The sequence below is a fragment of the uncultured Photobacterium sp. genome, assembly GCF_947502415.1.
In the GTDB taxonomy this organism is placed as follows: Bacteria; Pseudomonadota; Gammaproteobacteria; order Enterobacterales; family Vibrionaceae; genus Photobacterium.
Genome location: NZ_CANMZV010000011.1, coordinates 1 through 177542, shown reverse-complemented (window position 1 = coordinate 177542; position 177542 = coordinate 1). Strand labels below are relative to the sequence as shown.

General features: G+C 43.5%; 149 protein-coding genes and 2 pseudogenes. 80 read left to right on the top strand and 71 right to left on the bottom strand.

The window, feature by feature from the left end; genetic code table 11:
* The first annotated feature begins 353 nt into the window (after positions 1-353).
* Together Q0852_RS13570 and Q0852_RS13565 are read left to right on the top strand one after the other, a co-directional pair.
* Positions 354-1010 (top strand): hypothetical protein, encoded by a 657-nt coding sequence (locus Q0852_RS13570; protein ID WP_299018759.1) that lies wholly within the window; start codon positions 354-356, stop codon positions 1008-1010.
* A 363-nt stretch (positions 1011-1373) separates the two neighbouring features.
* A complete protein-coding gene (locus Q0852_RS13565; RefSeq protein WP_299018758.1) occupies positions 1374-1919 on the top strand; it encodes a lytic transglycosylase domain-containing protein in 546 nt (181 codons plus the stop codon).
* 116 nt (positions 1920-2035) lie between these two features.
* Here Q0852_RS13565 and Q0852_RS13560 read toward each other — a convergent pair whose 3' ends face one another.
* Complete coding sequence (locus tag Q0852_RS13560) at positions 2036-4912, bottom strand: C25 family cysteine peptidase (protein ID WP_299018757.1); 2877 nt, start codon at positions 4910-4912, stop codon at positions 2036-2038.
* A gap of 748 nt (positions 4913-5660) precedes the next feature.
* The gene (locus Q0852_RS13555) at positions 5661-8525 is read right to left on the bottom strand and encodes a C25 family cysteine peptidase (RefSeq protein ID WP_299018756.1); all 2865 of its coding nucleotides are present in this window, start codon (positions 8523-8525) and stop codon (positions 5661-5663) included.
* Between the two features lie 726 nt (positions 8526-9251).
* Here Q0852_RS13555 and Q0852_RS13550 point away from each other — a divergent pair.
* The gene (locus Q0852_RS13550; RefSeq protein ID WP_299018768.1) at positions 9252-10511 is read left to right on the top strand and encodes a MipA/OmpV family protein; all 1260 of its coding nucleotides are present in this window, start codon (positions 9252-9254) and stop codon (positions 10509-10511) included.
* 120 nt (positions 10512-10631) lie between these two features.
* Here Q0852_RS13550 and Q0852_RS13545 read toward each other — a convergent pair whose 3' ends face one another.
* The 5 genes from Q0852_RS13545 to Q0852_RS13525 all read right to left on the bottom strand — a co-directional run bounded on the left by Q0852_RS13545 (position 10632) and on the right by Q0852_RS13525 (position 19102).
* On the bottom strand, positions 10632-11225 hold the full coding sequence (locus tag Q0852_RS13545) for an FMN-dependent NADH-azoreductase (protein WP_299018755.1): 594 nt from the start codon (positions 11223-11225) through the stop codon (positions 10632-10634).
* A gap of 575 nt (positions 11226-11800) precedes the next feature.
* Positions 11801-13231, bottom strand: a complete 1431-nt coding sequence (gene rsmF, locus Q0852_RS13540) for a 16S rRNA (cytosine(1407)-C(5))-methyltransferase RsmF (protein WP_299018754.1) — start codon at positions 13229-13231, stop codon at positions 11801-11803.
* Positions 13232-13374: 143 nt separating this feature from the next.
* Complete coding sequence (locus Q0852_RS13535) at positions 13375-16002, bottom strand: MlaD family protein (RefSeq protein ID WP_299018753.1); 2628 nt, start codon at positions 16000-16002, stop codon at positions 13375-13377.
* Positions 15983-17179: a paraquat-inducible protein A gene (locus Q0852_RS13530; protein WP_299018752.1), complete on the bottom strand. Its 1197-nt coding sequence runs from the start codon at positions 17177-17179 to the stop codon at positions 15983-15985. The genes Q0852_RS13535 and Q0852_RS13530 overlap by 20 nt, the downstream gene beginning before the upstream one ends.
* A gap of 72 nt (positions 17180-17251) precedes the next feature.
* Complete coding sequence (locus tag Q0852_RS13525; protein WP_299018751.1) at positions 17252-19102, bottom strand: ABC transporter ATP-binding protein; 1851 nt, start codon at positions 19100-19102, stop codon at positions 17252-17254.
* Position 19103: 1 nt separating this feature from the next.
* Here Q0852_RS13525 and Q0852_RS13520 point away from each other — a divergent pair, with 1 nt between their 5' ends.
* The 4 genes from Q0852_RS13520 (at position 19104) to Q0852_RS13505 (ending at position 23285) form a co-directional block, all read left to right on the top strand.
* Positions 19104-19625 (top strand): GAF domain-containing protein, encoded by a 522-nt coding sequence (locus tag Q0852_RS13520; protein WP_299018750.1) that lies wholly within the window; start codon positions 19104-19106, stop codon positions 19623-19625.
* Between the two features lie 109 nt (positions 19626-19734).
* Positions 19735-20373, top strand: a complete 639-nt coding sequence (gene proQ, locus Q0852_RS13515) for an RNA chaperone ProQ (protein ID WP_299018748.1) — start codon at positions 19735-19737, stop codon at positions 20371-20373.
* 17 nt (positions 20374-20390) lie between these two features.
* On the top strand, positions 20391-22391 hold the full coding sequence (gene prc, locus Q0852_RS13510; RefSeq protein ID WP_299018746.1) for a carboxy terminal-processing peptidase: 2001 nt from the start codon (positions 20391-20393) through the stop codon (positions 22389-22391).
* Positions 22392-22622: 231 nt separating this feature from the next.
* Complete coding sequence (locus tag Q0852_RS13505) at positions 22623-23285, top strand: lipocalin family protein (protein ID WP_299018745.1); 663 nt, start codon at positions 22623-22625, stop codon at positions 23283-23285.
* 96 nt (positions 23286-23381) lie between these two features.
* Here the strand turns inward: Q0852_RS13505 and pncB are convergent, their stop codons facing one another.
* Entirely contained in the window at positions 23382-24578 is a 1197-nt protein-coding gene (pncB, locus tag Q0852_RS13500) for a nicotinate phosphoribosyltransferase (RefSeq protein WP_299018743.1), read from the bottom strand.
* Between the two features lie 494 nt (positions 24579-25072).
* On the opposite strand from pncB, the gene pepN reads away from it, so the two are divergent.
* From pepN to rmf, 10 genes are all read left to right on the top strand, one after another.
* The gene (gene pepN, locus Q0852_RS13495; protein ID WP_299018741.1) at positions 25073-27697 is read left to right on the top strand and encodes an aminopeptidase N; all 2625 of its coding nucleotides are present in this window, start codon (positions 25073-25075) and stop codon (positions 27695-27697) included.
* Between the two features lie 97 nt (positions 27698-27794).
* On the top strand, positions 27795-28016 hold the full coding sequence (locus Q0852_RS13490) for a DUF2835 domain-containing protein (RefSeq protein ID WP_299018739.1): 222 nt from the start codon (positions 27795-27797) through the stop codon (positions 28014-28016).
* 414 nt (positions 28017-28430) lie between these two features.
* Complete coding sequence (locus Q0852_RS13485; protein WP_299018737.1) at positions 28431-33257, top strand: NAD-glutamate dehydrogenase; 4827 nt, start codon at positions 28431-28433, stop codon at positions 33255-33257.
* A 355-nt stretch (positions 33258-33612) separates the two neighbouring features.
* Positions 33613-34623 (top strand): quinone-dependent dihydroorotate dehydrogenase, encoded by a 1011-nt coding sequence (gene pyrD / locus Q0852_RS13480; RefSeq protein WP_299018735.1) that lies wholly within the window; start codon positions 33613-33615, stop codon positions 34621-34623.
* Positions 34624-34869: 246 nt separating this feature from the next.
* Positions 34870-35409, top strand: coding sequence for a cell division protein ZapC (locus tag Q0852_RS13475; RefSeq protein WP_299018732.1), 540 nt, complete (start codon positions 34870-34872; stop codon positions 35407-35409).
* A 1247-nt stretch (positions 35410-36656) separates the two neighbouring features.
* Complete coding sequence (rlmKL, locus tag Q0852_RS13470) at positions 36657-38795, top strand: bifunctional 23S rRNA (guanine(2069)-N(7))-methyltransferase RlmK/23S rRNA (guanine(2445)-N(2))-methyltransferase RlmL (RefSeq protein ID WP_299018731.1); 2139 nt, start codon at positions 36657-36659, stop codon at positions 38793-38795.
* On the top strand, positions 38796-39044 hold the full coding sequence (locus Q0852_RS13465; protein ID WP_299018729.1) for a glutaredoxin family protein: 249 nt from the start codon (positions 38796-38798) through the stop codon (positions 39042-39044).
* Positions 39031-40956: an ABC transporter ATP-binding protein gene (locus Q0852_RS13460; protein WP_299018727.1), complete on the top strand. Its 1926-nt coding sequence runs from the start codon at positions 39031-39033 to the stop codon at positions 40954-40956. Before Q0852_RS13465 ends, Q0852_RS13460 begins: the two co-directional genes overlap by 14 nt.
* Entirely contained in the window at positions 40956-43049 is a 2094-nt protein-coding gene (locus tag Q0852_RS13455; RefSeq protein ID WP_299018725.1) for a DUF3466 family protein, read from the top strand. Before Q0852_RS13460 ends, Q0852_RS13455 begins: the two co-directional genes overlap by 1 nt.
* Before the next feature lie 176 nt (positions 43050-43225).
* Positions 43226-43399, top strand: a complete 174-nt coding sequence (gene rmf, locus Q0852_RS13450; protein ID WP_299018723.1) for a ribosome modulation factor — start codon at positions 43226-43228, stop codon at positions 43397-43399.
* Between the two features lie 241 nt (positions 43400-43640).
* Here rmf and fabA read toward each other — a convergent pair whose 3' ends face one another.
* Both fabA and Q0852_RS13440 read right to left on the bottom strand, forming a co-directional pair.
* A complete protein-coding gene (gene fabA, locus Q0852_RS13445; protein ID WP_299018721.1) occupies positions 43641-44156 on the bottom strand; it encodes a 3-hydroxyacyl-[acyl-carrier-protein] dehydratase FabA in 516 nt (171 codons plus the stop codon).
* A gap of 69 nt (positions 44157-44225) precedes the next feature.
* On the bottom strand, positions 44226-45968 hold the full coding sequence (locus Q0852_RS13440) for a Lon protease family protein (protein WP_299018719.1): 1743 nt from the start codon (positions 45966-45968) through the stop codon (positions 44226-44228).
* 299 nt (positions 45969-46267) lie between these two features.
* Here Q0852_RS13440 and matP point away from each other — a divergent pair, with 299 nt between their 5' ends.
* From matP to Q0852_RS13425, 3 genes are all read left to right on the top strand, one after another.
* On the top strand, positions 46268-46726 hold the full coding sequence (gene matP / locus Q0852_RS13435; protein WP_299018717.1) for a macrodomain Ter protein MatP: 459 nt from the start codon (positions 46268-46270) through the stop codon (positions 46724-46726).
* 96 nt (positions 46727-46822) lie between these two features.
* Positions 46823-47128, top strand: coding sequence for a DUF3634 family protein (locus tag Q0852_RS13430; RefSeq protein ID WP_299018715.1), 306 nt, complete (start codon positions 46823-46825; stop codon positions 47126-47128).
* Between the two features lie 86 nt (positions 47129-47214).
* On the top strand, positions 47215-47616 hold the full coding sequence (locus Q0852_RS13425) for a PPC domain-containing DNA-binding protein (RefSeq protein ID WP_299018713.1): 402 nt from the start codon (positions 47215-47217) through the stop codon (positions 47614-47616).
* Positions 47617-47802: 186 nt separating this feature from the next.
* Here Q0852_RS13425 and Q0852_RS13420 read toward each other — a convergent pair whose 3' ends face one another.
* Positions 47803-48009 (bottom strand): hypothetical protein, encoded by a 207-nt coding sequence (locus Q0852_RS13420; protein WP_299018711.1) that lies wholly within the window; start codon positions 48007-48009, stop codon positions 47803-47805.
* A gap of 351 nt (positions 48010-48360) precedes the next feature.
* Between Q0852_RS13420 and Q0852_RS13415 the strand changes: the two genes are divergently transcribed.
* Positions 48361-49098, top strand: a complete 738-nt coding sequence (locus Q0852_RS13415; protein WP_299018709.1) for a flagellar brake protein — start codon at positions 48361-48363, stop codon at positions 49096-49098.
* 46 nt (positions 49099-49144) lie between these two features.
* Here Q0852_RS13415 and Q0852_RS13410 read toward each other — a convergent pair whose 3' ends face one another.
* Entirely contained in the window at positions 49145-49546 is a 402-nt protein-coding gene (locus tag Q0852_RS13410; RefSeq protein WP_299018707.1) for a response regulator, read from the bottom strand.
* A 220-nt stretch (positions 49547-49766) separates the two neighbouring features.
* Here Q0852_RS13410 and Q0852_RS13405 point away from each other — a divergent pair, with 220 nt between their 5' ends.
* On the top strand, positions 49767-50024 hold the full coding sequence (locus tag Q0852_RS13405; protein WP_299018705.1) for a hypothetical protein: 258 nt from the start codon (positions 49767-49769) through the stop codon (positions 50022-50024).
* A gap of 117 nt (positions 50025-50141) precedes the next feature.
* Here the strand turns inward: Q0852_RS13405 and Q0852_RS13400 are convergent.
* Positions 50142-50500, bottom strand: a pseudogene (locus tag Q0852_RS13400) (ISNCY family transposase); the annotation flags it as partial.
* 426 nt (positions 50501-50926) lie between these two features.
* On the opposite strand from Q0852_RS13400, the gene Q0852_RS13395 reads away from it, so the two are divergent.
* The 4 genes and pseudogenes from Q0852_RS13395 (at position 50927) to Q0852_RS13380 (ending at position 52132) form a co-directional block, all read left to right on the top strand.
* Positions 50927-51091 carry a hypothetical protein gene (locus tag Q0852_RS13395; protein ID WP_299018703.1) on the top strand — a complete coding sequence of 55 codons (165 nt, stop codon included), beginning with the start codon at positions 50927-50929 and terminating at the stop codon, positions 51089-51091.
* A gap of 330 nt (positions 51092-51421) precedes the next feature.
* Positions 51422-51679 (top strand): annotated as a pseudogene (locus tag Q0852_RS13390) (phage/plasmid replication protein); the annotation flags it as partial.
* Between the two features lie 13 nt (positions 51680-51692).
* Positions 51693-51830, top strand: a complete 138-nt coding sequence (locus Q0852_RS13385) for a single-stranded DNA-binding protein (protein WP_299018701.1) — start codon at positions 51693-51695, stop codon at positions 51828-51830.
* 125 nt (positions 51831-51955) lie between these two features.
* Positions 51956-52132, top strand: coding sequence for a hypothetical protein (locus tag Q0852_RS13380; RefSeq protein ID WP_299018699.1), 177 nt, complete (start codon positions 51956-51958; stop codon positions 52130-52132).
* Between the two features lie 280 nt (positions 52133-52412).
* Here Q0852_RS13380 and Q0852_RS13375 read toward each other — a convergent pair whose 3' ends face one another.
* Positions 52413-54497, bottom strand: a complete 2085-nt coding sequence (locus tag Q0852_RS13375) for a PAS domain-containing hybrid sensor histidine kinase/response regulator (protein WP_299018696.1) — start codon at positions 54495-54497, stop codon at positions 52413-52415.
* 2 nt (positions 54498-54499) lie between these two features.
* Positions 54500-55678 (bottom strand): FIST signal transduction protein, encoded by a 1179-nt coding sequence (locus Q0852_RS13370; protein WP_299018766.1) that lies wholly within the window; start codon positions 55676-55678, stop codon positions 54500-54502.
* Positions 55679-55838: 160 nt separating this feature from the next.
* Between Q0852_RS13370 and Q0852_RS13365 the strand changes: the two genes are divergently transcribed.
* Positions 55839-56564: an SDR family oxidoreductase gene (locus Q0852_RS13365; protein WP_299018695.1), complete on the top strand. Its 726-nt coding sequence runs from the start codon at positions 55839-55841 to the stop codon at positions 56562-56564.
* A gap of 74 nt (positions 56565-56638) precedes the next feature.
* Here Q0852_RS13365 and Q0852_RS13360 read toward each other — a convergent pair whose 3' ends face one another.
* On the bottom strand, positions 56639-57082 hold the full coding sequence (locus Q0852_RS13360; RefSeq protein WP_299018694.1) for a hypothetical protein: 444 nt from the start codon (positions 57080-57082) through the stop codon (positions 56639-56641).
* Between the two features lie 276 nt (positions 57083-57358).
* Here Q0852_RS13360 and ccoN point away from each other — a divergent pair, with 276 nt between their 5' ends.
* From ccoN to uspE, 10 genes are all read left to right on the top strand, one after another.
* Positions 57359-58786 (top strand): cytochrome-c oxidase, cbb3-type subunit I, encoded by a 1428-nt coding sequence (gene ccoN, locus Q0852_RS13355; RefSeq protein ID WP_299018692.1) that lies wholly within the window; start codon positions 57359-57361, stop codon positions 58784-58786.
* Between the two features lie 12 nt (positions 58787-58798).
* Positions 58799-59410: a cytochrome-c oxidase, cbb3-type subunit II gene (gene ccoO, locus Q0852_RS13350; protein WP_299018690.1), complete on the top strand. Its 612-nt coding sequence runs from the start codon at positions 58799-58801 to the stop codon at positions 59408-59410.
* Between the two features lie 9 nt (positions 59411-59419).
* Positions 59420-59593, top strand: coding sequence for a CcoQ/FixQ family Cbb3-type cytochrome c oxidase assembly chaperone (locus Q0852_RS13345; RefSeq protein ID WP_299018688.1), 174 nt, complete (start codon positions 59420-59422; stop codon positions 59591-59593).
* 5 nt (positions 59594-59598) lie between these two features.
* Entirely contained in the window at positions 59599-60579 is a 981-nt protein-coding gene (gene ccoP, locus Q0852_RS13340; protein WP_299018686.1) for a cytochrome-c oxidase, cbb3-type subunit III, read from the top strand.
* Positions 60580-60700: 121 nt separating this feature from the next.
* Positions 60701-61192, top strand: a complete 492-nt coding sequence (locus Q0852_RS13335; RefSeq protein ID WP_299018684.1) for a FixH family protein — start codon at positions 60701-60703, stop codon at positions 61190-61192.
* Positions 61189-63582, top strand: a complete 2394-nt coding sequence (locus Q0852_RS13330; protein WP_299018683.1) for a heavy metal translocating P-type ATPase — start codon at positions 61189-61191, stop codon at positions 63580-63582. The genes Q0852_RS13335 and Q0852_RS13330 overlap by 4 nt, the downstream gene beginning before the upstream one ends.
* Entirely contained in the window at positions 63575-63781 is a 207-nt protein-coding gene (ccoS, locus tag Q0852_RS13325) for a cbb3-type cytochrome oxidase assembly protein CcoS (RefSeq protein WP_299018681.1), read from the top strand. Before Q0852_RS13330 ends, ccoS begins: the two co-directional genes overlap by 8 nt.
* Positions 63778-64455 carry a sulfite exporter TauE/SafE family protein gene (locus Q0852_RS13320; protein ID WP_299018679.1) on the top strand — a complete coding sequence of 226 codons (678 nt, stop codon included), beginning with the start codon at positions 63778-63780 and terminating at the stop codon, positions 64453-64455. The genes ccoS and Q0852_RS13320 overlap by 4 nt, the downstream gene beginning before the upstream one ends.
* A gap of 74 nt (positions 64456-64529) precedes the next feature.
* On the top strand, positions 64530-65285 hold the full coding sequence (locus Q0852_RS13315; protein ID WP_299018677.1) for an FNR family transcription factor: 756 nt from the start codon (positions 64530-64532) through the stop codon (positions 65283-65285).
* Between the two features lie 226 nt (positions 65286-65511).
* On the top strand, positions 65512-66453 hold the full coding sequence (uspE, locus tag Q0852_RS13310) for a universal stress protein UspE (protein WP_299018675.1): 942 nt from the start codon (positions 65512-65514) through the stop codon (positions 66451-66453).
* A gap of 65 nt (positions 66454-66518) precedes the next feature.
* Here uspE and Q0852_RS13305 read toward each other — a convergent pair whose 3' ends face one another.
* Positions 66519-66737, bottom strand: a complete 219-nt coding sequence (locus Q0852_RS13305) for a hypothetical protein (protein ID WP_299018673.1) — start codon at positions 66735-66737, stop codon at positions 66519-66521.
* Between the two features lie 483 nt (positions 66738-67220).
* Between Q0852_RS13305 and ttcA the strand changes: the two genes are divergently transcribed.
* Positions 67221-68150: a tRNA 2-thiocytidine(32) synthetase TtcA gene (gene ttcA, locus Q0852_RS13300; protein WP_299018670.1), complete on the top strand. Its 930-nt coding sequence runs from the start codon at positions 67221-67223 to the stop codon at positions 68148-68150.
* 179 nt (positions 68151-68329) lie between these two features.
* Entirely contained in the window at positions 68330-68821 is a 492-nt protein-coding gene (locus Q0852_RS13295; protein ID WP_299018668.1) for a peptidylprolyl isomerase, read from the top strand.
* Between the two features lie 50 nt (positions 68822-68871).
* Here Q0852_RS13295 and Q0852_RS13290 read toward each other — a convergent pair whose 3' ends face one another.
* Entirely contained in the window at positions 68872-69645 is a 774-nt protein-coding gene (locus Q0852_RS13290; protein WP_299018666.1) for an NYN domain-containing protein, read from the bottom strand.
* 304 nt (positions 69646-69949) lie between these two features.
* On the bottom strand, positions 69950-71119 hold the full coding sequence (locus Q0852_RS13285; protein WP_299018664.1) for a D-alanyl-D-alanine carboxypeptidase family protein: 1170 nt from the start codon (positions 71117-71119) through the stop codon (positions 69950-69952).
* Between the two features lie 450 nt (positions 71120-71569).
* On the opposite strand from Q0852_RS13285, the gene Q0852_RS13280 reads away from it, so the two are divergent.
* Complete coding sequence (locus Q0852_RS13280; protein ID WP_299018662.1) at positions 71570-73054, top strand: carboxypeptidase M32; 1485 nt, start codon at positions 71570-71572, stop codon at positions 73052-73054.
* Positions 73055-73264: 210 nt separating this feature from the next.
* Positions 73265-73558, top strand: a complete 294-nt coding sequence (locus Q0852_RS13275) for a hypothetical protein (protein WP_299018661.1) — start codon at positions 73265-73267, stop codon at positions 73556-73558.
* 108 nt (positions 73559-73666) lie between these two features.
* Here Q0852_RS13275 and Q0852_RS13270 read toward each other — a convergent pair whose 3' ends face one another.
* The 6 genes from Q0852_RS13270 to Q0852_RS13245 all read right to left on the bottom strand — a co-directional run bounded on the left by Q0852_RS13270 (position 73667) and on the right by Q0852_RS13245 (position 79816).
* Entirely contained in the window at positions 73667-74347 is a 681-nt protein-coding gene (locus Q0852_RS13270; protein WP_299018659.1) for an RES family NAD+ phosphorylase, read from the bottom strand.
* Entirely contained in the window at positions 74347-74751 is a 405-nt protein-coding gene (locus Q0852_RS13265) for an MbcA/ParS/Xre antitoxin family protein (RefSeq protein WP_299018658.1), read from the bottom strand. Before Q0852_RS13265 ends, Q0852_RS13270 begins: the two co-directional genes overlap by 1 nt.
* 188 nt (positions 74752-74939) lie before the next feature.
* Positions 74940-76169, bottom strand: a complete 1230-nt coding sequence (gene pepT / locus Q0852_RS13260; RefSeq protein WP_299018656.1) for a peptidase T — start codon at positions 76167-76169, stop codon at positions 74940-74942.
* Positions 76170-76413: 244 nt separating this feature from the next.
* On the bottom strand, positions 76414-77637 hold the full coding sequence (locus tag Q0852_RS13255; protein ID WP_299018655.1) for an ABC transporter substrate-binding protein: 1224 nt from the start codon (positions 77635-77637) through the stop codon (positions 76414-76416).
* Between the two features lie 17 nt (positions 77638-77654).
* The gene (locus Q0852_RS13250) at positions 77655-79088 is read right to left on the bottom strand and encodes an ATP-binding protein (RefSeq protein ID WP_299018654.1); all 1434 of its coding nucleotides are present in this window, start codon (positions 79086-79088) and stop codon (positions 77655-77657) included.
* A gap of 23 nt (positions 79089-79111) precedes the next feature.
* Positions 79112-79816 (bottom strand): response regulator transcription factor, encoded by a 705-nt coding sequence (locus Q0852_RS13245; RefSeq protein WP_299018653.1) that lies wholly within the window; start codon positions 79814-79816, stop codon positions 79112-79114.
* A gap of 209 nt (positions 79817-80025) precedes the next feature.
* Between Q0852_RS13245 and ptsG the strand changes: the two genes are divergently transcribed.
* Both ptsG and Q0852_RS13235 read left to right on the top strand, forming a co-directional pair.
* Positions 80026-81468: a glucose-specific PTS transporter subunit IIBC gene (gene ptsG, locus Q0852_RS13240; protein ID WP_299018652.1), complete on the top strand. Its 1443-nt coding sequence runs from the start codon at positions 80026-80028 to the stop codon at positions 81466-81468.
* 16 nt (positions 81469-81484) lie between these two features.
* Positions 81485-82396, top strand: a complete 912-nt coding sequence (locus Q0852_RS13235; protein ID WP_299018651.1) for a PIG-L family deacetylase — start codon at positions 81485-81487, stop codon at positions 82394-82396.
* Positions 82397-82500: 104 nt separating this feature from the next.
* On the opposite strand, the gene Q0852_RS13230 is transcribed toward Q0852_RS13235, so the two are convergent.
* From Q0852_RS13230 to Q0852_RS13220, 3 genes are read right to left on the bottom strand one after another with little or no spacing between them, the layout of a single operon-like run.
* Complete coding sequence (locus tag Q0852_RS13230) at positions 82501-83157, bottom strand: DUF2987 domain-containing protein (protein ID WP_299018650.1); 657 nt, start codon at positions 83155-83157, stop codon at positions 82501-82503.
* Between the two features lie 3 nt (positions 83158-83160).
* A complete protein-coding gene (locus Q0852_RS13225) occupies positions 83161-83955 on the bottom strand; it encodes a glucosaminidase domain-containing protein (protein ID WP_299018649.1) in 795 nt (264 codons plus the stop codon).
* Positions 83952-84746, bottom strand: a complete 795-nt coding sequence (locus Q0852_RS13220; protein ID WP_299018648.1) for a hypothetical protein — start codon at positions 84744-84746, stop codon at positions 83952-83954. Before Q0852_RS13220 ends, Q0852_RS13225 begins: the two co-directional genes overlap by 4 nt.
* A 377-nt stretch (positions 84747-85123) precedes the next feature.
* Here Q0852_RS13220 and potA point away from each other — a divergent pair, with 377 nt between their 5' ends.
* The 4 genes from potA to Q0852_RS13200 all read left to right on the top strand — a co-directional run bounded on the left by potA (position 85124) and on the right by Q0852_RS13200 (position 89161).
* The gene (potA, locus tag Q0852_RS13215; protein WP_299018764.1) at positions 85124-86242 is read left to right on the top strand and encodes a spermidine/putrescine ABC transporter ATP-binding protein PotA; all 1119 of its coding nucleotides are present in this window, start codon (positions 85124-85126) and stop codon (positions 86240-86242) included.
* The gene (potB, locus tag Q0852_RS13210; protein ID WP_299018647.1) at positions 86226-87083 is read left to right on the top strand and encodes a spermidine/putrescine ABC transporter permease PotB; all 858 of its coding nucleotides are present in this window, start codon (positions 86226-86228) and stop codon (positions 87081-87083) included. Before potA ends, potB begins: the two co-directional genes overlap by 17 nt.
* Positions 87083-87853 carry a spermidine/putrescine ABC transporter permease PotC gene (gene potC, locus Q0852_RS13205; RefSeq protein ID WP_299018646.1) on the top strand — a complete coding sequence of 257 codons (771 nt, stop codon included), beginning with the start codon at positions 87083-87085 and terminating at the stop codon, positions 87851-87853. Before potB ends, potC begins: the two co-directional genes overlap by 1 nt.
* A 264-nt stretch (positions 87854-88117) precedes the next feature.
* Positions 88118-89161: an extracellular solute-binding protein gene (locus Q0852_RS13200; protein ID WP_299018644.1), complete on the top strand. Its 1044-nt coding sequence runs from the start codon at positions 88118-88120 to the stop codon at positions 89159-89161.
* Positions 89162-89262: 101 nt separating this feature from the next.
* Here the strand turns inward: Q0852_RS13200 and cobB are convergent, their stop codons facing one another.
* The 9 genes from cobB to Q0852_RS13155 all read right to left on the bottom strand — a co-directional run bounded on the left by cobB (position 89263) and on the right by Q0852_RS13155 (position 99152).
* Positions 89263-89973, bottom strand: a complete 711-nt coding sequence (gene cobB / locus Q0852_RS13195; protein ID WP_299018643.1) for a Sir2 family NAD+-dependent deacetylase — start codon at positions 89971-89973, stop codon at positions 89263-89265.
* 403 nt (positions 89974-90376) lie between these two features.
* Complete coding sequence (locus Q0852_RS13190) at positions 90377-91435, bottom strand: formate dehydrogenase subunit gamma (RefSeq protein WP_299018641.1); 1059 nt, start codon at positions 91433-91435, stop codon at positions 90377-90379.
* Positions 91436-91539: 104 nt separating this feature from the next.
* A complete protein-coding gene (gene fdh3B, locus Q0852_RS13185) occupies positions 91540-92151 on the bottom strand; it encodes a formate dehydrogenase FDH3 subunit beta (protein ID WP_299018639.1) in 612 nt (203 codons plus the stop codon).
* 12 nt (positions 92152-92163) lie between these two features.
* A complete protein-coding gene (locus tag Q0852_RS13180; protein WP_299018637.1) occupies positions 92164-95019 on the bottom strand; it encodes a formate dehydrogenase subunit alpha in 2856 nt (951 codons plus the stop codon).
* A 13-nt stretch (positions 95020-95032) separates the two neighbouring features.
* Complete coding sequence (locus tag Q0852_RS13175; protein WP_299018762.1) at positions 95033-95233, bottom strand: twin-arginine translocation signal domain-containing protein; 201 nt, start codon at positions 95231-95233, stop codon at positions 95033-95035.
* 112 nt (positions 95234-95345) lie between these two features.
* A complete protein-coding gene (locus Q0852_RS13170) occupies positions 95346-95951 on the bottom strand; it encodes a molecular chaperone TorD family protein (protein WP_299018635.1) in 606 nt (201 codons plus the stop codon).
* 10 nt (positions 95952-95961) lie between these two features.
* Positions 95962-97632, bottom strand: coding sequence for a 4Fe-4S binding protein (locus tag Q0852_RS13165; protein ID WP_299018633.1), 1671 nt, complete (start codon positions 97630-97632; stop codon positions 95962-95964).
* A gap of 340 nt (positions 97633-97972) precedes the next feature.
* Positions 97973-98695: a DUF3306 domain-containing protein gene (locus tag Q0852_RS13160; protein ID WP_299018631.1), complete on the bottom strand. Its 723-nt coding sequence runs from the start codon at positions 98693-98695 to the stop codon at positions 97973-97975.
* A complete protein-coding gene (locus tag Q0852_RS13155) occupies positions 98685-99152 on the bottom strand; it encodes a DUF3305 domain-containing protein (RefSeq protein ID WP_299018629.1) in 468 nt (155 codons plus the stop codon). The genes Q0852_RS13160 and Q0852_RS13155 overlap by 11 nt, the downstream gene beginning before the upstream one ends.
* Before the next feature lie 301 nt (positions 99153-99453).
* On the opposite strand from Q0852_RS13155, the gene fdhD reads away from it, so the two are divergent.
* From fdhD to Q0852_RS13130, 5 genes are all read left to right on the top strand, one after another.
* Positions 99454-100293, top strand: coding sequence for a formate dehydrogenase accessory sulfurtransferase FdhD (fdhD, locus tag Q0852_RS13150; RefSeq protein ID WP_299018627.1), 840 nt, complete (start codon positions 99454-99456; stop codon positions 100291-100293).
* The gene (locus Q0852_RS13145) at positions 100294-101208 is read left to right on the top strand and encodes a helix-turn-helix transcriptional regulator (protein ID WP_299018625.1); all 915 of its coding nucleotides are present in this window, start codon (positions 100294-100296) and stop codon (positions 101206-101208) included. It abuts the gene before it with no gap.
* A gap of 719 nt (positions 101209-101927) precedes the next feature.
* Complete coding sequence (locus Q0852_RS13140; protein WP_299018623.1) at positions 101928-103925, top strand: SDR family oxidoreductase; 1998 nt, start codon at positions 101928-101930, stop codon at positions 103923-103925.
* A 10-nt stretch (positions 103926-103935) separates the two neighbouring features.
* Positions 103936-104445 carry a DUF2505 domain-containing protein gene (locus tag Q0852_RS13135; protein WP_299018621.1) on the top strand — a complete coding sequence of 170 codons (510 nt, stop codon included), beginning with the start codon at positions 103936-103938 and terminating at the stop codon, positions 104443-104445.
* A 105-nt stretch (positions 104446-104550) separates the two neighbouring features.
* Entirely contained in the window at positions 104551-105183 is a 633-nt protein-coding gene (locus tag Q0852_RS13130; RefSeq protein ID WP_299018619.1) for a TetR/AcrR family transcriptional regulator, read from the top strand.
* A 64-nt stretch (positions 105184-105247) separates the two neighbouring features.
* Here Q0852_RS13130 and Q0852_RS13125 read toward each other — a convergent pair whose 3' ends face one another.
* On the bottom strand, positions 105248-105622 hold the full coding sequence (locus Q0852_RS13125; protein WP_299018618.1) for an MmcQ/YjbR family DNA-binding protein: 375 nt from the start codon (positions 105620-105622) through the stop codon (positions 105248-105250).
* A gap of 307 nt (positions 105623-105929) precedes the next feature.
* Here Q0852_RS13125 and pbpG point away from each other — a divergent pair, with 307 nt between their 5' ends.
* Positions 105930-106826: a D-alanyl-D-alanine endopeptidase gene (gene pbpG / locus Q0852_RS13120; RefSeq protein ID WP_299018616.1), complete on the top strand. Its 897-nt coding sequence runs from the start codon at positions 105930-105932 to the stop codon at positions 106824-106826.
* Between the two features lie 42 nt (positions 106827-106868).
* Here the strand turns inward: pbpG and Q0852_RS13115 are convergent, their stop codons facing one another.
* The 5 genes from Q0852_RS13115 to Q0852_RS13095 all read right to left on the bottom strand — a co-directional run bounded on the left by Q0852_RS13115 (position 106869) and on the right by Q0852_RS13095 (position 110273).
* Positions 106869-107756: an alpha/beta hydrolase gene (locus Q0852_RS13115; protein ID WP_299018614.1), complete on the bottom strand. Its 888-nt coding sequence runs from the start codon at positions 107754-107756 to the stop codon at positions 106869-106871.
* Positions 107757-108096: 340 nt separating this feature from the next.
* Positions 108097-108456 (bottom strand): phasin family protein, encoded by a 360-nt coding sequence (locus Q0852_RS13110; RefSeq protein ID WP_299018612.1) that lies wholly within the window; start codon positions 108454-108456, stop codon positions 108097-108099.
* Positions 108457-108540: 84 nt separating this feature from the next.
* Positions 108541-109149 carry a phasin family protein gene (locus tag Q0852_RS13105; RefSeq protein WP_299018610.1) on the bottom strand — a complete coding sequence of 203 codons (609 nt, stop codon included), beginning with the start codon at positions 109147-109149 and terminating at the stop codon, positions 108541-108543.
* A 212-nt stretch (positions 109150-109361) separates the two neighbouring features.
* Complete coding sequence (locus tag Q0852_RS13100; RefSeq protein WP_299018608.1) at positions 109362-109643, bottom strand: polyhydroxyalkanoic acid system family protein; 282 nt, start codon at positions 109641-109643, stop codon at positions 109362-109364.
* Positions 109644-109751: 108 nt separating this feature from the next.
* Positions 109752-110273: a lecithin retinol acyltransferase family protein gene (locus Q0852_RS13095; RefSeq protein ID WP_299018606.1), complete on the bottom strand. Its 522-nt coding sequence runs from the start codon at positions 110271-110273 to the stop codon at positions 109752-109754.
* A 287-nt stretch (positions 110274-110560) separates the two neighbouring features.
* Here Q0852_RS13095 and Q0852_RS13090 point away from each other — a divergent pair, with 287 nt between their 5' ends.
* Complete coding sequence (locus Q0852_RS13090; RefSeq protein ID WP_299018604.1) at positions 110561-111763, top strand: transglycosylase SLT domain-containing protein; 1203 nt, start codon at positions 110561-110563, stop codon at positions 111761-111763.
* A 15-nt stretch (positions 111764-111778) separates the two neighbouring features.
* Here the strand turns inward: Q0852_RS13090 and Q0852_RS13085 are convergent, their stop codons facing one another.
* The 3 genes from Q0852_RS13085 to Q0852_RS13075 all read right to left on the bottom strand — a co-directional run bounded on the left by Q0852_RS13085 (position 111779) and on the right by Q0852_RS13075 (position 116016).
* A complete protein-coding gene (locus tag Q0852_RS13085; protein WP_299018602.1) occupies positions 111779-112075 on the bottom strand; it encodes a hypothetical protein in 297 nt (98 codons plus the stop codon).
* A 403-nt stretch (positions 112076-112478) separates the two neighbouring features.
* Positions 112479-114515, bottom strand: coding sequence for a cache domain-containing protein (locus tag Q0852_RS13080; protein WP_299018600.1), 2037 nt, complete (start codon positions 114513-114515; stop codon positions 112479-112481).
* A 13-nt stretch (positions 114516-114528) separates the two neighbouring features.
* Positions 114529-116016, bottom strand: coding sequence for a sigma-54 dependent transcriptional regulator (locus tag Q0852_RS13075; protein WP_299018598.1), 1488 nt, complete (start codon positions 116014-116016; stop codon positions 114529-114531).
* Positions 116017-116290: 274 nt separating this feature from the next.
* Here Q0852_RS13075 and Q0852_RS13070 point away from each other — a divergent pair, with 274 nt between their 5' ends.
* From Q0852_RS13070 to Q0852_RS13035, 8 genes are all read left to right on the top strand, one after another.
* Positions 116291-117103: a substrate-binding domain-containing protein gene (locus Q0852_RS13070; RefSeq protein ID WP_299018596.1), complete on the top strand. Its 813-nt coding sequence runs from the start codon at positions 116291-116293 to the stop codon at positions 117101-117103.
* Positions 117104-117805 carry an ABC transporter permease gene (locus Q0852_RS13065; RefSeq protein WP_299018594.1) on the top strand — a complete coding sequence of 234 codons (702 nt, stop codon included), beginning with the start codon at positions 117104-117106 and terminating at the stop codon, positions 117803-117805.
* Positions 117806-117820: 15 nt separating this feature from the next.
* Positions 117821-118525 (top strand): energy-coupling factor ABC transporter ATP-binding protein, encoded by a 705-nt coding sequence (locus tag Q0852_RS13060; protein WP_299018592.1) that lies wholly within the window; start codon positions 117821-117823, stop codon positions 118523-118525.
* Positions 118512-119096: a molybdenum cofactor guanylyltransferase MobA gene (mobA, locus tag Q0852_RS13055; protein WP_299018761.1), complete on the top strand. Its 585-nt coding sequence runs from the start codon at positions 118512-118514 to the stop codon at positions 119094-119096. The genes Q0852_RS13060 and mobA overlap by 14 nt, the downstream gene beginning before the upstream one ends.
* Positions 119093-120871 carry a bifunctional molybdopterin-guanine dinucleotide biosynthesis adaptor protein MobB/molybdopterin molybdotransferase MoeA gene (locus tag Q0852_RS13050; protein WP_299018590.1) on the top strand — a complete coding sequence of 593 codons (1779 nt, stop codon included), beginning with the start codon at positions 119093-119095 and terminating at the stop codon, positions 120869-120871. The genes mobA and Q0852_RS13050 overlap by 4 nt, the downstream gene beginning before the upstream one ends.
* Positions 120872-121227: 356 nt before the next feature.
* Positions 121228-121674: an NUDIX domain-containing protein gene (locus Q0852_RS13045; RefSeq protein ID WP_299018588.1), complete on the top strand. Its 447-nt coding sequence runs from the start codon at positions 121228-121230 to the stop codon at positions 121672-121674.
* Positions 121675-121902: 228 nt separating this feature from the next.
* Positions 121903-122622, top strand: a complete 720-nt coding sequence (locus Q0852_RS13040) for a DUF3581 domain-containing protein (protein ID WP_299018586.1) — start codon at positions 121903-121905, stop codon at positions 122620-122622.
* 162 nt (positions 122623-122784) lie between these two features.
* Entirely contained in the window at positions 122785-123330 is a 546-nt protein-coding gene (locus Q0852_RS13035) for a hypothetical protein (protein ID WP_299018584.1), read from the top strand.
* Positions 123331-123442: 112 nt separating this feature from the next.
* Here the strand turns inward: Q0852_RS13035 and Q0852_RS13030 are convergent, their stop codons facing one another.
* Positions 123443-123580 (bottom strand): hypothetical protein, encoded by a 138-nt coding sequence (locus Q0852_RS13030; RefSeq protein WP_367278142.1) that lies wholly within the window; start codon positions 123578-123580, stop codon positions 123443-123445.
* 278 nt (positions 123581-123858) lie between these two features.
* Between Q0852_RS13030 and dgcN the strand changes: the two genes are divergently transcribed.
* The 5 genes from dgcN (at position 123859) to Q0852_RS13005 (ending at position 131098) form a co-directional block, all read left to right on the top strand.
* The gene (gene dgcN, locus Q0852_RS13025; RefSeq protein ID WP_299018582.1) at positions 123859-124869 is read left to right on the top strand and encodes an N-acetyltransferase DgcN; all 1011 of its coding nucleotides are present in this window, start codon (positions 123859-123861) and stop codon (positions 124867-124869) included.
* Positions 124866-125834 (top strand): N-acetyl-D-Glu racemase DgcA, encoded by a 969-nt coding sequence (gene dgcA, locus Q0852_RS13020; protein ID WP_299018580.1) that lies wholly within the window; start codon positions 124866-124868, stop codon positions 125832-125834. The genes dgcN and dgcA overlap by 4 nt, the downstream gene beginning before the upstream one ends.
* A 348-nt stretch (positions 125835-126182) precedes the next feature.
* Positions 126183-127241 (top strand): ribosome small subunit-dependent GTPase A, encoded by a 1059-nt coding sequence (gene rsgA, locus Q0852_RS13015; RefSeq protein ID WP_299018579.1) that lies wholly within the window; start codon positions 126183-126185, stop codon positions 127239-127241.
* Between the two features lie 473 nt (positions 127242-127714).
* Complete coding sequence (locus tag Q0852_RS13010; protein ID WP_299018577.1) at positions 127715-129160, top strand: cytochrome c peroxidase; 1446 nt, start codon at positions 127715-127717, stop codon at positions 129158-129160.
* Positions 129161-129625: 465 nt separating this feature from the next.
* On the top strand, positions 129626-131098 hold the full coding sequence (locus Q0852_RS13005) for a cytochrome c peroxidase (protein WP_299018575.1): 1473 nt from the start codon (positions 129626-129628) through the stop codon (positions 131096-131098).
* A gap of 77 nt (positions 131099-131175) precedes the next feature.
* Here the strand turns inward: Q0852_RS13005 and Q0852_RS13000 are convergent, their stop codons facing one another.
* Positions 131176-132732, bottom strand: a complete 1557-nt coding sequence (locus tag Q0852_RS13000; protein ID WP_299018573.1) for a BCCT family transporter — start codon at positions 132730-132732, stop codon at positions 131176-131178.
* A 393-nt stretch (positions 132733-133125) separates the two neighbouring features.
* Between Q0852_RS13000 and Q0852_RS12995 the strand changes: the two genes are divergently transcribed.
* The gene (locus Q0852_RS12995) at positions 133126-133827 is read left to right on the top strand and encodes a phosphatase PAP2 family protein (protein ID WP_299018571.1); all 702 of its coding nucleotides are present in this window, start codon (positions 133126-133128) and stop codon (positions 133825-133827) included.
* 26 nt (positions 133828-133853) lie between these two features.
* Here Q0852_RS12995 and Q0852_RS12990 read toward each other — a convergent pair whose 3' ends face one another.
* The 8 genes from Q0852_RS12990 to Q0852_RS12955 form a co-directional block, all read right to left on the bottom strand.
* A complete protein-coding gene (locus tag Q0852_RS12990) occupies positions 133854-134168 on the bottom strand; it encodes a hypothetical protein (protein WP_299018569.1) in 315 nt (104 codons plus the stop codon).
* 3 nt (positions 134169-134171) lie between these two features.
* Positions 134172-134954, bottom strand: coding sequence for a hypothetical protein (locus tag Q0852_RS12985; RefSeq protein WP_299018567.1), 783 nt, complete (start codon positions 134952-134954; stop codon positions 134172-134174).
* A 17-nt stretch (positions 134955-134971) separates the two neighbouring features.
* On the bottom strand, positions 134972-135520 hold the full coding sequence (locus tag Q0852_RS12980) for a hypothetical protein (RefSeq protein WP_299018565.1): 549 nt from the start codon (positions 135518-135520) through the stop codon (positions 134972-134974).
* A gap of 343 nt (positions 135521-135863) precedes the next feature.
* Positions 135864-136700 carry a CsgG/HfaB family protein gene (locus tag Q0852_RS12975; protein ID WP_299018563.1) on the bottom strand — a complete coding sequence of 279 codons (837 nt, stop codon included), beginning with the start codon at positions 136698-136700 and terminating at the stop codon, positions 135864-135866.
* Between the two features lie 11 nt (positions 136701-136711).
* Positions 136712-137113, bottom strand: a complete 402-nt coding sequence (locus Q0852_RS12970) for a curli assembly protein CsgF (RefSeq protein WP_299018561.1) — start codon at positions 137111-137113, stop codon at positions 136712-136714.
* A gap of 11 nt (positions 137114-137124) precedes the next feature.
* Positions 137125-137577 (bottom strand): CsgE family curli-type amyloid fiber assembly protein, encoded by a 453-nt coding sequence (locus Q0852_RS12965; RefSeq protein ID WP_367278141.1) that lies wholly within the window; start codon positions 137575-137577, stop codon positions 137125-137127.
* Positions 137574-138236 carry a LuxR C-terminal-related transcriptional regulator gene (locus Q0852_RS12960; protein WP_367278140.1) on the bottom strand — a complete coding sequence of 221 codons (663 nt, stop codon included), beginning with the start codon at positions 138234-138236 and terminating at the stop codon, positions 137574-137576. Before Q0852_RS12960 ends, Q0852_RS12965 begins: the two co-directional genes overlap by 4 nt.
* 354 nt (positions 138237-138590) lie before the next feature.
* Complete coding sequence (locus tag Q0852_RS12955) at positions 138591-138947, bottom strand: helix-turn-helix transcriptional regulator (RefSeq protein WP_299018557.1); 357 nt, start codon at positions 138945-138947, stop codon at positions 138591-138593.
* Positions 138948-139236: 289 nt separating this feature from the next.
* On the opposite strand from Q0852_RS12955, the gene Q0852_RS12950 reads away from it, so the two are divergent.
* Positions 139237-139623, top strand: coding sequence for a hypothetical protein (locus Q0852_RS12950; RefSeq protein ID WP_299018556.1), 387 nt, complete (start codon positions 139237-139239; stop codon positions 139621-139623).
* An 89-nt stretch (positions 139624-139712) separates the two neighbouring features.
* Positions 139713-140156 carry a DUF411 domain-containing protein gene (locus Q0852_RS12945; protein WP_299018554.1) on the top strand — a complete coding sequence of 148 codons (444 nt, stop codon included), beginning with the start codon at positions 139713-139715 and terminating at the stop codon, positions 140154-140156.
* A 101-nt stretch (positions 140157-140257) separates the two neighbouring features.
* Here Q0852_RS12945 and Q0852_RS12940 read toward each other — a convergent pair whose 3' ends face one another.
* Complete coding sequence (locus Q0852_RS12940) at positions 140258-141226, bottom strand: hypothetical protein (protein ID WP_299018552.1); 969 nt, start codon at positions 141224-141226, stop codon at positions 140258-140260.
* Positions 141227-141400: 174 nt separating this feature from the next.
* Between Q0852_RS12940 and Q0852_RS12935 the strand changes: the two genes are divergently transcribed.
* Both Q0852_RS12935 and Q0852_RS12930 read left to right on the top strand, forming a co-directional pair.
* A complete protein-coding gene (locus Q0852_RS12935) occupies positions 141401-142096 on the top strand; it encodes a DUF2786 domain-containing protein (RefSeq protein ID WP_299018551.1) in 696 nt (231 codons plus the stop codon).
* Positions 142097-142358: 262 nt separating this feature from the next.
* The gene (locus Q0852_RS12930; RefSeq protein ID WP_299018549.1) at positions 142359-143663 is read left to right on the top strand and encodes an inosine/guanosine kinase; all 1305 of its coding nucleotides are present in this window, start codon (positions 142359-142361) and stop codon (positions 143661-143663) included.
* A gap of 152 nt (positions 143664-143815) precedes the next feature.
* Here the strand turns inward: Q0852_RS12930 and hrpA are convergent, their stop codons facing one another.
* Together hrpA and Q0852_RS12920 are read right to left on the bottom strand one after the other, a co-directional pair.
* Positions 143816-147730, bottom strand: a complete 3915-nt coding sequence (hrpA, locus tag Q0852_RS12925) for an ATP-dependent RNA helicase HrpA (RefSeq protein WP_299018547.1) — start codon at positions 147728-147730, stop codon at positions 143816-143818.
* Between the two features lie 16 nt (positions 147731-147746).
* A complete protein-coding gene (locus tag Q0852_RS12920) occupies positions 147747-148508 on the bottom strand; it encodes an MATE family efflux transporter (protein WP_299018545.1) in 762 nt (253 codons plus the stop codon).
* A gap of 346 nt (positions 148509-148854) precedes the next feature.
* Here Q0852_RS12920 and Q0852_RS12915 point away from each other — a divergent pair, with 346 nt between their 5' ends.
* Positions 148855-151023, top strand: coding sequence for an LruC domain-containing protein (locus Q0852_RS12915; RefSeq protein ID WP_299018543.1), 2169 nt, complete (start codon positions 148855-148857; stop codon positions 151021-151023).
* A gap of 17 nt (positions 151024-151040) precedes the next feature.
* Complete coding sequence (locus Q0852_RS12910; RefSeq protein WP_299018541.1) at positions 151041-151481, top strand: hypothetical protein; 441 nt, start codon at positions 151041-151043, stop codon at positions 151479-151481.
* Between the two features lie 102 nt (positions 151482-151583).
* Here the strand turns inward: Q0852_RS12910 and Q0852_RS12905 are convergent, their stop codons facing one another.
* Positions 151584-153962 (bottom strand): DEAD/DEAH box helicase, encoded by a 2379-nt coding sequence (locus Q0852_RS12905; protein ID WP_299018539.1) that lies wholly within the window; start codon positions 153960-153962, stop codon positions 151584-151586.
* Positions 153963-154185: 223 nt separating this feature from the next.
* On the opposite strand from Q0852_RS12905, the gene Q0852_RS12900 reads away from it, so the two are divergent.
* Positions 154186-155031 carry an enoyl-CoA hydratase/isomerase family protein gene (locus tag Q0852_RS12900; RefSeq protein ID WP_299018537.1) on the top strand — a complete coding sequence of 282 codons (846 nt, stop codon included), beginning with the start codon at positions 154186-154188 and terminating at the stop codon, positions 155029-155031.
* A gap of 75 nt (positions 155032-155106) precedes the next feature.
* Entirely contained in the window at positions 155107-156195 is a 1089-nt protein-coding gene (locus tag Q0852_RS12895; protein WP_299018535.1) for a hypothetical protein, read from the top strand.
* 115 nt (positions 156196-156310) lie between these two features.
* On the opposite strand, the gene Q0852_RS12890 is transcribed toward Q0852_RS12895, so the two are convergent.
* Positions 156311-156769: an ATPase gene (locus tag Q0852_RS12890; protein WP_299018533.1), complete on the bottom strand. Its 459-nt coding sequence runs from the start codon at positions 156767-156769 to the stop codon at positions 156311-156313.
* Between the two features lie 12 nt (positions 156770-156781).
* Entirely contained in the window at positions 156782-158140 is a 1359-nt protein-coding gene (locus tag Q0852_RS12885) for an MBL fold metallo-hydrolase (protein WP_299018531.1), read from the bottom strand.
* Positions 158141-158548: 408 nt separating this feature from the next.
* Here Q0852_RS12885 and Q0852_RS12880 point away from each other — a divergent pair, with 408 nt between their 5' ends.
* Positions 158549-160237 carry an NAD-dependent malic enzyme gene (locus Q0852_RS12880; protein ID WP_299018529.1) on the top strand — a complete coding sequence of 563 codons (1689 nt, stop codon included), beginning with the start codon at positions 158549-158551 and terminating at the stop codon, positions 160235-160237.
* A 332-nt stretch (positions 160238-160569) separates the two neighbouring features.
* A complete protein-coding gene (locus tag Q0852_RS12875; RefSeq protein WP_299018527.1) occupies positions 160570-161247 on the top strand; it encodes an ElyC/SanA/YdcF family protein in 678 nt (225 codons plus the stop codon).
* A gap of 59 nt (positions 161248-161306) precedes the next feature.
* Here the strand turns inward: Q0852_RS12875 and Q0852_RS12870 are convergent, their stop codons facing one another.
* Entirely contained in the window at positions 161307-161432 is a 126-nt protein-coding gene (locus tag Q0852_RS12870; RefSeq protein ID WP_299018525.1) for a hypothetical protein, read from the bottom strand.
* A 565-nt stretch (positions 161433-161997) separates the two neighbouring features.
* On the opposite strand from Q0852_RS12870, the gene Q0852_RS12865 reads away from it, so the two are divergent.
* On the top strand, positions 161998-163368 hold the full coding sequence (locus tag Q0852_RS12865; RefSeq protein ID WP_299018523.1) for a DASS family sodium-coupled anion symporter: 1371 nt from the start codon (positions 161998-162000) through the stop codon (positions 163366-163368).
* A 170-nt stretch (positions 163369-163538) separates the two neighbouring features.
* Here the strand turns inward: Q0852_RS12865 and Q0852_RS12860 are convergent, their stop codons facing one another.
* The 7 genes from Q0852_RS12860 to Q0852_RS12830 form a co-directional block, all read right to left on the bottom strand.
* A complete protein-coding gene (locus Q0852_RS12860; protein WP_299018521.1) occupies positions 163539-164528 on the bottom strand; it encodes a Gfo/Idh/MocA family oxidoreductase in 990 nt (329 codons plus the stop codon).
* 46 nt (positions 164529-164574) lie between these two features.
* Positions 164575-165918, bottom strand: coding sequence for a GGDEF domain-containing protein (locus tag Q0852_RS12855; RefSeq protein WP_299018519.1), 1344 nt, complete (start codon positions 165916-165918; stop codon positions 164575-164577).
* Positions 165919-166188: 270 nt separating this feature from the next.
* A complete protein-coding gene (locus tag Q0852_RS12850) occupies positions 166189-167460 on the bottom strand; it encodes a DEAD/DEAH box helicase (RefSeq protein WP_299018518.1) in 1272 nt (423 codons plus the stop codon).
* Positions 167461-167570: 110 nt separating this feature from the next.
* A complete protein-coding gene (gene nagK, locus Q0852_RS12845) occupies positions 167571-168479 on the bottom strand; it encodes an N-acetylglucosamine kinase (RefSeq protein WP_299018516.1) in 909 nt (302 codons plus the stop codon).
* 202 nt (positions 168480-168681) lie between these two features.
* Positions 168682-169398, bottom strand: a complete 717-nt coding sequence (locus Q0852_RS12840) for a tRNA-uridine aminocarboxypropyltransferase (protein WP_299018514.1) — start codon at positions 169396-169398, stop codon at positions 168682-168684.
* A 183-nt stretch (positions 169399-169581) separates the two neighbouring features.
* Positions 169582-172230: a TIM-barrel domain-containing protein gene (locus Q0852_RS12835; protein WP_299018512.1), complete on the bottom strand. Its 2649-nt coding sequence runs from the start codon at positions 172228-172230 to the stop codon at positions 169582-169584.
* Between the two features lie 337 nt (positions 172231-172567).
* Positions 172568-174688 (bottom strand): plasmid pRiA4b ORF-3 family protein, encoded by a 2121-nt coding sequence (locus Q0852_RS12830; protein ID WP_299018510.1) that lies wholly within the window; start codon positions 174686-174688, stop codon positions 172568-172570.
* Between the two features lie 415 nt (positions 174689-175103).
* Between Q0852_RS12830 and Q0852_RS12825 the strand changes: the two genes are divergently transcribed.
* A complete protein-coding gene (locus Q0852_RS12825; RefSeq protein WP_299018508.1) occupies positions 175104-177089 on the top strand; it encodes a bifunctional metallophosphatase/5'-nucleotidase in 1986 nt (661 codons plus the stop codon).
* Between the two features lie 66 nt (positions 177090-177155).
* On the opposite strand, the gene Q0852_RS12820 is transcribed toward Q0852_RS12825, so the two are convergent.
* Positions 177156-177437, bottom strand: coding sequence for a hypothetical protein (locus tag Q0852_RS12820; protein WP_299018506.1), 282 nt, complete (start codon positions 177435-177437; stop codon positions 177156-177158).
* Positions 177438-177542: the final 105 nt, after the last annotated feature.

The following is a 177542-nucleotide window of genomic DNA, read 5'->3' as shown; positions in this document are numbered from 1 at the left end:
ACGTCGCCAATAAGATCACCCAGTAACTCAACAAATAAATAAATTATAGTTCAAATCACCAAGTTGGCATCACGATCATATGAAGACATAATTTATGTGTATTAGTTCAGACTTGATCTGACAGTTGCCCACTCAGCTATCGGTGCCTGTCAGATTATATTTGGGCTAAATTCTTTTCCTTTTAGATTAATTTCTCACCTTAAAGTGTATCTATCGACGTCTTGGCATCATAATAAACCACCACAAAAAAATACCACTCTTCTACCTCAAATGAGATCTTCTTCTCTGACTTTTGTAACTACCTGTTGAAAGATGAGAACAATACGTTGTAGTTGTTGAAGTAGATAAGCAGTATGGTTCAAGCAGTACAAAACAATAATCAAGCGTTGTTAAATAAGCTTGTTGCACATTTTGGCATTACTCGTTTTACCAAGGATGGAGGTTATATTTTACCTGATGGACGCTTGCTGGACTTGCAGCGTTCAGATATGGACAAGCGTCAGTACCACAGAGCGATAGCCGCTTTGCTTCCGGAAGAGATGCTCGGTGCCTGTGATGAAATCACAATCATTAATCTGATGGCGACGACAGGTGTAATTCGTTACGAATCCAGGGGCAGGGTGCATGTGGCAGCTGAACCAACTCAAACTCAAAGGCGTAAGCTGTTCGATATAATGAAATACAGCGTCCACCCATATCGTGTTATTGCGTCTGATGCCAATGGAGCCACAATTGGCGATCAAATGTTCCAGTCACCACAAGCTCATGAATTGCTTCAATTCTTTAATTGTTGTTTCGCAAGTGGGCAGAAGCAATATCGAGATGATGAATTTTACGTAATGGAAGAGCGTGGCAATTATGTATTTGTTTTCCGACCGGAACAGCGCCGTATCGGACGATACGTTGCAAGTACCAATGTTTATAACATCGAGCCGAAATTTGAAGGTTCCCTAAATCTTTTCAAAACTAAAATTAGTTCGTTAAATCTTCCTTATAGCTCGATTGCCTGAAATTTAAGACTCTAGAGTTGCGATTGAGCGTAATATTTGAGTAGAGACAGGGGGTTAAAATAATCCAGGCTGGGTGTTGATGTTGTTTGATGTTTTCATTTGAGCAGGTGTAGATTTGTGCATTTAGGTGGCACATTAAACCGCAAAGTTAACGTTAGGTAGGGTAATATCTTGAAATGCCGCTGGTGGTTTTTTGTTCACTATACCGAGACTCAAGATTCATTTAAACTTTGCGGCTATTGGTGTGTTACAGCTTAATAGAATAATCCTTCGGCCAAAAGGTAACTCCACGAAATGAGGAAGTGTGCTTTCCTAACACTAATGCTACTCCCCGCCACAGTGCAGGCATCGTCAGAGAGTGCGATGTTGTTGAATCTTATTGCTGGTGATCAACGGGGGAAATCTCAATCTTTGTTCAGTGATGGTTCTCCTGAGTGGAGGTCCGGGCTGCTTTCGGACGTAGAGGTAAAAAAGAAGCCGAGGTTTTATGATCTTGTGTTGCGTTACACTCGAAAGTACGATGTTCCTTTAGCTCTGGTGCTAGGGGTAATCCAAGCAGAATCAAACTTTAATCCTAATGCGGTTAGCCACAAAGGTGCAAAAGGGTTGATGCAATTGATGGATATGAATTCAAAGCATTGGAAAATAGATCCTTTTAGTCCAGAACAGAATATTCAAGTCGGAACAGCAATGATTGCTCGTTTTTTAACAAAATATAATGGCAATATTGATATGGCGCTTGCCGCATACAATGCTGGCGAGGGTAATGTGCGAAAGTACCGGGGTATTCCGCCGTATAAAGAAACTCGACAATACATTATTAAAGTAAAACGTAATATGAAGCGGTTTGATGGTGTTAACCCTTCGCCACCATCCTTAGATTCATTTCCATCACTTTTCCAGAACTAACTTAAACGCTAATGAAAAGGGGAAATACTCATCGTATTTCCCCTTTTTTTTGACTCAGAATATTCATGAATTAATAATGAAAGCAATTGAGTCAATTAACGTTTTGTATGCAGTGATTAGCGTAGGCTGCCTTTTACAACAATAGTGTTTGTTGAAGAAGAGGTTTTGCCTTTGTCGTCTGTCACAGTAACCTGGAACTTCAGTGTAGCGTCATAGCGCGGTGTCAGTGCATAAGCATAGTTTTCATCTGAGTACGCAATTTCTGTAGCAGGGCCTGCAATTTGAGTCCATTTATAACTTACGACTTTGCCATCTGGATCTGATGATTTTGTTGCATCAAGTGTAACCCACTCAGAGTGTGATGCTGTTTTGTCGTTACCAGCATGCGCAATAGGTGCTTTGTTATCGTCATCATAGATACCGTTAACATGTACTGTTTGAATCGCTGAGTCAGTTTGGTTGTTTTCATCAGTGATTGTCAGTTTGAATTTCAGCGTTGTGCTGTAATACGGTGTTAGTGCATAAGCATAGTTATTGTCGGCATAGGCAAGGCGTACTTTAGGGCCTGAAGCCTGTTCCCACTTATACTGTACTTTTGCACCTTCAGGGATTTCAGACTGAGTACCATCAAGGATAATCCACTTATGGCCAGGAGTCGTTACTTCTGATGCAACACGCGCAACAGGAGCACTTTGTTGGCCATCAGCTTTGATTTCACCTTCATAAGCTATGGCATTGTGCTCAGTAACAGTAACTGTCATTGCTTCATTGGCTTCTAGTTCAAAGTGAGCAACACCGTTCTCATCAGTTGTCGCTATATGAGATTCACCGGACTCTGACACCAAAGCTACACGTGCATTTTCAATGCGCTCGTCACCATTGCGAACAACTACGTCAAACGTTGTAATTTCGCCATTGCTTGCAAATTCAACTGGATGAGTAACAGTTAGCTCTTTAGGTCGTTCTGTACGAAGCTCCAGTTCAGGATCACCGAACCAGTTGAAGTAACGAGCCGTATCTACAGCGTCATGATCTAGTGTGCCAAAATGTGAGAATAAGCGTTCTTTTGCTCGGGTTAGCGCCATTGCCGGACGCCAGGAAACCGGGTAAATGTTACTTGACCATGTGCCGTCATAATCATCCCAGAAGCTGTCCATGATACCGGCATGCATTAAGTCGTTGTAGCCTGACAAACTAACACGCGCTGCACCGGTAAAGCCGACAGCACCACCATTCGGGTTGCGCATCCAGGCTTCGGCAAAAGAGTCTTTGCCATCAAACCAGCCTGTTGCACAGTTAAGGCTGAATACCACAGGAGCTAGGTTACCGTTTGTCAGCGCGTTAACATTTTGGGCAACAAAGTGAGGATCAGCCCAGCCAGAGCCGTCATCATAGCCATGGTCGCGGTGCATTACGAAGCTAACACCTTGGTTAATTGCATTGGCAATATCAAAGCGATCGCCTTTTCCCTGGTTTTTCCATGCCTGAGGAACAACTCGTGGTGGTGTAATACGGGCTGTACCATAGCTCCAGCCACCATATTTCAGCTCTTTATCAAGGTCTGCATCCCATTCTAGAGCAGTATGAATTTGGAAACCTTTGTTAAACAGATCGCCGGGGCCGTTGAAGAAATCATAATCAGGGCCAAGGAAGTCGGCGACACGATGCAGATCTTCCATAAACATGCGATCTGCTTGCAGGTTTTTGTTGCGATCCTGGAATTGGCCAGCCAGAAGAACATGGCTGTAGCGATCAGAATCAACAGGGGTTTTCTCGTAGGCTAGTGTACGGTTAACCATAGTTGTGATTTGATCTTCTGTATCGCCCGGGAAGCGTCCAATCACTAGGTCTGAATATTTGTCAGTTCCGTCGACTAAGGTATATTCATAATCAGTATGCCAGCGGTGATTGATACCGTGGTGGAAGTGACCAACTATTTCATAGGCCGGAACATCTTCATTATCACCAACTAACAGGACGTAAGACGTCATTGGGCCTTTTTCATAAGCACCCTTGATGTATGCTTTGATTTGCTCCTGTGTATTACCGGTTTCGGTAATCGTCGCTACGTGAACGTTATAACCTTTTTTACGCTTCCAGGCCGCAAGAGGCTCAATTGTTTCTGCAAAGCGATCTGCTGTGATAATCAGGTAATCAGCCTGCTGAGCTGGTGTTAGTTCTTCGTTATTTTCCTGACGGCCTGGAGTAAAAACCGCATCAGCCTTTTGATCTGCTTGAGGGCGAAGATCAATAATTGAGTCTGTTGGTGCTTCGAAGTTTAATTTATCCTCCCGCTTTGTTTTTGTGCCGTCAGTTAATACATAGTTAACGTGAAAGCGCACTTTCTTTGCAAAGCGTACAGTTTCATTAATCGGGTTGAAATCAATTGGACGATAGGAAATGACAGCATAATTCTTGCCGCGCACACGAATAGTATCAACGATGGATACTGGTGCCGTAACAGAGTCTGTAAGGTTTTTATATGCACCTTCTTTTTTAACAAATGGCATATTTTCATCTGGACGGCTACCATCAGCTTTAACTACATCAGGAAATGGCAGTTGAACAGGATCGACCATGATGTCATTGAATGTTTCAGACCATTCTACATTTTCAATGATGATGTTCAGTTTGGCTCCATCAGGAATGCGAACCATTTGTTGGTAACCGGTCAGGTTTGGTAATCCCGGTGCCGCCGGGCTTCCCGCGTCTGGAAGCATAATTCGGTTATAAACATTACCATCGGCCATTTTTACTTTGCCCATGGTTAATGTTGTTAATTTCGCTTCAAACAGAGCTCTGCTTCCTTCTTGATTAATAAGAGTGAAGTTTTCGCTTGCTTGTTTAGTTCTTGCAAGTGGGGCTGAATCATACAGTTGGTCAAAGTTAATGACTTGCTTGTCATAGACCATTGCATCGGTATGATCGACCGCAAAAGTAGATTGCGAAAAGAGAGCGAGGGTTAAAAGGAGCCTCGTTTTGTTCAATTTCATTATTATCTCCTGTATCTGTTGTGTGTTGTAGAAATTGAAAATTCTGCATTTAATGCAGTTGTTATAACTTGAGTTGGTTTTATTAACTTGCTGAATATGTGATATTCATTCGAAAATAATTTCGTTGTTTATTTGTTTGTGTCGCTTAAAGTTAATTATTAATAATCGGCTTTAACTTCTTTTTTAAATAAACGAAACAAGCTGTCGCATGTATATAAATACTACGCTGAACTAACATTAAATTATCAGTTAAGAACAAGCTTTGTTTTAAGCTTGTACTTGACTGACTACTCTTAATAATCTGTTTTTTACATGACGATAAACTAATAAGGTTTAAAACTAAATTTGTTGAGGATAAATTAACAGCTCTTTTGATAACTTCTTCTGATGTTTTTATTGTTTATTATATATATCACGAATATAGAAGTGTGCTGCAGGTATTTGGGTGAACAATCAAGCTTTGTATAACAAATTAGATATTCCTCGCAGTTTTTTTTCGAACAAACTTTTAGTTTTGTCCTGATCGTGACACGTATGGAGTATGGTTTAATTCGTTGAAATGCTTCAAATTTAAACAGTACTTTCCAGTTGATAGTTTGCTCAATATTTTTGTTTCTTATGTTCAGCATAAATATGTGATTTGCAGCGAAAAATGTGTAAGTGATGGATGTTAAATCAGATAAAAAGGGGGAATACCATCCGGTATTCCCCCTTTGATTTTCATGTCGTCTTTAAACGTTACCTGAAATTAACGACGACCTTTTACAGCAACGGTATTTGTTGCTGAAGATGTTTTTCCTTTGTCGTCTGTCACTGTTAGCTTGAACTTCAATGTGGCGTCATAACGTGGTGTTAAAGCATAAGCGTAATTGTTATCTGGGTACGCAATTTGTACCGTCGGACCAGCAATTTGAGTCCACTTGTAGTTTGCAACTTTGCCATCCGGGTCTGATGATTTCGTACCGTCAAGTACTACCCACTGAGATGGTGAAACTACCTTATCACTGCCTGCATCGGCAATCGGAGCTTTGTTATTGTCTTTCTGACCGGTAACAAACACAGTTTGAATTGCAGAACTGCTGCGACCTGCTTCGTCAGTTACAGTTAGCTTGAATTTCAAAGTGGCACTGTTATAAGGAGTCAGCGCGTAAGCGTATTCATTGTTTGCGTAATCAAGACGTACTTTCGGTCCTTCAACCTGCTCCCACTGATAGCGAACTTTAGCGCCATCTGGAATCATAGATTTTCTGCCGTCCAGTACAACCCACTGGTTGCCTGGAACAGTCATATCCGCGGCAACTTTAGCTACCGGGTCTTCACCATCAACGGTAATCTGACCTTCGTATGCTTTAGCATTGTGCTCAGTTACAGTTACAGACATTGGTTCATCTGTGTCAACTTCGAAATGAGCAATACCGTTTTCATCCGTTGTTGCAACGTGAGATTCACCAGATGCAGAAACCAAGGCTACACGGGCATCTCCAACACGATCATCACCATTACGAACAACAACATCAAATGCCGCTATATCACCATTAGCAAATTGAGCTGGGTGAGTAACAGTTAGCTCTTTCGGACGCTCGGTACGAAGCTCCAGTTCCGGATCACCGAACCAGCTGAAGAAGCGAGCTGTATCAACTGCTCCGCTGTCGTGCATGCCGTAATGAGAGAATAACCGCTCTTTAGCTCGGTTAATCGCCATCGCCGGACGCCATGATACAGGGTAAATAGCGCTCGACCACACACCATCATAATCATCCCAGAAGCCATCCATAATCGCAGCGTGCATCAGGTCGTTATAACCTGAGTAGCTAACGCGAGCTGCACCAGTAAAGCCTACTGCACCGCCATTAGGGTTACGCATCCAAGATTCCGCGAATGAATCTTTACCGTCGAACCAGCCAGTCGCACAGTTCAAACTGAAGACAATCGGCGTCATGTTACCGTTGGTCAGCGCATTAACTTCAGTAGCCGTAAAATGAGGGTCTGCCCAGCCTGAGCCATTTCCGTAACCGTGGTCGCGGTGCATTACTAGACCTACACCTTGGTTAATGGCATCAGCGATATCATTTTTGTCTCCACTTCCTTGGTTCTTCCAAACCTGAGGAACAACTTTGGGTGGAACTACACGTGCTGTACCGTAATCCCAGCCTTCATATTGAAGCTCTTTGCTTGTATCAGCATCCCACTGAAGGGCGGTGTGGATTTGATAACCTTTGTTGAACAGATCGCCAGGGCCATTGAAGAAGTCATAATCAGGGCCAAGGAAATCAGCGACACGGTGCAGGTCTTCCATAAACATACGGTCAGCAACAAGATTATGATCATTGCTGTCCTGGAATTGGCCTGCCAACAGGATATGGTTGTAACGGTTGGAATCTGCAGGGGTTTTCTCGTAGTTCAGGGTGCGGTTAACCATGCCTGTGATCTGGGCTTCGGTATCACCAGAGAATCGACCAATCATTAGGTCAGAGTATTTATCTGTACCGTCTACCAATGTGTATTCATAGTCAGTATGCCATCTGTGGTTTGGACCATGGTAACCGTGACCAACGATTTCGTATCCTGGAACATCTTCATGGTCGCCAACGAACAGGACATATGAGGTCATAGGGCCTTTTTCATAGGCATTTTTAATGTATGCCTTGATTTGATCCTGAGTATTACCTGTTTCCGTGATCGTGGCTACGTGAACGTTATAGCCTTTTTTCCGTTTCCATGCCGCGAGTGGTTCGATTGTGTTTGCAAAGCGGTCAGCAGTGATGATCAGATAGTCGGCCTGCTGGGCAGGTGTCAGTTCTTCATTATTTTCCTGACGGGCTGGAGTAAAAACAGCATCGGACTTTTTCTCTGCTTCGGTGCGAAGATCAATGATAGAGTTTTCCGGGCTGGCGAAGTCGAGCTTATCCTGTCGTTTTGTTTCTTTGCTTTCGGGCAGGATATAGTTGACATGGAAGCGGACTTTTTCGGCGAAGCGAACTGTTTTCTTAACCGGATTGAACTCAATTGGTCGGTAAGATATTACGGCATAGCTCTTGCCGCGAACGCGAATAGTATCAACAACACTGACTGGTGGGATTACTGCATCAGTTAGTACACGGTAAGCGGTTTCGTCTTTGACGAAAGGCATGTTTTCTTCAGGGCGAGAACCATCCATTTCGACTACGTCTGGGAATGGAAGCTGAACCGGGTCAACGATGATATCTGAGTAAGTATCAGACCATTCAACTTCGTCAATGACAACGTTAAGCTGAGCACCGTCCGGAATCCGAACCATCTGCTGGTAGCCTGTAAGGTTTGGTAGACCTGGTTCTGCAGGACTACCACCGTCCGGAAGCATAATACGGTTATAAATATTACCGTCAGCCAATTTAACTTTGCCCATGGTGAGCGATGTTAGTTTTGCTTCAAAGTGAGCACTGCTGCCTTGCTGGTTGATTAACGAGAAATATTGGCTTTTTTGAGTAGAATCGGCAGCTGATACGGTATCAAGCATTTGATCAAAATGAATGACTTGTTTATCAAATACCATTCGATCTGTATGGTTGTCAGCAAAAGTAGGGTGTGAAAATAGAGCGAGGGTCAAAAGGAGCCTCGTTTTATTTAATTTCATTTTTATCTCCTATATCTGTTGTGTGTTGTTGAAATTGAAACTCTGCTTAGTGCAGTTGTTATAAACTTGATTAGGCTTTAGTTTTCAGAATATGTGATATTCATTCGAAATTAATCTGCGTTATTGATTCCTATTTCTTTTGTTGATTGGAATGCTAATAACAAACAAGAAGGTGTTTTTAATTGAGCGTAATAACCCCTCGCATGTATATAATCAATACTGCGTTAAAGTAATGTGAAACTTTCAGTCAGCTATCGACTATTAATGCTAATCGATACTTGACTAATTATCCTTGATTAATCTCTTCGCTATTATTTGATTCCTTTTAAATGGTGCTTTTCCTAGTGAGCAAGCTTGTTTGATAGGTTACTCAATAAGTTCTTGCTATGTGTTAAATAAATATTATATATATCACGAATATGGGAGTGCGCCGCAGATATTTGCAGCGACAATCAACTTTTGTATAACAATTTAGAGATTCCTCGCACTTTTATTTATTATTAGGTTTTGTGTTTGTTCTATTGTTAAAACCTTGATGAATATTGTGATTTGTATCGAAAAATATGCTCTAAAATTAATTTTGCACTAGAGTATTCATAATGAACGAACGATAGGGACAGATATTTGAGTAATTTTTGGAAGTATTTGGCTATCATTCTGCCCGTAACTGCGCACTCTGGTGACAACGTCACATGGGGGCAGAATGTAGAGCGACCTGATGGATTTATCTCTGTTGAAGATTTGAGAATAAAGCGGGACGGAGAGCAGCCTTGGGGACTGGCAGCCGTTGTACGAACGGCATCCATACCGTATGCGACGCAATCTGTTGTAGAAGATACCAGTGTATCAACGTTTGTTCCGATGATGTTTTATCAGGGTGAACGGTTGTTTCTCCATGGCACAGAAGGTGGATTGAATCTGTACCGTTATGAAGACTGGGAATTCAATGCTCTGGTTAGAATGCATTTTATTGATATACCGTCATCATTCCAGAACCAAATTGGTGGTGATACTGGTGATGTCGGTTTTCAGCTCAAATATCAATTGGATGACTATTTATATAGTCAGTTTGAAATATTGTCGGATCCCGATGGCCGATTTAGCTCGATGGCAACGTTGGGAGCAATATATCACACGGGTAACTGGCGATTTAGGCCACAAGCATCATTAAACTGGAAGGAAAGTGCTTACAACAGTTATTACTATGGCCTTAATCTTGAGTCGATAAATGCCGGTGTAGATATTAAGGTGGGGGCTTCAGCTAGTTATCATGTTGCGTCAAATCTATATTTATTGGCGGGAGCGAGAGTCACAAGGTTGGATAAAAACGTACAGGATTCGGTTATTGTTGATGATGACTGGCAAGGGGAAATATATGCCGGATTAGGTTTCTTTAATGATAGTAAGAAACCAAGAAAAAACACCTTGAGTAACAATCCTTATCTGCGTTTTGCTCATGGTTGGGCTACGCCATCTAATATTGGTGAGATTTTTTCTGGAAACACGGAGAAGGATGAATTCGATAATCAGCTAACATCGCTGTTTTATGGTCATCCGTTAACTGATGAGTTATTTGGCTTGCCATTGGATATTTATTTAACGCCAGGTTTTGTGTGGCATTGGAGCTCAGACGTCCAAGCTTCAACCCAGGAGTATGTGATGGCGGTGAAAGCTTATTATACCGTTGAATGGCCTGTTAAGTGGCGTTTTGGTGTAGCGGAAGGTTTATCTTATATCAGTAATATATCTTATATTGAGCAAAGTGAAATGGACAGGAAAGGGTATGAGTCAAGTAATCTGCTTAATTTTTTGGACTTCTCTTTTGATGTAAATCTTGGTGATTTATTTAACCATAAGCCCATGGATAATGTTTGGTTTGGCTATAGCTTGCACCATCGTTCTGCTATTTTTGAAAGTGCATCTCAGTTTGGCCGAATCAAAGGTGGTAGCAATTACAACACGGTTTATCTGCAGTTTGACATATAGCGGTGTTGGAAAGTAGTGGAGAAATCTTAACGACTATAAAGAAAAAGCCTTACCTTGAATATATTGTAGGTAAGGCTGTGAATGCAATAAGCGGCAGGAATTCCAGTTGTGTTAATTGTGTTAGGCTGTTAGTTTTTCAAGTTCTGATTTAGCGTCTGTGATACCTTTTGCTGCAAATTCTTCTCCCATGTTCAGGGCTTCACTGTAGATAAATTCGACATCAGTTAGTCCGACAAACCCTAAGATAGTTTTCAGGTAAGGCACCATAACATCGGTTGCACCATCTTTATGCATTCCGCCACGGGTTGTCACAATAATTACCTTTTTGTCAGTAAGTAAACCAACTGGACCGTTTTCGGTATAAGAGAAAGTAACACCAGTACGGGCAATCAAATCAAACCAGTTTTTAAGCTGAGTCGGAATAGAGAAGTTATACATTGGCGCTGCAATCACCAGAGTATCGCTGGTTTTGATTTCTTCAATTAGCTTATCAGAAAGAGCTAATGTTTCTTGCTGACGTGGAGTCAGGTTATCACCGCCACGAAGGCCACCAGCTATTTCTCCGTCAAGAACGGGTAAAGGATCTGTGGCCAGGTTTCGTTCAACGACAGAATTGACTTTGTCTTGCCATGACGCGATTAAGTGATCAATAAGGCCGTTTGATTGTGAATAATCGCCCAGGATGCTTGATTTCAATACAAGTACATTAGACATAGTAATTTCCTTTGCTCTGTGATTTGGCTTGTAAATAACTATATTTGACACCCGTTCGGGAAGATAGCGGAAAAAATTGCGCAAGTCATTCGAAAGAATTGAACATATACTATTCTTAGTTAATTTATTGATTATAATGATTAATGGTATTTATCGCTTAGTATAATTAAGCCGTTTTTGGGGCTAAGCGTTCAGAATTATAAGGAACAGTTTGAAAATATTGGTCAACTAAAAGCTAAGGCTTGATGGTTGGAGTGTGGTTTGGAGCAGAGGTTTTTGTTTTGATTTTTGACAGTTGAATGCAAATGAATGGGTGAAGTCAAAAAATAGCCCGAAACGACTCCTGTCTCGGGCTTAGGGGAATGGCTCGTGAGAGCCTTGCGCTAACTGGTTAGTAAATGGAGATCAATTACACTATCAATGGTAGTTCAAGCAGTACAATTTGCCAGTTTTAGCACTGAGAATATCATTCAACTCTGATACGGCTTCCATTATTACACCGGCTTTATATTTTCTTCTGAAAGCAGTAAAGCTGTGAATAAATAAGTCTGCGTAGCACAAAGCTTCTACATTAATTAGATATCAAATAGGTTTGTATCACGAACCAGTTCACGAGGTAATCCATTTTTAATGCGGTTGCCAACCCATTTTCCGATCCCGATAGGGTAGTCGCGATAGGTCAGAATGATTTCCCCTTTACCAGAAAGATTGTCCGGGCGAATATCGCGGCCCATAAACCATTCTTTGGCTTGTTCAGATGTTAGTGCAACAGCAACTTTTTCGTTACCTTTTGCCAGTGACATAATGGCCTCATGCTGCCAGCGGTAACCTTTCTTGTGTTGTTCTGCCAGTTTGATACCCATGCGTTGGAAGCGAATCTCAGTCAACAATGGGCGCAGTTTTGATGGGAACAACCAAACTTCTTTATCACGAATCCAAACTTCACTATCTTCTGGCAGAGTAATGTCCAGATCGGCTTTGATGCTGTTGGCTATAGTTTGCTGTTCTATGTTCTTAGCCGGAGAGAAAGGAAACTTGCCGAGGCGTTTTTTTACCTTCGGCGATTCAACAGAATGAAGCTTGCGAATACGGGCAACGAAGAAGCCTTCACTGTCGAATATTTGAGGATAAACGTGCAGGAAGCCTTCTTCGGTTAATGCTTCTTTAGCTCCATCAAACAGATTATTCAATGACTCGAATTCAACGGCATCACCGAAAGTCTCTTTCAGGAAGCGGCACACATACTGATTTTCGCTGAGGTTCAGTGTGCAAGTTGAGTACACCATTACACCATCAGGCTTCAGAGCCTGAAATGCACTGACAATAAGATCGCGCTGAACTGCAGCAATGTCTTCGACAGATTCTAAGCTCCAGTTCTCCATTGCGTCATCATCTTTGCGAATTGCACCTTCGCCAGAGCATGGTGCATCAAGCAGGATTGAATCAAAAGATTCCGGTGCCCAACCACCAAAAACACATCCGTCAAAATGGGTCAACGCTGCATTATAAACACCGCAACGCTGTAGGTTTGAGTGGAGTACTTTAATTCGGCTTGCTGCAAGTTCGTTCGCTACCAGAGCCCCACGGTTTCCCATGGCGCAGGCAATTTGTGTCGTTTTTGAACCTGGAGCTGACGCCATATCTAATACGCAGTCGAGGGCATTGTTATCTTTCAACAGTGCCGTAACAGGCATCATTGAACTGGCTTCCTGGATATAGAACAGGCCAGCCATATGCTCGGCTGTGTTACCAAGCGAAACACTGTCTTCATCTTCACGTTCAATCCAGAAGCCGGTCTCACACCACGGAACCGGAGTTAACGTCCAGTCTTTGTCCGCAACGCGGGCAAGAAAGTCTTCTACACTGATTTTCAGTGTGTTGACCCGGATGCTGCGGCGCAGTGGCGTTTTACAACTGGCAATAAACTCATCCATGCTCAGGTGCTGAGGCATGATTTGGCGAATTTGCTCAATGAAGGCTTCAGGAATATGAATGTTCGGATGCAAGGGTCTATCTCGTTAATCTAGCTATTGGGGCGAGAGTCTATAACAAACGGGGGCAAGAATCGACGGCTGGATGCCTTGGGAGGTAAGAAAAAGGAGCGCTGGGCGCTCCTTTGTTTACAACAGGTTGGGCTAAGCGATACTCATTAATGACGTGGTATTGCTGTTCGCCATGTTTTCCACTGTGGCTTAGCTTCTTTATAAAGCAGGAAGTGGGTATCTTGTTCTGCTTTAGGAGAAAGAGGCTGTTCTTCTGGTGTAGCAAAGGCGATACCACCTCGGATAAGGCTATCGACCGTGCCTGTTTGCACTGATGCGCCGGTTAAGCCAATAGTGACGTCAACGCCGGATTTATTCCAGAACACGGTATCGGAACGAACCAGGTGACTGTATTCGTGTTCAACCTGCGCTTCAAGAATAACGCGATCTGCCAGTTCACCCAGTGTCACTTTTATAACTTGGCCGACTTGAATATCTCGATACAGAAGTGGTGTTCCTTCGCTAATTGAGCCTCGGTCTTCACTTTCCAGAATGACGGTCAGGCCAGACTTCACCAGTTCGGCAGTGCCTAGTTTGAATGCTTGGTTGTAATGACCATCACCCGGAGTAACAGCAATGTAGCTGTTAAGCAAAGTGTCGAGGTTTTTCGCTCCGGTCAGGCTTAGTTTCGGTGTCACTACCCAGAAGTAGCTGTTTGATGTTGCGAGTATATCGGCATATTTAGGGAAAAGGCGTGCCTTTACCTCAATATTTCCGGCATTGAAATCAGGAAGCGTCTCAATAACTTTACCCACATTGACCCCCTGATAGCGAATATCTGAGTTTACCGAAATGGCTTTGGCATTATTAGCTGTGAGTGTGATCAACAGGCCAAAATCTTTAGCTTTCTTGAGACTAGGGTAGAGCTTATAACGAGATCCTGTTTTATTCGAAACACCTTTTAATTCATCAAAAGCAATGCCGCCTTTGATCAAAGTGCTAAGCGGGTCGGCTTTAATGTTTACGCCATCAAGTCCAGCTTCCACTTCGACACCTGAACGATTCCAGAATACGGTGTCAGGTTTGATCAGGTGGCGGTATTTATTATCAATAAATATTGAAACGGTGACGCCGTCACTTGTCAGGGCGTAGTCTTTTACTTCACCGACCTGAAGGTTACGGTAAAGGATAGGGCTTCCTTCTGATACTGGCGGAAGCTCTTTGGCAAATAGCGTGAAATGACTTCGGCCCTTTAAGCTTTCAGTTGCGAGCTTGGCAAGCTGTTTGTTTTGATACAGAGGATAGGTTTTCCGGATTTTCGTGCCGCCTTCACTGGTAAAGCTGATAGCTTGACTAATGATTTGGTCAGCGGGAGGTACATTGACATCGATGCCTTTGGCGCTGATGTTCGCCTGGATACCACCATCCAGGTAAAACCGGCTTGCTGAGCGAACCAACGAGGTATATTCAGGATTAACGATCACATTAAAGTGAACTTTGCTGTTTTCTAACGAAACTTTCTTTACTCTGCCGACTTCTATCCCTCTGTGTTTCAATTGGGTACCTCGTTTGATACCGAAACTACTGTCTGCATAAAGAGAAAAGGTGGCAACGCCTGGTTGCTGTTCTTGCAGTTCATCCTGGGTAATCGCTTTGAACTGACGAGTTTTTTCGCCTTCCCCTGGGATTAGAGTCAGGAAGTTACCACGGATTAAATTTCCGATATTTTTAACGCCGCTAAGTGATAATTCGGCCTCTTCTAACAGCATGTGCGAGCCATTTGTCAGCAGGTCGCTCATGCTTGGTTCAATTGCTGCGTGAGCAACAATTTTCTGGCGATTTTCATCAAGGCGAAGATCAGAAATCCGGCCAATTTGCAGACCACGATAGATGATTGGTGCACCGCTTACGCTGATATTGTTACCATCTGGCAGGTCAACCGTGATTGCGATACCACGCCCAGCTGTATTCAGATCTGGATAAAGGCGGAACAGATGATTCGGTTCGATTGGCATGCCTTCGTCCGGTGAATCGAACGCAATCGCACCACCGATCATTGCTGATAGGCTTTCAAACTGAACATCAACACCGTTAAAGCCCAGGTTGGCACTCATTCCGCTGACATTCCAGAAACGACTTTTATTAGTAACCAGTTCGGCATATTGCGGCTGGATGAGAATATCGATTAGTACCCGCTTTTTATCGTTGCTCAGGGTGTAGTTATATACCTCGCCGACAGGAATTTTTTTGTACAGAACCTGTGAGCCGATACTAACGGAACCAAGGTTTGGTGAACGCAGTTGGATCTTCATGCCTTGGCCAATTGGAGTGTCAGATGGTTGGCTATCAAGGGCTTTAAATTCATAAGTTGGTTTTCCTGTCCCTGGTTGAAGGGCGATATAATTACCCGATACCAGCGCATCCAGCCCGGAAATACCAGTTATAGAAGCTTTGGGTTTTACCAGCCAAAAGCGGGTCCCTTCTTTAAGGGTTTGTACTGCTTCCGGATAGATATCGGCTTCTGCATAGATGCTCTGCAGATCATGGGATAAATTGACGACACGAACCATACCGATCTCAAGACCTTGGTAGCGGATAGTCGTCCTGCCGGCAGTGATACCTGCAGCATCACTAAAGTGGATCTTAATCCGCTGTCCTGCTTCGTGGACAGCTTTGAACACCAGCCACCCTGCAAGGGTAAGTGCAAGTAGCGGAAGTATCCATAGAGGGGATAGCCCGCGGTCTCGCTTAACATTGACGGGTTCTGGTTGTTGATTATTTTGTCCGTTGTTCATAGTTGTCCCATATCAGACGAGAATCTAGGCTTTCTGCTGCGAGCATAGTAAGAAGCACGACGACACCAAAGGCAATAGCTCCGGGGCCGGGTGTAAAATCAAGAAGTTGGTCACGATCAATCAGGGTTACCATGATCGAGATAACAAAGAGATCCATCATCGACCATTTACCTATCCACTGGATAACGCGATATAGCCTCATGCGCTGGAGGTGATTGACTTTGCGCTTGAACTGAATTGTCAGGAGAAGGAATGCGAGCCCCAGAATTTTGGCTACCGGTACAACAATACTGGCAACAAAAATGATGATAGCGATGCCCGTCATATCAGTTTTTATCAGAGAGGCTACACCCGAAAAGATGGTATCTTCAACCCGTTTTCCGTTATTCAGGAAGATTGATATCGGATAGAGGTTGGCCGGGAAAATAAATACACTGGCAGCGATGAGATATGACCACGTTTTTTGGATAGAGTGGGGCATACGCTTATAAACCGGTGAAGAGCAACGAATGCACTTGTCCGAATGGGCTTGAGTCAGGTGGCAAGTATGGCAGTGTGCTTTTAGTTCGTTATCTGAGTGCTCAACTTCTGGTTGCCAAGCCTCCCAGTAACGAGCAATGGTGACTTTTGTGATAAGCAGTGGCATCAGGATCTGTAACGCCACGAGCGAATATAATCCAGGGCCGACATAGATATCAGCGTAGTCTTGAACTTTAAAGCATGAAATCGCCAGGCTGACGAGAAATACATCGAACATCGACCAGTATTTGAGGTGTTCGATAATCCAGAGCGATGTTCTGAATATCTGTAAATACCTGAGCTTGAGGCTTATTTGTGCAGTTATGACAGATAAGCTAACCAGTAACGGGGCAATAGTACTGCAAAATAGGATCAGGAAAGCCACAGCTGGAAACTCAGCGGCCAGAGTCAGGGTTCCTGAAGGCAGGGTTGCCGGGATCATTACACCAAACAATCGGATAGTGACCAGCGGGAAAAAATGAGCCGGTATGAAAAGGATCAAACAAGCCAGTGCTATGGCAAATTCACCACTAAAACGGGACGTCCCCCCACGGTAGAGACGAGTATTGCACCGGGGGCAATAGGCACTTTGTCCGTGCTTTGCGAGCTTAGGCATAACCAATAAGTCGCAACCGGGACAGAGTCTTGCCAATGACATGTTTGTTTAATCCTTAATTAGAATAAAAACCAAGCAGTTTCTGAGTGTTAGCTGTTGAAAACGAACACTATATTATTTTACATTCAGTCTGGCTACTGATAGTTGTTCGGTATCTGGTGCCGGCATTTCTGCTGACTGAACTGTTCCATATAGGGTTTGGTATAACCCCTCTTTATTGATAAGCTCCGAATGGGTACCTGTTTGGCTTACCTGCCCATCTTCGAGCACATAGATTAAATCGGCTTGCTTAACCGCAGATAAACGGTGGGCAACAATTAAGGTTGTTCTGTTAACTAAAAACTTATTTAGGGCTGTATGAAGCGCAGCTTCAGTTGCTGTATCCAGCGCCGATGTTGCCTCATCCAAGATGACAAATTCCGGATTTGCCAAAATCATTCGGGCTATTGCAAGGCGCTGCCGCTGCCCGCCAGAGAGGCGGATACCTTGTCGACCAATTTCTGTATCTAACCCTTCAGTTAAGCGCTGCGTAACATCGGTCATTTGGGCAATTTCCAGTGCCAGCCATAATTGTTCATCACTAAATTCAGCACCTAAGCATAGGTTATGGCGCAGTGTATCATTAAAGAGCACGGGGTGTTGTAAGACGACGGCCATTTTGTTACGTAGCGCCTCATAACCGACATCTTCGATTGGATGATCGTTAATAAGGATATCGCCTTTCGCTTTTTGATAAATCCCCAGAAGGAGTTGAATCAATGTAGACTTCCCGCCGCCGGATGAGCCAACCAGAGCAATGCGTTTACCTGAAGGAATCGACAGGTTCAGGCCTCTGAGTACTTCTTTGTCTTCATCGTAGGCAAAATGCAAGTTCTTAACTTCGACATGAATGGTTTCACCTTCGTTAAAGGGATTAACTTTGGGGGATGGGCGACTTTCTTCTTCCAGCGAAATCAATCCGTTTAGGCGTTGCATTGCCGCTGATGCGCTATACCAGGCAAATTGAATTCCCAATAGTTCCTGGACCGGGCCAAGCATGAACCATAAGTACCCGAAGACTGCAAACATCTGGCCAACGGTCAAGTCGGTAAACAGAACCATCAACATAGCCATGGCCCGGAATAGTTCGAAACCAAGTAAGAAAAGCAGGAAGGAAATACGGCCAGCTGCTTCGGATTGCCAAGCGTATTTGTCGGCATCGTATCGAATGTCATTGGCATTCAATTTGAGTTGGGTCAGAAACTCGCGCTCGCGGTTAGAGGCACGGAGTTGGTATATACCGTCGAGGGTTTCTACCAGTCTTTGCTGAAACTTTTCAAACGCTTGGTTTTCTTTTTTCTTCAGCGTTTTGACACGGTTTCCCATCAACCGTGATGCGTACACGACAAGTGGATTAACAAGGAGGATCAGCAGACCCAGTTGCCAGTTAAGCCATAACAGGATTATTGCCGTACCAATAATTGTTAGTAAACCGATGAGGAAACGGCTCAGGGTATCTCCGATAAATTTATCAATGGTTTCTACATCAGTGATCAGATGTGAAGTGATCCCGCCACTACCGCGCTCTTCATACTGACGCATGCTAATACGGCCTAGTTTATCGATTAAATGTCTGCGGATGTTGTAGGTGATGTCTTTAGCAACCAGAGTAAACTGCCGGCTTTGCAAAATGTTGAGAGCCTGGCTACCCGTACGCATCAGAACGACAAAGAGAAGGACGAGTAGAATGTATGCTGTCGGTTGATGAAAAGATTCTGGTAAGAAAAAATTGAGAAATTGGATACCTGTCGCGGGCTGGCCCAGTAAAATCTCATCGACCATCAACGGCATCAGCAAAGGAATTGGCACGCTAATAAGCGTGGCAATGACGGCAATGAAATTCGCAGTGAAAAGCCTTGGACGATGATGTTTTGCTTGATTTACCAGCCAAGACCAGTTAATCAGTTGATTTAAATTGCCTTTCACGATGATAATAATTCCTATTGACAGCCTGGGCTGCCATTGTAACGGCAAGAAAAGGAGTAAGCCATGGAAAGTAAAGCTGCTTTGTTATGACAGATTGACGAAGCAGGCTATTGCGTTAGTTGATGGCGAGACTGACCTTATCGCTAATATCTCTAATATTAGTGCGTTACTCTATATGGAGTTAGAAGATATTAACTGGACAGGATTCTATTTTTTGAAAGAAGACCCGTTGGTATTAGGGCCGTTTCAGGATAAACCTGCCTGTGTACGTATTCCTGTTGGGCGCGGTGTATGTGGTAAGGCCATTGCGCAAAATAATGTGCTGCGGGTTGAATATGTCCATCAGTTTGAAGGTCACATTGCATGTGATGCTGCCAGTAATTCCGAAATCGTTATCCCGTTTTTTGTGAAAGGAAAATTGTATGGTGTGCTGGATATAGATAGTCCAAATTTATCAAGATTTGACCAAGTTGATGAGGATGGACTAATTTCTTTCATTGAAGAACTACAAAAAAAGCTCTAATTGCATGCTTTCGGTGGTTTTTCGATGTTAGGTAACTATAATAGCGAGACTATTTCTTTTTGATTAAAGTACTAACGGCGAGTTCAACTCGCATTTGTCAGGAAAGTCCATGGAAAACTCTGAAAAGCTAACGAACAGTAAAGAAGTGATTGCATATATTGCTGAGCGTTTCCCTAAATGTTTTACTGTTGAAGGTGAAGCAAAGCCTCTTAAAATTGGTATCTTCCAGGAGCTCGCTGAGCGTCTGAACGAAGATCCTAAAGTAAGTAAAACTCAGTTGCGTACAGCTCTGCGTCAATATACTTCTTCCTGGCGTTATCTTCACGGTGTAAAAGCTGGTGCAAGTCGTGTTGACCTAGATGGTAACGAATGTGGCGTGTTGGAAGAAGAACATGTAGAACACGCGAAGAAAGCACTTGAAGAAAGCAAGGCTAAAGTACGTGCTCGTCGTAAAGAGCAAGCTGAAGCGAAAGCTGCTAAAAATGGTGAGGGCAAGGCGAAAAAAGTTCGTGCTAATACCGCTAAACCAAAGAACACTAAGCCGAAAACGACTAAGCTAAATAAAAAGCCTGCTGAAACCACCCGTGCACTAACTGCTGATGAAGTGAAAGTTGGCAAAGACGTTAGTGTAAATATGGGTAACGGAAACATGCCGGCAACTATCGTTGAAATTAATAAGGACGATGTTCGCGTTCGTTTGACTAATGGTCTGACCATGGTTGTTAAAGCGGAGCACCTTCGTTCGTAAAGGAGAATGCTCGACGTATGAAATGTCGATTCCGTTTCTCACTGATTGCTGCTGGCATGATGCTAGCAGCTTCAGCTCAGGCCCTAGAGGCCAAATATACGTTAAGTGATTTGCCGCAGCTTGCGCCAGAAAAGCAGCATGCGACAGCAAGTAAGAGGATTGCATCGCGATTTACCCGGTCGCACTACAAGCAGTTCTCTCTTAACGATGAATTCTCAGCCAATGTTTTCGATCGTTACCTCGAAATGTTGGACTTCAATAAAAGCTTCCTAACTGCTTCTGATATTAAGCAATTTGAAAAATGGGAAACACAACTGGATGATCAGCTCAAGCGAGGTGAATCAACAGCTGCGTTTGACATGTTTAACAAACTGCTTGAGCGTCGTTATGATCGCTACCAATATGCGCTAACCATCTTAGAAAAAAAGATCACCTTTGAAGTCGATGAAGATTTTACTCTTGATCGCTCTGAGCTTCCTTGGGCTAAAGATCGTAATGAATTGAATGAGTTATGGCGTAAGCGGGTTAAATATGATGCATTGAACCTGAAGCTGGCCGGTAAAGAATGGTCTGAAATCAAAGAGACACTGGGTAAACGTTACAATAATGCGCTGAAACGTCTTACTCAGACTCATAGCGAAGATGTATTCCAGATCTACATGAATGCCTTTGCTCGTGAAGTCGACCCTCATACCAGCTACCTTTCTCCGCGAAATGCAGAACAGTTCCAGTCAGAGATGAATCTGTCTCTGGAAGGTATTGGTGCAGTACTGCAAGTTGTTGATGAATATACTGTTATCCGTTCACTTGTCGCTGGTGGCCCGGCATCAAATTCTAAAAAACTATCTGCAGGCGACCGGATTATCGGTGTAGCACAAGATGGCAAAGATATGGTGGATGTGATTGGCTGGCGTCTGGATGATGTTGTTCAGTTAATCAAAGGGCCGAAAGGCAGTAAGGTTATTCTGGAAATCCTGCCAGAGGGTAAGAACGCTAAAAGTTACGATGTAACAATTGTTCGAGACAGAATTCGCCTGGAAGATCGTGCAGTTAAATCATCAATAAACTTTTCACAAGGCAGAAAGGTTGGGGTAATTGAAATCCCGAGCTTTTATGTTGGCTTGTCTGAAGACACCAAGAAAGAGATCGCTAAGCTAAACGATGAGCAGGTTGATGGTATTGTTATCGATTTGCGTAACAATGGTGGTGGTGCTCTGACTGAAGCTACCGCATTAACCGGTTTGTTTATTAATAGCGGTCCGGTTGTTCAGGTGCGTGATAGCTATGGCCGAGTTAAAGTAAATGGTGATTCTGATGATCGTGTTTACTTTGATAGTCCGCTTACCGTTTTGGTTAACCGCTATAGTGCATCGGCATCTGAGATTTTTGCAGCTGCAATGCAGGATTATGGTCGGGCTGTCGTAATTGGTGAACAGTCATTTGGTAAAGGAACTGTGCAGCAGCACCGTTCACTGAACCATATTTATGACTTGTTCGATAAGCCTCTTGGCCATGTTCAATATACGATTCAGAAATTCTACCGTATTAATGGCGGTAGTACTCAGAATCTGGGTGTTGTTCCGGACTTAGCGTTTCCGACGGCTGTTGATCCGGCTGAAACCGGTGAAAGTGTTGAAGATAACGCGTTGCCATGGGACAGCATCAAGCCAGCTAAATACCAGAAAATTTATAATTTCTCTGCGATGCTACCAGCGTTGAAATCAAAACATGAAGCGCGTATTCGCAAAGACTTGGAATTTAGCTTTATTCAGGAAGATATTGAACAGTATCAAGCTGAAAAAGATCTGAATAAGATTTCTCTGAACGAGAAGAAGCGTATTGCTGAACAAGAAGAGGATGAGGAACAACGTCTGGCTCGTCTGAATAAACGCCAGAAAGCATCGGGTAAGAAGTCATTTGTTACTTTGGATGATATTCCGAAGGACTATGAAGCCCCTGATGCTTATCTGGATGAAGCGATCGCGATTACAGCAGATTTGGTTAAGGCACAAAGCTAGATTCAAATCTAAAAGCGATATAAAACAAACGGCACCTTAAGGGTGCCGTTTTTTATTTATATTAATTTTTCAAATTCAATCACTTAGGTTGCAAATTATAAGGTAACTCAGTGTCTCACTTTTGAGACTGTTAACCTAAATAGTGTGATAGTTACTATATTTTGAGGCGGAGGGCTACTTTGCAGGCTAGTGTTTTAATGTAGTCCTTAAGTTCGCTATTGGGGTAGTGCTATGGTTAAATCGCTTTTTGCTGCGTTATTGTTGTTCTTAGGATCATTGAGTACCCAAGCGTATGCCGATGATTTAACAGAGTTTGACTACCCATTGTTGCTAGGTGACTGGTATTGGTTTAGTAATTCGGATGAAGGTGTAAATAGCGAAGGCAGCAGCTATCGGGCGATGAATGTTAAATTCAAGTCCTCTTACCGTTTCGTAATTCGGCTACTTCAGGTTGATGGTACAGTTGAAGAGTGGGGTGGGAAATATAATATTGATGAAACTACGGTTACTTTTTTTACAAAAGGACAGCCGGAGCAACAGCATAGTTATATGCTGAGCTATAATCAATTTTTGCTTGATGGTGCAAGGTTTACGAAATTAGCACCAGAAAATCTACCCGGCAATTGGCGTTCATCACGTATATCTGGCCAAGATGTCGGTGATAGTGTCTCTGAATTATCTATTTCGCTACGTCCTGATTTCCTTTTTTCGGCCAAGGTTTTTGGATCTAATGGTAAGAATAAAGAGCACAAAGGGATCTATTTCATTGAAGATGACCGAATTGTTTTAATCTATGAAGATGGCCAGCATGATAGTCAGTTTTTGCTTGGCTCAGATACATTGACATTAACGAATAAACAATTCGGTATGGAAGCAATTATGCGAAGAGAGTAATACAAAGCTCGTCACTTTGGATAAAAGAAAGGCTTGCAATAATGCAAGCCTTTTTTATGAGTCGCTGTCGTTCAACAATTAGACGATTTAAATTCTTTAGCTGTTAACAATTTTAAATGCCTGACGAAGCTGAGATAGGTATTCTTCATCATGACAGATGCTTTTACCTGGCTCGTCTGAGATTTTTGCTACAGGACGACCTTCGCATTCAGTAAGCTTGATAACAATATTCAAGGTTTTTACATCAGGTAAGTCACAAGTAAGCTGGGTGCCAATACCAAAGCTGGTATTAATACGATGCGCAAAGTGTTTATAAATAGCCAGTGCTTTGTTAAGTGTCAGGCTATCTGAAAAGACGATTGTTTTTGACTTGGGATCGACACCAAGCGATTCATAGTGTTTGATGGCTTTTTCACCCCAGGCAATTGGATCACCGCTGTCATGACGAAGGCCGGTAAATCGTTGGGAGAGGCGAAGGTCAAAATCACGTATGAAGGCATCCATGTTGATGCAGTCAGTCAAGGCAATACCTAGTGAGTCAGGGTATTCTTGCAGCCAGCGGTTTAGTGCAAGCTGTTGTGAATCCGCCAGCTCACCAGCCAGTTGCTGATGCGCCTGGAACCATTCATGCGCCTGGGTACCAACAGGGGTTAGGCCGCGTGTGCGGGCTAAGTGGTAGTTGGACGTCCCTTTAAAGTGGGGCATATTGTCTTTGAGGAAGTCGACAACTTTATGCTGAACCTCTTTTGAAAAACGACGGCGGCTACCAAAATCAACCAGAGCAAACTGGCTCATGTCAGTGCTTTCTGCGTTTTTATAGAAATCTTTAAGCTTCTGTTTTAGTTGCTCGATTGCATCGTCAGCAGATGCGTTCGGGTAGCGGATAGACGAGCGAACTTCGCTAATAATCGCCAGTAGAGGGACTTCCCAGAGGATAATATCAATCCATTTACCAGTGATTTTAATGGCCAACTGATTGCCTGAAGCATCAATATCCACATGGCTACTATTTAATTTGAAGCTCTCTAGATACTCCAAGTAATTTGGTTTGAAAAATGGGAGTGTTGCCAAATACTCCAGCTCTTCTTCCGTGAAAGAGAGTTCGGCTAGCTTGTTAACTTGAGCCTGGATTTCGTTACAGTACGGACGGAGGTCTTCATCGCTACGGCAGTGGAATTCCGCAACGGCCTCAACATTCGGGTATTGATGGAAAATCGCTTGCTGCATATGCAGTTTATATGCATCAGTGTCAAGCAGGGAGTCTATAACCCCAGTGTGTCCTGTATCAGTCATAGCTAATTGAGTTGTATATCGCAATCCGAGAATTTTACATTATTTTTTGCCAAATTGGGCTGAAACCTTCAGAAACAGGCAAAAAATAGGGCAGTACCATACGCTGAAACCTTGAAAACAACAAGTCTCCTCTCCATATTTTTTTATACGGATTTATCTTGAGCAGATCATCGTATTAACCCGATAGGTAATATTGTGAATCTCGAGTAAGTGAGTTTTAAAGACTACTTTAATCGGTATTGTAAAAATTTAAAACCACAAAAAATGTAAGGTATACGACATAAAATAGGCTTAACTAGTTGATTATTGTAAAGTGAAGCATCATATAGCATTTAAGTGTTTGGATCTTCATCAAATGGTGCCATTTTATATTGACCATATCGTATATCTTGGGCGCTACTCTTGTTTGAGGGCTTCAAAGGCAGAATAATGACAAGTGTCAGCCGCTTGTATGTGGCATACATGCCGTAATGCGGATAACTAAGGAAAACAATATGGCCGAACAACCGACAGCTACACAGCCAACAGCAAAATACCGTGCTGATTATAAGGCTCCAGATTATACCATTACCGATATTGCCCTTGAATTTGATCTCCATGATACGGCAACACAGGTTGTTGCTGTAAGCCAGGTAAAGCGTAAGTCTGAGCAGCCAGTACCATTAGTTTTGGATGGTGATGGTCTGAAATTACTTCGCGTCGAAGTGAATGGTGAAGCCTGGACGGATTATGTTGAAACCGAAGATGGTCTGACAATTAGCGGCATTCCGGCCGAGTTTGAACTGACTATCGAAACAGAGGTTAATCCTGAAGAAAATACACTACTAGAAGGCCTGTATAAATCTGGTGGTGGCTTCTGTACTCAGTGTGAGGCCGAGGGCTTCCGCCGTATTACTTACTATCTTGACCGTCCGGATGTACTGGCGCGCTTTACAACGAAAGTGATTGCCGATAAAGCCGAATTCCCTTTTTTGCTCAGCAACGGTAACCGTATTGATTCTGGTGAGTTGGAAAATGGTCGTCACTGGGTACAGTGGCAAGACCCGTTCCCGAAACCAAGCTACTTGTTTGCACTGGTAGCCGGTGATTTCGATGTCCTTCGCGACAGCTACAAAACCATGAGTGGCCGTGATGTTGAATTGGAAATCTTCGTCGATAAAGGCAACCTGGATCGTGCTGATTACGCAATGGTTTCATTGAAGAACTCAATGAAGTGGGATGAAGAGCGTTTTGGCCTTGAATATGATCTCGATATTTACATGATCGTTGCTGTTGATTTCTTCAACATGGGTGCGATGGAAAACAAAGGATTAAACGTCTTTAACTCCAAGTTCGTACTGGCTAATGCAAAAACGGCAACAGATACGGACTACCAGGGTATTGAAGCGGTGATCGGTCATGAATATTTCCACAACTGGACTGGTAACCGTGTTACTTGTCGTGACTGGTTCCAGCTGAGCCTGAAAGAAGGTCTGACCGTATTCCGTGATCAGGAGTTCTCATCCGACTTGGGTTCACGTCCGGTTAACCGTATCAATAATGTTCGTATTATGCGTGGCCCTCAGTTTGCAGAAGACCGCGGCCCAATGTCTCATCCTATTCGCCCGGAAAAAGTGATTGAGATGAATAACTTCTATACGTTAACCGTGTATGAGAAGGGCTGTGAAGTTATTCGTATGATGCACACGCTGCTTGGCGAACAAAACTTCCAGGCTGGCATGAAGCTGTATTTTGAACGTCATGATGGCACTGCGGCAACGTGTGATGATTTCGTTCAGGCAATGGAAGATGCATCTGGTGTGGATCTGGCTCGTTTCCGTCGTTGGTATAGTCAGGCTGGTACACCTGTCGTGAATGTAGCAACGGATTATGATGCAGAGCAAAAGCGTTACCGCGTCACAGTAAAGCAGCATACAGCTCCAACTGCAGGCCAGGAAGACAAGCTTCCGCTGCACATTCCATTTGATATTGAGCTATATGATTCACGCGGTGATGTTGTTCCGTTACAGCGTAATGGTGAAAAAGTACATAACGTACTGGATGTTACTGAAGCCGAGCAGGTGTTTGAGTTTGACAACGTAGCAGATAAACCAGTGATCTCTATGCTGCGTGAATTCTCGGCACCAGTCGTGCTTGAATACAACTATACCGACGAAGAATTGGCGTTCTTGATGGTTCATGCCCGCAATGAATTTGCCCGCTGGGATGCCGGTCAAATCCTGCTTGCTAAATACATTCGCGAAAATGTTAAGCGCGTTCAGCAGGGTGAGGCATTTGCACTGCCAGAATCAGTGGTGGATGTATTCCGTGGTGTTCTGTTGGACGAAAAATTGGATCCGGCCTTTATCGCAGAAATGCTGACGCTGCCTGGTGAAAATGAAATTGCGGGTTGGTATAAAACTGTTGATGTGGATGCTATCCACGAAGTGGTTGGCCAGCTGGAAAAAGTATTTGCAACTGAGATGGAAGATGAGTTCTCTGCTATCTATCATTCTCTGGCTCAGGCAGAATATTCTATCTCGCATGAAGCTATGGCCAAGCGTGCATTACGTAACCGTTGTCTGTCTTACCTGGCATATACCGCTAACGGTAATAAGCTGGTTGCGGAACTTTATCAGCAGTCTGACAATATGACAGACACGATGGCAGCTATGTCATCTGCTAATGATGCTCAGCTGGAGTGTCGTGAAAGTCAAATGGCGGACTTTAGTGATAAGTGGACGCAAGATGGCCTTGTTATGGACAAATGGTTCATGCTGCAAGGGAAGAACCCGGCTGCGAATGCGTTGGCAAATGTTCGAAATACCATGTCTCACGCTGCGTTTGATCTGAAAAACCCAAACCGTACTCGTAATCTTGTTGCAAGTTTCTGTGCTAATAATCCAGTACGTTTCCATGCTAAAGATGGCTCTGGTTACCAGTTCCTGACTGAGATTCTGACCACATTGAATACAAGCAACCCGCAAGTTGCTTCACGTTTGATCGAACCGTTCTTGAAGTACCGTCAGTATGATGAGCATCGTCAGTCTCTGATGCGTGCGGAGTTGGAGAAGCTCTCTGAGCTTGAAAATCTGGCTAAGGATCTGTTTGAAAAAGTGCAAAAAGCACTTGAGCAGTAATGATATAGGTTGAAAACAACCATAGATGAAGGGTTTCGGGTGGTTATATTGGCCGCTCGAAGCTCATTTTTTTGAAATACCCGAAAGCCTCATCGCGATGACATCCTATACCTTCAGCGTCAATATTTCTTATCATAATTACTTAAATCATTATTCGGGAGCGGCGAGTACCGTATTGGTTTTTACTGATAATGGTCTGCGTTTACAGTTACCGGCTTCTCGTTTTCGTCCGTTTCTCAGCCAACTTGGGGTGAGGGGGCGTTTCAGGATAACAGTGAATAATCAGAATCGCCTCGATAAGCTTGAACGTATCAGCTGATGGTTTCGATGTTTTTCATCATTTTTTTAACAATTAGTTTTGTCAATATGAGTAAAAAACTGATGTGAGCTATGTTGCTGTGACATTGTCACGCAAGTTTTATTGCAGTTAGCCATTAGAAAAAATAAGAAAAGAAATAATTGGTTAGACCAATTTACAGAGCGTATGGCTGAACTGTTGTCTTTTGGGGACAAAGCCAGATATTCCGACCACTCAAAATCTTAACCTCAGTCACATATTCGATTTTTTCATCTAGTTCTAGTGTTATTGTCGTAACGCTACCGCAACAAAACGCCCTACAATAGCCTCACGGATAAAATCCGTACCATGCGTGAAACGTCCCATATAACACATGGGATTGATACAAAAAACCTATACTAGATCGATAAAAGTTATAACGATGGAGCATTTGCTATGACCGCACCTGACCCTATAGTGCCGGTACTGCTTGAGAAGGTATATGGCTTAATCCAGGATAAGATTGAGACACCTCAGCAGTCATTAGTAGAAGTCTTTGCTCAAAGATTATTAGGACAATTGGCAGATGATGATCTGCTTCAACGGAATGAATCGGACTTATACGGCGCTGTATTGAGCTTATGGCACCACCTAGTACAAAACAAACCGGACCAAATATCTGTCAGGGTATATAACCCGACATTAAGTCGCTACGGTTGGCAGTCGACACACACCGTAGTTGAAATTGTTACTCCTGACCGTCCTTTCCTTGTTGATTCGGTTCGCATGACCCTAACCCGCCTTGGTATCACCAGTCACTTAATGCTTAATGGTCCGTATTATTTTAAACGCGATGACAATGGCGCGATAAGTGAAGCTTGTGGTAAGGAAGGCGATTTTCAGACCTTATTCCACATTGAAGTTGACCGTCTGAACGAAAAAGACGAAATGAAAGCACTGAAACAAGAGTTAGAACAAGTACTTCAGGATGTCGATTTAGTCGTTAATGACTGGCAATTAATGCATCAGCAAATGAAGGAGATTGTCGAAGAACTCAAAGTTGCTGAATTACCGGTGAATGATGAACACCGTAAGGAAGCGATAGCATTTCTGGATTGGGTTACCTGTCATAACTTTACCTTCATGGGCTATCACCAGTATGACTTGACACCGATTGAAGGTGATTATGAGCTGATACCATGTGAAGAGAAAGGGTTGGGTCTGCTTGGTAAATCGGATAAGACAAGAAAGATGAAATTATCTGAGTTGCCGGAGTCCGCACGAATTGAAGCGCGTAAGCCCGAATTACTTATTCTGACGAAGAGCAATAGCAAATCAAAGATCCATCGTCCGGCATATACCGATTACATTGGTATTCGACGGTTCGACAAAGATGGAAATGTTATAGGGGAGCACCGATTTATCGGACTCTATGCATCCACTGCTTATCATCAGACAGCCATGAATATTCCTCTTATAAGTAATAAAATGTCACGAATTCTCGATAATAGTCGTTACCCTGCGGGCTCTCATTCGTGGAAAGCGCTGAACAACTTACTAGAAACATATCCGCGTGATGAATTGATTCAGGCAAGCGAGAAAGAAATGCTTGATGTCGGTTGCGGTGTAGTACAAATGCAGGATCGTGACTTGCTTCGCCTGTTTGTTCGTCGTGATCCTTTTGGCCGTTTCTTCTCGTGTATGGTTTATGTTACGAAAGAACGCTACAACACAGAGCTTCGCAGTAAAACACAAGAAGTGCTGAAAGAGTCATTCGGCTCAGATCAGCATGTTGAATTCACGACCTTCTTCTCTGAGAGTCCTCTGGCTAGAACTCACTACATTGTTCGTGTTGAGAACAATAACTTTGATGTCGATGTGAAGGCGATTGAGCATAACTTGGTTGAGGCTGCATCATCATGGGATGATCGCCTAAGCAATTCCTTGATAGCAAACTTTGGAGAGAGTGAAGGGACGGTTCTGGCGAAGAATTATGCCCGGGCTTTCCCTCGTTCTTATAAAGAAGAGATGCTACCTGGTTCAGCCGTTGCAGATATTGAGCAATTGGAAAACCTCAGTGAAGAGCGGAAGCTAGGTATGCTGTTCTACCGCCCTCAGGAAGAAGCGGTTGACTCACACTATGTGAAGCTGAAGCTATTCCATCGAGACGAGCCAATCCATCTTTCTGATGTGATGCCAATGCTGGAAAACCTGGGATTGCGTGTTATCGGGGAATCTCCGTATCAAGTAATCACAGCAAGCGGAACGGTCTTCTGGATTCTGGATTTCGCTATGTTACACAATGCCTGCACTGGTATTGACTTGAGTGAAGCCCGTGACCGATTCCAGGAAGCATTCTCTGCCATTTGGCATAACGAATTGGAAAGTGATGGTTTTAACCGTTTGGTATTGTGTGCCGGATTAACTGGCCGCGAGATAACGATTCTACGTGGTTATGCTCGCTATATGCGACAAGTCGGCTTCCCATTCAGTCAGCACTATATAGAAGAAACCTTATCTGGTCATAGCGATTTGGCCAGAGATTTGGTTACGCTGTTTGCCCTTCGGTTTGACGCAGTTAAAAAGCATTCAGATAAAGCTGAACTGGATTTAATCGGCAGGCTCCATAAGAAGTTGGATCATGTTGAAAGTCTGGATGATGATAGGATCATCCGTCGTTATATGGAGATGATCAGGGCTACACAGCGAACTAACTACTATCAGTTAGATGAAAATGGTAAGCCGAAGCCATGGCTTTCAATTAAGCTACGTCCATCAGATATTCCTGATATACCAGCCCCAGTACCGTTCTTTGAGATCTTTGTATATGCGCCAGATATTGAAGGTGTTCACTTGCGCGGCGGTAAAGTAGCCCGTGGTGGCCTTCGCTGGTCTGACCGTCAGGAAGATTTCAGAACAGAAATCCTTGGCTTGGTTAAAGCACAACAAGTTAAGAATACGGTGATTGTACCGGTTGGTGCAAAAGGCGGATTTGTTTGTAAACGACAGCCACAAATGACAACTCGTGAAGAAATTTGGGCTGAAGGGCAACGATGCTACAAACGTTTTATTCAGGCATTGCTAGATGTTACCGACAATATTGTCGGTGGTGAGCTAATTCCGCCAATAAACGTGGTACGACACGATGAAGATGATCCGTATTTGGTTGTTGCGGCCGACAAAGGTACGGCAACCTTCTCTGATTTAGCAAACTCGGTATCAGAGGATTATAACTTCTGGCTGGGCGATGCATTTGCTTCTGGTGGTTCGAATGGATATGACCATAAGCAGATGGGTATTACCGCTCGTGGTGGTTGGGAATCAGTTAAGCGCCATTTCCGTGAGATTGGTATCGATTGCCAGAATACTGATTTTACCTGTGCCGGTATCGGTGATATGGCAGGTGATGTATTTGGTAACGGTATGTTGCTTTCCAAGCATACCCGTTTAGTTGCAGCTTTTAACCACATACATATCTTTATTGATCCAAATCCAGATGCAGCCACCAGCTGGAAAGAGCGTGATCGCTTATTCAAAATGCCAAGATCCAGCTGGGAAGATTATGATCCAAGCTTGATCTCTGAAGGGGGCGGAGTGTTCTCCCGGCGCAGTAAGTCGATCAAACTGACACCACAGATTCAAAAACTATTGGGTACTCGTAAGCAAGCCTTACCACCAAATGAACTTATTCGCCTTATTCTGAAAATGGAGGTGGATCTGTTATGGAATGGTGGCATCGGTACTTACGTCAAGGCTGAAAGCGAAACGGATACTGATGTTGGTGACCGCGCCAATGATGCGTTACGTATTAACGGTAATGATCTGAGAGCCAAGATCGTTGGTGAAGGTGGTAACCTGGGTATGACTCAACTTGGTCGCGTTGAGTTTGCTAAGATTGGTGGACTGGTTAACACAGACTTTATCGATAACGTTGGTGGTGTTGATTGCTCGGATAACGAAGTTAACATCAAGATCCTGCTAAACAGTTTGGTTGCTAGTGGCGATCTTACGCATAAGCAGCGCAATGAAGTGCTTGAGCAGATGGAAGATGAAGTGGGAGAGATTGTTCTTGATGATGCTTATTGTCAGAGTGAATCTATCTCTGTAACACAGCAACAGCAAGTCCAGTTGTTGAAAGAACAAATCCGCTTCATTCATCACCTGGAAAGGGAAGGTAAGCTGGACCGTGCGCTGGAATATTTACCGGATGACGATACGCTGGCCGAACGTGAAAAATCGGGCGTGGGCTTAACTCGTCCTGAACTGGCTGTGTTGGTTGCTTATGGTAAGATGGTGCTGAAGGAAGATCTTGTTAGTGATGAGATCGCCAATGATCCTTACCACAACCGTTTGTTGCCAGCTTATTTCCCGAAAGCACTGCAACAAGACTACCGTGCTCAGATGGAACAGCATCCGCTGAAACAGGAGCTAATTGCGACGTCGTTGGCGAATCAGATGTCCAACGAAATGGGTTGTAACTTCGTAGTACGTTTGCGAGAAGAGACTGGCGCAACCGTTGCTGAAGTTTCATCTGCTTATGCTGTGGGTAGGGAAGTGTTCAGCTTTGATCAGTTCTTTCAACAGATACGCGCATTGGACAATGTTGTTTCGGCAAGCGTTCAGTATGAAATGCTTTATCGTTGCCGTCGCATGCTGCGCCGAGTAACACGTTGGATTTTGCGTAATCGCGATCGGAAGCTAGGTATTGAACAACAAATTACCTTCTATCAACCGATATTGCATAAGCTTCGTGATAGCTTGGAAAGTTACCTTGTAACTGAAGAGGTTCAGGAGCATAACGAGCAAGCTGCGGTTATGGTCAATGAAGGGGTACCGGCCAAGCTGGCGCATAATATCTCCCGACTCAGTAGTTTATATTCAGCATTGGATATTGCTCAGATTGCAAAAGAGCTTGATAAAGACATCGACTTCATATCACGAGTGTACTTTGTTGTCGGTGCTGATTTATCACTGCATTGGTTCCTGAAACAGATCCATAACCAACCTGTTGAAAACCATTGGCAGGCTCTTGCCAGAGCATCTTTCCGTGAAGATCTTGATTGGCAGCAACGCCAGCTGACAACAGCGGTAATTACTAGTTGCCACGAAGGTGAAGAAGCAGAATCTCTGATTGAAACTTGGATGGATGACAATCAGCAGGCACTTCATCGCTGGAATACTGTTCTGGCTGAATTTAAGGTTGGTAAAACACATGAATTTGCCAAGTTCTCAGTGGCATTACGTGAGTTGATGTTGTTGAACATCAATTGTCAGCCAGCATAGGGAATTGAATTACTATTGAAACTTAGTAGTTGAAAGATAAGAAGGCCGCTAAATTTGATTAATTTAGTGGCCTTCTTTTTTCCAAATATAATAAGAAGCTGATGAACGATTAGGGTAGGCCGGATTAGCTTATTGAAATTTAGATGAAATCAAGAAGTTTGGGTGTATTTTGACCGTGCCAACGTAATCGTTTGCAATTTTTTATGGTAGAGAAATTTATTTTTCATCACTAATCCCTTGTAAACAAAGGAGCTGAGCATTTTCTAATGCGAACAACGGAAAATACTCATTGAATTGCAAGGGTAAACTGTGAATAATGTACTCCCGTTTATACGGGGCTTTTTAAGGAGGTACAATGATTTACCGCCTCGCTCGATCCGCTATTTTTCAGCTTGATGCAGAAAAAGCACATGATCTGGCTATTCAGAACTTTTCTCGCTTTACCGGCACTCCTCTCGATCTTTTCTACCGTCAACACGTTCCCGATCATCCCGTTGAAGTAATGGGTATCAAATTCAAAAATCCAGTTGGTTTGGCTGCAGGCCTTGATAAAAATGGTGAGTGCATTGATGCATTCGGAGCCATGGGTTTTGGCTTTGTTGAAGTAGGAACGGTTACACCTCGCCCGCAACCTGGTAATGATAAGCCCCGGTTGTTCCGCGTTATCCCGGCAGAAGGGATAATCAACCGTTTTGGTTTTAATAACTTAGGCGTTGATAATCTGATAGAAAACGTCAAGAAAGCCAAGTATGACGGCGTTATTGGTATTAACATTGGTAAAAATAAAGATACACCAATAGAGAAAGGGGTAGAAGATTACCTAATCTGTATGGAGAAGGTATACCCGTATGCAGGATATATCGCGGTCAATATCTCTTCGCCGAATACTCCTGGGTTGCGTACCCTTCAATATGGTGAAGCGCTTGATGATTTACTATCTCAGCTTAAGCAAAAACAGAAAGAGTTGGCAGAGAAGCATGGTAAGTATGTTCCGCTGACACTAAAGATCGCACCGGATCTAGAAGATCAGGAGATTGTCCAAATTGGCGCAGCATTGATCCGAAATGAGATCGATGGGGTGATCGGAACTAACACTACACTGGATCGTTCTCTGGTTGAAAATATGCCGCATTGCAATGAAGCTGGTGGTTTGAGTGGTCGTCCGTTGCAAAATCGCAGTACAGAAGTGATCCGTCGCTTGGCTGAAGAGCTTGATGGGGCAATACCAATTATTGGGGTAGGCGGTATTGATTCTGCAATTGCAGCTCGTGAAAAGATGATGGCTGGTGCTCAACTTATACAAGTTTATACAGGTTTCATCTACCACGGCCCTAAGTTAGTCAAAGATATCGTAACCAATCTTTAAGCTTTCAGCTTAGCTAACAATATCCGCTAAAAAGTACCTGTCATGATCCTTCTGGCAGGTACTTTTTTATCCAAGCTATATATTTCAATTTTGATAAGCTGCTTTTTTGTCAAATTTACAAGGATCTAATTAATGACAAGCTAATATCTTTCCCCTTTTTTTTTATATCGAGCACAGTAAAATTCTTCTAAAGTTTTTCTAACTTGTTGGATAATCAGTATAAAGAACTGATTTTGGAGCTATTACGTGTTGAAGCCTAACAATTCATGGATGTGGTATTACGACCCAAAGCATGATTCCCTGATGCTCGATCTGGGGGAAAAAATGGTTTTCCGTGTATCCATTCCAACGAAACATCTCGTCACTTCAGCTTACGAGCGAACTGTTTTTACGGTAGATGATGCAAGCGTCTTTCAGATATACAAAGAAAGCCTTGCTCAATTAAAACTTTCAGAACCACGTAGAGCAGAACTCGCTTTGAATGCTGTTGCAGCCAGTCGTTTTCATAAACCCATAATGCCTAAAAGCTGGTTTTTTGAAATTCAGCAAGGGAACTGTGAGCCAGAAAATGGTGACATCGTCACACTACAGGCTGAATCAAACTTAGCAAACTTCCTTGTAATCGAAAATAGCGGCTGCGCAAGCCTATGTATGCTTGCTGATGTGAATTCGCTAGCGCTGAATGCCACCAAAGAGATGGCGTTTTGCGACACTATTAAGGTTATGAATGACCGTATGCAGGCGTTTCAGGGGGAGATACCGCTAAATTTAGCCCTGGTTAGTTAAGAAAACGGGTAAAGTAGGGCAGATCAAGCCTTAATATCTAATCTTAATGCTTCTGTAGTGCAGTTTTCGCATCGCGTGCAATATTATCCCATCGTCTAATAGAGAGTACCCTAAGCGAAGTTTTAGGCTCATTATAATCCTAACTCTACCTTTCCAAGCTTAATCTTAAGTGGCCTAACCAAATCCGATAGATTCTTATTCTTACGCCCCAAACTTAAGTTGTTTCTTAAACCTCACTTTACTGGCTGTAAATATATTCACTCCCTTACGAAGCACATCAAACAAAGTCCCTCAGCAATCTCTGATTAGCACCCTGGTTCATCATTATCTATGTTGAAGAAAGAGGGTGAAATCATAAATAGTCACACCGGAATCAATAGGCCGTACTCGACTGAAAATATCAGTCAACTAAAAGTAAACGCCCTTCGTTGAGGTTAATAAATCGGCTGCAATCAAGACGATAACCTGAAAGCAAGATTTGATAGCAGATGAAGTACATTTATTTTTCTCATTTCAATAGGATGAATATTGAGCGAAATAAGTGATTTTTATCGGGAAATAATAAAAAAATAGTGATTTTTTTTGCCTCTTTTTGTTGTCTATGCGCAAAAAAACACCATCTTTTTGTACCGAATAAAAAGAAAGTCCATCTTGATCTTCCTCTTTTTCCTGCTTTTTGAAATTAAGCAACATAAGTAATATGGGGATAGTTTCCCGGTTGGAAATAGTTTCCTTGTGGGAAATTATCGGTAAGTGTTAGGTAGTTCGTGACTGAGATGTTCGTATGTGAGCGCTTGCATATAGAGTTGCCACGGGTTGATTTTGTTGAGAGCTATATAAGTTTCCCCTTGCATAACAGTCACTTGATGCATTGTTTCTTGTGGTGGATAGTTAATTGCGGCTTGTGCGGACCATACATATGTTGAATGAAGGTACTGACTTTATCCATTGTTCATCGGTGGAAATAATGAGTGGCTAACGGCTTTTAAATGCTATTGTTTCCATACAGAAAGAATTTGAGTGCACTGAATGGTTGCTGCAATGGTGGCTTTTTTAGGGCAACTCAAATCGTAATTGGGGCTCATAGAAAATTGAGCTGATGTGAACTCTATAGTTAGTGCGGAAGTTGTGACGGTTTGTTATCTGGTGTTTTTTTAGCTAAATGACCGTTGTGGTTGTCTTTAGCGTGAGGTTTTTATTTGATTTTCGGTTATAATTCCCGCCAACATAAGTGTGAAAAGAACTCCATGAATCAATATCTAGCTATCACTTCACGAGGTCTTGAGAACCTCCTTGCAGAAGAATTAGAACAACTTGGCGCACAACAGATCCAAGTTGTCCATGCAGGCGTACGTTTTCGTGCTGAACAATCAACGGCTTATCGTTGTTGTCTATGGACACGTATTTCGTCACGAATCATTCAGGTATTAAGTGAATTCAATGTTCGAGATGACATGGATTTGTACCTGGGTGCTGCTGCAATTAACTGGCCAAACTACTTTGGTAGCGATACACGCATTATTGTAGACTTCAACGGTACAAACCGTGAAATCCGTAATAGCCAGTACGGTGCGATGAAAGTCAAAGATGCAATCGTTGACCGATTTACAAAAGCAGATTTGCGTCGTCCAAATATCGACCGTGAGCGCCCAGAGCTGAGAATCCATATGCGCCTATCTGGCGAGAAGGGTGTCCTTGGTTTGGATATGGCAGGTAGCGGTTTGCACCAGCGTGGCTATCGTACTGATGCTGGTAAAGCGCCGTTACGCGAAACTCATGCAGCAGCTTTGGTTATCAAGAGTGGTTGGACAAAAGATAAGCCTCTTCTCGATCCTATGTGCGGCTCTGGTACATTACTTATTGAAGCTGCACTGATGGCGGCTGATATTGCTCCTGGTATTAAACGTAAGCGTTGGGGCTTTGAGTCAATTAAAGACTTCGACAAGGAAGCGTGGCTAGAAATTCATGCTGAAGCGAAAGTTAAAGCCCGTCGCGGTCCTGCCAAGGTAGAAACTAAGTTTTTCGGTCGAGAAATGGATCGTCGCGTTCTGAGTATTGCTCGTGACAATGCAGGTCGTGCTGGTGTTAAAGATCTGATTGATTTTGAATATGGCGATGCAACTCAGCTTACCTGTCCTGAAGATTTTGAGGCAGGGGTTATTCTTTGTAACCCTCCGTATGGTGAGCGTCTGGGAACAACGCCAGAGCTAATTTCTCTATACAGCGAGTTGGGTAACCGTCTGAAGCTTGCTTTTGCTGGCTCGACAGCAGCAATCTATTCAGCATCGAATGAATTGTTAAGCTGCCTGCGTATGCGTGCAGATAAACAGTTCAAATTGCGCAATGGTGCATTGGACTGTGTACTAAAAACATATCTAATCACTGCCGGTGGTGTTAAGCACGTAGAAGGCGAGAAAGAAGGCAAGCTTGAAGATGCCCAGGTTGCACCTGATTTCGCTAACCGACTGAAAAAGAATATTGGCAAGCTGAAGAAGTGGGCAAAGAAAGAAGGTGTTGAGTGCTATCGCATTTATGATGCCGACTTGCCGAACTACAACGCTGCGATTGACCAATATAGCGATTATCTGGTTATCCAGGAATACGCTGCGCCAAAGTCTGTTCCGGAAGAGACTGCCCGCCGCCGGATTATGGACATTCTGCGTGCAACGATTCAGGTAACTGGCGTTGACAGCAACAAGGTAATTCTGAAAGTACGTGAGCGCCAGAAGGGTAAGAGCCAGTATCAGAAGCTATCAAGTGCTGAACGTCACATGACAGTTGATGAGTACGGTGTTAAGTTGAAAGTGAACCTGTACGATTATCTGGATACGGGTTTGTTCCTTGATCACCGTGTAACTCGCCGTAAATTGGGTGAAATGTCTCAAGGTAAAGACTTCTTGAATTTGTTTGCCTACACCGGTTCGGCAACTGTTCATGCCGCTTGTGGTGGTGCGAAGTCAACAACAACGGTTGATATGTCTAATACATACCTACGTTGGGCTCAGGAAAATATGGAGCTAAATGGTCAGGTAGGGCGTCAGCACCAGTTTGTTCAGGCTGATTGTTTGCAGTGGCTGCAAGAAGTTGACGAAACGTTTGACCTGATCTTTATTGATCCGCCAACGTTCTCAAACTCCAAGCGTATGAACCAGAGTTTTGATGTTCAACGCGATCATATTATGTTGATGGAAAACCTGAAGCGCATGCTTCGTCCGCAAGGACAAATTGTTTTCTCGAACAACAAACGTCATTTCAAAATGGATTTTGAAAAGCTTGAGGCGTTGGGCCTGCAAGCGAAAAACATTTCTGACAAAACACTTCCAATGGATTTTGCTCGTAATAAGCAAATCCACAACTGCTGGATCATTACGCACAAGGAAGGCTAAGTGCTAATCACGCTTTATAGCACGGAAGGATGTCACCTCTGCGAGCAGGCCTATGGCCTGCTCAAAGATGCTGGTTTGCAAGAGCGCGTACAAGTGGTGGATATCGCCTTTGATGACGCGCTCTTTTCACGTTACGGCGTCACAATCCCTGTGCTTTCTATTCAGCATTCCGACTCAATATCTGAGCTTGGCTGGCCATTTAACGCAGCCGAGCTTGCAGCATGGTTAAATAGTAATGGCATTAATTAAAATTAGTAACGCACAATTAGCGTACGGCGATCACGCTTTACTTGATGGTGCAGAATTTATTCTTCAGCCAAATGAACGAGTTTGTCTGGTTGGACGTAACGGTGCTGGTAAATCGACGTTGATGAAAGTCATCGATGGAGAAGTGCTGCTGGATGACGGCAGCATTCAGCGCCAGTCAGAACTTAAAGTTTCACGCCTTGAACAGGATCCACCTCGTAATGCAGAGGGGACTGTATTTGATTATGTCGCTGAAGGTTTGGCTGAAATTGGTCACGTGCTACGAGAGTACCACCGCCTGTTGGAGCTCATTACTCATGATCCGTCAGAGTCAAATATCAATAAGCTGGCTCGTGCTCAAGGTAAAATTGATCATGCCGACGCTTGGCAGTTTGATAATAAGATCACCTCTGTACTTGAGCATCTTCAGCTTGAACCTAATACATTGCTCAAAGATCTCTCTGGTGGCTGGCAGCGAAAAGCAGCATTAGCACGAGCATTGGTTTGTGACCCTGATATTTTGCTACTTGATGAGCCGACTAACCACTTGGATGTTTCAACTATTGAGTGGCTGGAAGGTTTCCTTAAAGAGTTCCGTGGATCTATTGTTTTTATCTCGCACGACCGTGCATTTATTCGTTCTATGTCGACGCGTATTATCGACTTAGACCGCGGTAAGTTGGCGTCTTTCCCTGGTGACTATGATAATTACCTGGACGCGAAAGAAGAAATGCTACGAGTTGAAGCGGAACAAAATGCCGAGTTTGATAAGAAGCTGGCACAGGAAGAGGTTTGGATCCGCCAAGGCATCAAAGCGCGTCGTACCCGTAACGAAGGACGAGTACGTGCATTAAAACAGCTACGCCGAGAGCGTAGTGAGCGTCGTGAAGTGGTTGGTAAGGCCGATATGCAGCTTCAGGAAGCCAAGCGTTCAGGTAAGATTGTGTTTGAAGCTGAGCACCTGTCATACAGCTATGGTGATAAGCCAATCATTAATGACTTTAGCTTTAATGTGATGCGTGGTGATCGTATTGCACTGATTGGCCCGAATGGTTGTGGTAAGAGTACCTTGCTAAAAGTGATGCTAGGAAAACTTGAAGCGACACAGGGTCACTTCCATTGTGGAACCAAAATTGAAGCTGCATATTTTGATCAGTATCGTGAAGTGCTTGATCCTGAAAAGACGGTAATGGACAACCTTGCTGACGGTAAGCAGGAAGTGACGGTTAATGGCCGCACTCGCCATGCATTGGGTTATTTGCAAGACTTCCTGTTCCATCCTCGTCGTGCCCGTACACCGGTAAAAGCGTTGTCTGGTGGTGAGAAAAACCGCCTGTTATTGGCAAAACTATTCCTAAAACCTAATAATTTATTGGTGCTTGATGAACCAACGAATGATTTAGATATCGAAACGTTGGAACTTTTAGAGGAAATACTTGCCAATTATCAGGGTACGTTGTTATTAGTAAGCCACGATCGCCAATTTGTTGATAATACTGCCACTACTAGCTGGTTGTTTGAAGGTAACGGTGTTATCGATGAATATGTGGGTGGCTACCATGACGCTCTGGAACAACGTGCAAATTCGCTGACTCAAATTGCGAAAGAGCAGGCAGCTCAAATAGAAGCCTCTAAAAAGAAAGATGAGAATAAACAGCGTCAGGTATCACGCCCTAAAGCCGGCAAGAAGCTTTCTTATAAGCTTCAGAAGGAATTGGAAGGCCTGCCGCAAAAAGTTGAAGATTTGGAAAATGAAATTGCTGAACTACAGGATTTGATTAATGATCCTGCATTCTTCCAGGATGTGAATAATGACACTCAAGCAACGCTAACACGCTTAACCGAAGCAGAAGCAGAGTTTGAGCAAGCATTTGAACGTTGGGAAGAGTTAGAAGCAATGCAAAAGGAATCCTAATGCAACATAAGATGTTAAAGTTATCGACGCTGGCGGTACTTATTGCTGGCGTTACTCAAGCTAATGCTGCGGTGTATAAGGTTGTTGAAGTTGATTCGTCTGGCCATGCTGTAAGTGATGTCATTGCTCTGGGCTATGAGGGTAAGTCTCTAGCCGGTCGCGTAGAAACTTATGCAGAGGCTATCCAAGCATCGCCGCAAGGAGAAAATTGCTTTGATTCGAGTTCAACTTGTATCGCGGATAACTCATTTAAGGTAGGTGGTGAAAGCCGGGTTGGTACAGATGGTATCAACTACCGTGAAGAGGTTGCATTTACGTATGATTTGTATCATGAAGTTAATGATTTAACTGGATTCAGTAGTTTTTGTACCAGCAACCTTGGCTTTAAGACTTGTTCTAAATGGGCTGAGCAACAGTATTATGGTTTAGATGCCACTGAAGGTACACCACATGATGGGGCTGGCTATGGTGGCTTACACCGTGAACATGTTGCTTGGGACAAAAGGTATTATGCAAATGCTTTACCTCTTGTTGAATCAAGCTCAGGCTCTTTAAGTAACTTGTCTCGCCTTAAGACTTTTTCTGCGGAGCCAGGTAAATATGACAATGAAGCCGTTACTCAATTAGGAAGCATTGTTTCTGATGGCAGTCAAGAATCAGCAAATGGTGTTGTGAGTGGCATTGGCGCACTTGAGGCTGGCACTGAATATACTTTTGGCGTTTCAAGTAGTGCTTACTTCTATAACGGCTCGCGCTATGCGCGCCAATTTAACAAACGTGGTTTTATAAACTTTGACACTAACAAATTTGCTTTGAATCCGCCGACATCCAGCTCGACCATTGTAGATAAGATGGGGCAAACAGTTGCTTCTGACGCTGTTGAGTTTGATGGAAAGTTGCTAGTTGTTGGTAGTTCTGCTTTTGACAAAGCCAATTTTGATGATGAACGCAAGTTGCCAAGCAGTAAAAACGACGGTTTTGGGCTAAATCAGGCTACGTACAAAAAATGTGGCACAGATGGCGTAAGCTTCCTTTACTCAAATCGTGAGTGTCAGCATGCAGTTTTCGCTACCGATGCTGCTTTCTGGGTAGTTGATGGTACAACAGCAGCGAATCCGGAAGCGAAATTCTTGGCTAACCGTGTCGATAAAAATAGTAATGCTTATGCAGCACTAGATCCTGACGAGAATGATCGCTCATTTCAGGGAGCTGCACGCGCAGTAGCTATTGTAGATAGTAAGCCTGTTGTTGTCGGTTATTCAACGGACTCTGTTGGTAATAACTCGAATAATAACAAAAATGCTGATTTCTATGCTATCAGTGCAAGTATTTATACGCCTATTGATGGTTTTACCCTTGGTGGAGATAACCAGTGGGAGCGCAAGCTAATCCCGGGGTTGAACATAAAACAGGGTGGTGACCGTAAATACCGTTATACAATCGCTACAGATATCAACAATAAAAACCAGGTTGTTGGTGTTGCTAAGAGTTATTCAGTAGATAACCGCTCTTATGCTGAGACTATTTTTGTTTACGATAATGACAATAAACCGAGTAACCCTAAGATGCTTGATTCGTCTGTCGATAGCTCTGTATTCTTCTCTGGTTATAATGGTTTCGCGGCAGCGATCAACAACAATAGCCAGTTGGTAGGTTGGATCGATTCAGAAACTGCAAACCAAGTTGATGGTCGTCAGCGCCGCCAGCGTGCTTTTACCTATATGGCTGGTGGTGATGTCGAAAACTCACCTCTCAAAGCGAATAAAGCCTGGTTGCTTGATGACCTGACTTACGGTTCTGATTCTGTTGCGACAGCGAATAACGAATTCCGTATTGCCCACGCAACTGACATTAACGATGCAGGTGTGATTTCAGCAACAGCATTCAAGTGTGAGGGCGGTTATAAGAATGATAGTCAGGGCGCCAAGTGTTCAAAAGATGAAAAGGTAGTTGCTGTTAAACTGATCCCAATCCCGGGCGGTGATATCCAGCAGCGTCCTGAGGACAATTCTGCGATTAAACGAAATGGCGCATCCTTTGGTTTGTTCTGTTTGACATTACTTGGCTTGATTGGTTTCAGACGAAGAAAGTAATTTTTTGTCAAAACTGTTCAATTTTCCCTCAGGCTCACAAATTGTGAGCCTGAATTGTTTCTGGGGTTGATCAATGGTTCTGTTTGGCTAATTCTTATAAGTGGAGTCACAAAAAACTCCATCATTATGAAACTGTAATGAATGAAAGAAACCAAATAAGGATGAGGATCGCACTTATGAAGAGACAAAAGCGGGATCGTTTGGAGCGCGCACAGGCTCGTGGCTATAAAGCCGGAATTAATGGTCGTTCCAGTGAAGATTGTCCGTATCAAGCGACGGATGCCCGTACTAATTGGCTAGGTGGCTGGCGAGATGCAAGGGAAGATCTGCAATCTGGCCTCTATAAATAACACTCCCTTCATATCACCCTTATTGAGCCCCTTTCAGGAGAAGGGGCTTTTTCATATCTGTATAACTTCATGGCATCATATGCTGTCTACCGCTAATTTTGGCATGCATAAAAGGTTACAGGGTAGGGATGTCATGGGTTCAGGTTACGCGGTCACATGTTGCCAGCCTGTGGTAAAATTTTGATTGGATAATAAAAAAGGCCGCTTTCGCGACCTTCTTAGATATCATTACGATAGTTTTTTAGAACGTTGAGGTATCTTTAAACAGACCAACTTTCAGATCTTTTGCTACGTAAATCTCTTTACCATCAACGAGAACACGGCCATCAGCCACGCCCATAATCAGTTTACGGTTAATTACACGCTTCAACTGAATTTCATAGGTAACTTTCTTTGCCTCAGGCAAGATTTGGCCAGTGAACTTCACTTCGCCAACACCAAGAGCACGGCCTTTACCTTCACCGCCGACCCAGCCCAGGAAGAAACCAACTAGTTGCCACATTGCATCAAGACCAAGGCACCCTGGCATTACAGGGTCACCTTTAAAGTGGCAGTCAAAGAACCAAAGATCTGGGTTAATATCCAGTTCTGCTTGGATGTAGCCTTTTCCGTGGTCACCGCCTTCATCAGTGATTTTAACGATACGGTCAATCATCAACATGTTGTCAGATGGTAAAGATGGGAAAGATGGACCGTATAGTTCGCCTTTACCACATGCAACTAGTTCTTCGTAAGTATAAGATTGCTGGCGTTTCATCAGACTTATTAAGCTCCTTGAAATGTATGCTGGCAATTTAGCTTACACCTGTACGCCTAACAACTCGGATCAGTTCTGGACAAACCAGTTACGGATATAAGTTAACCAATTGACTTCATTATCATGATCGCCATGATGAAAGTGATCAATTCGCTGCGCTATCTTGGCCAGTAAGGTATCCGTGTCTTCTTTTTCACCACGGAAAGCTTTGCCAGTTAACAATGGTAGGGCATCATCAACGCCTTCTACGGCCCAAAGATGGAATTTACCGGCCCGGATTGCTTCCAGCACCTCATCATTGAGACATAGGTTGCTTAGGTTCGTCTTAGGTAAAATAACGCCCTGCTTGCCGGTAAGGCCGCGGAAAGCACATACCTTATAGAAACCTTCAACTTTTTCGTTGATCCCCCCAACGGCTTGTACACGACCAAATTGGTCTACTGCGCCCGTCACAGCAATCTGTTGGTTGATTGGCTGAACAGCTAGTGCAGATACTAATGAGCATAGTTCAGCTAGCGACGCACTGTCACCATCAACTTCGCAGTAAGATTGCTCAAATACGATAGAGGAGGAGAAAGGTAAGGGTTGGTCTAAATCGAGTGCAGAGCTAACGAAAGCCTGCATGATCATCATCCCTTTAGCGTGGATATTACCGGCAAGCTCGGCTTTACGTTCAACGTCAGAGATATCACCATCACCAAAGTGTACAACGCAAGAGATACGTGCTGGTTCTCCGTACGCTCGAGGATGTCCCGGCATTTCAACGACGGTTAGGCCATTAACCTGGCCAATTTCTTCACCTTTACAATCGATAACAACCTGACCGAGGTGAATGTCTTCAATTGCACGCTCTGGCAGATAAGATTCGCGGTATTCACGGGCTTGTAAGGAGTTTTTGAGGGCTTGCGCAGTAATTTTCTGCCCCTCAGACTCGATAGCAGCTTCACAAAGCAGGTTTTGATGCCAGATAGGGCATAGAGGAACACGAGTTTGGTCTTCGGCATGTCGAGCGCCGGTTTTGAGTACAATTTCCAGTGCGTCTCGATCTGCCAGCTCTGGGAGCTCTGCTTTATGAATGATTTCTTTCAGGTAAGACAGGTACAGCGACATGCTTTCTTCGTTCAAAAGCAGATCTTGCTCGAATTCACCGTACATTGAAAAGCCTGTGGAGATATCCGGCTCGGCATTTTCCAGTTCAGCCATCAGGTAACGGTCACCGATCAGAACCAATTTAACATTGAGTTGTTCTGCTGGTGGAAGGGAATACAACGTCTTTCTTGATGATGGTTGCCACTCAAGAGAGCCATTCATCAGTACACTTTTAAGGCGTGGCCACAGGCTCGGGTTACTTAAAATACTGGTAACGGATAGAACCAGGTAGCCGTTATTGGCTTGGTGAACTAAGCCATGTTTGATTTGCGGCTTAGCTAGCTTGTCATCTTCACTTGGTGGATAAACGGCTCCGAACAGGCTCTGTTCTGTTACGTTCTCGCCCACAACAATGACTGTATTATTGCCATTACCGTTATCGGTTTTATTGCCCGATATCCGTTGTTTCGATTTTTTCTGTTGAGCTTCAGCATCGTAATGAGCCAGCAGCTCGATGACATAGTCGCGATAAACTTTGTTGTCAGGCGCTGTGATACGAAGAACGCGAGGCTGTAAGTCAACGGAGGCAAACCGGCGTACGGCGTCGGTAAGACGATCTTGTAATGTGCCGATACGAGCAGGCATCAGATCGACGTACTTGTCTAGGATAGAGTGAAACTTTGAGTAGTCTGGGGTCATCGTACGCCAGGATTCTTCATGCATAGGCTTGAGCTTTATTTCGTTACTGTGAAAAAGACAGCAGTATAATGGAATCAATGCCCGCATAATAGGCAGGTAATGACGATATTTGTTGGATTTGTCTTTCAGTACAGCTCAGCCATTGTTTACAATAGCGTTGATTCGTTTTGAGAGTCGTGTACCTTGGTATGAGTATTTTTTGATGATAGTTCGAAATGCTCTGAAAACAACCAGTTAATATCAAAAGGTAATTGAGCTTTTAAACACCAGCAGTTACACTGTCACTGTTTGAAGTGTAGCATTATTGAGAATCCTCGACGAATATGAAATATCAGCAGCTTGAAAACCTCGAAGCCGGTTGGAAATGGAAGTACCTGGTAAAGAAATGGAAAGAAGGTGAGTCCATCACCTGTTATGTTGATACCAGCGAGGCAGAAGCAGCTGTACAGGGCTTGCTTGCTATTGAGCATGAACCAACAAAGGTGATCAAATGGATTGCCAAGCATATGTCACCGGATCTTGATAAGAAGCTAAAACAGGCTATTCGTGCCAAGCGTAAGCGCCATTTTAATGCTGAGCAAATTCATACGCGCAAGAAGTCTATCGATTTAGATTTTCGTGTTTGGGAGAGGCTGGCAGAAAAATCCAAAGAATTGGATTGTACCTTATCTGATACGATTGAATATCTTTTGAGTGAAAGCAATAAGTCTGAAATTGCTAGTAAGAAAGTATTGGATATCAAGAATGACCTTCATAACCTGCTAGATATTGATCTCGAATAATCGTCTTAGACTGTCACTTGTTGAACGCATTCTCCGGCAGTCGACTGCTATTTTTAATATACGCTTATAAGAATATCCGCTTAAAGGAGTAAGTGAATGGAATATGTCATTGTATTGGCCATTATTGTGTTCTGTCTTGTGTTTAAAGACAGACCGGTTATGGTGTTGAAGTTTGAAGATGGTGAGCTGACGCATTCAAAAGGCAATATTCCTCATGGCTTCCTGATTGGTTGCAAGGATATTGCTCATAAACAACCGTTTTCCGGAAAAATCAAAGTCTATAAAAACCGTTTTGCGACTAAGCTGGTTTTTTCCAAATCAGTTCCAAGCAAAGTAAAACAGCGCATCCATAATGTTTTCCCACATACAGGCTCAACCAAAAAACGCGGTCGACGCGCTTAACATCACTAGATTGTAAGAAGGCTTCTCCGGAAGTCTTTTTTTGTATAAATATCACCTAAACGTTACTACTTTAATTGGCAACTCTTATGCTTACACCTCATGCATTTCGCCTGACAAAAGGCGTCGATTTAAAACTGGCAATTCTCGATTATATTCAGGCAAATTCAATTAACGCGGGCTCTCTCTTAAGTTGTGTTGGTTGTTTAACGGCGGTGAATATCCGTTTGGCTGATGAGGGGCAATCTCTTGCTCTGGATGGGCCTATGGAAATCCTGACCCTTGCCGGTACATTAACGCCGACACATGTTCATCTTCACATTTCTGTCGCTGACAAACAGGGGAACGTGTATGGAGGACATCTAATGGATGGCTCTATGGTTTCTTATACCGCTGAAGTTTGTTTGGTTAGTTATGAGAACCTGGAATTTAACCGCGAGTTTGATTTAAACACAGGGTTTGATGAGCTGACTATAAATCAAAGCGTTTAAAACGCACTAAGGAAAAACGTTAGTTCTATATTGTATATACATAAAAAATATCCGTATGCAGAAAAGGATTATATGGTGAGTTATCACGAGAAATAGGTCAGGGGAGTATGTTAAAGCGCAAGCCTTAGAAGCAATAGCAGTGCCTGAATCGTTGATGAAAAGAAGCCCTAATTAAGGGCTGTCTGATTATTTTAGGGAATCATTTAAAGCTTGCTTGCTAATTAGATATTGGTTAATCGTTGCTTTTAAAGCCGCAAGCTCGGTTTCAGCCTTAATACGTTTTTCCTTTTCTTCTTCATAGTTCTTACCTAACTCAACAGCCAGATAGCCGCCTTTGATTAAAGCTTTAGTTGTAACATTACTATTAGTCAGGCTTTTTAGTTCTTCAATCATGAAGTAGTGTTTTTCGGTATCTCTTATTGTTATTGCCATATAAAAGGAGGGATTGTTATTTATGATGGCATTCTACCTAAAAACCATTATCCGTCAAATAATTAGATTGCTTTCCTCACGGGCATTATATCCGCCGATCTCTAGTTTTGATTGCATTTTCGGGCCAAACTAACTTCAACCTAATGCACTATAATTTTATTGCTTAAACTCAAAAATACTCCAAATTCAAAAACAAAAACAATCAATCATTCAACTAATTTATAATATCTTGACAAGAGCTGTTGTAAATTTATGCTTTCTGATTAAAATCCTATACATATGGGAATAAAGGTAATAATAACAGTAGGATAGATGTTGAAACGATATGGAAATGAGCTAAGAGAATGCTTTCTGTCTAACAAAAACAGAGAAAAAACAGTGTCAGGCTCGCAAGGGATCGCTATGATCAGCCATGGCAGTGACGTTACAATCAGCGTTAAAACTCCACTAGGACGCTGGTTTCGGGTTGATACAATTTTTATCGGCACCAATAACCGAGATGAAATATTTCTGGAGCTGCCAACACTCAGCAAAGCTGAATTCGATCAGTATTTTTATGATGGTTTTTGGTTAAAAGTAAAGGCGATCTCGGAAAGAGGTGAAGGCGCCATTATCAACTTTAAAACGCAGATCTCACAAATCCTTTTTAAGCCTGTACGTTTGTTAGTACTGGATCTGCCAATGACTGCTGAGCTTATTCAATTGCGCAGTGAACCACGATATGATGTCAGCTTACAGGGAATGATTCCATTATCAAATCGGAAGTTGCTGGTGGATTTTACGGATCTGTCCAAGCATGGCAGTGGTTTTCAGCATGATGTTACCGGCCTTCAGTTTGAAGAAGATAGTTCACTAACCATTGTGGTCCAAAACCCCAATACCGAAGAAGAGTATCACTTATCAGGCAAGGTAAAGAGCAAACATGGACAGCGTAGCGGGGCATTTTATCGCTATGGTTTAATATTTGATGAGTTGGGAAGTCAGCAAGTCAAAAGATTATTGTCAAAGCTGATTTTTGATGGGTCTAAGCTTTCCTTCAAATGCCATTAAATTATAGGCTGTATGATGTTTTAGTTTCTCATTAATAAGCGTACTTCTACTGAGCTTTGTCTACTTCCCGCCTAATTGTAGCTCTAAACTTTTCTAAGCTTCGCTGAACTTTATGCACAGAAAGTGGCTTAATCAGGTAGTCTTGAGGCTGATGAGAAAGTACCTTTTTAACGACTTCGGTTTCACTTTCTGAGGTAATAATTGCGACGGGCATCTTAGGTAAATTTTTTTTGATATAGCTGAGTAACTCGATACCATCAAGAGGGTTTTCAATATTCAAATCAAGAAAAATAGCATCGATTCTATCGCTAGCGTCAATTAATGCTCTTTGTGCTGTTGAAACATTACTCACTTTGATGATCTCTCGAGGATTGGTACACTTCCTCAAGATCTGAGCTAATATCTCAGCCATTAATTTATTATCTTCAACAATCAAAAATCTATCCATGAAGCTCATCCGACCACAGCATATTGATTTGCATGCATATAAAGATAGATCACCATGTCTAGCATAACAAGCATTGTTATTAATAATTCAACATAGAGCACATAGGAAAAGAGCAAGTCGTGACAGCGTAACAGCCTGTTTATTGAATAGTAGCTACAAATAACCCTTTATAAAGTCTAGGAGAACTATGATTGAACTAAAAGTATAAAGAGGTGTAGCAATGATCAATAAACAAGATTTTATAGACCAGAATGAAGATGTGATTTCTGAAGAACTTAATTCTTCGCTTAGCCATATCATTCCCAAACTAAAAAAGAATGGCTTTTTTCAATCACAATTGAGCTATGCCTGTGCACCAGGTATTGTTATTGAGGTTCAGCGTCGACTACACAAAAAGTTATATGATCACGGTTGGGTTGCAGAGATTGATTTTTTAAGCAGCATTACCAGCTCTGAACTACATATCAAAGTCTATTGAGACAGAAATCAAAATTCAAAGGCTAGGGAAGCGGACTACGCTTACGCTGGTGTTGAAAAAACGATCCAGAGCATAGTTACGACATAACCTTACCTCAATGAAGTTAGGGTGACGTGTGAAGTCATGATGGGAACCGTCGATTTGGATCAGTTCACCTAAACAGTCACAGCGATGGCGAGGCTTTGGCATGGGGAACCCACAAGTCGTCAGTGATCATCCATTGACGCAAGATTTCAACACTGATACGTGAATACCATGAAGCTCTGTGAGTTTCTCATGCGCCAGAGTTGGCCCAAAGTCAGCGTAGTATTCGTGGACTAAGGCTAATATGCGTAATTTCAATTTATCATCATGTCGGTGATTACCTGGCTGGCCATGCTTTAATGAGAGTAAATTCGGGCAGCTTCAGCACCAGTGAGCCGTTTGTCACAAATGTCTTGGATAAGTTTAATCCGCAATAATTCATCATCAGTCATGATCAGCAACATCTCATTGGCTCCAGATAACACGCTAGAAAAAGAGTGCTCTGAAGTTTCAAACCTGACACTTCTAAATGGTTCTTACCCCCCTCCGTGCGCATTATGTGGTATGCAGTTATGTTGAGTGGTTTGCGGTCGGTACTGACCGCCTAGCAGTGTCAGAAAAGGTGGGCGAGGGATATCAGCCCGCGGTCACGAACGCGGCCTGCGCTGTCATCGTGAGAATCGTCAGCAAGCTGCTAGCCCGTAACATAACTTCATAATGCGTACCAACCCGCCACCCCCTATACCAGATACAAATTGATGCTTATTGAGCTCCTAAGTTTTGTATTTGTTTTAACAAAACAACGATATTCCACCTTGAAATACACCATATGCAACCATATTACAATTGGTGCTGTATCATAACTTTGGAGACAATAAATGTCAGACATGAATGTAAAGGTTGTCAGTTCCGTATCTTTTAATGACTACCTCAAAGTCGCCTTTGATTTTGGTTCGAAAGATGCAAAATCCTTTTATCATAACTCTAATGATGATGTTAAAAGGGCAATGGCTGTTTCATGTGCTTTAGAGCTGATCTTTTAGGGGCATCCACTCGCTCTGCTGTGCATAACGGTGTACTAGAAAATCATATGTCAGCGTTATCTGAGTATGCAGATGTAATCCAGTCAGCGATGAAAACAAACACGGATTAACTGACCAATAGAAAAGCGTTGCTAACTCTGCTTGTAACGCTTTTCTTTGTACTACCATGGCAAAGCCATACTAAGGCCAACCACCAAACGCCGATTTTTACTCCATGCTAAAACTGGCCGAGCCCGCCCATCTTAAAAACCGCTCAAAACCTTCCATCCTGCTAGGCCAAAATGGTTTGCAGTCTATTGATGACTGTGTGGCTATCTATAACCATGTTTTGCCACACAAAGCTATGCAATCATGTGGCAGAGCGGGACAGATATAAAACAGATTCTTAACCGTTCTCAGTTTTATGAGCATAAATCAAGACTCAAACAAATTGGTATCGATATTGGTCAGCAGTTCGATGTTAGTCGTATGTGCCCAACGCTTAAGCGTTCCGAAGTTATCGATGTGAAACCGCTTCACGTTCCACATTGGTACAGGATGCCAGTCGTTGCAGAATCCAATGTTTTACCATTCAGAGCAGTCGCATAAGGAGCGTATAACCATGTTAAAAATTGAAATTTTCGAGGATGACGTGAAAGTAAACTCACGAACAATGCCTGGTAAAGATGGCAAGCCGCCACGTATCATTCGAGAACAAGATGCTTACGCACATTTAAGCGGGCAAATTACAGGTCGATGAAGGACAGCCGCCGTATGCCGCGTTCATAGTTCCAGCTTTATCGTCAATTTGAGCTTAAAAGATTTGGCCAAGTGATTGAGCCGCTGGAAGCTGAAGCATAAAAACAAACTAGGGAGAAAGTCAGTATGCTTGATAACAAAATCTACTTTGAAGAAATCACACCGGAAATGATTGTGGCTTATTTTCCTGACGAAGGTTACACAGCTAAGTCGATGACTCAGCTTAATCAGATTTGCTCAATGGAATACAGTGACAACTTTGAACTGGAAACCCCTCAGTGCGCATTATGTACCTTATGTTAAATACGATCTCAAGGAACAGGTTCTTTTACGTTGAGGATTGCTCTGGCCGCTACATTCTCTCAATTGAGCGGCCCCTCTCGACACAGTTCGCCAAGCATACTGGACAATTTAACAGTATTGGCTATTTACCATAAAATAGGTAATTAACACCTATTTTTAAGCTCTGCTGCAAATGGTCAGTTTGCCTGGTTCTTCAAAATAAAGTGATAATTACAGCTTGGTTTAACCAAACCAAGCTAAAAACGCCAGACATTTTTGTCTGGCGTTTTTATTAGGCGCATTATCCGGTTAAGGCTAACAACTGGTACTTATCGAGCATCAGATTTAGCTCAGCCGTTTGAATAGGTTTTGCGAGAAATCCATCCATGCCAGCTTTTTTGTATTCATCTTGATCTGACTGCATGGCATTCGCTGTTAATGCAATAATCGGTATATCGTGATTTTTTTTTCGAAGCTGTCGCGTGGCCTCCAGGCCATCAAGCACTGGCATCGAAATATCCATTAATACGATATCAAACTGCTGCTTATCTTGAGTTAGTATCGCGATGGCTTCTTCTCCATTATTTGCAATAGCAACTTGGTGGCCACGCTTTTCAAGCATTAACTTCGCAACTAACTGGTTTGTATTGCTATCTTCAGCTAATAAGATATTCAATGGTTTTGCCAGTTTTGTTTCCTGAACAATCTTTGTCGGTACGATCTCAACTGACGGGTTTGAAATTGGGATATAAACTGTAAAGCAACTACCTTTATTCGACTGGCTTTGCAGCGTTATTTTTCCATTCATTTTATTGATCAAATGTTGGCTGATCGCTAATCCTAAACCTGTACCACCATAACGCCTGGTTATACTGCCATCAGCCTGAATAAATGGATTGAACAGATTTTTTTGAGCTTCTGCCGCAATGCCTATGCCGGTATCTTTTACGGCAATGACGACATGATTGTCTTCTTTGGTAACATCTACAGAGACATAACCTCGGTTGGTGAACTTCAAGGCATTACCAATGAGGTTAAACATAACCTGGGCTATTCTGTTCTTGTCACCAAACATGGTCTTCGGCACGTCAGGTGCTATGTTCGATGTTAGTGCTATACCTTTCTTTTTTGCTTGCTCTTTAAGCTGATTTACGACCAAGTTTATGCTATCTTCCAATCGCATATTACCGTTATACAACTCAAAATTACCTGATTCGATTCGAGACAGATCCAGAATATCGTTAATGATGGTAAGAAGAAGCTGAGCTGATTGGTCCATCTGATTTATCCAGCTCTTTTGTTCGTCATTAAGACCAGAATCGGCTAATGTGTCCATCAGCCCTAAAACAGCATTTAGCGGTGTTCTTATCTCATGGCTCATCATTGCCAGAAATTGTGATTTAGCCTTATTGGCAGATTCCGCTTGTTTGCGTGCTTCTTGCAACTCAAACAACTGCTTCTTTCGGTGTGTGATATCTTTTGCAGTCCCCCTATAACCCAACAACTTACCCTGTTTGGTAAAATATGGCGTACCACTGAAGCTGATCCATAATCCCCCTTCACTATCAGGCAATTGCCATTCAAGATCTTCAAAGGATACATTTTGCTCCAGCTTGGTCCGAAGTTCTTTTTCTAGTTCTGTCTGCCCATCAAATATTTCAAAAATACTTTCATTATCAATTACATGGTTGGCAAGGTTTGGTGATGATATATAGGTGAATTGAAAATCGGTATCGACCTCCCAGAACCAATCGCCCACAGTTTTTGCAAAATCCCTGAATCGTTGCTGGCTATGTGTTAATTCAAGTGTACGCGCGGTTACAAGAGATTGGAGACGCTCTCGATAATCAATATCGATAATTGCCCGTTCTAATAGTGGTCGAAAACGGTCAAGTACTCGACGACATTGTGGTGTGAACTGCCCACGTTCAGAATGAAGGAATATAAGAAGCGCATCACCGGAACTGACCTTCACACCCGTCAGCAATACAGATTTACAATAGTGAAGCATGCAATCAGGCAAGCCTTTGAATTCAATAACCTTCTCGGGATCAAATAAGGCAATACTCTCACCATTCATACTTCGAATAAAAGTCTGGTTCACAGGCCAGACGCTTGATTCGAAATAACGACACGTTGTAACAAGTTCTTTTAGAGGCGCTGTTTCGTCTTCTCGGGTAACAACAAGAGCGTGTTCAAAACCAATATATTTACGAAGCACTGATAATAAGCTATTGAATACTTGACGCTTATTATTCGCCCCTGCCATTGCTGACATGCCAGCAAGAATAGCCGCATTTTCTTCACGAAGTTGTTTTTCGCGTTCTTGGCTTCGCATTAAATCAAGTAATGTCTCTTGAAGCTTTTCTGATTCATAACTTGGCATGGCTAGTCCCTATGAAATAAAACCGCAGAAATCATCAAATTTCCATGTGCATTTTCACCACCAATAAACTGCCCCTGCTCACCAAAAGTAAAAGGGCAAACAAAAGGAGCATGGTGCATTGCTTTATTTACATGTTCAGCGACCTCTTCCATGCGGTTCTGAACCTGAAGCATGCAACCGGCACAATAAATTGTGATCCCTCCGATAGGATCAAGCGAACTATTGACACTGCCAATATCAAAAGCCGAGTTGATTACCCTGCCTGCTCTGGTGATCAAACGCTCTTTGGTTCCTTCCATAAAAAACAGCTCTTCTCCCTCTTCCACTGTTGCAAATAACTCAATGCCACCTCGTGGTGTTACTTTTAACAGATGGGCAAGCTTAAAATAAGGAAGATCATGAATTCTACCAGCTACACGTCCCAAAGGGTTTAAGCTGCTCTTCGAGACAATGCTATTTTCATCAGACAGCTCCTGCCCCAACCATGACTGGTAAACTTCTATCGCTGGCTTGTTATTAAGCTCAACCAGTTCTCGTCCATCAGTTCGAGTTACTACAGTACTTAAACCTGTGCTGGCATAACCAGAATGGAATGAGTAACTGATATTGCAGGATGGATAAAGCACACATAAGCCAACACCTTCCTGACATCGTTGTTCATGAGTAAAAATCCTCCAGTTTCCCTTTACATGATCATCAGCTGCGCTACCGCCAACAATCGGTACAGGTGATCCAAGCTCATCTTCAATGCCTTTTATGACATCTTCTTCTTTTCCTGGACTTGCATGAAGCAATATCAATGCCGGAAGCTCACCGGGACGCCCACTATTTTCTATTGCACGAAGTAAGGCCTGACGAGCCATGTCATAAGGTGATTGTTTGGTTGATACAATCGCGCTCCCAAATGCACCGTTGTAATCACACATAGCCCAAAGCGCTATCCCTTCTCCCCTGTTATATCCCTCATCAGTCATTACACCTTGACATGATGAACAACCGAGTATCTGCGCGTCTGGAAATGCCGTGGTGAGAGCTTGCTGAATTAGTGCATCGTCATAATTTTCAGAGAAGTAAACAAGAATAAGTCTTGGGTTTGTGATTTTACTTTTCAATTTGCGAATTGCATCTGAAACTGCATGGTCTGATGAATGAAAAGCAGAAAAGCTTGTAGCTATATCCATATGTTCATATTTATTGTTATGTGTAGCTTCAATCATAGCTACTTTTATATTTGCAATCAGCAAACTAATGCGTTTTTTATGAATTTATGGCTAAAGTTAAAGGCTTTTTTATCGTTAACCTATATAAAGCATTCAATTTCTAAACTAAGTGAAAGGAAGCATGAAGAATTCTGTTGTTTTAGTTACCGGTGGGGCTAAAGGCATTGGTAAAGGTATTTGTGAACATCTAAGTGATAAAGGCACGATTGTCGTTGCAGTTGATATCGATGAAGAAGCGGGCTACGAATTGGTTGCCACTAACCCTACAATCAGGTTCCGACAAGCCGATGTAACCAATGAATCGGAAATGGATGCAATCATTAGAGAAATTCATGATCAATTTGGCCGACTTGATGGCTTAGTTAACAACGCTGCTATTGCGAACCCATACAATACTCCCTTTGAAGAGCTTGAACTGTATGAATGGAATAAGGTGATTGCAGTTAACCTCACAGCCCCTTTGATAGTAACTAAGCTATGTATGCCGATGCTAAAAGCTAATCGCGGTGCTGTTGTAAATATAGCGTCAACACGTGCTATTCAATCTGAGCCAAATACTGAAGCATACAGCGCCTCAAAAGGTGGTTTGCTCTCCCTTACCCATGCGCTTGCAACCAGTGTCGGTCCTCATGTTCGGGTAAATTGCATTTCTCCTGGCTGGATTGATACCAGAAATGATGAACTTCGACTAATAGATCACCATCAGCACCTGACAGGCAAGGTTGGATCAGTAGGAGACATTGCGTCAATGGTTAACTTCCTGCTAAGTAATGATGCGGGTTTTGTTACCGGACAAAACTTTACCATTGATGGAGGAATGACGAAAAAGATGATTTATGCAGAATAACAATTGAGTTCAGAGGCTTGATAGTCCAAGCCTCTGAAAGTCGAACTTTGAGCCAAAATGTGACTAATTAACAATCACTTTTCAACTGTAAACTCTGCAATAATTGTTTTCTCACCTTGCTTGAGTGTAATGGCCCAGGCCATTTTATCGTGCACACACTCAGGCACACTGAACTTACCTATCCAACCATTACCTTGTTTCTCGAAGATTACTGGAATTGTACCCATGTACATTTTCACACCTTCAACCATGGCAACAGGTTTTACATTTGCGTTATCAGTTTGTATAACAAGTTCGGAGTTCGCCTTCGCTGGAAATGGCTGAATAGCCAACTCAAGTCCTTGTTCCTTTCCATTAATCACACAAGAGTCTGCTGTAATCTGACAATGAACCGCACTTTCATCCACAGGCTTCACATCATCATATGTTACTGTTCTCCATACAAATACTGTTATCAATACCGCCATCAAAAATAAAATTTGAATTAGCCTAGCTTTTGTTAGTTTTTCTGCAGCCATGATTTCCCGTTACTGTTACGTGTTACTGAGTTCAAACTTTTCACATAAATGTTATCTAACCGTAAATAAGTTGTGGTTTAAACTCTGTCAATCACTTGTTAATTAAAGTATTATGTGTACTGAAAATGCCACTTTTACAACAAAATAGCAATTCAAAAACTGAGTTGTTAAACAAACAATAAGGTATTGAATAAGCTTTGGGTGGCATTGCGACAACTAGTTGTTCGCACAAGGAAAACGAGTGTAGTTCAACAATTCAAATTGGAAGCATGCAACATGAGCCAAGTAAAGCAGCTTGAACAAAACTACAACTATACGGTCGTTCGTCAATTTACCTTAACAACAATACTTTGGGGAATTGTCGGAATGGGCGTTGGTGTATTGATTGCCGCTCAACTGGTGTGGCCGGCGCTCAACTTCGACCTACCTTGGTTGACTTATAGCCGTTTGCGTCCACTGCATACCAATGCAGTAATTTTCGCCTTCGGTACCAGTGCGCTTTTCGCTACGTCTTATTACGTAGTTCAGCGTACGTGTCAGACAAGACTTTTCGGTGGTAAGTTAGCATCGTTCACCTTCTGGGGCTGGCAAGCCATCATCTTATCTGCAGCTATTTCGCTGCCAATGGGATGGACGTCTGGTAAAGAATACGCAGAGCTGGAATGGCCGATTGATATCGCGATTGCAGTTGTCTGGGTGTCCTATGCCATTGTCTTCTTCGGCACAATGATTAAAAGAAACACGTCGCATATCTATGTTGCGAACTGGTTCTTCGGTGCCTTCATTCTGACAGTCGCAGTTCTTCACATCGTGAACAGCATGGCAATTCCTGTCTCCATGACTAAATCATACTCGGTTTACTCCGGTGCAGTAGATGCAATGGTTCAATGGTGGTATGGACATAATGCGGTAGGTTTCCTTCTGACTGCCGGCTTCCTCGGTATGATGTACTATTTTGTACCTAAACAAGCTGGTCGCCCTGTTTATTCTTACCGTCTTTCTATCGTTCACTTCTGGGCCTTGGTTTCCCTATATATCTGGGCCGGTCCTCACCACCTCCACTATACAGCACTACCCGACTGGACTCAGTCGCTAGGTATGGTGATGTCACTGATCCTGTTCGCTCCGTCCTGGGGTGGTATGATCAACGGTATCATGACGCTGTCCGGTGCATGGCATAAACTTCGCTACGACCCTATCCTACGATTCTTGGTGGTTTCATTGTCCTTCTACGGTATGTCTACCTTCGAAGGCCCTATGATGTCTATCAAGACAGTTAACGCCCTTTCTCACTATACAGACTGGACTATCGGTCATGTACATTCTGGTGCGCTAGGTTGGGTTGCGATGGTTTCTATCGGTGCGGTTTACCACCTGATTCCAAAACTATTCAGCCAAGAACGTATGTTCTCTATCAAGTTGATCAACATTCACTTCTGGCTGGCAACAATCGGTACTGTTCTTTATATCGTTGCAATGTGGATTTCCGGTGTAATGCAAGGTTTGATGTGGCGTGCAGTTAATACTGACGGTACGTTAACCTATAGCTTCGTGGAATCTCTACAGGCTTCTTATCCATTCTACTTCGTTCGCTTCGTAGGTGGTGCAATCTTCCTGGCTGGTATGTTCCTAATGGCATACAACGCCTATAAGACAATTGTTGCACCTAAAGAAAGCCTAAAAGCAACTGAGCAACCAGCATAAGGAGTACCGACAATGGCTAATAATCGTCATGAAATTGTAGAAAGAAATGTCGGCCTTCTAGCGATCCTTATCGTTATTGCCATCAGCTTTGGTGCATTGGTAGAAATTACGCCGCTTCTTTATCAGGATCAGACAACTGAGCCAGTTGAAAACCTTCGCCCTTATACGGCGCTGGAGATGGAAGGCCGTGATATTTATATCCGCGAAGGCTGTAATGTTTGCCACAGCCAGATGGTACGTCCGTTCCGTTCTGAAACCGAACGTTATGGCCACTATTCTGTTGCTGGCGAAAGTGTATGGGAACATCCATTCCTGTGGGGCTCGAAGCGTACCGGCCCTGATCTAGCTCGTGTTGGCGGTCGTTATTCTGATGACTGGCACCGCGTTCACTTGCGCGATCCTCGTGCTGTTGTTCCTGAATCTAACATGCCTGCCTTCCCTTGGTTGGAAGAAAACGAGCTTGACGGCAAGTTGACGTCCAAAAAGCTAGCCGTATTTGGCAATATCTTCGGTGTTCCTTACACAGAAGAACAAATTGCCAATGCTGGTGAAGAAGTGAAAGGCAAGACTGAGATGGATGCAATCATTGCTTACCTTCAGTCGCTTGGTCACGCAATGAAATAAGGAGGCGCCATGGATATTGGAACTATTCATAGCATTTGGACAGTCCTTTTGTTCGTCTGCTTTATTGGTATCGTTCTTTGGGCATACAGTAAACGCCAAAAGCCTCGTTTCGAAGAAGCAGCCAATCTCATTTTTGCTGATGAAGAAAAAGATTTGGCAACGCGTGAGAAAGACAGGAGCTAGGAAGCATGACTACATTCTGGAGTCTATGGATAATCATCATCACGCTCGGCACCCTGGCCGGTATTGCAGCCATTCTTATCTGGTGTAGCAAAGATAAAATGGGTGTTGAAGAAGGTGAAGATATGGGACACGAATACGACGGTATTCGTGAAATCAACAACCCGTTGCCAAAATGGTGGTCCTACATGTTCTGGGGCACCATTATCTTTGGCATTCTTTACCTATTCTTGTATCCAGGTCTAGGTAACTACAAAGGATTTTTGGGATGGCAGAGTTCAGACCAAACAGTCCGCTCGCTTGAAGAATCAAAGCTGGCTATTGCCAATGCTCAAAAGGAACAACGCTTAAACCAGTATGCCAAAGAGCTGGATGATGCTCAGGCAAGATTTGGCGAAACTTTCAAAACCCTTGCGTATGATGGTTCAGGGCAAACACTTCGACCTATTACTGAAATTGCAGCGGATCCAGAAGCAATCAAGGTTGGTCAACGGCTGTTCATCCAAAACTGTGCACAGTGCCACGGCTCTGATGCCCGAGGTCAACTAGGCTACCCTAGCCTCACGGACAATGCATGGCTGTATGGCGGTGAAGCGGAAACCATTAAAACAACAGTGATGCAGGGGCGCATAGGTGTAATGCCAGCCTGGATTGATACTTTGGGTAAAGATGGCGTTAAGGAAGTAACCAGCTATGTATTAAGCATGTCTGGCCGTAAGGTTAATGCCAAAGAAGCTGCAGCAGGGAAACAACGATTTGTAGTTTGTGCTGCTTGTCACGGTACTGATGGTAAAGGTAACCCTGCATTTGGTGCGCCGGATCTGACTGATAATACCTGGCTATACGGTGGTTCTCGTCGTGCCGTTGAAGCCACTATTATTCACGGTCGTCAAGGTGTGATGCCAGCATGGAAAGACATTTTAGACGAAGATAAAATTCAGCTAATTTCTTCCTATGTATGGAGTTTAAGTAACGACACAGACAAGTAACACCTCAATTCATACTCGGTTACATATTGATTGAAAAATTAGTAATAAAAACTGAGACATAACATAAAGCCCCTGTTATTTTTCAGGGGCTATTTCCATCAAAGCTTCAAAGGAAATCATTATGTGTAAACCATGGTATAAGCAGTTTTGGCCTTGGTTCGTTTTTGCCATTCCTGCAATTTCGATTGTTTACAGTTTAACTGCCGTCTATATCTTTTCTCAGAACCATGTCGACCTTGTGGCTGAAGATTATTATAAGAAAGGTAAAGCAATTAACCTGGACCTTTCTCGTCTTCGTGTGGCTGATGCGCTGAATTTAAAAGCTGCGGTTAAAGTTACAGAGCAAAACATCCTAGTGAATTTCGATAAAGGTGATCTCAAAAACTTTCCAAACTTGCGAGTCACCTTTACGCACCGAACTCTATCCAATAAAGATTTTACTCAAATGGTGAGCGCAGATCTAAGTGGAGCCTACCGCTTTCAATCCCCTGATATGCTCGAAGGCCCTTGGTTTGTTGAGCTTGAACCATTTGATGGCGACTGGATGTTACAAGGACAGGTAAACCTACCAACATCCGACCCGATTTCGTTGTACGGGCAGGTTAAGGAATGACAAATAACTGTTACCATTGCGGCGATCCTGTTCCTCAGGGTTGCCAACACCAAGTTGAAATCATGGGTGAAATGCGCGAAATGTGCTGCCCTGGCTGTGAAGCGGTCGCCCAGACCATCGTCGAGAGCGGCCTGACCTCTTATTATGAATACCGCACCGCTCCCGCCGAAAAAGCCGATCTCGTTCCACAGCAGTTACAATCTCTTCTTCTTTATGATCATGACGAAATTCAGCAGGAGTTTGTTCGTGATACCGAAAACAGCAAAGAAGTATCACTATCGTTGGATGGTGTTTCCTGCGCGGCTTGTGCTTGGTTGATTGAAAAACAACTGATGCGAGAACCGGGGATTGTTTCCATCCGGGTTAATACTACCACTCACCGCGCTCTGCTGAACTGGGATCCTGCAAAAACGAAACTAAGTCACCTGCTTTCTGTAATTCACCAGTTAGGCTATAAAGCCGCTCCATTTGAAGCCGATGCCCAGGAGCAACAATACCACCGGACGATGAAAGCTTACCTGTACCGGCTCGGGATTGCTGGCCTGGCAACCATGCAGGTGATGATGCTGGCGGTTGCCCTCTATTTTGAAATATTTGGAGACCTGGATACAGAATTTAAGAACTACCTTCGCTGGGTCAGCCTGATATTTGCTACCCCGGTACTTCTGTATTCCGCCCTGCCATTTTATCTTAATGCGTGGCGAAACATACGGGCACGTGCCCTCGGCATGGACGTACCGGTTTCTATTGCCCTGCTCTTTGCTTATGTCGCCAGCTTTTATGCGACCGTCATGGAAAAAGGCGAAGTGTTCTTTGAGTCGATCTCAATGTTTACCTTCTTCCTTTTACTTGGGCGTTTTCTGGAAATGCGGGCCCGTCGCCAAGCCGCAGCGGCCAGCGCTAACCTGCTTAAACTCGTACCAACAATGGCAACCCTGGAAGACGGTTCCCTGGTTGCAGCCAAAACACTTAACATCGGCGATATCATTACTGTTTTGCCTGGTGAAAGCCTACCTGCTGATGGGGAAATCCTTCGTGGTGAAACCGCCATTGACGAATCCATGCTTACCGGTGAACCTATGCCTGTATCACGTTCTCAGGGCGATTTGGTTTATGCCGGTACGATAAATGGCGATGGCAACATCGCGCTACAAATTACTAGAGATCGACAAAATTCACTGATCTCTAATATCGTACGCTTACAAGATGAAGCACAAACATCGAAACCCAAAGTAGCTGAAGTCGCTGATATTGTTGCTCGTTATTTCGTGACTGGAATCTTAATTATAGCAGCATGTACCTGGCTTTTCTGGCACCAACAAAAACCAGAAGATGCATTGTGGATCACTCTTGCTGTACTGGTAGCTACTTGTCCTTGTGCTTTATCGCTGGCGACACCAACAGCAATCACTTGTTCAACATCAAGCTTAGGGAGGCTCGGCATTCTTTTGCGCCGAGGGCATGTTCTCGAGACCTTATGCAAAGTAAACCAACTGGTAATAGATAAAACCGGTACGCTCACTGAAGGCAACGTTCGATTAGTTGAAACTAAATTATTAAGTGATGTCTCTCAAAATGATGCCTTGGCTGTGTCTGCTGAATTAGAACGTTTTGCAAATCACCCAATCGCCAGGGCTTTTGTTGCCTATCGCAATTCAACGATAACATTCGATGAAGTAGAGAATGTTATTGGCCGAGGACTAAAAGGTAAGTTAAATGGTCGTGAATGGCGCATTGGTCAGGCTGAATTTACTCTTGAAAACCATCCAGAAAAGAACACCCTTTTAGAGCATTGCGATAATCGTTTCCAAGTATGGCTTTCTCGTGATAACCAGCTAATTGCAGGCTTCAAACTTGATGACCCTATCCGCGAAGACAGTAAAGAGCTGGTTGAACAATTTCAGTCATCAGGAATTAAAGTCACTATGCTAACCGGAGACCATTCAGCCAATGCTCAGGTTGTGGCTGATAAATTGAACATCGATAACCTGGTCGCGGGTGCAACCCCGGAAGGAAAATTGGAGTACCTTCGTAATCTTGGTAAAAATCATATTGCTCTTATGATTGGTGACGGTGTGAATGATGCCCCTGTTTTGGCAGGTGCTCACCTTTCCGTAGCTATGGGTGGCGGTACGGACGTTGCCAAATCTTCTGCAGATATGGTATTGCTTGGGGATCAACTATCACGAATTTTACGAGCTCGAGAACTGGCACTCAAAACTCGCAGAATTATTCGTGAAAATCTGGCATGGGCTCTTGGTTACAACCTTGTCATTCTGCCACTGGCCATTACAGGGTTTGTTGCTCCTTATATAGCCGTAGTTGGGATGTCAGCCAGCTCAATCATAGTTGTATCAAACTCTTTAAGGTTATTAAGAGAAAATGACTAGTCTTTACTTGTTAATACCAATTGCGATCATTTTTGTCTGCGTCGCTGTCGGCATCTTTCTCTGGGCTGTGAAGAACGAGCAGTTTGAAGATCTTGAGCGTCAGGGTTACGACATCCTTTTCGATGAAGACAAACCAAATAACTCCCCGCAGAAGAAATCACAATCAAATCATCAAGAAGAGAGTAATAAAGAGTCGTGAACATCGATTTTTATGCAGCGTTTGTGATTGGACTTATGGGTGCAGGACACTGCTTGGGTATGTGTGGTGGCGTTGCAGCAGCGCTAACTCTCGGCATGCCAGGCCAACAACAATCGAGTCGTTGGCCTTACCTGTTTTGTTACAATATCGGCCGCCTTGTATCTTACGCTATTGCCGGAGCAATCATAGGCGGCGCCTTTGCTGGCGTGGCTTCACTAAGCGGTTATTCGACAGCGCTGGTATCTCTGCGGCTATTTGCAGCTATCATGATGATTTTACTGGCTCTTTATATCGGACAGTGGTGGTTAGGCATTACAAAAATAGAACGCGCAGGCCAATATCTATGGCGTTATTTATCACCGACAGCCAAGTCACTATTACCGCTTAAATCACCAATTTCAGCCCTGCCGTTCGGGTTACTTTGGGGCTGGTTACCTTGCGGATTGGTCTATTCAACACTTAGCTGGGCGGCGGTTTCTGGAAGTGCCATTTCTGGTGCAGGCGTAATGTTTGCCTTCGGAATTGGGACGCTTCCTGCGATGATCGCAGTCGGTTCTATGGCTCAACAGCTACAAAATCTGTTAAAAAGTCTCTATTTCAAACGCGCCAGTGCCTTGATGTTATTGGTTTATGGGCTTCATACTGGTTATATAGCAATCAAACAAATATTGTAGGCTTTTTAATACTCGTCATATTGCTTCATAATATGTTAAAATATTGACCTACATCAAATTGGTTAGACAGGCTTATGATTTCAGACAAACTTACAACCAAACGTATCCAGTCAGGCGGATGTGCTATCCACTGTCAGGATTGCAGTATTAGTCAGTTGTGTATTCCATTTACTTTAAATGAGTCTGAGCTCGATCAACTAGATCAAATTATTGAACGTAAAAAGCCAATCCAGAAAGGACAAGAGCTTTTTAAGGCTGGGGATGAACTAAAATCGCTATACGCGATCCGTTCAGGCACCATCAAAAGTTACACCATTACCGAGCAAGGTGATGAGCAAATTACGGCCTTTCACTTAGCCGGTGACCTGGTAGGTTTCGATGCTATCAACGAAATGATGCACCCTAGTTTCGCGCAGTCACTAGAAACATCAATGGTATGTGAGATCCCATTTGAAATTCTTGATGATTTGTCAGGCAAAATGCCAAAGTTGCGCCAGCAAATCATGCGCTTAATGAGTAACGAAATTAAAGGCGACCAAGAAATGATCCTGCTTCTTTCTAAGAAGAATGCAGAAGAACGTTTGGCGGCCTTCCTCTATAACTTATCTCTGCGTTTCTCTCAGCGTGGTTTCTCACCTCGAGAGTTCCGTCTAACAATGACACGTGGTGACATTGGTAATTATCTGGGATTAACCGTAGAAACAATTAGCCGCTTGCTTGGACGTTTTCAAAAGTCAGAAATGCTGAGTGTTAAAGGTAAGTACATTACTATCCTGGATCATGAAGAACTGGCTCGACTTGCTGGTGTAAGCAAAAACAACGCCTCCTAATTAATTTCTTGATTACAAAGAAAGTGATACGAGCTATGAGCCGTATCACTTTTTTTATATTAATCCCCTTTCCGAGCTCCCCATAATTTCTTCTATACGTTACAGTTAATATACTAATCTGATTTATCTACTCGCGGAAAATGGTATTGAAGCGATAGATATTATTCCTTTACAGAGGATTCAGAAATTGGTTTTGATGCCAACACGTTTGTGTAAGGGGGCTGTTATGACTAAGTACAATAATATTCTCGTTGTTGCTGATCCAATTCAGGATCATCAGCCAGCATTGTCTCGTGCTGTCCATCTCGCCAGAAAATCACAGGATGTGAAAATCACCCTCTTCCTTGCTATTTATGACTTTTCTTATGAGATGACATCGATGCTATCGGCTGACGAGCGACAAGCAATGCGTCGTGGCGTCATTATGCAAAGAGAAGAATGGCTGAAAGATATCATTCGTCCATACACAGATGACGGTTTTGATATCACGATTACAGTGGTTTGGCACAATCGTCCTTACGAAGCCATTATCGCTGAAGTGTTCAGTCATGAGCATGACATGTTGATTAAAGCAACGCATGATCACGACAAAATCGGCTCTGTTATTTTTACGCCAACTGACTGGCATTTATTACGTAAATGCCCTTGTCCGGTATTAATGGTTAAAGATCATAGCTGGCCAGAAAACGGTAAGATCATTGCGAGTGTAAACCTGGCAGCTGACAGTGAAACTCATGACCAACTCAACGATGCTATTGTATCTGAAGCCTTGGTTATTGCAGATATATTGGAGGCTGAAGTTAATTTGGTTAACGCCTATCCGGCAACCCCGGTGAATATTACAATTGAGCTGCCTGAATTTGATCCAGCTTCATACACTGATGCCGTTCGCGGCCACCACCTTACATCAATGAAAGCACTTCGCCATAAACATGGTCTGCCTGAAGAGCAAACTCATGTCATTGAGGGATTACCAGAAGATGTCATACCACAAGTTGCTGAAGAGTTAGATGCTGAACTTGTTATTTTGGGAACCACAGGTCGCACTGGACTATCGGCGGTTTTCATTGGTAATACTGCAGAGCATACTATCGACAGCTTGAACTGTGATTTGTTGGCACTAAAACCTGAGGGTTATGTTAGTCCGCTTAGCCCACGTCTCGATTAATTTCTTTCTAGTTTTCAACATTAACAAAGAAGCCTCCATGTAGAGGCTTCTTTGTATTATCAGGTTTATTTTACAGGCTTAACTGGCTGAACCTTCTTACTCTTAGGCTTCTCTTCAGTATTTGCCAGCTTCTTAATTGCTGTTGTCAGGTAGTATTCATTGCTAATTTTATCGCAATACTTATGACTAAGTCCGCGGCGGGTCCACTCACTGGCAATAGCAACCCGTGAATGCTTTGCTTTACGGCTATAAGCAAAGGTCTCGCATAATTCAAGATTAGTCATTTTTTGCGGAACGCTCTTTACCGTACTGCTCCGCATACCTAAGCTTTTTGATTGTTGAGCAGAGCACCCCACAAGTGACATTGTCACCAAACCTAAAGTCAATGATTTTGACCACCAAGACAATGCCATTTTATTTCCTTAAAAACTAAAACTGATAAGACGTTGAATTATAGCTGAACATCAATAGCTCTTTGAAGAGCGACAAGCAGTAATCTACATATTCACTTAAGCTGTGAATTTGCCTAAGTCCGTTTTTTCACTAAAACTGACAATATTTATGTAAAAAGGTACTAGTATCTGTGGCTTGAATCCGTATCATACACGCCACGAACTTTCTGCCAGTTCAATGCCGGCAGTGGAAGCAACAACTTTTACTGACAAATGGGACTGCTTGGGTGTATCCAACCCGCTAATTTACTGACATCAAATAGAATAATCAGTAAATAACACAGCAATTTCCCATTTTTCAAAGAGAGACTGAGAATGAGCGAAACTCAAGAGCTAACCAAGGCTCAGCAATACAACTTTAACAAGCTGCAAAAAAAACTACGTCGTAACGTAGGTAACGCCATTGCCGACTTCAACATGATTGAAGAAGGCGATCGCATCATGGTTTGCCTATCAGGCGGCAAAGACAGCTACACTATGCTGGATATCCTATGCAGCCTAAAGCGCAATGCGCCTGTTAATTTTGAGCTGATTGCAGTGAACCTTGATCAGAAGCAACCAGGTTTCCCTGAACATGTGCTTCCTGAATACCTTGAGTCTCTGGATGTCGAATACAAAATCGTTAACGAAGATACCTACTCAATCGTTAAAGAGAAGATTCCTGAAGGTAAAACAACTTGCTCACTATGTTCTCGCCTTCGCCGCGGTATCTTGTACCGTACAGCGAAAGAGATTGGTGCAACCAAGATCGCTCTAGGTCATCACCGTGACGACATGCTGGAGACCCTATTCCTGAACATGTTCTACGGCGGTAAGATGAAAGGTATGCCACCTAAGCTGGTTTCAGACAATGGCGAGCACGTTGTGATCCGCCCTCTTGCATACTGCCGTGAGAAAGACATTGAGCGTTTCAGCGAAATGAAGGACTTCCCTATCATTCCGTGTAACCTGTGTGGTTCTCAGCCAAATATGCAACGCCAGATCATCAAAGAAATGCTGCGAGGCTGGGATAAATCTCATCCGGGCCGTATTGAGACAATGTTCACTGCAATGCAGAATGTTGTACCATCACACTTGGCCGATTTCGATTTGTTTGATTTTAAGAGCATCAACAAAGACTCTGGAGCTATCGACGGTGGTGATATTGCTTTCGATAAGCAAGAGATTCCAACTTCTCCGGTTTCCGTGGAAGCTGTTTCAGAGTTCGATCCAGGTGAGCAATTGAATGTTGTGCAAGTAAACTAAGCACATTCATCAATTATATCTAAAAAGAGCCGCACATTGCGGCTCTTTCCTTTATTGGGCCTACAATAGTAAAGCTTCGATTAATAATGCTTCAACTCGTAATTTGACACTACTGTTTGACGTTTTGATTTCGTATACTGCGTCGCGACTAAATTGATACCAACACGGTTACAGCTAATATGATTATTTTTACCACTAATTTAGGCGATATCGAGATCGAACTGAATTTTGATAAAGCACCTGTCAGTTCAAGGAATTTCTTAAAGTATTGCCAAGACGGTTTCTATGAAGGAACTATTTTTCACCGTGTAATAAAAGGCTTTATGATACAAGGTGGTGGCCATACTAAAGACATGCAAGAAAAGCCGACTCGCGCGCCTATTGTCAATGAAGCTAACCGTGGACTTAAAAACGTTATCGGCACGATTGCGATGGCACGAACTGATGCGCCACATTCTGCAACCGGACAATTTTTTATCAACTTAGCCGATAACGACTTCCTTGATCATACTGCAACCACCAACCAAGGCTGGGGCTATGCTGTATTTGGTAAAGTCATTGCCAGTATGGATGTTGTTAATGAAATTGCAAAAGTTAAAACAACATCTAAGTATGGTCATGATGATGTGCCGTGTGAAGCTATCATTATTGAAAAAGTGACGGTCAAATAATGTGGCGTGCCACTACTTTAAGTAGTGGCACTTTATACCAATTTTCATAACTATTTTCTCTGATCTTTGATGTAAATATGAAACGCACCAGTTCCCGTTGGCCTACGTTCAATATCAAAAAGTTCAGTAGCTTCTACCAATTGACTTAGCGTATTAAATCCGTAGTTTTTTGAGCTAAAATCTGGATATTGTCGTTTTATTAAACCTCCACACCGGCCAAGAAACGACCAGCCATCTTCATCAGCGTATTCCGAAACAGCCCCTCTCAATATTTTAACAAGCCTTGTATCCATTCGGAGTTTGTTCCTAATTTCTTTGGATACTGAGTTCTTGATTTTATCTGGAATAGCAATCTCTGATTCTTCTTTTACTATATAGCGCTCTCTAATCACTTCTGTATACATGAAATCATCGCATGCATTTCTAAAAGCTATCGGCGTTTTCTTCTCTCCGACACCAAATACATATATTTCAGACTCCTTTAACCTTGAAGCAAGCTTTGTAAAATCACTATCACTACTAACTAGAGCAAACGCATCAAAATTATTAGAATATAATAAGTCCATTGCATCGATGATCATTGCAGCATCAGAGGAATTCTTGCCATGAGTATAAGAAAATTGTTGGATTGGATTAATAGCAAGCTCATTTAATTGTTGCTTCCAGTTTTTTAAACAATCTGAACTCCAATCACCATATGCTCTTTTAACCAAAATATGACCATGCTTTGAAAGCTCTTTTAATACATAATCAAGAACCGAGTACTGTGCATTTTCTGCATCAATTAATACAGCAATTTTCTTTTCTGAATTTATGTCTATCAAATTAATAATCCTATAGTGTTAAATTTTTCATTCAACAAACACCGTCCATCTATCTACCAAAACAGTATGCACTCAGTATAAAAAGTCAGCCATCTCACCGTAAATACAACCACCACACTATCGCCCTTAGGTAATATACCCATAACCAATAAATCCTGAACATACTCAGAATAATATCAACCAATGAAATCTAAAAATTGATGTTAACCCCAAATGTACGCAAGAATACATTCATATAAAAAGAGCCGCAAATTGCGGCCCTTATTTATCACAACGTTTTTATTACTAAGATGAATAAAGATTCTTATTTAAATAAGCTGACAAAAAACATTTTTATATAGTCAATCAAACGGCTAAAAAAACCACCTTCTTGCACATTTTCCAGGGCGACCAGAGGTACTTCTTTTATCGGCTTGCCATCCACCTGATAAAAGATTTTACCAACCACCTCCCCTTTTTTTATCGGAGCGACAAGTTCATCATTAAGCTCGACGCTAGCGGTCAGCTTCTTAATGTCATTTCGTGACAATGTCACATACGAGGTATTTTGTGTTCCCAAAGAGATACTGTTTGCATTACCCATCCAGACACGTTCATTCAGAACTTCGGCACCTTTCGAGTGTGGTGATACAGTTTCAAAAAAACGAAAACCATAATTCAGCAACTGTTTACTTTCAGACTCCCGGCTTCTCGTACTTTTTGACCCCATAACCACAGAGATCAAACGCATCTCTCCTTGCGTAGCTGAACTCGCTAAACTGTAACCAGCACCACTGGTATATCCGGTTTTCATACCATCCACATTCAGGCTTTTATCACCTAGTAAGCCATTTCTGTTTCTTTGGGTTATGTCGTTATAGGTAAAAGAACGTTCGCTATACAATGAGTAAATATCAGGAAGATCGTTAATCAAGGCCCTGCCAAGTAAAGCTATATCATACGGTGTTGAATAAAGAGCGCTGTTATCCAAGCCGTGAGCATTAGAAAAAGAACTGTCTTTCATATTGAGCTTCTGGGCCCATGAGTTCATTAAACTCACAAATGCCCCTTCAGAGCCAGCAACATGTTCGGCAATCGCAACACTGGCATCATTACCTGATTGAACAATTAAGCCACGGTATAAATCCATCATGTTCACTTCGGTATTTACCTCAATGAACATTTTGGAAGAATCAGGAAAATTCTTAGCCCAAGCGTTTCGGCTAATCACCACAAGATCATCTTTGCTGATATTGCCACTTTTCATTTCTTGCCCGGCAACATAGCTGGTCATCAACTTAGTGAGACTGGCGGGATTTAAACGCTCATGAGCATTTTTCTCAACAAGGACCTGTCCAGTATGGTAATCCATTAACACGTAACCTTTTGCACCAAGAGCCGGCGCATCAGGAATGACAGTGGGAGTGGCAAAGACTACAGAAGAAAACAATGCCGTTGCCGCAAGTAAAGCATGAATTGTAGAACTCTTTTGCATAATGATATAACTAGCCCTCTTTGATGGTACCAGCAGTATAACGAAGAGTATTTCTGTCACTTGTGGTCTTTACGAAGTCTTACGATAATGTAAATTTAGTTACACATATCGTTATGATTTTTTATTCTGATTTCTAGACGTCACAAGGTCGTTTATCGACATTATCATGGACGACAGAGTTTTCCAGATGTCTCACCTGTTTTCAGCTCTTTTGCTACAAACTTCAACATTTGTTAGCACTATATTTCATAACAAGCACAGATATAATTAACTAAAACGTATAATTAAACTCATAAGATCAACTGCTAAAGTGGCATCCCTCGGGATTTTTTCGCAAAATCCCGTTTTTCCACTATTGGCATTTTTAAATCAAACAAAAACTTTTATTCTAAGTGAAAGCATTTCGTAGCAAATCTAATGGCTAGGAATCCGTTGACATAAGGATAGGTAATGAATTTCTACAAAAAACTAGAACAACATCATAAAAAACTATCAAGGCTTTCACACCTTAATGCTATCTGTGGCTGGGATCAGGCAACAATGATGCCGGAAGGTGGCAATGATGCCCGCTCGGAAGCAATGGCTGAACTGGCAGTAATGCAGCATGAATTAGCTACAGCTCCGCACCTTGCAGAATGGTTTGACAAAGCAAAATCCGAACCCTTGAGCCAAGAGCAATTAGCCAGCCTAAAGGAAATGAAGCGTTCATGGCAAATCAACACCCAACTTCCAGCCGAACTGGTTGAAGCTCAATCGCTGGCAGGGTCGAAATGTGAGCACGCGTGGCGAAGCCAGCGGAATGAAAATGACTGGCACTCATTCAGCAAGAATTTAAAAGAAGTGGTCGCAATTTCCCGGCAGGAGGCCCAGATTCGAGCAGAGGCAACAGGCCTGAGCCGATATGATGCCCTGTTAGATATCTATGAACCGGGCATGACCACCAAGCAGCTCGACAGAATCTTCAATGATGTAAAGTCCTGGCTGCCAAGCCTGATCCGACAGGTTCAGGAAAAACAAACCTCCGAAGGCGTGATTACCCCAGTCGGACCATTCCCGATTGAACAGCAAAAATTACTCAGCCTTGAGGTAATGAGCAAACTCGGCTTCGATTTTAATCACGGACGCCTGGATGTCAGCGTTCATCCATTTTGCGGCGGCGTATCGACCGACGTACGGATAACGACCAGGTACGACGAAGCCGATTTCACATCAGCATTACTAGGTGTTATCCACGAAACCGGCCATGCCCGTTATGAACAAAGCTTACCTGCAAAATGGCGAGGATTGCCTGTCGGAGAAGCGCGCTCAATGGGTATTCACGAATCGCAAAGCCTGTTCTTTGAAATGCAGTTATCGCGTAGCAAACCCTTTCTCGATATGCTCGCTCCGCTTGCCTGTGATGCATTTAACCGCCGTGATGATGCAGCACTAACCAGCCAGAATCTGGCTCTTTTCAATACTCGGGTAACACCAGGTTTTATTCGGGTAGATGCCGATGAAGTTACCTATCCGGCTCACATCATTCTGCGTTATGAAATCGAACGAGATTTAATTGAAGGTAATATTGAGGTTGAAGACATCCCGGAACTCTGGGACAAAAAAATGACTGAATATCTTGGCCTGACAACGCGATGCAACTATATCGACGGTTGTATGCAGGATATTCACTGGACCGACGGAAGTTTCGGGTACTTCCCTTCTTATACCTTAGGCGCAATGTATGCCGCCCAGTTCATGGCTGCCATGGGTAAGGAGATGAATGTAGAAAATCAGATTCGGGAACGAAATCTATCACCGATTTTCAATTGGCTGGATAAACATATCTGGAAGAAAGCGTCGACATTAAGTACTGATGAGCTGTTAAAAGAGGCTACTGGCGAAAGTCTGAATCCAGAGCACTTCAAGAAACACCTTGTTGAACGTTATTTATCATAGTTGTTATACAAGGTTTAGACTAAAAGCCAGCATCTGCTGGCTTTTTCTTTTTAATCAATACTTTAAATGCAAAATCATACAGGGTTCACACTATTTATACCTTTGTTCGATTACCTTTCTGCAATTATGTAATGTTGGTCACGGTTTGACCGCATTTATTTTTTATACTGATAAAGTTCATTCGATACATGACTTTGATAAGGGAAACAAATGAAGTACAAAGCTCAAGACTTGAACTACAAAGGCGACAACTGCGGTGTTCATAACTGGATGACTGAGCAAGGAAAATCATTTTACTGGCACCCGGATTGGCTTCATATTGCGGAAGATGAAACCGGCCTACGTGGTAAGCATGAGTTAGAAATTACAGAGGGAGATAAAGTAACGCAAGATCATGCTGTAACAGCAATTTTAAAGCACTTGAACAAGTGGATAGTCAACAGTATCGATAGCAACCCTAATTTTGAAGAAGCCGCCAAAAAGGCTGAAAAAGAACTAAAATAGTCCCCTCTATTTTAGTGGTTACCCTATGCTGCAAACGTGGCATAGGGTATTTTTTATTAATGTTAGTGTTCATGTTCATGTTCATGTTCATGTTCATTAACGTATTAGCTATACCAACTGCATTTCAAGAACAGCATTAACAGAGGCTCCATTCCACTTATAGGTATAATGTTTCGACTGACAAACCTTAGTCACCAGATTAGGTTTCAGCAAAGCGTAACAATTATAGTCCTGATGGCGAACCGACTGGTAAACCACACCATCCTTATTTTCTCCCTTTAACGAACATGCCAGCGCCTGTGAGTGGCTATAATTTGTCGGGTGATAAAGTTCAGAATCAAGATAACTCTGCTCTGTTAGATCAACAAGATCAGCTGTAAACCAAGCATCAATACATCGCATCTGGATATCCTGTGCCGGCTCCTGGGTGTAACCCATCACTCGCTCCATGTGATGGACTGTTTCTTTAATTGAAGTATTTATGTCCGGAGCCGCATAATACGCACCAAAGTCAGCGGTATTAAATCGGGCTCCATCCGGATTTACATGAGTAAAAGCCGCCATGACATAACTGCAATGCGGTATACCAACCAAGCGTTCTTCTACTGGTACACAAGCAAAATTACCGACTTCTTCAGCCAAGCGCGGATTTGTCAGTGCTTCTATAGCAAAAACAGCATCCAGCTGTGATGCATCAGCCACATCTTCATATAAATTGATTGGAGGATACTTAGATGGGATCAGCCTATAACAATGTTGATCATCTATTTTTTGAATTGGATACGGCATCAGGACTGCCCACCCCGCCAGGCATTCAAGCGCGAAGCAACCTGGTACAAATCAACCACCTTACCCTGCATCATCACATCCATCGCAGAACGACCGGCAAAGAACGGGTGAGAGTTCGATTTCTGTACCCAGTTATAAATGCTTTCATCGGATGTAAACAGGATCCGCAAACATTTATGGATATTCAGGATGTAGCTCATTCGTTCCAGCAGATCTTTAGACACTTTGGCTGATTCCGGATGGCTACGATATTTATTCAACGTCGAACGGCTGCTCAAACCCAATACCGCCATTTGTTGAGCCTGTGTACAAGACCATTTATCCAGAATGTTGAAAACCACAGGCAGCACGACATTACCAGCTTCGGCCTGCGACTGATTCTGTTTAGCCTGGGATGCATTCATAAGCAGCTCTCAACTTAATGTTTATTTATAGACAAGATTAGCACTGAGGTTCATTAATAGCCATCACTAAAGCCAGTAACCATACTGCAAGTTTGCGGTATTCCAAGCACAAAAAAGAGCCGCATAAATGCGACTCTTTACAATCAGTTATATGCGCCTATTGCTATTTACAGGCACGTAAACTGAAATTACTGATATTTCTTAGCCGTATTTTCAGCTACTTTCACAATCACTTTCACTGCCTGCTGCATACCTTCGATAGTGATAAACTCATGGAGACCATGGAAGTTGTAACCACCGGTGAAAATATTCGGACAAGGCAGATCCATGAATGACAGACGAGCACCGTCAGTACCACCACGAATTGGCTTAATGATTGGCTGTACATCACACTCAATCATTGCTTCTTTAGCCAGTTCAATGACGTGTGGATGAGGCTCAACCATTTCACGCATATTACGATAGCTGTCAGTGATCTTCAGTTCAACACGACCTTTTTCCAGCGTGCTATTCAGCTCGTCTACTTTCTCCTGCATGAAGACCTTACGGCGTTCCAGGCTGTCACCGTCAAAATCACGAAGAATATAGTTTAGTTCTGTCTTAGCAACGCCACCTTCCATCGCAACCAGATGATAGAAACCTTCATAGCCTTCGGTACATTCTGGTGTTTCTTCTGTAGGCATCATCAGCTGGAATTGTGCTGCGATGTTCATGGCGTTGATCATCTTATCTTTTGCTGTGCCAGGGTGTACGTTCACACCATGACAGATAACATCAGCAGAAGATGCGTTGAAGTTTTCAAATTCCAGTTCACCAACCGGACCGCCGTCAATGGTGTATGCCCATTTCGCACCAAACTTCTCAACATTGAACAGATCAGCGCCACGGCCGATTTCTTCATCTGGCGTAAAGCCGATACAAATTTCACCGTGCTTAATTTCCTGATGTTCTTTCAGGTAAGCAATTGCAGTGATGATTTCAGCGATACCCGCTTTGTTATCTGCACCAAGCAGAGTTGTACCATCAGTTGTGATCAAGTTATGACCATGCAGTTTGTTCAGATCCGGATACTGGATTGGTGAAAGCACCTCATCACCGGCACCAAGAGCAATATCTCCGCCCTGATAATTTTCAACAATTTGAGGTCTTACATCTTTGCCAGAAGCATCTGGCGCTGTATCCATGTGCGCGATAAATCCGATAGTCGGAACGTCATAATCAACGTTAGATGGTAGACGAGCCGTCAAATAGCCGTTTTCATCCAGTTCGACATCACAAAGCTCAAGTTCGATAAGCTCTTTTTTGATCTGTTCTGCAAGCACGCGCTGCCCTTCAGTACTCGGGCAGTGGGCAACTGATGAGTTAGATTGAGTCTCAAAGCTAACGTAACGCAAAAATCTCTCAATTAATTTATCCATGTCCCACTCTTAATTATCTGATGAATCAGTTGTTTGGAGAATCAAGATGACCCTTTTGAATTAGAGGCTTATTAACAGGTGCGCCTCAGATAATGCGTACCAAGTATCAAGGACTCAGAAATAAAATGACTTGCGATGAATCAGGTTTTCGTAAAATGAACGATTTAAATTCTCATTTTGCTAACTAGGTAGCAGCATTCATTACTTTTCGGTCAAAAAAAGACACTATAACTCTGGAAGCAAGCTAAAGATTCAGATTACTAGACCCCATATTCTGCATGTGGACTATCACATCCTCTGGTTTCATCGTCGGATCATTGAAAAAACGGAATAACTCGCTGGATGCCGCTTTCTCTATCACAGGGCTAACCGCCATAGAATCAATGATGCTCGGCATAAGCGTTCCCGATTTATCAGCCTCATTAAAATCTTGTTTAGCCCTGAGAGAACAAGTATTAAATCCATGCATTGATATATTCCGATGCGCTGGCATTGACCCCTTTAGTCGATTAAAACCACGAAGAAATGCTGGTTCAGATATAACAGCTGCAATCTGATTTGCTCGCTCATTACTTAATAGCGGATTTTTAAACAAAGCAAAGCTATCCATATTATAAATAAATCCCGGCTGCTTGGATGGTGTCGGATTACATGAAATATAACTGGGGAAATGACCATTTATCGCTATTAACTCACCGGCAACCCAGTCACCGGTTATTTGAAATACACGTTTACCTACCAGCAAATCATTTGTTGCTTCTTCCCAGCGTTGTTTAGTTAAGTCTGGTAATACAATTGTGCTGATCCGGCGAAACTTATTAAGAACTTCTAGCGTTATCGGACTAGCCAAAGTATCAGGATCTAATTCAATGAAAGCCTTACGGTAATAATTTGGTCCACCGAGACCAAATGCGATGTTTTCAAACAGCTGAACTACCTGCCAAGGTTCATTCCCGAGAGCCAGAGGAGCAACACCTTTCTGTTTTAGTTGAGAAAAAACATCAATCAACTGTTCCCAGGTTTCAGGAATTTTCAGCTGATGTTTTTGCAAAATATCCTGATTCACCCACATCCAGTTCAGTCGGTGAATCGTAATAGGTATGGCCACATAGTCACCATGGAACTGATGGATACCTCGAACCTGAGGAAGTAAGTTATCATCCCAATGCTGTTGTTGGGCCGCAGCATTTAAATGATGGAGAAAGCCTAAAGCAGCCCATGACTTGATTGCGGGCCCTTCAAGTTGTGCCATATCAGGTGGATTGCCAGCAATGGCACGTGCTTGCAATATAGATTTGGCCGTTTTACCCCCGCCGCCCTGAATCGGCACATTAACAACATTGAATCCTTCTTTGTTCAGGTATTCTTTAACGATATCGGCAGATTTTGCTTCGCCTTGTGAAGTCCACCAATGAAGAAAATGAACATCCTGGCTGGCATGGACAGAAAAGACATAACCAATGAACAAGATGAAAAAAACAAATCTCATACTTCTCTCGACAAAATTAAGTGAACCTCAAGCCCCTGCTTCGAATGATTTTGCAATTTCAAATCACCGCCATGGGTACGAGCAATACTTCTGGATATCGTTAACCCGAGGCCTGAGCCTGTCTCATCTTTACGCTCCGCTCTGTAATAAGGCTCAAACACCTTTTCGAGCAATTTGTTATCAATACCTGGCCCATAGTCACGTATCGAAATTTGCAGCTCTCTTTTTGAATCTTTGATCGTTATATCGACCTTCCCACCATAAAGAACTGCGTTATCGACCAAATTATGAATACACCGTTTTATCGCAATCGGCTTTCCGTGGTAAGTCACTTGTGGTCGGTTTTCCAACGACACACAATCTGAACCTCGGTTATAGTAATCAGCACAAGTGCTCAGTAACTGACTGATATCAATCCATTCCGGTTCTTCATGAATATCCGTATCCCGAATGCACTGCAACGCTCCTTTTAACATTAGGTCAACTTCATTGAGCAACTTTTCAAATCGTGCTTTCGTATTTTCATCATCTAACATTTCAGTACGTAACTTCAGACATGCCAGCGGTGTTTTCAAATCATGGGATATTGCACTAAACAACATTTCTCGATCACGAATATAAGACCTTACCCGCTGATTCATTTTGTTAAAGGCATGAACAGCCGCACGGGTTTCTTTGCTCCCTTCTTCCTTTATTTCCGTTACCGTAAACTGTGCCCCCATTAAAGTAGCTGCTTTAGCTAATGACTTGACTGGCCTGATTTCTTTTTGCAACAACAATGCAGTGCATAACATGAGTAAAAACGAAGTAATAACAAGAAATGTTAATTGTCGTTGGTCTAAAAACTGTGTCGTAAGTAAAGAAAATGGGACAGGTAATACCGATGCAATGTAAAACCATTCCTGCTCTGACATCTCGATTTGCATAACCAATATCGGCAAATCAAGTTCACCTAACACTAAGCTATACTTGGTCCATATTTCAGGCAATTCGCCAAGTTTTATACCTGAATTAAAAACTCGCACATCTTCTCTTCGAGTAATAGAAACCTGTACACTTTTAGCAATTGCTAGTTTATTTAGCAGTGTCTTTTCCGTAAAATCTGACAACCAGTATGTAAATGTATAATCAGGCATATTCTCATTAGGAACATACCTGTTATTAATGGAAATAAAGAATCGAGTACCACCGGCTTCTCTCAACTGGTTCAATATCAGATGGCGATAATTAACTGGCAATGATTGAAAATAATTATAAGTATCAGCTGCGGCATTAGCGATATTAAGCATTGTACTTTTTGCATTCATTTTTTTAGTTTCTTCATTTGCCTGGAACCAAATCAACCCAGCAATAAACTCAGCGATTACAATAACAACTAAAAGCGTAAAGCAGACACGAAAAGTAATTGACTTAAAATACCCCGACCTCATTTGTACTTCACCCTAACCGCTATTTATGCTTCATAAAGAGAATCTACAGCCAACATATAACCCTTATTTCTGACAGTAATAATGATGGACCGCGCATCATCATGAAAGTGCTTTCGCAATCTGCTCATTTGTACATCTATTCCCCGCTCCAGAGGCTCTACATCCCGGCCCCATACACACTGTGCTATTTCATCACGACTAAAGACTTTATTGGGGTGTTGTAACATCAGGCTTAACAAAGAAAAATCAGCACCTGAGAGTTGAACAACCTCACCACTTGAATGAATCAACTGCCGCTTCACTGTATCAAATGTCCAATCCAGAAAAGCAATCTTCCGATTGAACGGTGTTGTTGAACTAAACAGACTACGACGGAGCAATGCTTTTATTCTTGCCAATAGCTCCCGAGGGCTAAATATCTTCGTAATATAATCATCTGCACCAATCTCAAGGCCAGCAACACGATCTACTTCATCACAAACAGCCGTCAACATAATAATTGGAACATGAGACTTCAATCTTATTTTACTGCAAAGAGTTAATCCATCATCACCAGGAAGCATGATATCTAACACAATTAAATGAGGTTCCTGTTGATTAAAAACCTCCCACATCTCATCACCATCAGCGGCAGTTATAACATTGAAACCAGAGCGAGTTAAATACTCGCTCAATGCATCCCTGATTTCATCACTGTCATCGACTACCAATATTGTTTTCTTTTCCATGTTATATCCCTATTTAACATGAACATTCTGAATTTATACGGACGTAATTTATGCATGGCAACCGTTTTTATCGGTATTTAGATGCACCCTCTGTTTTTATTTGCTTTGTAAGCATCCTCTTACAAATGAATAACTATTATTTACCTTAAGTCGATATTTTTTCCTTAATGTAGAAACTGAAAGTTCGTTAATAAAAAAGGATTATTATTATGTTCAGTTCTACCTTTGGTCTTCTACAAAGAATCGGGCGGTCGCTGATGCTGCCTGTGGCTGTTTTACCGATAGCAGGCTTATTACTGGGTATTGGCTCCGCTAATTTCTCATGGCTACCCGGCATTGTTTCAGACATTATGGCAATGTCCGGTGATGCTGTTTTCAGTAACCTGGCACTTATCTTCGCGATTGGGGTTGCTCTGGGGCTGAGTGATAACGACGGTGTAGCCGGCCTGGCCGCAACTGTTGGTTTCGCTATACTAACCGCCACTATGGGGGTTATGGCCAAATTACACGGTATTGAGACGGCAACTGTCATTGGTATACCCACCATTAATACCGGTGTATTTGGCGGTATCATCATCGGTGCTATCGCATCGGTTATGTACGGACGGTTCTATAATATCCGATTACCAGAGTATCTTGGCTTCTTTGCCGGTAAGCGTTTTGTTCCGATTGTTACCGGTATCAGTGCAATTGCTTTGGGTATCGTGATGAGCTACGTCTGGCCACCAATTGGTAATATGATCGATAGTTTCTCTCACTGGGCAGCTTACCAAAGCCCTACGCTCGCATTTGGTATCTATGGTTTCGTTGAGCGCTCACTTATTCCATTCGGACTTCACCATATCTGGAATGTTCCGTTCTTCTTTGAAGTTGGCGAATATATAAATCCTGAAACTGGTGCCGTGATTAAAGGCGAAATTCAACGTTATCTTGCTGGTGACCCAACCGCAGGAAACCTGGCTGGTGGCTACATGTATTCTATGTGGGCGCTACCTGCTATTGGACTTGCAATTTACCGTTCAGCCCGCCCAGAAAAAAGAGCGCTTGTCGGTGGTATTATGGCCTCAGCCGCACTAACCTCTTGGCTCACCGGTATCACAGAACCTATGGAATTCTCATTCCTATTCGTGGCACCGATTCTTTATGTCATTCACTGTATCTTTACCGGTATTGGTTTCGCTCTTGTCAGTGCTCTGGATATTCATCACAGTGTCACTTTCGCACATGGTGCAATCGACTTCCTGATCTACTACCCACTTTCTAGCAACGCTTGGTTGTTCATCGTAATTGGTCCTCTTTGGGCTCTCATGTACTACACCGTGTTCCGCCTCATGATTGCGAAGTTGAACCTAATGACTCCAGGACGTGAAGCTGACGAAGAAGATATTAGCCAAGTTGCCGAGATCGGCACCGAATTAGCCGAAAAGTTGATTTCTGCACTGGGTAGCAAATCAAACATCAAAAATGTCGATGCCTGTATTACCCGTCTTCGCGTTACCTTGCACGATATAAAGCAAGCTGATGTTGATGCCATTAAAAAACTTGGAGCCAGGGAAGTTTTGGTTATCGGCGATAACTTACAAGCAATCTTTGGTACGAAGTCAGACAACATCAAGACTGAAATCAATCAAGTATTGGTCGCAACTCATTAATCAACGGATATTTATAATGAATAAGATCAAAACATCGTTAGTTGTGCTCTCATTGGCCATGGCTCCATGCCTGGCCAATGCCCAGAATTATTCGACTGTACCCGAACAAAACCTGTATTTTTTGAGTCCTCATCCAGATGATATTTTACTGACATTTGGCGGACTGATAAGCAAATTGTCCAATGAAGGCAGCATTGAACACAAAACAAATGTCACTGAAGTCTTTTTCAGCTTATCGAACTATACGACAAACCATTTAGATGTCCTGACCAACAAACGTGTTCTGGATGTTTCAAAAATGCGTTACAACGAAGATTTCAGTGCACATACAGAAATGTTCGGTAGCTGGAATAACTTCCGCTATAAAACCGCGGGCTTTTATGACGCACCTCTGCGCCTATATAAAGGTTCAGCGACTGCTGGTGGCGGCCCTGAGGGCTCATTCCCTGATTTCAGACAAGCTGAAATCAACATCTATGAGCGTATAGCTGCTGATGTAACGCCAATACTCAAGCAAGATAATTGCGCAGCCTTTGTTCTTCTTGCTAACGGCTCACATATAGACCACTTTACAGTGCGTGAAGCCATCATGAAGGCTGCACATGACTTAGGTAATCAGGCCAAATGCCAAATCTATTTTGGGGAAGACCAGCCATACACGGGAGCGAATCCTGATAAAGCGATGGATGAGCTAAATAGCATTAAAGCGAGGTTACCTAATAATGCTATCTCCAAAATATCATATTGGTTTGATAAGCAATATAAGCTTGAGATGTTCAAGAAATATTATTTAAGTCAATACGATACTGGCTATCTTCCACCACTTCAAAGTGCTGATTTTGAAAATATATATAAGTGGGATATATCGACTTATGCAGACCTGAAGACACATCAACAATGTACAGCAGACTTCTGCAAAATGAACTAAAACCAGTTCCCCCGATAAGCTAATTTATTAGCTATATGAAAAAACCCGAGCATGCTCGGGTTTTATTTTGTTTATTCGCACATTATAAAAGTGACTATTGCTAACTAGCGAGGGATCCAGGGAGTCACTTTGACCGCCTCATCAGGGAAAAGAATTTCATCCCCCTTGCCCAAATCAGCTAACTTGATAACCGCTTTATTACCTTCAATAGCAATAGTCTTAGCATCAGAGACTTGAAGTGGCTTGGTTACATTTTCCGAGAAATGAATAACAACACCACTGACTTCCGGCATAAACCAACTGGAAAACATCCCTCCCAAATCAGCTAACAAACTATCCATCTGAGGGACAATTTCAGCTATCTCAGATTGGCTGATCGATTGAACATAATGTTTATTGGCTATCACCTGCATAGAGACATCACAGGTAATACCGTCATCAATAACAAACGTCACATCCGGGTTTGCCTGCCGAAGATTGGTGTCCACCGGTACAACCAATTCATAATCAACAGGGATCTCCAACTCTTCATAATGCTCTTCTTTCTGCATCCATCCTTTATGCACAGTACAGACATCACCATTTTTCTGGTCAAGCAAATAGAAGGCAATACGTACATCATTATGGCCCTCTTTGACGTTCTGTTTTAACTTCCCGTAAAGCGAGCTGTATCTCATCTGAATTTCTTGAGCCACAACGCCCTGAGCATATACAGATGCAGTAGCAATAAATCCAGCCAGAAGCCAATGGGGTAATTTCATCCTTTATCCTTGGCGCCAATATTTTTTGTTATGCGTGATCATCGACTGTATTTCATCCACATAAGCATGACCACGTTCCGAATAACGGCTAAGTCCTTCAGCTAAATTTACTCCTTCGATGATCTGGCCTGCTACACGCTGTGCTGCACGAATATCTCGAAGTTCAGAATAAGCTCGGTTTCGGTTTACATTCATAAAGTAAGCCTGAACCGATAAATAAGCAGATTCAAAGGTGGCGACTTCATGGGTCGCTCCTGTTGTTCGCGCCGAAGGAACCAAACCGCATCCCTTACGATAACACCACTGACCAAAATAGTTATTACCTTCAACGGCAAAGCGTGATGTTCCCCAACCAGATTCATTCGCCGCCTGGCTTAATACTAACTCTTCAGGTAACACATCAACACGCTTGAGCATCACATTAAACCACCCCAGTGTGACACTGTCACTATTTAAAGCAACTTTATATACATTTCCTAGCTTTTCTGAATAAGCCAAAGATTCATTATCGATAGATTCACCAGATTCAACCTTTGCCTGCAATTCAAGCAGGAATTGACGCTCTCGCTCAATCCTTTGGTTTTCGTGTTCTACAGCCGGGCGTAAATAGTCAAAGAAAGCCGCTTTTTTTTGATTAACATCTACAATAGCACGAAAGTCCGGCTTTTCTGCTGATGTTAATTGCGAGATCCCCTCGTCACTATCATGTGTTTTTTCTTCATTTAACAGCGTTTCGCCACAAGCTGTCAGTCCACTAAGCAATATAAGAAACGCAAATTTTTTTGTTGTTTTTATCACGCGTCAAAAACCTTGCCGTCGTTCTTTTTAGATTCGTCATCGCCGCCTTTCTTCATATTGGTTACCTGAAGGGTAATACCAAACATATTGCGGTAAATAATCCCTTTCACGTTAAAGAAAAATGGAATTGTCCAAATCAAACCAACTCCTGCAGTCGCAAAAGAGATGAAGAACATAATCAATACGACAAGGTAAATTGCCGTCATCGGCATCAATTTTTTCAAGGTCGCTATCAATGAGTACTGAATCGCTTTTACCGGTGTTGTTCGTTTTTCGCACACCAGAATAATCGCAAAACTGAAAGCCATAGAAAGAAATAGACCTACCAGAGGAAAAACAGCATTACCGATGCCCTGTATCGAAGATGTCAGTAGCATCGTAATGATGGACACAAGTGTAAATGGAAAGCCCTTCACCAAATGACTGGGTTTGGTTGGTAAACCTACAGCATGGTTCAGTGCCATCAAGCTGACACCAACATACAATGGAGCACTGAGTACATCAGACCAAAAGTTGGCCATGTAACCAGCCTGAACAATATCAGCAGAGATTTCTTGCCCGGTAATAATGGCATCAAAGAAGATGGACGCATCACCAAGCTGGACCTGCAACCCCAACATCAGCAAAGCAACTTGCGCCAGGAATAAGCCAATAATGGCTGGCAGAAATGAAAGAAAGTTTTTGGCTGTCACCTTCCAGGCTTCCTGTAAAACGGCTACAGCCTGTAGATCGCAATTCCCTTTCACAGCCTTATCAATCGAGCCACCGACATGGAATGTTTTATTATTCATTCTGTTTTCATCAAATAGTCATAGTTACAGTAGCGTGATTGTACGCTAGCTAGACGCTAGATAAAAATCCTGTCAAATTAAAATGTTCAAATTGTCATCATGTGCTATGTAAACCGATGATTTTTAGAAGCAATAAAAGCGACTTCTATTTGGTAACAAAAATGGCGTTTCCTCTGTGTTTTTGGCCAAAAGTTAATACCGTCAGCCTTACGGTATCCAATTGTTAGTTGCAAAATAACCAACGGGAGCACGATATCCAAAAAACAGTGAAAAACCACTTTAATTTACATGGTTAGAAGTCTATCATGCGCCTCCTAAAATTAGCCTAAATGTTGGGGGGCGAAATCATGGATCCCCTAGGTGGAGATAACGTAGAATTGAACGCTGCACAAACAACTAAAACACCAGTGATTCAGCTAAAAGGGCTGAATAAAAGCTTTGATGGCAAACAGATCATCACTGGTCTTGATTTGGATGTGAATGATGGTGAATTCCTAACCATTCTCGGTCCCTCTGGTTGTGGTAAAACCACAGTATTACGTCTAATTGCTGGCTTTGAAAATGCCGATTCCGGTCAAGTCATCATCGCTGGTAACAACGTTACTGACATTCCTGCCGAACAACGGAATGTAAATACAGTATTCCAAAGCTACGCGCTTTTCCCTCATATGACGGTGTTCGACAACGTAGCATTCGGTTTGCGCATGCAAAAAGTAGCTGACAGTGAAATCGAACCACGCGTAATGGAAGCTTTACGCATGGTACAGCTGGACGGTTATGCTTCACGTAAACCTCACCAGCTTTCCGGCGGTCAGCAACAGCGAGTTGCCATTGCCCGTGCTGTTGTGAATAAACCAAAAGTATTATTGCTGGATGAATCTCTTTCTGCTCTGGATTACAAACTACGTAAACAAATGCAGATCGAACTTAAGCAGTTGCAACGTAAACTTGGCATTACCTTCATCTTCGTAACACACGATCAGGAAGAAGCCCTGTCGATGTCTGACCGCATCATCGTTATGCGCGATGGTAATGTCGAACAAGATGGCTCTCCACGTGAAATCTACGAAGAGCCAACCAACCTGTTTGTTGCGCGCTTCATTGGCGAAATCAACGTATTCGATGCTGTTGTAAAAGAACGCTTGGACGAGGACCGTGTTTTAGCTGATGTTGAAGGCCGTTCATCACTGATTCATTGCAAACTACCTGTAGTGAAAGGTGAACGAGTCAAAGTTCTTCTGCGTCCTGAAGATATTCGCTTAGAAGAAATCGAAAATACCGATGACGCCAACGGTATCATCGGCTATGTCCGTGAACGCACCTATAAAGGCATGACCCTGGATTCTGTGGTTGAGCTGGAATCGGGTACATCTGTAATGGTTAGCGAATTCTTCAACGAAGATGATCCGGATGTTGACCACTCTCTAGATCAGAAAGTAGCTGTTACTTGGGTTGAAAGCTGGGAAGTGGTGCTTGCCGATGAACAAGAAGCTTAATCTTCAGAACATCATCATCACGGTTATTGTTAGCTGGCTGGTACTGTTTGTATTCATGCCAAACCTGATGATTATCGGAACCAGTTTCCTGACCCGAGATGATGCAAACCTGATCGAAATGACATTTACGCTGGAAAACTATATCCGGTTATTCGATCCTCTGTACGCAAAGGTCATGGCCCACTCGTTCTATATGGCGATGGTGGCAACCCTGCTTTGCCTGTTGATCGGTTACCCGTTTGCTTACGGCATTGCCAAAATGCCCGAGAAATGGCGTCCGTTTATGTTGTTTCTGGTTATTGTTCCGTTCTGGACTAACTCGCTGATCCGTACATACGGCCTGAAAATCATGCTGGGTACCCGTGGTGTTTTCAATAATACCCTTCTGTACCTGGACATCATTGATAAACCAATACGTATTATGTACACCGAGTACGCGGTAATGGTTGGTTTGGTTTATATCCTGTTGCCATTTATGGTTCTGCCGCTGTACTCAGCAATTGAAAAGCTGGATCACACATATATTGAAGCTGCTCGCGACCTTGGCGCCAGCAAGTTCCAGACGTTCGTTAAAGTGATTCTGCCACTGACAATGCCGGGTATTATCGCAGGTAGCCTGCTGGTACTACTTCCTGCATTAGGTATGTTCTATGTGTCTGATCTTCTGGGCGGCGCAAAGAACCTACTGATTGGTAACGTGATTAAGAGTCAGGTGCTCAACGCCCGTGACTGGCCGTTTGGTGCCGCAACCAGTATTGCATTGACTGTTGCTATGGCCATTATGCTATTTGCCTACTACCGTGCCGGCAAGTTACTTAACCGTAAGGTGGAACTGGAATAATGGGACGCGCTTTAAAATTCAGTCTGATGACTGTGGTGTATGTCTTTCTATATACGCCAATTATTATTCTGATCGTAAACTCATTTAATGCCAGCAAGTTTGGTATGAAATGGGGTGGCTTTACGACTAAATGGTACGAGCAGCTAGTCAATAACGACAGCCTGATGCAGGCGGCATGGCACTCGCTAAATATCGCAGTGTTCTCAGCTTCAGCAGCCGCAATTATCGGCAGCCTGACAGCCGTTGCCCTATTCCGCTACCAGTTCCGAGGCAAGCGTTTTGTTAACGGTATGCTGTTTGTTGTAATGATGTCACCGGATATCGTTATGGCAATCTCGCTGCTGGCTCTATTCATTCTGCTTGGCGCTGAACTGGGCTTTTTGACTTTGCTTCTGTCACACATCACTTTCTGTCTACCGTTTGTGGTTGTGACTGTGTATAGCCGACTAAAAGGCTTTGATGTGAAAATGCTTGAGGCTGCCCGCGATCTTGGTGCAAGCGAATGGGTAATCCTGAAACAGATTATCCTGCCGTTAGCAAAACCGGCAGTAGCCGCTGGCTGGCTGCTAAGCTTCACCTTATCGCTGGATGATGTGATTGTGAGCTCATTTGTCACCGGACCGGCATATGAGATCTTACCTTTGAAGATTTACTCTATGGTTAAGGTTGGCATTTCTCCGGAAGTAAATGCACTTGCAACCATAATGCTGATTGTATCTCTGTTTCTGGTTATCTGCTCACAGTTACTGGCCAGAGAAAAGATTAAGTAACTCTCCTATCTTAATTGGTCACTAATCCCCCACCTAAGGCAATCAAAACATTTTTGGTTGCCTTTTTTATATCCCTCTCTGCTATAATCCAACTTAAATATCTATATTTTATAACCATATATAAAAGCAATAAGACGAGTTTGTAACGAGTCTTGATTGCTTTTTTTAATGTAGGAGAAGCGGCTAGTACTTGATATGAAAATCATTGGGTACATTCGCTAGAGATAACTCTCAATATCCTTATATTTTTTGGAGCACAATAAAATGAAAAAATGGTCTTCTTTGGTGACCAGTGGTGTTTGCGCAATGGCAATGTTCTCTAACGTTGCAACTGCTGCAGATGAAGAGCTGTATTTCTATAACTGGTCTGAGTACATTCCTAACGAAGTGTTAGAACAGTTTACAAAAGAAACGGGTATCAAGGTTATCTATTCGACTTATGAATCGAATGAAACCATGTACGCGAAGCTTAAAACCCACGGAGCCGGTTACGACCTAGTTGTTCCTTCAACTTATTACGTATCAAAGATGCGTGATGAAGGTATGCTTCAGAAAATTGACCACTCCAAACTATCGCACTTTAAGGACCTTGACCCTAACTTCCTGTATAAGCCATTCGATCCAAAGAATGACTACTCTATCCCATACATCTGGGGTGCGACCGGTATCGGCGTTAACACAGAAATGATGGATAAAGCTGAGATCAACTCTTGGGCTGACCTATGGGATTCTAAGTGGGAAGGCCAGCTAATGATGATGGATGATTCTCGTGAATTCTTCCACATCGCTCTACGTAAGCTTGGTTTTTCTGCGAACACGAAAAAACCAGAAGAAATTAAAGCTGCATACGAAGAGTTGAAGAAACTGATGCCTAACGTACTGGTATTCAACTCAGACTACCCTGCTAACCCATACATGGCAGGTGAAACCTCTCTGGGTATGCTTTGGAACGGTTCCGCGTACATGGCTCGTCAAGAAGGTGCTCCTATTGACATCGTGTGGCCAAAAGAAGGTGCAATCTTCTGGATGGACAGCATTTCTATCCCAGCGGCTGCGAAAAATACCAAAGCCGCGCACAAGATGATCGACTTCCTGCTTCGCCCTGAAAATGCAGCAAAGATCGCGCTTGAAATCGGCTATCCGACACCAGTTGGTACAGCGAAGAAACTGCTTCCTGCAGAATTTGTTAACGACACGAACATCTATCCACCACAAGATGTTCTAGATGCTGGTGAATGGCAAGACAGCGTAGGCTCTGCAAACACAATTTATGAAGAGTACTACCAGAAGCTAAAAGCTGGTCAGTAATCCACTAAAGCTATTCATGAAAAAAGCCTCGCAAATGCGAGGCTTTTTTACAGGTGTTCTTCGGCTCTGAAACCAAATCGCCCTAATACTGAACTAAACATTTAGTCCAGTATTTCTTTAACAAACTGCGGAACAATCACCGATGCCAAGCCGTAACGTTTCTCAGCAAATTCACTTTCCACTTCACTTGGCTCAAGGTTTAATTCAACCGTATGTGCCCCATGCATTGCTGCTTCATGAACAAAGCCCGCCGCCGGATAAACCGCTCCGGATGTCCCGATAGAAATAAACAAATCAGCTTCCATCAATGCATCATGGATGCGATCCATACCAATTGGCATTTCCCCGAACCAAACGACATTGGGGCGCAATGGAGCCGGCATCTGGCAACAGTGACAATGGTCATCAAGTGATATATCCCCACTCCACTCCACAGCCTGACCTGTTTGGCTGCACTGTGCTTTTAGCAATTCTCCATGCATGTGGAGAATGCTCTGGCTTCCGGCCATTTCATGCAAGTTATCGATATTTTGTGTAACTATCATCACATTGCCATCTAATTCACGTTCAAGCTGAGCCAAAGCTAAATGAGCTGCATTAGGACCAACGCCTCCACTCACGAGCTGCTGACGACGTTGATTATAGAATTCTTGTACCAGACCTGGATTTCGGCGATATCCTTCTGGAGTAGCTACATCTTCGATGTGATGATCTTCCCAGAGCCCATCTTGGTCGCGAAAAGTACGGATTCCTGATTCAGCGGAAATGCCCGCACCTGTTAAAACAACAATATTTCGATACGGAAAAAGCATAAAAGTCGTCCTTATTGTGGCTCAAGAATTTATTTATACCACTGCTTTAATATGATTATAAAGCGAAGTTACTGAGACATTAGTCGAACAATATCAAGGCTAAGCTATGTTTTAAAATCAACGATATCAAATTATTTGATGTATCGACATAGCAATATCCAGTGTTATTTCTGTAAAGCGTATAAATAATTTTTGTTGGTTTTTCTAGTAAATAGTTTATTTTTTATTGATTTGAGTTCAATGTAAAAAGTTATAGTGCACTAGAGTCGTGGTCAGCTATATTCTGGGCTTAAACGGCTGTTTGTGGGTAAAAAGAAAGATAAAATGCCGGTTAAATTGTAATTACAAAAAAGCCGGTGAATTGCTTCACCGGCTTTTTTTATCGAAATAACAACTATTGTTATCAGGCGCTTTCTTTAACAGCCTCGGCTTTTGCATCATAACCCGGCTGGTTTTCAGGAAGGTCTTTTACTTCTTCATACCAAAGGTCGTGATGTTCCTTAGCCCATGTTTCATCTACTTCACCAGTGATCATACCGTCCAGTGCCGCTTCCATACCGAACAGGCCGATATAGATATGGAACACAAAACCACAGATCAGGATGAGTGCCGAGAACATATGAATAAGGTTAGAGAGTTCCATATCACGGCGAGTCTGTTCAAAGATAGGGAAATCCAGAACAAAGCCACTTGCGATAATAAAGATACCAAAGAAGATCAGTAGCCAGAAAATAGCCTTCTCACCGGCATTCGAGAAACCCGCAGACGGGTGAGTCCCCTTGTACTTACCAGCCATTCCGCCCATTTTCATGAACCATTCAATATCAACTTTATTAAAGATACTCTTGCGCCACCATTTGGTTAACACAGCAAATAGCAGGATCGCAAAAATAGGACCAATATAATTGTGGTACTGCTTGGCTGCATAAATAATCCAGCCCCATAGCTCTGTAGGGACAACCGGCTTAATAAAGTGTTTGCCATAAACCAGCGTCAGGCCGCTGAATGCCAGGGTTAGAAAAGTAAACGCCATGCTCCAGTGAAGCGCACGATCCAAACGGCTCCAGCGTTTAATTTTACGACCAGTTTTAGGCTTGCTCAGTTTTAGCGGCCCAACAGTCACATATGCCAAAGCAACCAATGCAAGGCTACCAAAGATCGCCAGCGCACCCAGTGGAGACATCCACTTCTCTTTCAGGATAAACCATGTCTGTCCCGGAACAGAGATGAGCACACCATGCTCAGGTGAACGTGATGTGGTGTAACCTTCCTGACCATCCTTGACCATGCGCCAATAATCAGCACCGGCAAAACCTGTGATTTCTTTCTGAACCACAGTTTCACCCAAGCGCTCACTATTCGTGTTTTGGCTAGTTTCATTGCTGGCTAATACTGACAGCGAAAATGTCAGCATGAATGCAGTAACCAGCGTAGTAAACAAGCGTTGAATTCGCTTAGTCATTAAAACTCCCGACTGTATCGAAACAGTAATTACTCAGTAATGGTTTCAGCCTGCGAACAGGCTGAAACCGCTCAGTACCTTTGAGTACTGGTTATGTACGGCGATTAGCCCTTACGTACTTTTCCAGCATCAAGCGCTTCGGCCATTGCCCAGCCCGCCTCTTTAGCACCACGTGCAACTACACGCTCGCGGTAGATAGCAGAGATCTTCTCTGCATCACCGGCAAGCAGTGCTTTAGTCGAACACAGTGATGCACACATTGGCAGTTTGCCTTCGGCAATACGGTTCGCGCCGTATTTCTGCTTCTCTTCAAGAGAACCCGGCTCAACGCCCGGACCACCTGAACAGAACGTACATTTGTCCATCTTGCCACGCTCAGCAAACGCACCTTGTTTAGGGAACTGGGGCGCACCAAACGGACAAGCAAACAGGCAGTAACCACAACCGATACACAGGTCTTTGTTATGACGAACGATGCCGTCTTCTGTTTGCTCGAAACAGTCAGCCGGACAAACCGCCATACAAGGCGCGTCGCTACAGTGCATACACGCAACCGAGATTGAAGCTTCACCCGGCTCACCGTCATTTAGTGTTACAACACGGCGGCGCTGAATGCCCCACTCAAGTGCATCATCGTTTTCATTTTTACAGGCTGTCACACAACCGTTGCACTCAATACAACGCTTAGAGTCACAAAGAAATTTCATACGTGCCATCAGAATGACTCCTTACGCTTTAGAGATTTTACATAGGGTTACTTTGGTTTCCTGCATCTGAGTTACAGGATCGTAGCCATATGTAGTTGCAATGTTTGCTGATTCACCGGTTACATACGGTGCTGAACCATCAGGGTATCGTTCACGAAGATCTTCACCCTGGAACTTACCGCCGAAGTGGAATGGAATAAACGCCAGACCGGGCTTAACGCGGCGCGTTACCATAGCCTTAACGTGGATACGGCCCTTCTCGGCACCTTCAACCCACACCATGTCACCGTCTTTGAAGCCAAGATCGTTGGCATCTTTCGGGTTCACTTCAACAAACATCTCTTGCTGCAACTCTGCCAGCCATGGGTTAGAACGGGTTTCTTCACCACCACCCTCGTACTCAACCAGACGGCCAGAAGTCAGGATGATCGGGTATTCACCAGATACATCTTGTTCCTGAATAGATTTATACAGCGTTGGCAGACGGTACTTAGACTCGCTGTCATCCCACGTTGGGTAATCAGTTACAAGGTCACGGCGAGGCGTGTATAGCGGCTCACGGTGAAGAGGAACTGCATCCGGGAATGTCCAAACTTTTGCACGCGCTTTTGCGTTACCGTAAGGAATACAACCGTGCTTGATAGCTACGCGCTGGATACCGCCAGAAAGGTCAGTTTTCCAGTTTTTGCCTTCAGCCGCTGCTTTTTCTTCTGCTGTTAGCTCATCCCACCAACCAAGCTGCTTCAGAAGCTTGTCAGAGAATTCCGGATAACCATCTTCCAGCTCACAACCCAGTGAGTAGCTGTCTTCTGCCAGCAGGCTTTCACCTTGGTACTGAACACCGAAACGCGCACGGAAGTTACCGCCGCCAAGAGCAACAGGCTTCGACGTATCATAAAGGATGTGCGTACCTGGGTGATTCATCTCAGGCGTACCCCAACAAGGCCAAGGCAGACCGTAAGTTTCACCGTGAACCTCACCACCTTCTGCTTCTAGCGTTGTGCGGTTGAAGGTATGCCAGTTCTTCTGGTGCGCTTTAATACGCTCTGGGCTCTGACCGGTGTAACCGATAGTCCACATACCCTTGTTGAATTCGCGGGTAATGTCTTCGATAACTGGCTGGTTATTAACAACATTGATGTTCTTAAACAGCTGATCAGCAAGACCGATTCGCTTCGCCAGCAAGTACATGATTTCATGGTCAGGCTTAGATTCGAATAGTGGTTCGATAACCTGGTCACGCCACTGGATAGAACGGTTGGTCGCCGTTACAGAACCTGTAGTTTCAAACTGTGTTGTTGCCGGAAGCAGGTAAACGTCGTCAGTACGGCCGTTCATCACAGATGCTACACCTGGGTATGGGTCAACGATAACCATCATATCCAGCTTACCCATTGCCTTACGCATTTCCGGGCCACGAGTCTGTGAGTTCACCGCGTGTCCCCAGTAGAACATGGCGCGGATGTTGTCGTTCTGCTCGATGTTTTCTTTGTCTTCCAAGACACCATCGATCCAACGCGATACAGGGATACCGGCGTTGTTCATTGGTTTTTTGCCGCGGTAATCCGCCTGATCAAAACGACCTTTCAGCCATTCGTAATCGACATCCCATACCCCTGCCCAGTGCTTCCACGCACCTGCAGACAGGCCGTAGTAACCAGGTAGGTTGTCAGAAAGAACGCCAAAGTCAGTTGCACCCTGTACGTTGTCGTGACCACGGAAGATGTTAGCACCACCGCCCGCTTTACCCATGTTGCCAAGGGCCAGTTCAAGAATACAGTAGGCACGTGTGTTGTTGTTACCAGTAGTATGCTGAGTACCACCCATACACCAAACAACACAGCCAGGACGGTTTTCAGACAGAAGTTTCGCTGTCTGGTAAACGTCAGCTTCAGGTACGCCAGTTACGCGTTCAACTTCAGAAGGCGTCCATTTCTCAACTTCTGCGCGAACTTCGTCCATACCCCAAACACGCTGACGGATAAATTCTTTATCTTCCCAGCCGTTTTTAAAGATGTGGTATAGAACGCCCCAGATGAAGGCAACGTCAGAGCCTGGACGCAGTGATACATAGTGATCAGATTTCGCAGCAGTACGGGTGCGACGCGGGTCAGCTACAACGATCTTACAGTTGTTCTTCTCTTTCGCGATCAGGATGTGCTGCATCGCTACCGGGTGCGCTTCTGCGGCATTCGAACCGATGAACAGAATCGACTTACAGTTGTGCATGTCGTTCAGGGAGTTAGTCATCGCACCGTAACCCCAGGTGTTTGCTACACCGGCAACAGTGGTTGAGTGACAGATACGCGCCTGGTGGTCGACGTTGTTAGTACCCCACATGGATACCATTTTACGGAACAGGTAAGCCTGTTCGTTGTTGTGCTTTGCAGAACCCAGCCAGTACACAGAATCCGGGCCTGATTCTTCACGGATCTTCAGTACTTTCTTACTGACTTCGTCCAGTGCCTGTTCCCAGCTAAGTTTTTTCCACTTACCGTTAACAAGTTTCATTGGATATTTAACACGACGCTCGCCGTGACCGTGTTCACGAAGTGCAGCACCTTTGGCGCAGTGTCCACCAGCATTAATAGGGTGGTCTAAAGCGGGTTCTTGGCCAGTCCAGACACCTTCTTGCACTTCTGCGTAGATACCACAGCCCACTGAACAGTGAGAACAGATGGTACGTTTAATTTCAACCGGCGCTTGCGGATCGACGGTTTTCGCTTCCGCTTTTTTCATCATGCCAGGTGCAAACATGCCCGCACCTGCGATACCACCAGCAGCCGCCAGTGATGAATTACGGATAAAGGAACGACGAGAAATACCTAGCTGGTTTTCGTCCTTGCTCACTTTGTCGGAACGTTTAGTCAGTTTCATTTATTGCTCCGCCTTACAAGGTTTCGTAGTAATCACGAATATGCTGAGTTTCGCGATAGCCGGTTGTTTTAGATTCATTTTTATTTTCTGGCTTATCACCAGCCGCATTAGCAACAGAAGTTGTGCCCGCAGCAACAGCACCAGCAGCCATAGTCAGACCAATATTTTTTAACAATTGGCGACGGCTTTCGTTGGGTTTCTTTTGCTCACTCATTAAAGCTTGCTCCTTCATCGTTATTCCTTATATAGCCCTTTAAGCGAATAAGGAATCGATCATTTTGTTTTTCTATAGTTACGTCGTAATAAAAAGCGGATGAAAACAAAGATTACTTTGCTTCAATAAAACGCGTTTTTTCTACCGTTAAAAATTGCAGTGCCAGCTCACCGACGGCGCAGTAGAACACTGCGCTTTCAGCCGCTTTCACATCGGCAAATAACTTCTCAAACCACGTTGCGATATGACGGTTGAAGAACGTCTTCTGAAGGTGTTCTGGCCCCTCTTCCACCAGCATTGCCATCACTTCAAGTAGTGCGGCAATATGATCTTCTGGCTCTTTAACCGATTCATCACGCTGAAAACCAAGCACGGCTAAATCACGTCGCAAATGAGCCAAAGGCATTTCCATCAGAGAACCTGTCAGATACCAGGAACCAAAAGGTACAACCTCTCCTCGGCCAATGCCGATGAATAGATCCTGATATTCCTCTTCGACAGCAATCAGATTTGCCTTTTGTGCAGCCAGTTTTAGTAATGGCCAAGCCGCAGCCATTTCTGTGGTTTGATATTGAGTATCTTCGACATCAAGCTCTGCCAGCCAATTCAGGACATTTTCATCCGGTGCTTTGCGCAGCAGATGTGCCAGCATGGCGTAGATCTCGATACGAAGCTGAGATTGTTCGTGTTGAGGCTGATTTACCATTGATTGTTCCATATTCTGCTCCTTACACCCTTAGCTGACTTTCAGGATCATTTTCGATCTTCGAAAAGACATCGCGAACACGACAGTCTTCACACATAGCCAACCGGCGAATGGCATCTCCCTGGAATTGAGAGTGACCTTGTAACTTCTCAGTTAGCATTTTCACCATCGATGCAGGTGCAAATGGTTTTCCGCAGCTAGTACAACAAGCCGCTTCTTCCTCATGAATAACGCGAACGTCCTGACGTGTCGCCTTATCCCAGTTCAAACCTGGTTTCATCGCGATCACTTTTTCAGGACATGCCTTTTCACACATACCGCACTGAACACAATCTTGCTCAATAAACAAAAGTCCCGGACGATCACCAACCGCATGCAGGGCGCGAGTTGGACAAACCGCCACACAACTCATGCATAACGTACAATCGTCAGATTGACATTCAACCGAGCCATAAGGTGCATTTGCAGGAAGTGCTGAATATTCAGGCTTTTGAACCGATGCGTTATAAAGCATTTCCAGAACAGCAAATAGCTTGTCTCGCTTAGAACCTTCAATGCGCTTATCTACAGAAAGCAGTGGTGCATCAAATGCCTGGAAGGATTCTGCATCCGCAAAGTTAAACAACGTAATGCGGTCAGCTTCATAACCCAGTTCAGTCAGGAAAGTTTGAGCAATCGCCAGTTCATCAGAAAGAACACGATCAATCGTGGCAGGAATATATGCCGTATTTGTCGCTAGAAGTACTTGATGCGCACCATAAGCCAATGCACTAAACCAAGTATCAACACCAATCGTTGCCAGCTCTTCCAAAGCAACGGGTACAACCGTTGTCGGAAGTTTTGCCAGTGCATCAGCAACATTTCGCTCATCACGATTACCATAAAACAGAAGTGTAGGAGTCTCTCCGCCTTCTTGCTGATAACGCGTTAGCAAACGATGGATAAAGTGCTGAGTATTTTCAGGATCAGGCAAGGCATAGGTAATAGCTTCTGTAGGGCAAGCCATTGCACATGTACCAACCCCCTGACAAAGGTATGGGTTGATCTCAATTGCATGACCATTACTGGACAAAGCACCTGCCGGACATGCATCAACACAACGGTCACAACCACTTACACCACGGGATGAATGGGCACAAGCTTCTGGATTTAAACGAAAATACTTTGGCTTATCAAAGGTTCCAAGCATAGCTGGAAGCTCTTCAATCACTTTCGCCAATTTCGCTTTGCCTGCTCCCACATGGTAATAACCCGGAGCCGGAATTTCCGTTATAACCACACCTTCTGCTGTCATATCGACAATCAGATCAAAACAATCACGGCCAATGGCCACTTTTGCAAGATTTGCGGTGGTATCAGTAAGTGCGCCTTCAACACGACAAGTGACTTCAAAAGCACCAAGGTAACCTTTCACAGCCACCTCTTTGCTGAAGTACAGATTTTCAGCCTTTTCTGTCTCTGCTTTCTCTGTAGCCAAAAGCGTGACTGAATTCAGTTCTGAAAACTGGCTTGCCGCCGTTGTAATTGTTTCCTGTTCACCAATGATCAGCAAATTGCCACGGCTTTCATAAGAAACCGTAGGCGGGATCAAGTTAGACAGCTCAACAGTGCCAACAATCGCCGCCAGTCGTGCTTGTCCGTTCTTGTCTGAAAAAAGGTTGTCAGAAAACGCTTCTAGTGTACTTTTTAACATTATTATTCCTGTCTACTCGTCACCGTCAGTCAGTGCCGATTGAAGTCCTGCTTATCTATGGAAAAATTCCAAACAGGTATCTTCATGCTCTTTATAAGAGCAATAACCGAACCAACTTTTTACGGAATAAAATGACCTATAAGGAACCAAAGTCAGAAAGAGACTCTTTGACCTACCAGCAATGCGACAATTTGTCTCACACCTTTATTCGCACTGCGCCAAAATGTCCCGATGATTAATAAGGGTATATTTCCCTTTTTGTCTCACTTCACTTTTAAACAGGATTTTTCAACCCTGACTAACCTATTCCTTACGTATATGGTTAGTTCTACGTATACAGCTAGCTTCTCTTCGTGCGTGTTTCTTGCTCAGCAACCAATACATCATCTTTCACAAGTTGCTCTTCTTGTACCTGAGCTGATGCATCTCCCTCTGCCGAGGTAGGGATAGATTCACGCCATAATGAAGCTTCTGTTTCTTTTTCTATCAATTGGTTAGGGTCGAACTGGATATCCATGGACTCCAGTTCGACTTGTTCAGCTGACTCCCCTGCTTCCGATTTCTCACTGGCATCTTCAAACTCGTCTACAACTTCACTCATCCAGTTACGAAGCTGTTTAGTCACACTAGAATCCAGAGCCTTCAGATTGGAGAAATCCTCTGTGCAATCGTCCATGTCACTGACATAATTGAACTCATCTGAATGGAACAACTTACGCAATGCCGCCTTTTTAACGGACTTCTCAACACCGGACTTCATAAATGAAGCCACCCCGCTATCAAAAGTCACATCAGCCACATCATCTAATGTCGGAGCAGTATTTTCTTTCTCACTTTCAGCATCATGAGTTACTGGCGGGATATGGTTATGTCGAGAGTCAGCACTTTCGTTATCTGCTTCAACTTGAGCCGAAGAAATTGTATTTTTCTCTTTTATCTCACTTTGTTGAGCTTCAGGTGAACTAAGCTCAGCTTGCTGATTTGCCAGTGCAACTGCCTCTGTTTGCTCTTCCCTTGCAGCTAACTTCCTGCTTGACCAACGTTGAAAAAAATCAGTTGCCACTGGAACGTCCTTTTTTTCCTTTACCACCACGCTTACGCTTACATTCGATCAATTCGCCATGTCGACCGATGAATGCTTCCATCCAGGCCTGAATCTGAAGCGGAATTTGGATATGCAAAACCTGGTAGTCCCCGTCCATATAGCTACTTGCAACACTCTGCGCAGCAGTTACCAGCAAAGGTGAAAGCTGCTCGTTATCTTGTTCACAAACAAAGAATAAATGCGGGTCTTGGGAACTCAGGTTAAAGCGATACTCACTACGTTCGTCGCGAAAAAGCTCTAGCGGAAGAAGGTAGCCACCGTCAGATTTTGCAACTTCGGCTATTTGGTCCTGGTCATACAGGCACACATCTTCAAGAGACCAATCCAGCGTCGTCCAGCGACCAATTTGCTTTTCTTCAGAAACCAATCGAAATGCAATCGGCCATATCGATTCATCTTTACGTAGCTCTGGCATACTCACTCCTTACTCTTAGCTCGTTTACCCTCGAATAAAGCTCTTAAAGCAAATATCAGACCAACTTAATTCCCGACTGGAATTTTGAACGCGATCATAATCATGTGGTGATACCTATTTTTACTACCGGGTTGCGATATAACTTCCCAAAAAAGATGAAGGTCTACATTTCTTTTAAAAAATCGACCAATATAAATAAGAACTGGAACGAAGTTTGCTTATGTGCAATGTTAAAAACATATTCTCATGCGATTAGCATTTTCGAGCATAGACTCATGAACAGATTCACCAGGAATCTCTGATGACCCAATTGCCAAAAATCATTAAAACGAAATCCTCCGTCGATCAGACCATCACCGTACAAGTGATGGATGAGTACGGCGATATGATGGAAAAAGAAATTGCCTGCGAGCATCCTCTTACGGTTTACCTCAACTGGATTGAAGTAGTTACCCTGATGACTCTCGGTGAACGCCCTGCCGCATTAGTACTTGGCTATTTAAAGAACCAGGGGTTTATTGAAGATTTGGATGCAATCGAATCTTTGATCATTGATTGGGATACCAATTCCGCCGCCGTTATCACTCGCGAAAGTACCGATGGGCTGGAAAAGAAACTCGGCAAGAAAACCGTTACATCCGGGTGTGGCCAAGGAACCATGTATGGCAACGTTATGAAAAAACTGGAAGGCGTTACCCTTCCACAGCCTCGAATCGCGCAATCCAATTTATATGGCCTTCTTGAAGCGCTGACTCACCATAACGCCACATACAAAGCTGCAGGCGCAATTCACGGATGTGCCGTGTGCAAAGGAACTGAAATCCTCTCTTTTGTTGAAGATGTCGGTCGCCACAATGCAGTCGATACACTTGCTGGTGAAATGTGGTTACAAGATGAAACTGGCGAAGATAAGATCTTCTACACCACAGGTCGCCTGACTTCTGAAATGGTGATTAAAGTCGCTCAAATGGGGATCCCGGTTCTTCTATCCCGCTCCGGGGCCACACAAATGGGTTACGAGCTTGCCCAGCAACTCGGAATCACCATGATTGCCCGCGCCAAAGGACACAGGTTCCAAGTATACAATGGCATGGAAAACCTGACCCTGGATGTAAAAGGCGAAACCGGAGGTAATGAGTAAATGTCCACCAGCTTCCCTGAATTCATGAACGCTAAACTGGTTGCGGAATACCTCGACCTGAATGAAAAAAAAGTTTATGCCCTTGCCAACGACGGTGTACTTCCCGCGACCAAAGTTACAGGTAAATGGCTATTCCCAAAAGCAATGCTTGATCAATGGCTATTAGAATCCTGCCATAACGGAGTACTTAACGATCGCTTGTTGATTGCAGGCTCTGATGATCCCCTGCTGCAAATGATTGTCGGCAAAATGGCGAACCAGTTAGGTAGTACTGCTCTGGTCGGCTATACCTCTACCGGTACGCGACAAGGCCTGTCGATGTTGAGCAAAGGTCATGTTGACATGTGCGCCATTCACTGGGGTCATGCTGAAGAAGCCGCTTTACGCCACCCGGCTCTGCTACAGCAATATCCGGGTCATAAAAACTGGGTGTTAATCCATGCCTTTGAACGCCAACAAGGTTTAGTGGTTAGCCATGAAATCGCTGACTGCGTTAATAATCGTTCATTAAGTCCTCATGAACTGCTGGCTTCCCGCTGGCGTTGGGCGCTTCGGCAGGAAGGTGCCGGTAGTATGCGTGCTCTGGAAGAATGGCTTCACGGACATGCGTTTAACATTGATATGCTAACCAAAGCCGATGTCTGTAATAGTGAACGGGAACTGGCATCGTGTATTGCCCGTGGCGTGGCTGATGTTGGTTGCGCCAGCCAGAGTACTGCCGGTGAGTTTGGCCTCGGCTTTATACCATTATGCCGCGAAGCCTTTGAGCTGGTGATCCCGAAGAATATCTATTTCCGTACCCTACAGCAGCAATTGTTGCACGCTCTGTCTGATCCAGAAGTCCAGGCAAAGGGAGACCAACTCGGCGGCTACAACTTCCAGCGTACGGGTACACAAGTATGGAGTGCTAACTAGCCAGTCATATACTACAAGCGGTATCTGACTCAGCACTAACTTACTGACACGAAACCTTTATAAGCGAGCAAGCATCAGCTTTCTCGCTTTTTTTATCGTTGCATTCTGTGAGTACCAACTTTTGGTATCTAGTAAATTTGATAGCAAAAGTTAAAATTTCAGTTTATACAGCTTCGAGAGAATGCCATCATAAAAAACAACAACCATGACAATCAATCCACAATGCAATCAATTGAACCATTCCCAGGATTACCTGTAATCCAAGTACAATACCGAATGACACAACCTACATAGAACAAATCCAAACGATAACGGTATAGCTTGCATTAGATGGCAAGAACCCACCTATACTTGTTCAATTTAAGTTGAAAGTTTGTTCATCAAGCAATTACTTACACCATTAAGTCACGTTTAAAAAACACCTTTTCTCGAAGCATCTCTTTTCCTCAAAAAAGCATAAGTCCTACATATAATTAGTGCTTCAATACTTCGCTACGCATATGTCTATAAAATCATCAATTACAAACAAGATAAGTCAAAATGTGAGCAAATACTCCAATCCTTGCAATTCCCTTACAGAATATTGATCTAACCCAGATTTTTAAGTGATTTACTTTGTGATTTTGTGCCACTAGGTGCACACTTATTGGCGGTCATCCGACCAGTATAACTATATTACTCTGTCTTCAAATACATTATAAATCGCGTAAGGAGTGGTCATGAATTCTTTCATTACCGGCGCAACTGGTTTTATCGGTTCTAATTTTATTAAACGTCTGGCTAAACGACCTGGGGATATCTACGTACTTTCGTTCAGTGAAGCGGACGATCAGAGACTTCAGGATCTTATTGAAAAAAATCAATTACCTCGTAACAAATTTCACACTTTCCGTGGCTCAATCACGGAACCGAACCTTAGCCTGTCCGCTGATGACATCAAGTCATTAACAGGCAAAATCACCAACTTCTTCCATTTCGCCGCTATCTACGATCTAGAAGCCGACGAAGAAGCGATGATGCGTGCAAACATTGATGGCACAGAAAACACATTAAGAGTGGCTGAGCGCATCAATGCTGGTTGCTTCCACTACATCAGCTCTATTGCAGTAGCTGGCCAATTCCGCGGCTGGTTCCGTGAAGATATGCTTAACGAAGCAACTGGCCTTGATAATGCCTACTTTGCAACCAAGCACAATGCCGAGAAACTGGTTCAGGAAACGGCTACGATCCCATGGCGCGCTTACCGTCCGGGTATCGTAATCGGCCATTCCGAAACAGGTGAAGCAGACCGTATTGACGGGCCTTACTATTTCTTCAAGATTATTCAGCGACTACGCCAGTCCCTTCCTGAGTGGATGCCTCTACTTGGCCTTGAAGGCGGCCGTCTGAATCTGGTGCCGGTCGATTACGTTGCTGATACCGTTGACCACATTGCTCATAAAGAAGATCTGGATAACCAATGTTTCCACGTCGTTGACCCCGACCCTTATCGTGCCGGCGAAGTCATCAATATGTTCGCTGAAGCCGGTCACGCACCAAGAATGGCAATGCGCCTGGATATGCGCCTGTTCCGCATGGTGCCAAACAACTTCTGGCAGCAACTCGGACACCTTCCTGTTTTACGTAACTTCATTGATGCGATCAGCCAGGAAATGCAGGTTCCTAAAGACGCAGTGAAAATGTTTAACTATCCGACCCAGTTCGATTGTACGAATACTCTCAACGCACTGGCAGACAGTAGCATCCATTGCCCTCGCCTGCCTGATTATGTCAATAACATCTGGGATTACTGGGAACGCAACCTGGATCCATCACTACATGTCGACCGCACTCTAAAAGGTTGCGTCAACAACAAAGTGATCGTTCTGACTGGTGCCTCTTCAGGTATTGGCTATACCACAGCACTTAGATTGGCAGAAACCAATGCGACTCTGGTACTGATTGCTCGTGACCTGGAACGTCTGCAACAAGCCCGAAACGAAGTTGAACGCCGTGGTGGCCGTGCATTTATTTATCAGTGTGATCTCAGCAATGATGAAGCTACACAAGCGGTACTGGATGAAGTTAAACAGCATCACGGCAAAGTTGATATCCTGATCAACAACGCCGGTCGTTCAATTCGCCGCTCAGTAATGCATTCTGTCGAACGTTTACATGACTACGAGCGTACTATGCAGCTGAACTATTTCGGTTCACTTCGCATGATCCTTGGCCTTCTGCCGGACATGGTGGAAGAACAGTCAGGTCATATCATCAATATCTCATCAATTGCTGTATTGACCAACCAGCCTCGCTTCTCTGCCTATGCGGCATCGAAGTCTGCCCTTGACTCATTCACTCGTACCGCTGGTACCGAACTAAGCAGTCAGGGTATCAACTTCACGACCATCAATATGCCTTTAGTCGAAACACCTATGATTTCTGATCACTACCGCAAGGCTGAAGGTGGCATTCCGCTACTGACTTCTGACGAGGCGACGGACCTGATAGTCAAAGCTATCATCGAAAAACCTAAACGTATCGCCAACCGTCTAGGCCTGTTTGCAGCTCTTATTCACGGTGCTTATCCGAAACTGGGTGAGCTGGTTATGAACGCTGGCTTCAGCATGTCACCAGATACACCTGAGGCCGTCGACAAGGACCACAAAGCCGCACCAAAAGAAAAGAGTGCCGAAGCTAAGGCGCTTTCAAGCATCATCCGCGAAATACATATGTAAAGGAAACACTATGCAAATTACTGCAATCCATGACTATAAGGAAAAACTGGATATCATCCTGCGCTTCTTCAGTGAAGATGATCTAATCGTCGAAAAATACCAGAAGCTAGGTGCCAGAAATGTCCGAGTCAACAATATCAATGAAACGGATGATGGCTTTATTGTCGAGACGCAACGTGAAGTTCCGGCTAACGTACCAGCGATGCTAAAAAGCTTGCTGGGCAGCTATAACACCATCAAGCAGAAAGAAACCTGGCACTGGCAGGAAAATGAACAGCTGCTTTGTCACATGAAAGTGGAGATTATTGGTGTTCCTGCGACGATATCTGGACAGATGATGTTTAGCGAACCGGCTGAGAGCGGCATCCAGACTCAAAACAATGTGTCTGTAACTGTTAAATCATCGGTTCCTTTGATTGGCAGCACGCTTGTATCTTTCATCTGCGACGATATTAAAAATCAAATGCAGGCAGAATACGATTTCCTTCGTGAAAAACTGCCACAGCTTAATGCAGAGTAATAGATAAGGCACGACAACGGGAAAAGTAGCTGTTCGCCAATATACCTTCACCAAGCCGGTGACGGTGGTAGAACAGCTACCTTTCAGGAAAACAAGGAAGAAACAATGAAAACCCGCGATAGGATTTTATTAGTTAGCCTTGACCTGTTTAACCGCGACGGAATCGCACAGGTCAGTACCTTGATAATAGCAACAGAAATGGGGATCAGCCCGGGTAACCTCTATTACCACTTCAGAGGTAAAGATGAAATCATTGCAACGCTGGTGACAGAACTTCAAAACTCCCTCACCACAATCAGTAATGAATACCCGAAACAAGTCAAAGATTTTGATGACTACTGGCCATTTATGCATACCATTATGGCGCTGTTTACCCATTATCGTTTCTTGTTCAGGAATCTAGATACACTCAACAGCCAGAGTCCGCAAATCAAGCGTAAGATCCGCACATTAATTCTAAAACTACGGACCTTAAGCAATGATATGCTTTCGCACCTGATCAGCCTTGGCAAACTCAAGTGTGACAACAACAGCCTGCCTTTGCTCGCTGATAACTTATTGCTGGTAAGTTTGAACTGGTTGAACTACCAAACACTGCTGGATGATAAATACAGTGAAACAGACCTGATCCGTGCTGGTGTTCTACGTTTGATTTCAATGGTTGAGCCATACTTGACCGATTCAGCGGATTCACCGTTCTACACCCATCAGGATCTGCTGGATGAGCTTGTAAGCTAGCCCCTATTCTTATCAGATGAATTAAGCAAAACCGCCATACTTTAACGCCATGCAATGCATGGCGTTATTCTTTATAAGTGGTTAGTTTACCAGCCAACTCTTCTCGGTCAGCTTTTCTCAACTTGCTGACCACCAGCTGATAAGATTTATCGACGAGATCAAGCGCCATGGCTTCGCCGACATCGCTACGCAGTGACACAGTGATCCAATGACGTTTGTTCATGTAATAGCCAGGGGTAATACCGTCAAACTGGCTGACTAAAAGCTCGCCGTCTGCAGGTTGGCATTTCAACGTTACTCGCGGCATTCCCTGATGCTCTCCCAGCAAGGCAAACATTTTTCCCATCACCTTAAAGACTAACACCTCCGGACCAAACGGATAACTCGCCTCAGCACCTTTAAACCGGCTCAAGTAATCTTCTAAACGCTGCTGTTCCATATTTCTTCCCTTGATGAACGCCTTTAATTCAAGAGGTTATCAGACATCAGTAAAGCACACCATTCATACAGCCAAGTCCGGCTTACTGGTCACAGTATGCCGCTATATTTTGTGATGATTTGTATTCTCAAAGTTCAGACATTCCAGGCAACCGATCCGACTAACCTCAATATTTAGAAAGCAATATACTCAACTGCTCTCTTGAGAAGACAATTTTGACAAAAACATAACTTGCACCAATCGCAAAGAAAGGGAACCATTAGCCACTCTATAGATAATGTTCGTAATAAAATGCCAAGGAGTCGTTGTGGGCAGAACTTTAATTCTATTCTTCAGTGCGATATGCATCTACACTTCAACAATAGCATCGGCCAAAGCAGCCAAACTTGATCCGAAAAAGATAGAAACGGCTTCTGTCAGCACTTACGTTACGGATCTCAAGTCCGGCAAAACGCTTTATAAGAAAAATGCCGATATAGTGATGCCTATCGCTTCAATCACCAAGCTAATGACTGCCATGGTTGTGCTGGACGCAAAACAACCACTGACAGAAAAAATCACTTTCGACCAAACTGACAAGGAACGTATCTACAACGGTTATTCCAGGATCAGGATGGAATCACAGCTCAGCCGCAGTGAAACCATCAGAATTGCACTGATGTCTTCTGAGAACCTGGCATCAGCCGCCCTTGCGAAAAGCTACCCTGGGGGCTACGACGCTTTTATCAAAGCCATGAACAAAAAAGCCAAATCATTAGGTATGAAACATACCCGTTTCGTCGATAGCTCAGGACTCAGCCCTGAAAACGTCTCAACCGCTGCCGATCTCGCCAAAATGGTAAAAGCTGCGCACAAATACCTTCAGATCCGTAAATACAGTACGACATCTGTACATACCGCCTATTTCAAAAAACCCAGATATAAGCTTGCCTACACCAATACCAATGCACTGGCCCGTGGGAAGAAGTGGAAACTTGATTTAAGTAAGACTGGATACCTGGACGTTGCCGGGCGCTGTCTGGCGATGATAGCCAATGTCGACGGCAAAAAGCTTGTCATGGTGATGCTCGATGCCTACGGCAAAATGACGCCCATTGGCGATGCCGGCCGAATCAAAAAATGGATCCAGACTGGAAACAGCGGAAAAATCTCAGATTCAGCGCATCACTACCAAAGAACAAAACTGTCGGAGCTGGCCAAGTAGCAATTTAACGCCTCAAACAAACCAATACCTGCATCATACGCATTAGCTGGCTTCTTTATGCTCAGATTTTGCTTCTTTGTATTTTTCCTGAATGAAGCTGGCCATTAGCTTTATCGCATCCCTGGCTTCACTCAGTTGATAAAACAACGGGTACACATGCGGTACCCCTTTTATCACATTCAGCGTCACATCCCCCCCCACCTCACCGATTTTTTCAGCCAGGCGAACAGAATCATCCATTAACAGTTCTTCAGTACCAGCAGTAATAAAAATAGGTGGTAAGTCATGATGCTGGGCGTAATAAGGCGATATATCAGGATCGCATGGATTTTGTGCACCGATATAATTATTTCGCATGAGCAACAACGTACTCAAATCGAAAAAAGGATCATCTTTACATTTTTTAAAGGCAGACTCCCCTGTAACAGCCATATCGGTGACCGGAGAAATCAAAATCGCAGCAGCCGGCATAGGTAAATTTAAATCACGCAGACGAAGTAAAGTCGTTAAAGTCAAATTACCGCCTGCAGAGTCCCCTGCAAGGATAATTTGGCTGGGAAGGTAGCCATGCATCAGTAAGGCGCGATAAACCGCAAAACACTCATCTGGAGCCTTTGGGTAAGGATGTTCTGGCGCAAGACTGTAATTAACCATCAAACCACGGGATTTGGTTGCATTGGCCAGGCGAGCAAGAAAAGCGTTATGAATTCTTGGACTGCTGAAGCAAAAACCACCGCCATGAAAGTAGAGAATGATTTTATTCCCACTGCTGTGAGGCATATCAATCCAGTCACAAGGCGTGTTTGCAAACTTAGTCGGGGTTATTTCCATTCCCTTTGGGGCACTAATTAAGGCGCCATAGCTATCAATACTCAGAATCAAATCACGCATTTCGTCAGTACTATTACAACTGGCTAGTCTCTGCCGCATGATTCGAAACAAAACCTTGTTAAAAGCTCTATTTCGCCAACTATCCATAAATGCCACCTTTATTACAATTCAGTAACAAATGTAGGATTAAAAAACCCCTTTGGTCAATATCTGGTGGTAAAACATCGAGAAATTTACATAATCACCAAACCAGACAAGGTAGATTTTTGTACAGATATGTATAATTTTGGCGACCATTCTAACGAAAAAAGGTGCGCGTGCATGGCCCACGCGCAACCTAAAAGGTTAACCACCTACAGACTGGGAAAGGCAGTTAGACCTAAAGCAGGGCTGCTTTATCGTCTGGCTGGCTTATTGGATAGCAACCCTGAATTGGCAGTTACTCTGCTTCTGCCAACTTCTCTACCGCAGTTGTGAGCTTGTCGATTTTCTCGTCCATACGCTCAAGCTTCTCACGGTCTACTCCGCTGAGGCGGTAGAATAAATCATTCATACCTGCTTCAACTTCGTCTGTTGCTTTCTCTGCATTTTTACCAATGCATTCTTTTGCTTGGATTTCCACTTCTTTACCACGCTCAACTAACTCATCGAACATGTGATTAGTTTTTTCATTAATTTGCTGCGCTTCTTCTAGGCTACGGCTGTATAGACCCAGACCTGCTAGCCAGATGTTGCGTGCAACGCCTTCACCACTTTCAACGACATTTTTTGCCGCTTTAACTACTGTGTTTTCGCTCATAATTTTATCCCCCTGCGTCATAACGCTGGATTACAGAAAATCTATTTTGATACCGGGAGCTACTGTACTCCCGACACCTTGCCGTTAAACCGTTTCCGGCTTAGTTCCATCAGTAGCTTTTGTTTCAGCTACTGGCTTTTTTTCTTCAGCTTTCTCCGCAACAGGCTTAGCTGCTACGGTTTGGGGCTTTCCCGCTTCAGGGGCAGCCTTAGCTTCAGGTTCTTTCTTTTCAACAGGTGTGGCTGCCTTTACAGGCTTACGACGCGCAACACTTGCTTTACGGTTACGAGTAACTGCAGGCTTTTCAGCTTTTTTTTCAACAGGTTTTTCATCCTGCTGACGCTCGATCAAGGCTTCGATGCTTGCGGTTAAGTGATCAATTTTGTCGTCCACACGATCCAGACGATCATTGTCGATACCAATCAACTTCTGAACCACATTGTGTACACGTTCTTCGATAGCAACTGATGTGTGGCTACGAGCTGTGTGTACACGCTCTTTGGTTTTTGACTCAACCGCGCGACCGCGCTCGATTAACTCGTCAAATAAGCTTTTGCCTTTATCAGACAATTGATTAACTTCATCTGCACTTTTTGCATAAGCGCCCAAACCAGCTAACCAGATGTTGTAGACCATAGCGTCACGAATCTGCTCTTTTTTAGATTCTTCCGCAGTCTGTTTAAAGATGCCCATGAGTGTGCCCTCCTAATCTCTGTGACAACTTGTCAGCCAGTGGGTATTGCCTGACTGCTTGGTTTAAAGAATACGAATTTCAATTAGAATGGTCTTACTAAAACAACAATTTATCGTGGACGGGATCAAATTTTTGTCAAATAGCCTTCAGGAAGATAACCAGATATAAAAAGGGCCTCTTAAGAGGCCCTTTCTTATTCCAAACTGGTTAATTAATGGGGTAGCAATAGCTGGTCGAGACGTTCTGATATATGGGTTTCAATACTGGCTGAAAACAAACTGGCCGCAAAGCCCAACAACCTCAGTTCAATAGTTATTTTACCCTCTTCTGAGTGCAAACAACCCTTTGCCGAAGTGTGATTGATCATCAGTCTGTTTTCCTGCCAAGCCCAGGTTAGTCCATACTCCTGTTCAAGCTCTCCAGCGATCTGTTCTGATAATACAGCGATCTTATCCATCGGAAAGTCATGATTTCGTTCAATTAAAATAGTCACAGAAAAACTCGCTCGAATTAGTGTATTTAATCAACTACTTCTTATTAACATACCCGCGAGAAATATTTTTTTCTGTGGCGAAGATCCAATAGTTTACAATTCAGATACTCATAACACGTTAAATTTCCTCAATAAATGAGAAATAAACATGGTACTTTTTACCACCACTTGTGCCCCTGTTGCCGCTCTTCCATAAGGAGAACGCTCCGATGGGGAAAAGAATGCACCAAGCAACATACCCATACCGGCAATCTTCACTATTGGCGTATCCGCTTTTAAAACGATATAGCCACCAGCCAGTGTCACCAAACATTGCTGGAACTGAGTACACTCAATATCGAGGCCATGAGCCTCCCGAACAAACTGCTCGCAATTCTGGTTAAACAAGTTATAAGGCCGCCCTATATGTTGGGTGGCATAGTGAAATGCGCGCTCAGGTTTGTCACTGGTAATATTACTAACAACTATATCTCTTCCTTCCGTGAAATCTTTTAATGAATCTATTTGAACTCGTAATCTTTTCTTAGAGTTATGTATAACTCCACCCTCACCATCCGATATCCCATAGTGCCAGTAAGTACTACAACGAATTTTTAAAACGGTCCCCATTGGGTAATAGGACTTCGACATCTTGCCTGCTCCCACTTGTACTTGACTCTCTTACGGCCTATCTAGCTGCTTTAGTATTCCGTCCGATAAAAAACAACTTTAAGTTTAATACAAGCGATAAAGAGTCCGCTTAATCCACAATGGTTATCGCGTCTCATTCTTTGGAACGCAACAGCAAACTACTGTAACTAATACAACATGTTATTTTTATGCTGCTATAAATATAAGATGCTATGTTTAGTATTAAGAGCAAAAATTTAATAGCAAGGTTTACAACAATAACAATTATTTATCCTTGAGTGGTTATTATGAAGTTGCCATTAATCTTTCTTACTCCATTTTTAATTTCTGGTTGCCAGGGGATGAACCAAGTCATTCAACCTCCTACCGTTGAATCGGAGTTGTTGATTAGCATCAATAACTTTCCTGATAACATCATAAATCAATGTTCGATTAACACTAAAATGCAAGAAGGTAGCTACATTGCAACAGGTGTACCTTACGAGACAACTGAAATTGAAACCCTCACACCGAAACAAAATAATGAACCAGACCTTTGGGATATCCTAGGACATTCTTTTACATTCAAAGTCCCCAATAACAAGCACGTTCGGTACTACAAAAACTGGTACCTGAACAATCAATATCATCTCGATACTGTCACTGAGCGTGCCAAACCCTTCTTGTTCTATATTTATGAGCAAGTCAAAGATCGCAACATGCCTACTGAAATAGCACTACTGCCCTTTGTCGAAAGCTCTTTTGATCAATTTGCCTATTCACACCGCGGTGCTGCAGGCTTATGGCAAATTACAAAACCGACAGGAAAAACGTTTGGACTAGATTATTTGGCTGGGTATGACGGGCGCCGAGATATCATCACGTCAACCAATGCAGCTCTTGACCTACTTGAGTATCTTTTCGACAGGTTTGATGGCAATTGGCTACACGCTATCGCAGCTTACAATACTGGTGAAGCGCGAGTCAGAAACGCTATAAAACAAAATAAAGCAAATGGAAGACCGACTCATTTTTGGGCATTGCAGCTTCCCAAAGAAACTCGGTTATATGTCCCAAAACTCTTGGCTATAGTCAACCTCATTAAACATCAAGACCGACACACTCTTAAGCTAGTAACAATACAGCCAGAACCTGTAGTCACTGAAGTGGTCATAAATGAAAGAGTGAAATTAAACCTTATTGCGCAGCATGCCGGCATCAATCATGACAAATTACTTGCATTAAACCCCGGATATACCAATGGCTACACCTTTGCTAACAGAGATAATAAAATACTGCTACCTAATAACACCAAAGAGACTTTCTTTAAAAACAAAGAAAGTAATGAATATATAAAACAAAAATTCACTATCCATCATATCAAGGCCGGTGAATCTCTCAGTGAGCTCGCGCAACTGAATAATACATCCGTATCTATGATAAAAAGCATTAATGACCTCTCAAATTCGGTCATTTTCGCCGGACAGGAGCTAATTATTCCGCGACATTAAAAGTCAATTTAATGGCTAAATATCAACAAAATGATTACTACTCAGATGAATCACAAACATGCTCTGTATCGTATCTTCTATTTTCGTCAATAACTGCAGATCTGCTTCATTATGGGAAAGAGATAACCCAACGATTACACCCGCAAGTAAACAAGCTGGGGCAATCAAGCTACGGATGATAATTAAAGTACAAACAGACATTACTGATATCAATGTAGCTAAATAGATATTTCCCGGAACATCACTATAAAAAGCGATATACAGCGATATAAACTGAAGAAGCACGCCGATAGACAGAGCTGCCAATTTCATAACCACCACCACACTTATGTATTTACATAATTATAGGCACAACAAAAAGCCAAATGAGATTTTTCTCTTATTTATTAAGCATTTTACTCATCTTTCAACGCGGAATTCACTAACTGAACAATACCGAGAAGAGTGAACTATACTTAGGAATACAAGAAAAACAGCGTAATTGGGTCACAAAAGGATCTTGTATGCAACACTATGAGATGATATTCCCTGATCGCATGGGGATTATTCGGCGTACCACACTTTTTTCTATGATTTTTATGTTTATCGGTTTGTTGTTCATGGGCTAGTAATACACAACAAAAATATCGTCGTAATTTTTATTGTAAACACCAAATATAATAAAGGCATGAACTCATCATGCCTTTATTATTTATAACCTTATTTTCAAATATCGTTAAACTTCAACTGCCAATAATAGTTTGTCGCTTATTGAGGCTTTTTCCGGTAAATATACAGAAAATGTCGATCCCTTACCCGGTGCCGACTGTACGCAAATTTCGCCACCGATTTGACTAATAATTCCCTGGCTAACTGACAGCCCTAGACCTGTACCACTTCGACGGGTGGTAAAGAACGGATTGAAAATTCGCTCCATGTTTTCCTCACTGATCCCGCAACCATGATCTTTAACAGACACAACAGCACCAATAGCCTCACCCTGTTCATCTAACCAGTCTTCGGTACTCACTTCCAACACCCCGATATCGCCCATGGCATGTACACCGTTCATCTGCAAGTTCACTAACACTTGCAATAACTGATGTCGGTTTACTTCCACACAACATTTCGCCTCTAGGGTAACTTTAATCTCTATCGCCTGCTTTTTAGTACCAGATCGCACCAAAGTAAGACTTTCTTCCACTATCGGATTCAAATGTTGCCAGGTAACCTCATCCTGTACTCCTCCCTGGCGACTATACTGCAGCAAGCTACGGGTAATATTTCGAATTCGATCAATTTGCTGGTGAATCGCCGCCAACTCTTCATTTACCCGCTCCGTTTCATCACCCAGCTCAAACTGCATTAGCTCTACATTACCCAGTATAACTGCAGTCGGATTATTGATTTCATGGGCAATACCAGCCGTCAGCTCACCAAGTGCAGCCAACTTTTCACTGGTTACTAATTTGCTGCGAGCCTGATTCAGTAACTTAATATGCTGTTCAAGCTCCTCTGTTTTTTCTCGCAAACTCTGGGTTCGCTCTTTCACCTTATCTTCTAGCTCAATTGAAGCTTGCTTGATCACTTCATTTCGCTGATGGAGCTGGTTGAGCATACTATCAAATTGCTTACCGAGAATTTCAAGCTCGTGGTCTTCAGTCAAATCCAACGAACCAATTCGGCAGTCCTGCCCCATCTGGACGGCTTTCACCACCTGATGAATTTTCTCTACCGGCAAGAAAAGATCGCGGGCACCGCGATAAACAACCACACCGGAAGCCAACAGAACCAAAAGAATACCAACTCCAAGCTCAACGATATTAGTCAGGTAAATACGGATCAATGGCCATTCCAGGTACCCGGTATAAAGCATCCCTATAATATCGCCATTATGATCCTTAAGAGGCTCATAGGCAGAGACATACCAGGCATCGTAAACGAAAGCCCGATCGACCCAGGTTTCTCCTTGCTCTAAAACTGCCAACCGAACCTCATCAGAAACCCGGGTACCGATCGCGCGACCATTAAGACGTTCACTATCCAGTGGAACGTTGGTACTAACACGAACATCCCCCATAAATAATGTCACAGTACCAATACTACCTTCAGGCAAAGTATCGGCGGCATAGACCAGATCACGAATACGATCCACCAAGCTAGTACTGTTATTCAGTAGCATACCGCCATCGATAATCCACTGCAGATTATTTTCATTATTGAAAATTGGAATTATGCTTCGGCTTACCAGCCCTGTGGACTCAATTTCCCCTTCCTGAAGTAACGGGAGCTGGGCTCGAGCTGGCAAATCTGCATGTAAATCTTCCAATCCCTGTACATTAAGTCGCTGAAAGAATGTCTGCTCCTCACCACGCATCAGAAAATGGCGGTTAGCCTTGGAGAACTCACCCAAAGCCGAAGCTGGACGCAAGACGACGAAATCAAGGTTGTATCGCCGAGCCTGATTATGAACCCAATCACTAAGTGCAGCTTCATCATTTTTCATCAGGTACTGAAAATCATATGATTCCGTCAACGACGTCAGCCGCATGCGCTGCTGCTTCTGCAACAATTCCATACTATGGTGGGCTACAGAAAGATCTGCCCGTACATTCTTTAAAGCATTTTGCCAGGTGTACATGACAGTCCAGTACATCGTCAGCGCAATCAAAACCAACAGAGTGATAAAGATAGGAGTCGAGGTCAAAAGCAGTAACCGATAGCGCACCATGGTGCGAAACCGCCTGATCCACATCGCCAAAAATTGTTTCATTGTATGCGTTATCCTAATCAGACGTTTCGTCAGTCCATTCTTTAAATTTGCGCTCTAATGTCTTACGAGCTACCCCCAAATGGCGAGCTGCAGCTGACTTATTGCCTTCATGTGTATCAACCACCTGCATGATATGCGCTTTCTCCACTTCTTTAAGTGTCCAGTCACTTGGGTAGCAAAATGTCTCGTTACCAGTTGAATCTTCGCAAGTGCACGGCCGTTTATCATCAGAATCTGATACTTGCGCGCTATTGTTAACAGTGGACTCGTCACTAAGCACCACCTCAGCTTCTGGCTCAAATGTTGACTTAACCGGCATCTCGCCAGCAAGCTCTCGCCAATAATCTGCTGGCGGTTTACCTAGCAATAAACAGCGCTCCATCATATTTTTTAACTCACGGATGTTACCCGGCCAATCATAAGCCTGCATGGACTGTATATCTTCGTGAGTCCAGTTAACCGCCTTACTCCCAAGATCCTTGGCAAGCTGCTGAGTAAAGTGATGGGCAAGAGCGGGAATATCTTCCAGCCTGTCACGTAAGGACGGCAATTCAATTGTCAGGACATTCAAACGATAATACAAATCACGTCGGAACCGCCCTTCTTCTACTTCCTGCTTTAAGTTTCGGTTCGTTGCCGCCACAATCCGCACATCAACAGGCACTTCACGCTCGGCACCTACCGGACGAATCGCCTTCTGCTCAAGAGCACGTAATAGCGAAGACTGCATTGATAACGGCATCTCACCGATTTCATCAAGGAATAGAGTTCCGTTATTAGCAACCCGAAACAGGCCTTCACGTCCTTTCTTGGCACCGGTAAAAGCACCGGAAACGTGACCGAACAACTCACTCTCCAGAAGATCTGGTGCAATTGCACCACAATTAAGAGGAACAAACGGCCCGCTTCTTTTACTCAGCTGATGAAGCGCCCGGGCTACCAACTCCTTACCAGTACCAGACTCCCCCTCAACCAACACCGCCGCCAGCGAAGGTGCAACCTGAGCAATCATTTTCTTCATCATGACAGTACGCGGTGCATCACCAATAATATCGACCGGATAAGTGCGCTCAACATCCCGCTGCAAAGCAAAATTCTGACGTTCGACAAGGCGCCTTTCAACACAGCGGTTAACCGACTGCATCATTTGCTCAAGATTAAATGGTTTCAGGATAAAATCAGAGGCTCCAGCTCGCAGCGCTTTAATCGCCGTATCCAGATCCGCGTAACCTGTCATGAAAATCACATCACTTCGTCGGGTAGTCGGATCAAACGCTTCATGCCATTCAATACCCGAACGGCCAGGCAGATTAATATCGACGATAAGCAGATCAAAATGACAACGCTTGCGAAGCTCTTCGGCCTCTTCCACACTACCCGCAGTATCTACTTGGGCAAATTTTTTACTGAGTGCTTTATTTAAGATTGCTCGCATGCCCGGTTCATCATCAACAACAAGAACCGACATGGCAGACCAAGAAGAGGCTGCGACTTCAGACATAACAATATTTTGTATTAATGGTAAGAGTGCGACATTTTGTCCCACCGTACTTATCAATGTCAAAACTGTTTGTTGGTAATCTGACCCCTGCCTCATACCAAATAAGCCTAAATTGTTTTAAATCATTAAGTTACCAATAAACGTCACGATAAAATATATTCAAATAAGCAACTTGGCATTTGATTTGCTAAGGAATCAGCTTAGAAAGACTGAGTATTTGCCTTAAAACACTACTCGCTTAATTACTTAATAGACAATTAAGTCAGGAAGACCAATGAAATTTCTAAAAACAACTTTTGTGATTCTGGCTCTTGCTTCTGCTAGTGCAGTACAAGCCGCTGAAAATATGACCATCCGCCTGGCAACAACAACCAGTACCTACCATTCAGGTTTGCTTGATTACTTGCTACCTGAATTCAAAAAAGATACTGGCTACAACGTTGACGTGCTGGCAGCCGGTACCGGTAAATCACTACGCATGGGCCAAAATGGCGATGTTGATCTGGTTATGACTCACGCTCCTAAAGCAGAAGCAAAGTTTGTCGAAAAAGGCTACGGCGTTCTTCCTCGCAAACTAATGCATAATGACTTTGTGATTGTCGGCCCTAAGAGTGATCCTGCTAAAATCGCCGGTGATAAAGATGTCTCAGATGCAATGACCAAAATTGCATCTTATAACGTTACTTTTGTCTCTCGTGGTGATGACTCTGGTACCCACAAAAAAGAACTGAACCTGTGGGCTCAAACCAAAATTGAACCAAACTTCGGTGGCTACAAAGCTGTCGGTCAAGGCATGGGACCAACTCTAAATATGGCATCTGAACTTCAGGCTTACACCATGACTGACCGCGGTACCTGGCTTGCTTACCAGAACAAGCTGGATCTGGCTATCATGGTTGAAGGTGACAAGCGCCTGTTTAACCCTTACCAGGTAATTTTGGTCAACCCAAGTCGCTACCCGGACATCAACTACCAAGGTGCAAAATCATTCAGCGACTGGCTGGTAAACCCAAAAGCACAAAAAATGATCAATAACTACAAGCGACATGGTGAACAGCTATTTGTCGCGGATGCTATCGAACTATAAATGACTATCTGGCAAACCAGCCAACAAGCCGTTCAGCTTCTGCTGAGCGGCGATTCCTCTCTTTGGGGAATCGTTGGTGTCTCATTCTCAGTATCATTACTGGCAATCAGCATCGTGCTATTGCCAGCTTTGCTTATTGGTTTTGCCCTCGCCTATGGGAAGTTCCCCGGGCGTTGGCTGCTTCTTTCTCTATTTAATACATTCCAGTCTATCCCGACTGTCGTGATTGGCTTGCTGCTATATATGCTCCTCTCACGTTCAGGTCCCCTTGGTGACTGGAAAATGCTTTTTACCCAGCAGGCAATGGTTCTAGGACAGATCCTTATCTGTTTCCCAATCCTTGTGTCGATGATGCACGCCGCCTTTCAGAACAGCGACCGCCGTGCATGGGAAACCTCTCTCACTTTGGGCGCAAGCTATCCCAGAGCCTTAGCAAGCCTGATGTGGGAAAGCCGCTTTCCGCTACTTGCCGCAGTGATTGCTGCTTTTAGCCGAATTATCACCGAAGTAGGATGCTCGATGATGGTCGGCGGCAACATTTTAAATTCTACCCGTAATATTCCGACAGCTATTGCACTCGAAAGCTCAAAAGGCGCGTTTGCACAAGGTGTTGCCCTGGGTATGGTGCTGCTAATACTGGCACTGGTGTTAAACTTCTTCTTGTCTGTAGCTCGTGGGAAAGCCCACCTGCGCACCAACTAAGCTGGGGAACAGGTAATGTCACAAATTTCAATCCAAGCTGAAAACCTCTCGATCCGCTTCAAGGATCGACTGCTGTTCCATATTCCTCAGCTTAGTCTTGGTCCTAAAGATGCTGTTTACCTGAGCGGCGACAACGGTGTAGGCAAAACCACTCTTTTAAAAGTCCTTTCCGGCCTGCAAAAACCGACGACCGGCCAGGTAAATCTCCAGCAGCAATCTTGGCTAACCAAATTTTTCTGCGGTCAGACAAAAGGCGGCGTGATTTATATGCATCAAACGCCTTATATGTTTGATGGCACTGTTTTCGATAACGTCTGTTATGGCTTGAAATTCACCATTAGCAATCGTCAACAACGACGAACTGAAGCCATTCATGCCCTTCGTATGGTAGGGTTGGAAACATTGGCTGATGAACATATATCAGTTCTTTCTGGTGGTGAACGCCAGCGGGTTGCCATGGCTCGTGCCTGGGTACTAAAACCCGGAGTCCTGCTAATGGACGAATCCAGTGCCAGCCTCGATCAGGAGTCTATTGAGAGGCAAGTAACCCTTGCCAAGGATCTTCTTGAACGCGGCACCAGCCTGGTGATAACCAGCCATCAGAAAAATGGCCTGACGGCCTTATGCCGCCGTCAGTGGACCATAACAGATACACAATTAATAGAACGAGCAGATCTACAGCTCGTCAATGAGGACAAGAATGACTATGCCTACGCCTGAGAACACAAGCTGGGTGATCCTGGCTGGCGGACAAGCCAGCCGTATGGGAGGAAATGACAAGGGATTGGTCGAACTGGCAGGCAGGGCGATGATTGAACACGTGATAGATACCCTGGAACCACAAACCGATACCATCACTATCAATGCCAATCGCAACCAGGCGCAATACCGGGCTTATGGCACCGTTTTTGGCGATAATATCCAAAACTACCCTGGCCCGCTTGGTGGAATGCACGCCGCTTTGCACTACCTTAGCGATGAGTGGATTGGCTTTGTTCCGTGTGACTGCCCACGGTTACCAGCAAATTTAGTCTCCCGAATGGCTACGGCCTGCAAAGAAGACACAGATATTGCTGTCGCCCATGACGGTGAACATATTCAGCCAGTTGTTACATTACTGAACAGACGTATTTTGCCCAAGCTCGAAGCCTTTCTTGAAAACGGTGATCGAAAAATCATTCTGCTTTACAAACAATGCAATATGATTACTGTTGACTTCAGCGATCAGCCGAACGCATTCGTTAATCTAAACACGCCAGAAGAACTACAACAATTTGGACAGGAACTATGAGTCAGATTAATGCATCCCTGCCCCTGTTAGGCTTTGCTGCCTGGAGCGGCACAGGTAAAACCACCCTGCTTGAAGCTATGCTGCCTAAACTTGTCGAGCGCGGAATCCGTGTCGCCGTAATCAAGCATGCCCACCATAATTTCGATATTGATAAAGAAGGCAAAGACAGCTACCGTTTGCGCAAGGCTGGAGCTGGACAAATGCTAATCTCATCCCGCTACCGCCGGGCACTAGTCACCGAAACGCCGGATGAAGAAGCTAACCTTCCCCACCTGATTACCCAGCTAGATCAAACCCAGCTGGATCTGATTCTGGTCGAAGGCTTTAAAAAGCTGGATTTCCCCAAAATAGAGCTGCACCGTGAAGAAATCGGCAAACCATGGCTTCACCCGGAAGACAAAAACATTATTGCTGTCGCAGCTAATATTTCAGCAGATACTAAACTGCCGCAAATTGATATTAACGATCTTGATCAGTTAACCGATTTCGTTGTTGCTTTTGCCAATAAAACCCCGGAAGCCCAAGAAGAAAGCTTAAGCTGTAGTGACCTTAATCCAACCGAAATGTTATCAGTTGATGAAGGTCGCCAACGCATTCTGGAACAAATCGTCCCATCAAACAATGCAGTTATCGTATCGCTTAAGCAAGCATTGGGACAAATTGTCGCACGGGACATCTTGTCTCCGGTTAACGTACCGCAACACACCAACTCAGCAATGGATGGCTATGCTATCCGTGGCGATGATCTTGAACGTGAAAACTACCAGGTTATTGCCGAAGTGATGGCTGGCCATAGCTATGACCAACCGCTTCAGCTTGGCGAAGCCGTGAGAATCATGACTGGGGCTCCTATACCGGCCAATGCCGATACCGTAATTATGCGTGAGCAGGCAGAACAAAATGGTGACATTGTCACGTTTGATACCAGTAAAGGTGTGATTCGTCCGGGACAAAACGTCCGTCAAGCAGGCGAAGATTTAGCTGTAGGCCAGACAGCCGTCGCTGCCGGCACGCAAGTATCTGCCGCAGAACTGGGGATGATTGCCTCTCTTGGCCTTGATTCGATCAGTATTAATAAGCAGATCAAAGTAGCTATCTTCTCTACCGGAGATGAAGTCCAAAGCCCGGGGGAAGAGCAAAAGCCAAATTGCATCTACGATTCAAACCGCTATACCCTATTTTCAATGCTAACCAAGATTGGCTGCGAGGTTATCGACCTCGGTATTATCGAAGATAGCGAAGCCGCACTAGAAGCAACTTTACAGCAAGCCAGTAAACAAGCTGACATGATCCTCTCTTCAGGTGGTGTCTCCGTTGGTGATGCCGACTATATCAAGACAATTCTGGATAAATTAGGCGTAATTAACTTCTGGCGAATCAACATGCGCCCAGGGCGACCTCTGGCCTTTGGTCAAATCCAGCAAACACCTTTCTTCGGGCTACCTGGTAATCCAGTTGCCGTGATGGTTGCTTTCATGCAATTTGTCGAGCCTGCAATTCGCAAGCTTCAGGGAATGGATAACTGGCAACCACTGGTATTCAATGCCGTTGCAACAGAAAAGCTCCGCTCTCGTCCGGGGCGTACTGAATACAGCCGAGGCGTTTATAGCCTTGATGCTAACGGTCGCCTGTCGGTGAGAACAACTGGGCAACAGGGCTCAGGGGTTCTCCGCTCTATGAGTGAAGCAAACTGCTTAATTGAAATTGCACCGGAACAGCCTGGTGTCGATGTTGGCGAAAAAGTGCGTGTAATTCCATTACTGGAAAGAATTTAAACTGATAATACCAATCAGAATAAGAACAGACAGAAATTAATTAGCCCCCAGAAACAGTGATTTCACCACATCTGGGGGCTTTTTTTTTGCAGCTTCCGTGCTACTTTATTTTCCTGAGCCTTCTACACGTCTAGAAGATGGTTATGCGTACGCTTTGTACTATTTATTACGCTCAGATAAAGTAACCCTAGCCATGAAACTGTTTTTTTAATTTATAAAACAATGCTTTATAAGCATAGTCTGTGTTTCGCAGGCGTGCATATTACATAATTATGCCTATGGTTGCATCAAAAAAATCATATTTTTTCTGGTTCATTTGTAAAATCAATGATCATGAATCAATAAAAGGTAACATTATGGGGCCACGATTATCTGTTCGCGCTGTTTTTTATCACCAAAATCATATCCTGCTTTGTAAGCATAAGGATGACCGAGGGTTCTGGTACATTACCCCCGGCGGTGGTGTCGAACACGGTGAAACACTTGAAGCGGCTTTCCACCGTGAGCTGATGGAAGAATTAGGTATGAAAGCAACAATGGGTGATGTCTTATGTATCAGAGACTTAATTGCAGATCGACACCCGACTCCTTATCTTCCTGACCATTTCCACCAGTTAGAAATTTTTGTCGAAGGTCTCAGCCCCTCTTTTATAGCGGAAGCCAGTAAACTTGATCCGGACCAAATTGGCTACGAATGGGTTCATACTGATGAACTCGACAATATCCTTTTCTTTCCGACAGAGCTTGTTTCCATATTCAAGCACCGCAATTTTTCCATTATCTACCAAGGGCACAAGCTGTAGTTTAATTAAAAATGGAAAAACAAAAATCACAAACGCTCAATATCTGTTTTAAGATTGATTGATTTATAAACACATTAACATTCATGATGTTAGTCTAGGTAAACTGCCTATCCGTTTATTCCCAAAGAATCAAGTTTTAATGTTGTCTCACTGGCTAGACCATTTAATATTAACTTCTCATGTAGAATATCTAACAGTTCGATTAACGAAGGTATTCATAAGTAAGGCATGTTTTTAGAATCGTATTACTCAGAGCAGAACGGCGAATTTTCATTCACACGTGAACAAGCAAGTCACTTTGCAAAAAAAATTGCTGGCGACTTCAACCCAATCCATGATGAAGATAACAAGCGTTTCTGTGTTCCTGGCGACCTGCTTTTCTCAGTTGTTCTCTCCAAAGCAGGCCTGAGCCAAAAGATGCGTTTCGATTTCGCCGGTATGATCAATGATGGTATAGCGCTAAGCATTGACCAAAAGTCTGACAACGATCAGTCTATGATTGACGACAAAGGAAAAGAGTACCTTCACATTACCCGTGAAGGTGAAATCACGACAAACCAAGCTCTGATTGAACAAGTCACAAAGAGCTATGTTCAGTTCTCTGGAATGAACTTCCCGCATATCATGGTTCCGCTAATGGAATCAAAGCAAATCATGATTAACCCGGCTCGTCCGCTGGTTATCTACGAAAGCATGGAACTGGATTTCGAACGTCTTGACATTACTGCGCCAACAGTAGAGCTAACTGGCTCAGATATTGATGTAGACGGCAAACGTGGTAGTGTTACACTTAAGTTCTGCTTCAAAGAAAACGGTGAGATTGTCGGTACCGGCCGAAAACGCATGGTAATGAGCGGCCTGAAACCATATTGCCAGAATGACATTGATGATCTGGTAAATCGCTTCAACCAACGCAAAAATGACTTCTCTGCACTTCTGGCAGCATAAGTAACTTATGTATTGATATTGAATTCGTTAAAGAGCCGACATCGTTGTCGGCTTTTTCTTGCCTTAGCCGCACCGCAGTAACATCCCCCGCCCGTCTTTTTCAGCTCTATACTTTAAAAATTGGCATTTAAGCGCCAATCAAAAAGTAGTGGAGTAATAATCATGGCTAACCACTTAATCCCCACATTATGTGTAACCGCACTCGTATACTCAGCTGGCTTTGCTTACAGTGCTATAGCAGGTGATGATCTTGATGCTCTGATCACTAGGGCAAAGTCCGCAGCACCAGCAGCCATCAGTGACGATGCAACCGTTATTGTAAAAGGTAAAGAAGTCATCAAAGGAACAAATGGCTGGACATGCCTGCCAAATACGTTCCCGGATGATGGGATGCCGATGTGTAACGACGCATTATGGATGCAAATGTTAGATGCGATGGTCAACAAAAAGGACTTCAAGGCAGAAACCATCGGTATCTCATATATGCTGCAAGGTGATCTTGGTGCGGGTGTCAGTAACTCAGACCCTTATCATCCTGAGCCGAAAAAAGCCGATGACTATGTCGAAACTGGCCCGCACCTAATGATTATAGTGCCCAAAGAGTTACTCAAAGGTTTAACTGACGATCCTAGTACCGGTGGACCTTATGTCATGTGGAAAGACACACCATATGTTCACATTATGGTTCCTGTGGCCGATAAAAAATAACAACTAACCCGTCTTTATGGCGGGTTAACTCTCTCATTAACCCGTAAAAAACATTAACAATCATACAACCCAGAAAACATCATCCGGGCCCGCAGTCCCGGATTGTTATCTCCTAGCACCAGATCACCACCATGCCGTTAAAAAGGCTTAACAACACCTCTAAATCTTCATGGCAGGCTTCGAGATCTTCATACGGATATTCTTTTATACCCAGAACATCCACCAACAACGCATCTAATCTGAGTTTCATTCGAGCTATCGATGTTCGCATGTCATGCGCCATCCCCACCGTCAATGCCTTAAGGTTTGTTAAATCATGAAGCTAGAATAATCCTGTATCGTTTAAGTCAACCTTTTGCCAAGATTAAATATTGTTAATATTCCAACCCAATCCGCGCAATTCATAAAAGGAAAATTCATCAACTTATAACTCCAGATTATACCCTGCTCACAAAAAGCATTCGGCAACAGCCGCCTAACATTCTACAGTGGTACTTTATCTTTAATTATCATGCTCAAGGACGTTGTATGCACATTCCACAGCCTTACCTGCTATTTCTTGGCGATGTCACAGATCCTCTCTCAACAAAAACAGCCAGAGGAATTTTAACGTGGCGCCCCGAACTGTGCCTCGGGCAGCTACGATTAAATGAACATACAGTATCACTTGGTTTACCCGATCTATCGCTTCAAGATGCCAAAATGCAAGGAGCTAGAACACTTGTCATAGGTACAGCCAATGCTGGTGGATATCTTCCGCAACCATGGTTAACAACCATTGAGAAAGCATTAAAACTGGGGTTCAATGTCGCCTCAGGTTTACACCGGCGACTTTCCAGCTTTCCAGCCTTGCTCGAAGCCGCACAGGATCATCAATGCCAACTGTTCGATGCACGCCATTATGATCTGCCTCTTAATGTCGGTAACGGCAAAAAACGCCAAGGGAAGAGGCTCCTAACCGTAGGGACGGATTGCTCCGTAGGAAAAATGTATGCTTCGCTAGCACTTGAAAAAGAAATGAACCAACGAGGGTTACACAGCCGGTTCTGTGCAACAGGGCAAACCGGCATTCTGATTTCTGGCCAGGGAATTTCTGTTGACGCCGTAATTGCTGATTTTATTGCCGGTGCGGCCGAGGCAATCAGCCCGGAATTTACCGATCACGACTGGGACGTTATTGAAGGGCAAGGTTCACTGCTTAACCCTGCCTATGCAGGTGTAAGCCTTGGGCTATTGCATGGCGCGCAACCCGATGCCCTTGTGTTATGCCATGAAGTGGGCCGTAAGCATATCCGCCACTTTCCACATATGCCACTGCCTTCAATTCAGGCAACAATGGATGCAAACCTAAATGCAGCCAAACTGACCAACCCGAATGCTAAATTTGTCGGTATTTGTCTCAATACTTCTTCACTAAATCATGATGATGCCCTTGCTTTGTGTCAGCAGAAAGAGCAACAATATCAATTGCCGGTTACGGACCCTGTTCGCTTTGGGGTTTCGACCATTGTTGACAATCTAACGGGGGAAATCGAATGAAGATCAATGCCGTTCACGAGCAATTTCCGCTTGCCCGTCCGTTTACCACCTCCCGGGACACCCGGACCCACCAAGATGTTGTCACCGTTACCATCAGTAAAGACGGCATTTCAGCCTTGGGGGAATGTACCCCCTACCCCAGGTATGGTGAGAATATTAAGTCTGTCATTAAACAAATTCACTCTCTGAACAAACTCCCGGCCGGAGTCGCACTCAACCGTACTAACCTTCAACAGCTACTCCCGGCAGGGGCTGCCAGAAATGCTGTTGACTGCGCACTATGGCGTCTGGAATACCAGCAACAATTCCCCTACCAAATCTTCGAAATGAAGCCTGAAATAATAACAGCTATGACAGTTTCACTGGATGCACCCAAAGTGATGGCGCAACAAGCCAAAGAGCTATGTAAACAGGGAGCCCGGTTGCTAAAAGTCAAACTAAATGATGAACAAATCATTGAAAGAGTGAAAGCCGTCCGTACCATCGCACCGGATGCAGAGCTCATTATTGATGCCAACGAAGCCTGGGGGGAATTGGAGCTGGAAGCTTTATTTACCCAGCTATCTCCATTCGGTATCCGTATGATCGAACAACCCGTTCCCAAAGGTCAAGATGCTAAATTACTTGGCATCAATCACCCCATTACTTTGTGCGCCGATGAAAGCTGCCATACCTGCGATGATCTTGATGAGCTGATCGGCTGCTACGAAATGGTCAATATCAAACTCGATAAATCAGGCGGACTCACCGAAGCCCTGGCTCTTGAAGAAAAAGCACATAAACTGGGTTTTAAAGTCATGATCGGCTGTATGGTAGGAAGTTCATTAGCCATCGAGCCCGCACTACCTATTGCATCTCGGGCCGAGATTATCGATCTTGATGGTCCACTCCTAATTAAAAACGACAGGGCTGACGGACTTCTATACCAAGGAGGGGCTATTCAGCTCGGAAGTGTTACAGCCTAATATAACCAACAACTCCAGCAGAAGTACAACGTCTTATAATCCAGTACTTCTGCTACCAACATAACTGACCTCTCTAGCTCATGACAAAACGTGATAGCTAAAACAATTCATTCAGGAAAGAATCAACCTACTAGTAAATCGATAGCGCTGGTTAGTTATATCTGATAAGTTTTAGTCGTTAATCAACCAACAGAGGAATTTTTGATGATTGTTGTAAAAACTAACCGGGCTGAGCGAGACAAGTAAAGCACATCCCCTCCCTCCTGCCCGGTCTTTTACCGGGGCCTAACTTGCCCCTGAACATCAAATTTCAGTCGTAACGCGATCTGCGTTAGGGGTAAATCTATCATGTGTAAATCTATTTCCTTGCCTGAACTAGGCTGGAAACCTTTTTTCCAACAACAACTTTCCCTGGAAGAATGGGAAACATGCCTTATAGCAAGAGTCATGGCACAGCACCGTAGCCAGCTATCACTCATGACCGAACTAGGTGAACACCACCTAACTATTACAGCTAATTTACCGACATTAACCGTTGGAGACTGGCTCCTGCTTTCAGGTGAAAATCAATTCGTTCGCCTGCTTGAACGTAGCTCCAAGTTCAGCAGAAAAGCAGCAGGCAGCAAAGTTGACTCTCAGCTAATTGCGGCAAATATTGATACCGTATTTATCGTCTGTTCCGTAAACAACGACTTTAACCTGAACCGAATCGAGCGTTATCTGACTTTGGCAAACGATGCTGACGTTGAGCCAGTTATCATATTGAGCAAAGCCGACTGTTGTGATGACCCACAGCAATTCGTTGAACAAATACAGATGCTTGATCCCATGCTGATGGTCGTAGCCGTTAATGGCTTAGATCCTGTCAGTACATCGGCACTCAACTATTGGTGTCAATGCGGCAAAACTATTGCATTTCTGGGATCATCCGGTGCCGGAAAATCAACCCTCATCAACACACTGCAGGGTTATGATGTTCAACAAACCGGAAGTATTCGCGAAGACGACAGTAAAGGTCGCCACACAACAACGTCACGATCACTGCATGCAATGCCGACAGGAAGCCTGTTACTAGATACGCCGGGAATGCGCGAGCTACAACTTGCCGATTGTGAACTGGGACTGGATGCCACATTTGCTGATATTAACCAACTAGCAATAGAGTGTCGCTTCAGTGATTGCCAACATGACAACGAACCGGATTGTGCTGTGCGGTTAGCAATTGAAGGTGGAAACCTGGAGCCACGTCGATTACAAAACTACCGAAAGCTCAAGCGAGAACAGGCTTTCAATGGGGCTACTCTGGCGGAGAAACGCGCTCAGAACCGAGAATTCAGTAAGTCATGCAAAGCAATTCAAAATGAAAGGAGGAAATGGAAAAAAGGACAAGAGTGGCAGCAAAATTAGTCAAAAAACATTTACGTCCTAGCCGGATAAATAGCCTTTTAAATATTAAATAACTTAAAAAGCCTCTTGTAGAGGCTTTTTAAAACCATCTCTAAAATTTAATTTTACAATATTCATAAACACACCTGCATAAGAAGAAAGACAAAAACAACATAATCTATAGTGGTACTCTCCTTTCATGCATAACCGTCTAGTCAAAATAACATTCCATTTGCCCGTATTTTCTTACAGAGAAAACGAAGAGAAAAATAAAAAAAGAGTAAAAGCAAAGAATACGAATAAAGTCAATATGATATCTAAAAAATAACGTTTGGATGAACATTATTACTTTTGAGAAAAGTAAATTCAACAAGAGCCCTATATTCAGCTTTAGAGTTCACGGAAGCTAGCTAGGTATTTTCGTATGAACTTGGCGATGAGCTTATTGCATGAAACAACAAAACAGAATCATCATCTGAAAAAGGTGCAATACAATGACTCAACCAATCCCAATCACATCATCAATGTTCAGCGTCTATAAAAATAACAAAGCTGTTCATATATTGATTTTATCAGGATTAGTCTGTGGAATTTTTTTTCCAATCGGGCAAGCTAAAGCAAAAAAAACGAGCATAACGGAGCTTACTTATATTGAGGAGTTAGGTAAACGGCTTTTCTTTGAAAACATTTCAGATCCTAAACGAATGTCTTGTTCATCATGCCACCTCCCAGAGGCCGGAGGTACAAACGGTGTGTCAGGAGAAAACCTGCATCAAGTAGCTGTGACCGGCGCTGATCCCCATACTGTTGGTTCTCTCAAACCGCCTACAAATAAGTACGTTCAGTTCCTTGATAGTAACGGAGATGTTCAAGGCCTCCCAAATTTTGGTGGTTGCGGTTCATTTCCAACGTTAACTTGTGGTGGTGCATTTTGGAATGGCCGGGCTAAGGGGGATTCCATAGATAACATCGATATCTTTGTGAATAACCAATATAAGGTTCTTTACGAAAAATATCTTGGCCCAGTTACTGACCAAGCTCATGCAAGTCCATTCATCAACCCCGTAGAACAAGGGAAAACTGACAAACAAAGCGTATGTGAACAAGTAGCCGGAACAAAATGGGGAACAGAACTCTACCGTTATGCATGGGGGCTGACACTTAATTGCGAACAACAAACTATTGATCAAGTCTTTGCAAGATTCGCCGTCTCATTAGGTGCCTGGCAAATGTCATATGAAAACAACACGTTCAACTCCAAACGCGATATTGCACTCAAAAATGACGCTGATGGTCTATTCCCGCTAGATGATTTTACGAATGAAGAAAACCTAGGGCACGATCTGTTCTATGGTGTTGCAGAAAACCGTGATGATCTACAGTTCGGTCAGGCGCGCTGTGTATTCTGCCACCTTAGTAGCAATTCAGATGGAACAGGAGAGTTCGAACGTTATACCGACGATAGTTATCACAACATTGGCATTCCTAGAAACTATGAAATTCCCGGAAGCCCTGAACCTAACGTAGGTCTGAAGGCTACAACAGGAAATCCAAACCATCTTGGCTCCCATAAAACACCAACGTTACGTAATGTCGACCAACGACAAGGCAACGGATTTATCAAAGCCTATGGACATAACGGTTTCTTCAAGAGCCTGGAGAGTATTATTCACTTCTATAATACCGCCATTGCAAAACCCTCTTGTGAGAGTAAAGGGATTTTACAAGCCACAGAAAAAGAGGCACTGGCTAATAACTGCTGGCCAGCACCGGAGTTTGCAGATACCTCTGCTCTTGGCTTTATCGGTAACCTTGGCCTTTCAGCCTCAGATGAAGCCGCTATCGTTGCATATCTTAAAACTCTGACAGACACCAGCATTGTTGATAAGCCAACACCTTACAAATCCAGTAAATATGATCAAACTCGACTGAGTAATTAGAAGAACAACCTCACCCATCCCCTGTCGCCAACTCTGTTAGCGACAGGTTTACTTTATTATGAACAATAAGATTTTTATTTATAAAACAAGACATGATAAAAAACCAACCCCACAACAACATTTACATATAAATATTTATCGCTGCTTTATCCACCACACCTTTTAGCTATTAATCGTCCCATCAACTTCTTTATAAAACCTTTTCTAAACACCAAACATAAACTTTTTCACCTCGTCTTAAAATCAGTCATAAAAAAATACCTCAACTGCATCAATGAAAACCCTTGACTCATTACATAAAACAATTCCAATGATTTTACAAAGTTACTATTTTTGAGATTTGTCTCTTTTTTGTCAGTTCTATTTTTTAAGCAACAACGTTAACTAGGTATTTATAAAACCGCTATATCTGAACTATATGGCTAGGTAAATAATCGAATCATTTGATGCTAAAGGTGCACAATAATGACTCAATTTAATATCATGACAAAGCAACACGTAAAAGTTGCGAACATTAAACATTCAAAAGCTCTCTTTGTTACAACCTTAAATCTTACTTTAAGTGCGGTTCTTTTTTCGGGAACGGCTCAAGCAGAGGAACAGGATCTCACTTACATTGAAGAGCTAGGAAAGCGGCTTTTCTTTGAAAACATATCTGAGCCCACCCGTCAATCATGTTCATCATGCCACCACCCGGGTGCAGGCGGAACAAATGGTGTATCAGGTGTAAACAAGAAACAAGTCGCTGTTACAGGTGCCGATCCTCACACTGTCGGCACCCTTAAGCCACCAACAAATAAATATGTCCAATTCCTAACCGAAGACGGGCAAGTAAACGGATTACCCAACTTTGACAGTTGCGGTACATTTCCTACCGGTGTTTGTGGCGGTGCTTTCTGGAACGGACGAGCTAAAGGCGACTCTACTGAAGATTTAGGTATTTTCATTAACGATCATTACAAAAATCTATACAGCAAATATCAAGGGCCGATGACAGATCAAGCTCATGCCAGCCCATTCATCAACCCTGTTGAACAAGGTATCGGTGAAGGAACCGAAGGTAAAATTGCAACATGTAAACATGTCGAAAACACCAAATGGGGAGTCGAACTGTATGAATACTCCTGGGGATTAAAGCTGAACTGCAACGAAAAACAAATCGATCAAGTCTTTGCCCGATTTGCCGTTTCATTGGGTGCATGGCAGATGTCCTATGAAAACAACCCTTATGATTCGAAACGAGATATTGCACTCAAAAATGATTCAGACGGAAGATTCCCATTAGATGACTTTACCAAGCAAGAAAATCTTGGCCATGACTTGTTTTACGGTGTTGCGGAAAACCGCGATGACCTTCAATTTGGTCAAGGCCGATGTGGCTTTTGTCACCGAAGCGGTAATCGGCAAGGTACATCAGAATTTGAACGCTACAGTGATGACAGCTATCACAACATAGGCATACCAAGAAACTATGAAATCCCAGGTCGTCCCGAAGCTGACGAGGGGCTTCATGCAACAACAAAAAAGATGGAAGAACTGACAAACCCTGTCCACCTCGGTAGCCATAAAACACCAACGCTACGGAATGTAGATCTAAGGCTGGGTAAAGGAACGACAAAAGCATACGGGCACAACGGTTACTTCAAGAGTTTAGAAAGCATTGTCCATTTCTATAACACTGCAATTGCAAAAGAGTCATGTGAAAGTAAAGGCATTGTGGAAGCAACAGAGAAGGAAGCACTAGCCAATAACTGCTGGCCTGCACCAGAATTCGGAGATACATCCGCTTTAGGTTTCATCGGAAATCTGGGGTTAACGCATGAAGATGAGGCTGCTATTGTTGCTTATTTAAAAACACTTTCAGATACATCTATCGTAACCCAACCCAAACCTTATAAATCGCAAAAATACGATGAAAGCCGATTAAGCAGAAACTAGCTTACCCCAAAAAAACAAACCCGGAAGTCAACAACGTTGACTTCCGGGTTATTTTTAAGTTGATAAGCGGTGCTTAATTACAAGGTTGAACTGGCAACGTCTTGCTGTTCCCACACTTGTTCCTTCTGCTTTTTATGCATCCGAACTACCGCAAGAGGGCCAGTCACAATAGTAGCCGCAACCAGCAGGGAAACCGGAACAGCAGTAATCACAATAAATGACTGTAGTGCATTCAAACCACCATCCCCTGCGACCATCAGCACTGCGGCAACACACCCCATTACAATTGCCCAGAACAAACGCTGTGACTTTTTCGGCTCACTGTCACCAGATACAACCATTGAGATTGCATAAGCCATTGAGTCACCGGTTGTAACAACAAAAGTCGTCGTCAAGACTAAGAACGCAGGCACAAGCAAGCTACTGAACGGCAACTGCGATAACGAAGCCAACAATACCGCAGGTAGTCCCGCCGCATTCAATGGGCCTGAAATACTACCTGGAGATTGAAGTTCAAAGAAAATCCCCGTACCACCAAGCACCGTAAACCAGAAGTTAGTTACAATCGGCGCACCAATCGCGACCGTTAAGATCAACTCTCGGATGCTACGACCTTCAGAAATTCGAGCAATAAAAATTGCCATCATTGGCGCAAAGCCAATAAACCAGCCCCAGAAGAACCATGTCCACCATGCATTCCAACCGGGAGCGGAACCATTCAAGCTCATTTCTGGAAGCTGATGCAGATAAACAGCAAATGCAGCGCCAAAATGTTCAAAAATAAATTCTGTTGGGCCAAATAGCAGCATAGCCATTAGCAGAGCAAAAGCACCTGCCACGTTCATGCGGCTCAGCCATTGCAGCCCCTTATCCATACCGGTAAACGCTGACACCGAATACACCGCAACCACCGCAGCCAAAATACCCAGCTGGTTATTGGTTGTATTCTCAAGGCCGATCACAGATTCAAGGCTGTATCCCAACTGTGAAGCCAGGAAACCGATAGGACCAATCGTACCGGCTGCAACCGCAATGATAGAACAAGCATCAACAACAGAACCAAACCAGTGATTCTCCAGCTTGTTCCCTACCAACGGATAAAGCAATGCTCTTGGACGCAGTTTCACCCCACCCTGGTGGTGCGCATACATTAAAACTATTGTGGCTAACGTACCTAATACAGCCCAAGCAAGAAAACCCCAGTGTAGGAAACTTTGGCTTAGCGCCGGAACAACAGCATCGGCAGTAGAGCCTGTCACTAACGGGAAGCTTGGAGGAGGCGTAATGAAATGATAAATAGGCTCAGCTGCAGACCAAAAAACACCGCCGCCTGCCAGTAAGGTACACATGATCATCGCTAACCAGCGAAAAGTACCAATAGTTGGTTTTGACTGCTGCCCCATTCGGATCTTGCCGTAACGACTAACAGCAATAAGCATGGCAACAACAAAGTTAATAACCATCAACCATTGCCAGAAAGTACCGAACTGTGAAGTCACGGAGGAAAACATTGACTGAATCACACTTGTTACGAGTGACAGGTCGATGAGCGCTGAAAGGAGGAATAAACTAATAAACCCAATCGTTAGAGTTGGAACTAATTTATCACCAACCTTTTGTGTGTTGCTATGCATAATATTCTCACGGTTACTGTGAGGGGCAGCACATTAACAGCTTCTAACGTATATAACCAGCAAAATCTGACTTTGAAGCACGAAAAAAGACCTTGATTTATCGCAATATACGTGGTGAATAAGCAATAACGTCGCATAGAAGGATGAATAATTCGGTAGATGTTAGCAACTTAAGCAAAGATTAATATTTAGAGCTCAAAGTATTGAATCGTAACCCTAGAACAACAGCTCCCTCACCTTTTGATTCAAAAACCAACGCTGAACAAACTTAACCCCGGTTCTATTAGCTCCATATTTGCTAATAGAACATCGTAAAAATGACATTAATTTCACTTATATGGCTATAAGCTCTGCTAAAATACATTTCCTTCTTTTTTTCCATCAGAAACACTAATGTTAACCACCTCATTCATAAAAAAAATCCCTGGGTTTATTGCCCTATTACTGTTTGCCACCGTTATGTCGGGTGTGCTTATGTTCTTTTCATCAGCCACACTTACCAGTGAGGTTAGTGACAGTACAGGTTTACTGTTCAACCTTTTAACCCAATCTGCAGGTAATCCCGGCTTTCTGATCGCTGTAATTCTACTCACACTTGTCCCACTCACCTTAAAATTACCTCAGAAAGAAATAATCCGACTCATCGTCCAATTCGCTATTCTTCTTGTTCTTAGTTTCGCCGCCAAAACGGCACTAAAACACATCACAGAAGTGCCGCGACCATACAGTTATGAACTGCAGAGTTTAGGCATTGTCGAATCAACTGCTGAATTCTATCGGCTAAGTGACGAGGACAAAGACAGTGCAATTGATTTAGCAAAGTCTAGTGTCAGTAAATGGCGAACTTCTCACTGGCAAGGAGAAACTAACTACTCCTTCCCATCCGGACATACCCTTTTTGCTGCTGTGTGTGTGGTTTTCTGGGGAGGCTTCTTTCTCAATCGCAGACAATTCTTCCCAACAACTATGTTGATTTTGTGGGCAACAAGTGTAGGTGCCAGTCGTATATGGCTGGGAATGCACTGGCCAACCGATCTGCTTGCCTCTATCGCTGGTGCCGGAGTGCTTTATTGCTTAGTTCCTGAATGGGAATAACACTTCATACGATTAAAAAACGCTTCTTATGAAGCGTTTTTTTCATCTATGTAACAATCATCATTAATGACAAACGTTCTTAACACACTGCTTTCAACTTCAACCGGAAACTGTGACTTACTGAGTGATAATGAGCTAATGGAATTTCCACTGGAACCCGAAGTCATTACATTGTTCGCACTCGATACAACTTTCAATTTCACATAATGACTCGTATTATTTCTAACAACTAGCTTAATGCTATCCGACTCGACATCACATCCAATATCTAGAGGTTGAAAACTTGCTGCATTCACAAAGAATGCAGCAAATAACGAAGCTAAAATAAATACTGCTTTCATTAATTAGTACTGAGTTACGTTAACATAGTTGCCATCTGATCCATCGGTGATGTGAACAAGCGAGTATTGTGCGTAGTTATACTGGTCAACATATACGTAGTTGCCATCCGAGTAGTTCTTGATTTCAACATCTGAGAAATGATAGTCACCATCTTGATAAACATCTACATAGTTATAATCAGAATCATAATCGATCGTTACATATGAAGTATTATCGTATCCATATTGTCCAACATAGACGCCATTACCATCTGAATAATTATCAATATAAACACCAGAGTAATTTCCTGAACCATATTGATAGACACCTACATAGTTATTGTCTGAATTCCCACCAATATAGACATCTGAATCATTATAATATCCATCTTGATATACATAGACATTATTATAGTCAGAATCATCCTTAATAATTACATCTGAGTAATTACTATAGCCATATTGGCCAACATATACGTAGTTGCCATCTGAATAATTCCCAATATCTACATTTGAATAATTATAATCCCCATATTGATCAACATAAACATCATTATAATCTGAGTCATATTTGATCTTTACAGTTGAATTATTATAATACCCACCTTGATAAACAGAGACATAGTTATAATCAGAATCGTATTCAATTTCAACTGTAGAGTCGTTATAATCGCCATTCTGATAAACATCTACATCATTGTAATCTGAATTATATTTAATCTTAACAGTAGACTCATTGTCATAAGACGCTATTGCTGAAGTAGATACTAATGCTGCTGAAATTAATAGAGCAAGATTTTTCATCATTTTTCCTTAAAGTAAAATCATCGAATGGTTATATTTTTATTCATCCCATTAATGATCACATGAGTTTGACCACCAGATTGGGTTATATCTGTTTTAAAGTATTCAACATTACTTTTTTGTACAACTAGAGCTTTGTTATCATCATTATATTGTGTTATCTCTCCTTGATGGTTACCTCCTTCTTGTATAATGGTGGCTTCATTATTATTCCCATATTGTTTAATTACTCCATAATTGCTATAGCCATACTCTGAAACATATGCAGCATTTCCACTTCCATATTGGTGAATGTAAGCTATATTTCCACCACCATATTGCTCAATAGAGGCGCTGTTATTTTCGCCACTTTGCTTAACTAGAGCTGAATTACCTTGTCCGTAAGAATTATTCTCCTGAATAATATTTACATTACTGTTTAATGCGTAATCTAATTCAACAGAAGCATAATTATCAAAGCCATATTGCAACTCAGATAGATGACTCAGCTCATTTAGTGCAAGATCACTAGCCTGAGAATTAAAATTTGCGCAGGCCATCATTATTGTTACAAAAGCTAATTTTTTCATTTTTACAGGTCAAAAACATTCAACTTGTGTATTTATTATTGATTATCTCTTAAGTTAATCCATCAACCTATAGATGATATTTCCCTTGAATAATTAGCACCAATTACCAACCATTATGAAAAAAAACGTTATCAAAAAGTATTACTAAAAGATAAAAAAACTAACACCTTTGTTTGATTAAAATAAATAAAATCAATAAAACCGGACACTTATATAATGTTTGACTCGTTTATTATGACACCATATGTAAGTTCTAAAATATTAAATAAGAATAACCACACAGCATTTTTTTGACAAAAAAGCCCTCAATAATGAGGGCTAAATAGTTCATATTGAATAGCTGTTAAATGATTGGTTTCGATCTGTTCATATATTCCTGAATAATCGGGTGCTGTAAATCTTCTCGCCGTCTAGGTTCCCACAACCCTGTTTTTATCCCATCAACTATCACATGAACAACTGCAGCATCTATAGCTGACATAACTGCTAGATTAACAGGCTCATTTGTCGTGTAACCCAGTTCCGCTTCTAAAAGGTCTTTGTAATCAACAAACTTAAATACACCCGTTTGTAACTCTTTAGATAGAATTGTCTTACTCGTCGTTACACTAAGTAATATTCTGCCACTCCTAACATCAACAGCACGTATATTGACAGTTACTTGATCCGTTCTATATTGGCCTGATGCACCAACCCCTAAATACCTGGCTCCCGCTCCTCCGGTTTGAATATTCGTGTCATATGCAACAATCCCCCCCTCAACCATAATGTTTGCAGAAGCCAATGACGGTAAATGCACGCCATGATTTGTAGGTATCTCTTCTTTCTTTTGCGCTGCCCGGATTATTTTTCTTTCCGTTAATAAATTCTGTAAACCTTCACGCTCTAACGGCATAAACCATTGAGAATCAAGCAACGCAGTTGTAAGTAAAGCGGCTCCTCCCTGGGGTACTGCCGTTGAGAAGTTGCTATTAGGTTGCGGCTTATATTGTCCAGTCTGATCCCTGAAATCATAGACAGAAACATATACTTTTCCTTTAGGTAAAGGTAAAGATACAAGGTCCTGATAGGCCGTCCCCCTTGCCATCAATGTAGGTTCTTTACTGACACTTGGTGTATCTAAAGATGTAGAACAGCCTGACAAACACAGTAGCAAACTCCCCAAAACTACAGCTTTCATCAAAATTCTCCCTATAGATCCGGTACGAGACCACTGACTTGAATTGTGGACGATTCACCCGTCTCTTTATCCGTGATCTGAATAATTAAATTTCCGTTATCATCAAGAACATTAAGTAAAAAATCGTCAGTTGCTAACTGCCCAGTATTGCCGTTTCCTACATCTGAAAGTAGCTGACTTATCAAACGCGATTCTAAACTTGCAGCTAATCGCTCAAGATCTGATTGCTCTTCTAATAACAAATCTTGAGGCGGCTTATGATCATTTATTGCATTTGCAACCCCCAATAAATGGCTGCTATTTAAAGGGTTACCGCCAAAACTGGGATTGATTGGTGTATAAACCAATTCCGTAGACGAAACCTTTCCGGACAGCAGGACAAAACATGCTAATACTAACCTACCCCTTTTCATGATAATTCCTCTTATATTTCGTCATAATCAACATCAAAGGTATCTTTTAAATAACGTTCAATGCGCCATTTCACCATATAGGAACCAACAGCTTTTACTGCATCGTCAACTTTTGTCTCTATTTGTTGTCTCCCTGGCGAAAGCGCTGTCCGATAAATAATCGTTTGACGGTGAAATACAGTTATAATGCTTCCAGAAAGTGCTGTCGCTCGCTCTTTAACTGTCAAGTTTTCTTCTAAGTCTTCATATTTATCGCTCAACTTTTGCGAGAATAACGAATAAAAATCCTCGCCAAATCGAGTCATCGTTCGATCTATAACAACGCCCGTTATCTCTCTCAGATCATCAAGCCCTTTATGGTTTTCAAGGAGGGGGCCATTTTCAAGTGGCTTATTCTCAGCAGCAAATAAAATAAATGAAACTGAAAATAGCGTCAAAGCTATTGCTACAACATTCATTCTCATAATGGTAAGTCATTACAATAGTTGTTTTTTGCCCACATGAAAGCCTGCATTCTATTCTTAACATTTATTTTTTTGAAAACATTATATAAATGTGTTTTCACTGTGTTTTCACTAACAAACAAGCTTTCTGCAATTTCATTATTAGATGCACCCATTACCAGTAACTGCAATATTTCCTTTTCTCTTGCAGTTAACCTAGCATTAGGTTGAATAGAAATGGATTTTTTATTTCGATATAATTCAATTATTTTTTGCGTCAATTGGCGACTTAACCACAGCTCACCTTCAATCACCTTTTTCATTCCTTTTGCAACAACATCAAGCCCATCACCAGCAAAGAATAGTCCAATAATATTAGGCCATCTTGAAACCATACCCGCACTAATTGACTTAGGTGAGTTAATCATCACTTCATATGCATCAAAGTTATTTTCGACAATAAAGTTCACATATAGAGCTAATGATTTCTCATCAATTTGAGAATAATCAATAATGAATAGCACAGACTCCTTAGATGAAATATTTAACTGGTGTAAACAATCAATTGTCGTGTTCTGAATAGAAAGACACAGTGATTTCTCTAGATAATCCCTAAAAAAGGAGGATTGTAAACTAGAGTCGCAGATGAATATCAAATCATTATATTTAGTTCTAGACATCATATTCCCTTCAATTAAATATCTTATTACTAAGACATTTCTAAAGGTAGAACATAACGTTAGAACATCAAGACAGCCAAATAACACCAATTGCAGCTAAAGTGCTAATCTATTGATTAAGAAGGGTAAATTACGGTCTTATTAATAAGACGTAAGGTTAATTAGTTTTACACTAAAAGATAGACATTTTTTTATTTAACTATTTTGCTATATAAAACATAAACTAACAAAAAACCACCATATATATAAACAAAAGCCTTGCTTAATCAAGCAAGGCTTTACTCTTTTAGTACTAAAATTATCGTTGTTCCGAGGTGATTTTTCGCTAACTTTAGCCTTCGGTTATAGTCAAATTTAATGAGTCTGAACACTATGCTCATACTCGACAACAATTTGATTACCACAATACCGGACGTTTCGAATGTTACCATCAACGATATAGGTATTCGTCAGTGTTACTGTATTAGGCAACACTCCAGCTACTTGCTCTCTCAATGATGGCAATGTAATTATAGGGTCGACACCTATGTAGTCACAAAGCTGATTAACAAAACTATGCTCAAGAGGAACCTGCCCCCTCAAAATATCAGAAAAAACCAACTGACTGAGCCCTAGCTTCTTCGCCATCTCAATTTGTGTAACACGCATTTTTGCCTTGTAGCTCATCCATGTATCATGTAAGACCTGACGGTCTTGTTCTGTATATTGCATATCAAAAATCCTAGCGCCATCTTCTTAGTTCAAGCAGATTAAAACCCAAAATTCACGCTAAAATGTCAGAACTATGTAAGGGATACATCAGGTAAAATGCCGCATTTACCGGAAATGAAAAAGCGAGTCACAGAAGTGGATCTAAATTCAACATCATCAGAATGTTACAAAACAATCTAATTTTTGCGCATTATATGATAATCTTTCCTGCAGACGTTGTTACTCAAAATGATAGCTGTATATAATCTGCAGTATCGACGTTTCCTTTAATTATCCAGACAGGAATCACATGCACTTTCAGCGCATCATTGCAAAACTTGTCATACTCGCAATGCTGTTTACAGTGACACTGTCACCTGTAAGTGCAACTAGTACACCCAATCAAAACCCACTCAAAGTAAACTGTCACTCATCAGCCATTGTTAAGTGCTGTGAGAGTTCAATTTCTTCACCCCAACACCAGTCGATGGTTTGTAACCCTGTAGATATGACCGGTCAGGATCATGCGAGTAATTGTTGCGGTGATAATGGTTGCCAAGCTAATAGCATTCCGTTGGCAATACTTACCGATAACGAATTACTCACGGTATCTTCATCAAGCCCACTGTTTACTGAACCAAAAGGCGAACGGCTGTACCATCATGACCTGCTCCTTCGCCCGCCATTGTCTGCCTAAGTGATTGTTACCGCTGTCTTTCAAACAGCGAGCAAAATCACAACTGAAAAAACTTACTTATATTCAGTTTCCAGACAAAGGATCAAATAATGAAATTTAAATCTCTAGTTGCACTATCTTTAATGGCAATCAGCTCAATTTCTATGGCGGCTACGACCAAAGGCATCAACTACCAATCCCCTTACTGCGGCTGCTGTAAGGAATGGGTAAAACACATGGAAGTAAACGGTTTTGAAATTGAAGTGGTTTATGAAAAAAATATCACTCCAGTCAAAATCGACCTTGGTATTCGCCCTGAATATGCCTCTTGCCATACAGCAAAAATTGAGGGCTATAGTTTTGAAGGACATGTTCCTGCTGAAGATATCAAACGCTTTATCGAATCAAATCCGAAACGAATGATCGGGCTTGCTGTACCCGGTATGCCAATGGGCTCGCCAGGAATGGATTATAACGGTGAAAAGCATCCTTATGAGGTGTTAGCCTTTGATAAAAATGGCAAAACTATGGTCTGGGCACGCCATAATCAATAAAAATTGAGCCTTATTTAGCACAAGCTCGAATACGGGCTGCTGACTTCATTCCGAACCGAAGCCTTGCAGCCCTTTTCTTAATTGTGAATCTATCAAGTGTGTTATGAGGCCGCCAACCGTGCAAATAAATCCCGGTTTGGGTCTTCATTCTCGGCCCAGTCCAAGTCCATTTCTCGCTTTTCCAAATAAACTTGCAAGCCACTAAAATAAGTAAAAGCTGTCAGCTCAGAATCTTGCGTGAAGTGCTCAACAAAAGCCTCTTCATACTCCGCCAACTGATTTAAGGTCGTAATACCCTGCTTTAGAATCCACTGAATCGCATAAGGTGAAATCATTGTGCGATAAAGCATTAATTCCTTAATATCAGAAATTGCAACATCAATTCCTTTCTGGATCTTGGATTCCTGAAACGAAAGTGCTTCTTCAGCCAACATTGCTTTCAAACTACCAATGCTGACTTCACGTTCCTCGGCCGAATAACCATAGGTGGTTTTAGCAAAACGTATTGCGTAAGTCAGGCGGTCACGACCGACCAACTCTACTACCTGTTCAAGATAAGGTTGTGGAATATTATATGCCTTTGAAAGCTGTACAACGGCTTGAACCAAACTGGTGTAGGTGATCCCGTTGTGCTCAATGTAAAAGCCAGTACTCATCCCTACAACTGGTAAGCCATCAATTGTCAGTGGCCAACCTGTGTAATTCACTCGATCTTTTGCTATTTCAAACATTTTCCAGCCGCTTTCTCTGAAACCTTCAAGGGCCTTACCCTCGAACTCGGACTCTTCAAGCTCCTCTTTAGTCCAGTTCACCCCGATCTGAAGGTGTTTTTCATATTTTCGATGAAGCTTCTCTTTCACTTTATCGCGAAGAAGATCTAAGCCACTGGCTTTAATTGAGTGGCATAATGAGTAACACTCCTGACAGCAAGGTACCATGATCGGTAATTCTTGCTGCTCATAGTTTGGCGATGGAGTGAAGGAATAAGATTCAAAATAAGGCTCACCACAAAACCAGCAGGTATGGCGAAACTCATAAGGAACATCGATAAATTGGTAAGCACTTGTCATGTCAGCTTTATTATGTCGAATAATCACTTATCAATTATGCGTTTCAAGATCCAGTTTCTCAAGTTCATCTGCACCCACTCCCCCTTTGACCCTCACTCGATTTCACTTGGATAATTGTACTAAGTGGCATAAAAAGCTAAAATACGCGACCATTTTGTGAATGAGTATGATTGAATGTCTGAACAGAAGCGAAAGGCGCTAAAAAAGATTGCGAAATGCCTAGAGCTGGGTAACTCTGCGAACATCAACGAAGCCGCACAAGCTATTAAGATGGCGCACAGGCTAATGCTCAAATATGGTCTGGAAAAAGACGATATTGAATTCATTCAGATGGGCAAAACCAAGTCTTCTACTTTACTGCCAACCGACATTAGCCAACAAATCCTTAAAATTATTCGCGGTATCAACCGTCGTTTTGGCGTTGAATGTGTTTTAACCAACTACAAAGGGTTAAAGCAGGCCGAATTTATCGGCGTCGCCGAACGCGCCATTTTTGCAGCTTTCGCCTTTGATGTCGTCTACCGCGAGATGAACCAGCAAACAGGCCAGTTCCGCAACAGCTTTGCCGGAACGGGTACCAGTTCAGCTGAAGTCAGCCGTCGTGTCAGTTCATTTCTTGCTGGATGGATTGAAGGTGCATTAGAAAAACTTCCGGAACTCAATACCGATGATGATCATGACAAACGCATGACAAACTATATCGACAAAGAGTTCGAAAACATCGATCGCGAAACCTTCAAAAAGCAACTTCAAGAAGCAATGAAGGCGATGACTGATGACTATGAGAAAGGCATGAAAAAAGGCCGGTCAATTAGCGTAAATAGGCCAGTCGGCGGTTCCAGAGCGCATGAGCCCAAATTACTTGGGTAAAAAAGCCTTTAAATGCATCAATAAATGCCTTTATCTATAATCAATATACAGCTGCCCTCATAAGTGGCTGTATTCTATTTGAACAAAAATCCCGCAAATTAACAAAAACTTACGTCTAACCTAATAATCTGACAAGCCATCTACTGTTTAAAAATAAAGCAAAAGAACCAAATTCCTCACCTTCATGCAATGAATTGGAATATAAATCCCATTTTTGTGATAGAATCAAACAAAATCCCCTAAAAACCGATAGCTTTCACACATGAAATTCCCTGGTCAGCGTAAATCAAAGCATTACTTTCCAGTCAATGCCCGCGATCCATTAGTTGCTCAAATCCAGCAAGAAAATCCGCTATCTCGAACCCACCTAGTGGGTGTTGGTCAGACTATTGTTGATATCGAAGCTCGTATTGACGATGATTTCCTGCAACGCCACGCCTTAAGCAAAGGCCATTCTCTAGTACTTGACGAAGACAAAGCGGAACTGCTTTATCAGGAACTACAAGAACGCAACCTGATCAGCCACGAATATCCTGGTGATACCATTGGTAATACACTACATAACTACTCTGTGCTGGCTGATGATAAATCAATCCTGCTAGGTGTAATGAGTAAAGATCTGAAAATCGGATCATACGCTTACCGCTACTTATGTAATACATCCAGCCGTATGGATCTGGATCACCTACAGCCTGTTGATGGACCTATCGGCCGCTGCTATACGCTTATCACCAAAGATGGCGAACGAACCTTCGCGATCAATGAAGGTGAAATGAACCAGCTAACGCCAGAACATATTCCAGAGTGCGCATTTAAAAATGCATCAGCGCTTGTGCTTTCTTCTTACCTTGTACGCGGTAAGCCTGGCGCGCCGATGAAAGAATCGGCACTAAAAGCCATTGAGCATGCTAAGAAGAATAATGTTCCTGTTGTTCTGACCTTGGGAACCAAGTACGTCATCGAAGACAAGCAGGAATGGTGGATTAAGTTTCTGAAAGAACATGTAACTTGCGTTGCTATGAACGAAGAAGAAGCTGAAGCACTGACTGGCGAAAAAGATCCGCTACTTGCTGCTGACAAAGCCCTTGAATGGGTTGACCTGGTGCTATGTACTGCCGGTCCGGTTGGCCTTTATATGGCAGGCTACACCGATGAGACGTTAAAGCGCGAGTCAACATTACCGCTACTGCCTGGTCGTATTGCTGAATTCAACAAATATGAATTCAGTCGCCCAATGGCTAAAGCCGACTGTGAAGATCCTATCCGCGTATACTCACACATCGCACCTTACCTAGGTGGTCCGGTAGAAATCAAAAACACCAACGGTGCTGGTGATGCTGCACTATCGGCCCTATTACACGATATGTCTGCCAACCGCTACCACAAGGCAAACGTACCAAATTCAGGCAAGCACATTGGCAAGTTCCTGACATATTCATCATTCTCACAGATCTGCCAGTACTCAAACCGCGTAAGCTATGAAGTACTAACCCAGCATGCACCTCGCCTTTCGCGTGGTCTGCCAGAACGAGATGATTGCCTGGAAGAAGCATACTGGGAACGTTAATTGATATCCCCCATAAAGCGGAGTCTTATACTCCGCTTTTTTATATCTATCATCCGCATCCCTTCCTAAATAAGCATCTTAAGGCGCTTCTTTAAGTACAAAAAAGCCGAAGCATCAGCTTCGGCTTAATATGAGCAACAAACCGTGATTAATTAGCACTCATTAATCGCGTTGCGCACACGCTTATCTGATACTGGATAAGGTGTACCCAATTGTTGAGCAAAGAAACTGACACGCAGCTCTTCAATCATCCAGCGGATATCTTTAACCTTCTGCGGAACCGGCTGACCTTTCGGGATCTTATTCAATAGCTCCTTGTAATCCGATACCACAGACTCAATCTTAATGATATGCATGCGGTCTTTATTCGGATCAATCGGTAACTTCTCCATCCGGCGCTCAATGGCCCTCATATAACGCAGAATATCCGGCAGCTTACGCCAACCACACTCAGTCGCAAAGCCCTTGAAAATAAGCCCTTCAATTTGCGCTTTGATATCTGACAGAGCAAACGCCATCGTCAGGTCAACACGACCTTTCAGGCGTTTATTGATATTAAATGCCGTTGTCAGGATCTCTTCGACTTGCTTGGCGATATCAACCACCGCATCTCCGAGCTCCGCACGGATGTGCTCCTTGAGCGCTTCAAAAGCATCAGACTCCCAAACTAAACCGCCCTTCTCTTCGATAAGCTTATCGATACCACAGGCAATACAGTCATCAATCAGATCCATCACACGACCATAAGGATTGAAGTACAAACCCAGCTTCGACTTATTCGGCAAATTCGCATGCAAATATTTAATAGGTGAAGGCACGTTCAGCAATACCAGACGACGCTGACCTTGCTGCATCGCAGTACGCTGCTCTTCTTCGGTCTCAAACAGCTTGATGCCTACCGAGTCCTTGTTATCAACAATCGCCGGATACGCTTTAACTTCAAACCCGCCACGCTTTTGCTGATAACGTTCAGGTAGCTTACCGAAACTCCAGGTTTTCAGCCCTTCCTGCTCAATATCATCATCTGCAACCTTTGACAGGGTTTCCTGAACTTTCTCTTTCAAGCCCTCTTTCAGGCTGTAAAGATCCTTGCTCTCCCTTAGCTTCCGATTGCGATGGTCAACAACACGGAAAGTAATTTTCAGGTGATCTGACACCTGTTCTAGATTCCAGTCCTCACGAAGAACAGTAACGCCGGAAATACGCTTCAGCTCTTTTTCCAAAGAGTCTAACAGCGGCATTGCCATCGCCTCTGCTCGTGCCATAAAGGCATCAGCATAATTAGGTGCCGGTACAAAATTACGACGCACAGGTTTTGGCAACGACTTAATAAGCGCAACCACCAATTCGTGACGCAAGCCCGGGATCTGCCAGTCAAAACCATCTGGCTCAACCTGGTTCAGAATCGGCAATGGCACATGTACCGTTACACCGTCACTGTCTTCTCCCGGTTCAAACTGATAGCTTAATTTAAACTTCAGATTTCCCTGGTGCCAGAAGTTCGGATAATCCAGCTCGGTAACATGGCTGGCATCACCTTTGAACAGCATCTCACGTTCAAAGTTCAGCAGATCGGTATTTTCGCGCGAGGCCTTTTTCCACCAGCTATCAAAATGGCGACCTGATACAACGGTATGTTCAATGCGCTGATCGTAAAACTCGAACAATGCGTCATCATCAATCAAAATATCGCGGCGACGGGACTTGTGCTCCAGCTCTTCAACTTCACGCAATAATTTACGGTTCTGATGGTAAAACTTATGCTTTGTCTCCCAGTCACCTTCAACCAATGCAGAACGAATGAAGATTTCACGAGAAAGAACCGCATCAATTTTGCCGTAGTTGACCTTACGCTTGGCAATCACAGGGATCCCGTACAATGTCACTTTTTCAAAAGCGGCAACAGCTGCTTGTTTCTTCTCCCAATGCGGTTCGCTGTAACTGCGCTTCAGCAGGTGTTCGGCCAACGGCTCAACCCATTCAGGCTGGATCTTGGCGGCAATACGTCCCCATAGCCTTGATGTTTCCACCAGCTCAGCGACCATTACCCACTTCGGTTGTTTTTTAAAAATACCAGAGCCCGGGAAAATATTGAATCTGGCGTTACGCGCGCCCTGATATTCATTCTTCTCCTGATCTTTCAGGCCGATGTGAGACAACATACCCGATAGCAGCGCAGTATGAATACCCTGGTAACTTGCCTCTTGCTCGTTTACGCGTAATTCCAGCTCTTTGACAACCTGGCTAACCTGATAGTAGATATCCTGCCATTCGCGGATACGCAGGTAGTTCAGATATTCTTTCTTACACTGTTTACGGAACTGGTTGCCCGACAGCGCTTTCTGCTGTTCCTGGATATAATCCCAAAGATTTACAAAAGTAACGAAGTCAGATTCTTTATCATAGAAACGGCGATGTTTTTCATCAGATGCCTGCTGTTTCTCCATCGGACGCTCACGCGGATCCTGGATAGACAGAGCACAAGCAATGATCATAACCTCACGCAGCGAACCTTGCTTAGGTGCTTCCAGTACCATACGAGCCAAACGCGGGTCAATTGGTAAACGAGCCAGCTGGCGGCCAATCGCAGATAAACGCTTTCGCGGGTCTTTGGCTTTCGGATTAATCGCACCCAGCTCTTCAAGCAGGCGAATACCATCCTGAATATTGCGGTTATCCGGCGCTTCAACAAACGGGAAGGCCTGGATATCACCAAGACCAATCGCTGTCATCTGCAGGATAACGGATGCCAGGTTGGTACGCAGGATCTCAGGATCGGTAAACTCTGGACGAGACAGGAAATCGTCTTCTGAGTAAAGACGAATACAGATACCTTCCTGAACACGACCACATCGACCTTTACGCTGGTTAGCACTTGCCTGTGAAATACGCTCAATAGGCAGTCGCTGTACCTTAGTACGGTAGCTATAACGACTGATACGAGCTGTACCCGGGTCAATAACATATTTGATACCCGGTACAGTCAGAGAGGTTTCTGCAACGTTGGTTGAAAGGATAATACGACGCCCGGCGTGAGACTGGAAAACCCGATTCTGCTCACCTGCCGATAAGCGGGCATACAGTGGCAATACTTCCGTATCACGCAGGTTACGTTTTTCCAGCGCATCCGCAGTATCACGGATCTCGCGTTCACCATTCATGAAGATCAGGATATCCCCCAAACCTTCATCGCACAGCTCATCTACCGCATCGAAAATTGCCTGTAGCTGATCGCGGTCGCTGTCATCAGCATCTTCAGATATTGGACGGTAACGAACTTCTACCGGATAGGTACGTCCCGACACTTCAATGATCGGCGCATTTCTGAAGTGCTTAGAAAAACGCTCAGGGTCGATAGTTGCCGACGTAATGATCACTTTCAAATCAGGGCGTTTCGGCAATAGCTCTCGCAGATAGCCCAGAATAAAATCGATATTCAGGCTACGTTCGTGAGCTTCATCGATAATAATCGTGTCGTACTGGCTAAGATAACGATCGCTCTGAATTTCAGCTAACAAAATACCGTCGGTCATCAGTTTTACCTGACTCCGATCCGATACTTTGTCGTTGAATCGAACCTTATAACCAACATAAGAACCCAATTCACACTGAAGCTCTTCGGCAATACGACTGGCAACCGAGCGTGCAGCCAGACGGCGTGGCTGGGTGTGACCAATCATGCCGGAAGTGCCTAAGCCTAGCTCCATACAGATTTTCGGCAACTGGGTCGTCTTACCCGAACCGGTTTCACCTGCCACGATCACAACCTGGTTGTTTTTGATCGCTTCGGCAATTTCATCTTTTTTCTGGCTTACCGGGAGTTGTTCCGGATAGGTAATTTTCGGACGTTGCGTTGAGCGCAACTCAACAGTTTGCATTGATTTGGCAATATCTAATGCAATTTCATCGAAAACAGCATGTTTAGCCGTTTCATTATTAATTCTTGCCGCACCCTGCACTCGCTTGTGCAAACGAAAACGATCGCGGATCATGCAATCTTTAATCGCGGCTTTTAACGTTTTTTCATTATTCAAAACGTCTGACTGAGAGGTATTCGACTGAGTCAAAGGAATTCCTGATATTTCAGCTTGGTATTAAATAAAACTGGCGGGATTCTATCACATTTATTGCGGGGAGAGAGGCAGAAACAACACAATCATCCTGTCTACTTTCTTCGGGTTCGTCACTGATCAAATTTGTCAGCCATCGACGGCCTTTGATGCGATGAGTTATCAGCAAGACTTTAACTAACTCTTCGCTCAAAATTGCCAACATCACCCAATGCAGTGGCGACCCCAGTACAATACCAGTGATAACCGCTATCGGTATGCCAATTCCCCATTGGCCAAACAGAACAATAAAAATACTGTAACGAATATCACCACCACTACGCAGCACGCCACTGATACCAACCATATTGTACACTTTGAGGAACAAACCCAACGCCAGAACTAAAGTGACATTAACAGCCATTTCTAAATTAGGCGTATCCACTTTAGCCAGCAAACTGCCGACGCCATCATGGAACAACAATACGGCTAGCCCCAACATCAATACCAGCGAAGCACTCAGACCAATAAACAACCAAGACTGCTGCCAGGCTCGCTGGTAATTCTCAGCACCCAGCTCATGACCAAGAATAGTTGAAGCTGCCACGGCAAAGCCGATGAAACTAGAAATTAACACACCTTCAATCGGTGACAACAGGCTGATAATTGCAAGTTCTGTCACTCCAAGCTGTCCAATAATGTAGTTGTAGACCAGTACGCCCAAAGCCCAGCCGCCATCTAATGAACGAAGGCACTGACGAAGGTGCGGTTGATACGCCGACAGTGAATCTCGCAATGGCCTCTTTATTATGTGAAGTTGCCAATGCCGACCATAATGTCGATTCCCGAGAAAAAACAGCCAAAATATAAGTAGTAACTAACAGCCCCCTATAACTCTGGGGGCTCCAAAGGCCATAATGTCGTGTTCATAATGGTTATTAGTGCATTGCATCATTTCCCTTATTCATTCCCAATTTGCGAATTTCCATTTAAATCTGTTGTCAAAACAAGGACTTCAAACAAAACCAAACCATAAGACATTGAAAAAAAAGAAATTTAACAAAAACTTATAGCGTGTTATTTCTGGCCTCTTTCTTGTAGTTAAAACAACAAGTTAAATTCACAAGGAAGAGTAAAAGCAAATGAAAAAATTTATGCGCTCAATAATAACCCCAATTCTTTTCCTTTCTCCACCCGCAGCAATGGCAGCTAAGCCATTTGGGGAATGCCCTACAGAAGCATTTCTTTTTCAAGGAGAACCAGCAACCGTTTATGCTGTCGACCTGTCAACGGGGAATTATCAAACTGTAAGCACAAATACAGGAGCCAGTGGTGTGATTAATGCCGTCGGCTTTAATAAAACCGACCGCTACATATATGGCTGGAACAAGGCTGCAAAAACCATCACCCGCATAAATCAGGAATATCGCATTGAAGATTTAAATCTTCAATCAGGGCTACCGGAAGGAAAAAGCTTTTTTGTCGGAGATGTTTTCGACAACAATTATTTCCTCTATTTACAAAACCAAGGCATGTTCAAAATAGATTTAAGCCTAGGCGATGAAAACCTCACAGCGACTACAGTTATGTCAGCATCAGATGCAGACATAAGTCTTACTGACTTTGCATTTTACCCAGAAACCGGTGAGTTATTCGCTGTAGAAAATACGAACAGAGACCTTTACTTATTTACCTTTGATAGTTCAGGCAACGCCAGCAAAACAAAAATAGGTGCTACAGAGCTAACCGGTAAAACAACGTTTGGCGCTCAGTATTTCGATAAATCCGGTTTTATGTATATCAGCAACAATCATGATGGAAAGATATACCGATTAGATTTACGTGACTTAGGAAACTTAAAGCCTCAGGCGGAATTCTTTGCCGATGGTCCCTCATCAAATAAAAATGATGGTGCGCGATGTGCCAGCGCTCCCGTCACAGCTAGCAATACTGATTTTGGCGACGCACCTGATAGTTACAAAACATCACTTGTTGAAAACGGCCCACGCCACTTTATTGGACCAAACTTCTTTTTAGGTTCCCAAATCGACAGTGAAGGTATTGCTGCTGTTTCACCTAGTTCAGATGATAATAACGGCTCGCCAAACGATGAAGACGGCGTTTCTTTTGCCACTAACTTTAAACAAGGTTCTGACGTATTAATCAACGTCACTGTCGGAGGTGAAGCTATTGGTTATGTCAACGGCTGGTTTGACTGGGATGGTGACGGTACTTTCAGTGGTGATAACGAACAATCCATTACTGATGAGTACCTGATACCCGGAACTCATACTTTAAAGGTCCGGGTACCGGAAGATGCTAAAGCTGGAACTACATGGGCTCGTTTTAGAATAGGAAACGCACCCGGCCTGACTTATTTTGGCGGTGTGACTTATGGTGAAGTCGAAGACTACCCTATTACAATTGAAGAACAAACATTAACTCATAACTATTACCCTGGTGAAGGAACCTGGGTAACGCTTGCTTATGAAGATAATTGGCCTGAAAAAGGAGATTATGACTTCAATGATATTGTCATGTACTACCGGATAGATACGGTTTCAAACCAAGATGGAAACATCGTTCGCTACGACATTTATGGAAAACTCCAAGCCTACGGTGCAACATACTCCAATGGTTTTGCGGTACAGCTCGACAACATTGCGCGGTCACAAGTAGATGCCGATAGCGCAAAAATCGTTGTCAATAATAAAACCCTTCACAGCCAAGTAGTTATTGAAGAGGAGCAAACAAACGCGGTTGCTCTTATATCCAGTAACCTTAAAGACGAGTTCTCCCCTCCAGAATGTTCCGGTGATGCCGGTAAATTTTACCGAGTATGGCGAGGGTGTAATAAAGATGCCGCAGATCAATTCAGCTTTGTTGTCAGCATTCCGTTTAAATCTGCTATTACTAACGGGCCGGACATGCCATTAAATCCCTTCATTTTTGCCCCTGAAGGCCGCTTCCATGGTAATTCATTCGATGTGGAATACCCCGGACGTGAATTAGAGATCCACCTGAAAGGCCACTGCCTGACATCTCTCGCATCCGATCGCTTCTTTTCAACACAACAAGACACTTCAATATATAACAGTGAAAACTGCCCCGGACCAAACTGCGATAGTTTTCACGGCGTAAACGGTACACCGTGGGGGCTACTGATTGACTCAAACTGGGCACACCCATCAGAGCGAACTGACATTTTACAGGCTTACCCAGACTTGGCTGAATTTGCCAGCTCCGGCGGTACGCAAAAACAAAACTGGCACCAACGAGCCAATGCTGTCGTTAACAAATTATTCGAATGAATTCAGCCGGGAGATTAATGATGAAGCATATATTAAAAGCATTACTCATCGCCCTAACAATATCTGGTTGCGATGGAGGCGGAGGAAATGATTCAGGCAACTCAACCGATAGTGGCAACGGCAATACAGCAACACCTTTTGATCAAATAATCATTCCAGATGGTTTCAACATGCGCTCTTCATATCCCGTTATGTTGGATATTACGTTAACGACTAATGAAGCCATGTACCTGAGCGTATATGGAAACCATACAACAGGACAAGACGGTGAACCCATTGCAGATACCAGTAGCCGTATCATTGCAGGACAGATAAAAAATGGCAGATTCAAAGGGAAATTTACTGCAACCTCGACCCTCGAAAATATCTTAATAGAGGCCTGGTACCTTGATGGAAGCCGACTCCCATTCCGCGAGGTCATTTCATTACCACAAGAAACCATCACCATCCAAAACTGACCAATCCTCCTACCATTTAAAAAGCTGCCTTTATATGATGGCAGCTTTTTTATATTGTGCTTTTCTATATTGTTTTGTGCCGTCCTGAGATAAGTTTTCCGATTATTTTATATCGATGGTTCGACTGGCCTTTCGGTACTGTACCTTCCAGCCTTGCCAGCGCGGTAGCTCCCAACGTTTTGGGTCTTGCTTACGCTTACCGCTGGTATGTACCGCTATCACCAATTTTCGGGCAATATGGTATTCGATACACATGGTCAGATCGGTTAATACAACCTGATACGGAAACGCTTGATCAAACTCTTCCCGTTCCCATTTAGGAATTCCATCAAATTCAAAATCATCAGTAGTAAACAGTTCCAGATCATCTGCAGATTCAACACCCAGCGCATCTAACTGCTCGGCGAACCATTTTGCCGCATCTACCGGTTCAGCAACTCTGGTACAAGCATCCGCCTGATATCGACCTAGCGACAAATACAGATTCCATTGATGGATATCGGCACAAATTTTATCGGCTAATCCTTCGAGCAACGCCCCTTCCATAATCATAGAGATCAATGCCCGCCTTGCCGATTCGCCCTGAGGCTGCTGCCAGCGTGTTTGGATAACCCGGCCAGCGTAAACTCGCTTAACCTCAACCTGACAGCCCTCATCATTCACCTGGCTGTCACCCATTTGTTCTTCCCCCATGTCTTGCGAGATCATCAGATCAAAAGAGATAGGTGACATGCAAGTTGCCAAAGTCAGATTCTGCTTCACGCCTTTACCCGGAAGCGAAAACTGGTCAAACACAATCGCCGCTTCAGCGGTGTCAGAAAAACGGCTATCACGCCCAATGCTTACTTCACAATAACCATTACCCAATGCCTGCCGACGCTTTTCCCGCCTAACAAAAACCAGTTCAGGCGTAGCCTTCATAACAGCAAGCATCCAAGGTTCCCGTTTAACCGACGTAGCAACTTCAAGCTGAGGCAACGCCAGTGCCTCGCGGATCTGCTCTGATAACTGACGAGCTTCTTTCAGCACACAAGTATCAACATTCAGGAAATCAGGTGTTGGCTCACGAAGTAACTTAATCAACGTCATCGCATCACAGGCTGTCGACTGCCATTTAGCAAGTTGCTCGCGCTTCTCTTCACTGGATGGCAACTGCCACAATCTTTGCGGCACACTCAGGGCCGCCGACAGATCCACCATAGCTTCCTGGCTCGCCTTGTCCGGCATAACAGTAATCAAATGGGCAAACAGGGTATCGATCGGCAGTGGATATAACCGCTTACCATGTTCAGTAACATGTCCGTTATCATCAATAGCAGCCATCAGCTTCAATTTATCTTTAGCCTGTTCAACCGTCTGAAGCGGCAGAGTATCAATAAAGGCTAAATCTTCAAACCGATAGCCACAACTTGCCGCCGCCAGCATAGGCTCAACCAACTCCTCGCGGTGCAGCTCAGGAGGTGTCAGCAGCTCCAACGGTGCAGCTTTACCATATAATCGGATACAACTTCCTTCGCAAACACGACCGGCACGTCCCTTACGCTGTTCAGCACTGGCACGGGAAATAGCATGTAAGCCAAGCACGGTTCGGCCATTACGTTGGTGGGTTCGGCGCTCCAGTCCGGTGTCAACAATCAGGGTCACACCCGGTATCGTCAGCGATGTTTCCGCCACATTGGTAGCCAGGATAATCCGCTGCTTGTCACTTTCTGTCAGGGCACGATGCCTTTCATCATCGAAGACAGAAGCGTGCAAAGGGATCACATCCACCAGCCCTAGGGCAATTTGCTCATCGAATAACTGCTTTAATTGAGACTGACACTGAGCGATTTCTTTGCGTCCCGGTAAGAAAACCAAAATATCCTGGTGCAGTTGGTAGTGCTCGGCAATAACCTGACGTACTTTGGTTTCAACGCCACGGATATCGGGCATATTACGGCTGTCGCTTGCTACATGAGAAACATCAACATGAAAATTGCGTCCTTCGGCTTGTAAACGGTAGGCACCAAGATAATCAGCCAGTCGCTCACCGTCCATCGTAGCTGAGGTAGCGACCAAACGGTGACGGTTGAGCTTCATCAGCAACGCCAACAGTAGATCAGTATCCCAACGGCGCTCATGAAACTCATCAATAATAATTGTATCGAATGCAGAGAGCTGATCTTCGCTCAACCAACGCAAAGCTACGCCCGGTGTGACAAACACAATACGGCTCTGCTCATCAAAACGGTTATCAAACCGGATTGCATAACCTACACCCTGCCCCAACTTTTCGCCGGATTGCTCAGCAACAAATTCTGCCAGAGAGGTACATGCCACACGCCTTGGTTCGATAACCAGAACTCTCCCTTTTTCAGCCGCCCAAAGCGGTAAACGAGTCGATTTACCTGAACCAGTTTCGGCTTCAACAACCAAATGTTGGTTCTCTAGATGGGAAAGAAAAGTTTCTTTTAACGAATCAATCGGTAACGTGTATGACATGAACAGCTTCTGCAGAAATTCCAATTAATCCCTTATTTTGTCAGCAATTAACTCGAATGTCATTGCCATGTGTGTATGCACTTGTTGATATAAAACGATAATTCCAATACTAAGGTGCAAGTGGCTGTTTTCGGTATGAAGTAATTCACGGCACATAACTTGGTTTAAGACTGACGGGTGTACTAGTCTTATTTGAATGATATTGTTTTAAAAGGTAAAAACCTTGAATGACCTAAACTTAACGAGTCTTGCTGCTAGCCATCTATTAACCGACCTCAAAGATGGTTTGCTCACCATTACCATGAATCGCCCTGAAAAATTAAACGGTTGGACTTTGGAAATGATGGAGGCATTACGTGAAGTGTTTTCAAAAGCCAATACCAACGATGAGGTCAAGGCCATAATATTTACCGGATCAGGGAAATATTATTCCGCTGGGGTCAATTTAGGTGGCTCACTCAAATTGATGCCACCTCAAAAACTACACAGGTTAATTGTAAAAAATAATCAGGCGCTATTCGATATATTCCTAAACTGCAATACTCCCTTATTGATAGCGGTAAATGGCCCGGCATTAGGAGCCAGCGTAACATCCGCCACATTAGCTAATAGTATTATTGCATCAGAAAATGCTACCTTTTCAACACCGTTTTCAGCCTTAGGCATCACCCCTGAAGGATGTTCCAGCCTTCATTTCCCCCGTTTAATGGGTGAAACGAATGCTCAGCGTATGTTAGGAAGTGAAGGCTGGAAACCAAATGCTAAAGAAGCGTTAGACGCAGGATTAATTCAAAAAGTGGTGCCTCATAACCAATTAATGGTAGAAGCGACGCGTATTGCTCAAGATTGGATTACCAACAAGGAGCAACGTAAATTTCTAGCCGGTAGTCAATTAGAAGAGCTAAAAGCAACTAATGCTCGAGAATCAGAGCAACTCGCAGATTCATTTTTAGGTGCCGACTTTTTAAAAGAACAATCGTGTTTTTTATGGGGCAAAAAAAAATATGCACCTTCAGCCTTGTTTTTTTCGCTATGGGTATTACGGCCACTTTGGTCACGCTTAATTTGAACACTCAAAAAATTGAATTTTTTAAGGCATAAGATTACAGGCAAGCCTAAGTGGTGGAAAGGGACCGCGTGGGCCATGCTAACTGCCGCACTTTTGATATTGCCGCCTTTGGCTGGGGCCTTTCTCTCCGGTAAGCCACTATCACAATATCTAAGCCTGCAGCCCTCGACGCTCTATGTGGAGCATCCGCCTTTTTCATGGCCAGTATTCATCTTACTCACCTTATTGATCTTGGCCTGTATACTGCCTTTTCTTTATCGTTTGGTACGCATGCAGGACAAGCCAGCTCCTCAGCTATTCTCATTTCCCTGGTGGGGATGGCTGGGTATCGCGCTGCTCGCTTTGAGCTGGTCACTGGCCTGGGTGAAGATCGATACACAAAGCGACTGGCAACGCTATACTTTCACGCCACTCTGGCTCGGTTATATATTACTGATAAATGCCTTAGGGATAAGACGTAACGGAAGCTGCCTAATGCGAGAACAACCAGGTAAGTTTTTATTGCTCTTTCCCGCTAGCACACTGTTTTGGTGGTTCTTCGAATACCTCAACCACTTCGTACATAACTGGTATTATCTGGGGCCGCCAGTTTCTCCGTTAACCCGCATTCTGACCGCCAGCCTGTCTTTTTCAACCGTGCTACCAGCAGTATTAAGTACCGCCTACTGGATGGCAACGTTCCACCGTATGCGCCGTGCCTATACCCACTATTGGGCATTCAAGATACCATACCCCCGTGTACTTGCCGCTATTGGGTTAACAATTTCAACCCTCTCTTTATTTGCCTTGGGAGCATGGCCGGACTCTTTCTACCCCTTGGTCTGGGTATCACCACTGATTGTATTGCTATCGCTACAAGTACTGGCAGGAAAACGGACTGTCTTTTCTTCACTACAAAAAGGAGACTGGCGCCCCTTCTGTCTACCAGCCCTGGCCAGCCTGCAGTGTGGCTTCTTTTGGGAATTATGGAACTATGGCGGGACGTCTCCCTGGAAATACAATATTCCGTTCGTGGACCGTTTCCATCTGTTTGAAATGCCTTTGCTGGGTTATGCCGGCTACTTCCCGTTTGGGCTGGAATGCATCTTAGTTGCTTCCTTGTTGGGTATTAATGTACTCACAGCACCAGCCTCTTCCCCAAAAAAACATAACCCACTCCAATAGCCACTCCAGTTCTGCGGTGGTAAGAACAAATAACCCCTACCATTTTTACTTATCCATATTTGCTTATCTATAGAGTGCTCTCCACCACCGAAGTAAAAAAATGACTGGAGTGCTATTACATATCCTGCAAACGGTTAGCACTATGAACCATCCGCATTGCCTCATGTTTTTCCAAATCCGCAAGTTCGACTAATAGCTCTTTACTTGATTCAGTCTCAGCCCTATCGCTCAAATACCGATAAAGCTCAATTACCTGAGAGTGAAGATGAGTAACTTCAGAAATAATCTCATCCGTTTCAAGCTCTGAAAACGGACAGTCAGCTAACTTATGACGAATAATAGGATGCTGATCAAAATATTCGTAGCACCACGTATTGAGGATATTTTCACTGGCTGATTTTTCAAATTTACCAATCACTGCCTCCAATTTCTCTTCATGTTCAGCCAGATATTTCAGCAACAATTTAACTCGTTCACTATCGCTTTGATCCACACAGCTCTGCATACAATCGGCCAAACAGCGATGAAATTCTTGCGTCCAGTGCAGGACATCTTTTAACGTTTCGACTTGCATACTCGTATACCTCTATATCGTTAGAATATTTTGATAACCCGCAATTTCAACATCAAACTCCGTATTACGTCGCAAATGATCTCGCATTCCCTCCAATGCGTCGGGGTCGCCATGAATAAGCTGGATAGGCATCCCCTTCCGTAGCTTGGAGTGCTTCAACCATTGCTCAATCTCCAGATAATCCCCATGTCCAGATACGCCGTGCATCACTTCAACCCGCGCACGATTAAGGATCCACTTGCCATGGACTTTAACCATCTCGGCACCCTCAAGCAATTTTGCGCCACGGGTTCCCCCTGCCTGATAGCCCGTCAATAACAATGTTGTCCGGTGATCCGATAAAAGGTGTTTAATATGATGCAAGATCCGGCCTCCAGTCACCATGCCGCTACCAGCTATAATAATGTGGGGAAAACGCATTTCTGCCAACGCCTTGGATTCCTCCACACTGCGCGTGTAAATTGCTGTATTACACATAGCATAGCACTGAGAATGTGTGAGCCGATGTTCTGAGGAATAACGGGTATATATGTCAGAGACATTTATAGCCATCGGGCTATCAAGATAAGTTGGTAAATGAGGAATACGATCGTCAGCCATCAGCACAGACAACATATGCATCAGTGTCTGGGAACGCCCAACAGCAAAACACGGAATTAACAGCACCCCGCCCTTTTGCGCCGTCTCATTGACAATATCGGCCAGCTGTTGGAAAGGATCTGTTTTTTTATGGTGGCGATTACCGTAAGTGGATTCGAGTAACAGTAAATCAAGCTCCGGTAGCGGGTCCGGTGGCATCATCAAGATATCGTCCGAGCGACCTACATCACCGGAAAATCCGACTTTCTTTCCTTCTGCTTCTATTATGATGCTGGCTGCCCCGAGAATATGGCCAGCATTCTGAAAATAAATCGTTATATCACCAACACTAAAACGCTCATCATATTCGACTGTTTTGAACAGCTTCATTGACTGCTCCGCCGTAGCGCGATCATATAAAGGCTCAGGAGTATCATGCTTACTTATATGATGCTTACCATAGAACCGCGCATCTTCTTCCTGCAGATTTCCGCTATCAGCCAACAAGATCCGACAGAGCGCCTCTGTCGCTGTATGGGTAAAAACTGGTCCTCGATAGCCTTTTTTGTATAAAACCGGTATGTAGCCGGAATGATCCAAGTGTGCATGAGTTAAAAGAATCGCATCTAATTGATGAATATCGACCAAAAGCAAAGGTTGCCAATTTCGCCTTCTCAGCCATTTGTAACCTTGGTATAAACCACAGTCCACCAGCACCCGGGTTGTCTTGGTTTCCACCAAAAACTTGGAGCCTGTCACCGTTTCACAACCACCTAAAAATACTATTTTCATGTATTTCTCTGCATAGATATACGAGTGTATTACATACATAGTAGTAAATGCATGGCATATAACCTCATAGGGTATTTTTTAGCATTTCCTATAAATTGAGACAGAATTGAACAAATGAAACCACCTTAAAAAAAACGACAAAAAATACAAAAGATCCGGTAATTACAAAAGATACAAAAGACACAAAAGCCACATAAACACCCAAGCTTTCAATTTATGCGAAACATTGAATTTACGCTTGCGCCACAATAGTGGGGCAATTCCCCTCTTGAGCAAAAAACGTGATCACTTTATTGAAAAATATTCGCATCTTCCTTTGAAATAAAAGAATTATAGGAATAGGATTAGCGCCTAAAATGAAATTTAAATTTCATTAATAACTACCTAACCATAACCAGAGTCTATTGCATGAAAAACGATAAAAGACCTCTCTACATTCCGTACGCTGGCCCAGCGTTACTTGAAACTCCTCTGTTAAACAAAGGTAGTGCATTCTCTGTAGAAGAACGCATGTTCTTCAACCTGGAAGGTCTGCTTCCAGAAGCGATTGAAACAATTGAAGAACAAACCGAACGTGCTTATCAGCAGTATCTGAACTTTGATAATGATATGGATAAGCACATCTTCCTACGCAACATCCAAGACACGAACGAGACTCTGTTCTATCGTCTGGTAGAAAACCACATTACTGAAATGATGCCTATCATCTACACACCAACTGTAGGTGCGGCATGTGAAAACTTCTCAAATATCTACCGTCGTGGCCGTGGTCTGTTCATCTCATATCCAAACCGTGATCGCATTGAAGATATGCTAAACAACGCATCTCGCCACAATGTAAAAGTTATCGTTGTAACTGACGGTGAGCGTATCCTGGGTCTGGGCGACCAAGGTATCGGTGGTATGGGTATCCCAATCGGTAAGCTTGCTCTTTACACTGCATGTGGTGGTATCAGCCCGGCTTATACTCTTCCTGTAGTACTTGATGTTGGTACCAACAACCCACAGCGCCTGTCTGACCCAATGTACATGGGCTGGCGCCACCCTCGTATTACTGGCCAGGAATACGATAACTTTGTTGATGAGTTTATCCAGGCAGTTAAGCAGCGCTGGCCTGAAGCACTAATCCAGTTTGAAGACTTCGCTCAGAAGAATGCTATGCCACTGCTAGAGCGTTACAAAGACGAAGTTTGCTGCTTCAACGATGACATCCAGGGTACAGCAGCAGTTAGCGTTGGTTCTCTATTGGCTGCTTGTAAAGCTGCAGGCACGAAACTGTCTCAACAGCGTATTACTTTCCTTGGTGCAGGTTCAGCTGGTTGTGGTATTGCAGAAGCAATCATTGCTCAGATGGTTTCTGAAGGTATCTCTGAGAAACAAGCTCGTAGCCAAGTGTTCATGGTTGACCGTTGGGGTCTGCTAGTTGATGACATGCCAAACCTGATCAACTTCCAGCAGAAGCTTGTTCAGCCTCGCTCTAAGATCAACAAGTGGAAAACAGCAGATAACAACATCTCTCTACTAGATGTTATGCGTCATGCCAAGCCTACTATCATGATCGGTGTATCTGGCGTACCAGGTCTATTCAGCGAAGAAGTTATCCGCGAAATGCATAAGCATTGTGAGCGCCCGATTATCTTCCCACTGTCTAACCCAACTAGCCGTGTAGAAGCAACGCCAGCAGACATCATCCGTTGGACTGACGGTAATGCACTAGTTGCCACTGGTTCTCCATTTGAGCCGGTTGTACACAATGGTAAAACTTACCCAATCGCACAATGTAACAACAGCTACATCTTCCCTGGCATCGGCCTAGGTGTACTGGCTGTAGGTGCAAACCGTGTTACCAACGAAATGCTAATGGAAAGTAGCCGTGCCCTGGCAGAGTGTTCTCCACTGGCAATTAATGGTGAAGGTGCTCTGCTACCGCCTCTTGAAGATATTCAAAAGGTTTCTCGTCACATTGCATATGCTGTAGCGAAGAAAGCAGTAGAACAAGGCAAAGCGCCAAATAGCACTGACGAGCGTATCAAAGAGAAGATCGACGCGAACTTCTGGCAATCAGAATACCGCCGTTACAAGCGTACTTCTTTCTAATCTGAAGACGCCTGTTAATAAGCCCGCTCTCTTAGCGGGCTTTTTTGTTTTTCCCACTGTACATAAAGTTTGCCCACCACTTCCCCTCCTCAAAAGCTATGCTTTTCACACGGCAGCTACAGATTTGACATGGTTTTTGCATAACATTATCAAGATATTAAGGTATTATACTTATACCAAACTAATTAGTTTTCTATCCTGGCTACGCTATACAAAGGACAGAAACTAGGCGCTTGATTGTTGGTTTATTCATAGCACGTTGAAATACCAATTCCTGATGCCATTTACTTTTAACACAAGAGTTTATTTTACATTTTTACATCTGGATTCGTATGAAGCTGCTTTACTTATTTCGCATTTCTGCAGTACTGCTAATCGTTTTAGTCGGGGCGAGTTTACTTATTGATCGCTGGATCTCCGCCTATACATCCGATCGCATTTTTACTGACACTTCTCTTATTCCATCCCGCACGGTCGGCCTGGTGCTAGGCACCAGCAAATATATCGCGAAGAACCTCAATCCATACTACGACTACCGAATGTCAGCGGCCCTATCTTTATACCAACTTGACAAGATCAATATCCTATTACTAAGCGGTGACAACGCTCACCGTTCCTATAACGAACCATGGACAATGAAACGTGATCTGTTAAAAGCAGGCATACCGGATAAAGACATTGTTCTTGATTACGCAGGTTTTCGTACTCTGGACTCTGTAGTCAGAGCCAAAAACGTATTCGAAACTAACCACTTTGTCATCATTACCCAGAAGTTCCATTGTGAACGAGCACTGTTTATCGCCCAAAGCAATAATATCGACGCCATTTGCTTGGCGGTCCCTGAACCCCGGGGTCTGGCAGGGCTTAAAATTCGCACTCGTGAAGTCCTTGCCCGAGTAAAAGCCATGATTGATATATATCTTTTAGATATTCAACCGCGTTTCCCTGGCCCTAAAGAACCTATTTCAACACAAGAAATGGTGATAGAAGGGCCTATGCCCCAACAATAAAAAAAGCCGCTGTATCCAGCGGCTTTTTTCTGTAAATCTGTCCTAGATGAAATAACTACTTAGCGCAGTTTCTGCTTTTCCACCTTTTCAATAAAAGACTTCATAAACCTCATCCTGACTTCTTTCATATGCGCCTGCGCATCACTATGGACACGCTTACGCACCCCCTGTGCTTTTGCACTCATAACAACCTAGCCTCAACTTAATTTAATTTTATAATTAACAATCTTTATTTTTGCTTATGATACATAAGGCATAATGTCGCTGTTATCAGTTTTTATTGAGCACAGTAACTTTTGTGACAGAAAGCACAAAACAACATTTTTCTGACTCACAACAAGTCAAAAAGCCGACGAATAACTCTAACTTTTTACCCTCTATTTTAAGACTGCTCACGACTTATTTTTTTACCCAATTTAAAATGCGTTAAAAATAACGCAAAAAAATCACCTCCTTGTTTCAACCTAATACGAAACTGAACAATATTGAAATCATGTAACAGTTAATATAACTACCATAATGTCTACTTTCCCCCGCTTATACAGAATGATTATCTAGCGAAGTTCGCTATGGGTATATTTCCACACATATCAGAATGACAAGCTCACAAAAAAAACAATCCCCCCACCGACAAGATAACAAACAGCCATCAACCAGTTAACAATTACCAAATAGACTGTAACATCCGCAATAACAAAAATGTTGTGCGCTTTATCGCAACCATTACTATACCCATTAAAAGGAAAGCATATGACAGCCTTAACCCTGACACTGAAAAAGTGGCTGTTTGACCGGAACAGCATCATTCTACTGGCAGACATCGCCCTATTTACCCTATTGTTAAACACCCTCCCCTTTGAACAAGATGTTGTTGTCGGTCTGAGTATTCTGGCCTTTGTCGCCATTCTATGGCTAACCGAAGCCCTGCATGTCAGTATCACTGCCATATTGGTTCCGCTACTGGCAATTGGCTTTGGTATCTTTAAAACACCTCAGGCGCTCGGCAACTTTGCCAACCCAATTATTTTCTTATTCCTGGGCGGTTTTGCCCTTGCCGCAGCCCTGCACAAACAAGAACTCGACAAAGCGATTGCCGACAAGGTATTACTAATTGCCAAAGGGCGTATGTCTGTAGCCGTATTTATGTTGTTTGGCGTTACGGCAGCACTGTCAATGTGGATCAGTAATACTGCAACCACAGCAATGATGCTTCCTCTGGTGCTTGGTGTACTCAACAAAGTAAATGAACAAAGCCATCGCAGTACCTATGTCTTCGTCCTGCTGGGTATTGCTTACTGTGCAAGTATTGGTGGTATCGCGACAGTTGTTGGTAGCCCGCCCAACGCCATTGCCGCCGCTGAAGTTGGACTGAGCTTTACCGAGTGGATGGAATTTGGCCTGCCAATTTCGTTAATGCTATTACCTATCACTGTTGCACTGCTTTACTTTTTGCTAAAGCCAGATCTTAACCACACCTTCGAACTTGACCATAAGCCGGTACAGTGGAGCAACGGTAAACTTATTACCCTGACTATCTTCGCTCTGACAGTAATGCTTTGGATTTTTAGTAAGCCTATCAATGCATTCCTTGGCGGTTTCAGTAAGTTCGACACCTTGATTGCCCTCGGCGCCATAGTCTTGCTAGGTGTATCGCGAGTGGTTGAATGGAAGGATATCGAGAAATCAACTGACTGGGGTGTATTGCTACTATTCGGTGGTGGTATCTGCCTGAGCAATGTCCTGAAGGCTACTGGCACCAGCGTCTTCTTGGCACATAGCCTGAGTGGCCTCCTAGAGCAAGCAGGCCTGTTCTTCACCATCTTAGTTATCGCTGCTTTCGTTGTGTTCCTGACTGAATTTGCCAGTAACACCGCCAGTGCTGCCTTGCTGGTACCGGTTTTTGCTACCGTCGCCGAAGCACTGGGCGTATCTCCGGTCATCCTGTCTGCACTGATTGCAGTATCTGCATCTTGTGCCTTCATGCTACCGGTTGCGACGCCACCGAATGCTATCGTCTTTGGATCTGGTCATATCAAGCAGTCTGAAATGATGAAAGTCGGTATCTACCTCAACATCGCCTGTATCGGTGCGCTAACCATGTTTGCATGGATGTTCTGGTAACCCCTGAAGAGCTAATCTCCAGTTTTTCAAAAGTTAAACCCTGCACTACGACTAACAATAAATAAATGTTCCCTCTCAGGTGGCCGACTATGGCCACCTTTTTTAACGACTAAATACCGTTACCCTTAACAACTAAAAGTCAGTCGCAAAAATTTGTTTGTCCTAGGTAACTAGACCAGCATATCTTCATCAGCCGGAAAGCGGACACCAACAACATTGCGAGCCTGAGTGATAATCGTGTTGACAATCTGAGTACGCGCCAAACCAGAATGGTCAATGTGCTGCTTTTCAACCAGACGGGCAAACTCCACCGCTTCGTAATACATCACATTTTCTTCCTGCGATTGAGTCAGCTCGAGAGCTGGTTCACCTGGTCTGTGCAGCATTACCGATTTGCACTCTGAAATACCATCAACCAGCATAGTTCCCTGCTCACCTTGCAATTCGCTTGGGATTAACCCGTCACTGACTTTGGAATGGCTGATCACCACATCAAACTGGCTATAGTGAAGCACCAGAGTGCCATGTGCATCCACCCCCGAATCGAGCAATACACCTTGCGCTGTAAAGCTGTTTGGCTCACCAAACAATCCAATCGCTGCGCTTAGCGGATATATCCCGATGTCCATCAGCGAACCGTTGGAAAACGCCGGATTAAAGGTATTCGGGTTTTCGCCATTCAAATACTTGCTATAACGGGAAGAGAGCTGGCAGTAGGAAAAATAGACTTTTCGAAGCTTACCCAATTTCGGTAGTGCCTCACGAATACGCTGAAAATTAGGTGTATACGTTGTTTTCATTGCCTCAAACAAAACAACGCCTTTCTCTCGGGCCATTGTTATCAAGGCATCAACCTCAGCAATATTTGAAGCCAGCGGCTTTTCACCAATGACATGTTTACCTTGTTCAATAAACAATTTTGCTTGAGGTCCATGGAGGGAGTTCGGGCTGGCAATATATACCGCATCCAAGGCATCGCTTGCCGACATTTCTTCCAAGCTGTCAAAACACAAACTAACGTCATATTTTGCCGCAAACTCTTGAGCATTCTCTATCTGACGGGAATACACCGCCGCCAACTGATATTTACCTGTTTTCAATGCGGCTTCGATATAGCTATCGGTTATCCAATTCGTACCAATCACACCAAAACGAATCATAATTGTCACAGCTACCTTATTGTCATTCCGTGAATATAGTCGGCTATCATACCAAACTACTGATGCGCTTATTAATATATTCTAAACGAACGCTTTTTACCTCAACCCTGTTCCTTCCACCCTGTTTTGCTGCATAAAGCGCACTGTCCGCCCGGTCTAGCAATGACTCAAAGCTTTCATCTCCGGTCAGTTCGGCAACACCGATACTACAAGTAACAGGTAAGTCATCAGTCCATTGGTTAGATTCCACAACGGCCCTTAAATGCTGAGCAAAAGGCTCAGCATACGAAAGTGATTCACCAGGACAAAAGATAATAAATTCTTCTCCGCCCCAACGAACAAACACATTACTCTCACAGATTTGACTCTCTAGCAGCTTTGCAAAGGCTTTCAGGATCTCATCTCCTTTGAGATGGCCATACCTATCATTAATAGACTTAAAGTGATCAATATCGAGATAGATTAAAGAGAATGCACTACCATGGATTATTGCGTCCTCAATCGCTTCTTCCAGCCAGGCTGATACTGCATTACGATTTTTTGTACCTGTTAAAGCATCTCTATAAGCCAGCTCTTCAAAACGCCGGGTTCTTTCAAACAATGCCCGATTAGTCGTACGCAGCTCATTGCGACGAGCTTCTACCGATTTAAGGTTACCTTGTAACCGAAAGTATTCCAGCAATAGAAAAGCCCCCGCCGCCGCCAGCCACATTAAGACGTTAAACTTCAACAGTGATGCTTCTGATATCCATTTCCCATAAAACACCAGAGACTTAATTTTGAGCTTATAGTTAGCTGGAATGATTTTGCCCGCCGTTGAAACCTGAATTTCAATAACATTGTTAACTTGCTGACCTGATTCTTCAATGGGGATTTCATAGTCTGCAATCCACCATGAGAGCACCTGAAATGCCTGCATCGGTATGACAGATAAACCACTCCCCATTCCGGGAGAAAACTCAATTGAATTATATTTAAGAGACAGTGGATCACGGAGATCTGAGTAAGCCGGGTCAAAATTACGCAGATATACACGAATACGTTCTGAGAACGGTGGGCTTTTATAGTCAAGCTCTAAACCAATCGAGTGATACTTACTCAAATCGACTCCCATGGAGTCATTACTCAACATTATAGAAACACCACAGAACGGCCACCTCGCTACATCTGTGATATTGCATTCAAGCGTGAGTGAGTGGCCATCATAATCAAGCCATGACTTCGTTGAACCATCATAGTCGCTGTCATCAATACTTTTAAAGGATGTTAACTTAGAAGAAATAACCAGCTCAGTATCAAAAACCCCAGAGAGGTAACATAAATAGGATGATACTGTGACAATGATAAGGGTATAAACAGCTAGTCGAATACGCCGAGTAAGCTTTGTCACATTCCCCCCAAACTCGCACTACATTGTAATTTCAGAAAAACGCGCGAACACTAGCAAAGAGCCTAATGTTCAACAATTTATTATTTGGTTACAGCAAATAATTGAGACAGGAATACATCTTTCACGCTCAAAAAACATCAAATAAGTCAGAATTGACCCATAAACTCAGTCGCCAACATTTTTTTTGATATATTTAAGCCGCCAATACATAAGAAAATCACACTGACGGCTTTTATATAAAAGCAGTTTTAACGCTTATCGTCTTAACACTTATCGACGAGTATGACGACCACGATTCTTGTGAATTTTATGCTTTGCTTTTGCTTTACGTTTGTCAGCAGAACGACCACGGCGACGATTTTCCGGAGGTTCAATCGTCGGGTCAGGCTCATAGCCTTCCAGCCACTGCTGTGGCAGACGAGTATCCAGCAGCTCTTCAATTGCCTTTAGCGCCCACTCTTCATCCAGGCTCATTAGTGAAATGGCATTGCCCGCCTGACCAGCCCGGCCAGTACGCCCGATACGGTGAACATAATCCTCAGCTTTGAACGGCATATCAAAGTTCACGACATATTCCAACTGATCGATATCTAGCCCGCGCGCAGCAACATCTGTTGCAACCAACACTCTGATCTTGCCTGTTTTAAAATCATTTAATGCGCGCTGTCTTGCGCCCTGGCTCTTATCACCATTGATTGAAGCTGCTTTAATCCCATCCAACCCCAATTCTTTTGCCAGCTCATCAGAACCCTGTTTCGTTTTAGTAAACACCAAAACCTGTTGCCAGTTTCGAGAACCAATCAGATACGAAAGCAATTCGCGCTTTCGATGCCTGTCAACCGGGTACACCATTTGCTCCACGGTCACGGCTGTACTGTTAGCTGGGGTTACTTCAATCAGCTTAGGATCTTCAAGAATGTCATAAGCCAGTTTTTTCACCTGCTTGGAGAAGGTTGCAGAGAAAAATAGTGTCTGCCTTGCGGTTTTCATCCGCTTCATGATCCGCTTGATATCGTCAATAAAGCCCATATCCAGCATACGATCCGCCTCATCAAGGACAAAGCATTCAACCTTAGCCAAATCAACTGTCCCGACATAAGCGTGATCTAACAGTCGTCCTGGGGTCGCGACCAAAATATCAGCACCTGAACGGATAGCATTTACCTGAACATTCATACTCGTGCCGCCGTAGGCAACGGCCGTTTTAATCGGAGTATCCTTACTATAAGACGTGATGCTGTCATAAACCTGCTGCGCCAATTCTCGGGTCGGTGTCAACACCAAAGCACGGATCTGGATGTTGGCTTTTTCCCTATCAGCACTTGTATCAGGTTCAAGCTCAGGCTGTTCGAGCAAACGTTGAAGTACTGGCAATCCAAATGCAGCCGTTTTACCCGTACCGGTTTGAGCACCAGCCATAATATCGTGACCAGCTAACACTTCTGGAATGGCTTGTTGCTGGACTGGGGTTGGGGTTTTAAAGCCCAAGGCGGTTACGGTATCAACTAGCTGGCTTTGTAGCCCCAACGCTTGAAATGACATGCAGTGTTTCCGGTTCTGAACAAAAGAGCGCGGATTTTAGCAAAGTTTTTCAGAAAATATAAAAAAAGCACTGCTCAGCAGTGCTTTTTCTCTCAATCACTCTTACGTGATTACTTAATGTTCAGGAATGCAGCGCCGCGCACACCACCAGCATCACCGTATTTCGCCTTCACGATTTTCGGAACACGGGCAACAGACAGCAAATGCTTCGGCAAACGCTTAGGCAGCTCGGTGTACAGCAACTCAAAGTTTGATAGGCCACCACCAAGAACCACAACATGAGGATCAAGACCAGTAAACAGGTTTGCCAGACAGATAGCCAGCAGCTCCATAAAACGATCAACATGCTCAACGGCCTTCTCGTCACCTTCTGCGTGACGTTTGATCAACTCAACGGCTTTAACCTTCTCGCCATAATAATGGGTGTAAAGCTGCTCAAAACCACGGCCAGACAGGTAATTATCGATACAACCTTTGTTATCGCAACCACACTCAAATAACGGCGCTTTTTCACCCAGGTGGAACCAGGCATCAATTGGCATACGAGTATGACCCAGCTCACCGGCTACGTGGTTCATACCAGAGAATACATGGCCGTCAAAAACCAAACCGCCGCCAAAACCTGTACCCAGAATCAACCCCAGAACTGATTTTTCGCCTTGTAGTTCTTCATCCCACGCTTCAGAAAGTGCGAAACAGTTAGCATCATTATCGATTACTACACTACGACCCAGTTTTGCTTCCAGATCTTTACGCAGGGTACGACCTTTGGCCGCAGGTACATTTGAGGTCAGTAGTTTGCCATCTTCGGCATCTTCCATTCCCGGAATGCCGATCCCGACAAAACCTTCACAAGAAAATTGCTCATCGGCTTTCTGAATAATACCGACCAAAGTTTCGACTAGTTTTTCATAGTCATCACCCGGCGTCGGCACACGTTCCGTCGCAACGCGTTCCAGTTTCTCATTAAATGCACCAAATTCAATCTTGGTACCGCCCACATCAAAGCCGTAGTACATCCTGCACTCTCCGCAAAATTTATAAAAACAAAACTGAAAAAATTATCCACACATCTACACCTACAGACTGTGACGAGCCACAAGTTTAGTGGGTCAGATAACAGTTTCAGCTCGCGTTTGCCGAAAGAAACAGCAAGTTGTTGTATTAGTTTTCAACCTGCTGTTATTTAATTACTTTATCTGCTAAAACAATACCGCTCAACTACGCTGCCAGATACTCTTTTAACTGCTTGATTGCTGATTCATCCGGCAATACGCGGTTCATTTTTCCTGCAATGTAGTTTTCACGGAAAACATCAAACCAAAGATCCAGTACATCAGCATTTCGCTGTTCACCATACAAGTCGATAATGCGGGCTGCCACTTCCGCGGTCCCCAGCTGATTCTCTTTCGATGCTTCACGTACTTTATAGCGAGAAGGCTTTTCAGGGTTGATAGACAATACCGGAAATTTATTCAGGTACGGGCTCTTACGGAACATCTTCTTGGCTTCCGCCCAGCTACCATCCAGCATAATAAAAAGAGGTCGTTTACCCGTACCCACTTCCACCTTCTCGGCTACACGCTCAGGCTCAGCATATTCATCAGGAAATACCACATAAGGTTGCCACTGTGGGTCATTCAGCAGTTCCAGCATCTCTTGATTTGGCTCGGTACGTGACCAAATATAGGCAAACGTATCTTCAAACAAATCCGCAATCAAACGGCCTGTATTGCTTGGCTTAAGGATTTCATCATCATACATCACCAGCAAAAAGGCAGCATTGGAATCGATAACCGGTTTTTCAGAACAGATACAAAGGTGTTCACGCTGCATACAGTAGCGACAACGTTCAACCTTACAACCCCTTGCCCGAAACGGGCGTGTCGAACGTGCCAAACGTTCTTCGTATAAATTATGTACCGCGTGAATACGCATAGCGCTTTTACCTAAAACAACAAAACGCCAGCATTTTACTGGCGCTTATCTTTGTTGCAATCAAAACCGTAGAATTTATGAGGGCAGCGAAGAACATAACAAACAACCCTATTCACACTAATAGCAATGAAGCCAGCTTTCTGCTGGCTTCATAAATTAACGATTTCAATATTGGTTACACAATTACCGCATAATCACTGACACACTAATTTGGTTGCTGACAGGCAGTGCAACATGCTCAAACACAAGTTGAGTGCCGTCCTGTTTCCAACCGGTTAATTCCTGACCGTTTAACTCCAGTGCTTTAACTTTTCCTTTCAGGCCAAGCCATTCAATCTGAAGAGGTCGGGATTGCGGTGCATTCGCGTAGCTGCCTTGGGTATCGATAACCAACTGAACACCGTTATCTGTATCATGCGTTTTAAACGTCGTTTTACGAACTTCACCATGCAGGTAAGCATTCGTAGCTCCATCATCTTCATACAACGTAAATTCACCGTCACTACCATAGATCCGTGCAGCCAGAATCAGCGGCACATCGCTGGAAAGCGGCATTGCCTGCTGCGGATTAACAGGAACGATAGCACCGTCACGGGCAAACAACGGCAAGGTCAAAACACCATTATCATAAACAGGAAGCTGTTTAAGCCACTCTCCTTTACTGTCAAACAACTGACCTGTACGGTAATCGAACCACTGACCACTCGGAAGATAGACATCTACCGCCGTCTGTCCCATTTTCGCAATCGCAGCCCCCATCAGATCTTTACCCATCATCTTCTGACCAGCCAAGTTATGAGCCTCTAGGTCATCTGCAAAATAGTAATCCATTGACGGATAGACTGGCTCTGCTGCAATATTGGCACGATGGGCCAACGAATACAGGTATGGGATCAACTGATAACGCAGTTTGATATTGGCCTTATTACTAACCATATCACCAACCCGATCCGGCGCTGTCTCTTTGCAGTTACACAAGTTCTCGGTATGCGGACGAACCGGCACCTCAAACAAGGAACTGTAAGCAAACCATTGGGTATAAGTTTCATTCAGGGCGGCTTCACGTTTTTCCGGCACTGCGCTCAAGGCACTGCGATGGAAACCGCCAATATCAGAACTGTAATAATCGATACCTGACAACACGATATTCGGCTGCATGCTGAATTGGCCAGCTAAACTTTCCAGGTTCGTTCCGATATCTGCCGACCACATAGTGGCACCAAAACGCTGGATCCCCGGCGCTCCCGAGCGAGACATCATAAATGGACGAACTTCCGTTTCATTACGCTGATAGCCATTGTAAATGCTTTCCAGCCACTTGAAGTTGAAGATATTATGAACATCATTCTGCGAGCGACCATCTGTATATACACCATTCGGGTTGTACATTTCCGGCTCGCCCAAATCGGTCCAGTGGCCAATCACGCCCATGTCGATAAGTGGTTTACGCTTCCAATCGTGCCATTCATCACCGGCGGAAGCGTTAGTCCAGTCGATCATACCGCCCTTACCCCACCAGTATCCGTAATTATTCGGATCTGAATCAATGACCTTGCCTGTTTTCGCCTCCTTGACCAGGTATCCGCTCTCAGCCATCTTGCCGAACTCTTCCAGTCCGTCACTGACATAGGATTCCTCAATCAACATCATGCCGACACCTTGGGCTTTCAAAGACTTGATTTTCTCTTCTGGTGCAGGGAAATGCTCACGATCCCAAGTCAGGGTGCCCATCTGGCTGGTTGGGCTGAATGCATCAACATTACCGAACCATTGTAAGTCCATAACCACGCCATCAAGAGGAAAATCATGCTGCTTCAGCGTTGCCAGCTTGTCATCCAACTCCAGCCAGTTATCAAAACCATACTCCGATAACCACATGCCAAACATTTTCCGTGGCGGTACCAGCGGGGTACCAACCATCGACATGTATTTCTGACGTAAATCCGGCAAATCTTTCCCGGCCATAAACAAAAAGCTTGGTGTGCCTTCAAGCTGCGAAACTTTCCAAGGTGCCTTGGTGAAATCCCAACTCACAGAATAAACAGTATCTAAGTAAATGGCATAGTTACGCTGTTGTGAATTTATTGCGTACAGGATCGGGAATTGGGTGTTACCTGTACCACCGCCCTGATAGCCTTCCATCTTATTGCCGCCCTGACGTTTAAAGCCAAGCCAGTTGGTATTAAGCTTACCTGGGTCATGAAACTCCTGGCCAAGGCCATTCAACTGATAATCGCCATCTGATTTAAGCGTGAAACTGTTTATTTTATCCGGACAGATGTCACTCAGCTTGCCTGTGGATTTCGATACAATACTCACGCACAGACTTTGAGGATTCACCGTAACTTGTAAATTCGCCGTCGAGAAACCATGTCCGGTTCTATTCAATACCGAAGGACCATTAAACTTAGTGATATCAATCAACTCAGTCGTCGGCAGGGCTTCTGTTTGTGGTTGCGCCTTAAATGCTATCTGAACGACGTCATCGCCCAGCACATCTATTGCCAGGTCACGCTGCGGCTGCTTTGCTTTCTCCAGGAAAAATGCCTGATGTTTGCCAACAACGTCTTCACCAAGCTGTTGCTGTAGCGATTCAAGAAACGCCTGCTCGCTATAATACGTTTTCTTGATAACCGGTTTGAGCGCCTTACGCAGATTGACCTCAGGTACAGCTTTTCGCATCCGAAAAACCTGCACTGGTTCGAGTCGATAACTCAGATCATTCTGATAGCGAAAATAGGCAACATCGGCATAAGCCGAACAACTCACAGCCAAAAGGCTAGGCACGGCGATCCCCAACATCAAGTGCCGTAATGGTATTTTTCCCGTCATGGTTATTCCCTTCAAATGGTACCAACCCACGTTATCTTTACTTTGTACTCTTATGTTCTAAGAAATACGCAATATGCATCAATAACAAAGAGTTGGCCTGTCTCGATATAATTAACGGGAATATACGCTGGCAAAAATCAACTTAAAAGCGATTATTATCAATACTTTATTTGTATTAGCTTCATCACTAAATGTGCAAATAAAAGAAAACAAAAGTCACAGACTGTGACAATGATTCTGGTTTAAAATAGCAATGCTTGTTATGGGATATTTTTAATAAAATTCAAATAAAAAACCAGCATCGCAAGATACTGGTTTCAATAATTAACGATTGTGATTATTCAACAATAATAGCGTCGCGCAACTGTTCATTAACAGATTCCTTGCTCCACTCTTTAGGGTCAAAATCATCAGCATCCCAGCCACTCCACTCAAGTAACTCAAGATCATCCTCGTTACGTCTTTTCAGCGCCTTCAGCAATCCTTCATAACCCGGAATGCCACCACAATCCTCAGGCGGACACATCCGGCTTCCAGCTGTAACCTTTGGCACCAAACAGCATTTGCTCTGAACCTTTTCCAGAGTAATAGTATGCTGCCAATAATCACCGAAATCATAGACATACTCTAGGTGATCACCTGGCTTTTTCAGCAACATCCCAAGCATGACATCTTCCAACTGATCGTAATCATACTCATCAGCCCCTGTCGGATAATTATCACGATCATCAATAAACTGGAACAGATGGCTATCCTCCCATCCCATCGCAATCTGGATTATGGTATGAAGCTCTAGCAATGATGTTTTATTACTTACTGTCATCCTGCGCCATACTTTAGGACGAGTATCATCCAATTCAATTTTAACGACATAACCGGTATCAGGTTCTGCCATCAAATTCAGTGATGATAACCATTGTTTTTCATGTTTTACGGCGTCCAACGATCGCTCAGCCAGCACATTAAGTAACGGTAATTGCTTTCGCTTCAATGGATTGTTGAGCAAATCATATGCATTGAGCCAAAAGATGTCTTCAGACCTTTCCAGCCCCTCAGCTGATTTGGCAAAGTGACAAACCAAACCACTAAGAATCATGCGCTTCACCAACCCAGTCCGATCAGCAAGAAAAACCTTATTAATAACATCTCGCGGAGTTTTGCAACCAGGCGGCAATGAGGTTTCAAACCAAGTATTTACCGATGAATGCATTAACAATAAATCACTGATATTGCGAGCACTCTCTACATCCCTGGCTTCCGGTTTTTGAATGTGTGCCGCAATCATATCGCTCAGGTTTGCAGGTTGCGGCTTAGCCCACTCAGCCGGCAACAAACTCAAAAACAGCAAGGATGCCATATCAAGACACGTTTTTGTTTCCTGGTTTAGGGTCAGCATCCATGGAATAACTTGTTTGATATAGAGCGGGTCTACCTGATGGGTATCAGTTTCCTTACGCATTTTTTCAATCAGCGATGTCCACTCCGCCTTGCTTTCCATCGGTTGATAAAAGCTTTCGGCAATCCCCATATCAAAACGTAAGACGGCATTCCACAACGCATAGCCAAACTTATCCTTGAGCAGAACTGTCAGTATTGCAGCCCCTTCCCCATCAGGCATGCAGGCCATTGCTTCAACCACCGTCACTTTGTTGGTTTTGGCCTTGTTGTACCTCAATACCTGACGCTGCCAATAATCAATCTGTTTTTTTAAATCATCAGCTACAAAGTGGCGCAATACGGTCAGGTAACCCGGTTTTTTCAATTTACACCATTCTTTATCAGGCATTGCAGCCAAAAATTCCCGAGCCTGTGCTGCTATCGACGCCTCATTATGAGAAAGCAACATAACCGCCGCATCAACGTACCAGTCAAAAACCGTCAGTGACGCAAATAACTCCGACATACCCTGAGACGGCATCATTGCCAATTCAGCTTCCATCATAAAAACAAAGTCTTCAGCACAACGAATACCCGACTCACGGATCTCATGCACCATAGCCTCGCTCAATGCATCAACATCAAGCTCCTCTTCAAACTCGGGCTCATAGTGTTGATGCAACCATTCCATGATGTGATCAGAAACAGGGATTTGATGCCCTTTTAGCACCCGAACCACAGCATACAACTGCTCAGGTTCTATGGTTTCCTCATCAAGAGTTTGATTCAGCACATCAGATATTAATTGAGCATAAGCCTGGAAAGCTTCCGGATTGACTCGTCTCATCGTACAAAAAGAGACAGCAGCAAACTCTATCCAGCGGAGCAACTCCTTATACTCAATGGAATCAATCTCATATGGACAGCAAATCCCCATTTGAGTAATCAGAAAAAAAACGGCAGGCTCCTCGAGTAAAGTCTGAATTTCATCCGGCAGTACATCTGGTAGCTGTTCGCTTTTCCCTTCAAGATGCTCTTCTAAATAGTCTTCAAAAATATCGATGATTGATGATAGTTCCACGCCAATAATCCTTTGATTTATCTAAAACAAAGCATACTCATGAATTAAAATACTAACAATCTAACATTCGCATTTTGTTGTTGTGTTCATAAAATGATTGAAAACCACCCTATCCAACCAGAACAATCTCCATCCAATACAATGTCCAAATAACCACCAAACCTGTTTTTGGAACATACAGTTAGCTAAAAGCTAAGTTGCTTACTGTCGCAATCAGTTGCCTTAAAAAGCCTTTATATTTCAGCACCCTAGCCATCACAAAAAAGAGAACGTTTGCGCCAAACGATAAAATCACAGACTAAGTTACCAAAAAATATGTTTGCTCATGCATATATTCTTGGCTATATTGCCCGCGCCTCGCTACTGCGGGGCGTTTTTTTATCTAGCCCCCTAAAAATGATAAATAGGTAATTGAATGACCTTTTCAAAGCCTCTCATCGCACTTTCTATCGCGACCGCACTTGCAGGTTGCGCTCAAACACCTTCACAGCCGGAACACACTTTTACACTGACTGTCGCTCACATTAACGACACGCATTCCAATTTTGATCCGGTAAAATCCAGCTTCAAAGCTGATGAAACTCTGGTTTATAACGAGTTTGGTGGCTTCCCTCGCCTACAAACTATGGCCGATGAATACAAGCAAGCAGCACAAACTGAAAACGACAGCTTTCTGTTCCTTCACGGTGGTGACGCATGGCAAGGCAGCGCCTACTTCAAGCTTAACGAAGGCGCAATGAATGCTGAATTGCTGAGCCAGATGGGCCTTGACGCTATGGCGCTGGGGAACCATGAGTTCGATCTGAATAACACTAAGCTGAACCAGTTCATCAGCGATATCAACTTCCCGGTTGTTGCAGCCAATGTTGATACCAGTAAAGATGCTGATTTGAAAAATCAGACTAACCTGAAGCCTTATGTTGTTTTTGCGTTCGACGGCAATAAAAAAACACCAGTCACTGATCTGAATAACCTGCCAAAAGACAAAGATCTTGTTGCTGTGTTTGGTATTGCCCTAGATGACATGCCAAATCTGGCACCGAATACCGGCAAAGTCGAATTCCATGACATGGTTCAATCCGCCCAGTCAACGGTTGATATGCTGGAGGCTAAAGGCATCCAGAACATTATTGCACTAACCCATATCGGTAATGCTGTCGATCTGGATATCGCCTCTAAAGTTAACGGTATTGACCTTATCGTTGGCGGTCACTCTCATACTTTACTGGGTGACTTCACCAACCTGGGCCATGACCATAACGGCACTTACGCGCAAATGGTCAACAATCCTGACGGCCAAAGCCGGACATGTGTTGTTCAGGCAGGCCAGTATGCTCAAGCCATCGGCCAGCTAAAAGTGATTTTCGATGAGCAAGGTGACGTTACTGACTGTAACGGCCTGAACACCCTGCTAAGTAACGAGGAGTATTACCACTCGCCAACGCGTGAAGCTGCAAGTAAGTTCAACGCAAAAGATACAGCCCAAGTCGTCGACTTCATTGATCAAGAAGAAAATATCACGATTGCTGATGAAGAAATGGCAATGCGTTCGCTTATCGATAGCAAGTACAAGCCAGCTGTCGACAAAGCTTATGGCAGTGTGATTTCCCAAGTAACCGAAGAAATCAACCACGAACGTCGCCCTGGTGACCGCGGTACGGATATACACGGTTCTGATGTAGCGGCTCTGGTTGCTCAAGGTCAATACTACTGGGCAAATAGCGCTGAAGTGCAGAAAGTAACCGGTATGAAAGTGGACTTTGCCCTAATCGGTGCAGGTGGTATCCGTACCAATATGGAAGCCGGCGAATACCGTGAAGGTAATGTTTCACTGGAACTACTGCCATTTTCTAACTTCATGTCTGTATTACCGGTTAAAGGTGCAGACATCAAAGCGTTAATTGAAGGGGCGGTAACTGCAACGCTACCAAAAGGTTCACATGCAGGGAAATTCCCTTATGGTGGCCATATCCGTTACCAGTACACAGAAACTGTTGCCAAACAAAAAGGTAAACTGGATTTCGTGGAAGTTATGACAGGTTCAACGGAAAACCCGAAATGGACTGCACTTGAAGACAACAAGACCTACAACGTTGCAATCAACAATTACAACGCAACCGGTAACGATGGCTGGACACCTCTGTTCAAAGCCCAGCAGAAAAATTCTGGCCGCGTCGACCTGGCTTTCGTTGATGACAAGCTAACAGGCTTCAAAGTGAACAATATCGAAGAAATTGGTGGCAAATACAAAGTTCACTACGAGGTAAGCGGGCCAAACTGTAAAGCAGAAAGCACCCGTTGCAACACCGATGCACAAGCCGTTATTGATTATGTCGCTAACGAACAACCTTCTCTGGCACCACTAAACTATCAGGTAGTCACGTTCAACCGCGCGAAATAAGCTTTATATCACAAGACTAAACTCTCAAAGGGCTTTCTTACACAAAGCCCTTTTTTAGTTACACTCTTATGAATAACCATGTTCCCGCTTCCAGTCCTCGCTCATTTTCTCCAAAACACATAAAGGAAGCGGACGGTGCGCTCTTGCAGGACGAGTAGCGATCATCCGGTAACCTGACGCTTTCAAACGCAAATCAAACGACCGATCAATTGGCATTCCTGCACGGGACAAATCCCAACGGAACATCCGTAACGCCATATACTCATGCTGCTCAATCTCACCACCATATGGGTATTTCAGCACTTTTGCATAGGCCTTTTTCGCCAGCTCGAAGTTTACTTGAATCATAAGCACCCCCAAACACACTGGTTATATTAGGCTCTGTTGTACTTCTGTGTTGCTACGTTATTCAAGCGAGCAACCTATAGTCTATAGGAAGGCTCTCTTTAGCCT

Bases quoted from the DNA above. Each gene is read 5' to 3' on its own strand.
- Q0852_RS13570 (WP_299018759.1), top strand. From the start codon at position 354: ATGGTTCAAGCAGTACAAAACAATAATCAAGCGTTGTTAAATAAGCTT.
- Q0852_RS13565 (WP_299018758.1), top strand. From the start codon at position 1,374: ATGTTGTTGAATCTTATTGCTGGTGATCAACGGGGGAAATCTCAATCT.
- Q0852_RS13560 (WP_299018757.1), bottom strand. From the start codon at position 4,912: ATGAAATTGAACAAAACGAGGCTCCTTTTAACCCTCGCTCTCTTTTCG.
- Q0852_RS13555 (WP_299018756.1), bottom strand. From the start codon at position 8,525: ATGAAATTAAATAAAACGAGGCTCCTTTTGACCCTCGCTCTATTTTCA.
- Q0852_RS13545 (WP_299018755.1), bottom strand. From the start codon at position 11,225: ATGTCTAATGTACTTGTATTGAAATCAAGCATCCTGGGCGATTATTCA.
- Q0852_RS13535 (WP_299018753.1), bottom strand. From the start codon at position 16,002: ATGAACAACGGACAAAATAATCAACAACCAGAACCCGTCAATGTTAAG.
- Q0852_RS13530 (WP_299018752.1), bottom strand. From the start codon at position 17,179: ATGTCATTGGCAAGACTCTGTCCCGGTTGCGACTTATTGGTTATGCCT.
- Q0852_RS13520 (WP_299018750.1), top strand. From the start codon at position 19,104: ATGATAATAATTCCTATTGACAGCCTGGGCTGCCATTGTAACGGCAAG.
- proQ (WP_299018748.1), top strand. From the start codon at position 19,735: ATGGAAAACTCTGAAAAGCTAACGAACAGTAAAGAAGTGATTGCATAT.
- prc (WP_299018746.1), top strand. From the start codon at position 20,391: ATGAAATGTCGATTCCGTTTCTCACTGATTGCTGCTGGCATGATGCTA.
- Q0852_RS13505 (WP_299018745.1), top strand. From the start codon at position 22,623: ATGGTTAAATCGCTTTTTGCTGCGTTATTGTTGTTCTTAGGATCATTG.
- pncB (WP_299018743.1), bottom strand. From the start codon at position 24,578: ATGACTGATACAGGACACACTGGGGTTATAGACTCCCTGCTTGACACT.
- pepN (WP_299018741.1), top strand. From the start codon at position 25,073: ATGGCCGAACAACCGACAGCTACACAGCCAACAGCAAAATACCGTGCT.
- Q0852_RS13490 (WP_299018739.1), top strand. From the start codon at position 27,795: ATGACATCCTATACCTTCAGCGTCAATATTTCTTATCATAATTACTTA.
- Q0852_RS13485 (WP_299018737.1), top strand. From the start codon at position 28,431: ATGACCGCACCTGACCCTATAGTGCCGGTACTGCTTGAGAAGGTATAT.
- pyrD (WP_299018735.1), top strand. From the start codon at position 33,613: ATGATTTACCGCCTCGCTCGATCCGCTATTTTTCAGCTTGATGCAGAA.
- rlmKL (WP_299018731.1), top strand. From the start codon at position 36,657: ATGAATCAATATCTAGCTATCACTTCACGAGGTCTTGAGAACCTCCTT.
- Q0852_RS13460 (WP_299018727.1), top strand. From the start codon at position 39,031: ATGGCATTAATTAAAATTAGTAACGCACAATTAGCGTACGGCGATCAC.
- Q0852_RS13455 (WP_299018725.1), top strand. From the start codon at position 40,956: ATGCAACATAAGATGTTAAAGTTATCGACGCTGGCGGTACTTATTGCT.
- rmf (WP_299018723.1), top strand. From the start codon at position 43,226: ATGAAGAGACAAAAGCGGGATCGTTTGGAGCGCGCACAGGCTCGTGGC.
- fabA (WP_299018721.1), bottom strand. From the start codon at position 44,156: ATGAAACGCCAGCAATCTTATACTTACGAAGAACTAGTTGCATGTGGT.
- Q0852_RS13440 (WP_299018719.1), bottom strand. From the start codon at position 45,968: ATGCATGAAGAATCCTGGCGTACGATGACCCCAGACTACTCAAAGTTT.
- matP (WP_299018717.1), top strand. From the start codon at position 46,268: ATGAAATATCAGCAGCTTGAAAACCTCGAAGCCGGTTGGAAATGGAAG.
- Q0852_RS13430 (WP_299018715.1), top strand. From the start codon at position 46,823: ATGGAATATGTCATTGTATTGGCCATTATTGTGTTCTGTCTTGTGTTT.
- Q0852_RS13425 (WP_299018713.1), top strand. From the start codon at position 47,215: ATGCTTACACCTCATGCATTTCGCCTGACAAAAGGCGTCGATTTAAAA.
- Q0852_RS13420 (WP_299018711.1), bottom strand. From the start codon at position 48,009: ATGATTGAAGAACTAAAAAGCCTGACTAATAGTAATGTTACAACTAAA.
- Q0852_RS13415 (WP_299018709.1), top strand. From the start codon at position 48,361: ATGTTGAAACGATATGGAAATGAGCTAAGAGAATGCTTTCTGTCTAAC.
- Q0852_RS13410 (WP_299018707.1), bottom strand. From the start codon at position 49,546: ATGGATAGATTTTTGATTGTTGAAGATAATAAATTAATGGCTGAGATA.
- Q0852_RS13405 (WP_299018705.1), top strand. From the start codon at position 49,767: ATGATCAATAAACAAGATTTTATAGACCAGAATGAAGATGTGATTTCT.
- Q0852_RS13395 (WP_299018703.1), top strand. From the start codon at position 50,927: ATGTCAGACATGAATGTAAAGGTTGTCAGTTCCGTATCTTTTAATGAC.
- Q0852_RS13385 (WP_299018701.1), top strand. From the start codon at position 51,693: ATGTTAAAAATTGAAATTTTCGAGGATGACGTGAAAGTAAACTCACGA.
- Q0852_RS13380 (WP_299018699.1), top strand. From the start codon at position 51,956: ATGCTTGATAACAAAATCTACTTTGAAGAAATCACACCGGAAATGATT.
- Q0852_RS13375 (WP_299018696.1), bottom strand. From the start codon at position 54,497: ATGCCAAGTTATGAATCAGAAAAGCTTCAAGAGACATTACTTGATTTA.
- Q0852_RS13370 (WP_299018766.1), bottom strand. From the start codon at position 55,678: ATGGATATAGCTACAAGCTTTTCTGCTTTTCATTCATCAGACCATGCA.
- Q0852_RS13365 (WP_299018695.1), top strand. From the start codon at position 55,839: ATGAAGAATTCTGTTGTTTTAGTTACCGGTGGGGCTAAAGGCATTGGT.
- Q0852_RS13360 (WP_299018694.1), bottom strand. From the start codon at position 57,082: ATGGCTGCAGAAAAACTAACAAAAGCTAGGCTAATTCAAATTTTATTT.
- ccoN (WP_299018692.1), top strand. From the start codon at position 57,359: ATGAGCCAAGTAAAGCAGCTTGAACAAAACTACAACTATACGGTCGTT.
- ccoO (WP_299018690.1), top strand. From the start codon at position 58,799: ATGGCTAATAATCGTCATGAAATTGTAGAAAGAAATGTCGGCCTTCTA.
- Q0852_RS13345 (WP_299018688.1), top strand. From the start codon at position 59,420: ATGGATATTGGAACTATTCATAGCATTTGGACAGTCCTTTTGTTCGTC.
- ccoP (WP_299018686.1), top strand. From the start codon at position 59,599: ATGACTACATTCTGGAGTCTATGGATAATCATCATCACGCTCGGCACC.
- Q0852_RS13335 (WP_299018684.1), top strand. From the start codon at position 60,701: ATGTGTAAACCATGGTATAAGCAGTTTTGGCCTTGGTTCGTTTTTGCC.
- Q0852_RS13330 (WP_299018683.1), top strand. From the start codon at position 61,189: ATGACAAATAACTGTTACCATTGCGGCGATCCTGTTCCTCAGGGTTGC.
- ccoS (WP_299018681.1), top strand. From the start codon at position 63,575: ATGACTAGTCTTTACTTGTTAATACCAATTGCGATCATTTTTGTCTGC.
- Q0852_RS13315 (WP_299018677.1), top strand. From the start codon at position 64,530: ATGATTTCAGACAAACTTACAACCAAACGTATCCAGTCAGGCGGATGT.
- uspE (WP_299018675.1), top strand. From the start codon at position 65,512: ATGACTAAGTACAATAATATTCTCGTTGTTGCTGATCCAATTCAGGAT.
- Q0852_RS13305 (WP_299018673.1), bottom strand. From the start codon at position 66,737: ATGACTAATCTTGAATTATGCGAGACCTTTGCTTATAGCCGTAAAGCA.
- ttcA (WP_299018670.1), top strand. From the start codon at position 67,221: ATGAGCGAAACTCAAGAGCTAACCAAGGCTCAGCAATACAACTTTAAC.
- Q0852_RS13295 (WP_299018668.1), top strand. From the start codon at position 68,330: ATGATTATTTTTACCACTAATTTAGGCGATATCGAGATCGAACTGAAT.
- Q0852_RS13285 (WP_299018664.1), bottom strand. From the start codon at position 71,119: ATGCAAAAGAGTTCTACAATTCATGCTTTACTTGCGGCAACGGCATTG.
- Q0852_RS13280 (WP_299018662.1), top strand. From the start codon at position 71,570: ATGAATTTCTACAAAAAACTAGAACAACATCATAAAAAACTATCAAGG.
- Q0852_RS13275 (WP_299018661.1), top strand. From the start codon at position 73,265: ATGAAGTACAAAGCTCAAGACTTGAACTACAAAGGCGACAACTGCGGT.
- Q0852_RS13270 (WP_299018659.1), bottom strand. From the start codon at position 74,347: ATGCCGTATCCAATTCAAAAAATAGATGATCAACATTGTTATAGGCTG.
- Q0852_RS13265 (WP_299018658.1), bottom strand. From the start codon at position 74,751: ATGAATGCATCCCAGGCTAAACAGAATCAGTCGCAGGCCGAAGCTGGT.
- pepT (WP_299018656.1), bottom strand. From the start codon at position 76,169: ATGGATAAATTAATTGAGAGATTTTTGCGTTACGTTAGCTTTGAGACT.
- Q0852_RS13250 (WP_299018654.1), bottom strand. From the start codon at position 79,088: ATGAGGTCGGGGTATTTTAAGTCAATTACTTTTCGTGTCTGCTTTACG.
- Q0852_RS13245 (WP_299018653.1), bottom strand. From the start codon at position 79,816: ATGGAAAAGAAAACAATATTGGTAGTCGATGACAGTGATGAAATCAGG.
- ptsG (WP_299018652.1), top strand. From the start codon at position 80,026: ATGTTCAGTTCTACCTTTGGTCTTCTACAAAGAATCGGGCGGTCGCTG.
- Q0852_RS13235 (WP_299018651.1), top strand. From the start codon at position 81,485: ATGAATAAGATCAAAACATCGTTAGTTGTGCTCTCATTGGCCATGGCT.
- Q0852_RS13230 (WP_299018650.1), bottom strand. From the start codon at position 83,157: ATGAAATTACCCCATTGGCTTCTGGCTGGATTTATTGCTACTGCATCT.
- Q0852_RS13220 (WP_299018648.1), bottom strand. From the start codon at position 84,746: ATGAATAATAAAACATTCCATGTCGGTGGCTCGATTGATAAGGCTGTG.
- potB (WP_299018647.1), top strand. From the start codon at position 86,226: ATGAACAAGAAGCTTAATCTTCAGAACATCATCATCACGGTTATTGTT.
- potC (WP_299018646.1), top strand. From the start codon at position 87,083: ATGGGACGCGCTTTAAAATTCAGTCTGATGACTGTGGTGTATGTCTTT.
- Q0852_RS13200 (WP_299018644.1), top strand. From the start codon at position 88,118: ATGAAAAAATGGTCTTCTTTGGTGACCAGTGGTGTTTGCGCAATGGCA.
- cobB (WP_299018643.1), bottom strand. From the start codon at position 89,973: ATGCTTTTTCCGTATCGAAATATTGTTGTTTTAACAGGTGCGGGCATT.
- Q0852_RS13190 (WP_299018641.1), bottom strand. From the start codon at position 91,435: ATGACTAAGCGAATTCAACGCTTGTTTACTACGCTGGTTACTGCATTC.
- fdh3B (WP_299018639.1), bottom strand. From the start codon at position 92,151: ATGGCACGTATGAAATTTCTTTGTGACTCTAAGCGTTGTATTGAGTGC.
- Q0852_RS13180 (WP_299018637.1), bottom strand. From the start codon at position 95,019: ATGAAACTGACTAAACGTTCCGACAAAGTGAGCAAGGACGAAAACCAG.
- Q0852_RS13175 (WP_299018762.1), bottom strand. From the start codon at position 95,233: ATGAGTGAGCAAAAGAAACCCAACGAAAGCCGTCGCCAATTGTTAAAA.
- Q0852_RS13170 (WP_299018635.1), bottom strand. From the start codon at position 95,951: ATGGAACAATCAATGGTAAATCAGCCTCAACACGAACAATCTCAGCTT.
- Q0852_RS13165 (WP_299018633.1), bottom strand. From the start codon at position 97,632: ATGTTAAAAAGTACACTAGAAGCGTTTTCTGACAACCTTTTTTCAGAC.
- Q0852_RS13155 (WP_299018629.1), bottom strand. From the start codon at position 99,152: ATGCCAGAGCTACGTAAAGATGAATCGATATGGCCGATTGCATTTCGA.
- fdhD (WP_299018627.1), top strand. From the start codon at position 99,454: ATGACCCAATTGCCAAAAATCATTAAAACGAAATCCTCCGTCGATCAG.
- Q0852_RS13145 (WP_299018625.1), top strand. From the start codon at position 100,294: ATGTCCACCAGCTTCCCTGAATTCATGAACGCTAAACTGGTTGCGGAA.
- Q0852_RS13140 (WP_299018623.1), top strand. From the start codon at position 101,928: ATGAATTCTTTCATTACCGGCGCAACTGGTTTTATCGGTTCTAATTTT.
- Q0852_RS13135 (WP_299018621.1), top strand. From the start codon at position 103,936: ATGCAAATTACTGCAATCCATGACTATAAGGAAAAACTGGATATCATC.
- Q0852_RS13130 (WP_299018619.1), top strand. From the start codon at position 104,551: ATGAAAACCCGCGATAGGATTTTATTAGTTAGCCTTGACCTGTTTAAC.
- Q0852_RS13125 (WP_299018618.1), bottom strand. From the start codon at position 105,622: ATGGAACAGCAGCGTTTAGAAGATTACTTGAGCCGGTTTAAAGGTGCT.
- Q0852_RS13115 (WP_299018614.1), bottom strand. From the start codon at position 107,756: ATGCGGCAGAGACTAGCCAGTTGTAATAGTACTGACGAAATGCGTGAT.
- Q0852_RS13110 (WP_299018612.1), bottom strand. From the start codon at position 108,456: ATGAGCGAAAACACAGTAGTTAAAGCGGCAAAAAATGTCGTTGAAAGT.
- Q0852_RS13105 (WP_299018610.1), bottom strand. From the start codon at position 109,149: ATGGGCATCTTTAAACAGACTGCGGAAGAATCTAAAAAAGAGCAGATT.
- Q0852_RS13095 (WP_299018606.1), bottom strand. From the start codon at position 110,273: ATGTCGAAGTCCTATTACCCAATGGGGACCGTTTTAAAAATTCGTTGT.
- Q0852_RS13090 (WP_299018604.1), top strand. From the start codon at position 110,561: ATGAAGTTGCCATTAATCTTTCTTACTCCATTTTTAATTTCTGGTTGC.
- Q0852_RS13085 (WP_299018602.1), bottom strand. From the start codon at position 112,075: ATGAAATTGGCAGCTCTGTCTATCGGCGTGCTTCTTCAGTTTATATCG.
- Q0852_RS13080 (WP_299018600.1), bottom strand. From the start codon at position 114,515: ATGAAACAATTTTTGGCGATGTGGATCAGGCGGTTTCGCACCATGGTG.
- Q0852_RS13075 (WP_299018598.1), bottom strand. From the start codon at position 116,016: ATGTCTGAAGTCGCAGCCTCTTCTTGGTCTGCCATGTCGGTTCTTGTT.
- Q0852_RS13070 (WP_299018596.1), top strand. From the start codon at position 116,291: ATGAAATTTCTAAAAACAACTTTTGTGATTCTGGCTCTTGCTTCTGCT.
- Q0852_RS13065 (WP_299018594.1), top strand. From the start codon at position 117,104: ATGACTATCTGGCAAACCAGCCAACAAGCCGTTCAGCTTCTGCTGAGC.
- Q0852_RS13060 (WP_299018592.1), top strand. From the start codon at position 117,821: ATGTCACAAATTTCAATCCAAGCTGAAAACCTCTCGATCCGCTTCAAG.
- mobA (WP_299018761.1), top strand. From the start codon at position 118,512: ATGCCTACGCCTGAGAACACAAGCTGGGTGATCCTGGCTGGCGGACAA.
- Q0852_RS13050 (WP_299018590.1), top strand. From the start codon at position 119,093: ATGAGTCAGATTAATGCATCCCTGCCCCTGTTAGGCTTTGCTGCCTGG.
- Q0852_RS13045 (WP_299018588.1), top strand. From the start codon at position 121,228: ATGGGGCCACGATTATCTGTTCGCGCTGTTTTTTATCACCAAAATCAT.
- Q0852_RS13040 (WP_299018586.1), top strand. From the start codon at position 121,903: ATGTTTTTAGAATCGTATTACTCAGAGCAGAACGGCGAATTTTCATTC.
- Q0852_RS13035 (WP_299018584.1), top strand. From the start codon at position 122,785: ATGGCTAACCACTTAATCCCCACATTATGTGTAACCGCACTCGTATAC.
- Q0852_RS13030 (WP_367278142.1), bottom strand. From the start codon at position 123,580: ATGAAACTCAGATTAGATGCGTTGTTGGTGGATGTTCTGGGTATAAAA.
- dgcN (WP_299018582.1), top strand. From the start codon at position 123,859: ATGCACATTCCACAGCCTTACCTGCTATTTCTTGGCGATGTCACAGAT.
- dgcA (WP_299018580.1), top strand. From the start codon at position 124,866: ATGAAGATCAATGCCGTTCACGAGCAATTTCCGCTTGCCCGTCCGTTT.
- rsgA (WP_299018579.1), top strand. From the start codon at position 126,183: ATGTGTAAATCTATTTCCTTGCCTGAACTAGGCTGGAAACCTTTTTTC.
- Q0852_RS13010 (WP_299018577.1), top strand. From the start codon at position 127,715: ATGACTCAACCAATCCCAATCACATCATCAATGTTCAGCGTCTATAAA.
- Q0852_RS13005 (WP_299018575.1), top strand. From the start codon at position 129,626: ATGACTCAATTTAATATCATGACAAAGCAACACGTAAAAGTTGCGAAC.
- Q0852_RS13000 (WP_299018573.1), bottom strand. From the start codon at position 132,732: ATGCATAGCAACACACAAAAGGTTGGTGATAAATTAGTTCCAACTCTA.
- Q0852_RS12995 (WP_299018571.1), top strand. From the start codon at position 133,126: ATGTTAACCACCTCATTCATAAAAAAAATCCCTGGGTTTATTGCCCTA.
- Q0852_RS12990 (WP_299018569.1), bottom strand. From the start codon at position 134,168: ATGAAAGCAGTATTTATTTTAGCTTCGTTATTTGCTGCATTCTTTGTG.
- Q0852_RS12985 (WP_299018567.1), bottom strand. From the start codon at position 134,954: ATGATGAAAAATCTTGCTCTATTAATTTCAGCAGCATTAGTATCTACT.
- Q0852_RS12980 (WP_299018565.1), bottom strand. From the start codon at position 135,520: ATGAAAAAATTAGCTTTTGTAACAATAATGATGGCCTGCGCAAATTTT.
- Q0852_RS12975 (WP_299018563.1), bottom strand. From the start codon at position 136,700: ATGAAAGCTGTAGTTTTGGGGAGTTTGCTACTGTGTTTGTCAGGCTGT.
- Q0852_RS12970 (WP_299018561.1), bottom strand. From the start codon at position 137,113: ATGAAAAGGGGTAGGTTAGTATTAGCATGTTTTGTCCTGCTGTCCGGA.
- Q0852_RS12965 (WP_367278141.1), bottom strand. From the start codon at position 137,577: ATGAGAATGAATGTTGTAGCAATAGCTTTGACGCTATTTTCAGTTTCA.
- Q0852_RS12960 (WP_367278140.1), bottom strand. From the start codon at position 138,236: ATGTCTAGAACTAAATATAATGATTTGATATTCATCTGCGACTCTAGT.
- Q0852_RS12955 (WP_299018557.1), bottom strand. From the start codon at position 138,947: ATGCAATATACAGAACAAGACCGTCAGGTCTTACATGATACATGGATG.
- Q0852_RS12950 (WP_299018556.1), top strand. From the start codon at position 139,237: ATGCACTTTCAGCGCATCATTGCAAAACTTGTCATACTCGCAATGCTG.
- Q0852_RS12945 (WP_299018554.1), top strand. From the start codon at position 139,713: ATGAAATTTAAATCTCTAGTTGCACTATCTTTAATGGCAATCAGCTCA.
- Q0852_RS12940 (WP_299018552.1), bottom strand. From the start codon at position 141,226: ATGACAAGTGCTTACCAATTTATCGATGTTCCTTATGAGTTTCGCCAT.
- Q0852_RS12935 (WP_299018551.1), top strand. From the start codon at position 141,401: ATGTCTGAACAGAAGCGAAAGGCGCTAAAAAAGATTGCGAAATGCCTA.
- Q0852_RS12930 (WP_299018549.1), top strand. From the start codon at position 142,359: ATGAAATTCCCTGGTCAGCGTAAATCAAAGCATTACTTTCCAGTCAAT.
- Q0852_RS12915 (WP_299018543.1), top strand. From the start codon at position 148,855: ATGAAAAAATTTATGCGCTCAATAATAACCCCAATTCTTTTCCTTTCT.
- Q0852_RS12910 (WP_299018541.1), top strand. From the start codon at position 151,041: ATGATGAAGCATATATTAAAAGCATTACTCATCGCCCTAACAATATCT.
- Q0852_RS12905 (WP_299018539.1), bottom strand. From the start codon at position 153,962: ATGTCATACACGTTACCGATTGATTCGTTAAAAGAAACTTTTCTTTCC.
- Q0852_RS12895 (WP_299018535.1), top strand. From the start codon at position 155,107: ATGCTAACTGCCGCACTTTTGATATTGCCGCCTTTGGCTGGGGCCTTT.
- Q0852_RS12890 (WP_299018533.1), bottom strand. From the start codon at position 156,769: ATGCAAGTCGAAACGTTAAAAGATGTCCTGCACTGGACGCAAGAATTT.
- Q0852_RS12885 (WP_299018531.1), bottom strand. From the start codon at position 158,140: ATGAAAATAGTATTTTTAGGTGGTTGTGAAACGGTGACAGGCTCCAAG.
- Q0852_RS12880 (WP_299018529.1), top strand. From the start codon at position 158,549: ATGAAAAACGATAAAAGACCTCTCTACATTCCGTACGCTGGCCCAGCG.
- Q0852_RS12875 (WP_299018527.1), top strand. From the start codon at position 160,570: ATGAAGCTGCTTTACTTATTTCGCATTTCTGCAGTACTGCTAATCGTT.
- Q0852_RS12870 (WP_299018525.1), bottom strand. From the start codon at position 161,432: ATGAGTGCAAAAGCACAGGGGGTGCGTAAGCGTGTCCATAGTGATGCG.
- Q0852_RS12865 (WP_299018523.1), top strand. From the start codon at position 161,998: ATGACAGCCTTAACCCTGACACTGAAAAAGTGGCTGTTTGACCGGAAC.
- Q0852_RS12860 (WP_299018521.1), bottom strand. From the start codon at position 164,528: ATGATTCGTTTTGGTGTGATTGGTACGAATTGGATAACCGATAGCTAT.
- Q0852_RS12850 (WP_299018518.1), bottom strand. From the start codon at position 167,460: ATGTCATTTCAAGCGTTGGGGCTACAAAGCCAGCTAGTTGATACCGTA.
- nagK (WP_299018516.1), bottom strand. From the start codon at position 168,479: ATGTACTACGGCTTTGATGTGGGCGGTACCAAGATTGAATTTGGTGCA.
- Q0852_RS12840 (WP_299018514.1), bottom strand. From the start codon at position 169,398: ATGCGTATTCACGCGGTACATAATTTATACGAAGAACGTTTGGCACGT.
- Q0852_RS12835 (WP_299018512.1), bottom strand. From the start codon at position 172,230: ATGACGGGAAAAATACCATTACGGCACTTGATGTTGGGGATCGCCGTG.
- Q0852_RS12825 (WP_299018508.1), top strand. From the start codon at position 175,104: ATGACCTTTTCAAAGCCTCTCATCGCACTTTCTATCGCGACCGCACTT.
- Q0852_RS12820 (WP_299018506.1), bottom strand. From the start codon at position 177,437: ATGATTCAAGTAAACTTCGAGCTGGCGAAAAAGGCCTATGCAAAAGTG.